Source organism: Asticcacaulis aquaticus (genome assembly GCF_028550415.1).
GTDB classification, from domain to species: Bacteria; Pseudomonadota; Alphaproteobacteria; order Caulobacterales; family Caulobacteraceae; genus Asticcacaulis; species Asticcacaulis aquaticus.
This window is the reverse complement of sequence record NZ_JAQQKX010000001.1, coordinates 114,335-341,820: the sequence shown is the minus strand read 5'-3', so window position 1 is coordinate 341,820 and position 227,486 is coordinate 114,335. Positions and strand designations below refer to the sequence as shown.

The following is a 227,486-nucleotide window of genomic DNA, read 5'->3' as shown; positions in this document are numbered from 1 at the left end:
TCGTGCCGCCAGTCATTGGCCTTGGACAGGATCAGGATAGCGGGACGTTTTACGGTTTTCGGTACGACCGGGCCGACCGTCTCGAAAACGGGAGTCGTCACCCGTTCGGCGGCAACCGGCAGGGCGGCGAGGGCCATAAAACCCGCCGCAAGCAGTGATTTACGCATGTCGTTTCCTCTTGTTTTTGTGAGGACTATGCGCAGGCTTTTACGTTACGGCAAGGGCGGGCGTGCCGCTGTGGAAGCGGAATTCCGGGTCGGGATCGCTAATCAGGGCCTGTTCGACCGGACGGATGGCCTCGATACGGCGGGCGATATCGTCAGCGTCGCCATACAGATGCGCCAACTTGAGATAGTTGGTAAAATGGCGGCCTTCGCTGTCGAGCAGACCCTTGTAGAACTTGCCCAATTCCGCGTCCAGGTGCGGCCATAGCGCTCCGAAGCGCTCGCATGAGCGCGCCTCGATAAAGGCCGAAACGATCAGAATATCGGTCATCATGCCGGGTTCACTTCGCCGCACCATCCGCCGAAGGCCCATGGCGTAGCGCGACGGCGTCAGAGGACGCAACTCAACGCCGCGCTTCTTCATCAGCTTCATCACCTGCTCATGATGAACCAGCTCTTCGCGGGCCAGCCGCGACATAGCGTTCATCAGGGCTTCGTGCGTATTGTACTTGGCCATCACATTGAGCGCGTTCGACGCGGCCTTGTACTCGCAGTTCTTGTGATCGAGCAGCAGGAGGTCCTGATGCGTCAGCGCCGCGTCGATCCACGCGCGCGGGGTCTCAGAGCCCAGAAAGTCGATGATGTCAGCCAGCATGGCCGGTGTTTGCCAAAGCCGCCCGCCGAAATCAAGTTATTCAGCGGGCTGGGCGATGACGGCGGGTTTGGTCCGCAGGGTCAGCAGCAGGATGGTCGCGATGATGCAGGCCGTGCCGATCACATCGAACACCCCGAACGGCACGCTGAGCCACAGGACCGCGATGACCGTCGCCGACAAGGGCTCGGCGCTGGCCATCAGGCTGGCCGTGCGCGCGCCGATCAGCTTGGTCGCCTGAATATAGGCGAGGAAAGCGATCAGAGTGCCGCCGATGATGGCAAACGACGCCGCGCCCAAAGTGCCTGCGTCCCATGTGCCGCGCACATCCCACGGCGCGTGGATGAAGCTGAACGCGACGCCGCCGATCAGCATGGCCCAGCCGAGCACCACGGGGGCCGGGTAATGGCGCATCAGGGTGATCGGCTGGATCGAATAGACGGCGAAGGCCACCGCCGAGGCCAGCCCCCAGAACAGGGCGGCAGGCGAGATCGAGAGCCCGCCCGGATTGCCATGGGTGACCAGCAGGAAGGTGCCGCCGACGGCGAGCGCAATCGACAAGGCCTCGAATGGGCCGGGCAGGCGCTTTTCGCGAAAGGCGTACCAGGCGGCGATCATCACCGGTCCAGTATATTGCAGCACGGTCGCCGTGGCGGCGTTCGATTCCCGGATGGCGGCGAAATAGGTATATTGCACCGAAATCATCCCCAGCATGGCGAAGGCGAACAGGCGCTTGAGGTTAGGCTCGTCGCGCCAGATGGTCCACACGGCGCGGGGATAGCGCACGGCGCAGATGACCAGCAGCGCCGCGCCGGATATCAGCATTCGCACCGTGACCATCCATTCGGCGCTGACACCCTTGGTCTCGAACAGGTATTGCATGGCCGTGCCGGACACGCCCCACATCAAGGCGCCGAGAAAGGCCAGCAAATACCCCTGAGACGCCGCGCTGCGCATAATCTGTTCCTTGTCGGATGAAGTTATGGGGAATATATTGCGCGTGTACCGATAAGTGCGCTCTGAAATGACGCCTTGTGCGGGAAAATATCTCATCAGGGCGCGCGATATGAAAAATTTTACCCCCGACGCCTTCGACTACGCCATTCTGGAGGCCGTGCAGATCGATAACCGCATTCCGCTGCGGGAACTGGCCGAACGCGTCAATCTGTCCACGGCGGCGGTGCAGCGGCGTATCCGGCGGCTGGAGGACGAAGGCGTTATCACGCGCAATATCGCGGTTATCGAGCCGCATCGCGTCGGCTTGCCCATCACCATCGCTGTCGAGGTGACGATGGAGCGCACCCATATCGACGAACTCGATGCCATGCGCGCCTTGCTGACCGCCGCGCCGGAGGTGCAGCAATGCTACTACGTGACGGGCGAGGCCGATTTTGTGCTGATCGTGCTGGTCGAGACGATGGAGCAGTACGAGGCGCTGGCGCGGCGGCTGTTCTACGACAACCGCAACGTCAAGACCTTCAAGTCGATGGTCACGCTCGACCGGGTCAAGGTGGGGTTGAGTGTCGATTTGTCAGGTCAGCGATAATCTTTGAAAGGTCTGGCGATAGGCCGTCGGCGTGGTCGACAGGTTTTCGCGGAAATGATGCCTGAAATTGGCGGCGCTGCCGAATCCGCAGGTCAGCGCGATGCTGTCGATCGGCTCCGGCGTCGCCTCCAGCATGTCACGTGCGATTTGCAAGCGAACCTGCATCAACCATTTGGCGGGCGTCGTTCCGGTCGCTTCCTCGAACCGGCGCAGGAAGGTGCGCTCGCTCATCCCGGCGCGGCGGGCCAGTTGGGCGACGGTGTGCGGGGCTTCGACGTTTTCGCGCAGGTAATCGAGCAGCGGCCCCAACCGGTTGCGCTCGTATTCGATGGGCACGGATTTCGGGATATATTGCGCCTGACCACCGTCGCGGTGCGGCGGCACGACCAGACGGCGGGCGACCTTGTTGGCGGCTTCCGGGCCGAAGTCGCGGCGGATCAGATGCAGGCACAGATCGATCCCCGCTGCGCTGCCCGCTGAGGTCAGGATCTGGCCTTCGTCGATATAGAGCACGTCCGGCACCAGCTCGATATCCGGATAGGTTTCAGTGACATAGTCGACATACTTCCAGTGCGTGGTGGCCTTGCGCCCTTTGAGCAAACCCGCCGCCGCCAGCACAAAGGCACCGGAGCAGATGGTGACGATGCGCGCCCCGCGATCGTGCGCGCGCTGCATTAAATCGATCAGGGTGTCGGGGATCGGCTTGTCCATCGGCCAGCCAGGGATGATGATCGTCCCGGCGGTCTCCAGCCACACGCGGGGCGCGTCCGCTGTGATGCTCAGGCCCGCCGTCGTCCGGCACGGGCCGTCATCGAGCGACACGACGCGAAAGCGATACCAGTCCGGACCCATCTCAGGCCGCTCAAGGCCGAACAGTTCCACAGCGATGGAAAATTCGAACAACGGCATCCCGTCGAAGGCAAGGGCGCAGACATCACGATTGAACGACAAATTTGGCATGATTGGCATTATGCGCTGAAATCCTGCCATTGGCAATGGATCAGCCCGCCGGGATATTGGCCACATTGCGGGCGCAGGTGCGCAAAGCCATCGCCGCAAAGCCTTTGTTTTTCATATCGAAGGTGCCCATCGGTTTGCCCTCGAAGGTCACGCTGACCACCTGTGCCTTTTCGAGCAGGCCCATCGCCTCACCGGTGCTGGCCGGACCCGACGGGTTCTTGTCCCACCCCGCCCACAGGCCCTGCACATAGCCATTACGGTAGCCGCCCCACTTGGCGGTTGTCTTGCCGACGCCCTTGAACTCCAGCGTCATCGGCTTCGACTGATCCTTGGTGTCCTTGTCGTCGACGATCTCCCAGCGGTTCTGGTGGATACTGGCGCTGAAGGTGCCGTCCACGTGCAGCAGGAAGGTGAGGGTGCGGCCATCGGTGCGCGGATAGTTAAGCGTGCAGCGGTCGCGACCGACCTCAAGCTGAAAGGCATGGGTTTCCGGCTCGGCGGCAAAAGCAGCCGGCGCGGCCAGCATAGTGGCCAAAGCAAACAGAGCGATGCGCATGGAAGTTCCTCTCTAGCGCATCCCGAAACGTGTGAAACGGTTTTCGGATAAGATGCGCGTTAAATATTAACGGCAATAGGGGTTGGATGACGGGCAGGCGGTCGTGGAACCGGACAGGTAGTTGTACATCTGGTTCCAGTTGGAATTGTCGATGATCGAGGACACGCTCTGGCCGGAATAGCTGCTCGACTTGTACGGCGTATAGGTCGAACCCGCCGAGACGTAGTTGGCGTACGCCGAGGCGTTCCACCGCGACCAGCGCTCATACTGCGCCTTCTGATAGGCGGCGAATTCCTCAGCGCGGCGCTTGCTTTCGACGCGGATCGGTTCGGCCAGCATCGAGCGGTAGATGCCTTCGGCCATTTCGCTGCCGCGGCTGGCGGCGATCAGCATGTAGTTTTCGCCCTTTTTGCGGTCTTCCTTGACGCCGTCGCCGTACCAGTAGGCCATGCCGATCCAGATGGCGGCTTCGACGTGGCCGACGCGCGCGGCGTTCTCGATCGCAATGATGCCCTCGGCCTTGCGCGAGGTGTCGAACACGCCGTCAAGGCCATAGACCAGCCAGCCGCCAATAACCCACGCTGCGTCTTCATTCCCTTCCTGCATCAGGCGCACGACGGCATTGACGCCTTCGTTGCGGTCGGCGGCACTGGCCGATTTGACGTATGTCTGCGCCTCGGCCAGTTGCTGGGTGACCGTCAGGCTGGGGTCGATCTTCGGGATCGTGCCGCGGATGCCGGGATTGCTGTCGGCGACCATCTTCGCGTATTTGCAGCCATTGGCCCAGCCCAGCCGGCACGACTTATCGAGGAGCGCGATGGTCACGCCGCCGTGGCCGGGAATGCCCAGCCCTTTCTGATAGGCGTAGGACAGCTCGTCGCAGGCCTGACCGTTATTGAGGTCGCAGCCCCGGCGCATGAAATAGAGCCCTTCCATCTGGTTCGTCGTGGCGCCGGGCCTCTTGCCGTACATACCGATCTGCCCGATGACGACGCAGGCGACGCCGTCGCCCGCCTGACACGAGGTATCGAGAAACTTCTCGCCCTTGTTCAGCGACGCCTTGTCGCCCTTGATCAGGAACATGCCGTAGAGGCGGCAGGCCCTGACCCGGTCGCCGGTCGAACTGACGCAGCCGGTCTCAGCCGCGGCGCGGGCCCTGGTGGCATCGAGCGGCACGCCTTTGCCCTGATTATAGGCCTCCGCCAGACCACTGCACCCCCAGGCCTGTTTCGCGGCGCAACCCTTTTCGAACAGCGGCACGGCCTTTTTGTTGAGCGCCACATCGGTCGTTTCGTCGAACCACTGGCGCGCCTGAATCCGGCAGCCGTCGTCGTCATTCGCCGCACAGGCCTGCGCGATCAGGGCGTCGGCCTGTGCCCGATTTTGCGCCGCATCAGGGCCGCGCATCAGGGCCTGAGCCAGAGCCGAACAGGCCTTGGGCGTCTTGTAGGTTTCACAGCCGGTTTTGGCGAATTGACGCGCCATGTCGACATTGACGAAATTGGCTTCGCCCGACAGGATGACCTCGGCAGTACGCGCACAGCCGTGGCCGCTGCCTGCTTTACAGGCCAGCCGCCAGTAGCCGAGCGCCACCCGCATGTCGGCCCGCAGTGGGCCCAGCCCGGTCTCGAATGCCTCGGCCAGCTTCACGCATTGCGCGACCTTGCCCGCCTGACACTCGCGGTGCCACGTCATCGACACGCCCCACAGCTTGAAGGGCATGTTCTGATGGCCGGTATCGAGATAAAATTCGCGCATCTCGTCATAGCGCGACGGCATCTTTTCCGCCGCCATGGCGGTGCCGGTCAGGACGAACAGCAGACAGACGAAACGCAGGATTTTCGCGAACATGGCCAGCCCCGGGGATAAACCGCCGAAGAGTCACAAAACGGCGTTTTCTCCACAACCCATATTCAGGGGGTATGGCGCGGCCTGACGGGATTTGTAATAAACGCTATAGAGGGCTTGATTTTAGCCGGACTTGCGGATAAAGAGCGCGCCTCGGCTAGAAAGAGCAATCTTTCCTGTCGTTCTGTCCGAGACCTTCGAGGGAGCAGGGGCCACCTGTTCCGTAATGCACCGGGAGCCCCCGGGCGTCGAAATTGAGACGGGACGCGAAACGCCTCAAGATATCACGCTATCCTTTAAAGGGTAACGCGATCCTTGTGATTTTTGCCTCTCATCATGGACAGTGACTTCATCGTTTCGGGCAACCGGAGCGCTTAAAGTCGTTAGCTTCGTGGGATCGTCCCACGGGGTAAATTCCATCAGAAGCAAGCTTCTGATTCCAAGTCACGCTACGGTTAATCCAAAAAGTGCATTCCACTTTTTGGTCGTAGCTTAACGGAGGCCACAATGGACCGCGCTAAAAAAGCCGAATCGATTGAAGAGCTCAAGAGCGTCTTCGCCGAATCCGGCTCCGTGGTTGTTGCCCAATATTCGGGCATGACCTTTGTGGAAATGGCTGATCTGCGCCTGCGTCTTCGTAAAGAAGGCGCCGTGCTCAGAGTGTTTAAGAACCGTCTGGCTCAAAAGGCTCTGGACGGCTCGGCCGGCGAAGCGGGCGACGCCCTCTTCAAATTCCCGACCGTGCTGGCCTATGCCAATGACCCGGTGACGGCCGCGAAAATCTCCGCCCAGTACGCCAAAGAGAACGACAAGTTCAAAATCGTTGGCGGCATCATGGACGGTAATGTTCTCAACGCCGACGGGGTCAAGGCGCTCGCCACCCTGCCGTCGCTCGACGAACTGCGCGGCAAGCTCATCGGTCTGCTTCAGGCCCCGGCGACCAAGGTTGCCGGCGTGCTTCAGGCGCCCGCGGCTCAACTGGCTCGCGTCTTCAACGCTTACGCGACCAAAGAAACCGCCTAACAGCTCATTCCCATCCCATCTTACCTTTAAGGAAATACAATGTCTAAACTGGAACAACTGGTCGCCGACCTGTCCGCCCTGACCGTTCTCGAAGCCGCTGAACTGTCGAAGCTGCTCGAAGACAAGTGGGGCGTCTCCGCCGCCGCTCCGGTCGCCGTCGCTGCCGTCGCCGGTGGCGCTGCTGCCGCTCCGGCCGAAGCTGCCGAAGAGCAAACCGAGTTCACCGTCGTCCTCGTGGACGGTGGCGACAAGAAGATCAACGTGATCAAGGAAATCCGTGGCATCCGCGCCGACCTCGGCCTGAAGGAAGCCAAGGACCTGGTCGAAGGCGCTCCGCAGAACGTCAAGGAAAACATCTCGAAGCAAGAAGCTGCCGACATCAAGTCGAAGCTGGAAGCTGCTGGTGCCAAGGTCGAAGTTAAGTAAGTCGGGTGCCCCCGACCGGGGGTACTTGGAGCGGTATCGCTCAACTTACTGAAAAATGCAGGCTCGGGAGTTCGCTCCCGGGCCTGTTTTTGTTATAAGGCAAGCCGGGGGACGCATGTCATACAAACACTTTCTTATCGTCAGCCTGATATTTTTCGCGGCCTTTTATGGCCTTGAGTCCTTGCCTGCGGGTGGGAATATCAATCTGTGGCGAAATGTGTGGCTCGCCAATCCGACGTTTTCCTTTCAGGCCGCGCTGCTTTTTACGGTGGCCTTTTTGAGTTTTCGGCCCACGGGGCGACATCGCGTCATAAGTGCAGCCTTATTTTGCGCGGTAAGCGCCATCCTTGTTCTGGTCGCCGTGGCTTTCCTTGATCCCGAACCCGTTCATCTCGTGAATACCGTCGCCTATACCGGCGCGGGCGCGTGGATCGCCTACTGCGTTTCGACATATGTCTTGCCGTTAGTCGCGAAAGATAATCGCAGCATTACAAGCCTCGGCCTGTTTGGATTGAATGCGGTCGGGTTTGTCGTTCTTATCGCTGTAATGGCTGGATATCTCATTGAGACGTCCGGATTGAAAGCAGGGGTTTTATACAGTCTGGGCGCACTGGCGGGAGGCGGGCTTCAGTATGTGCGTCGCAAGGCGACAAAGCGGGCGGAAATAGACTGAAGCGCGTTCACACTATCCCCGTGGCGGGAAAGGCGGACGGCTGCCGCCGAAACCACCGGGGGGCGGCCCCATCCGGCTGGCCTGACGCGGGCCATCCCCCAAGGCCAGGGTGACGGTCCCGACAAAGCCCTCACGCACATTACCGGTAAGTTTTACCGTCTGGGCCTCGCGTTCGGCGGCGGTATTGTCGCCGAAGACCATATCCGTGTCGAAACTGACCCGCGCCAGATTATCGGTGCTGGCCTCATAGCCCTCCACCTCACGGTAGATCTGCTCGCAAAGCGCTCGGTCGAAGGCGAATTGCGTCGTGGCGATCTTGTCGTCGGCGCTGCGGGCTTTATCGGGTGACGGATAGACCTCGACATGGATATGTGGCATCCGCCCGTCGTAGCAACCTGGAATGATGGTCAGGAATTCGGCCACGCCGTCCTTATCCGTCGGCTGGATGCCGCGCAGGAAATCCTCTTTCGGCAGGGCATAGAGCGAATACTGTCCGTCGCGGGTGCAGTTCCAGATATAGACCGCGTGATCGGCCAGCGGACGGCATCCGGCACCGGTCAACCGGATGCGCAGGGTCAGCGGCACGCCCGCCGCCATAGCCCCCGTATTGCCGCTGGTGCGGATGTCGCGGCGCTCGATAAACGGTAATTTCAGCGCATTGGGGCTTTCGGCATTTGACGCTTGCATGCCTGGATTTGGGCCCGGCGGCCCCCGGCGCGAGCCGTCGGCGGGGAAGGGGCCTTCGGTCTCTTCGGGCAGGGCGACGCAGGTCTCGGCCAGAGCCGGTGTGCGGCTGGCAAGGGCGACGCCTCCGATCAGGGACATGACGTGGCGGCGGGACGGGAACGGTTTACGCATGAGACCTCACTTGAACGGAGCATAGTCTAAACGGCTCACGCGGCGGTATGATGTCGCCGCCGCAAGACTGACGGTTTTGTCGTAACAAACCCTGTGGTAGATTGCCGCATGACGCCCGAACTCAGACTGTCGCTCGACCTGATCCGCTCGATTATGCCGCAGGACGAACCGTGGTGGATTATCGGCTCGACCGCGCTCTGTCTCAGCGGTGTCGATATCGTCCCAAAGGACGTCGATGTCTTCGCCTCGTCTGCGGTGATCGAGGCGGCGCGGGTGAAGCTAAACGCTACGCCCATGCCGCCGCGCCCGGACGGCAAATTCCGCTCAAACCCCTATTTCCAGCATACACCCGACGGCGGCGTCGAGATCGACTTCATGGGTGATCTGGAGGTGTTTTCAGAGGACGAGTGGAGCAAATTGCAAATTGAAAGCAAAGTGTGGATTGAGGGTTTGCCGTTGCCTTCGCTTGAAGATCAGGCAAAGATTCTGTATCTTTTTGGGAGGGATAAGGATTTGAAGCGTATAGCTTTAATCGGGGGAGCCTATTGAAAAATCTGGTATCAAGAATTGTCTATTGGCTTTGCGCGGCCATGTTTCTTCCGCTTTTCGTTGCTGTTCATATGTCCACCCACGCTAACGAGACCTTGAGGGCTGGTAATCTTTACCTCTGGGGTGATGCCAAAGGGTTGGTTCTGGCTTTGAGCGCCTTGCCGTTTTACAGTCTTGTTCCCATCATAGATGGTGTCACGAATTCTCAACAGCAATCCAAGCCTCGCATTGCCAAGGTTTTATTGGCGAATTTGGCACTGTCCGCTGTGACGGTCGTACTGGCGATAGCTTTATCCGGGATTGTCTCGGCACTTTATATTCTTCCCCTTTTGGTGTCTCAGGCTTTCGGTTCGCTGGTCGCGTTGCCTCTGATTAAACGGTCAAAGCCAGTGTTGGATTTTGGTGTGCCCGTATTCCGGAAGACCGCGCTGACTGACTGGCAGGACCACGGAAGGCGAGCGGTCGCGCTGGTGTTTACCGGGTTATGGCTGTTTCTGGTTTATGAGGACGTCTCCGAAAATGGTTTTGGCATACTGGTCTATTGCCTCGCCGCCTTAGGTGGATGGGGGATCGGAAAGGTCTTTTGGGATACCGGTAATCGGATCGTAAAATAATCATCTATCCCCTCGACTGCCAGAAAAACAGATGGTTCAGGCCTGCAACCATCTGTGGTATGTTGGGCCAGGGGAGGGCGGCATGGATACACCGTCACAGTTTCAGGCCATCATGAACAAGCGCGATCGCGATGTCGGAATCCGGGATATTTCGGAACCGAAAACGATCGGCGTCTACAATACGATGAGCATCGTCGCGGCACTGCTGATTACCAGCCAGTGGCTTGTGTTCATTGCGGTTCACGATGAGGGCGCAAGTCCATGGCGGTATTGGATAGAGCCGCTGACGGTGCCTCTGTTGGCCAATATAGCGGCGTTTGCCAAGGGGAACGACTTCCCCAGCGGCTTATGGATGGCTATCTACCTCCTGAACCCGCTCTTGATTTTAGCGCAGGACAAGCGATTTCCAATGAAGATGTGGGCGGTGGCCGGCGCGCTTAGCATTGGCGCAGGCGCTATATTCGCACCCGCCATGGCCACGCCCTATGCCGTGGTTCAGGCCTTCATCGTCTGGTTTCTCGCGCAGGTGATGGCGACGCAGTTCATTCGTTTGTCGAAAACGTTCAAAATCGTCGCCCATGACAGAGTTGCCGCCGGGTGCTGTTTGTTTGGCAGTCTGATCCTTATGGTTGTCGGCGTGACCGATATTGCGAACTACGTCCTGCCGTTGGTCGCAGGCATTTGTCTCGGTATCTGGATGTGGTTTTACAGGCCCGCTGAGAAAGTTTAAATCTCCTCTCGACAGACGGGGATAAGTAGGCTATGGCACACTCCCTTTTGAGGCGTACTGCGTCTCGATTCAGGCCCGAATGCCGGTTTTATGCTCTTTCCACCGGCGAGGGGTCTCAAGCTTTCTAAAGCGAAAGCCTTTGAAAAACAGCGTCTTTGGCGAGTAATCGCCATAAAAGAGCAGGCGCATGAACGTTTCTCAAAACGCCCCGCGTGCGGGGCAATTTCTAAAATCAAAGCGCGTTTCAACGCCTTCCCAACGCCTTCAAGGAATAACGATGGCCCTGTCGTTCACCGAAAAGAAGCGGATTCGTAAGTCTTTTGGCCGAATCCCCGAAGCGATCCGTATGCCGAACCTGATCGAGGTTCAGCGCTCCTCCTACGAACAGTTCCTGCAACGCTTCGTCCGCGCCGTTGAGCGCGTTGACGACGGTCTGGAAGCCGTGTTCAAGAGCGTCTTCCCGGTCAAGGATTTCAACGAGCGCGCCACGCTCGAATACGTCTCGTACGAATTCGAAGAGCCGAAGTACGACGTCGAAGAGTGCATCCAGCGCGACATCACCTATGCCGCGCCGCTGAAGGTCAAGCTGCGTCTCATCGTGTTCGAAACCGATGAAGACACCGGCGCGCGTTCGGTCAAGGACATCAAGGAGCAGGACGTCTATATGGGCGATATTCCGCTCATGACGGACAAGGGCACCTTCATCGTCAACGGCACCGAGCGCGTCATCGTCTCGCAGATGCACCGTTCGCCGGGCGTCTTCTTCGACCACGACAAGGGCAAGACCCACTCGTCGGGCAAGCTCCTGTTCGGCGCGCGCATCATCCCGTACCGCGGTTCGTGGCTCGACTTCGAATTCGACGCCAAGGACATCCTCTATGTCCGTATCGACCGTCGCCGCAAGCTGCCCGCCACGACCTTCCTGGCCGCGCTGGGCATGGATGGCGAAGAAATCCTGACGACCTTCTACGACGTCGTGCCGTACGAAAAGCGCGAGACCGGCTGGGTCACGCCGTACAAGTTCGAGCGCTGGCGCGGTGTGAAGCCGGACTTCGACCTCATCGACGCCGACAGCGGTGAAGTGGTCGCGCAGGCCGGCACCAAGATCTCGGCCCGTTCGGCCAAGAAGCTGGGCGACACCGTGAAGTCGCTCCTGCTGTCGCCGGACGCGCTCAACGGCAAGTATCTGGCGCGCGACTCGGTCAATTTCGAGACCGGTGAAATCTACGCCGAAGCTGGTGACGAACTGGACGCTGCCGCTATCGGCGTGCTGGAAGCCCAGGGCTTCACCACCATCGACGTGCTCGACATCGACCACGTGACGGTCGGCGCCTATATGCGCAACACCCTGCGCGTGGACAAGAACACGTCGCGTGAAGACGCCTTGTTCGACATCTATCGCGTCATGCGTCCGGGCGAGCCGCCCACGATCGAAGCCGCCGAAGCCATGTTCCAGAGCCTGTTCTTCGAAATTGAGCGCTACGACCTGTCCAGCGTCGGTCGCGTCAAGATGAACATGCGCCTTGAGCAGGACGTGTCGGACGCCGAGCGCGTGCTGCGCAAGGACGACATCCTGAAGATCCTCAAAATCCTCGTCGGTCTGCGCGACGGTCGTGGTGAAATCGACGACATCGACAACCTCGGCAACCGCCGCGTCCGTTCGGTCGGCGAACTGCTGGAAAACCAGTACCGCGTCGGCCTGCTGCGCATGGAACGCGCCATCAAGGAGCGCATGTCCTCGGTCGATATCGACACGGTCATGCCGCACGACCTGATCAACGCCAAGCCGGCCGCCGCCTCGGTGCGCGAATTCTTCGGCTCGTCGCAGCTGTCGCAGTTCATGGACCAGACGAACCCGCTGTCGGAAATCACGCACAAGCGTCGTCTGTCGGCCTTGGGCCCAGGCGGTCTGACGCGTGAGCGCGCGGGCTTCGAAGTCCGCGACGTGCACCCGACGCACTATGGTCGGATCTGCCCGATTGAAACGCCGGAAGGCCCGAACATTGGTCTGATCAACTCGCTGGCCACCCACGCCCGCGTCAACAAGTATGGCTTCATTGAATCGCCCTACCGCCGCGTCATCGACGGGGCCGTGCAGGAAGACGTGACCTACATGTCGGCGATGGAAGAGTCCAAGCACACCATCGCTCAGGCCAATGTTACGATCCAGAACGGCAAGTTCGTCGACGACCTGACGACGGTCCGCATCAACGGCGAAGTGACGCTGGCCGGTGTGGAGCAGGTCGACTATATGGACGTGTCGCCGAAGCAGGTCGTTTCGGTCGCCGCCGCCCTGATCCCGTTCCTTGAAAACGACGACGCCAACCGCGCCCTCATGGGCTCGAACATGCAACGTCAGGCCGTGCCGCTGGTGAAGGCCGACGCGCCGTTCATCGGCACCGGCATGGAATCGGTCGTCGCCCGCGACTCTGGTGCCACCATCGCGGCCCGCCGCACAGGTGTCATCGAACAGGTCGACGCGACGCGTATCGTTGTCCGCGCCACGGAAGAAACCGATCCGGCCAAGCCCGGCGTCGACATCTACCGTCTGTCGAAGTTCCAGCGTTCGAACCAGAACACCTGCATCAACCAGCGCCCGATCGTCAACGTCGGCGACAAGGTTGCTGCCGGTGACATCATCGCCGACGGTCCCTCGACCGATCTGGGCGACCTGGCGCTGGGCCGTAACGTCCTCGTGGCCTTCATGCCGTGGAACGGCTACAACTTCGAAGACTCGATCCTGATTTCGGAACGCATCGTCCGCGACGACATCTTCACCTCTATCCACCTGGAAGAGTTCGAAGTCATGGCCCGCGACACGAAGCTTGGGCCGGAAGAAATCACCCGCGACATCCCGAACGTCGGCGAAGAAGCCCTGCGCAACCTCGACGAAGCCGGTATCGTGGCCATCGGTGCCGAAGTCCAGCCGGGCGATATCCTGGTCGGCAAGGTGACCCCGAAGGGCGAAAGCCCGATGACGCCGGAAGAAAAGCTCCTGCGCGCCATCTTCGGTGAAAAGGCCTCCGACGTCCGCGATACCTCGCTCCGCCTGCCGCCGGGCGTGGCCGGTACGATCGTCGAAGTTCGTGTCTTCAACCGTCACGGCGTCGAAAAAGACGAACGCGCCATGGCGATCGAGCGTCACGAAATCGAACGCCTCGGCAAGGACCGCGACGACGAACTGACCATCCTTGAGCGCAACATCTATGGCCGCCTCAAGGAAGTCATCCTCGGTCAGACCGCTGTCTCCGGCCCGAAGGGTATGGGCCGCGGCGAAGTCACCGAAGAGAAGCTGGGCGAAGTGTCTAAGGGGCTCTGGTGGCAGATCGCGCTCGAAGACGAGAAGCTGATGGGCGAAATCGAAGCCATGAAGCGCCAGTTCGAAGACGCCCGCAAGCGTCTGGACCGTCGCTTCGAGGACAAGGTCGAGAAGCTGCAGCGCGGTGACGAACTGCCGCCGGGCGTCATGAAGATGGTCAAGGTCTTCGTGGCCGTGAAGCGCAAGCTTCAGCCGGGCGACAAGATGGCCGGCCGTCACGGCAACAAGGGGGTTATCTCCAAGATCCTCCCGGTCGAAGACATGCCGTTCCTTGCCGACGGTGAGCACGTCGATATCGTTCTGAACCCGCTGGGCGTGCCTTCGCGCATGAACGTCGGTCAGATCTTCGAAACCCACCTGGGCTGGGCCTGCGCCAATATCGGCAAGCAGATTTCCAACCTGCTCGAAGAGTGGCAGAACGGCGGCCAGAAGCAGGCCCTTATCGATCACCTGAAGGGCGCTTACGGTGCCGATCAGGAGCTTCCGGAAACGGAAGAAGAGCTGATCGAGCTGGCCAAGAACCTCGCGCGCGGCGTGCCGATCGCGACCCCGGTCTTCGACGGTGCACACATCAACGATATCGAGAACATGCTCGAATTCGCCGGTCTCAACCGTTCGGGTCAGTCGATCCTGTTCGACGGTCTGACGGGTGAGCAGTTCAAGCGTCCGGTCACCGTGGGCATCATCTACATGCTCAAGCTGCACCACCTGGTCGACGACAAGATCCACGCCCGCTCCATCGGGCCGTACTCGCTCGTCACCCAGCAGCCGCTGGGCGGTAAGGCGCAGTTCGGCGGTCAGCGCTTCGGGGAAATGGAGGTCTGGGCTCTGGAAGCCTATGGTGCCGCCTACACCCTGCAGGAAATGCTGACCGTGAAGTCGGACGACGTGGCCGGCCGGACCAAGGTGTACGAAGCGATCGTCCGTGGCGACGACAGCTTCGAAGCCGGTATCCCGGAATCGTTCAACGTCCTGATCAAGGAAATGCGTTCGCTGGGTCTCAATGTCGAACTGGAAAATGGTCAAGGGTAAAGGCTGAGGGGCCGCAGGCCCCTCAGACACCCCGTAACCCGTCCAAATCGTTTTACGTGCCACAGGCACAGTTGGAGTACTGGAATGAACCAGGAAGTCCTCAATATTTTCAATCCGGTCCAGGTCGCCCCGACCTTCGACCAGATCCGCATCACCCTGGCGTCGCCTGAAAAGATCCTCTCGTGGTCGTTCGGCGAAATCAAGAAGCCGGAAACCATCAACTACCGTACGTTCAAGCCGGAACGCGACGGCCTGTTCTGCGCCCGTATCTTTGGCCCGACCAAGGACTACGAATGCCTGTGCGGCAAGTACAAGCGCATGAAGTACAAGGGCATCATCTGCGAAAAGTGCGGCGTCGAAGTCACCCTGAGCCGCGTTCGTCGTGAGCGGATGGGCCACATCGAGCTGGCCTCGCCGGTCGCTCACATCTGGTTCCTGAAGTCGCTGCCGTCGCGTATCTCCATGTTCCTCGACATGGCGCTGAAAGACGTCGAGCGCGTCCTGTACTTCGAAAACTACATCGTCACCGAGCCCGGCCTGACGCCGCTGAAGCTGAACACGCTTCTGTCGGAAGACGAGTACTACCGTTATCAGGAAGAATTCGGCGACGACTCGTTCACCGCTGAAATCGGCGCCGAAGCCATCCGCAACATGCTGATGTCGATGAACCTCAACGAGGTCGCCGACAAGCTGCGCGCCGAGCTGGCCGACAATCCCTCGGAAATGAAGGCCAAGAAGGCGTCCAAGCGCCTGAAGCTGATCGAGGCCTTCCTCGAATCCGGCAACAAGCCCGAATGGATGGTCCTGACCGTTGTGCCGGTCATCCCGCCGGAACTGCGTCCGCTGGTGCCGCTGGACGGTGGCCGCTTCGCCACCTCCGACCTGAACGACCTCTATCGCCGCGTCATCAACCGGAACAACCGTTTGAAGCGCCTGATGGAACTGCGCGCGCCGGACATCATCATCCGCAACGAAAAGCGCATGCTTCAGGAGTCGGTCGACGCCCTGTTCGACAACGGCCGTCGTGGCCGCGTCATCACCGGCGCCAACAAGCGTCCGCTGAAGTCGCTCGCCGACATGCTGAAGGGTAAGCAAGGTCGCTTCCGTCAGAACCTGCTCGGCAAGCGCGTCGACTATTCGGGTCGTTCGGTTATCACCGTCGGTCCGGAACTCAAGCTGCACGAGTGCGGCATCCCGAAGAAGATGGCGCTGGAACTGTTCAAGCCGTTCATCTATGCGCGCCTCGACGCCAAGGGCCTGTCGGGCACCGTCAAGCAATCGAAGCGCATGGTCGAGCGCGAGCAGCCGCAGGTGTGGGATATCCTCGAAGAGGTCATCCGTGAGCACCCGGTCCTGCTCAACCGCGCGCCCACGCTCCACCGCCTCGGCATCCAGGCCTTCGAGCCCAAGCTGATCGAAGGCAAGGCGATCCAGCTGCACCCGCTCGTCTGCTCGGCCTTCAACGCCGACTTCGACGGTGACCAGATGGCCGTTCACGTACCGCTGTCGCTCGAAGCCCAGCTCGAAGCGCGCGTCCTGATGATGTCGACCAACAACATCCTGTCGCCCGCCAACGGCAAGCCGATCATCGTCCCGTCGCAGGACATCGTGCTTGGCCTCTACTACCTGTCCCTCGTCAAGGACAAGGAAGCGGGCGAAGGCATGATCTTCGGCGACCTCAACGAAATCCAGCAGGCGCTCGACGCCGGCGTGGTTTCGATGCACGCCAAGATCAAGTGCCGCTTCACCCAGAAGGACGAAGACGGCGTCGTGCGCACCAAGGTCGTTGACACGACCCCGGGCCGCATGAAGATCGGTGCGCTGCTGCCGTACAACGAGAACATCGGCCTCAAGGTTCTGGACAAGACCTTGACCAAGAAGGAAATAGGGAACCTCATCGACATCGTCTACCGCCACTGCGGTCAGAAGGCGACGGTGATCTTCGCCGACCAGATGATGGCGCTGGGCTTCAAAGAAGCGGCTAAGGCCGGTATCTCCTTCGGCAAGGACGACATCGTTATTCCGGAAACCAAGAAGGGTATCGTCGAAGAAACCCGCAAGCTGGTCGAGGAATACGAGCAGCAATACGCCGATGGTCTGATCACCAAGGGTGAGAAGTACAACAAGGTCGTCGACGCCTGGTCGAAGGCGACTGACCGCGTGTCGGACGAAATGATGAAGGAAATCAGCCGCAAGCTGATGACCAAGGATGGCCGTGAAGCCGAGATCAACTCGATCTACATGATGGCCAACTCCGGTGCCCGCGGTTCGCAGGCCCAGATGAAGCAGCTCGGCGGTATGCGCGGCCTGATGGCCAAGCCGTCGGGTGAGATCATCGAAACGCCGATCATCTCGAACTTCAAGGAAGGCCTGTCGGTTCTGGAATACTTCAACTCGACCCACGGCGCCCGTAAGGGCCTCGCGGATACCGCGCTGAAGACCGCCAACTCCGGTTACCTGACCCGTCGTCTCGTTGACGTCGCTCAGGACTGCATCATCATGGAAGAAGACTGCGGCACGACCCGTGGCATCACCATGCGCGCCGTCGTCGAAGGCGGTGACGTGCTGGTGTCGCTCGGCGCGCGCGTCCTCGGCCGCACCACGGCCGAAGACATCCGTGATGTCGCTTCCGGCGAAGTCGTTGTCGCCGCCGACACCTATATCGACGAAAACGTCGTCGAGGAAATCGAAGCCTCGGGCGTTCAGTCGGTGAAGGTCCGCTCGGTCCTGACCTGTGAAGCCGAACTCGGCACCTGCGCGGCCTGCTACGGTCGCGATCTGGCCCGCGGCACGCGCGTCAATATGGGCGAAGCGGTCGGCGTCATCGCGGCGCAGTCGATCGGTGAACCCGGCACGCAGCTGACCATGCGTACCTTCCACATCGGCGGTACCGCATCGGTCGCCGAGCAGTCGTTCTACGAGACGACCTCGGACGGCGTGATCAAGCTGTCGGCGGCCCCCACGGTTCAGGGCGCGCACGGCGATCTGATCTCCATGTCGCGTAACCTGGTCATCACCATCTTCCACGATGGCAAGGATCGCGAAACCTACAAGGTGCCCTACGGCTCGCGTCTGCGCGTCAAGGAAGGCACCGAGGTCAAGAAGGGCCAGCGTCTGGCGGAGTGGGACCCCTATACCACCCCGATCATCACCGAAGTGGGCGGCAAGATCCGTTTCGAAGACCTCACCGACGGTCAGTCCGTCCGCGAGGAAACCGACGAAGCCACGGGTATCACCAACCGCGTCGTCACCGACTTCCGCGCCTCGTCGCGCGCCGCCGATCTGCGTCCGACCATGGGCGTGATCGACGATGCCGGCACCTACAAGCGTCTGGCCAGCGGGGCGGAAGCCCGTTACCTGCTGCCGGTCGGGGCCATTCTCTCCGTCGGCAACGGCGACGAGGTCCGTCCGGGTGAAATCATCGCCCGTATCCCGACCGAAGGCGCCAAGACCCGCGACATCACCGGCGGTCTGCCGCGCGTCGCCGAACTGTTCGAAGCCCGCCGTCCGAAGGACTGCGCCGTCATCGCCGAAATGGATGGCCGCGTCGAATTCGGCCGCGACTACAAGAACAAGCGTCGCATCAAGATCACCCCGGAAGATGGTTCCGAAGCGGTCGAATTCCTGATCCCGAAGGGCAAGCATATCTCCGTCCACGACGGCGATATCATCCAGAAGGGCGACTACATCATCGACGGCAACCCCGATCCGCACGATCTGCTGCGTATTCAGGGCGTCGAGGCTCTGGCCGAATACCTCGTCAACGAGGTGCAGGAAGTCTACCGTCTGCAAGGCGTGCCGATCAACGACAAGCACATCGAAGTCATCGTGCGTCAGATGCTGCAAAAGGTCGAAATCCTCGAACCGGGCGACACGGGCCTCATCCGTGGCGACCACCTGGACAAGGCCGAAGTGGACCTGGAAAACCTCAAGGCGGAACGTCGTGGTGGCCGCGCCGCCCTGACGCAGCCAATCCTGCTGGGGATCACCAAGGCGTCGCTGCAAACCAAGTCGTTCATCTCGGCGGCATCGTTCCAGGAGACCACCCGCGTCCTTACCGACGCCTCGGTCAACGGCAAGATCGATACCCTCGATGGCCTCAAGGAAAACGTCATCGTCGGTCGTCTGATCCCGGCCGGTACGGGCGCCTATCTCCGCTCGCTCCAGCGCGTGGCGATGAAGCGCGACGAAGCTCTGGCGCATCAGCGCGAAGAGACGATGGAGCCGCTGCCGGCGGAAGTCCTGCTCGAAGGGCCCGTGGCCGGAGAGTAAAACTAAGAAAAGGCAAGGGGGCTCGCCCCCTTGACCCCGATACAATCCCTCATACTCCCCCACGTGTGGGGGAGGTGGCAGCCCGAAGGGCTGACGGTGGGGGGCCTTTTTGAAAACCCCTGAGCTTTCGCTCAGGGGTTTTTCTTTGTGCCAAGTAAAGCGTTTGACGGGGGTGGACAGGTCGTATTATGAATTTCAAAGACCTCGCAACATAAGCGACGGCAAGGGAGAAACACATGGATCGACGGACCTTTTGCGCGGCGGCGGCGGCCCTGACCCTGCCGGCCACAACCCACGCCGCCACGCCAGCACCACGTCCGGCATTCCGCCCTCAGGCCAGGACGCTGGAAAGGTTGGCCCGGCTGGGTCGCGACGTTCCGGCGTTCGTAAAATTCTACCTTCCGCATTTTCAGCCCCACACCTCGGTCTGGGGCTATGAAGACGGGGTGGTGTGGACGGGCATTTTACAGCTCTATGACGCCACCGGGGATAAGGCGTTCCTCACCTACGTTTACGACGACATGCACACCCGCGTCGCTGCTGATGGTGCGTTGCCGCTGTTCAAGCCGATGCCGTACAATATCGACATGATCAATGCGGGCCGGGTGCTGCTGCCCTTGCACAAGGCGACCGGCGAGGCGCGCTTTCGCAAGGCGATGGACGTGCAGTTCGAGTCGCTGAAAACTTTCCCACGTACCAAGACCGGCAACTACTGGCACAAGGCGCGCTATCCGTGGCAGGTCTGGCTCGACGGCCTCTATATGGGCCAGCCGTTCCAGACCCAGTATGCCCGCGTGACGAAAAATCCGGCCCTGTTCACCGATACGGTGAACCAGATTAGGACGGTAGAGAAAATCCTGCGTCACCCCGGTAACGGCCTCTACTACCACGGCTGGGACGAAAGCCGCGCGCAGCGCTGGGCCGATCCGAAGACCGGCCTGTCGCCGAATGTCTGGGGCCGCGCCATGGGCTGGTGGGTCTGCGCCCTGATCGACACCTACGACCTGTCGGACGGTTTCGATGCGCAGGGCCGGGCGGATATAGCGCGCATCCTGCGCCAGACGATCGAGGCGCTGCTGGCGGTCCGCAGCCGCGACGGCCTGTGGTATCAGGTCCTCGATCAGGGGACGCGCGCCGGTAATTACGAAGAAGCCTCGGCGTCCGCCATGATCACCTATGCCATCCTGAAAGCCGCGCGTCTTAGCATTGTCGATGCACCGACACGTGCGGCGGGAATGAAAAGCCTTTCGGCATTGATCAACCGCTTCGTCACGCCTACGGCGCTGAACGGTATCTGTCAGGTCGCGGGTCTTGGCGGGACGCCGTACCGCGACGGCAGTTACGACTACTACCTGTCGGAAAAGATCGTCGCCAACGACCCCAAGGGCGTCGGCGCCCTGTTCATGGCCTTGGCCGAGGCGCTGCGGGTGTGATCAGGCTTTTGCGCTCAGGCGGCGATAGAGCCACGGCTCGACCAGCGACACGACCACCAGTACCGCCGCGCTGACAAAGGCCAGACCCAGCGCATTGAGCGGTAAGGCGCAGTAAAATGCGCCTGCCCCCACGCCCGCCAGTGCGACGATACCCAGCAGATGCAAGGGCGCCCATTTCGACGCCGTCACGCGGATAAACAGCAGATTACCGAGCAGGTACAGCGCCGGACCGCCGAGGATCGACGCGATATTGACGATCCCGGCCTCCTCATGCGGGTGCATCAGCACATGCTCGTCACCGACCGCCGTCAGGATGATCCCGGCCACCAGCAACAGATGGATATAGGTATAGGCGACCTGCGCCAGTTCCCCGGGCAATTCGGCGTGGGCGATCTTATGGCTGGCCTTGCTGGCCGTGAGACCGAAATAGAGCCACCACATGGCGATGCAGGTCACGAAGGACTGCAAAAAGGCCAGAGTCGTATCGAGCGACAGGGCTTCGTGCGCGAAGCTGGCCCCCATGACGAGGATCGATTCGCCCAGAGCGATGATCACGAACAACCCGCAGCGTTCGGCCAGATGCTCGCCGTCCACATCCCAGCTGGCGAAGGACGACTTGCCGATCACCGGTATCCAGTAAAAGGCGCGTGGCCCGATATATTCGATGAGTAGCGCCACGGCCCACAGGCCCAGCCGCAGGTCGCCGCTGCTGAACGCGCCCCAGATCCAGAAGATGCCCGAGGTCGCGAACCACACGCTGATGCGGATGAAATTCAGATGGTTCTCATAGCTATGGCCGCGCACGCTGATGGCCATGAACAGCGACCGTCCGACCTGCATGGCCACGTAGCAGCCCGCGAAGATCAGGCCGTGGACGGGGCTCGAAAAGGCCTGCGGCAGGGAGGTGGTCAAACCCAACCCCACCAGCATCAGCACGAACAGCATGACGCGCACCGGGCCGCTTTCGGGGTTCATCCAGTTGGTGACCCACGAGGTATAGATCCACACCCACCACACGGCGAGCAGCAGCAGCACCGTTTCCAGCGCACCGCGCGGCGTGAAATGCGCCAGAAGCGAATGCGACAACTGCGTGATCGCAAATACAAAAACGAGGTCGAAGAACAGTTCGATAAAGCTGACGCGGCCGGAATGGGCGGCGCTACGATCGCGAAACAGAAGAGACGTCATATGGCTTGCCCCGCCGCCCAGCCCGAAGACCAGGCCCACTGAAAATTGTAACCGCCCAGCCAGCCTGTGACATCGAGCGCTTCGCCGACGACGTACAGGCCCGGACACAGGGCGCTTTCAAAGGTTTGCGAAGAGATGTGCTGTGTGTCAATACCGCCGACCGTGACTTCGGCGGTGCGATAGCCTTCGCTGCCGTCGGGGATCAGGCTCCACGGTTGCAGCCACGTATTGATCGCCATCAGTTTCTTGTCCGACAGGTCGGCGATGCGCGTCTCGCCGTCGAGGATCGCGGCTTCGAGAATACGGTCGGAGAGGCGTTTCGGCACGATCTCCGACAGGACATTGGCGATATGCTGACGCGGGGTCGAGCGACGGCGCTCTTTCAGCGTCTCCATCACATTGATATCGGGGCGCAGGTCGATCTCGACGGCCTGACCCGGTGTCCAGTAGGAGGAAATTTGCAGGATCGACGGCCCGGACAAACCGCGATGGGTGAACAGGAATCCGTCATTGAATGATTTCTTGCCGATCCTGACGCGCGCATTCAAAGACACACCGGAAAGCCCTTCTATATATTGCAGTTTTTCACCGCCCAGCGTGAAGGGAACCAGACCGGCGCGGGTAGGGACGATGTCGTGCCCGAACCGGCGTGCCACGTCATAGGCAAAGCCCGTCGCCCCCATCTTGGGGATCGACAGCCCGCCGGTCGCCAGCACCAGATTTTGGCATTCGATAACTGCGCCGGGAACGCTCAGGCGAAAACCCTCCGGTGTCTTTTCCAGATCGCTGACCGGGCTTTGCAGCCACAGTTCGCCGCCGTGGCTTTTGAGATCATCGAGCAGCATATCGATGATATCCATCGCCGAATTATCGCAAAAGAGCTGGTTTTCGGCCTTATGGTGATAGGGAATGCCGCGCGCAATGACACGATCAAGAAAATCCCACGGCGTAAAACGCTTGAGCGCTGATTTGCAAAAGTTCGGATTGGCCGAAATGTAATTCTTCTGAGCCGCGTCCAGATGCGTGAAGTTGCAGCGTCCGCCGCCGGAAATACGGATTTTCTCGGCGGGTGCTTTGGCGTGATCGATGACGACGACGGTGCGCCCGCGTTTGGCGGCCTCGATGGCGGTCATCAGGCCCGCGGCCCCGGCGCCTATGATTACGGCGTCGAATTTACGCGGTGCAGCCATGACTTATCCCAAAAATTTTACCGAGACCTGACCTTAAGTCACACTTGTTGAAACGGAAATTGCCGTTAAGGTCAATTTGAACGGCGCGACTCGCGTCTCATACAAACATCCGGAGGAATGTACCATGACCGATCTGGCCGCCATCACACAAAAAATCGCTTCCGCCGTGGGTGAAAACTCGGGCCTCGGCAAGCGTATCAAGCTTGATTTCGGCGACGATGGCAAGATTCTGATCGATGCCGCCAATGTGCCGAACGTCGTCAGCAACGATGATGGTCCGGCGGATACGACAGTCGTGGTTTCGCTCGACAATCTGATCGCGCTGAAACAGGGGCAACTCGACCCGATGATGGCCTTCATGTCGGGTAAGTTGAAGGTGCTCGGCGACATGGGGATCGCTCAGAAACTGATCCCGCTGCTTAAGGGGTAATCTAATTCAAAAACAAAGGCCTGAGGATAAATCCTCAGGCCTTTTTGTATGTGATTTAACCCGGTCCCGACCGGTTGGGCATCGACGCGGCGATTACGCGATCGCCGACATAGGGATTGCTCTGCCGCTCCTGGGCAAAGCTCGACATCGGTCCGTGGCCGCAGACGAAGCGCACATCGCCCAGAGGCCACAGACGCGTCGTGATGGCCTCGATCAGGTCGGCGTGGTTGCCGCGTGGAAAATCCGTCCGCCCGATAGACCCCTTGAACAGGATATCGCCGACCTGCGCGAACTGCGACGGTGCGTGGTAGAAGATCACGTGACCCGGCGTATGGCCGGGACAATGGATGACCTCCCACGTCGTTTCGCCCAGGGTCACCGTATCGCCGTGGTTCAGCCAGCGATCGGGCTCGAAGCTTTGCGCGTCGTAGATGCCCCAGCGCTGGGCGTCCTCCGGGATGCGCTCGATCCAGAAGCGGTCGTCCTCGTGCGGGCCTTCGACCGGTGCGCCGGTGGCCTCGCGCAGGGCCTGCGTCCCGCCCGCGTGGTCGGCATGACCGTGCGTGACCCAGATTTTCTCCAGCGTCAGGCCGCGCCGCTTGATCTCGTGCAGCACCGGCTCGATATCGCCGCCGGGATCGATGACCGCCGCCTTGTTGGTTTTCGTACACCAGACGACGGTACAGTTCTGTTGTAGCGGCGTGACCGGGGCGACGAACAAGCGGATCGGGGATTCAGCAGTCATAACGATTCCAGTGAGGTTTTGTTCTGCATACACCGCTACGCCTTATCGTAACAGGCTTTATGACGCATTTGCGAAGATGGTTGCAGATTGAACCTTTGCATTATAGTCTCGATTAAATCGACGTATCACACCGAAATGTCGGCAAAATTTTTGGGGGCTTGGCGGATTCCTAAAGGGGGGACTGCCTGAGCTTAAATCAAAGTTCATAAAGGGTGACAAATGAACACTTGGCGCATCAAGCCACTCGATGCGATTCTGGCGACGGCGGAGAAAAAATCGCTCCACCGTTCGCTCGGCGCATTTCAACTGACCATGCTGGGGATCGGCGCCATTATCGGCACCGGTATCTTCGTTCTGACCGCTGCCGCTGCTCAGAAGGCCGGGCCGGGGATGCTGTTTTCCTTTGTCGTCGCGGGCTTCGTCTGTGCCGTGGCGGCGCTGTGTTACTCGGAACTGGCCTCGATGGTGCCGGTGTCGGGTTCGGCCTATACCTACACCTACGCCGTTATGGGTGAACTTCTGGCCTGGACGGTTGGCTGGGCGCTGATTCTGGAATATGCGGTTGCCGCTTCGGCCGTGTGCGTCGGCTGGTCCGGCTACGTCATGGGGCTGCTGAAAAGTTATACCGGGTTTGAGTTACCCTATTTCCTTGCCGCGGGGCCGATCTGGGGCTGGTCGGGCACCTTGCCGACGGTTGATTTCACCCATGGTGTCGTCAACCTGCCGGCCATCATCGTGGCGTTGCTGGTGACGGGTCTTCTGGTCATCGGCACCAGCGAAAGCGCCAAGGTCAATGCGCTTCTGGTCGTCGTCAAGGTTACGGCGCTCACCGCCTTCATCGCGCTGAGCCTGCCGATCATCAAGGGCGAGAACTTCACCCCGCTGATGCCGACGGGTCTGATCGGTCCGGAAGGCCTCGGCGTCATCGGTGCCGCCGCGTCGATCTTCTTCGCCTATGTCGGGTTCGATGCCGTGTCGACCGCCGCCGAAGAAACCAAGAACCCGCAAAAGAACGTACCGATCGGCCTGATTGCCTCGCTCGGCATCTGTACGGTCTTCTATCTGCTGGTCGCGGCCGGCGTCATCGGTACGGTCGGCGCTCAGCCCCTGACCGTCAATGGCGTCGTCCTGTCGCCGGACTCCGCGGCCTTTTCGGAGGCCTGCCGTGCTGCCACCGAAGCCGGTAACGCCCCGATCGTCTGTTCGCGCGAAGCGCTGGCCGAGGTCCTGCGCATGAGCGGCTTTGAACAGGTCGGCAACCTGATCGGCGTCGCCGCCATGATCGCTCTGCCGTCGGTCATCCTGATGATGATCTATGGTCAGACGCGTATCTTCTTCGTCATGGCCCGCGACGGCCTGCTGCCGGAAAAGCTGGCTGACGTACACCCGAAGTTCAAGACGCCGTGGAAAATGACGATCTTTACCGGCCTCTGCGTCGCCATCGCCGGTGCTTTCTTCCCGGTCGGGCAACTGGCTGATATTTCGAACTCCGGTACGCTGTTCGCCTTCTTCATGGTGGCGATCGCCATCATGGTTCTGCGTATCAAGGAACCGAACCGTCATCGTCCGTTCAAGACGCCTCTGGTGTGGATCATCGCGCCTCTGGCCGCCCTCGGCTGCCTCGGCCTGTATCTGAACCTCCCGACAGTTGCCAAGATGGTGCTGCCGGTGTGGGGCGCCATCGGTCTGGTGATCTACTTCGCTTATAGCCGCCGTCATTCGCACGTCGGCAAGGGTCTGATCGAGGTCCACGAGGACGATGCCGATCTGCCGCCGCCACCGGCGACGACCTGATCCTGGATTCTTTACTGGTCGCATGCTTGACGCGAAAAACCGGTTTCCACTTTTTCGCAGCATGCTCTGATGAAAGCGCCCGGTTCCGCCGGGCGCTTTTTTCTTGCCGCGTGAAGGGACGCGGATTAGGCAGGGACATGCTGCCTATCGAAGAGATATTTCCTGCGCTCACGGCGTACCTTAGAGACCGGACGACGGCGATCATCATCGCGCCGCCGGGGGCGGGTAAAACGACAGGTGTGCCCCTGGCCCTGCTTGATGCCCCGTGGCTGGGCGGGCAGAAGATCGTCATGCTGGAGCCCCGCAGGCTGGCGGCGCGAGCGGCGGCCATGCGTATGGCTGAGACCCTGGGCGAGCCGGTCGGGCAAACCGTCGGGTTCCGGGTGCGCGGCGAAAGCAAAATATCCAAACAGACGCGTATCGAGGTCGTCACCGAAGGCGTCTTTTCGCGCATGATTGTAGACGACCCGGCGCTGGAGGGGATTGGCTGCGTCATTTTTGACGAATTCCACGAACGCAGCCTCGATGCCGATCTGGGTCTGGCCTTTGCCCGCGACAGTCAGGGCGTGCTTCGCGACGATCTGAGGCTGCTGGTCATGTCGGCGACTCTGGACGGTGAACGCGTGAAGGGCGTGCTGGATGACGCCGAGGTGTTCCACAGTCTGGGGCGCGCCTTCCCGGTGACGACGCACTATGTCGGTCGCGATCAGGCGGTGCGGCTTGAGGATGACGTCGCGAAGACCGTGCGCCGCGTGGCGCAAAAACTGACGCCGGAGCGCGCCGAGACCCTGCTGGTCTTCCTGCCGGGGCAGGGCGAAATCCACCGCGTGGCCTCAATCCTGTCCGAGAAAGGATTGCCGGACCATATTGATCTGCATAAACTTTACGGCGCGATGGACCCGCGCGATCAGTCGGCGGTTTTAAGCAAAAACAAACCCGGACGTCCACGCATCGTACTGGCCACCGCCATTGCCGAAACCTCGCTGACGCTCGACAAGGTGTCGATGGTCGTCGACAGCGGCTTAGCGCGATTGGGGCGGTTCGATCCGGCGCGTGGCGTGGTGCGGATGGTCACCGAGCGCGTCTCGAAGGCGTCGGCCGATCAGCGTCGGGGCCGCGCCGGGCGGACGCAAGCCGGGGACGCCTACCGCCTATGGGACGAGGAAAACGATCGGTCGCTGATCCCGTTTGCACGGCCGGAAATCCTTGAGACCGATCTGTCGCGGCTCGTGCTTGACCTGCGCCTGTGGGGCGCGAAATCGACCGAGGGTCTGGCCTTGCTCGACCACCCACCGAAGGCCGCATTTCAGGAAGCCGAATACCTGCTCAGAGGCCTTGGCGTGCTGGATGCCAAAGGCGATCTGACCGAGCATGGTCGGATGGTCGGACGGCTGCCGCTGTCGCCGCGACTGGCGCACATGCTGCTGCTGGCGGCGCGCGATGGCGTGGCCGAAACCGGGGCGGCGCTGGCGGCATTGTTGTCGGAAAACGGACTGGGTGGCAAGGCGGCGGACCTTGATCTGCGGCTGGAAGGCCTGAGCCGCGATCGCTCGCCCAAGGCATCGCAGGCGCGGCAACTGGCGCAAAACTGGGCACGACAGGCGCAGGCCCTGATCGGGGCCGCGAAAGGCAAAGCGAGTGCCAAACCGGCCCATGCTCTGCTGGCCGAATGTTTCCCCGAACGCGTGGCCAAGGCGCGCGGCAAGCCGGGAGAGTTTGTCATGGCCAATGGGCGGGGTGTCTATGTCGATGAGCACGATGGGCTGGCGAAGGCCGCCTATATTGCAGTCGGCGATCTTGGGGGCGGGGCGGGGCGTGACCGGGTTCTGCTGGCCGCGTCGTTGGCCGAAACCGAGATACTGGCTCTGTTTGCCGATCGGCTGGAGACGCGTGTCGTGCTGGAACGCAGCAGTGGAAAATTCAAGGCCGTCGAACAAAAGCGCCTTGGCGAACTGATCCTGTCGGCGCGGCCTCTGGCGCAGGTACCCACAGAATTGCTGATTGAAGCGGAAGTTGAGGAAATCCGTCAAAAAGGATTGAAAGCGCTTAAATTTTCGGAAAATGCCGAAAGCCTGCGTGAGCGCGTCAATTTCCTCCATACGCAGGACAACACGTGGCCGGATATGTCGGATGCCGCGCTCTTGGCGGGCCTGAGCGACTGGCTCGGCCCCTATGCGGCGGGCAAACCCTTGCTGTCGCTGTCGGCCAGCGACGTGTCGCAGGGGCTGCTGGGGCTGCTTGATTACGACCAGCAACGACACCTCGACCAGCTCGCGCCCGAAAGCCTGCGGTTGCCGACCGGTTCGGGTGCGCGAATTGATTACGCTGCCGAGGGCGGACCGCAGGTCTCGGTGCGGGTGCAGGAACTTTACGGCGTCACCCAGCATCCGACGGTTGGGCCGCATAAAACGCCCCTGACGCTGGCGCTTTTGTCGCCGGCGCATCGCCCCATTCAGATCACCCGCGATCTTCCCGCGTTCTGGAAAGGTACTTGGGCGGAGGTGCGGACCGATATGAAGGGCCGATATCCGCGCCACGTCTGGCCCGAAGACCCGGCCCATGCCGCGCCGACCACGCGGGCCAAACCCAGAGGAACCTAATCCCGCATTTAATCCATATGCCGGACATGGGCGTATTGTACGGGTTATCGGAGACACGCCATGATCACGGTCCATCATCTCAATAACTCCCGATCTCAACGCGTTCTGTGGCTGCTGGAAGAACTGGGGCTTGAGTACGAGGTCGTTCATTACGAGCGCGACGCCCGGATGTTCGCACCGCCGGAACTGAAGGACATCCATCCACTCGGCAAATCGCCGATCGTCGTCGATGGCGAGGTGGTGGTCGCCGAGACCGGCAATATCGTCGATTATATTCTGGAAACCTATGGGCGGGGACAATCCGAGCGCATTCCGAAAAGTGTGCAACGGTTTTCGGAATCAAATGCGCGATCAAATAAAAATTCAGAGCACGATTCCGATCCAAACGGAGCGGGATGTGCTCTGGTGCCAAGCGACCCGGCAGTGCGGCGGCAGATGACCTACTGGATGCACTATGCCGAAGGCTCGGCCATGCCCTTATTGCTGCTCAAGCTGGTAGCGTCGCAGATTCCCAAGCGTGTACCGTTCTTGATCAGGCCTATCGCGAAGCTTATTTCCGGCGGTCTGGAAAGATCCATGGTCGCGCCGGGTCTGACGGCGCATTTTGCCTTTTGGGAATCGTCGCTGGAGGCCACGGGCTGGTTTGCGGGCGACGCCCTGACCGCCGCCGATATCATGATGAGTTTTCCGCTGGAGGCGGCGGTTAGCCGTGCCGGAGCCGACAGCCTGCCGAACGTCACCGCGTTCCTCGCGCGCATTCATGGCTGGGACGCCTATAAACGCGCGCTGGAACGCGGCGGTGATTACGCTTACGCGTGATCCTGATGCGCCGGTGGGCGCGGCTTTTGCGGGTGGCCATCCTTGACGATGATGATGCAGGCCGACAGCGAAGCGGCGAGGGCACCGAGCAGGGCGAATTTCAAAACCGTTTTCATATCAGCGACCCCTACTTAGTGGTTTTATTGGTTTCGTGCTTTTCGGTGTGCGTCACGCTTGAGCCGCTGTCGGCATAGATGATGCAGCCGGACAGGGTAGCAGCCAGCGTGGCGGCGGCGATAAGTTTCAGCGCGAGTTTCATGAGATGGCTCCTTTTTCTTAAAGCGCATTGGCTACGCCGAACTCCGTTTCCGAAAAGTGTGTAGCGGTTTTCGGATATAAATGCGCGACAAACAAACAATTTGAACAAAGGGCCAAGTTCCCAACCCATGCCCCGTAACCAAGGCATAGGCGACCTTACCTGAACGCAGGCTGAATGACATTTTTGTAATGAAAATAGCCGGTTAAAGCTGACGGTTGAACCAATTAATATGACGCTGTTTTTTTAGTCCTGCGTTCGTAATATTGCTCGCAACGGCGATCGTCATAGACGCGGTCGCACCGCGGCTCCTCGTAGTTGGGTGGGGAGTCCTGATAATAGGCGTCATAGGCCGCTGGGGCGTCATAATGCGCGCAGGCCCCCAGCGCTATGACGGCCAGCCCTCCGATAACCCTTTTGATAATCGCTTTGGCCATGTTCGAAGCCTCTCTTTCGAGGCTTCAGGTTGCGCCATGCCCCGGAAAAGGCGAAATGGGAAAGCTTAACCGTGTTGTAAAACGTTTATAAGCCGCTGGCCGCATAGATCATGATGCCCGTGGCGACCGACAGGTTGAGGCTGTCGGCGCGGCCGCGCATGGGAATCTTGACGTGGGTGTCGCAGGTCGCGGCGATATCGGGTGTCAGGCCCGACTGCTCGGTCCCCATGAGGATCAGGGTCGGGCGACGATACGGCGCGCTGCGGTGATCGTGCTGGGCCGTCAGCAATGTGCCGACGACCGAACCGGTCCAGCGGGCGCGGTCCGCAATGAATTCTTCACGCGTGCATTTGACGATCGGCAGGGCGAAGATCGAACCCATGGTGGCGCGCACCGTTTCGACACTGAACGGATCGACGCAATCGCCGATCAGGATGACGCCGCCGATGGCTGCCGCGTCGGCGGTGCGGATGATCGTCCCCAGATTGCCGGGGTCGCGCACCTGCTCCAGCGCCACCCAAACGTCATTGGTCTTCGGATCGATATCGCTCAGGCGTTTGGTCAGTTGCGGAAACACCGCCAGCACCATCTGCGGGTTTTCCTTGCGCGCGACCTTTTCGAGAATTTCGCGTGTGACCTCCAGCACCTGACCGTTCGCTTTCAGCGTCGCATCGATGGCGCGCTCCAACAGGGGATGGTGGTCGGCGTCCTTACCATAGACCAGAATCTGCGGCGCGAAGCCCTGATCCAGCGCATCGATGATGATCTTGAGCCCTTCGGCCAGGAACTGCTGCGTCGCTTCGCGTTCCTTGCGCATGTGTAGCGCACGCAGATCCTTGATCGTCTGGTTGGTGAGTGAGGTTATTTGCTTAATCATAAACTTAGACCGGGTCTTTCATCCAGCGCGCGAAGAAGGACAGGCCGATTTCGCGCGGGGCGACCTCGCTGGCTTTCGCGCCTTTGGGCGTCTTGCCGTCTTCGATCAGGGTCAGTTCGCCATAGTCGATACGCCCCGGACGCTGGCCGATCGACTCGGCCATAAGGTGCGCCAGGGCTGGACCCGAGACGCGGGCGGCATAGGCGTTGAGCAGGAAGAAGGCGGCATCGTCCGACAGAAGTTGTGCGCACAGGCCGAGCATTTCGGGCAAGTCTTCGAACAGACGCCACACTTCACCGGTCGGGCCGCGGCCATATTTCGGGGGATCGAGAATAATGCCTTCGTATTTCGAGCCGCGCTTGACCTCGCGCTGCACATATTTGCGGGCGTCCTCGACGATCCAGCGGATGGGCGCATCTTCCATGCCCGACAGTGTCGCATTCTCGCGCGCATAGGTGACAGATTTTTTCGAAGCGTCGACGTGGGTCACCCGCGCCCCGGCCGCCGCGCAGACCAGGCTGGCGACGCCGGTGTAGCCGAACAGGTTCAGCACACGCGGCTGATCGTCACGCTTTTCGATGGCGGCCTTTTGCCAGGCCCAGTTGGCGGCCTGTTCCGGGAAGAAGGCGAGGTGACGGAACGAGGTGAAGCGCCCATAAAACTTCACCCGGTCATAGCCCAGCGCCCATTGATCGTCCGGGCGGCGGCGGAAGGCCCAGCGGCCGCCGTCCTCGTCTTCGTTTTCAGCGTCGAAGATGGCGTCGGCGGTATCCCACAGGGCCGGATATTTCGGCGACCACCAGCATTGCGGCTCGGGCCGGATGACCAGATAGTCGCCGTAGCGCTCAAGCTTTCGCCCGCCGCCGGAATCGACAAGGGCGTAGTCGCGCCACGGCGTCGTGCGCAGGGTCAGGGGATGGTCGCTGATCAGGGTCATGTTCCGGCACATAACCGCCTCAGCGGTTTCCGTCAAAGTTTATTCGGCATGGGCGTCTTCGGCGGGGCCGACCGGTTCGTGGTCGGTCTTGTCCCAGTGAAAGGGCCGGGTGACGAGCTGATAAAGGGCGAAGGCGGCGCTGATCGATTGCAGGGCCCAATAGACGGGCGCGTGCAGCAGATCGCCGGTCGTGAATACGACGCCGGCGCGCCGGGTGCCGGTTTTCAGGGCCCACAGGGCGCTGCCCGTGCCGATGATCAGCAGGGCCCAGTCCTGGAGCGGCAGGATAAACGGCCCGAACTCCAGCACCTGCAACAGGGCGTTGGCCAGCAAAAGCGCGGTGAACGGTGCATAGCACAGGGCCGAGAGGGCGCTGAGGCCGATCCCCACGCTCAGGGCGGCGGCGACGTCGGGGCGAAGATCCCTGAGGCGGCGGGTATGGACGATGATCGTCTGGATATAGCCCTTGATCCAGCGCGTCCGCTGCGGAATCCATGCCGTTAAGGTGGTTGGGGGGCTTTCCAGTGTCGGTGTGGCGATCAGGGCGCTGCGGTGGCCGTACTGCGCCAGACGCAGCCCCAGATCGGCGTCTTCGGTGACATTGTAGGCGTCCCAGGCACCTATGGCTTTCAGGACCGGGGCCTTGAAATGGTTGCTGGTGCCGCCGAGTGCGAACGGCAGCCCCCAGGCCTGAAACGCGGGCAGCAGGACGTCGAACTGCACGGCGTATTCGGCGGTGAACTGTTTCGAGATAAAGGTGTTGCCGCGCAGGGGCCGCAGCGGTGCCTGCAGGCAGGCGAGGTCCGCGGGGCCGGTCGCAAAGCGATGGGCGGCTTCGAGAAGCTGAGGCGGGCCGGGCTGATCCTCGGCATCGTAAATGACGATCAGGTCGCCCTGGGCCTGCGCCAGCGCGTGGTTCAGGGCGCGGGGCTTGGTACGCGGAAAACCGTGCGGCACCCGGACGACGCGCATATGGCTCAGGTCGGCCCTGGTGCTCAGCCGGTCCTCGAACGCGATTAGCGTCTCGTGATCGTCGTCCTCAAGCGCAAACAGGACCTCCAATCGGTCGCGCGGATAGACGAGGGCGTCGAGCGCCGCGGTCAGTTGCGGCACGATTTTCGCCTCCTTGTACAGGGCGACGATGACGCTATAGGTCGGCAGGTTTTCATTCGAGGCATCGAGAAAGGCATCGAAATCGCGCGCGCGCGGCGGTACGGTCGTGGCTAGGGCGCGCATGAGGGCGTTGACCATGAACAGGCCCCAGCACGTCCAGTACAGGACGCCGATCAGGCGGTCCGGGGTCCATAGGCTGGCGGCGGCCACCGCAACCGTCACCCCCGCGAAAAGAGCGAACTGCCAGACCGCCGGGCGCGACCGCGCTGAAAAACGGTCTTCCAGCGGGATGATCGTCACCTGCGGCTTTGCGGAATCGCGACGCGGCGCATATGATGGCCTTCGGCGGGCCGCGGCTTGGGTTTTGGGGCGTGCAGAGGTCTGTAGCGGCGGTACGATGGCAGTTTCCCCCTTGTCGCCGTCGCCGCAACTGCCGGACGATCTTTAGCCATATAAGACTGAAAACGAGGCTGTGGATAACCAATTTAGGGTAGTATTGGGCTTGAAAATTATCGCCTTTTGGTTGTGTCTTGCTGTGCCGGTCAGTGCGGCGCCCCTGCGCGTCGTGTCGCTGGACATGTGCGCCGATCAGTATGTGCTGGCCCTGTTGCCGAAGGACAGGATCGCGGGACTGTCTTTGCGCGCCCGTCATCAGGACGCTTATTTCAGGGATCGCGTCGGGGATTTGCCCCTGCGGCGGGCGACACTTGAAACCTTGCTGGCCGTGAAGCCCGATGCCGTGGTGCGGACCTGGGGTGGCGATGCTAAGCTTCTCAAAGGACTGGAAGCGCGGGGGATTAAAATAATTCAGATCAACGATGTGAATAATTTTTCTCAGGCCGCAGACGAAGTGAAATCGGTGGCGCAAAGTCTGGGTGTGCCGCAGGTGGGGCTTCGGGAAACTGCCCGGATGTCCGCCGCCCTGACCGCGATCGGCACGCCGGCAAAACCGCGTCGGGTCCTCTATTATACACCGTCCGGGTTTTCGGCGGGTAGGTCGACCTGGGTGGGGCAATTGATCGCGGCGACCGGCAACGAACTGGTCGCCGGTCAGGATTTTTTCTATTATCTGTCGCCGGAAACTTTTTTGAGCGCCCGTGCCGATGTTTACGCGCTGGGCTTTTACGCCGACGCCTACGCCATGCGCCGCGCCCCGGGACGACATCCGCTGGTACGTGAACGCATCAACAAAGCACCGCACGTGACGATCCCCAGCCCTATGCTGGCGTGCAGCGCGTGGTACGCCGCCTTTGACCTGCCGAAACTGGCCGAAAGACTGAGATGAGACGAAACGGGTTTTTGATAGCGGGATTGATCCTTGTCGGACTTGGGGCGGTTGCGGGGCTGATGGCTTTGGGTGACGTGCCCTTGTCGGCGGCGGATTATGCCGAGGCGTTCCGCGCACCGGACAGCATTCCGGCGCAGATCCTGTGGCAGATACGCCTGCCGCGAAATCTGTGCGGCTTTCTGGTGGGGGCGATGCTGGGTGTGGCAGGGGCGATCTCACAGGGCTATTTCCGCAATCCTCTGGCTGAGCCCGGTATCATGGGCGTCTCGGCAGGGGCAGGTCTTGGGGCGGCGGTGGCCATCGTTCTGGGGCTAGGCCTGACATCATGGGGCGTCGAAGGGTTCGCGCTTTTGTTTTCGGGACTGATTTCGCTGATCATTCTGGCGTTTGTAGCGAAGTTTCCCGATCGGCAGGCGTTGATTCTGCTCGGCGTCGGGCTGTCCAGCCTGTGCGGGGCACTGATGGCGCTGGTGTTCAACCTGTCGCCATCACCGGTGACGACCGCCGAAATCCTCGGCTGGATGATGGGCTCGGTCGAAAACCGCAGTTGGGAAGATGCGGGTCTGGCCTTGATCGGGTTGGTCGTGGCCGGATGTCTGGTGGTGCGACTGGGGCGCGGCTTGCGGTTGCTCAGCCTCGGCGAAGACACGGCGCGTTCGCAGGGCGTCAATGTCCGGATGGTAGCGGCATTGTCGGTGCTGGCCATCAGCGTTCTGGCCGGGTTGTCGGTGGCGGTGGCTGGGGTGATCGGCTTTGTCGGTCTGGCGGCACCGCATTTTGTGCGCACCTTCGGCATCCGCGATCCATATAGCCTGATCGGGCCGTCGGGGCTGGCGGGTGGGGTGATGGTCCTGCTGGCCGACGCCCTGATCCGGCTTTTGCCGTCGAGCACGGATATACGTCTGGGAGTCCTGACCTCGCTGATCGGGGCGCCGCTGTTTGCGCTGCTGGCATGGAAAAGCGCGAACCAATGGGTGAGCCAATGATCGAGGTTTCCGCGCTTGAAGTTCGCATTGGCGCTACCGTGGCCGTGGCCTCGGTCGAGGCCCGGTTCGACGCAGGCCGCCTTTACGGCGTGGTCGGGCCGAACGGGTCCGGCAAGACGACGCTGATCCGCGCCCTGACCGGCTTGCTGACGCCCGAGGCGGGTGAGGTGCGGGTCGAGGGTCATGATGTGGCGTCACTTTCGTTGGCACAGCGGGCGGCGCGGATCGGCTATCTGCCGCAGGAACGCACCATCGCCTGGGATCTGAGTGTAGCCGAGATCGTGCGGCTGGGGACAAAGGACGGGAATGAGGCGGTGGTGGGCGAGGTTCTGACGCAGGTCGGGCTTGAGACGCTGGCAAATCGCGGCGTGTTTTCGCTGTCGGGCGGGCAGCGGGCGCGGGCGCTGCTGGGGCGGCTTCTGGCGACGAGGTGTCCGGTTCTGTTGCTCGATGAACCCCTGATGGCGCTCGACCCGGCGTGGCAGCGGCAGGTGCTGCTGATCCTGAAAGACATGGCGGCGCGGGGCCACACGGTGATCGCCAGCCTGCATGACCTCGGTCTGGCGGCGCAGTTTTGCGACGCGGTTTGTGTGATGCGAGACGGACGTGTGGCGGCGTTCGGTGCGCCGGAACAGGCCTTTACGCCGGAGGTTCTGGCGGAAGTGTTTGGCCTTTCGGGTGAGTTGCGCACTGAAGCCGAAGGTCTGGCCCTGCATCTGGCGGCGCGGCCACTTTAGGTTCCCATCTCTCGCGCCAACGCTGCCATAAGCTCGGCGGTGGATAGGGACCGCGCCAGCGGTGCGCCCTGACCAGCCCATTGCGCGCCGAACCCGCCTTCGCCCTTGGCTTTGGCGGCGGCGTTGAGCGCCTTGCCCGCGTCGTAGGCGATGGGATAGTCCGGCGGCGTGCCCGTGGTTGCCTGTCCGAACGCGGTGAACCGGTTGGCGAGGCACCGCGCCGGACGACCTGAGATGGCGCGGGTCATTAGAGTGTGGGCGTCGGGGTTCATAAGGGCCGCGCGATAGGCGGCATCGGCGCTGCTTTCCGGGCAGGCGATGAAGGCGGTGCCCAGTTGCGCGGCGACGGCCCCAAGGTCCAGCGCGGCCCGGATGCCGTACCCGTTCATAATCCCCCCGGCGGCGATAATCGGGAGCTTGCACCGACTGACCAGCAACCGGGTGAGGACCAACGACGTCAGTTCGTCGTCGCGCGCGTCGGGATCGAACATGCCGCGATGACCGCCCGCTTCGAAGCCCTGCGCCACAATGCCGTCGAGCCCGGCGGTTTCGATGGCCTGCGCCTCCGTCAGATTGGTCGCCGTGGCCAGCAGGACGCACCCGGCGGCTTTCAGGGCGGCGATGCGGCGGGCGTCGGGCAGGCCGAAATGGAAGCTGACGACTGGCGGTGCGGCCTCGACCAGAACCGCCAGCAGGTCGTCGTCTTCGGCGAAGCTTTTGTAGATCGGACGAATGCTGTTCGGCGGCACGGCGTCATAGTCGGCAAACAGCGGCGACAAGGCCCCAAGCCACATGGCTTCGCGGATGGGATCGGGCTGCGGCGACGCGTGGACGAAGACATTGACGTTGAAGGCGCGGTCGGTTTGCCTGCGGACCGCTTCGATCATGACGCGGGCTGTGGCGGGATCGCTGGCCCCGATGGCGATGGAGCCCAATCCGCCTGCGTTCGATACCGCCGCGGCCATCTCCGGCGTCGATACCCCGGCCATCGGAGCCTGAATGATCGGCAGGTTGAGGTTCAGACGGTGCAGGAGCGTCATGGTTGGCGGGCTTTGCGGCGAATTGAAAGACGTCACAGATTAAGTTTGCACCGATGAGCGAGGATTGATAACGGGCAAAATGCCTGTATCCGTTCGGTCAGTGGGCTTATCCGAAATCGCATTTCCGATTATCAGAAAGATATCTCCCGCCAGCGTCCAGACAACTATCTTTTTCCCAAAAGCGGGTCAGGGACGGGGCCAGCCAGACGCTGGCGACGATCAACGAAGCGGCGAGGCTGCCGACGGCAAAGGCAATCATTTTGAGGCGTGAAATCCTACTCACCCGCCTTGGCCTTGAGGTCGTTGTAATTGACAGGCCCGGTCGGCAGCGACCCCGTGTCCGACGCATCGTCGGCGTCGGGTGTATAGAGGATGATCATGCCGCGTTTGAGGTCCGCCATCGGCGTCAGCGGCGCGGTGCCCCCGTTCAGGCGCGCCCGATAGACCACCGTGTTTTCCATTACCCGCATCATATAGTTGCGCGTTTCGGTAAACGGCGTGCATTCGATGAAGCTCAGCGGATCGGCGGTTTCGCCGCGCGGGTCGCCGCAATCGACGATCCACTGCGGTGGACGGCCCGGCCCGGCATTGTAACCGGCAGCGGCCATGACATACGACCCGCCGAAGCGATCGACCAGTTCACCGAGGTGATAGGCTCCCAACTGCATATTGTAGTCGGGCTGGTACAGCATCGAATCTGAGTAGGTCAGCGACATGCGGCGGGCGACGGCCTTCGCGGTCGGCGGGATGAGCTGCATCATGCCGCGGGCATTGGCGCCCGACCGCACCATCGGGTCGAAGCCCGATTCCTGACGCGTGATGGCCAGCACGAACGCCCCTTCGGGGGATTTGACGGCGGGCAGGGCGCGCAACGGATAGGCGCGCTCGGGCAAATAGAAGCCGCGCTGCTGCGCCACACGGGCGACGCGCATGGCCAGATCCTGCGTGCCGTAGGTGCCGGCCAGATCGACCAGCAGCGCCTGTTCCTCGGCATTGGGCAGGACGTCGTCCAAGGCCAGAACCAACGCGTTGAACAGGTCGCGTTCGCCCGCCTGACCGAGGATTTTGGCGGCCTTGACCATGTCGCGATTATTGAAGCGTGCGCGGTCTTCGGGCGTCGGCACCGGCTCCTTACCGAGCGTGATCGAGGTCTTGCCCGCCTTTTCGGCAGCCAGTTGCCCGTAGAAGGCGTAGATGAACTGCCCGCCTTCGACGTAGTTGGCGTGGGCCTTTTCAGCGTCGCCCGCCTGACCGCGCGCCTCGTAGGCGCGGCCCAGCCAGTAGTGGGCGCGGCCGCGCGTGATCGGCGAGGTTCCAGCCTCCTTCACCTTTTCGAAGTGCGACACGGCCAGATCGGGGCGGTTGAGCTTGATCAGCGCCGTCCACCCGGCGAAGAACTCGCCCTCGGCCTTCTTTTCGCCGTTGGGGAAGCCACCACCCTTCATGGCGTCGTAGGCGGCCTGATAGTTGCGGGCCTTGAGCGCCACGCGGAAGTAGCTGAGGCGCTCGGTCCACAGATTGGTGATCGCGGCTTCGGACGCCGGGGCGGGCGGCAGGTCGGCCAGCAGACCGAAGCCCAGCGCCTCAAGCTTCTGACGGCGCAGGAAACGCAGGCGCTCATAGGCCAGCACCGGATTGCGCGGGCTGACGGTGAGGGCGGCTTCATACAGCGTCGTCGCCGAGGCCGAACCCGACCGTAAAGCCATGACGGCGGTGGCAACCTGACGGCTGGTTTCGTCGACCAGCGGCAGCATGGCATTGGTGGCCGGGCCCTGCGTACCCAGCAGCAGCGTGTTCAGACGCGCCTTGTGGTCGTCAGGCGTAAGGTAGCGCACGAAACTGGCCTGAAAGCGTGACTGATCGGTCAGGTCGAAGGCCTGATCGCGCCACCATGATTTGGCCAGGGTCGCGGCTTCGGTCGTCTGCCCCTGACGTTCATAGGCCGAAATCAACGCCATCGCCCCATCGACGGTCAGGGGCGGTGCCCCCTTGAACCAGTCGATCGTCTGTTGCGGCGTCATCCCGGAATTGAGTATCTGTTTTTCGGCGGCGATCTGGCGCTTCTGCTCGCGCGGCCAGCCCCATAGATCGCGGCGCGCGCCGTCCAGAGCGGCAAAGCCGTAGATGTCACCGTCATTGGTGATGATCGACCACAGGACGATCTTTTTGGCGACGGGGTCGCTGATCGAGGTGCGAAGCGAATCCGCCAGAGCAAAATTCTTCGACCGCGCGGCGGCCAGGGCCTGCTTCATCGCGGCGGAATCGGCTTCGGAAATCAGGCCCGCGACATAGGGCTGCGGCGCGGACGGGGTCGAGCCGTCTTGCGCCATCACCGGCGAGAGGGCCGCGCACGACAAGGCAATCAGGCTGACCCCCAGGGCGGCGCGAAAGGCGATATGGCGCGTCACCGCTTTGAAAGGGCCTGAGTTTTGCGTCATGCGGGAACCTCTGTCAGTTTTGAAATATATGGCCGCCGTTTCCGGCGTAAATATGAACCTTCTCGTCTCTTAGCCCGATTTTCGGGCCGCACGCATCACAGATCGATCACAAAAACTGTTTGTAGATAAAGGTGGCGAATAACATGCCGCAGCGCAACCGAAACCGTGGCGGCTGTTTTTCTTTTTATAAAGTCGTTGCAGCAAATCCATTGTGGTTTTAAGGCTCTTTTCCGCAGCACGTCCCGATCCAAGCGGATCGGAAACGCGCTTTATATTTTTTATCTCAACGCGCATTTGAGTCCGAAAACCGTTACACACTTTTCGGAATGCGCTCTAATTGACGCCTGCATCAGGACACGACTCTCATGACCACCGCCGACCGAATTCCCCTGTTTTCCGGAGTGATTACCGCTCTGGTGACGCCGTTCAAAGACGGTCAGGTGGATTATGTCGCGTTCAAACAACTGGTCGAGACGCAGATAAACGCGGGCGTTCACGGCGTGGTGCCGGTCGGTACGACGGGCGAAACCTCGACGCTCTCGATGGAAGAGCACAAGGAAATCGTGCGCCTCTGCGTCGAAACCGCTGCCGGGCGCATCAAGGTCATCGCCGGGGCCGGGTCGAACAATACGCTTGAGACGCTCGAACTGGCACAACACGCCAAGGCCGTCGGCGCCGATGCCGTGCTGGTCGTCGTGCCCTATTACAACAAGCCGTCGCAGGAGGGTTTGTATCAGCATTTCAAGGCCTTGAACGATTCGGTGCAGATCCCGGTCATGCTGTACAACGTCCCCGGCCGCACCGTGATCGACATGTCGAACGAGACCATCGTGCGCCTGTCGAAGCTGCCCAATATCGTCGGCATCAAGGACGCTACGGGCGATCTGGTCCGTATGAGCCAGCTTCGTATTGAGATCGAGCCGGGCTTTGCCTTCATCTCCGGCGACGATCCGACCCTGCTGGGCTATATCGCCCACGGCGGTCACGGGGTGATTTCCGTCACCTCGAACGTCGCACCCGCCGAAATGGTCGCGCTCTACAATGCCGCTGCGGCGGGCGATTTCGCCACGGCGCGCGACTGGCAGGACAAGCTGATCACCCTGCACAAGGTGCTGTTCGCCGACGCCTCGCCGTCGCCGACCAAGTACGCGCTCAGCCAGTTGGGCCAAACGACCGACGAGGTGCGCTTGCCGATCGTGGCCTGCTCCGACGCCGTGCGGCCTCTGGTCGATGCGGCCATGAAACAGGCAGGGCTGTAAGTGGCCGAACCTCAGTCCAACTACAAGCAGATCGCCGACAACCGTCGGGCGCGGTTCGACTACTTCCTCGAAAACAATACCGAGGCGGGGATCATGCTGACCGGGACCGAGGTCAAGTCGCTGCGTCAGGGGCGCGCCAATATCGCCGAGTCCTACGTCTCGATCGAAAACGGCGACGAACTGGTGCTGATCAATGCCGACATCCCGCACTACGGCTTCGCCAACCGCTTCAACCACGATCCGCGCCGGCATCGCAAACTGCTGATGCACCGGCGCGAGATCGCGCGCTTCATGATCGCCGTGCAGCGTGAAGGCATGACCATCATCCCGACGAAGCTCTACTTCAACGACAAGGGCATGGTGAAGGTCGAGATCGCGCTCGCCAAGGGCAAGAAGCTGCACGATAAGCGCGAAACCGAGGCCAAACGCGACTGGGGTCGCGAAAAGGCGCGCCTGATGAAGGATCACGGTTAGAGTTCACCGGGGTGTCTCAAGGTCCGGCCCCGAGGGTGAACGGTATTCTGGGCGGGCGTTTGGCAGCGGGATTATCGTAAGGCCTGTCCGGATCGTAGGGCGCGCCGTCGGGCCAGAACCCCGTCACCTCGGCCTTGTCCATGGCATCGCCATCTTCGACGATCTGAGGCCGGTTGGGATCGAAGGGCGTACCATCGTCGAAATAGCCCTTGAAGGCGTCGCGCTTGTATTTCATGGCCAGCAGCTTCTCGTAAAGCTGCTGTCCGTAGCTGTCCTGCGGTTTGTCGGCCTCGATTTCGCGTTCAAGCTCGTCGAACTGGGCCGCCGTGAGCGGTTTGGGCGGCGCGTAAAGCTGCGTCCACAGGCGCTCGGTGGCCAGAATGAACCGCCCGGCGCGCTCGCCTTCGAGAAAATCGGTCGGTTTGGGCAGGGCGCGAACGGCCTGAACGATCAGGTCCGCCTGATCGCGCAGCCTTTGACGTGCCGGACGGATGGTCTCGCGCTGATCGGGTCGAGTGACGCGCATCAGCACCACATCGGCAACGCGGATCATGCGGACGGCGCGCTCGCCGTCGAGATAGGTTTCCGGCAGGTCTATGCCCTCGATGGCTTCGGCGATTTCGGACGCGAAGGCGCGCAATTCCGCGCGGCGCTGTCTCAGCGCGCGGGCGTCGTCGTCCGGGTCAAAGCCATGATCGTCCATCGTGCCATGGTACGCTTAGGCGTCCGGACGGGTATAAGGTAAGCGTCTCCACGGATGGTCTTAAATCCTTCCCCGTTTACGGGGAAGGTGCCGAGCCTGCGAGGCGGAAGGGGGAAACTGTAGAGCATTCCAAACGTCTGCCGTGTCTGTTGAGCCTCCGCTGCCCCTTCCGACGCCCGATCGCAAGTGCGATCGTTCGCCACCTTCCCCGTAAACGGGGAAGGATGTAAAATTCTGTGTGGGGAAGGTTTCGGACCCTAGTCCTCGAAATCTTCGGCGAACTTGGGCCCGGTGTTCTGCTGCTGGCGCGGGCGGCCGACGACGCTGGCCAGATCGGCCAGATCGACGAAGGTGTCGGCCTGACGGCGCAGTTCGTCCGACGTCATCGGCGGTTGCGACTTGACGGTCGAGACGACCGTGACGCGGCAGCCCTTGCGCTGAACGGCTTCGATCAGGCGGCGGAAGTCGCCGTCGCCGGAAAACAGGACCAGATGATCGGCGTGATCGGCGATTTCCATCATGTCGCAGGCGATTTCGATGTCCATGTCGCCGCGCCAGCGCTTGCGGCCCTGCGCGTCCGTATATTCCTTGGCGGTCTTGGTCACCAGCGAGAAGCCGTTATAGTCGAGCCAGTCGACCAGCGGGCGGATCGGCGAATAATCGTCGCCTTCGACCAGGGCGGTGTAGTAATAGGCGCGCACAAGGATGCCGCGCTTGCGAAATTCGTCGAGGAGTTTACGATAATCGATGTCGAAATTGAGCGCCTTGGCGGCTGAATAAAGATTGGCGCCGTCGATGAAAAGCGCAATTTTATCGGTGGGATAAAAGCTCATGGAAATATCTTTCGTTTAAAAATGCCGGATAAAATACATAAATCACATACTGAGACATCCCGGCGGGGTCAGGGTGTCTTTGTCGCTTTCGGCTCGAATATATCCTTCGGCGACTATACTGCATTGCAGCTATTGGACCATGTTGTCAAGCGACTGAATAGGGCTCACGTAACTGTTGAACAGGTCTCGCGGTTGTGGCGGTCGCAAGCCTGGCCCAACCCGGAAGATCCTGAGTTTCATAATGCGGTTATGCGTGTAACGACGGACTGTGATCCCATTGCATTGCTTGGGGTATTACACGCGGTGGAGAGCGAAACCGGTCGTGTCCGGTCGAATGATTACGCAAATGTCATAAATGTACCGGCAAACGCGCCGCGTGTACTTGATCTGGACCTGATTGCTTTTGACGACCATCGGTCGGAAGACGGTCTTATATTGCCGCATCCGCGGGCGCATGAGCGTGGTTTCGTCATGGGGCCGCTGAGCGAAATCGCGCCGGACTGGGTGCATCCGGTGCTGAAGCGGACGGCGCGGGAGCTGTTCGCACAGGTGACGGTGGCGACCGACGCCTATCCGGCGGAAGAGACCGCAGGCTTGCTGGGCCGCTGATCTAGCCACATGTACAGGCCGACGCCGCCTAAGACCAGCGCGGTGCCGATGACGTCCGACGCGCTGATCGTCTCGTGCAGGATGAAGGCGCTCATCATCAGGGTGAAGACCGGATTGACGAAGCCGATCACCGCATTGGCCTGAGACGAGATGCGCGCCAGGGCGAAGTTGATCAGATAGCCGGGCAGGACCGTCGCCCCGATGGCCAGCCCCAGACACAGCCACAATAGGCCGGGGGACAGCGGCACGGCACTGAGGGGGTGCGTCGTGCCGAAATGGACGAAGGTGGCCAGTGCCGCGCCGACCATGGCGACCGAGGTGAACAAAGACGGCCCCATGCGCGCGATGACGGGCTTGGCCAGCAGCAGGTAAAGCGCAAAGGCGACGGACGAGGTCATGACCCATGCCGTGCCGATGGCGATGTCGTGGCCGTGCTCACCCATATCGCTTACGAAGACGAAGGCCAGACCGGCATAGGCGATGCCGAACGCCGGCAGGGCGAGGGGTTTCAGTTTCTGACCGAAAAAAGCGGCCCCGAACAGGATGACGAACAGGGGATAGGTGAACAGGATCAGGCGCTCGAACTGCGGCGTCAGATGCACCAGCCCTTCGAAGTCGGTATAGCTGGCGAACCAGTAGCCCAGCACGCCGACACCAAGCGCTTTCATGTAGATCATCAGCGGCAGGGGCTCGCGTCCGCGCTGGCGGTAGTGGGTGATCAGGCCAATGACCACGAAGAACGGCGTGGCGATCAACAGGCGCAGCATCAGGAGTGTCGTGGCGTCGACGTGGTATTCGTAAGCCAGCTTGATGAAGATGCCCTTGGTCGCGAACAGAAACGACCCGGCAAAGGCGAGGGCGTAGCCGCCCCATTTGAGGATCGCGGTTTGAAGCGTACGGGTCATGCGGGCGGCTTAATACGCGGTGGGGGCGATTGCAACCGCGGGCAGGGTCGCGACCGTAAGGAATTTCTTGTTTTTTGATGCAACTCTGTTTAAGAGGATGCCCAACGAGTTTAACAAGCGCGGTCAGCCTCAGGGGTTTCCTGTTTGGCGACGGCGCTTTTGTCACTATTTACAAAGGGTTCTCAATGGCTCGCGTTACCGTCGAAGACTGCGTCCTGAAGGTCGATAACCGCTTCAATCTGGTGCTTTTGGCCGCGCACCGCGCCCGCGCCATCTCCAGCGGCTCGGCCATCCTGCTCGACCGCGACAACGACAAGAACCCGGTCGTCGCCCTGCGCGAAATCGCCGACGACGTTCTGGCGCCGGAAACCCTGACCGAAAGCCTGATCGCGTCGCTGCAACGCGTCGACGAGCGCACCGAGGCCGAGGAAGAAGCCGAAACCCTGGCCCTGCTGGCCGATCCGGCCCACATGCAGATGTCGGAAAGCGAACTGATCCGCGCCCTGCAATCGGACCGCGACGGCGGTCAGGAAGAGCGCTACTAAGCTTTTTCCGGAAATTCCGCTCAAACGCCGCCCTTCACCGGGCGGCGTTTTTGTTTGTGAAACACAGTACCTTTTTACTGGCGAGAGTGGCGAAGCGGCGTTAAGCTTCCCATGTGTGGCGGGGTCCTTTAAACCAAGGAGCCTGCATGTATCAAAAGAGTCTGATATCTATGACGGCAGAAGGACAATCGGCACTCATACCCAAGGCGTCCGAACAGGACCCGCCTGCGGTGCCTGCCGGTTTCCCGGAGGAAAAACCTACCGAACTGCCGCCCGGCGAGCCGAAGGAGGGCGATGTCCACCCGCCGCCGGAAACACCGCCCATCGATCCGCCCGCCGAAACGCCGCCTATCGACGTGCCCACCGAAATGCCACCGCCATCCATGACATCAGAGGAGGTGCAGGCCGCAAAGCCTGCACCCAAACGGCGTTTCCTGCGTCAGATGGAGCTGATCGACCGGGTCGCGGCCTACGACCCGACCGTTGACGAGGCCATGCTCAACCGCGCCTATGTCTATGCGATGCGGATGCACGGGGCGCAGCTTCGGGCCTCGGGCGATCCCTATTTCGCCCACCCCATCGAGGTCGCGGGCATCCTGACCGACTATCGGCTCGATGCGGCGGCGATTGCGACCGCGCTATTGCACGACACCATTGAGGATACGCCGGCGACGCGTGAGGAAATCGCTTCGATGTTCGGCGAGGAGATCGCGCAACTGGTCGAAGGCGTGACCAAGCTCACCCGGCTTGAGCTGCAATCTGAATATACCAAGCAGTCGGAAAACCTCAGAAAATTCATCCTCGCCATCTCAAAGGATGTGCGGGTGCTGCTCGTGAAGCTGGCGGATCGCCTCCACAATATGCGCACCCTGCAATACGTCCCGGAGCATAAGCGCGAACGGATCTCGCGGGAAACGCTTGAGGTCTATGCGCCGCTGGCCCGTCAGATCGGCTGTAACCGTTTCGCCACCGAACTCGAAGAACTGGCCTTCACCTTCATCAATCCCGATGGGCGCGACGCGATCCTTCAGCGTCTGGCCGACCTGCGCGAAGAAAAGGGCACGGCGGTCGCCGATATCGCCGAGGACATCCGCGAGACCCTGCACGCCGCTGGGATAGAGGCCCGCGTTACCGGCCGCGAAAAATCGCCCTATTCGATCTGGCGCAAGCTGCAACGCAAGTCGATCGGCTTTTCGCAGCTATCCGACATCATCGCTTTCCGTGTCATCGTCACGACCGAAGACGAGTGCTACCGCGCGCTCGGTGTCCTGCACCGCGAATGGCCGTGCGTGCAGGAGCGCTTCAAGGACTTTATCTCGACGCCGAAGTCGAACAACTATCAGTCGCTGCACACCACCGTCGTCGGCCACAAGGGCTCGCGCATCGAGATGCAGATTCGCACCGACGTGATGGACCGCGTGGCCGAAGAGGGACTGGCGGCGCACTGGGGCTACAAGAACTCGTCCTACGGCTTCGACGAAGAAGCCGCGACGATCATGGCCGGGCGCAACCCCATCGCCAATCTGCGCGCCATCGTGCAGATCGCCGAGAACGGCGGCGATTCCGAAGAATGGGTCGAACACGCCAAGCTGGAAATGTTCCTCGATCAGGTCTTCTGCTTCTCGCCGAAGGGCCGCCTGATCTCGCTGCCGCGCGGGGCCATGCCGCTCGATTTCGCCTATGCCGTCCATACCGAGGTCGGCGATACGGCTATCGGCGCCATCATCAATGGCGAGCACAAGCCGCTCAGGACCGAGCTGCAAAACGGCGATCAGGTCGAAATCATCACCGGCGTCGAAGCACGCGTCAATCCGGACTGGCAGTCCCTGACCTTTACGGGCAAGGCGCGCGCCGCCATCCGCCGTCATATCCGCCAGACGCAAAAGGACGATTTCATCAAGCTGGGGCGCTCGGCCATCGAACGCGCCGCCGCTCAGGTCGACAAAACCCTTGTCGACATAAGCTGGCGCGCGGCCTTCGAGAAGTTTCAGGTCCAAAGCGAAGACGAGATTTTCGAGCTGTGCGGGCGCGGCAAGATCACGCCGCTCAAGGTGCTGGAGGCCCTTTATCCCGGTCTGAAACTGCCCGCGACGCTGACGACCGACTCGTTCAGCCGCATCAGGGATGGCGACGACGCCGCGGCCTATGTGCGCGGTCAGGCGCTCAAACCCAATCAGAAGATCTGGTTCTCGCGCTGCTGCTCGCCGGTGCCGGGCGACCGCATCATTGGCATCGTCAGCGAAAATCAGGTCCACGTCCATTCGATCGAATGCGAACGGCTTGAGGCTTGGGAAGGCGAAAAAGAAGCGTGGATCGACCTGCAATGGACGCTCAACGCCGAGAAGAACACCGTCTCGGCCGCCCGCATCCGCGCCAATATGCGCAACAAGCCTGGGGTTCTGGGGCAGGTCTGCACCCTGATCGGCGAGGCGCGCGGCAATATCGTCAATATCAACCTGACCAATCAGCAGGTCGATTTCCTCGATGCGGAGTTCGAGGTCGAGGTGATGGACGCGCGCCACCTGACCAATATCAATGCGGCCATCCGCACCAATCCCTCGGTCGAAGGGGTCGAACGGATCAGGGGGTAGGTCTCATGGCCTGTCGGACCGAAGGGTTGGTGTAGGTGGAGTGGTCGTATTGTTTGCATTTAGCGGCCCCCAGACCGACCTCGAGTATCAGGCTGTCGATTGAGGCACGCAAGGCAAACAGGGTGCGATGTCCCCGGTTTATATCGCCTCTGGCCGCATCGAGGCTATCTATGGCGAGCCTGTCGCATCCCTGAACAGAGCGTTGTTCTACATGAGGATTTGGAAGCATACCTCCGGTGCGTTCAATAGCCGAAAGATGAGTTTGGGCGGTTCTAAGAGTCGATAGGGTATAAGGCGTAACACCCACCAGGATCAGAATAAGCGCCAGTCCTGCCCATTTTAGCATTCTCATAAATATTCCCCCACGCCTTGAACACTTTCAGACTTTAGCTTGCGACGGCTCTGCGTTAAAGGGGACCATCCTTTTCTGAATCGCTTTTACGCCCGGCGTAGAACGACCTTTCACAAGCGACCGAGCCTCATGACCTCTGAAGACGTAATCAACGAATTTCGCGCCGCCAATGCCCTGCGCGAGGGGCATTTCGTGCTGTCGAGCGGCCTGCACAGCCCGCTGTTCCTGCAAAAGAACCTCGTCTTCATGAACGCGGATCGCTGCGAGCGCCTGTGCAAGGCCTTGGCTGAGAAGATTGTGGCGCAAGTAGGGGCGGTCGATGTCGCCATTTCGCCCGCCGTCGGCGGTATCATCCCCGGTTACGAGACCGCGCGTCACCTCAAAGTGCCGTCGCTTTATGTCGAGCGCGAGGGCGGGGTGTTCAAGCTGCGCCGCGGCTTCCATATCGAACCGGGCGCGAAGGTCGTCATGGTCGAGGACATCGTCACCACCGGCCTGTCGTCGCGCGAATGTATCGCCGCGATCAAGGAGCTGGGCGGTGAGGTCGTCGCGGCGGCGTGCATCGTCGACCGTTCGGGCGGCAAGGCGGATGTCGGCGTGCCGCTGATCTCGCTGGCCAGCCTCGAAGTCCCGGCCTATCCGGCGGACGCCCTGCCGCCCGAACTGGCCGCCATCCCCGTGCAGGACCCCGGTTCGCGCCGGATCGCGAAAGCCTAACGACATGAGCCGCATACGCCTCGGTCTGAATATCGATCATATCGCCACCGTGCGTAATGCGCGCGGCGGCGACGCGCCCGATCCGGTGCGCGGCGCGCGTCAGGCCCTGATGGCGGGCGTCGACGGCATTACCGCGCACCTGCGCGAAGACCGCCGCCACGTGCTCGATAAGGACATCTGGGCGCTGAAAAACGTCTGCGACGAATTCCATAAGCCGCTCAATTTCGAGATGGCCGTGACCGATGAGATGATCGGTATTGCGCTCGACCTCAAGCCGCACGCCGCCTGTCTGGTGCCGGAACGCCGTCAGGAGCGCACGACCGAAGGCGGGCTCGATGTCGCGGGTAATATCGACCTCGTCGGGGCGGCGGTTGCGAAGTTCAACGCCGCCGGTATCCGTTCGTCGCTGTTCATCGCGGCGGACGCCTTACAGGTCACGGCGGCGTCGAACATCGGCGCGCCGGTGGTCGAGTTCCACACCGGGGCCCTGTGCGACGCGTGGCGCAACGGCGAGACCTCGATCGTTGAGGATGAGATGAAGAAGCTCGAATGGGCGGCGCATATGGCGGCCTCGGTCGGGATCGAGGTCCATGCGGGCCACGGCATCGACTACGACACGGTGACCTTCATTTCGCGCATCCCGCAGATCAAAGAACTGAATATCGGCCACTTTTTGATCGGTGAGGCGATCTTTGTCGGGCTGGATGCCTCGATTGCAAAGATGCGCACCCTGATGGACGCGGCGCGCGGATGATCCTCGGCATCGGCACGGACCTGACCGACGCGGAACGCATCAAACAGTCCGGCGATAAGTTCGGGCAGAAGTTCCTCGATCGCGTCTTCACGCTCGCCGAACAGGCCTATGCGGCCAAAAACGCCACGCCTTACCAGACCTATGCCAAGCGCTATGCGGCCAAGGAAGCCGTGATGAAGGCGCTGGGGACCGGGCTGCGCGGGTTTCATTTTACCGATATCGAGGTCATCAACGATGCGCTGGGCAAGCCCGAAGTGACGCTGACGGGCGGCGCATTGGCGCGGCTTGAGATGATCACGCCAACGGGACACGCCGCGCGAATCCACCTCAGCCTGACGGACGAGGGACCTCTGGCGGGGGCCTATGTGATCATCGAAGCCGTGCCGCGGATCGCCTAACAAATCGGTAAGCCTATATTTAGACCCAATCTATAAATAGACAGGTCCGCTGAATATGCCTAAAGCTATGGGCAAGAATATGATGGGGCGAATTTATGAGCGCTGAAGACAAGGTCATCGAAGACGGTATAGTCGAGGGCGAAAAGCCTGCGGCGACCCTCAAAGACGAGACGATGGATATCATCAAGACGGTGGCCATTGCGCTGCTGATCACGCTGGTGTTCCGTACCTTCCTGTTCCAGCCCTTCACCATCCCGTCGGCCTCGATGGAGCCGAACCTGTATGAGGGCGACTATATCGTCGTGCGCAAGTGGGATTACGGCTATTCCAAGCACTCGATCCAGTTTTCGCCGCCGGTGATTTCGGGCCGCATCTTCGAGAAGCAGGCCAAGCGCGGCGACATCGTCGTGTTCAAGCTGCCGCGCGACAACAAGACCGACTATATCAAGCGCGTGGTCGGCCTGCCCGGCGATCGCGTTCAGGTCCGCGACGGCAAGGTCTATATCAACGAGGCCATCGTGCCCGTGGTCGACAAGGGGCCGATTTCGACCGGCATTTCCTACGCCACGCCGGGCGTCGAGGTCATCGAGGAATCGCTGCCCAACGGTGCGACGCACCTGACGCAGGACATGGGCTATAGCCCCAAGGCCGACGATACCGAGGTCTTCACCGTGCCCGAAGGCCAGTACTTCGTCATGGGCGACAACCGCGACAACTCGCTCGACAGCCGCTTCTCGCCGTCGGACTATATGCAGCCGGGTGTCGGCTTCGTGCCGGCGGAAAACCTCGAAGGCAAGGCGACCATGGTCCTGATTTCGTGGAACAAGGGCGCATCGCTGTTCAAGCCGTGGACCTGGCTCGACCTGCGCTGGGACCGGTTCTTCAAGTCGCTGGATTAGAATGAGACTATACCTCCCTGCACTTTAGTGCGGGGAGGGGGACCGTTTGCGGAGCAAATGGTGGTGGGGTGTCTTACTTTTCTTAAGATGCGACCCACTGTAAGTAAGCAAGAACCCCCACCACCACGCCCTTCGGGCGCGGTCCCCCTCCCCAGTGAACTGGGGAGGTATAAGAGTTTGAGATGACCCGTATCCAACGAGACGCCTCCGCCCATCGCCAGAAGCTCCTGAACGGGCTTGAGGCCAAACTCGGCTATACCTTCACCCACCGCGACCTGCTGGAAAGCGCCCTGACGCACGCCAGTGTCGGTGACGGCGCCAAACGCAAGGCCGGGGCCAGCGATAACGAGCGGTTGGAGTTTCTGGGTGACCGCGTGCTGGGCCTGATGGTGGCCGAAGCCCTGATGGAGGCTTTTCCGGACGCCGCCGAAGGCGAGATGTCGCAGCGCCTGCACGGCCTCGTCAGCCGCGAAACCTGTGCCGCGATCGCGCAACAACTGGGCGTCGGCCCGGCGCTCAGGCTGGCGGTCGGTGAAACACGCTCCGGTGGCCGCAGCAACCTGACCATCCTCGGCGATGCCTGCGAAGCCCTGATCGCGGCGGTCTATGTCGACGGCGGCTTTGACGCCGCGCGCAAGGCGTTCCTGCCGCTGTGGCAGCCGCATATCCGCTCCGGCCACGATCGCTCGCACCTCAATCCGAAGTCGCACCTTCAGGAATGGGCCGCGCAACAGAAGCTGCCCGCGCCGAAATACGAGGTCGTAAAGCGCGAAGGGCCGGATCATGCCCCTATCTTTACGGTCGCCGTCGGGTTAGAAGGATACGATCCCGTCTCCGCCACCGGCAAGTCCCGTCAGGACGCCGAAAAGGCGGCGGCATTGCGCTTTATCGAAAACGAAGGTCTTAATTGACAAATACCTCCCAAACCCGCGCCGGTTTTGCCGCCATTATCGGTGCGCCCAACGCCGGTAAATCGACCCTTGTCAACGCGCTGGTCGGCTCCAAGGTCTCCATCGTCACGCAGAAGGTCCAGACGACGCGCTTCCCGGTGCGCGGCATCGCCCTTTATGGCGACGCCCAGATCGTGCTGGTCGACACGCCGGGCATCTTCAAGCCGCGCCGCCGCCTCGATCGCGCCATGGTCAAATCGGCCTGGGGCGGGGCGCAGGACGCCGACGTCGTGGTGCTGCTGGTCGACGCAGCCGCCCATATCGCCGTCCATTTTGCGCCCGAAGGCACCAAGGCCGATGCCGCGGACAAGCGCTGCGTCGAGGACGCGGAAGCGATCATCGAAGGCCTCAAGGCCAACAATACGCGCGCTATTTTGGTGCTGAACAAGATCGACCTGCTGAAACGCGACAACCTGCTGGCCGTGGCCGACAGCCTGTTCAAGGCGGGCGTCTTCGATCAGGTCTTCATGATCTCGGCCGAAAAGGGCAATGGCGTGAAGGATCTCGCCGAGGCGCTCTCGGAGAAGATGCCGACGGGGCCGTGGCTTTACCCTGAGGATCAGGCCGCCGACGCGCCGGTGCGTATTCTGGCGGCGGAAATCACCCGCGAAAAGCTGTTCCTGCGGGTGCATGAGGAATTGCCCTATGCCTGCGCGGTGGTCACCACCGACTTCAAAGACATGCCCGACGGCGCGGCGCGCATCGAGCAGACCATCTTCGTCGAACGTGACGGTCAGCGCGCCATCGTGTTGGGCAAGAACGGCCAGACCCTGAAATGGATCGGCCAGAAGGCCCGCGAGGAACTGATGGAGATTCTGGACCGCAAGGTACACCTGTTCCTGCACGTTCAGGTCAATGAGCGCTGGAGCGACGACCGGGCGCTGTATGCGCAGTTCGGGTTAGAGTTCGAGGCCTAATCCCTTCTCCCCGCGTGCGGGGAGAAGGTGGCGCTTTAGCGCCGGATGAGGGGCAACAGCCCTTCAGCACGCTGCGGCTCTGGTTTTGCCCCTCACCCCAACCCTCTCCCCGTAAACGGGGAGAGGGGGTTTAAAAACATGCAATTCGAAGACGATGCCTTTGTCCTGAGCGCGCGGTCCCACGGTGAAACCGGGGCCGTGATCAATGTCCTGACGCGCGAGCATGGCCATGTCGCCGCCTATGTCGCGGGCGGGGCGTCGCGGCGCATAAAGCCTTACTTGCAACCCGCAAGTCATGTGAGAATCGCTTATCGGACAAGGACATCCGAGCAACTGGGCTCGGCGACCATCGAACCGCTGGACGAGGGCGCGGCACAGGTCTTCGACGATCCCGTGGCGTTGCTCGGCGTGCAATGCGCCTGCGTCATGACCCGCGCGGTTCTGCCGGAGCGCGAGGCTTTTCCCGGTGCCTATCATGGCTTCGAAGCCCTGATGAATGCTTTTCAGGTGCCCGCGATCTGGCCCTATATCTATATCCGTTTTGAGGCCGGATTGCTCGAAGCCGTGGGCTATGGCCTGGACCTGTCGGCCTGCGCCGTGACGGGGGCGCGTGACGACCTGATCTATGTGTCGCCGAAATCGGCGCGCGCCGTCAGCCGCAAGGCCGGTCTTCCGTATGCGGATAAATTGCTCGCCCTGCCGATGTTTCTTCTATCCTCACAAGGCGGTCTGTCGGCGGACGATCTGAGAAAAGGCTTCGACCTGACGGGGTTCTTCCTTGAACGGCATATCTTCCATCCACTCGATCGTCCGTTGCCGGAAATCCGTACACGGCTTATGGATGCGGTACGCGAATCCTGACATCGTTCAGAAAAGAGACTTGAAAACAACGTTCTCCATGTTTTGGTAAGGTGTAAGGCGTAGACTGACCGAATCGGCGGGGATGCCGAACGGCTTTAACGGAACACGATGAGCTATAGCGACACAGAGTTGATGGCGGCCAATGTCAACCCGGCGACGGGTCTGGCGACCGACTATCTCAACCTGTTCAACGAAGCGATCATGCTGTTCGAAATGGGCCTCGACATGCCGGACATGGCCGAAGAACTGATGGACTGGCACCGTCGCGGCTATGTCGAGCACTTCGAGCAGTCGGGTTTCGAGCAGAAGGACGTCGTCATCGCGGCCTATGCGCAGGCGCCCGACGAGGTCCGTCAGGCTTTCGATACGGCCTGTACCGAGGCTCTGGACGTGTTCGAATCCGCCATCGCCATCCTGCTCAGTTCCAATGTCGAAGACCCGGCGGCGCGTCAGGACCTCGAAGGCCGCCTCAACGACATGAAGGCGCGCGTCGTCGAAATGGATTCGCATATCCACGGCAAGGCGGTGCGCATCGAAAACAGCCTGCAAAACGCTGTGGATGCCCTGTTCTGATCATCTTCCCTTAAACCTGTTGCCTTAGTATCCGCGTATGTCCACACCCTCGACCGATCCGTTCAATGCCCCCCTGCCGGAGGTGCTGCAAAAGCTTGCCGAAGGGCTGCTGGCCAGCGGCACGGCGCTGGCGATCTTCACGCCGGACGATGGGCTGCATTACGCCTCGGCGGATTTCCGCGACATCTATGCGGTGCAAGACGGCGCGCAGACCTTCTCATCCATCATGCGCTATTGCTTTGCGCATAAGGTTGGGCCGCTGATCGAGGCCGAAGACATCGAGCCGTGGCTGGCCATGGCTAATGCGAAACGCCGCAGCCAGGCGAACCGCAAGTTCGAGATCGATCTGCTGGACGGACGATGGATGTGGGCGTCGGAAACGACCTTCGCCGGCGGCTGGATATTGTTGATGATCGCCGACTGCACCTTCGTCAAGGCCAAGGAGTTCCACCTCAGAAGCGCGCGCGACGCCGCCATCGTGGCGTCGGAAACCGATTACCTGACGGGTTTGTTGAACCGGGGCGCCATGATGAAGCGCTTCGGCGATCTGATTGAATCCTGCGTCGTGTCGGGCGAGGTGTTCAGCGTCGTGCTCATCGACCTCGATCATTTCAAGGCGATCAACGACCGTTTCGGCCATCAGGCGGGCGATGAGGTGCTGCGCCATTTTGCCGACGCGGCGCGCGCTATCCTGCGTGGGGCCGACCTGTTCGGGCGCATCGGTGGCGAGGAGTTCCTGCTGATCATGCCGCGCGCCACCGAGGATCAGGCTCTTAAGGTGTTGAAACGCCTGCAAAACGAGCTTCGGGTCCAGACGTTACCCACGAATGACGTGATCCTGCGCTATACCTTTTCGGCGGGGGTGGCTCAGTGGCAAGCGACCAAGACGCTGGACGGCCTCTATCGCGAGGCCGATCAGGCGCTTTATGCGGCCAAACACGCCGGTCGCGATCAGGTGCGCGTCGCCTGAGGTTATGCTGACATAATTTGTCAGCATGTGCGGTACGCTCTCTGTATCCAAGGAGGACGCCATGACCTTAACCGCTACCTGCCATTGCGGCGCGACCCGCATCACCTTGCCGCGCACGCCCGACAGCGCGCACGAATGCAATTGCTCCTACTGCGGACGACTGGGCGCGGTCTGGGCCTATTTCGATCCGGCAGAGGCCGTGATCGAGTCCGCCACGCACGACCGCGTCTACTCGGCCAGCGAGGGCGTCAACCGCCACCATTTCTGCGCGCACTGCGGCAACCACACGCACGGCGACAGCCCCGACTGGTCGCAGGCCTATCATAACGACGGCACGCCCAAGGGGGAAGCGGGCGTGGTACCGGCGGCGCGGACCTTTATGGTCAATCTGCGCATGGTCGACGGGTTCGACTTCGACCGCCTGCATATAGAGAAGATGGACGGGAAGAATAACTGGTAAAAACGCTTTATACCTCCCCGACTTGTCGGGGTATAGCGCCAGCGAAAGTACAGCTTTCGCCAGCGATGGGACCGCCGCGATTTATCGCGGGGGTGGTGGGGGCCTGCGCTGTCGTTATAAAGCGCTGGTCGGGCTGCCGATTTATTCCCGTTTTCTACGCGAGCCCCCCTCCGTCTGCTCACTTCGTTCGCATCCACCTCCCCCGGCACGCCGGGGGAGTATGAAGAAGATAGGTCCGAACATTGTGTGAACAGCTTTGGCGGGGCAAGGCCTTGTCACGCCCCGCGCTGCGCCTTAAAACATAAGGATGACACCAGTGATTCCCGATGAAGGCGGCCATATCCTCTCCGAACCGATGGGCGAAGCCCTGTCGCGGCGGTATCTGGCCTATGCGCTGTCCACCATCATGCACCGGGCCCTGCCCGACGTGCGCGACGGGCTGAAGCCCGTTCATCGCCGTGTGCTCTATGCCATGCACAATATGCGCCTGAACCCGCAGGCAGCGGCGCGGAAGTCGGCCAAGGTGGTCGGCGAAGTCATGGGTAACTTCCACCCGCACGGCGATCAGTCGATCTACGACGCCCTGGTCCGCATGGCGCAGTGGTTCGCCCAGCGCTATCCGATGGTCGACGGGCAGGGGAACTTCGGCAATATCGACGGCGATTCCGCCGCCGCCATGCGCTACACCGAATGCAAGATGACGACGGCGGCCATGCTGCTGCTGGATGGCATCGACGAAAACGCCGTCGATTTTCGCCCGACCTACGACGGTCAGGACGAAGAACCGGTCGTCCTGCCGGGCGCCTTCCCAAACCTTTTGGCCAATGGCGCCACGGGTATCGCGGTCGGCATGGCGACCTCCATTCCGCCCCACAATGTCGCCGAGCTGATCGACGCCTGTAAGCTTTTGATCGCCGCGCCCGATACCGACACCGACGGCCTGATGGCGATCATCCCCGGCCCGGACTTCCCGACCGGCGGCATCTGCGTCGAGCGCCGCGAGGCGATCCGCGAAGCCTACGAGACCGGACGCGGCTCGGTCCGCGTACGGGCGCGTTACGAGGTCGAGGATCTGGGGCGCGGCAACTGGCGCATCCTGATTTCAGAAGTGCCGTATCAGGTGCAGAAATCGCGCCTGATCGAGCAACTGGCCGACCTGATCGAAGCGAAAAAGGCCCCGCTGCTGGGCGATGTGCGCGACGAATCCGACGAAGAGGTCCGCCTGATCCTTGAGCCGAAGTCGCGCAATATCGAACCCGAAGTGCTGATGGAAAGCCTGTTCCGGATCTCCGATCTGGAAACGCGCTTCGCCTTCAACATGAACGTTCTGGATAAGACCGGCACGCCGCGCGTCATGGGCCTCAAGCCGATCCTGACCGCCTTCCTCGACCACCGCCGCGAAGTGCTGATCCGTCAGTCGCAGTGGCGTCTGGACAAGATCGAACGCCGTCTGCATGTGTTGGACGGTTTGATGATCGCCTTCCTCAATCTCGACGAGGTGATCCGCATCATCCGCGAGGACGAGACGCCGAAACAGACCCTGATGGCGCGGTTCAGCCTGACGGAAATTCAGGTCGACTACATCCTCGATACCCGCCTGCGCCAACTGGCCCGGCTTGAGGAAATGGCGCTGAAGTCCGAACACGACAAGCTGGCCAAGGAGCGCGATGGTCTGCTGGCGCTGCTGGCGTCGGACAAGAAGCAGTGGAAGCGCATCGACGAGCAACTGAGCGAGGTGCGCAAGCAACTTCTGTCGGCGCGCCGCACGACCTTTGCCGAAGCGCCGCAGGGCGTCGAGGTGGCGGCCATCGAGTCCTATCTGCCGAAGGAACCGATCACCGTCATCCTGTCGGAGCGCGGCTGGATTCGCGCCACCAAGGGCCGCGTCGACGATCCGTCCGAGCTGAAGTTCAAGGAAGGCGATCAACTGGGGCATCTGGTGTCGGGGTTCAATACCGACAAGCTGCTGATCATGACGTCGGACGGGCGCTTCTTTACGCTCGGCTGCGACAAGCTGCCGTCGGGCCGCGGTCATGGCGAGCCGCTACAACTGATGCTGGAGATGGACGAGAAGGCGCGCATTCTGGCGGTCTTCATGTTCACGCCGGGCGCCAAGCGCCTGATGGTGTCGAAAAACGGCTACGGCTTCGTGATGAACGAGGAAGACGCCGTCGGCAACAAGAAGGCCGGCAAGTCGGTGTTGAACGCCGACGGAACCGAAGCGTTCGCCGCTCTGCCGGTCACGGGCGATAGCGTGATGATCCTCGGCGAAAACAACAAGCTGCTGATCTATCCGGTATCGGAACTGCCCGAAATGGCGCGCGGTAAGGGCGTCAAGCTGCAAGGTTACAAGGACGGCGGCGTCAAGGATATCGCGGTGTTCGACTCGAACGGACCGATCCAGTGGTACGACGGGGCGGGCAAGGCGCGCGACTTCAAGGACCACAAGGACTTTGTCGGCAAACGCGCCAGCGTCGGCAAGATGGCCCCGCGCGGCTTGCGGAAGTTGCGGCCGACCTGAGTAATTTCAGGGTGAAATAACCAGATTGGGTGGTTAATTTACGATGAAAACTTCCTCTCGTGTATAGGGTTCCAATTCGGGTGGGCCGGGAGGATAGAAATACACAAAGAGCTTTAAGGCAAGCTTGCCGTCGTGTCGGATGACCGTGACGGTACAGTAAGCGTGAGGCCTATCAGAACCGGTAATTTTGTCATTGACGCGCAATGTTATGGCACCGGGGGCCTTGATGCCATTCTCTTCCGAAGCGCTAAGAATCATTTCGGCTTTACCATTCGCGCGTTGGATTTGAAGCATTGGTGCGTCTGCGCTTAGTGCGATCTGAACCCCGCCGAAGGTCTTTTTTGCTGTTTCAATCCAGCATATCGGCTCGTTTGCCAATGCGGTCTGGGCACTTAAAAGCAAGCCAAGGAGTGCTAAAACGAGATACCTCATTATGGGGTTCCGATGACTGAATTCGTTGAGGTTGTAGCTAAACACGCAATACAAAGGCTCGCAATATAGGTGACGACACACCTGGCGTGACCTGGTGCTTTCATATTCAAATTGCTGTATTTATGAACAAGGCTTTCGGATAGTCATATAAGAGGACGCGCCATGCACAAGAACACGATCTGCCTGTGGTACGACAAGGACGCCGAAGCGGCGGCCAATTTCTACGCCAGCGTCTTCCCCGACAGCGCCGTGACCGGCGTGCACAAGGCCCCGACCGACTTTCCCGGCGGCAAGGCGGGGCAGGTCCTGACGGTCGAATTTACCGTCTGCGGTATTCCGTGTCTGGGGCTGAACGGCGGCGACGTATTCAAGCAGACCGAGGCCTTCTCGTTCCAGATCATGACCGAGGATCAGGCGGAAACCGATCGCTACTGGGACGCTATCGTCGGCAACGGCGGCAAGGAAAGCGAATGCGGCTGGTGCAAGGACAAATGGGGTCTTAGCTGGCAGATCACGCCGCGCGTCCTGACCGAAGCCATGGCGCAGGGCGGCGATGTTGCCAAACGCGCTTTTGCCGCCATGATGACCATGCAGAAGGTCGATGTCGCGAAAATCGAAGCGGCGGTGCGGGGCTAGATTTTAGGCTTGCGCCGGGCCTCCAGCCGGGCGTGCAGCGACGAGGTGTCCCAGCGCTGGCCGCCCATGGCCTGCACCTCGGAATAGAACTGATCGACCAGCGCCGCGACGCTTAAGTGCGCGCCGTTCGTCCGTGCTTCGTCAAGCGCGATGCCCAGATCCTTGCGCATCCAGTCGACGGCGAAACCGAAATCGTACTGGCCTTCGTTCATCGTCCCCCAGCGGTTGGACATCTGCCACGACCCCGCCGCGCCCTGGGAGATGGCCTGAAGCACCAGATCGGGATCGATCTCGGCGCACTTCGCGAAGTGGAGGGCCTCGGCAATGCCCTGAACGGCACCGGCAATAGCGATCTGATTGCACATCTTGGCGGTTTGTCCGGCACCCGCCTCGCCGATGCGAGTGATCGACTTGGTATAGGGCGCGGTCAGCGCCGTCACGCGGTCGAACACGGTGTCTTCACAGCCCGCCATGACCGACAGCGCGCCATTGACCGCGCCCGCCTGTCCGCCCGACACCGGCGCATCGCAAAAATGAATGTGTTTTGAAGCACATAGAGCGAACATCTCACGCGCCAGTCTGGCCGAGGTCGTGGTGTGATCGACGATGAGGCTGCTCGCCGCCATGCGGTCGGCCGCCCGCGTCACCAGATCGCGCACATCGTCGTCGCGCCCGACGCACAGGATCAGCGCCTCGGCACCGACCACGGCGTCTTCGAAATCGGCGGAAAAGGCCGCCTGATGCGCCGCGCCCCACGCCGCCGCCTTTTCGACCGAGCGGTTATAGCCGACGACCTCGAACCCGGCCCTGAGCAAATGCCCGGCCATCGGCGCGCCCATGACGCCCAGACCTGCGAAAACGATGCGCATGGTAACCTCGCGAAAGCGCATCCCCAAAAGTGTGCAGCGGTTTTGGGATCAAGATGCGCGTAAAAAACTAGATAGATTGCGTCCGGCCATAGCGGCCGCGGAAATAGGTGAGGCCGTGTTCGCCGAAGTGCGTATCCGACTGATCGAACTGTTCGACCTGACCCACGATGACCAGATGGTCGCCCAGCATCTGCGTCTGGTGCTGCGTGCATTTGAGCCACGCCATCGCACCCTTGAGGCGCAGCGGTTCATCCGCAAAGGCCAGATCGTCGCCGTCGCGGCAATAGGGATTTTCGCGGAAAAAGCGGTCGGCCAGAGGCTGTTGTTCGACCGGCAATATATTGATCGCGAAGGTCTTCGCGTCGGAAAACACATGATAGCGGTCCGAGCGCAGGTCGAGCGACCACAGGATCAGCTTCGGCTCCAGCGACACCGAGGCGAAGGAATTGATGGTCAGGCCCATCACGCAAGCTTTGCCGTCGCGATCCTGCGCCGGGGCGGTGACGATCGCCACGCCGGTCGCGAAGGTGCCGAGCACATGCCTGTAGGCCATACGATCCGGATCGCTCACATCTACCTCGCAACTAATATCCGGATCATTCTATGACCCGAAACGCCGCATGGGGTCAATCTGTGTCGCCGTTTCAACCCCCTGTTAAGATTAATCCCCGATAAACGAATCTGTATTGTTGCGCCGCCAAGGCGCTGACGGAGTCCTCATGGCCAGCCGCGACGCGCCGATCGTCATCAAGAAAGTCAAGAAGGTTGTCGGCGGCGGACACCACGGCGGCGCCTGGAAGGTCGCCTATGCCGACTTCGTGACGGCCATGATGGCCTTCTTCCTGCTGATGTGGCTGATCAACACGACCTCACCGGAACAGAAGCGCGGCGTCGCCGACTATTTCGCCCCGGCCTCCGTCTCGCAGACAACCTCGGGCTCCGGCGGCATCTTGCAGGGAACCGCTATCGGTAAGGACGGCGCCAAGCAAGAAGGTTCGATGGCCTTCATTGAGCAGATGGCCCCCGAATCGCCGGACATGCAGGACCGCGACGGTGTCGACAAACATACCGCCGACCTGTCCGAGACTCCCGAAGAGCAGCTGCGCGAGGAACTGCAAAAGCGCGAGGAGGCCTCGTTCCGGTCGGCGGCCGAATCCCTCCGTCAGGCCTTACAGGACATGCCCGAACTGGCGGAACTGTCGAAGAATATCCTGGTCGACCAGACGCCCGAAGGTCTGCGCATCCAGCTGATCGATCAGGAAGGCCGTTCGATGTTCAACGCGAACTCGGCCACGCCCAACGACCGCGCCAAGCTGCTGCTGCGCGCCGTGGCCAAGGTCGTCAATCAGCTCCCTAACCGCGTGACGATCACCGGCCATACCTCCGGCACCCCCGGCACGGGGCAATCCGACAAGGACTGGAAATTGTCCGCCGATCGCGCCGATGCCGCACGGCAGATTCTGCAAGGCGCCGGTGTCGATCAGGATCGCGTGGCGCAGGTCTCGGGCAAGGCGGCCAAGGAACCTCTGTATCCGGACGACCCGACCCTGGCCGGAAATCGCCGCATTGCGATAATTCTGCTGCGCGAAGCCCCGGTTTTGCCAGAAAACCCTTCTCTTTAAGCCCGATTTGAGGTCTAATCCTCTGGCAACCAGAGGCTCGACACACGGCGATGAGCGAACACTTTCCCGGACGCAAGCTCAGATACTATCTGACCATCCCCGGGCCGTGTCCGTATCTGGAGGGGCAGGAGGAGCGCAAGGTCTTCGTCCACCTGCCGCCGCTCGAAGCGATCAATGTCAACGATCAGCTGTCGTCCATCGGCTTTCGCCGCTCGCAGAATATCGCCTACCGTCCGGCCTGTCCGTCGTGCCGCGCCTGTCAATCGGTGCGCATCCCCGTGAAGGACTACGTCCACAGCCGCACCGACAAGCGCATTTTGCGCCGCAACGGTGACCTCACCCGGCACTTCGTCGAGGCCGAGGCGACGCGCGAGCAGTACGAACTGCTGCAGAAATACCTGAAAATCCGCCACCCCGACGGCGGTATGATGGACATGACCTGGCCCGATCTGGTGGCCATGGTCGAAGATACGCTGGTCCGCACCCATATCATCGAATACCGACTCGACGGGCAACTGATCGCCTGCGTGCTAGTCGATGCGCTAAACGACGGCCTGTCGCTGGTCTACAGCTTCTACGATCCGGACCTGATGAACCGCTCTCTAGGGCGCTTCGTCATCCTCGACCATATCGATCAGGCGACCCGGGCCGGCTATGGCTTCGTCTATCTCGGCTATTGGGTGAAGGGCTCGCCCAAGATGGATTACAAGGCCAATTACCGGCCGCTGGAGGCCCTGACCGACTTCGGCTGGACCCCGGTCGATCCGGAAGCAAGTTAGGACAATAACCCGCCGACGCCCTGTCCGGCGGCCACCGCGCCGTAAAGAATGACCCCCACATAGGCTGTACCGGCGATGGCAAAGGCCTGACCGGCCAGAATGAACAGGCCGTCGCGCTGGATCATGCCCGTCGCGGTCAGCAAAATGGCCAGCGCCGGCAGGGTGTTGGAAAAGGGAATGATCCCCAGCGGCAGCATCATCACGATCGCCGCCCACAGCAGCACCAGACCATTGACGCGGTTCGACAGGATGCCTGTGGTCAGGGCCGGAAGGCGCGGCTTCACGAAGCGGTCGATTTTCGCGACGATGCCGACGCCTTTTTTCAGGACAGGCACCAGCTTTTCGGTGTGGATTTCCCGGTCCAGGATTTTTTTCGGCAACCACGGCAGGCGGTTGAAGATGATGGCGACCGCGATCAGGGCAATCGCGCCGCCGAACGGGATCGAGATGCCAGGGATCGAGACCGGGATCATGAACGGCAGGCACAGCAGGACGCAGAGCAGCAGAAGCCCTTGTTCACCCATGATTTCGATGAGTTCGCGCAAGGTCGTGTGCTCGCCCTCGATCCGCCGCAGCGTGTGGGTGAGCATGTCGCTCAGGGTCTCGGTCGTGTCCGGAAAGCCGAATATCTTTTGCATAGGTCTATGCAGCAAGCGACGCGTCAGGATGCAAGCTGAAAATCGATTGCGTCCGGCCGGGTGTCCACAGACATCCAGATATACGACCCTCAGGCCTGCAATCGCTCGGCCACGTACTTGGCGAAATAGGTCAGGACGCCCGACGCCCCGGCGCGTTTGAAGGCCAGCAGGGTCTCGAACACGCCCTTGTCATGGTCCATGAAGCCCGCCGCGACCGCCGCCTTGATCATCGCGTATTCGCCCGACACCTGATAGACGAAGGTCGGCACCTTGAAAGTCTCCGACACGCGCTGGACGATGTCGAGATAGGGCAGGCCGGGCTTGACCATGACCATGTCGGCGCCTTCCTGAATATCCATCATGACCTCGCGCAGGGCTTCGTCAGAGTTCGCGGCATCCATCTGATAGGTCTTCTTGTCGCCTTTCAACGCCGAGGTGCCGACCGCGTCGCGGAACGGGCCGTAAAAGGCCGAGGCGTATTTGGCGGCGTAGGACATGATCAGCTTGTCATGCAGGCCGCGCGCTTCGAAGGCCTTGCGGATTTCGCCGATGCGGCCGTCCATCATGTCGGAAGGTGCGACGACATCGGCCCCGGCCTCGGCCTGAACGATGGCTTGCTGGATCAAAATCTCGATGGTCTTGTCGTTGTGGATCTGGCCGTCGATCAGCAGGCCGTCATGGCCGTGCGCGGTGAACGGATCGAGCGCCACATCGACGATCAGGCCAATCTCTGGCACGGCGGATTTGATGGCACGGCAGGTCTGCGCCACCAGACCGTTCGGATCGATGGCGGCGGTCGCCTCGTCATTGCGCAGCGACGGGTCGATATTGGGGAAGAGGGCCAAAGCCGGAATGCCCATGGCATGGGCCTCTTTGGCTTCCTTGACGGCCTCATTGATGCTCAGGCGATCGACGCCTTCCAGCGAGCGGATGGGGTCGCGCGCCATATCCTTGTCATGGACGAAGATCGGCCAGATCAGGTCGGACGCCGTGACGCGGTGTTCGGCCACCATATCGCGCACCCACGCGTTTTGGCGCAGACGGCGCGGACGCGACAGCGGATATGAACCGACGACAGGCTTGAATGACATGATGGTTTCCCGACAAATTCGGGGGAGGGCTTACGCGTTTTGGAAGCGTTTGCCAATCGGCTTGTGATGGTTGAGGCGAATGAGCCCCATCACCGAAGCAATCAGAATCCACACCGTCGCCATGACGGTGAGGATGGCGGAGACCACGTAACCCGAGGCGACGCCGAGCAGGGTGGAGACCGAAATCTGAGAGGTATCGAAGTCCGACAGGTCGATATCGAGTTGTCGCCAGTCGGTGATGTCGTACTGCGTCCAGATGAGGTTGACCAGCGTCCAGGTCAGGAAGACGGTGCAGATGACGGCGATGAAGGTGGCAATGGCCCAGAGTGCAAAAATGACCCAGAAGCTTTTGATCTGATATCGGAAATGGGTTTGGATATAGGAGGTGCAGTCGTGCTTTTTGATGTAGGCGAGCACCACGCCGATCAGGGCGGTCAGGCCCAGCGAGAACGGGCTGATGAACAAAAGGCCGTAGACGACATAGGCCAGATTTCGTTCATCCGACTCGCACGCATTCAGGCTGGTCAGGGGTTTTACGGCGAGGGGCGCATCGAGAGTCTTGGACGTCGAGCTGTTCATTCCGTAATCCTTTTCACCCTGTTGGCCCAAGGTATCTGAGGTCATGTGACACGCTATAAGTCGTACATAATTGCAAAAAATTCATCGCAATGCAAACAAACACGACGAAACCCTTACAAAAGGTGCGTCATTTTGCGCATCTCAGCCCCGCAAAACGCGCGTGATTTGGTTAGCAATATGGCGTATTACATCTGGTAAGGGGCGGCTATTCAGACTATATCCGCCTTAAAGGGAACCATCAGGGTTCTTCAAAAACAATACACCGAGGGCCCTGCGGCGCGGTAAACGCCACGGGTTGAGTACAGACATGGACTATACCGCCGCATTCGAGGCCGCCATCGACGCCGTCCGCAAGGAGGGCCGCTACCGCGTGTTCGCCAATATGAAGCGTCACCGCGGTGATTTCCCGCGCGCCACCTGGCTGCGCGAGGACGGCTCCGAACAGGAAGTCACTGTATGGTGCTCGAACGACTATCTCGGTCAGGGGCAAAATCCCGTCGTGCTCGACGCCATGCACACCGCCATCGACGAAGCCGGTTCGGGCTCGGGCGGCACGCGCAATATCTCCGGTACGACCTGGTATCATAACGAGCTTGAGGCCGAACTGGCTGACCTGCACGGCAAGGAAGCGGCGCTGGTCTTCTCGTCGGGTTATGTGGCCAACGAAGCGACCCTGACGACGCTGTACAAGGTCCTGCCGGGCCTGATCATCTTTTCGGACGCGCTGAACCACGCCTCGATGATCGCGGGCATCCGTAACGGCGGCGGCGAGCGTCATATCTTCCGTCACAACGATCTGGCGCATCTCGAAGAGCTGCTGGCCGCGGCCCCCGTCAATGCGCCGAAGCTGATCGCGTTCGAGTCGGTCTATTCGATGGACGGCGACATCGCCGATATCGCCGGGACGATCGCTCTGGCCAAGAAATACAACGCCCTGACCTATATCGACGAAGTCCACGCGGTCGGCCTTTACGGTCAGCGCGGTGCCGGTGTGGCCGAGCGCGACGGCGTCATGGATCAGATCGACATCATAGAGGGCACGCTGGGTAAGGCGTTCGGCATGATGGGCGGCTATATTGCGGGTAAGGCCGCCATGTGCGACGCCATCCGCCTGTGGGCTTCGGGCTTCATCTTCACGACGTCTCTGCCGCCCGCCGTCATGGCCGGGGCGACCGCCAGCGTCCGGTATCTCAAAGAACATAACGAGCGCCGTGTTGCCCATCAGGAGCGCGCCCAGACCCTGATGCGCCGCTTCCGCGAAGCCGGTATCCCGGTCTTCCCGTCGGAAAGCCACATCGTCCCGGTGCTGGTCGGCAATCCGGTTCATTGCAAGATGATCTCGGACATGCTGTTGAAGGATTTCAATATCTACGTCCAGCCGATCAACTACCCGACCGTGCCCAAGGGCACCGAACGTTTGCGCTTCACGCCGTCGCCGGACCACACGGACGAGATGATGGACGAGTTGGTGACGGCGATGGACAAGCTGTGGAGCCACTGCAACGTCGCGCGCATGCCGGCGGTGGCGTAAGCCTTGCCGGTAACGGCGTTTGGGAGTAATCTCCACTCATGAACGCCGTGTCCAAAATCTCGATCTCAGACCTCACCGTCGAAGAGCGCCTCGAACTGATCGAGGCGTTGTGGGACAGTCTTGAGGACAATGACCTGCCCGTTCCCGAGTGGCATCTCGCGGAAATCGACCGTCGGATGGAAACATTCGAACAGGACAAGGCTCAGTCGGTAAGTTGGGAGACTATCAAGGCCGAGCTTGAGCGCGACCTGTAGTGACGGCTGTATCTTTCGAATTTACGCCGGTCGCGCGTTTGGAAGTCATGGCGGCATCCCGGTGGTATGCCGCTAAAAACAGCGAATTAGCCCTTCGTTTCAATCGTCACGTCACCGAAGAACTGCAAAAAATTTGCCGAAATCCGCAACGATATGCAGAAGTTCGACCCGGTATCCGGCGTGCGCATCTGCCGGATTTCCCCTATAATCTCTATTATTGGTTAGATAGCGATATATTATTCGTCATTGCTATTCTCCATACGCGCCGTGATCCTTCGATCTGGCAAAATCGGAGTTAGATCATGTCCGAAGTCCTGCTCGAATATCACCGTCAAGGCGCGTATCTGAAGGTCATCGCCGTCGATCCTGACACCGGTGAGGAGGTCTCGACGCTGGGGCCCGCCAGTGATCCGGAGGCCGTCAAGCGGCTGGCCATCCTGAAACTGCGCAACAAGCTGGCAGCCCTCAAAGGCCCGCCGCCGGGCGGTGGCAAGGGGATCATCGTCTGATACTGTATTAGCGGCGCTCATCTATTGCCGCAGAGGTTTTCGCTTGGAATCGCGGGCGCAAAGGTTTAACAGACGCGCAATTTCCAGCGCACGTACTACATATGGTACAAGGCCCCTCAAATCTATCAACGCGCATTTGATTCCGAAAACCGCGACACACTTTTCGGAATGCGCTCTAACAGGATCATGCCCGTGAACGCACCCGCTTCCTTCATCCCGCAGAGCTATTTCAACAGTGATCTGGCCGCCGCCGATCCGGCCGTTCTGGCGGCGATCAAGGGTGAGCTGACTCGTCAGCAGGATCAGATCGAGCTGATCGCCTCGGAAAACATCGTCTCCAAAGCGGTGCTGGAAGCGCAGGGCTCGGTCCTGACCAACAAATACGCCGAGGGCTATCCGGGTCGTCGTTACTACGGCGGTTGCGAATATGTCGACGAGGTCGAAAAGCTGGCCATCGACCGCGCCAAGCAATTGTTCAACTGTAACTTCGCCAATGTGCAGCCGCATTCGGGGGCCAATGCCAATCAGGCCGTCTTCTTCACCCTGCTGCAACCCGGCGACACCTATATGGGCATGGACCTGGCCTGCGGTGGCCACCTGACCCACGGTTCGCCCGCCAACCAGTCGGGCAAGTGGTTCAAGGTCGTCCCTTACGGCGTACGCGAAGACGATCACCTGATTGATTACGATCAGGTCGAAAAGCTGGCCAAGGAACACAAGCCGAAGCTGATCGTGGCGGGTGCCTCGAACTACAGCCGTCACATCGATTTCGCGCGTTTCCGCGCCATTGCCGACAGCGTCGGGGCCTATCTGTTCGTTGACATGGCGCACTATGCCGGTCTGGTTGCCGGTGGCGTCTATCCCGATCCGCTGCCGCATGCCCACGTCGTCACCACCACCACGCACAAGACCCTGCGTGGCCCGCGCGGCGGCCTGATCCTGTCGAACGACGAAGCGCTGGGCAAGAAGATCAATTCGGCCGTCTTCCCCGGTCTTCAGGGCGGCCCGCTGATGCACGTCATCGCCGGTAAGGCGGTCGCCTTCGGTGAAGCCCTGCAACCCGAGTTCAAGGCCTATGCCGCTCAGGTCGTGGCCAATGCCCGCGTGCTGGCCGCTGTGCTGGTCGAGCGTGGCCTTGGCGTCGTCTCCGGCGGCACCGACAGCCACGTCATGTCGGTCGATCTGCGCCCCAAGGGCCAGACCGGCAAGGCGACCGAACACGCCCTCGAAGAAGCCTTCATCACCTGCAACAAGAACGGCATCCCGTTCGACCCGCAGCCCTTCACCATCACCTCGGGCGTCCGTCTCGGCACCCCGGCGGGCACGACGCGCGGCTTCCGCGAGGACGAGTTCCGTCAGATCGGTCACCTGATCGCCGATGTCGTCGATGGCATGGCGTCGAACTCCGGCGCGCCGGACGAAGCCGTCACGGCCAAGGTGCGCGAGCAGGTTCTGGCGCTGACCAAGCGCTTTCCGATTTACGCATAGTTGAAAGAGATTGAATGCGCTGCCCTTTCTGCGGAAATCCTGAAACCCAGGTCAAGGACTCCCGTCCCTCCGAGGACGGGGCAGCCATTCGCCGTCGCCGCTCGTGCTCTGAATGCGGCGGACGTTTCACGACGTTCGAGCGCGTGCAGTTGCGCGAACTGATCATCGTCAAGCGCTCCGGTCGTCGCACGCCGTTCGACCGCGAAAAGCTGGAGCGTTCCATCTCGATTGCGCTTCGCAAGCGAGACGTCGAGCCGGATCGCGTAGATCGCATGGTCTCGGCTATTGTGCGTCAATTGGAAAGCCTAGGCGAGAGCGATATTCCCTCCGAAGTCGTCGGTGAAATGATCATGAAGGCGCTCCGGGCCGTCGATGAAGTGGCTTATGTGCGCTACGCCTCGGTCTATCGCGACTTCCGTGAAACAGCGGACTTCGCGCGTCTGCTGATCGACGAATTCGACGGGGATGGCGATGTTCCCCCCGCACGAACCGCGGCACCGCACGGCAATCCCGATCCCGAAGACCCGCGCGACATCAAACGCGGTCTGGGCGAACAAGACCTGTCGTCCACGGACGATGCATGATTAGACCCTTCGTCACCCTGAAACTGGCCACGACTCTGGATGGGCGCATCGCCACCCATACGGGCGAAAGCCGCTGGATTACGGGGGAGGAGGCGCGCCGCGCGGTGCATGAACTGCGCGCCAGCCACGACGCGGTGCTGGTCGGCATCGAGACCGTGCTGAAAGACGATCCCGAACTGACCGTGCGCTTGCAGGGTTACGAAGGCTATCAACCCGCCCGCATCGTGCTGGACTCGCGCGGCCGTATCCCGCTGCATTCCAAGCTGGTTCAGACGGCGCGGGTCATCCCGACCTTCGTCGTCACCACGCATGATCTCAATCCGGAACTGGTGTCGTTAGGGGTCCGCCCGCTGAAAGTCGCTTCGAAGCATCAGCGTGTGGACCTCACCGCGGCGCTCGAAGCGCTCAACGACGCCGGGATCGATCGCCTGTTCGTCGAAGGCGGCGGCCAGATCGCCACCGCTTTTATCAAGGCCGGGGCCGTGGACCGTCTGGAATGGTTCCGTGCACCGACTATATTGGGGGGCGACGGGCGTTCGGTCGTCGGTTTCCTCGATATCGCGGAAATCAATAAGGTTATCCGCTTTTCCCGCGTCGGGGTGCAAGCTGTCGGCGAAGATCTGTGGGAAAGTTACGAGTTGGAGTAGGGCGTAGCCCAATAGTTAACCCCCTCTCCCTTGAGGGAGAGGGTTGGGGTGAGGGGGATCTGTCCATCATGGATTCGGTTGAACCCTTTCCCCCTCACCCCGCGCTACGCGCTTCCCATCGCTTGCGAAAGCTATACTTTCGCTGGCGCTATACCCTCAGGGAGAGGGGGAGGATAGAATGTTTACCGGCATCATTACCGATCTTGGCACCGTCATTTCCATCGACCGTCACGAAGGCGGGGCGCGGTTCGAGGTGCAAACGACCTACGACCTTTCAACCGTCGATATCGGGGCGTCTATCGCCCATTCGGGCTGCTGCCTGACCGTCGTCGAAAAGCGCGGTGACCGGTTTTTCGTCGATCTGTCGCCGGAGACACTGTCCCTGACAACGCTCGACACCTGGCAGGTCGGCGACCGCATCAACCTAGAGCGCGCGTTGAAGGTCGGCGACGAACTGGGCGGGCATATTGTCGCCGGTCACGTCGATGGCGTCGGCGAGCTGATCAGCCTGATCGAGGACGGTGATGCCTACCGGTTGAAAATCCGCGTGCCGCGTCCGCTGCATCGCTATATCGCGCCCAAGGGGTCTATTGCGCTCGACGGCATTTCCCTGACGGTCAACGAGGTCGAGGACGACGTCTTCGGCGTGGCGATCATCCCGCACACCTGGACGCACACGACCCTGTCGCAAAAGTCGGTAGGCGACAAACTAAACCTTGAGATCGACCTTATGGCGCGCTATGCCGCCCGTTGGCGCGAAACGGTTTAGATCGCGCCCCCAAATTCATACGCCCCATGCGTGCGGGCGTATCTGAGGTAAGACAGTTCATGACCTTTAATCGCATCGCCACCGACCTCAATCCGGTCAGTCCCGACAGCCCGATCTCGACCATCGAGGATATCCTCGAAGACGCGCGCAATGGCCGGCCCTATATTCTGGTGGATGCCGAAGACCGCGAGAACGAAGGCGATATCTGTATCCCGGCCCAGATGGCGACCCCCGATGTGGTCAACTTCATGGCGCGCTTCGGGCGCGGCCTGATCTGTCTGGCCCTGACGCCGGAACGCGCGCGGCAACTGCGCCTGCCGCCGATGGCCGCCGAAAACGGCGCCCGCAACGGCACGGCCTTTACGGTCGCTATCGAAGCCAAGGAAGGCATTACTACCGGCATTTCGGCGCACGACCGCGCCCGCACCATCGCGGTGGCCATCGACCAGACCAAGGGCTTCGACGATATCGTCAGCCCCGGTCACGTCTTTCCGCTGGTCGCCCGCGAGGGCGGCGTTTTGGTCCGTACCGGCCACACCGAGGCCGTAGTCGATATTTCGCGCATGGCCGGGCTCTATCCTGCCGGGGTCATCTGCGAGGTGATGAACGACGACGGGACCATGGCGCGTCTGCCGGACCTGATCGTCTTTGCTCAGACCCACGGCATCAAGATCGGCACCATCGCCGACCTGATCGCCTATCGCCGCCGCACGGAACGCTTCGTCGATCGCGTGCTGGAAAAGCCGTTCGAAAGCCAGTGGGGCGGGCAGTTCCGCCTGTTCGTCTATCGCAACCGCCTCGATCAGGGCGAACATATCGCGCTGGTCAAGCAGCAGCCATCGCCGAACAAGCCGACTCTGGTCCGTATGCATCAGCTTGATGTCGCCGCCGATGTGCTGGGGGCGGCGGACGGTCGCGCGGGGCTGGTCGAACGCGCGATGCAACAGATGGCGGATTATGATGGTCCGGCGGTGATGGTCATGCTGCGCGACCTCGATCCGAAGGTCCTGTCGAACCGTTTTGCGCTGGATGACGAAGATCAGCCCGCACCGCGCGGCCTGCGCGACTATGGTGTCGGCGCACAGATCCTCCTCGATCTGGGGGTGCGCGACATGATCGCCCTATCGGACTCCAAGCCGAAACCGGCGGCGCTCGAAGGCTACGGTCTCCAGATCATCGACTGGAAACCTTTAAGCTAAGAGCAAGCTAAAGCAGATTTGACTTTTGTACTTCCTCAGAAGCCGCTATTGACGGCTTCTTGTTATCTTTAAGGACGTTCGTCTTGACCCTCGAAACCCCTCTGCGCCTCCTCATCGTCGAAAGCCGTTTTTACGAGGATATTTCCGATGAGCTTCTGAGCGGTGCCAAGGCTGCCCTCGAAGCCTATGGCGCGGACTACGACGTCGTCACCGTGCCGGGCGCGTTCGAAGTGCCTGCCGCCATCGCCATGGCCGAAGACGCCTCCAAAGGCCCGGCCGGCCGCAAGTACGACGGCTACGTGGCGCTGGGCTGCGTCATCCGCGGCGAGACGACCCACTACGACTATGTGTGCGAAGAATCGGCGCGCGGCCTGATGGACCTGACGCTGAAGCAACTGCTGTGCATCGGTTACGGCATCCTGACGGTCGAGGACGAGGATCAGGCCTGGGCGCGCGCGCGTCGCTCGGAAGGCGATAAGGGCGGCACCGTCGCCAAGGTGGCGCTCGACATGATCGCCCTGCGCAAGTCGTTCCGTGGTGGCAACCATGGTTGATCCGCAAAGCCTCAAGTCGGTCATCGAGCAACTGAACGCCGCCGAGCCCACTGAGGGCAAGCTGTCGGTCAAGAACAAGCGCGCCCGCACCGTGGCGCGTCTGGTGCTGGTGCAGGCGCTGTATCAGATGGAAATTGCCGGGACTGGGGTCGAGTCCGTTATCCGTGAATTTGCCGATTTCCGTTTCGACGGCGATATCGAAGGTGAGACCTTGGGCGCCGCCGACGAAGACTTCTTCGCCGAAGGCCTGCGCACCATCGTTCAGGAGCAGGACAATATCGATGCGCTGGTGTCCGAGCGTCTGGCGGCCAACTGGCGCATCGACCGCATCGACACGACGCTGCGCGCCATTCTACGCGCCGGGGCGTGGGAGCTTAAGTTCCGCAAGGACATCGGCCTTGAGGTCGTGATCAACGAATATGTCGAAATCGCCAAGGCCTTCTTCGGCGGCGAAGAGGCGCGCTTCGTCAACGGCGCGCTGGACGGCATCGCCAAAGACACGCGATAAAGTTTGGTCGCGATATTGTAGCCGAAAACCGCTTCACACTTTTCGGCATATCGCTCTAAAAGGATCAGATATGACCGGCGACAACAGCGAATTTTCCGTCATTGATCGCCTGTTCAAGCCCTTGGCGGGGCTGACAGCGGAGGCGCGCGGCCTGATCGACGACGTGGCCGTGCTGGGCGCGCGCGATGGCTATGATCTGGTCGTGACGACCGATGCCATGGTCGAGGGCGTGCATTTCCTGTCGACCGATCCGCTCGATCTGGTGGCGCGCAAGCTGTTGCGCGTCAATATCTCCGACCTCGTCGCCAAGGGGGCCGATCCCTACGGCTATCAGCTCCTGACGGCGTGGCCCAAGGGCATGGCCTATGAGGGCAAGGAAATCTTTGCCGCCGGTCTGCGCGTCGATCAGGACGAGTTCGACTTCGACCTGTTCGGCGGAGATACGGTCTCGACCGACGGGCCGCTGCTGCTGGCCATCACGGCGTTCGGTCACGCGCCGACGGGGCGGACCCTGTCGCGGGCCGGAGCACGGGTCGGGGACCGCGTGCTGGTCGGCGGGTATATCGGTGATGCGCACTTGGGGCTTCGGGTGCTGCGCGGCGAATTTGATGACCTGTCTGACGCGCACAAGGCGCATCTGATACGCGCCTATCGTTTGCCGCAGCCGCGCGACGACATGGCCGATACGGTGCTGGAAAACGCCCACGCCTCGATGGATATTTCCGACGGCCTGATCGCTGACGCGACGCATCTGGCCAAGGCGTCGGCGGTGCGTATCGTCATCGATCTCGACCGCGTGCCGACGTCCGATGCGGCACGCGCGGCAATGGTTCTGGGGGCCGATGCGGTCGATCTGGTCACCGGCGGCGACGACTATCAGATGCTGTGCACGGCCAGTGCGGCGGGCGCGAAAGTCCTGATCGCCGCGGGCTTTGTCGAGGTCGGTCGGTGTGAGGCGGGCGAGGGCGTCGATCTGATCAGTAACGGTCAGGTGCTCGAACTCGAAGACCGGGGCTGGGTGCACGGATAAACGGCTTCTCAACCGTTTCCGGTTAGGCTCTGATCTATGACCCTGACCCGACGCATCCTTATTGCCGCCGCCGGCATTCTCACCGCAGCGCCTGCACTGGCCTCCGCCCCCGCCAAGGAGGCAGGCGCGCCGTATATCAAGCTGGCGCCCGTCGCCCTGCCGGTTATCGACAAGGGCCGCATCGTCAACTACCTATTCGTCACGCTCAAGGTCAATCTGACGGCCAAGGCCGACGTCAATACCCTGCGACTCAAGGAACCCTATTTCCGCGATATCCTGATCCGCACGGCGCACAAGCAGTCGTTTGCACTGCCGAACAAACGCGACACGCTAGACGAGGCGCGCCTCAAGGCCGTCATGATCCCGGAATTCGCGAAGATCACCGGGCCGAACGCCATAGAATCCCTCGAAGTTCTGGCGCAAAATCCCAAGAAGTCGATGAACTGATCCGGTGCGTCTGCACCGCTTTTCACAGTTTGCATTGCAATAAACACCCGAGCCTTTCTGTGTGCGGTGCGGCTATTTACTCATTAAACACTTACCCTTGCGCAGTTATCGAACTTGCGGCACTCTCCCGGTCTTGCCTGAGGGGACCGGGGCAACCGTATTGCCATCCCCAACGGTCAGTAAATAGCGGTCATCCACAGGATGAAAACGCATCAACGACTACAGGGGTTAAATATGACATCTTTAGTTTGGCTGGTCCTCGGGGCCGGTGTGTTGGGATTGCTTTACGGGGTCGTGCAGACCCTCAGCCTGCTTAAAAAGCCTCAGGGCAATGCGCGGATGATGGAAATTGCCGCCGCCATTCAGGAAGGGGCCAGCGCCTATCTCAAACGTCAATATACGACCATAGCCATCGTCGGTGTGGTCATTTTTTTTGCCGCCATCTACTTCTTAGGTATCTATGCGGCGATCGGGTTTCTGGTCGGGGCGGTCCTATCCGGCGCGGCGGGGTTCGCCGGGATGCTGATTTCCGTTCGGGCCAATGTGCGCACCGCCGAGGCCGCGTCGAAAAGCCTGCAGGCCGGGCTTAGCCTGGCGTTCGGGGCCGGAGCGGTGACCGGTCTGTTCGTGGCGTCGGGCGCGTTGCTGGGTGTGGCGGGTTATTATGTGGTGCTGACGCAGGTGCTCGATCTTGAACCGACCAGCCGCACCGTCGTGGATGCGCTGGTGGCGCTCGGATTCGGGGCGTCGCTGATTTCGATCTTCGCGCGTCTGGGCGGCGGTATCTTCACCAAGGGCGCCGATGTCGGCGGCGATATGGTGGGTAAAGTCGAGGCCGGCATCCCCGAAGACGACCCGCGCAACCCGGCGACCATCGCGGACAATGTCGGCGACAATGTCGGCGACTGCGCGGGCATGGCGGCCGATCTGTTCGAAACCTATGCGGTGACGACCGTGGCGACCATGGTGCTGGCGGCGATCTTCTTTGCCGGGACCGAGCTAGTCGGCACCATGATGATGCTGCCGCTGGTCATCTGCGCGGCCTGTATCCTGACCTCGATCGCCGGGACGTTCTTCGTGCGGCTGGGCAAGGACAACCACATCATGAACGCCCTCTATAAGGGCCTGATCGTGACGGGTATCCTGTCGGTCGGGGCGCTGGCGGCGGTCATCGAGACCGTGGTCGGCTTCGATACGCAACTGACCTATGCGGGCATGACGACGGGCTTTACCGGCCTGACCCTGTTCTGGTGCGGCCTGATCGGGCTGGGCGTGACGGCGGGCTTTATCGTGGTGACCGAATACTATACCGGTACGGGCAAGCGTCCGGTGGTTTCCATCGCGCAGGCCTCGGTCACCGGCCACGGCACCAATGTCATTCAGGGCCTGGCCGTATCGATGGAATCGACGGCGATTCCGGCCCTGATCATCGTTGCCGGGATCATCGGCTGCTACCTGCTGGCCGGGCTGTTCGGGATTGCGATTGCCACCACGACCATGCTGGCCCTGGCCGGGATGATCGTGGCACTCGATGCGTTTGGACCCGTGACGGACAATGCGGGCGGCATCGCCGAAATGGCGGGTCTCGACAAGGAGGTCCGCCACACGACGGACGCGCTTGACGCGGTCGGCAACACCACCAAGGCCGTCACCAAGGGCTATGCCATCGGTTCCGCGGGCCTCGGCGCGCTGGTCCTGTTTGCCGCCTATACCTCGGATCTCAAATATTTCGCTGCTACGGCCGCGTCGGGCTCGTTCTTCGATGGGCTAGGTGACCTGACCTTCTCGCTGTCGTCGCCATGGGTGGTGGTAGGCCTCCTGATCGGCGGCTTACTGCCCTACCTGTTCGGCGGCATGGGCATGACGGCGGTCGGCAAGGCGGCTCAGGCGGTCGTCGAAGAGGTGCGGCGTCAGTTCCGCGAAAACCCCGGCATCATGGCGGGCACGTCGAAGCCCGACTATGGCCGCGCGGTCGATATGCTGACCAAGGCGGCGATCCGCGAAATGATCGTGCCGTCGTTGCTGCCGGTCCTGTCACCCATCGTGCTGTTCGCCGTCGTCTATGCGATCGCCGGCGCGGTCCCGGCGTTCGAGGCGCTGGGCGCCATGCTGCTGGGGGTGATTGTCACGGGCATCTTCGTGGCCATTTCGATGACCTCGGGCGGCGGTGCGTGGGACAATGCCAAGAAGTCGTTCGAGGACGGTTTTGTGGATAAGGACGGCGTGCGGCACCTGAAAGGGTCAGATGCGCACAAGGCCTCGGTGACGGGTGACACGGTGGGCGATCCGTACAAGGATACGTCGGGTCCGGCGGTCAATCCGATGATCAAGATCACCAATATCGTGGCGCTCTTGATGCTGGCAGTCTTGGCGCACGCGGGTTGAGTCAAATAAATATTACAAAATTTATTAGAGCGGCATCTTTTAGGTGTCGCTCTTTCTATATCTATTTTTGCGAGTAATGCTTAAATAAGCCAATGCTTTTAAGAGAGCTCTGCAATGCCACTAGTTTTTGATGATATAATTCGAGACCGTAATGGTAGCCGAAGATATGGAGAATCGCAGTTTGGATATCTAAATCTTTCTAATAGGATCGAGGCGGAACGTGTTCGTAATTTAATTGAAAGTTGGGTTGTCAATTATCCCGAGATGCATCGCAGGGGATTGATAAGCCGTCTAAAATCAAAGATAGACCAAGTATTTTTTAGTGCTTTTTTTGAACTAACATTACATGAGTTATTATTGAATAATGGTAATGAAATTATAGAAATTGAGCCCACAGTTGCATCTTCAAGGCATCAACCAGATTTTTTAGTTCGTGCGCAAGACGGAACATGTTTCTATCTAGAGGCCGTAATTTCAATGAATGAAACGCCTCAAGATGCAGCGGCTGAAAGCCGACTAAATGATGCAATACGAGCTATTGATGACGTGGATTCGCGATTTCATTTTCTTGATCTCGAAATTGAAGGTCGCCCATCTAGTCCCGTTACACTGCGTAAATTGAGAAATCTGTTAACCAGTTGGGTAGCGGCAATCCCTCGAAATAACGAGGCACGTAATGTTCCAGCTTTTGTGTATGAAGAACATGGAGTGAAGTTCACTATAGTTGCGATTTTGCGTAATACGCCACTTAATGAAGTTGGTCGCGCTATTGGGATACAGAGTATGGAACCATATTGGGGGACTCCTGGAGATGGTATTCGAGAATCTGTAGCGAAAAAAGCATCCAGATATGGTGTGCTTAATGCGCCATATATCGTAGCCGTTAACGCTATGGGGGAATATCAAAGAGAGGAGGATGCTATTGATGCTATGTTCGGCTCTCCCAACGTTGTAATTAAAACATTTAAGGACGGACGTGTTGAGGCTAAGGACAGTAGAAACGGCGACGGTGTATGGTTTGGTCCTCGTGGCGTACGTAGAAGGCAGTTAAGTGCTATTCTTTCAACAGAAAGGTTACATCCTTGGAGTGTTGGTCAACGGCGCGCACGTCTAATCCGCAACCCATGGGCAAGTTTTCCATTTAATTCTGGTTCATTTGGAATCGATCAGCGAAACCCTGCGAATGGCAGGCTGGTCGAATTAGAGGGACAGTCGTTTGCTGAGATTTTTGGATTACCTGCCAGTTGGCCTGAAGATTGAAAAACCCCTCCGGAGCGCTCCGGAGGGGTTTTGAATGTTATAAATCGCGTAACGACTACTCGCGGCGGCGCTGACCGCCGGGGTTGGTGTCTTCCTCGTTGGTGATCGTCTGGCGACCGACGTTGCCAAGGATCTGCTCCAGCGCCGTCAGTTCGCGGCCGCGGGTCGGGGTCTTGTTCGGGTTCAGCGCGATCTCGCGGCTGTCGGCCAGCGACAGGTTCTTCACGGCGGCGACCTTCTGAGACTCCTTGTCGAATTCGACGATGGTGACGACGCGCGAGGTGATCGTCGCGGGCTTATAGGTCATCTTCTGGGTCGTTTGCGTGATATAGTACCAGATGTTCGGATCGTAGGTCGCCACCTGCGACGGCGAGCCGAACTTGGTCTTGACGCTGGTCTGGGTGTCTTCGCCGACCTTGATCTCGGTGGCCGGATTGGCTTCGATGGCCAGATACCCCTGACGCGACAGGCTGGGCGCGCAGGCGCTCATGGACACGGCCAGAGCGGACACGGCGGCAATTGCGAGGAGGGTAGCAGGCTTTTTCATCGGGATTCCATGTTTGACCTCGGGGGCCAGACTGTTTAGTGCAATCTTGAGGCCGAATGAAGGCCATAAATATTCCGACTTGGCAAGAAGAGCGTCCCGATGCTGGAGAAAATCCTCAAATCGCTTGGCCTGCAAAAGGCACGCCCGACCGAAAAGGCCGGTGAAGCGCTCTATGCCGCCGCCGTCGCGCAATCGCGTCAGGTCGTCTTCTATACCGACTATGGCGTCAAGGACGAGATCGGGGCGCGATTCGAACTGCTGGTTCTGCACGTGGTCATGCTGGTCGATGCGCTGAAATCGGACGAGCCCCAGCGCAAGGAAACCTCGCAGGCCCTGTTCGACGCCCTGCTGCTGGCGCTTGACGACACCCTGCGCGAACAGGGGATCGGCGATTTGACCGTGCCGAAGAAAATGAAAAAGCTGGCGCAGCAGGTCTATACGCGACTGGTGCGCTGGGACGAAATCTGGTCGGAGGGCGGCGATGACGCCACCCAGACCGACTATATTCTTAAAACCGTCTATGCGCAGGACGAGAGTGAGGCGGTCGAAGCCAACGCGCCGCTTTGGGCGGCGGGCTTAAGCGCCTATATTACAGAGGTCCGCCAGGGCGTGGACGTCAACGAACTGCTGGCCGGACGCGTAAACTGGCCGCACATTACCGAGATCAAGGTAGAAGGGTAAGATCATGACCGAGATGGATGCACCGCTGTGGACGCACACCGTGCGCTTTGACGACGCGTTTCGCGGGCTGGATCTGACCCTGACGGCGGACGAGGCACAGCGCGCGAAGCTGAAAGACAATTTCGGTATGACGGACCTGCATGCCCTGACTGCGCGCGTCAGGACGACCGGCAAGCCGTCGCCCGCCGGGGATCGCGTGATCGTCGATGTCGCCCTGACCGCCGATGTGACCCAGCAATGCGGCGTGTCGCTGGAGGACTTTCGCCATGAAATTTCGGCAGAAATCGATGTCGCTTGCGTTTTGAAAGATAAGTCGCGTGACGGAGCCGAGGCTGAGCAGGAACTGAGCCTCGACGATCTCGACGTGCCGGATATCGCCGAAAACGGCCAGATCGACCTCGGGCAATACGTCATCGAGGCTCTGGGCGAGGCCTATGATCCGTTCGCGCGCAAGCCGGGTGTGGTCTATGAAGAGCCCGACCTGCCGAAAGAGCCGTCGCCTTTCGCGGCTCTGGCCAAGCTGAAACGCGACGAATAGAATTTAACCACTTGAATAGTTGCGCGGGAAGACTATCGTCCGCGGCTCTGGAATCCTGTATATCGGGGTTTCCTGTAATGAGGTTTTAAGCGTCCCTTGTCGCACTCCGAAGACACACATCCGCAATCGATATCCCAGCCGCAGACCGTCGTCATCGCGATCGACGCCATGGGGGGCGACCATGGCCCGCGCGTCACGGTGGCCGGCGCCGCCGAAGCCCTGAGCCGCGACACCAGCGGGCGGCTGCGATTCGTGCTGCACGGCGACGAGGCACTGATTGGGCCGGAACTGGCGAAACTGCCCGCATTGAAGGCCGTGGCCACCATCGCCCACACCGATCAGTTCATCGCCATGGATGAAAAACCGGCTCAGGCTCTGCGCCGCAAGGGCACCAGCCTGTTTGCGGCTATCACCTCGGTCAAGACGCGCGAAGCCCACGCGGTGGTTTCGGCAGGCAATACCGGTGCGCTGATGGCGCTGTCCAAGATGCTGCTCAAGATGATGACCGACGATCTTGAGCGTCCGGCCATCGCCTGCGGCTGGCCTAACGAAAAAGGCGGCATGGGCACCGTGCTCGATGTCGGGGCCAATGTGACCTCCGACGCCAATCAACTGATCGAATTCGCCGTCATGGGCACGGCCTTTCACCGCGCCGTGCGCGGCAAGGACCGCCCGACGGTCGGCCTGCTCAATGTCGGCTCCGAAGACGTCAAGGGCCACGAAGAGGTCCGCGAAGCCCACCGCATCCTGCGCGAAGGCGTCGACGGCATCAATTATCACGGCTTCGTCGAAGGCGACGATATCGGCAAGGGCACGGTCGACGTGATCGTCACCGACGGCTTTACCGGCAATATCGCGCTGAAAACCGCCGAAGGCACCGCCAAGTTCGTCAAGAACCTGTTCAAGGGGGCGCTGAAATCGACGCCTCTGGCCATGGCCGGGGCGTTACTGGCGTCTTCGGCGCTGAAGAAGATGGCGCGCAGCGTCGATCCGGGCGCGGCCAATGGCGGGCCTTTGCTGGGCCTCAACGGCATCGTCGTCAAAAGCCACGGCGGGGCCGAGGCCTGGGCCTTTTCGAACGCGGTGTCGGTCGCGATTTCGCTGGCGGCCAGCACCTATGAACACGATATCCGTCAGGCCCTGGCGCAGGTCAATTCCGCGCACGGCCTGAAATCCGACACGGTTCCCGCTGATAGTGTGGCGGACGAAAAGGTTTCCTGAGAATGAGCGTAACACGTACCGCGGTCACCGGCGTCGGCGGCTATCTGCCCGAGACGATCCTGACCAACGAAGACTTCAGCCGGATGGTGGATACGACCGATGAGTGGATCGTCGCCCGCACCGGCATCCGCAAGCGTCACAAGGCCGCCGACGGTCAGGTGACCAGCGATCTGGCCGTCGAAGCGGCGAAGGTGGCTCTGGCCGCCGCCGGACGTGATATTTCCGAGATCGACCTGATCATCGTGGCCACCACCACGCCGGACATGACCTTTCCGTCTACCGCCTCGATCGTTCAGCACAAGCTGGGGGCCAAAGGGGCCGCCTTCGACGTGCAGGCGGTCTGTTCGGGCTTCGTCTATGCCCTGAGCGTCGCCGACGGCTTCGTGGCGCGCGGCCTGTCGAAAGCCGCTCTGGTCATCGGCGCCGAGGTGATGAGCCGCATTCTCGACTATACCGACCGCTCGACCTGCATCCTGTTCGGGGACGGGGCAGGGGCCGTGGTGCTGGAGCCCGTTGCGGGGCAGGGGACGCCCGACGATCGCGGCATCCTCAGCTTCGATCTGCAATGCGACGGCTCGAAAACCGACCTGCTCTATGTCGACGGCGGGGTGTTCGAGGACGGCCACCGCGTCGGCAAGATCCGCATGCAGGGCAATCAGGTCTTCAAGCACGCCGTGCAGAAGATTTCCGAAGCCGCCGAAGCGGCCATCGAAAAGGCTGGTGTGCACCACGACAGCGTCGACTGGTTCATCCCGCATCAGGCCAATCAGCGCATCCTCGATGGCGTGGCCGACCGGCTGGGCCTCGACCGCGCCAAGGTGATCTCGACGGTCGCCGACCATGCCAATACCTCGGCGGCCTCTATCCCGCTGGCCTGGTTTGAGGGCGTCAAGGACGGTCGCGTCAAGGCGGGCGATCTGGTGCTGATCGAGGCGCTGGGCGGCGGTCTGACCTGGGCCGCAGCGGCGATTCGGCTGTAAGGCGACAAAAATTTCATTTATTTGATGCAATGGCGCGCATAAGCCTTTGACGCGTACGGGAAATTGCGTATCCTTGATAAGCAATTCCGTATTTTGACCTAACCGGGGACTTTAGGATGAAAGCGACGACCTTGACGCGTGCCGAACTTTTCGAAAGCGTCCACAACGAACTGGGCCTGCCGCGTCAGGAATGTTCGGCGCTGGTGGAGCGCACGCTCGATCTGGTCATCGATGCGCTGGAAAAAGGCGAGACGGTCAAGCTGTCGGGTTTCGGCGTGTTTCAGGTCCGCGACAAGAACGCCCGCGTCGGCCGCAACCCCAAGACGGGCAAGCCCGCCGCCATCGACCCGCGTAAGGTCATCTCGTTCCGCGCCTCGCAGATCATGAAGGCGCGCGTGGACGCCGGCGCAGGCGAATAAGACGTGTCCAAAGGGCCTTTAGCCTTCCGCAGTATCTCCGAGACCGCTGACGCTCTGGGCGTACAGCAGCACGTCCTGCGTTTCTGGGAAACCAAGTTCACCTTCATTCGCCCAACCAAGCGCGCGGGCGGACGCCGGTTTTATCGGCCGCAGGATATCGAGCTGCTGGCCGGGGTGAAGGTGCTGCTGCACGACCGCGGCTATACGATTCGCGGTGTGCAGAAACTGTTCAAGGACGAAGGCCAAAAGGCGCTGATCGCCGCCGCGCGCGGTCAGGCCGTGCCGATGGCTTTACCCGATGACGAACCGGAGGCGGTGATCGAATCGCCGGTAACGCCGCCTTTGCCGCAAACGGCGGCTCCGACGCCCGAACAGGCCCCGCAATTCGATTTCAGCGAACTGAAAGATCTGCCGGTGGCGCATGGCGTCGCCGAAGAGGTGCGGGCGCGTCTGCTGATCGTGGCGCAGAACCTCGAAGCCGCGCAAAAGGCGATGGTCCGCACCCTCAACGGTGTTAATTAACGCGCATCTAAGTGCATATTTGCGTGGAAAAACGCTTTCGCACCTATTGCCGGGTCTGATTTTCCTCTCTATAAGCCGCGTCTCTCCCTGCCAGAGGAGACCTCTGTTTCAGAGGCGTCGGAGCGTGGCGCAGCCTGGTAGCGCACTTGACTGGGGGTCAAGGGGTCGCAGGTTCGAATCCTGTCGCTCCGACCATTTAAACTAAAAAAGGGTGATCCTTTAGGGATCACCCTTTTTTAGTTTATTGTCGAGGATATGAATTCGAACCGTAAAAGGTTCGACGGCCAGTGATGATCATCGTGCGAAGCCCGATGATCACACACAGACGCGGCGGAGCGTTAGCGGAGCCAATCCTGTCGCGGTCAACCAACTCGATACTCTTAATCATACAGGCTGATGCACTATTGCTGAGTTCGGTGGCGCTTTCCATCCTCCCTTGTGAGCGAAGCGAAACGGGGGAGGTGGCTCTGAGCAACGCGAAGAGACGGAGGGGGCAATCTGACGGTTTTGCCCCCTCCGTCTGCTCATTCCATTCGCAGCCACCTCCCCCGCTTTGCAGGGGAGGATGACTTGCGGCAACCCTCAATTTCCAAAAGTTTTTCACAGTTTGCCTCACAAGCCCACTTGCATCCCCCGAACGCTTTCCGTATAGACGCGCTTCTCGGAAGTTCGCTTCCGGTTTCTGTGACGGAGAGTGGCGCAGCCTGGTAGCGCACCTGCTTCGGGAGCAGGGGGTCGCAGGTTCGAATCCTGTTTCTCCGACCAATCAAAAACCCGCTTCCTGACGGAGGCGGGTTTTTTCGTTTCATACCGCTCCAAATCTCACCGTTTTGTAAGGTGCGCGACCAGACACCTGCGGTTATGCTCCTCGAATACCGGGGAGGTTCTCATGAAACTTATCGCTCTTATTGTCGCGCTGGGGCTGGTGTCCACCGCCGCCCATGCCGAGATCGTCGAGTCCACGCCGAACGGCTTCGGCGTCCGTCACCAACTGGTCATCGATGGCCCGGCGCAAACCGTCTATGACGCCCTGATCAAGCCGGGCACGTGGTGGAATGCGCAGCACACCTGGTCGGGCGACGCCAAAAACATGACGATCGATGCCCATCCCGGCGGTTGTTTCTGCGAGGCCTTACCCAACAACGGCGGCATCGAGCATCTGCGCGTGGTGTCCGTGCAGCCGGGCAAGGGGTTGCGGATGTTCGGCGGTCTGGGGCCCTTGCAATTCACCGGCGCGTCGGGATTTCTGAACGTCAGCCTGACCGAAAAGGACGGCAAGACCACGTTCACAGCGACCTATGACGTCGGCGGTTATGCCAAGGGTGGCCTCGATAAATGGAGTCAGCCCGTCGATGGCGTGCTGGCCGAACAGTACGGGCGTCTCAAGGCCGCGGTCGAAGGCCGGAAATGAAGCGTTTAGGGGTATGGCTCGCGCTCGTTCTGGTGCTGGCCGGAGGTTTGTGGCTGGTCAGGCCGTGGCAAACCGGTGCCGCCGACCTGACCAGGGTCCGGGCGGCGCGGATGGAGTCGATTCGCGCTGACATGACGCGGGCGGGTCTCACCGTCGGCAGCCCGATCCTGATCCGGATCTTCAAGGAAAGCGACGAACTGGAGCTGTGGGTCAAATCCGGTGCGACCTATAAACTCTACAAGACGTTCAAAATTTGCGCGTGGTCCGGTAAATTAGGCCCCAAGCAGAAGGAGGGCGACGGGCAAGCGCCCGAAGGCTTCTATACGGTCGCACGCCCTCAGATGAAGCCCGACAGCCAGTATCATCTGGCCTTCAATCTCGGCTTCCCCAACGCCTATGACCGCGCCAACGGCTATACCGGCAGTTTCCTGATGGTGCACGGCAATTGCGCGTCGATCGGCTGCTATGCCATGACCGACCGGGGTATCGAGGAAATCTGGCTGCTGGCCGACGAATCGCTGAAAGGCGGGCAGGCCGCGTTTCAGGTCCACAGCTTCCCGTTCCGCATGACCGATGCCAATATGCAGCGCCACGCCCGGTCGGAATGGATCGATTTCTGGCGCACGCTCAAGGTGGGGTACGATGTTTTCGAAGACCGTCCCGACGATCTGCGCGTCAGGGTCGACAAGGGCGCTTACGAGGTCCGTCCGGCGGCGGTCAAGGTTTGCGGCGGCTGTAGTTCTCCGACCAGCTGATGATCGGCAGAACCGGAATGCCCCACAATATGCCCGCCAGACCGTAGAACAGCAGGCGCACGATCTGGTTGTCGGGCAGGCGCTGACCAATGCCGGAAATCAGCATCACATAGAATACCAGAAACACCACGATCCCGACGCAGGCGACGACGCGGCGCACGGGTAAGCTCAGGCCCTTGACCTCAGGTGCAGGCGTCTCGCTCACTTCTTGACCTTTTCCATGGCGCGCGTCAGGTGGAACAGACCCAGAAGTACCACGCTACCGGCCACCGCCGCCCGGAGCGTCGTGAAGAAGCGGTCCGGATAGATGTCGAGAATGTGAATGAAAAAGGTCATCAGGATGGCCCCGAAAATGCCCACAAACATGTTAATGATCGCGCTGTAACGGCTTTTGGTCAGGTTGTTGGCGATCCAGCCAACGATGAACCCCGCCATGCCGGCCAGAATCCAGTCCTGAACATTCATTTTGTGGAACCTTTCGTTTTTGGGTCGCGCATCGCTTGAAATTAACCTGCCCCTGTGGGCAAATCAGACCGCGTGACGCATGACTTATAAAGGCAAAGTTCAACAAATTGAACTGCTCCCGCTCAGGGATGCCAACAATTATTTTCGGTGAGGCGTATCGGTGCGACTTCCTCTCAAATCGCCCACGGTGGCACTTTGGCTCTATCTGATCGCGGCGCTGGTCGTGGCGATCGTGCTGGTCGGCGGGGCGACGCGCCTGACCAATTCCGGGTTGTCGATTACCGAATGGAAGCCGATCCACGGCGTCATTCCGCCGCTCGATGACGCGCAATGGTCGGAAGAATTCGCCAAATATCAGCAAATTCCCCAGTATAAACAGGTCAATGCCCACATGACGGTGGACCAATTCAAGGGCATTTTCTGGTGGGAATGGGCGCATCGGATGCTGGCGCGGCTGGTCGGCGTCGCGGTGCTGATCCCGTTTGCGGTCTTCCTGTTCCTGCAGGCCATTCCCGCGCGTCTGATCTGGCGCTGTGCGGCCATACTGGGGCTCATCGCGCTACAGGCTGCGGTTGGCTGGTGGATGGTCTATTCCGGTCTGTCGGCACGCGTCGATGTGGCACCTGAGCGCCTGATGACGCATCTGAGTATGGCGCTGCTGGTGCTGATTGCCTGTATCTGGACGGGGAACGAGGCGCTGGAAGGGCAGTCGCGCGGTTATGGCGCGCCGGGGGCGTGGCGGGCCGGCGCCCTGGCCCTGATCGTCGTGACCTTCGTTCAGGCCATGCTGGGGGCGCTGGTCGCCGGGAACGACGCCGGGCTGGTCTATGGCGACTGGCCGCTGATGGGGGGGCGGATTTTCCCCTATGTCGACTATTCGAAGGGTATCCTGCACGCCCTGCTGCACGATCAGGGCATGGTGCAGGTCCTGCATCGCCTCAATGCCTATTGGCTTCTGATCGGCGCGACGGCCTATGTGCTGTGGCTGTGGCGACGCTGCCTCGATGACGGGCTGCGGCTGATCGCCGGCGCGTTCGGCGTCCTGATCTGGGTGCAGGCGGCGCTGGGCGTGGCGACGCTGTGGACCAATGTGAATATGGTCTTCGGTCTGCTGCATCAGCTGGGTGCGGTGCTGCTGCTGATTCTGGCGACGCTGATGAACTGGAAGATCGCCCGCGCCGACCGCGACTTCCGGCGGCGGAATTTTTAGGCCGGAGCCTTCTGCCACGAGGCCACGACGCGCTTGCGCACCTGAGTAAGATACGCCCTGACCGGTTCATCGAAAAGGCGCAGCGCCAGATCGGCCCCTATCCACGATAGGACCAGCCCCGTCGCAAAGGCCACAGGCATTGGCGGGGCCTCGCCCAGCCCGATGCTCCACACGTGCTGGACGCCCTTGATGACCGGCATGTGCAGGACATAGAGCGGGTAGGAGAGGCGGCCCAGATAGCCCCAGACCCGGTGGCCCAACTGCCCGACCCTGGCGCGGGTGCCCAGCATGACCAGCGCCGGAATGATCAGGGCGACACTCAGCATGTCGTACACCCAGTTACGCTGGAACAGGGGCATGAGCAGCATCGCAACCAACGCCAGCCCGATGGTCGTATCGGACAGGGCGGGGGCCCGGCGATACAGGGCGAACTGGCAGATCAGTACGCCGACAAGAAAGGAAAACGCGACCCGGACGAAGGCCGAGAGAAAGAAGGTTGGGGTGGTGAGGCCGAACTGGGTGATCCCGCCCAGAGCCGCGGCGAGACCGGCCAATCCGCCAAATAGGAGGACGATCGCGCTGATCGCAGTCACGGGCGGCAGTTTGCGGCCCTTGGTCAGGGCATAGACGGCATTGGCGGCGCCTTCGAAAAACAGCGACCACAGAGGGCTGTTGATGAAGTAGAACATCTTGCCCATGAACAGCCCGGCCGGGAGGAGGCACAGACACAGCAGCGCACCGATGGAAATATCGGTTGTGGAATAGTGTTGCTGCAGGAACCAGCCGTCATTGGTGGCACTGCCCAGCCACGTCACCACCGCACCCAGCGCCACCCCGACAAGGATAAGCGGATAAAGGCGGATGACCCGCTTCAGGCCAAAGCGCAGCGGCGTCAGGCCGTCGCGGAAGCGCTCGCCATACGCATGGGCGATGACGAAACCGCTGAGGCAAAAGAAAAAATCGACCGCCAGCATGATGTGCTCGGAGGCGAACAGTCCATATATGGCGGCGTTATGATACCACATGACGGCTATGGCCGCGACTCCGCGCATCCCATCGAGGAAGGCGAAGCGTTGAAATTGCTTCATTGCACACACTGAATTTGCGGGGATGTCTCAAGGACGCGACAGGCGGTACTGCGGGGGTGCCTGTCCAATGAGCAATGAGGTCGTCAGAATAGATCGCGGACGGTGAATCCGGGGTAAATACAACCGTAAAATGCTGTGGAAAAGGGGTGAAATATTACTCGGGCAATATGAAAAGGCCCCGGGCTTCCGAGGCCTTTGGCGTCTTACGCCTTGAACTTATCCCACGGTCCGGTGATCACCACGGTCCAGCCATTGGCCTGCAGATTGACGAACATGGTCGAGCCGTCCGGCGAGAAGCACACGCCCGCCCATTCGGAGTTTTTCGCATCGACGTTACGGGCGAAGGTCGCGACCTTGCCTTCGCGCGTCAGGATGCGGATGTGGTTTTTCAGCGTGTCGGAATAGCGGTCTTCGCAGGCGAAGATCTGACCGCGCGGCGAAACGACGATATTGTCGACATAGTCGAAGACGAGGTCGTTGTTCGGCTCGGCAAACAACTGGATACGACCGCGCGCCTGCGCCTCTTTCTCAGTGCCTTCATAGAGGCTCGGCACATAGCGCATGATCTGGCCGTTCAGGCCCGGCCCGCCGGAGGTGCAGGTGAAATAAAGCTCGCCTTCGCCGAAGAAGATGCCTTCCTCGCGCGAAAACTGCGCCGCACCCTTGGCGTGGGCGCGATTGCGCAGGTCGTTGTTCGGGCTTTCGACGTCCTCCAGATCGACCCATTCGGTCTCGAACCAGTCGCCCTGTTTCCAGAACAGGCTGTCCTTGTTGGCGGTGAGGGCGTGCGGGTGATCCCTGATGACAAGGGCTTGCAACTTTCCGCCTTCGAGCATCTTGCCCGGCACCTTCGGAATGAAGCGGTAGAAGGCCGAATCGACCTTGTCCTCGGTCAGATAGACGATGCCGGTCTTCGGATCGATGGCGACGGCTTCGTGGTCGAAGCGCCCCATGGCGCGGATCGGCTCGGCCTTGACGAGGCCGGTGGCCGACGACGGCACCTCAAAAACGTAGCCGTGGTCCTTTTTGACGCCGTTGGGGGCCTGCTGCTCGGTCTCCTCGCAGGTCAGCCAGGAACCCCAGGGCGTCGGCCCACCGGCGCAGTTAGTCGAGGTGCCGACCAGCGACAGGTGGTGGCTGACCAGCTTCTGCTCTTTGACATTATAGATGAGCGTCGTCGTGCCGCCGTGCAGCGGGCGACCGTCGGGCGCGAAATCATAGACCTTGTCGGCGTCGATCCTGGAAAACAGCTCATTCGTATCACCGAACGGCCCGACCTTGGCCACCGAGTACTTGACCTCGTGGTTGCGGACGAGGGCGACGGTGTCCTTGCCGTGCGGGAAACAGGCCATGCCGTCGTGCTTGCCCGGCACTTTCAGGCCGTCGCTCATGGTCTCGCCCTGAACGGAGATGACTTTATAGGAGAAGCCTTCCGGCAGATCGATCAGACCCTTGGGGTCCTTGACCAGCGGGCCGTAGCCTTCGATCTGGTTGATATAGGTGTCCGGTGCGCCCTCGGTAATATGGTGCACGTTCGCCGGAACGGTCTGGGCCTCGGCCTTGTTGAGCCACAGGGCCATCCCGGTAAAGGCGGTCGAGGTGGCCAGCGAGGACGAAAGGACGGAGCGGCGGGAGAGGGACATCGGGGGACCTTACACAAGTGACTGAGCCTGATTTCAGGGCTGCGGCGCGGCTTGTAAAGTCAAAACAGGTACGTTTTTGTGACAGATAAATGCGGTAATTTAATACCTAGTTCATTTTTCTTAGCAAAATCAATGTGCTGCACGTATTTTTATCAAAAATAAAAGTTGACGCGGCCATATGCCTCGTCTATACGCGCTCAACCTTTTCCGGCGGTGGCTTTGTCTGCGGCGGGAAACGCCTTTTCAAATCCCGGATTCACCAAAGGAATCTCCCATGCTTACCTCCACAACCGCGGCGCTGAAGCCCGCCAATGTCGAGAAGAAGTGGATCGTGATCGACGCTCAGGACGCCGTTGTCGGCCGTCTGGCATCTTTCATCGCCATGCGTCTTCGCGGCAAGCACCTGCCGACCTACACCCCGCACGTCGATTCGGGCGACTATGTCATCGTTATCAACGCTGACAAGGTCCACTACACCGGCAACAAGCTGGCCGACAAGATCTTCTACTGGCACACCGGTCACCCGGGCGGCGTCAAGCAACGCACCATGGGTCAGATCCTCGGCGGCAAGTACCCCGAGCGCGTCCTGACCAAGGCCGTCGAGCGCATGCTGCCGAAGGAATCGCCTTTGGCTCGCGCCCAAATGACCCACCTGCGTATCTACGCCGGCAGCGAACATCCCCATGAAGCTCAGCAGCCGGAAGTCGTCGACTTCAAGGCCCTGAACCGCAAGAACGTCCGGAGCGTCTAAGAATGTCTGAAGTTCAAGCTCAAGGCCTGGAAGCCCTCGCTTCCCTGTCGTCGAACCCCGAAGCCGCCCCGGTCGAGCGCGTTCAGCAACTCGACAAGTACGGTCGCGCCTATGCCACCGGCAAGCGCAAGAACGCCATCGCCCGCGTCTGGATCAAGCCGGGTTCGGGCAAGTGGATCATCAACGACCGCGAACAGGAAGTGTATTTCGCACGTCCGGTTCTGCGCATGATGATCGCTCAGCCGCTCAACCTGACCGACCGCGCGACGCAGTTCGACGTGATCGTCTCGGTTCAGGGTTCGGGTCTTTCGGGTCAGGCCGGCGCCATCCGCCACGGCCTGTCGAAGGCGCTGACCTATTATGAGCCCGCCCTGCGTCCGGCCCTTAAGGCCGCTGGCTTCCTGACGCGCGACTCGCGCGTCGTCGAGCGCAAGAAGTACGGCCGCGCCAAGGCTCGCCGTTCGTTCCAGTTCTCGAAGCGTTAATCGCACGAGCCAAAAACTCATGCGGAAAAGCGCTTCGGGCAACCGAAGCGCTTTTTCTTTGTCTGGAGAGGCCTGTTAGTGTTGAATCACGTCTGCCAACTGCTCGCAGGTGTCGCAATTGCCAGTTACTGCATTTATGTAGTGGGCGTATCACTGACAACCGGCAGGTGGCCCGACAGCGTCCTCAGAAGCGGCAAGCCACTGACCCGGGCAGAAATGCCAATTCGGTTTTGGTTGTCTCTGTTCATCGTCACATTGATGCTCGTATTGGTCGGTTATTCCGTGATCCAGAACGCTGCCGAACTATTCTACAGAAAGGCCTAGAATGTCACACAAGGTTTTCATCGACGGCGAAGTCGGCACGACCGGCCTGCAAATCCGCGAGCGGCTGGAAACGCGCCCGGAAATCGAACTGATCCGCTTATCCGACGACAAGCGCAAGGACCTCGACGCCCGCCGTGCCGCGCTGAACGCCGCCGATGTGGTCATCCTGTGCCTGCCGGACGAGGCCGCTATCGAAGCCGTCAGCCTGATCGACAACCCCGACACGGTCGTCATCGACGCCTCTACCGCGCACCGCGTCGCCGAGGGCTGGACCTACGGTTTCCCCGAAATGACCGAGGACCAGCGCGACCTGATCCGCGCCTCGAAGCGCATCAGTAATCCCGGCTGCCACGCCACCGGCTTCATCGCCCTGACGCGGCCCCTGACGGAAATGGGCGTCCTGCCGCCGTTTTTCCCGGTCACCTCGACCTCGCTGTCGGGCTATACCGGCGGCGGCAAGGCGATGATCGCCGAGTTCGAAGGCGGTCAGGGACACGAGCGCATCTACGCCACGGCCCTGAAACACAAGCATCTGCCGGAAATGCAGCTCTATTCGGGACTGGAAAGCGCGCCGATCTTCTCGCCAACCGTCGCCAATTTCGCGCAGGGCCTGATCGTCGAAGTGCCGCTGCACCTGTGGGCCCTGCCGGACGCGCCGGATCTGGCCACCATCTATAATATCCTCAGCGCCCACTATGCGGATGAGCCGTTCGTGCGCGTCGCTTCGCCGGAAGAAACCGAAGCCGCCAAATCGCTGAATGGCGATGCGCTGCGTGACACCAACCAACTGGTCATCTACGTCTTCGGCGACGAGGACAGCGACACGGTCAATCTGGTGGCGGTATTTGACAATCTCGGCAAAGGGGCGTCAGGTGCAGCGGTGCAGAACCTCAACATCGTGCTGGGGCTGGACGAGACCACGGGCCTGATCTGAGGAGCCAGATCTGAAAGGGCCAGATATAAAAGGGGAAGCCTATGAAGCCTTATCTTTTCGCTCTGTCGATCGTGGCGATGTCGGCGGTGGCGCCCTTGACGGTCCACGCCACGCCGCAGGTGTCGGCTCAGGCGTCACAAACGGCGCCCGCCGAGGAAAAGAAAAAGCGCAGCAGCTTCCCATGGATCGTCTTCCTGCCGATCTTCATTGCCATCGCGGTCGCTGCGCACAAGAAAAAAGAGGCGGCTGCTGAGACGCCGTCTGCCGACAAGGAGATCTGATGGGCCCGCTGACAAGTATCGCCATTCTCCTGATGATCTGGTGGGTCACGCTGTTCGCGGTCTTGCCGTTCGGCAATGTCAGCCACCACGAGGCGGGGGTGGAAACGCGCGACGGCGGCGATCCCGGCGCGCCGGTCTTCCATAATCTCAAGAAGAAACTGCTGATCAATACGGTGATTGCCGTCGTGGTGTGGGCCATCGCCCTGATCGTTATCCATTTCGGCCTGATTCCCATGCCGGAAATTCCCGCCTACCGGCCTTAAACCGGCCTTTTTATCATTGATTATAAGGCCCGAACCTGAATAGGTTGCGGGCCAATTCTGTCACCTGAACTATTGGATATTCCCATGCGCCTGTCGCGCTACCTGCTGCCGCTGCTTAAAGAAAACCCCTCCGAAGCCCAGATTGTGTCGCACCGCCTGATGCTGCGCACCGGCATGATCCGTCAGGAAGCCGCCGGCATCTATGCCTGGCTGCCGCTGGGTCTGCGCGTCCTGCGCAAGATCGAAAAGATCGTCCACGAGGAAATGCAGCGCGCCGGTGCGGTCGAGCTTCTGATGCCGACCCTGCAACTGGCCGATCTGTGGCGCGAGTCGGGCCGCTACGACGACTACGGTCAGGAAATGCTGCGTATCAAGGACCGTCATGAGCGTGAACTGCTCTACGGGCCGACCAACGAGGAAATGATCACGGAAATCTTCCGCGGCACGGTCAAGTCCTACAAGGATCTGCCGATGAACCTCTACCACATCCAGTGGAAGTTCCGTGACGAGCAGCGCCCGCGCTTCGGCGTCATGCGCGGTCGCGAATTCCTGATGAAGGACGCCTATTCGTTCGACATCGACGAAGCTTCGGCGCGTCAGGCCTATAACCGGATGTTCATCGCCTATCTGAACACCTTCTCGCGTCTGGGCCTTAAAGCCGTACCGATGCGCGCCGATACCGGCCCGATCGGCGGCGACCTCAGCCACGAATTCATTATCCTGGCCGACACCGGCGAAAGCGCCGTCTTTTGCCATAAGGATCTGGTCGACATGCCCGCGCCCGGCGCCGATGTCGACTGGGACGACCTGCAAGGCCTCGTCGATGAGCGCACGGCGCTCTACGCCGCGACCGAAGAAATGCACGACGAAGCGGCGTTTGCCGCCGTGCCCGCCGACAAGCAACTGTCGGCGCGCGGCATCGAGGTCGGTCATATCTTCTATTTCGGCGAGAAGTACTCCGCCCCGATGGGCGCCAAGGTCTCCGGCCCCGACGGCGCGCAGGTCAATGTGCACATGGGCTCCTACGGCGTCGGCGTGTCGCGCCTGATTGGCGGCATCATCGAGGCCAGCCACGACGAGGCCGGTATCATCTGGCCGGAAAGCGTCGCGCCGTTCGACGTCGCCGTCATCAATCTGCGCGTCGGCGACGCCGCCTGCGATGCGGCGTGTGAAAAGGCCTACAAAGCCCTGAAAGTCGCCGGTCGCGACGTGCTTTACCACGACACCGACGATCGTCCGGGCGCGAAATTCGCCTCGATGGACCTCATCGGTATCCCGTGGCAGCTCATCATCGGCCCCAAGGGCATCGCCGAAGGTCAGGTCGAAATCAAAAACCGCGCCACGGGTGAGCGCCACACCGCGCCGTTCGACTCTGTCCTCGATCAACTGACGAAAGCGAACTGATGCAAGGGCTTTTGTCGCTGTTCTCATTCTCCGCTTGGGAAACCGATCTCGCCCTGCGGTATCTTCGCACCAAGCGCAAGGACGGCGGCATCGCCCTGATCGCCATCATCAGCTTCATCGGCATCACGCTGGCGGTCGCCGTGCTGATCATCGTCATGTCGGTGATGAATGGCTTCCGCGACGAACTGATGTCGCGCGTTCTGGCCTTCAACGGTCATCAATATATCTACGGCGCGCCTTTGACCGACTGGGATAACCGCGACGCCATGCTGAAGCGCGTGCGCGATATCCCCGGCGTCATCGAGGCCTCGCCCTATATCGAGAGCCCGGGCCTGGCGCAGGGACCGTTCTCGCAGGCGGGCCTCGCCTATATGCGCGGCGTCGAAGTCGATATGCTGAAAAACACGCCGATCATCCGCGACAATATCAAGGAAGGGTCGCTGAAAGGCTTCGGCGAAGGCGAATATGGCGGAGATACGATCCTTGTCGGCGAAGGCCTCGCGCGGCAAATGAACGTGGCGGTCGGCGACGAGATGACGCTTCTGTCGCCCAATGGCTCGACCGCGTTCGGGGCCGTGCCGCGGCGTAAACCCTATATCATCGGCGGCATCTTCAAGAGCGGCGTGTCGGAACTCGATGCCGCCTTCGTCTTCATGCCGCTGGAGCAGGCGCAACTGTTCTTCGACCGGGAAGGCGAATGGGACGTCGTCGAAATCAAGGTCAAGGACCCGTACGACATCGCCAAATACCGCGCCCCGACCATGGCCGCGGCGGGCGAGGGGGCTCTGGTTCAGGACTGGACGCAGCGCAACGCGCCCTTGTGGAACGCGCTTCAGGTCGAACGCAACGTCATGCGCCTGATCCTGATGCTGATCGTGCTGATCGCGGCGATGAACATCATTTCCGGTATCGTCATGCTGGTGAAAAACAAGACGCGCGACATCGCCATCCTGCGCACCTTAGGGGCGGACCGCGCCTCGGTGACCAAGATATTCTTCCTGTCGGGCTCGATCATCGGCGCCACCGGCACGATCCTTGGCGTCACGGTCGGCACGCTGTTCTGCGTCTTCATCCGCCCGATCCAGCAGGTCGTCGAGGCCATCTTCAAGGTCAAGGTGTTTAACGAAGAGGTCTATTATCTGGCCTATATCCCGGCCAAGGTCGAACCCACCGAAGTCCTGATCATCGTCGGCTTTGCCATGCTGGCCACCTGCGTCGCCACCCTGTTTCCGGCGCTCTGGGCATCCAAGCTCGAACCCGTGGAGGCCTTACGCTATGAGTGAGATCGTCTTATCGCTCAAGGGTTTGACGCGGTCCTACGCCGTCGGCGGCGGCAAGTCGCTTGAGGTGCTCAAGGGCGTCGATCTCGACCTGCGCGCGGGCGAAGTGGTCGGCCTGATCGGCCCGTCGGGTTCGGGTAAGTCGTCGTTGTTACATTGTGTAGGGTTGTTGGAGGCCTCCGAAGAGGCCGCCCTGACCATCGATGGCGAAGACTTCAAGAACGCGTCGGAGGCTGCCCGCACCCGCGCCCGCCTGCACAAGATCGGCTTCGTCTATCAGTTTCATCACCTGCTGCCGGAATTTACGGCGCTCGGCAATGTTGCCCTGCCGCAGCGGGTGTTGAAGCGTCCGTTGAAAGAAGCCGAAGCGAAAGCGAAGGCGCTTCTGGAACAACTGGGGCTCGGCGAACGTTTGGATCACCAACCGGCGCAACTGTCCGGCGGTGAGCAGCAACGCGTCGCCATCGCCCGTGCTTTGGTCAATGCGCCACGTCTGCTGCTGGCCGACGAGCCCACGGGCAATCTCGATCCCCAGACCTCTCAACAGGTGTTCGAAGCTCTGCGGGATATCGTCAAGAGTCAGGGGGTCGCGGCGCTGATCGCCACGCACAATCTGGAACTGGCCAGTCATATGGACCGGGTGGTCAGCCTCAAGGACGGCAAACTTGTCGAATTATCCAAGGCCGACGCGTAAAAATATATCCATATAAATCAATTGAATACATGATTTGTTCACGGTGTGCATAAATGATGCTTGCGCGCAGAACAAATCAGGAATATAGAACAAAGCATGAATTAACATCTTGTCTATTCAGGGGATGAAACCATGCTGGCCGTTCATAACATCTTGTCTTTCGCCGCTGTTGCCGCTTTTGTCGTCGTGGTCTGTCAGGCGGCTATGCTGATCGGGTGAATCGCCTGAGACTGCCCGCCGTATAGGTATGAGGGTTGCGACGATGAGCGAAAACGGGTTTGTCCATCTGCGTGTGCGCTCGGCCTATTCGCTGCTCGAAGGCGCGATCAAGGCCTACGACATGGGCAAACTGGCCGCCAAGGCCAATATGCCGGCTATCGCCATCTGCGACCGCGGTAATCTGTTCGGCGCGCTCGAATTCTCTCAGGTTTGCAAGGACACCGGTGTTCAGCCGATCGTCGCTGCTGCCATCCCGGTCAAGGGCATCGGCGGGATGCTTTCCGACAAATGGGCCAAGATCCCGACCGTGGTGCTGATCGTCCAGAACGAGCAGGGCTATCTCAACCTCACCAGATTATCGTCGAAGGCCTATGTCGATATCGACGCGACGGATGAACCCCACGTCCTGTGGCAGGATGTGGTCGAATGCGCCGAAGGCCTGATCCTGCTGTCGGGCGGTCCCGACGGTCCCGTCGACCCTCTGTTCAGACAAAATCGCGCCGACGAAGCGGTGGCGGCCCTGACGGATATGAAGGCGGCGTTCGGGGATCGTTTTTATGTCGAATTGCAGCGCCACGACGGCAGCCCGAACGGCGGGGTGCGCGGTGGTGCCGCCGAAGCGGGTCTGGTCAGGTTCGCCTATGACAACGACGTACCGCTGGTCGCGACCAACAACGTCTATTTCGCCGACCGCGACATGTTCAAGGCCCACGAGGCTCTGCTGTGCATTTCCGACAGTACCTTCATGGGGGTTGCCGATCGTCGCCGGGTGACCAAGGATCACTGGCTGAAACCGGCGCTTATGATGCGCGACCTGTTCGCCGACCTGCCCGAAGCCTGCGACAATACCATCGAGATCGCCAAGCGCTGCGCCTTTCTGGTCGGTAAGCGCGATCCGATCCTGCCGCGCTTCGACACCGGTGCGGGGCGGAACGAAAACGAAGAACTGGCGTTTCAGGCGCGTGAGGGTCTCAAGGAACGTCTGCGTCAGGTCGAGCCGGCGTTTCCGGAACAGGACTACTGGGATCGGCTGGAACGTGAAATCGGCGTCATCCAGCGCATGGGCTTCCCTGGCTACTTCCTGATCGTTTCGGACTTCATCAAATGGGCCAAGCTGCACGACATTCCCGTCGGGCCGGGCCGGGGGTCCGGTGCGGGCTCGCTGGTGGCGTGGTCGCTGCTGATCACCGATCTCGATCCGCTGCGGTTCGGCTTGCTGTTCGAGCGCTTCCTCAATCCGGAACGGGTATCCATGCCCGACTTCGATATCGACTTTTGTCAGGAACGTCGCGAAGAGGTCATTACCTACGTTCAGGACAAGTATGGCCGCGATCGCGTGGCGCAGATCATTACCTTCGGTACGCTTCAGGCCCGCGCCGTGCTGCGCGATACTGGTCGGGTGATGCAGTTGCCGCTGGGGCAGGTGGACCGTCTGTGCAAGATGGTGCCGAACAACCCGGCCAATCCGACGACTCTGGCGCAGGCTGTCGAGATCGAGCCGCGTCTCAAGGAAGCGCGCGACGAGGAAGAAACCGTCGCCAAGCTGCTCGATACGGCGCTTAAACTGGAAGGTCTGTACCGCAACGCCTCGACCCACGCTGCCGGGATCGTGATCGGCGACCGCAAGCTGACCGAACTGGTGCCGCTCTATCGCGATCCGCGCTCGGACATCCCGGCGACGCAGTTCAACATGAAATGGGTCGAAAGCGCAGGACTGGTCAAGTTCGACTTTCTCGGCCTCAAGACCCTGACGACCCTGAACCGTGCCTGGCACTATCTGAAAAAACGCGATATCGACGTCAACTATTCGACCCTGCCGCTGGACGATAAGACGACCTACGAATTGCTGGCCTCGGGCCAGTCGATCGGCGTGTTCCAGCTTGAAAGTCAGGGTATGCGCGATACCCTGCGCAAGATGCGCTGCGGCTCGATCGAGGAAATTACCGCTCTGATTTCGCTCTATCGTCCGGGGCCGATGGACAATATCGACACCTATGTCGATCGTAAATTCGGTCGCGCCGATATCGATATGCTGCACCCCAGCTTAGAGCCGGTGCTCAAGGAAACCTACGGCGTCATCATCTATCAGGAACAGGTGATGCAGATCGCCCAGATCCTGTCGGGCTACAGCCTCGGCGAAGCCGACCTTCTGCGCCGCGCCATGGGCAAGAAGAAGAAAGAGGAAATGGACTTGCAAAAAGCAAGGTTTATTTCCGGCGCCAAGGAGAAGGGCGTCCCCGAAAAACAGTCGGACTCGATCTTCGAACTGGTCAACAAGTTCGCCGGCTACGGTTTCAACAAATCGCACGCCGCCGCCTACGCCTTCATTTCCTATCAGACCGGCTGGCTGAAGGCCAATCACCCGGTCGAATTCTTCGCGGCCAACATGAGCCTCGATATCGCCAATACCGATAAGCTGGCGGTCTTCTATCAGGACGCCCGGCAATTCGGCGTGACTATTCGCCCGCCCGACATAAACCGCTCCATGGCCGATTTCGACGTGGAAAACGGCGAGGTTCTGTATGCCCTGGGCGCGGTGCGCAATGTCGGCTTCGAAGCCATGCAGTCCGTCGTTGCCATTCGTAACGAAGGCGGGCCGTTCAAGGACCTGTTCGACTTCCTCGAACGCATCGACCCTAAGGCGGTCAACAAGCGCGCCATCGAAAATCTGGCGCGGGCCGGGGCGTTTGACTCGATCCACCCCAACCGGGCGCAGATAGTTCAATGCGCCGATCTGCTGATCGCGCACGCGCAAAGCATGGCCGCGGAGCGCGCTTCGGCGCAGGTCAGCCTGTTCGGATCGAACGATTCATCCCGTCCGCGCCTGCCCAATGTCCCCAGAGCGTCCGGTCCCGATGCGCTGGATGAAGAACTGTCGGCGGTCGGGTTCTACCTGTCCGGGCATCCGTTGCAGGACATGGTCGACGTCTTCAAGCGCCGTAAGGTGACCCTCTATGCCGAGGCTGTCGCGCTGGCTCAGGAAGGGCGTGAAGCGTTCCGTATGGCGGGCGTCGTCCGCCGCCGTCAGGAGCGGGCTTCGGCGCGGACCGGCGAAAAGTTTGCCTTCGTCACCATGTCCGACCCCAGCGGGGAGTACGAAGTGCTGTTCCAGCCCGAAGCTCTGCGCAAATGCCGTGAAAACCTCGAACCGGGGCAATCCATCCTGCTCAAGGTGCGCTGCAAGGGCGCGGATGGGGAGGTGCGTTTCTTTGGCGAATCCGCGGATCCGCTGGCGGGCAGTCTGAAAACCGACGATATGGGCCTGCGTCTGACGGTGACCCCGCGCGGGTTCGATCTGGAGGCCTTCAAAGTGCAATTGGATAACGCACGGGGGCAGGGCGGGGAAATCACGCTGCTCAGCGAGATCGACGGACACGAGGTCGAACTCAAGATGCCGAATCGTTACCGTCTCGACGCCAGCCTGCGCGGTGCCTTGAAATCGATGAACGGCGTCCTATATTGCGAGGATGTATAGACAACGGCCTCAAAGCCGTTTCATCTGTATCGGGTTGATTTCAACTACCCCGCCACTCAAGGTGCCGTACTTTTTAGCAGATCGGCCTAAAATCGCTTGATTTTATCGTCGATTGTGCCTAGTTGCGCACCATCTCACACGCGGATACGCGGGTGGGCGGCTGAATTGTCTTTGTTTCAAAGGCAATTTCGACGTTCAACCGTTCCGAGGCTCCGGCTTGCCAGAGCTTTCAATCCGCGGAGGTCTATCGGAATTAAAAAGGAAGATTCACATGGCTATGCCTGAACTGTCTATGCGCGCCCTGCTCGAAGCCGGCACGCACTTCGGTCACCAGACCCACCGCTGGAACCCGAAGATGGAACGTTACCTCTTCGGTTCGCGTTCTAACATCCACATCATCGACCTGTCGCAAACCCTGCCGCTGTTCCATCAGGCCCTGCTGAAGGTGCGTGAAGTCGCCGCCAACGGTGGCCGCGTCTTGTTCGTCGGCACCAAGCGTCAGGCCGCCGGTCCGGTCGCCGTCGCCGCCAAGCGTTCGGCTCAGTACTATGTCAACCACCGCTGGCTGGGCGGCACGCTGACCAACTGGCGCACCATTTCCGGTTCGATCGCCCGTCTGCGCGAGCTGGAGCAGGTTCTCGACAATCCGTCGGGCCGCGCCAAGAAGGAACTGCTGACCCTGACGCGCGAGCGTGAGAAGCTGGAACTGTCGCTCGGCGGCATCAAGGACATGGGCGGTATCCCCGACCTGATGTTCGTGATCGACACCAACAAGGAATCGATCGCCATCCAGGAAGCCCGCAAGCTGAACATCCCGGTGATCGGTATCCTCGACTCGAACTCCGATCCGGACGGCATCACCTATCCGGTTCCGGGCAACGACGACGCTGCCCGCGCCCTGCAACTGTATTGCGACCTGATCGCCGACGCCGTCCTCGACGGTCTGGCCGCCGGTCAGTCGGCTTCGGGTATCGATCTGGGTGCCTCGGAAGCGCCGGTCGAGCCGGCCCTGCTCGCCGAAGAAGCCAGCGAAGCCTAATTTACTCAGGAACAAGACGGAGCCTGATTAGATTAGGCTCCGTCTTTTACATACCTGTCACACCCTCGGGCTATGGAGCCACCGAGGGTTTAGCTTTTTGAGATTTATGGAGGATTCCATGGCGGAAATTACTGCTGCACTCGTTAAGGAACTGCGCGAAAAGTCCGGCGCCGGCATGATGGATTGCAAGAAGGCCCTGTCCGAGAACGAGGGCAATGTCGAAGCGTCCATGGACTGGCTGCGTACCAAGGGCCTGTCCAAGGCCGCCAAGAAGGCCGACCGCGTCGCCGCTGAAGGCCTCGTGGCCGTCGCCTCGAACGGTACGACCTCGGTCGCCGTCGAAGTCAACGCCGAAACCGACTTCGTGTCGCGTAACGAGCTGTTCCAGAACCTGGCGCGCAATGCCGCTCAGGCCGGTCTGGCCGCTGCCGACGCCGAAGGCGTTCAGGCCGCCGTCAACGACGAAATCACCAACCTCATCGCCAATATCGGTGAGAACATGGTCGTTCGCCGCATGGCCAAGCACACGGTGTCGCAAGGCGTCGTCGCGTCGTACATTCACAACGCGATCGCGCCGAACCTTGGCCGCATCGCCGTTCTGGTGGCTGTTGAGTCCGCCGGTGACGTTGACGCCCTGAACGACATGGGCCGCAAGATCGCCATGCACATCGCCGCCACCCAGCCGCTGTCGCTGTCGTCCGACGACCTCGACCCGGCGGCGGTCGAGCGTGAGCGCACCGTTCTGACGGAAAAGGCGCGCGAAGAAGGCAAGCCGGAAGCGATGATCGCCAAGATCGTCGACGGTCAGATTTCGAAGTTCCAGCGCGAAGTCGTGCTCCTTGAGCAACCCTTCGTCATGAACCCGGATCAGACCGTGAAGCAACTGATTGCCGACACGGCCAAGACGCTCGGCGCCGACGTGAAGGTGACCGGCTTCACCCGTCTCGCCCTGGGCGAAGGCGTGGAAAAGAAGGTCGACGATTTCGCTGCCGAAGTCGCCTCGATGATGAGCGGTAACGCTTGATCTTTTGATCTATGCACGGTTTAAGGGCGCAGCACCGCAGGGTGTCTGCGCCCTTTCTCTGTTCAAAGGGATGAAACTGCGTTAGACCATCCGCGACTATATCCGATTCATCGCCCGTCTGATTTTTTGAGAGTACCCATGACCGACGCCAGCCCGACCTATAAACGCATCCTCCTGAAGATTTCGGGCGAAGTGCTGATGGGCGAGCAGGGCTTCGGCATCGACATGAACACGGTCAAGGCCGTGGCCGAGGAAGTCGCCGAGGTCGCGCGGATGGGCGTCGAGCTGTGCCTCGTCATCGGTGGCGGTAATATTTTCCGGGGCCTGTCGAAGGCCGCGGTGGGGATGGAGCGTTCCAGCGCCGACTATATGGGCATGCTGGCGACCGTTATGAACGCGCTGGCCATGCAGAACGCGCTCGAAAAGCTCGATGTCGACACGCGCGTGCAGTCGGCGATCCAGATGAATTCGGTGTGCGAACCCTTCGTGCGTCGCCGGGCCATGCGCCACCTCGAAAAAGGCCGCGTGGTGATTTTTGCCGCCGGGACGGGCGCACCCTATTTCACGACCGACACGGCGGCGGCCTTGCGCGCGGCGGAGATGAACTGCGACGCCTTGTTCAAGGGCACGTCGGTTGACGGCGTCTATACCGCCGACCCGAAGAAGGACCCGTCGGCGGAACGTTACGAACGCCTGAGCTATATGGACGTCCTGTCGAAGGACCTGCGCGTCATGGATGCGTCCGCCGTGTCGCTGATGCGCGAGAACGATATCCCCATCGTCGTATTTTCGATCCGCGAACCGGGGGCCCTGAAGAAGGTCATCACCGGCCAGGGCGTCCACACCGTTATTTCCGAGCAGGCTTAAGGCCGCTCCAACTGCCAGAGATAAAAAGCCATGAGCAAACCCGAACTCAATAAATTCAAGGATCGCATGGACAAGGCGGTCGTGGCGCTGAAGGACGATTTCGGCGGCCTGCGCACCGGTCGTGCCTCGTCGGGTCTTCTGGAAGGCATCACGGTCGACGCCTACGGGTCGTCGATGTCGATCCTGTCCTGCGCCGCGATCTCGGTGCCGGAACCGCGTATGATCAGCGTCAATGTCTGGGACAAGGGCCTGGTGGTGTCGGTGGAAAAAGCCATCCGCAATGCGGGTCTGGGCCTCAATCCGATCACCGACGGTCAGACCCTGCGCGTGCCGATCCCGCCGCTGACCGAAGAGCGCCGCAAGGAACTGGCCAAGATCGCCGGCAAATATGCCGAAGAAAAGCGCGTCGCCGTGCGCAATGTTCGCCGCGACGCCAATGACGACCTCAAAAAGGCCGAAAAGGACTCGGTTATTTCCGAGGACGAACAAAAGAAGATGACGACCGAAGTGCAGAAGTTCACCGATGAGGCCATCAAGCGCATCGACGAACTGCTCAAGGTCAAGGAAGCGGAAATCATGCAGGTTTAGGGTTTTCCCGCACCTGCCTGTCATTGCATTATAAGGGAATCCGCGTTCATGCCCTCAGGGCCGGACCATATCGCCGAAGGCAAGGCCGCGCTGGACGGGTCTAAGGCACTGCACGTCGCGATCATCATGGACGGCAATGGCCGCTGGGCCAAGGCGCGTCATCAGATACGCACCTTCGGTCACAAGGCCGGGGTCGACGCCCTGAAAAAGACGATCACGGCAGCGGGCGATCTGGGCGTGACGCATATGACGGTGTTTGCCTTTTCGACCGAGAACTGGCGGCGTCCGGCGGCGGAGGTGTCCGACCTGATGGGCCTGCTCAAGGCCTTCATCCGGTCCGATCTCGACCGTCTGGCGCGCGAAGGCGTCTGCGTCCGCATTATAGGTCAGCGCGACGGGCTTCCCGCTGATATCCTGTCCTGCATTCACGACGCGCACGAACGCACCAGGCACAATTCGCGCTTTTTCCTTCAGGTGGCGCTGAACTACGGGGCGCAGGCCGATATCGTCGAAGGTGCCAAGGCCTTCGCCCGTCGGGTGCAGTCGGGTGAGGCGCGGATTGACGACCTGACGCCGGACGCCTTCGGCGGCTTCCTGTCTACGCATGGCTTGCCGACGCTCGATCTGGTGATCCGCACCTCGGGCGAACATCGTCTGTCGAACTTTCTGCTGTGGGAAGCGGCCTATGCCGAGTTCGTGTTTCAGGACATCCTGTGGCCCGACTATGACGGCGCGGCGCTGAAGGCGGCGCTGGACGAATTCTACCGGCGCGAACGGCGGTTCGGCGCGGTCGAGGCGGGCCATGTCCCAGCCTGATGGCGTGAAGACGCCGCCCAAACCCGCAAAGAAATCGCGCGAGCTGCTGTTCCGCGTCGCCTCGGCGGCGGTGCTGATCCCGGTCGTGCTGGGGATCATCTGGTTCGGTTCGTGGCCGTTCCTGCTGCTGCTCAGCGTCGGTGTCGCCTTCCTCAGCATCGAATGGGGCAGCATGGCCGCGCCGCACATGCCCAGCCGCATGGCCGTTGCTATCACCATGGCCGTGCTGTCGGCGGTATTTACGGTATATCTGTCCAATATTCTGGCCGGGATCGCGGTTCTGAGTTTCGGCACGGTCTGTGCGGGGCTCTATTTCCGTCGTCTCAAAGGGCCCTATCTCGATGCGGCCTATGGCGCCTTCTATATCGGCTGGCCGGCGCTGGTGCTTATCTGGCTGCGTGAAACCCACAACGGCACCTACTGGGTGTTTTTCGCCTTCCTCATCGCCTGGGCGGCCGACAGCGCGGCCTATATGTTCGGCAAGCTGATCGGCGGGCCGAAGCTGTGGGCCAAATATTCGCCGAACAAGACCTGGGCAGGCTTCGCCGGGGGCATGATCGCCGGGATGCTGACGTCGGGGGCGCTGGCCGATCTGACCGATCTGTTTCAGTCCAATACGGCGGCCCTGATCGTCGGGCTTCTGGTGGCGTTTGCGACCATGGGCGGCGACCTGTGGGAATCGATGCTGAAACGCCGGTATGGTGTCAAGGACTCCGGCGCCCTGATCCCTGGGCACGGCGGTCTGCTCGATCGCGTCGACGGCCTGATGTTCGCCATCGTCGCCATCGGCGGCATCCGCTGGCTGGTCATGCTCGGGACGAAACTATGAGGCGGATTTCCATTCTCGGTTCCACGGGATCGGTCGGCGTCTCGACGCTGAACCTGATCGAGGAAACCCTGACGCCCGGCGTGGACTATGTCCTTGAGGCCCTGTGCGCCGGGCGCAACGCCGAATTGCTGGCCGAACAGGCGCTTAAATTCCGCCCGGCCATCGCCGTCATCGCTGACGAGTCGCAGTGGCCCCTGTTTCAGGACCTGATGCGCCATTCCGGCATAGAGATCGCCTGCGGTATCGACGCCGTCGAAGCCGCCGCCGGACGAAGTGCTGACTGGGTCATGGCGGCCATCGTCGGCATTGCCGGTCTTAAGCCCGTCTGGGCGGCGGCGGGGACGGGGGCGACCATCGCCCTGGCCAACAAGGAAAGCCTCGTCTGCTGCGGGCGGGCGCTAATCGAGCGCGCCGAGGCGGCGGGCGGGCGCATCCTGCCGGTCGATTCCGAGCACAACGCCATTTTTCAGGTTTTTGAAACCACGCAGCGCGACCGCATCCGCCGCCTGATCCTCACGGCGTCGGGCGGGCCGTTCCGGGGCAAGACGCGTGAGCAGCTTAAATCGGTCACCCGCGAACAGGCGCTCAAACACCCCAACTGGTCGATGGGGGCCAAGATCACCATCGACAGCGCGACGCTGGCCAACAAGGGGCTGGAACTGATCGAGGCGGCCTATCTGTTCGACATGCCTGCCGAGCAGATCGACGTGCTGGTCCATCCGCAGTCGGTCGTGCACAGCCTTGTCGAATATGCCGATGGCTCGACCCTTGCCCAGATGGGCCCCGCCGACATGCGCGTGCCGATATCCTATTGCCTCGGCTGGCCCGACCGCCATGCGTGGAAAGCCCCGGCGTTCGATCTGCGTGCCATCGGCACCCTGACCTTCGAAGCGCCGGACGAGGACGCCTTCCCGATGCTGCGGCTGGCGCGCGAAGCCCTGACGGTCGGTGGCCTGATGCCGGTCGTATTCAATGCGGCCAACGAAGCGATGGTTCAGGCCTTCCTCGCCGGGCGCATCGGATTCCTCGATATTCCCGACGCCGTAGCCCATGCCATGAAGAAGGCGGAATCACCCTCTATGGCCTTAACGGGAAATTTAGGCCATGATATCGATCGGATATTGCTCACGGACGCGGACACACGCGCCGAACTGGCGGGACGCTGCGGGGCCTCTGAGGCTGTGTCGGCGGCTACGGCGTGAGTGCGGGGTGAAAACGTGGCGACAAGGTACGGAAACTAAATGACATTACTTCTGGGGGCACCGACATTCTTGCTGATGATCTCGCTGATCGTGACGATTCACGAGCTGGGACATTTCAGCGTGGCGCGCCTGTTTAAAACGAAGATCGAACGGTTTTCCGTCGGATTCGGCCCGATCCTGTGGTCGCGCCGCGATAAAAACGGCGTGCTGTGGTGCCTGAGCGCCCTGCCTCTGGGGGGCTATGTCAAGTTCGCCGGCGACGAACATGTGTCTTCCATGTCACCGGATGAGAAAGAATTGCAGGAAGCCCGCCTCGCCATCACCCAGCGCGAAGGGGCAGGGGCCGAACAGGCCTATTTCCATTTCAAGCCGGTGTGGCAGCGTTTTCTGATCGTTCTGGCCGGGCCGATGGCCAATTTCGTGCTGGCGATTGCCATCTTCGCGTTTCTGCTGAGTGTGTTCGGCGAGGTCATTCGCCCGCCGCTGGTCGACCGAACCGAGCCGGGCAGCGTCGCCGAGGCCGCAGGGTTCCGCACCGGCGATGTGCTGGTGTCCATCGACGGACGCAAGGTCGATCAGTTTCAGGACGCGGCGCGCCTGATCAATACGCGTGCCGATCAGGCGACGCGGTTCGAGGTCCGTCGCGGTGCTCAGATCGTGACGATCGACGCCACCCCCAAACGCGACGTCATCACCCAACCGGGGCAGCCGGTCGTCTATGGCGGGCGCATCGGTCTGCACTTCGCCGATCAGCCGTACCGCAAGCGCTACTGGCCGCACGACGCCGTGGCCGAGGGCTTTAAAACGACGGTGGACGTGCTTGACACGACCCTGACCTATATTGGCCGTATTTTCACTGGAAAAGAAAACGGCGATCAGCTGTCCGGCATTCTGGGTATGACCAAGACGACCGGCGATCTGACCGCCGAAGTCGCCAAGGCGAAGACCTCGCCCGGCATTACGGCGCTGAACTGGGCCCTGACCATGCTGCAGTTGGCGGCAGTCGTGTCGATTGGCATCGGCTTCGTCAACCTGCTGCCGGTGCCCGTACTCGACGGGGGGCATCTGGTGTTCTACACCTACGAGGCCGTCGCGCGTAAACCGCTCAATGCCACCATTCAGGGGCTGGGCTACAGATTCGGCCTTGTGGCCTTGTTAGGATTGATGTTGTTCGCTACATGGAATGACCTTAACCGTATGGGCGTCAGCAAATTTTTCGGGGGACTGTTTTCATGACCGTCATAAAACATCTCCATACTCACAGGGGTTAGCGGTCGTGCCGCGCGTGTTCCCTACTGCCCATCAGACGACTGCCAACATATAAAGCGGATCCAGAACTTTATGCTCAGCCATAACCTCCTTACGCCGAAGACCTTCCGTCCGCTGGCGGCCTCGGTCAGCCTGTTCGCCCTTCTGGCCGCCGCCGCGCCGACCCTCGCGCAGGAAGCGCCGCCGGCCCCGCCCGCCGAGCAGCAGCAACAGGCGCCTCAGGAAGCCCCGGCCCCTCAGGTGGCCACCATCGGCCGCATCAAGGTCGAGGGCAATGAGCGGATCGATTCGGCGACCGTGATTTCCTATTTGCCGATTCAGGTGGGCCAGACGGTCAACGACGCCCTGATCGATCAGTCGGTGAAGACCCTCTTCCGCACCGAACTGTTCTCGGACGTGCAGATCGTGATGAACGGTCAGGAAATGGTCATCAGCGTCGTTGAAGCGCCGATCATCAATCAGGTGGTCTTCGAAGGCAATTCGGCCCTGTCGAAGGACAAGCTGCGTGACGAAGTCACCATCCGCCCGCGCGGCGTCTTCACCAAGGCCAAGGTACAGGCCGACGTCCAGCGCATCATCGAGCTTTATCGCCGTTCGGGCCGCATTTCGGCGACCGTCACGCCCAAGATCGTCGAGCTGCCGCAAAAGCGCGTCGACCTGATCTTCGAAATCAATGAAGGCGTCAAGACCGGCGTCGAGAACGTCAACTTCGTCGGCAACAAGGCCTATTCGGACAGCGAACTGGCCGGCGTCGTCGTCACGCGCAAGTCGCTGTGGTGGAAGTTCTTCTCCTCGAACGACAACTACGATCCGGACCGTATGGATTACGACCGCGAGCAGTTGAAGAAGCACTATACCAACCGCGGTTACTACGACTTCCGCGTCGTTTCGGCGGTCGCTGAACTGACGCCGGACCGCAAGGACTTCGTCATCACCTACACGCTGGACGAAGGCGAGAAGTACAATTTCGGCCGCGTCACGGTGAAGACCGAAAACGACAAGCTCAGCGGTGAAAACCTGGCGCGCATCCTGCCGATCCAGCCGGGCCAGCTCTACGAGAGCGACCTGATCGAAAAGTCGGTCGACGCCCTGACCTATGCGGCGGGGCAGGCGGGCTTCGCCTTCGTGGACGTGCGCCCGCGCGACGAAGGCAACCCGGAGAGCAAGACCGTCGACATGACCTTCAACGTCCGCGAAGGCGCGCGCGTCTATATCGACAAGATCGATGTCGTCGGCAATGCCCGCACGCTGGACCGCGTCGTGCGCCGCGAAATGCTGGTTTCCGAAGGCGATGCCTATAACAAGGCCCTGATCGAGCGTTCGAAGATGTTCGTCAACGCGCTCGGCTTCTTCAAAGAAGCCGACATCAAGGAAACGCCGGGTTCGGCACCCGACCGCACCAATATCCGCGTCGAGGTCACCGAGCAGCCGACGGGCGAACTCAGCTTTGGCGCCGGGTTCTCGTCCTACGAAAAGTTCATTCTCGACGTCGGCATCACCGAGCGCAACTTCCGCGGCCGCGGTCAGAACGTTCGGGCGCGTGTCTCGCTGGGTTCGATCCAGAAAAACGTCGACCTGTCGTTCACCGAACCGCACTTCATGGGCCGCGATATCTCCGCCGGTGTCGATATCTTCTCCAGCTCCTACGAATATTCGGGCGTGAGCTATTCGACCAAGACCAACGGTGCGGGCCTGCGTCTGGGCTACAGCCTGAACGGCTATTCGATCCTGCGCCTGCGCTACAACCTGCGCAACGACGAACTGTCGACCACGTCCTCGACCAGCTGCGACGATCTGCTCTATTCGTGCGGCAACGGCGTGACGTCGAGCGTCGGCTATACCCTGTCGTTCGACCGCCGCAACGACTATGTGATGGCGACGCGCGGCTGGCAGGCGATCCTGCGTCAGGATTTCGCCGGTCTGGGTGGCGACGCGAAATATATTCGCTCGGAACTTGAAGGCCATTGGTATCACGGCTTCCGCAAGGATATGATCCTGCACGTTCAGGGGCTGGCGGGGAACATCACGCCGACCAACGGCGATTCGATCCGCATCAACGACCGTTTCTTCAAGGGGGGCACCACGTTCCGCGGCTTTGAAAACGCCGGTATCGGCCCGCGCGACACCTCTTCGACCTATGCGCTGGGTGGGGAAACCTACGCCATCGGTACGGTCGAGCTGGGTATCCCGAACGGCCTGCCCGAGCAATACGGCCTTAAAACCGCTTTGTTTGTGGACTTTGGTACGATGGGCGGTGTCGATGACCGCCTGAAATACTGCAGCGCTACCCAGGCGGCGGCCGGAACCTGTGTTGCCGGTTCGCGTCTGGACTATATCAAGGATGATTTCTCGTTGCGGGCCGCCGCTGGTATCACCATCCGCTGGAAGTCGCCGATGGGGCCGATCCAGTTCGATATCAGCCAGCTGCTCAAGCGGGAAGAGTATGACAAGACCGAAACCTTCCGTTTCTCGCAATCCACCCAGTTCTAAATCTACTCTCGGATGAAAAGTTCCCACACCATGAAAAAGCAACTTCTGATCACTGTTTGCGGCCTGTCGGCGCTTATGCTCGCCCCGGTCGCTTCGGCTCAGGCCCCCAAGCCGGCTGCGGCCCCGACGCCGGCCGCCCAGCCCCAGACCAAGCCGGGTCCGGTGATCGCCGGCGTCTGCGTCTATTCGAACGAAGCCGTCATGGCCAATGCCGCCATCGCCAAGGCCGCCGCTACGCGTCTGGAGCAGATCAACCAGCAGGCCGAAGCCGATCTGGGCCCTGACGTCACGGCGCTGGAAAAAGAGCGCACGGGTCTGGCGGCCCAGCAAAAGACCCTGACCAAGGAAAAGTTCGAGCCGCTGGCCCAGGCCTTCTACGTCAAGGCCAAGGCCTTCCAGGACAAGGCGTTCATCGTCAATCAGGAACTGGGCCGCACCGAGCAGCAGGCCAATGTCCTGGTCGCTCAGCAGGTTGGTCCGGTCCTGTCGGCCGTCTATGAAGCCAAGAACTGCGGCATGCTGGTCGATCGCAAGGCCGTTCTGTTCGCCAACCCGGCGATGGACATCACCGGCGACGTCATCAAGAAGCTGGACGATTCCAAGGCCACCGTCGATATCAAGCGCGTCGTCCTGCCCGAGGCCGACCGTCAGAAGCTCCTGAAGGCCAAGGCCGAGCAGGAAGCCCAGCAACAGGGCGGCTAATAGGCTGCGCTAAAAACACGTGCTAAAACTTGAGCCTTGTCCAAAAATGTGCGAAGCCATTTTACTGGACAAGGCTCAACCGTTTTTTGCTCCGCGCAAACGCGGGCATACAAACGATATCAGGATATAGAGGGGCATGCCCGATCTGAGGTTTTTCGATGTAGGATCGCGGATCGGTCTCGATCAGGTCGCGGCCCTGACCTTTGCGTCGATAGGTAAATCCGCCGGATCTGACGGCTTTGTATCCGGCTGTGCGCCCCTATCGTCGGCGGGTGCGGGCAAGGCGTCCTATTTCAGCGACCGCCGCTATCTTCTCAATTTGCAGAAAACGCAGGCCGAATATGTTTTCGTCAGCGCCTCCGACGTCGAAAACGTGCCCGCCCATTCCATACCGCTGGTGACGGCTTCGCCGCAGGCGTCGTGGTCGCGGCTGGCGGCGAAGCTCTATACGCCCAAGATTCACGATGGCGGGCAGGCGATTCACCCCACAGCCCGGATCGAGCCGGGTGCCAGCCTCGGTGTGGGCGTCGTGGTGGGGCAAAACGTCGAAATCGGCCGCGGGTCGCGCATCGAGGCCTATACGGTCATCGGGCCGGGCTGTACTATCGGGCGTGATTGTCATATCGGGGCGCATTCGACCATCTACTGCACACTGATGGGGGACCGGGTGCACCTGTCGTCGGGCGTCCGCATCGGCGAGGCCGGATTCGGCGTGTCGGGTGACAAGATGGGGCTGATCGACGTGCCGCAACTGGGTCGCGTCATCCTTCAGGACGACGTGTCGATCGGCGCGGGTACCTGCGTCGATCGCGGCGCCTTCGACGATACCGTTATCGGTGAGGCGACCAAGATCGACAACATGGTGCAAATCGCTCATAACGTTAAGATTGGACGTAACGTCATCGTGGCGGCCCATTCCGGCCTGTCCGGTTCGGTCCATGTCGGCGACGGCGCCATGTTCGGAGGCCGGGCCGGGGTGATCGATCATATCGAAATCGGCGAGGGGGCCAAGGTCGCCGCCGGTGCTATTGTGTTCAAAAATGTCCCTGCGGGGCAGATGTGGTCGGGCTTTCCCGCCAAGCCATCGCGGCAGTTCCTGCGCGAATCGGCCTGGCTGGCCAAGGCGGCGGCCTCCAAAGACAAGGGTTAAAAACAGACCATGACGACCGAAACTGCGCCTGAAGCCGAAACCGGCATAGCCATCAGCTATGCCGAGATTTTGAAGCGGATTCCGCATCGCTATCCCTTTTTGCTCATTGATCGCGGCGAAGACTGGATCAAGAACAAGAGCATGGTCGGTATCAAGAACGTGACGTTCAACGAACCGTTCTTTCAGGGACACTTTCCTGAAAACCCGGTCATGCCGGGGGTTCTCATCATCGAAGCCTTGGGTCAGACCGGCGCCGTCCTGATGTCGAAATCGCTTGAGGTGTCGGTCGAAGGCAAGACCATCTTCTTCATGGGCGTGGACGGGGTAAAGTTCCGCAGCCCCGTGCGCCCCGGCGATCAGTTGCGCATGCACGTCGAAGTCACGCGCCACCGCGGTGACGTGTTCAAATTCAGCGGCAAGGCCTATGTCAACGGCAAGCTGTGCTGTGAATGCGAATTCGCCGCCATGGTCGTCGAGAACCCGCAATGAGCATTCATCCCTCCGCCATCATCCACGAGGGCGCGAGTCTTGGCGAAGGCGTCACGGTCGGGCCGTGGTGCATCGTCGGGCCTCAGGTGGTTCTCAAGGACCGCGTGACGCTGCAATCGAGCGTCGTCATCGAAGGCCATACCGAAATCGGTGAGGACACGGTCGTCCATCCCTTTGCCGTCCTGGGCGGTACGCCGCAGCATTTGGCGCACAAGGGTGAAGATACCCGCCTGATCATCGGCGCGCGCAACCATATCCGCGAACACGTCACCATGCACACCGGCACGGTCAAGGGCGGCGGCGTGACGACGGTCGGCAACGACTGCCTGCTGATGGTCGGCAGCCATGTCGCGCACGACTGCGTCGTCGGCAACAATGTCGTCCTCGCCAACAATGCCTCTCTGGGCGGTCACGTTCAGGTCGGCGATTTCGTCTTTCTGGGTGGCCTGTGCGGCATCCATCAGTTCGCCCGCATCGGCCGCTACAGCTTCGTCGGCGGCGCGGCCATGGTGACCAAGGACGTCATTCCCTACGGCTCAGTATGGGGCAACCACGCCCGCCTCGAAGGCCTGAATCTGGTCGGTCTCAAGCGTCGCGGTTTTTCGCGCGACCTCATTCTGGCGCTGCGCACGGCCTACCGCATGATGTTCGCCCCCGAAGGCACGTTCCAGGAGCGCCTCGACGACGTGCTGGAAAATTTCAGTGATATCCCGCAGGTGGTTGAAATCGTTCAGTTCATTCGCGAAGACTCCAACCGCCCCATCTGTCTGCCGGCGGAAGGATGAGCAAGCTTGCGCTTATCGCCGGTGGCGGGTGGGTGCCGGTGGAAATCGCCCGCTATCTGAAGGCGTCGGGTCGCGACTATTGCGTCATTCGTCTGGCGGGTCTGGTCGATGAAGAACTGAACGGGCATCCCGGGCATGACATCGATATCGGCCATTTTCAGCAGATCTTCGTCGCTCTGGCGCAGGAAGGCTGTAAGGCCGTCTGTATGGTCGGCTACGTCAAACGCCCCGATTTCGACACCCTGAAACGCGACGAAGGCGGCGCAGCGCACCTGCCGTCGATCCAGCAGGCCGGACGCGGCGGTGACGATTCGCTCCTGCGGCAAGTTGCCAAGGTGTTTGAATCGCAGGGCTATGTCATAGAGGGCGCGCACGAAGCCAATCCGCAATTGCTGCTCGACGAGGGGCTTCAGGCGGGGGCGGCCCCATCGGCGGAGGCGCTGGCCGACGTCCACGAGGCCTTTCGCATTGCCCACGCCATCGGCGCGCTCGATATCGGTCAGGCGGTCGTCGTGGCGGATCGGATTACGCTCGCCGTTGAGGCTCAGGAAGGCACGGATGCCCTGCTGAAACGCATTCCGACGCTGTCGCCGGTCCTGATCGGTCGCGAGGGGGCGCGCAAGGGCGTGCTGGCCAAGGTCGCCAAGCCGATTCAGGACCTGCGTCTGGACATGCCAACCATCGGCGTCCAGACGGTCGAGGCGGCGGCGGCGGCGGGATTGGCGGGTATAGTCGGTCAGGCGGGGGCGCTGCTGGTCGTCGACAAGGCGCGGACCTATGCGCGCGCTGCAGAGTTGGGATTGTTTATCTATGGTCACGCCCCTTAAACTTATGGTGGTTGCCGCCGAAGCGTCCGGCGACACGCTGGGGGCCGGTCTGATCCGCGAATTGCAGGCGCAATCCGCCGTGCCCCTGACGTTTTTCGGCGTCGGCGGCAAGCAGATGGCGGAACTGGGCATAGAGAGCCCGTTCGATATCGCGCAGTTGTCGATCCTCGGTATGGTCGAAGGCCTCAAGGCCTATAAGCGCGTCAAGGCGCGCGTCGCCGACACGGTGGCGCTCGCCCAGCGCGAAACACCCGATGCCGTGATCCTTATCGATTCGTGGGGCTTCACCTTGCGCGTGGCGCACGGCATTCGCGCGGTCATGCCCGACGTCGCCCTGATCAAATATGTCGGACCGCAGGTGTGGGCGACGCGTCCCGGGCGGGCGAAGACTCTGGCGCAAAGCGTTGATCTGCTTCTGGCTTTGCATCCGATGGATGCGCCCTATTTCGAAAAAGAAGGGCTGGAAACCGTCGTCGTCGGCAATCCGGCGCTGAACGTCGATTTCACTCAGGCCGATCCGGACGGGTTTCGGGCGCGTCACGATCTGGGCGACCGTCCGTTCGTTCTGGTTCTGCCGGGCAGCCGTCCGTCGGAGATCCGCCGCCTGATGCCGACCTTCCGGGGGACGCTGGAACGGCTCGCGGCCGAGCAGCCGGACCTGAAATTCGTCATGCCGGTCGCCGACACCGTCCGCGGGCTGGTACATGAGGGGCTGGACGGCCTGACCGTGCCGCTGATTCTGATCGAGGCCGAGGCAGACAAGCTGTCGGCTATGAAGGCGGCGACGGTGGCGCTGGCCTGTTCCGGTACGGTCTCGACCGAGCTGGCGCTGGCGGGGTGCCCGATGGTCATCGCCTATAAGGTCGAGCCGCTGACCTTCTTCATTTTCAAGCATATTTCACCACTCGACCACGTCACCCTGTTCAACATCATGGCGGGTAAAACGGTCGCGCCGGAGTTCATTCAGAACGACTGCACGGTCGATGCCCTGACGGCCGCCGTGGCGGCGCGCCTCGACGATCCGGCTTTGCGCGATCGTCAGCGCGAGGAACAGTTCGCGGCGCTCGACCTGATGGGCCGTGGGCAACCCGCCCCGGCGAAACTGGCGGCCGCCGCCGTGCTCGATCACCTGAATGTTAACCCTAAGATAACCATATAGGTTGAAACTTCTCGGTAGCTTATTAATTTAAGCTCTTGTTCTAATAGGATTCTGATGGTGCGCGCGATGTGATCCGCCGCCATTGGTCCCGATGTCACGCCAGAGCGGAATGACTTTAGATGGAATCGTCATTCCGCTCTAAATTTTTGTTTTATCGCGATATTATTATCGAAAACCGCCCACACTTTTCGACATATCGCTCTAACCAACCTAGTACCTATGTTTGATCCCAGACAAAAACGGGGGGGATTGACACGCCGCGCGGCTCTGGTCGCGGGATTGGCCTCGCTCGGCAGCAGCGCCTTGCTCAAGGTCGTGCCGATTGAAGTACCGAATCTGCTGGCCGGGCCGAAGGCGCCGCCGCTCAAGGACTGGCCGACGCTCGACGCCCTGGCGCAAACCTTTATCGATACCCGCCTGACGCCGGGCCTCAGCCTCAGCGTCATGCGCAAGGGCGTGATGCTCTATTCCAAAGGCTTCGGTGTCGCCACGATCGATACGGACGAGGCGATCACGCCGCAGACGACCCTGCGCATCGCCTCGATCACCAAGCAGTTCACCGCCGCCGCCATTTTGCTGCTGCAGGAGCAGCGGCTGCTCAGTGTCAATGATCCCCTGTCGCGCTTCCTGCCGGATTTTCCGCGCGCCGGTGAGGTCACGCTCAGCCAACTGATGAGCCACACCTCAGGCATGGGCGACTACGTCAACCGTCAGGACATGGCTATCCTGACCGAGGCGCAGAACCGCGACTATACGGCGGACGACGTGCTGAAGCTCATCCGTGCCGGTAAGCCGTTGTATCGCTTCGGTCCGGGACTCGGCTGGGCCTATTCCAATTCCGGCTTCACGCTGCTGTCGATCGTGGTCGAGCACCTGTCGGGCCTGAGCTTCGCGGATTTCTGCGAGCAGCACCTGTTCAAACCGGCGGGGCTCAATCATACGGTTATCGATCGCGATTGCGCCACGGCCAATACGGCGGCGCGCGGCTATACGCCGTCCGGTCGGGGCTTCGATCCGCATGTACCAGCCTCGCCCAGTTTCCTGAGCGGGGCGGGCGCCATGCGGTCGACCAGCGAAGACCTGTGCCAGTGGCACGCCGCTCTTCTGGGGGGCAAGGTGCTCAAGGCCGACAGCCTCACGGCCATGCTCACGCCCGCCCTCCTGCGTAACGGGCAACCGGCCTGGGAGCGCGAGGGCGGCACCGAGCCGCTGAATTACGGGTTCGGGCTGGGGGTCGGTACGGTCGATAACCATCGTTACTGTACGCATGGCGGTCGCATCAACGGTTTCACCGGACACCTGCGCAGCTTCATTGACGAGCAGGTGACCGTCTCGATCCTCTATAATTGCGACGGCGGCGGGGCAGCGCGCTTCGGCGCGGCCCAGAAGGCGCTCCGCGTCGAGGCTTCGCGACTGGGGCTGGAAGACGCCGTAAAGGTTTGAGAGAAAACAAAAAACCCGCCGGATCGCTCCGGCGGGTTTTTCTTTAGCCAATATTGCGATTAACCGCGTTGCGACACCGGAACGAAGTCGCGGGCGGCGGAGCCGGTATAGAGCTGACGCGGACGGCCGATCTTCTGACCCGGATCCTCGATCATTTCCTTCCACTGGGCGATCCAGCCCACGGTGCGCGCCAGGGCGAACAGCACGGTGAACATGGTCGTGGGGAAGCCCATGGCCGACAGGGTGATGCCCGAATAGAAATCGACGTTCGGGAACAGCTTGCGCTCCATGAAGAACTCGTCCTTCAGGGCGACGGCTTCCAGTTCCTTGGCGACGAGGAACAGCGGGTCGTTCTCGCGGCCCGTGGCAGCCAGCACTTCGTAGGCCGAGGTCTGCATGACCTTGGCGCGCGGGTCGTAGTTCTTGTAGACGCGGTGACCGAAGCCCATCAGCTTGTACTTGCGGTCCTTGACGCCGGCGATGAACTCGGGGATGCGCTCGGGCGTGCCGATTTCCTTCAGCATGTTCAGCGCTTCTTCGTTGGCGCCGCCGTGCGACGGACCCCACAGGCAGGCGATGCCGGCGGCGATACAGGCGAACGGGTTGGCGCCCGAAGACCCGGCCAGACGCACCGTCGAGGTCGAGGCGTTCTGTTCGTGGTCGGCGTGCAGGATAAAGATGCGGTCCATGGCGCGAACCAGCGCCGGATCGACGACATAGTCCTCGGCCGGGACGGCGAAGCACATGCGCAGGAAGTTTTCGGCGTAGGACAGGTTGTTCTTCGGGTGAACGAAGGGCTGGCCGACGCTGTACTTGAAGGCGCGGGCGGCGATCGTCGGCATCTTCGCGATCAGGCGATGCGCCGAGATTTCACGCTGAGTGGCGTCCTGAATGTCGAGGCTGTCGTGGTAGAAGGCCGACAGAGCGCCGACGGCACCGGTCATGATCGCCATCGGGTGGGCGTCGCGGCGGAAACCTTCGAAGAAGCGGTCGAACTGCGCGTGCAGCATGGTGTGACGGGTAATCGTCGTCTCGAACGTTTCGTATTCCGAGGCGGTCGGCAGTTCGCCGTGCAGCAGGAGGTAGCAGGTTTCAAGGAAGCTCGACTGCGACGCCAGTTGATCGATCGGGTAACCCCGGTGCAGAAGCACGCCCTGATCGCCGTCGATGAAGGTGATCTTGGACTCGCACGACGCGGTCGAGGTGAAACCGGGGTCGTAGGTGAAAGCGTCGGATTGGGCGTAAAGCTTACGGATGTCGATCACGTCCGGGCCAAGCGTCCCCTTCATGATCGGCAGATCGATGACCTGTTCGCCGACGGTAATCTTCGCGGGAGTGTTCTGGGTCATGAAGTGCGTACCTCTTGATCTTTTGTGTGCAATGCAAACGGCATTTTCGTTGCACCTGCTATATAAAGTGCCAAACTAAATGAAAAGAGCCTGCTTGAGGCGCGCGAGAGACTCGTCGCGCCCAAGGGCGGCCAAAGTGCGGGAAATGTCAGGTGCAGGTTGTCCCGCCGACAGAATTCCCCTTAGAACCGGGCCGACCTTTCCAAAGCCAACCTGTTCATTTTCAACGAAATTTTTTAACAATTGGTCCAGAGAGTCGTTGTCCCAATTTGTCTGACTTAACAACTTTTCGTGAAGTCTCGTCAATCGTTGTAAAGTTTCCTCAGTCAGAAGATTTTTCGTCTTCTCATCAAGGGTAAAATCGCTTTTTGCCAGTGCAAAAGTGCATAAATCGGCCAGTTCCGGAATCGTCTTGGCCCGCTCGACCACCAGCGGCACGGTACGCGTCAGGATATCCGCCGCGTTTTCAGCGACATCGCCCCTGGCTTTCAGCGCATCCAGCACCAGCCCGACAAGCCGTTCGGGGGCGCATTCGCGCAGCCAGTGAGCATTGACGTGCCCCAGTTTGGCAAAGTCGAGGCGGGCGGGGGCCTTGTTAATGCCGGTGACGTCGAACCATTCGATCATCTGGGCGTCGGTGAAGATTTCGTCGTCGCCGTGCGACCAGCCGAGCCGCGCCAGATAGTTGCGCATGGCTTCGGGCAGGTAACCGAGGTCTTCGTAATCGCCAACGGCCTGAGCGCCATGGCGTTTGCTCAGTTTCGCGCCGTCGGGACCGTGGATCAGCGGGATATGGGCGAAGGTCGGCACGTCCCATCCGGCGGCCTGATAGATCAGACTCTGGCGGGCGGCGTTGTTCAGGTGGTCGTCGCCGCGAATGATGTGGGTGACGCCCATGTCGTGATCGTCGACCACGACCGCCAGATTATAGGTCGGCGTTCCGTCGGTGCGCAGCAGGATCAGGTCGTCCATGTCCTTGGTGTTGAAGCGCACCGTCCCCTGAACGGCATCCTCGATGATCAGCGGCGCGTCCAGCGGCCCCTTGAAGCGTATGACGTGAGGTTGGGCGAGTTGCGCGGCATCCGGCGTGCGGTCACGCCAGGTCGAACGCAGGGCGCGGCCCTCGGCCTTGGCCAGTTCGCGCGCGGCTTCGGTTTCTTCCGGCGTCATGAAACAGGCATAGGCGTGGCCAGACGCGTAAAGCTGCTGCACAACCTCTTTGTGGCGCGCTTCACGAGTCGACTGAAAAACGATCGGCTCGTCCGTATTCAGCCCCAGCCAGTCCAGCCCCTTGAAGATGGCGTCCACGGCGGCCTGCGTCGAACGCTCGCGGTCGGTGTCCTCGATGCGGATCAGGAAGCGACCGCCGGTGTGCTTGGCATAGAGCCAGTTGAACAGGGCGGTGCGGGCCCCGCCGATGTGGAGGTAACCGGTGGGCGAGGGGGCGAAGCGGGTAACTACGGGTTGCGTCACGTAAAAAGCCATATGATAGTAAAGACGCGCCCTTATACGCCTGTTGCGCGGTGAGAACAGGGGGCGTAGCGGGGGATCGGTGAATTTTTCTGTAGCGTCAGGGCGGGAGTGGCTTCGCGAGACCGGGCGTGACGCCCTGTCGGCGCAAGCGGGCCGCCTGATCCTGTGGATACCGGTGGCACTGGGCGGCGGCTGCGCCGTTTATCTGAGCCTCAAGGTCGAACCGGCCCTGTGGATGGCGTTGGGTCTTGTGGCGGTGTGCGGGGCGCTGGTGTGGGGCCTTCGGCGCTTCAGCTCATGGCCCTATGTGGCGAATATTGCGTGGCTTTTTCTGGCTTTCTCAGTGGGGTTTACGGTATGTAAAGCGCGCACGGAGCGGGTGGCCGCCCCCGTTCTGTCAAGCGTGGAAACCCAGTTTCGCATCGAGGCCGTTGTCATCGATATCATCGGCAGCGATACGGATAAGCCGCGGCTGCTCGTCGCGCCTCTGCGCATGTCCGGTCTGTCACCGGAAGGGACGCCGATACGTTTGCGACTGAGTCTGCGTCAGATGCCGGAGGGCCTTGCGCCGGGGCAGGCGATCCGTACCTTTGCCATCGTCAATCCGCCCGCCGCGCCGAATATTCCCGGCGGATTCGACTATGCCCGGACGGCGTGGTTCGACGCCATCGGCGGCGTGGGCTTCGTGCCGGGCAAGGTCGTGCAGATCGCGACACCGCCGATGCCGGGCCGTTTGAAGCGCATGGTGACGCTGAATGCATGGCGCTGGCAGATCACGCGCCATATCGTTGGTGTGCTGGATGGTCAGGCGGGGCAGGGTACGCGACTCGGTGGATTTGCGGCGGCGCTGGTAACCGGGCATCAGGCTTATCTTGCACCGCAACTGGTCGAGGATATGCGCGACAGCGGACTTGCCCATATCCTGTCGATCTCTGGTCTGCACATGGCCATTGTCGGCGGGTTCGCGTTCTTCGCCAGCCGGGCCGGGTTGGCCCTGATACCGGCAGTGGCTCTGCGCTATCCGATCAAAAAATGGGCGGCAGGGTTCGGCATCTTTGCGGTGATAGTCTATCTGGCGATATCTGGCGCGCCCGCCCCGGCCATCCGCGCCGCCGTGGTGGCTATCGTGGCCTTCGGGGCGATCCTGCTCGACCGTCGCGCGTTGAGTTTAAGGGCGCTGGCGCTGGCGGCCATCGTGGTCCTGTGTCTGATGCCCGAAGCGGTGTTCGAGCCGGGATTTCAGATGTCGTTCTGCGCCACGGCGGCCCTGCTGGCGCTTTCGGAAAGCCTGCCGTCCGTGCCGAAGGAGCTCAGCGTGCCGTGGTGGGTGCGGGCGTGGCAGGGATTCTGGCGCGGTATATGGGTATCGATCGTCGCTTCGACGGTGGCCGGACTGGCGACGACGCCGTTCGGTATCTTCTATTTCAATCGCGCCCAGATGTACGGCCTGATCGCCAATCTGCTCGAAGCGCCGATCACCGGCTTTGTCATCATGCCGGCGCTGGCGGTTGGGACCGCACTCAGTGCCACGCCGTTGGGGACGCCGTTTTTGTGGCTGGCCGGGTGGGGTCTGTCGCTGATCGACCGTATCGCCGGGTTCGTCGCGCATCTGCCCGGCGCGGTGGCCGCCGTGTCGAGCCCGCCGGATATCGCGCTGTTGCTGTCGTTTGGCGGTGTCCTGTGGCTGTGCCTGATCCGTGGCAAGGCGCGGTGGTTCGGTATGATCGCGGCTCTGGCTATTCTGTACTGGCCACGCGAGAAAGCCCCCGATCTGTGGCTGCACGCCGAAGGGGCCAATGCCGCGTTTCAGATCGACGGCAAGGCCTATGCGCTGCGGCCGAAGGTGCAGCAATATGGCTACGAGCAGTGGGTGAAGCGCTATTCGCTCACCCCGGACGAGGCGCGGCTGGCGCAGGATTATCAGTGTAAAAGCTATGTCTGTGTGCCGACGGGAACCGCGCCCTACAGTGTCGGTTTCGCCTTTGGCAAGAAGCCGCCCAAGGTGGAAAATCTGGAAGCCTTATGCCGGTCAGCAAAACTGGTCGTCCTCCGCAGCGAGATCGATACCTGGCCGGACGCCTGTATAGGCGTCAACCGTATCACGGCGGCAGACTTCAAACGGTTGAGGGCGATGGAACTGAACCGCAATCCCAACGGGACCTGGAGCATCAAGGCCGCACAACCGCTACGCGGCCATCGCCCGTGGAGCCGATAAGGGTCGGTCTTCGCTATCGTCGCGCGTGACCTGTATTTTCCGAATGTGCAGTCGCACGGCACGCGTCGCCCGACGGGTGTTAAAGCGAGCAATGCCTGCGACAGCGGTTAAAGCGCGCATCGCAAACGCTTTCAGATGCGTGAAGGTCGCTTTCAGACGTGTGCCCGCATTCATGAGCATGACCGCCGCCATGATTTCGGCATAGGCCGCCATATCGCCTGCGGCTAGAAGCGCAATTTCCATAGGGAAGGCATAAGCGAAGACGAAAGAACCCGCGACTAGCGCCACAAGGAATATCAGTTTCGGCAAGGTCATCCGATCCAGAAACTGTGCTACAGGTTCAAACAGATACCGTTGAAGACTCTGCGCAACCTGCGTTTCCGGAAAACACAGAACGACCACCGTCATCAGCGCCAATGCGCCCAAAAGAAAGAGCCCCATACCACCCTCGTTAAAAGGCAGATATGGGGCTCAATTCGTAAGCCGCAAGACGGGTTTAGTGATACCGCCGCATCAGACCGACCAGCTTGCCCTGCACGGCGACCTCGTCGTTGTTGTAGATGCGCGTCTTGTAGGCCGGATTGGCGGCTTCGAGTGCGATCGACGCGCCCTTTTTGCGCAGGCGTTTCAGGGTGGCGGTATCGCCATCGACCAGCGCCACAACGATTTCGCCGGATTGCGCCGTATCGGATTTCTTGATGATGACGTAATCGCCGTCGAGAATACCGGCATTGATCATCGAGTCGCCCTCGACTTCGAGCAGGTAGTGTTCGCCAGAGCCGACGAAGACGTCCGGCACACGGATACGATCGCGTTCCTGACCCATGGCCTCGATGGGGACACCGGCGGCGATCTTGCCCAGCAGCGGCAATTCGCGCCCGTCTTCCTGAACCACCTTGGCGGCGGGCGCGGGTTTGGTGCCTTCGACGACCTGCGGCACGAAGGCCTGCCGGCCCTTGGGCGGGGCGGCGGTCGTCGCCTGATCCGGCAGCTTGATCACCTCAAGGGCGCGGGCGCGGTGCGCCAGACGGCGGATGAAACCGCGTTCCTCCAGCGCCGTGATAAGGCGGTGAATACCCGATTTGGAGGCCAGATCAAGGGCCTCCTTCATCTCATCGAAGGAGGGCGACACGCCGCTTTCCTTGATGCGTTCGTGTATGAACATCAGAAGTTCGCGTTGCTTGGTCGTCAGCATAGGTCCACCCGCTGCAATGGATTCATCCCCAGATACCGCTCAGCTTAGCGGCGAAATGGTGAACAAGTCATGAACTTGCAGTTGATGTTCTGTATGCGTTCTTGGGCCTTGTCAAGCGACAGCGAGCAAATTTTTCGCGGCAACCGTCACATCGCCTTGCCGCATCAGGCTTTCGCCGACCAGCATGGCGGTGGCGCCGGTTTTTTCCAGCCGCGCCACGTCGTCCACGGTGAAAATACCGCTTTCGGCCACCAGAACATGGTCTGCGCCGACCATCTGCGACAGGTCTTCGGTTGTCTTCAGATCGACATCGAAAGTTCTTAGATTCCGGTTGTTTATGCCGATCAGCGGCGACGCCAGTTTAAGCGCGCGCTCCATCTCGGGCGCATCGTGCACCTCGACCAACGCGTCCATACCGTAATAGTGCGCCGAGGCGATCAGATCGGCGGCCAGCGCATCGTCGATCATGGCCATGATGACCAGAATCGCATCGGCCCCAAGGCTGCGCGATTCGGCGACCTGCCACGGATCGACGAGGAATTCCTTGCGGATGCAGGGCAGGGAAACCGCGGCACGCGCCGCCTTGAAGTGCGATTCGTGACCCATGAAGCTGGGGGCATCGGTCAGAATCGACAGGCACGAGGCACCACCGGCTTCGTAGGCGGCGGCGAGAAACGCTGGATCAAAGTCTTCGCGAATCAAACCTTTGGACGGGCTGGCCTTCTTGACCTCGGCAATCAGCGACAGGCCGCCGGGCTTTTTGTTGGCGACCAGCGCCTTTTGAAAGCCGCGCGGCGCTCCGGCCTTGGCAATCAGGGCTTCGAGGTCGGCCAGAGTCGTCTGCGGGCGGCGGGCGGCCACTTCTTCGCGCTTATAGGCGGCGATGGTTTCGAGAATATCGGTCATGGCGTCAGCTATTCGTAATCGTACAGAGGTGGTCGAGCGCGGCGAGGGCCTTGCCCGAATCGAGGCTTCGGGCAGCCAGATCGATGCCGTCGCGCAGGGTTTCAACCGCATCGCCGACGAGGAAGGCCGCAGCGGCATTGAGCAGGACGATATCGCGATAGGGGCCTGTTTCGCCCTCCAGCAGACGACGCAGCGACGCCGCATTATGTTCGGGCGCTCCGCCGGTGATGTCGGCCAGCGCCGCGCGTGGCAGGCCCACGGCTTCGGGTGTTATGGTGAACAGGCGCAGCGTGCCGTCCTTCCATTCCGCGACCTCGGTTTCCCCGGTCGTGGTCAGTTCATCAAGGCCCGAACCGTGCACGACCCAGGCGCGTTTGGCATCAAGCTGCCCCAGGGCCTTGGCGATCGGCTCGATAAAGCGCGGTGAGGGGACGCCGACGACCTGACGCCGCGCCCCTGCGGGATTGGTCAGGGGGCCTAATAGATTGAAAATCGTGCGGAAACCGAGTTGTTGCCGGATCGGCGAGACGTGCTTCATTGCCCCGTGGTGCGACACGGCAAACAGGAAGCAGATACCGGCCTCATCCAACGCCTTGCGTTGTTGTTCCGGCGTGGCGTCGATATTCACGCCCAACGCCGCCAGCACGTCGGCGGTGCCGGATTTCGAGGTTATGGCGCGGTTGCCGTGCTTGGCGACCTTGAGCCCGCCGCCGGCGGCGACAAAGCCCACGGCGGTCGAGATATTCAGCGTGTGCAGGCCGTCGCCGCCGGTACCGCAGACATCGACCGTGTCATAGGGGTGGTCGAGTTTCTTGGCGGCGGCACGCATGGCGCGGGCGCAGGCCGCGATTTCGCCCACAGTTTCCCCGCGTAGACGGATGGCGGTGACGGCGGCGGCCACCTGAGCCGGGGTCGGTTCGCCGCGCAGGCAGGCAGAGAAGAAGATTTCGGCGTCTTCGTCGGACAGGGTCTGACCGTCCGCCAGCTTCGACAGCAAGGGTTTGAAGGCGTCAGACATAGACGTGATGGCTCTCAATGCCGGCCAGTTCGAGGAAATTGGCGAGGATCTGGTGACCGCCTTCGGTGGCGATCGATTCGGGGTGGAACTGCACGCCGTGGATCGGACGCGTCTTGTGCTGAACGCCCATGATTTCGCCGTCTTCGGTCCACGCCGTGACGATCAGGTCGTCAGGCAGGGTTTCGCCTTTGATAGCCAGCGAGTGATAACGCGTGGCGGTGAACGGGTTTGGCAGGTCCTTGAACAGACCGATATCGGCGTGATGGATCTGGCTGGTCTTGCCGTGCATCAGGGTCTTGGCGCGGATCACGTCGCCGCCATAGGCCTGACCGATGGCCTGATGGCCGAGGCAGACGCCGAAAATGGGCAGATCGTCCGGCGCGGCGCGCAGCAGCGGCAGACAGATGCCAGCCTGATCGGGGGCGCACGGACCGGGCGACAGCAATACCGCCTTAGGCTTCAGCGCCAGGGCATCCTGCACGCTCAGGGCGTCGTTGCGATAAACCTTCGTTTCCGCACCCAGTTCGGCGAGGTAGTGAACGAGGTTATAGGTAAAGCTGTCGTAGTTATCGATGACGAGGATCATGGCCCGCTCCCGGCTTGTGCCTTGGATATAGGGCTAAGGCGCGCAAAAACCAACCGAAAATCCTCCAGAGCGATATGCCAAAAAGTGTGAGCGGTTTTTGGCTACAATATCGCGACCAGAATAATAACATAAAGCGTTAACCATATTTGCGGCATGGTTTGCCGATTATATCGCCGCATCGCCCTCGGGCGGTGCGATTCGTCCGCTTCCGGAAATTCGACCATGACCGCAGACACTCAGAACCCGCTCGATCAGGCGCTCTTGTTGCTGGAAAAACCGGCCAGACCGGCGCCTTCGGTACGCAAGGCCTTCTGGGCCTCGGTCGCGCTCGCAGCGGCCAGCCTGTGGCTGGCGGCGGCCATGGTCGTCGGGCCGGTGTTTGATACGGATACCACACTGGAAGCGCAGCCCGTTGTGACTCAAACGGTGAAATCCGGGACCGAGGGTGGTTTCGAACTTTCGGCCGCGCCGCTTCCGGCCAAGGCTGGGAAAACGGCCATCGCCGAGGCCGTGCCGCTGACCGACGAACAGATCGCCGCTCATTAAAGCGGGCCATTAAAAAAGAGCGCCATTGGCGCTCTTTTTGTTAGTTGCCTTGTTTGTAACGCCAGGCTTCGGAGGCCGCCTTGATCAGGGCCGAGGCCTTGTGGACGGTTTCGTTATATTCGCTGATCGGTACGCTGTCGGCGACGACGCCGGCACCGGCCTGCACATAAATCGTCTCGTCCTTGAACAGGGCCGTGCGCAGAACGATACAGATATCGACCGCACCCGATCCCGAAATATAGCCGACGCCCCCCGCATAACCGAGGCCGCGTTTCACCGATTCGAGTTCGTCGATGATCTCCATCGCCCGCACCTTGGGCGCGCCCGACAATGTCCCGGCGGGCAGGGCCGCCAGCAGGGCATCGACCGGATCGAGGTCGTCCGGGGCATCGCCTTCGACGTTCGAGACGATATGCATGACGTGGCTGTAGCGCTCGATATAGAACTTCTCGGTGACGCGGACGCTGGCCGGTTTGGCGACACGGCCGACGTCGTTACGGCCCAGATCGAGCAGCATCAAATGTTCCGAAAGCTCCTTCGGATCGGCCAGCAGTTCGTCTTCGAGCGCCTTGTCTTCCGCCGGGGTCGCGCCGCGCGGACGGGTGCCGGCAATCGGACGGATGGTCAGCTTGCCGTCGCGGACGCGGACCAGAATCTCGGGCGATGATCCGGCCAGCTGGAAATTGCCGAAATCGAGATAAAAGAGGTACGGCGACGGGTTCTGACGGCGCAGCGAGCGGTAGAAGGCGAACGGGTCGAGATCGAACGGCGCTTCGAAACGGTGTGACGGCACGACCTGAAAGATGTCGCCCGCGGCAATATATTCCTTGGCCTTTTCCACCATCGCGCCGTAATGCTCGGCCGAGGTCGGCGAGACCAGCGCGGGTTGATGGCGCTCGACCGCGATAGGCTTGGGCGGCAGGGGCAGGCGCAGGTCTTCCTCGACCTTGTCGAGGCGCGACAGGGCGGCGGTATAGGCGGTTTGCGCGTTAAGACCCGCCTCTGGCCACACCGTCGTGGTCAGCAGAATCTCGTGCTTCACATTGTCGAAGACGCAGATGACCGACGGGCGGACAACGACGGCGTCGGGCAGGTTCAGCGGGTCGGGATTGGCTTCGCCCAGAGGCTCCGACAGACGGATCAGGTCATAGCCGAACACCCCGAACAGGCCCGACGCCATGGGCGGCAGATCGGCGGGGATATCGAGGCGGTTGGCGTTCGACAGGGCGCGCAGCGAATCGAGGCTGGCCGCGTCTTCGGTGACATAGAGCCCCTTGGCGATGGCGGCTTCCCCACGGGCGATTTCGGCGCGGTCGCCGAAGCAGCGCCATACGACGTCGGGCCGCAGGGTCAGGATCGAATAGCGCCCGGCCAGTGCCCCGCCTTCGACCGATTCGAACAGAAACGCATAGGGCCGCTGACGCGCCAGTTTCAGATAGGCCGAAACCGGCGTTTCCAGATCGTCGGTCAGGCGGCGCGAAATGATGGTCGGCTGACCGGCATCGTAGCGGGCGGCGAACCCGCTTTCGCTGTTATAACCGCTGGCGGCGACGTCGGGCAGGCTCATCATTGGGCCGCCTTGCCGGCATTGGCCTGATCCGCCTCGGCGGCCTTGGCCACTTCCTTCGGATCGAGGCCCAGCGCCTTAACGGCGGTCTGCGGATAGGTCTTGGTCTTGAGCGTGGCGCGGGCGCCCTTGCGGGTGCCGGTGCTGATGTCCTCGAACAGGCCGTAGGTCAGGCCCTGAGCGGTCATGACCGCGGCCTGATTGACGATCGCGGCGTCGCCATTATGGATGGCGGTAACCTTGCCGACCACGACCACGGCCTCGGCGGGGCGCGACTGGAACACTTCACCGGCCTTCGCCGAGAAGACGCGACCGGCGATTTCCGGCCCGACGGCCTGCTGGGCCGACTGACGCTGCAGGCCCGGCTTGGCCTCGACCTTGGCCTTCATCGCGGCGGCGACGGCCTCAAGGCTTTCGCCCTTGCGCAGACGGGCCACGGCCTCGTCACCCTTGGCGACGACGCGGTCCATGACGGTCTTGGCCTTCCAGGCCTGAATCAGTTGCGGCTTGACCTTGTCCAGCGTCGGGACTTCCGACGGGATGATGTCGTTGACGCGGATGGCGTAATATTCGCCGTTGCCCAGTTCGGTAACCTCGGTCTCGCCGCCCTTGGGCTGCTCGAACGCGGTCTTGAGGATCTGCGGGAATTGCGCGAAGGACTGACCGTTGATCATCTGGCCCTGCGCGGTCATCGGCGGCAGCTCGATCACCTTGACGCCCAGCTTCTGGGCGGTAGCGACGAAGTCGGCCCCGGCGGCGCGTTCCTTTTCGAACGCTTCGGACGCCTTGTAGGCCAGATCCTTGGCCTTGTCGGTCTTGTAGTCGACCTCAAGGGTCGGGCGCACAGCCTCGTAACCCGGCACCGAACCGGCAGTGATGCGCGAGACCCTGACGACGGCCAGACCGAGATCGCCCTGAATGACGCCCGAGGTTTCGCCTTCCTTGAGGGCGAAGGCGGCGTCGGCGACCTTGCGGTCCGGCACGGCGGTCTTCGGCTTGTTCTCGAAGGTCAGCAGCGTCCCCTTGTGGGCCTTGGCCAGAAGCGCCGGGTCGGCGCCGCTGTTGAGGCCGGTAATGACGTTCTGCGCTTCCTTCTGGTCCGGGACGGTGATCTGGACGAAGGCGCGGGTTTCCGGCGTCGACAGGGTGTCGCGGCGGAATTCGTAGAGCTTCTTCAGTTCGGCCTCGTCGACCACGACCTTGGCGGCGAAATCGCCCGGCGCGAAGGAAGCCAGGACGAACTGACGCAGCTCCGGACGGCGCAGCTTTTCCTTGTTGTCGTTATAGAACTTGGTCAGGTCGGCATCCGACGGATCGCCCGGCTGCTCGACGCCGTCCGGCGTCAGAACCAGGAAGCTGGCGTCGCGGCTTTCCACGCGGAAAGCGCTTTGCATGGCGGCGTAGATGCGCGGCGGCTTGAGACCGGCCACGGCGGATTCGACGAACTGGCGGTTGGCGATGTCGTCGGCGATGATCTGCTCGAACTTGGTTTCGGTCAGGTTCTGCTGGGCCAGGGTCTGCTGATACTTGGTCTTGTCGAACTTGCCGGTCACCGAATCGAAGAAAGCGGAATATTTGCCGATCTGGTCGCTCACCACCTTGGCCGAGGGGCGCACGCCGATCTTGTACAGCCACGCCGAAACCGAATCGAGGTCGGCCAGCTCTTCGAGGATGCGGACGTGCAGGCCTTCCTTGACGGCAAGCTCATAGGTGATCGGCTGACCGCCGCGTTGTTCCATGTCGGCCTTGTAATTGTCGAAGGAGCGCTTGTAATCCGCCGCTGCCGTCTTGCGCGACCCGGCCACGATCACGTCGTTGGAGGTGGCCGCGGTGAAGACGTCCTTCATGCCGAAGACGGCAAAACTCAGGATCAGCGCCACCATCAGGATTTTGAAGACGATGGACTTGGTGAAGTCGCGGAAGCTGCTGATCATAAAAAATCGACCCTGGAAACGGAAAGGAGGCTCTGCCGCCGTCCCCGTTCGTAGCGGGGCAGGGCGCGGCCACATATAATTTAGCAACTAGGGCCGGATCAAGGCTGTTACAATAGGAATCTATTTGTTTACGGGTTTTTTCTTGGCGGGCGGCGGCGCGTTGGTTACAGATAAAATCATCATTCGTAAAAAATAAGACATAAGAATTTATAATGCCTCATATACCGCTTATTGCCGGCAACTGGAAAATGCACGGCCTGTCACAGGCCGTGTCCGAAGCTCTGGCTATCGATGCCGCTGCCCGTCAGTCTTCCGCCCGTATCGCGCTTTTTCCACCCGCCACCCTGCTGCACCGTCTGTCGCAGGCCCTCGCCGAGGCGGGCAGTTCCATAATTACCGGCGGACAGGACTGCCATTGCGAAGCCGACGGGGCCTTTACGGGTGACGTTTCGGCCGAGATGCTGAAAGATGCGGGCGCCGGTATGGTCATACTGGGCCATTCCGAGCGCCGTCACGGCCACGGCGAACCCTGTGCGCTGGTCGCCAAAAAGGTGCTCGGCGCATTGCGCGTCGGGCTCGAACCGGTCATCTGCATCGGCGAAACCCTCGAAGAACGTCTGGCGGGCGAGACCCACGCCGTCCTGAACCGGCAATTGCGCGCCAGCCTGCCGGAGGAACTGACCGGGCAGGTGTTCCATGTGGCCTACGAACCGGTCTGGGCCATCGGCACCGGCCACATCCCGACCGACGAACAGGTCGTCGACGCCATGGTGCTGGTCAAGTCCTATCTCGAAGAGCGGTTCCACGGTCAGGTGACGCCGCACGTCCTGTACGGCGGGTCGGTCAAGCCGGACAATGCCGCGCATCTTCTGACGCTCGATGGCGTCGGCGGGCTTCTGGTTGGTGGTGCCTCGCTCAAGGCCGCGGATTTCAACCGGATCATTGCGGCGGCCGGGTAATCGGGCCATACAATCGGGAGAGCGAATCCCGGAATTGACCGTCAAACCTTGAATTGACTATGGCAAAAGCCCATTCTTGATGCTAAGGGCGTCCGCTTACGCCATTCCTGCGCGTTTCCGATCCGTCGGAAACGGCGCGCGACACCTATAAAGTCCGGAACTTATGCTGTTTATCATCCTGCTGACCGTCCAAATCATCATCGGCATCGTCCTTGTCGGCCTGATCCTGGTTCAGCGCTCCGAAGGCGGCGCGCTGGGCATGGGCGGCGGCCCGTCGGGTTTCATGTCGGCGCGCGGCGCGGGTAACTTCCTGACCAAGGCCACCTCGATTCTGGCCGTCCTGTTCTTCGCCAACTGCATCGGCCTGACCATCGTCAGCAATTTCGACCGCGCGGGCACTTCGGTCGTCGACAAGGTTGGCGCCGATAACCTCAAGCTGGACGAATCGCAGGCGTCCGCCGCCGCCAACGCCCAGCCGGAAGCCAGCCAGTCGAGCAGCGCCTCGGTGGCCCCGTCGCTGACGGATCTCCCGGCGCCGACCAATGCCGCGCCGTCCCTGGGCAACCTGGGCAGCAATCCGGGCGCGTCGTCGGCTGCGGCCTCTTCGTCCTCGTCTTCGGTGGCGAAACCCGCCACCAAGCCCGCGCCGAAGCCGGTGGCCAAGGCCCCGGCCAGCGCCTCGGCCTCTTCCTCGGAAGCGGCGTCGCAATAAGCGGTCGCGACTTTAAAACTTAAAAACGAAAGAACGGCTCACAGACTCATTTGTGAGCCGCTCTTTTTGAATGTATAGGCTAAGGGCTCGCCGGTGCGATGCCCGAAACTAAAGGCTTTTTCGACATGCCCACGGTAAACAAGGATATGGCGCGCTTTGTATTTATTACGGGGGGCGTGGTGTCCTCGCTGGGCAAGGGGCTTGCCTCGGCCGCGCTGGGTGCGCTGCTTCAGGCGCGCGGCTACAAGGTCCGCCTGCGCAAGCTCGATCCCTATCTGAACGTCGATCCGGGTACGATGAGCCCCTATCAGCACGGCGAAGTCTTCGTCACCGACGACGGCGCCGAAACCGACCTCGACCTCGGCCACTATGAGCGCTTCACGGCGGTCAATGCGCGCAAGTCGGACAACATCACCACCGGGCGCATCTATTCCAATATCATCGAAAAAGAACGTCGCGGCGACTATCTGGGCGCTACCGTTCAAGTCATTCCGCACGTCACCGACCAGATCAAGAGCTTCGTCCTTTCGGATCAGGGCGACGCCGACTTCATCCTGGTCGAAATCGGCGGCACGGTCGGCGATATCGAAGGCCTGCCGTTCTTCGAGGCGATTCGCCAGCTGGGGCAGGAACTGCCGCGCCGTCAGGTCTGCTTCATCCACCTGACGCTTCTGCCGTTCGTCAAGACGGCGGGCGAGATGAAGACCAAGCCGACCCAGCACTCGGTCAAGGAGCTGCGCTCGATCGGCATTCAGCCCGATATCCTGCTGTGCCGCTCCGAATACGAAATCCCGCGTGAGGAACGCCGCAAAATCGGCCTGTTCTGTAATGTGCGCGAATCGGCGGTCATTCAGGCGCTCGATTCGGAAAACATCTACGCCGTGCCGATCGACTACCACAAGGAAGGCCTCGATACCGAGGTGCTGAATGTCTTCGGCATCGAGGACGCGCCGGAACCGGAGCTGGCCCTGTGGGAAGACATTACGGGCCGCTATTCGCGCCCGGACGGCGAGGTCTCGATCGCCGTCGTCGGCAAATATACCGTGTTGAAAGACGCCTATAAGTCGTTGATCGAAGCCATTTATCACGGTGGCATGGCCAATCGCGTCAAGGTCAATATCGACTGGGTCGAGGCCGAAACCTTCGAGGACGAGCCGGACATGGTCCGTCAACGCCTTGAAAACGTCCATGCGATTCTCGTCCCCGGTGGCTTCGGCGAACGCGGCGCAGAAGGCAAGATCGCCGCGGCCAAATTCGCCCGCGAAAACGCCATTCCCTATTTCGGCATCTGTTTCGGGATGCAGATGGCCGTCGTCGAGGCCGCGCGCCATCAGGCGGGCATCGCCAAGGCGACGTCGTCGGAATTCGGGGAGGGCGGTGAGCACATCGTCGGCCTGATGACCGAATGGCTGAACGGCAATGAGCTGAATCAGCGCGCGGCGGGCGGAAACCTGGGCGGCACCATGCGTCTGGGGGCTTTCAACGCCGCGCTGACGCCGGGGTCGAAAGTGGCGGGAATCTATGGCGAAACGGCCATTTCCGAGCGCCACCGCCATCGCTACGAAGTCAACCGCGACTATATTCCACAACTGGAAGCTTGTGGCCTGAAATTCTCGGGCATGTCGCCGGACGGTCTGCTGCCGGAAATCGTCGAGCGCGACGACCATCCGTGGTTCGTCGGTGTGCAGTATCACCCGGAATACAAGTCCCGTCCGATGCAGCCGCACCCGCTGTTCAAGAGCTTTATCGCCGCCGCTCTGGAGCGCAGCCGTCTGGTGTAACCAAGCTCAGGGGGGGGGGAGAGGAAGTATGTCGACGCTAAAACAGTTACTTCCCCCGGAACTTGTGCTGTGTCTTAATCGGATCGCCGATCAGTTGGATGATGGGCGAGTCGATCGGTATGATCTCGCCACGGCGTTGACACTTATGGATGTCTTGCCGATCAAGAATTTTGAACGTCTTCGTCGTGACATAAATTCGGAGGCGCGCCTTTGGTCATGGCGGCAAAGGCCTCGACAGAAACCGTGGTATCGGTTTTGGGGTGTGCCCTCAGAGTTTAGTTTGCTGAGTAAGTATCCTGATCTGGCGTGGTTGTTTTTGTTTCATAGCGATGGCTTCCTGCGAGAGGCAGCGTTGAAGAGGATTGCCCAGCCTCGCCACAGCGCGTTTTTTATTGCTATTCTTGCCCGCCGACTCAACGACTGGGTTGGGCCGGTCAGATTGACCGCACGGTTTTGCGCAGGTCGCATTTTCCCTTTGCTCAAAGCGGAGGATATTGCCGAGGCCGCAACGGGCTTTGCTGAGGAAATGCTGACCTGGGGTCGGCAGGCCGATTTAAGCGATCTCGAAAATTTGCTCAACCGAAGCGACGTAGTTGCGGCTTTGGCCGCCAGAATCAAATCTGCCGGTGACGGCCGCGCCGCGCGATTGCTCAGAGCGATTGTCCGCCGGTCCGGTTTTGATTCTCAATTACCGGATATTGCTCTAAAGGCCGCTCAACCCAGTGTACGGGCTATGGCTTTGGGCTGGCTTATTGACCGGCGGATATTCTGGCCCGATTGGTCGGCCCCTATGCAAAAGCGATGGATCGACAAGTCGTCAGGTTTGTATCGTCTGATTCACCTACGCTGTGAGCGCGTGATCGACACAGATATGTCTGCTGAAAGCCTTATCGCGTCCGGACTTTCGGATCGTTCCGTAATGGTTAGAAAAACCGCAATGTGGTCGTTTCTCGATCGCAAAGAGGTGTGGGCGACGCATCCTGAAATCCTCAACTTGATGGAAAAAGACTCACATTCTTCATTGCGCGAAGCCGCTGCGTACATTCGGAATAATGCCTTTACGTAAAAATGCTGCGTCGCAGCGCAATTCTCACATATTGTTGCAGTGCAACCTTTTTGATTGCCGCGCATCGCGTCATTGGTTAAATTGATAGCGCTGTCATAACGAGGGCAGCGCTTCTTAAACCAACTATGTGAGTGTGTGATATGACCAAGATGAAACTGATCAGCGCCGTGGCCGTTATCGCCGGCGCCCTGACCGCCGGGTCGGCCCTGGCGGAGTGTACCGATGCGCAGACCGTCGCGCTCGGCAAGGCCGCGGCCAAGCTGGCCGCCGCCGAAGCGTCCAAGGACGCCAGCATCCAGAAGGATCGTCTGGTGAAGGTCTATGATTGTGAAGTCGAAGCGGGCGCCACCAGCGCCGAGTTCGCCTATGCCTACGTCAGCAACAACACCCTCAAGACGGTCTATGGCCGTATCGAGACGACGGACGGCAAGGTCACGGACTTCGCCATGGAGAAGTTCTCCACCGTGGCGACGCGTGAAGATACCTACGAAGAGACCAAGTACGGTTCGTTCCCCCTCAACTAATCTGTTCTCCGGTATCCGGAAAAGGGTTTCGGCCTTTTTCCGGATATTGGTTTATTCCCGTTGATTTTAAGGGGCAGCGGAGGCATAGGCAGCGCATTCTTTTTGACTTTCAAAGGTATGCCGCCATGCGTCAGCTCATTTCTTCCGGGTCCCCCTTCGAGCCCGAAATCGGTTTTTCGCGCGCCGTGCGCGTAGGTAATCGCATCGAAGTGTCGGGCACGGCCCCGATTCGCGACGGCAAGGTCGCTGGCACAGATGCCTATACCCAGACCCGCGCCGCGCTGGAAATCATCATCGCTGCGGTCGAGCAGGCAGGTGGCAAGGCGTCCGACATCATTCGCACCCGCATTTTCCTGACCGACATGTCGCTGTGGAAGGACGCCGCGCGCGCCCATGGCGAACTGTTCGGCGAGATTCGCCCGGCGTCGAGTTTCTTAGGCACCTCGGCCCTGATCAATCCGGAATGGCTGGTCGAAATCGAAGCTTCGGCCCAGATTGAGGCATAAGAAAAAAGCCCCGGAGTTTCCTCCGGGGCTTTGCTCTATCAAGCGCATCCCAAAAAGTGTGCCGCGGTTTTTGGCTAAGATGCGCGCCCTTAGTCAGTGGCGGTCGCGATAGTCGCGGCGATCATCCCGACGATCCCTGCGGTCGTCATAGCGGTCGCGCCGGTCGTCGCGGCGGTCATAACGATAATCCCGGCGGTCATCGCGCGAATCATACCGCTCATAACGGACATTGCCGCGATAATAATAGGAGGGCGGGGCCGGGTAGTAACGCGGGCCGTAATAGCGGTCACGATAGACGCTGTAGCTGCCGTAGCTGGGGCGGCTGGAATAATAGACGACCGAATAGCCGCTCGGCGGGGGCGGGGGATCGTAATAGCCGCTTCGTTCATAGGAATAGTAGCGGTCTTCGTAGCAACTGACGCTCGAATTGCCGACTGCGCTGCCCAGGACTGCGCCCAGCGCCGCACCGGCGATGGTGTTGCCGCCTCGATCATAACGATGCGAACTGGAATTGCCGATGGCCGCCCCGGCGATGGCGCCGACCACCATGCCGGTCGTCGTGGCGTTCGATTTGCGCTGATAGCAATAGCCGTCATAGCCTTGTGCCGACGCCAGGGACGGCACGGCCAGCGCGACGGCAAACCCCGCGCCTATCAAAACTTTGGGCATGAACTTAGTAAAAGACAACGTTTTCATGGAAATACCCTGTAGGCCCATCACGGGATAATCCCGCAAAAGAAAGTCCTTAGCGTCCATTAAGGCTTTTCAACCTGAACAGTGTCTGAATGGATTGGGGCTGAATTGCGTCGTGAAAATAAGCGGTATATAAAGTGTAGTAACTTTATTGGCGAAAAGCCTGTGAAAGCCCTTGATCCGTACGCGGTCTTGAGGCATAAGGCGCGCCTTCTGATCGGGTTCTGCCCGCTCATCCCCTGTTATACGCTTGAAGGCTTGGGTTAAAGCTTATCGAGCCTCACTTGTAAAAGAGAGACGGAAATGGCCGTACCTAAGCGGAAAGTATCCCCCTCGCGTCGCAACATGCGTCGCTCGCACCACGCGCTCGGCGCGAACTCCTACGTGGAAGACAAGGACACTGGCGAGCTGCGCCGTCCGCACCACGTCGACCTGAAGACCGGCATCTATAAGGGCCGTCAGGTTTTGACGCCGAAAAAGGACTAATAAGCGATATGTCGAAAAGTGGGAACCGGTTTTCGACGACAATATCGCGGTACTAAAAGGTTTCCTTAGAACCGAACACATGAAAACGCGGCTTCTGCAAAGAGGCCGCGTTTTTGTTTGGGCATTCAGGTGATTCGTTTCCCGGTAACGTGCTTGCGTGAGGAAGTGCGGCTTGCTAAGGCAAACCTGCCTTTTTCCCAAGCTAAGCAGGAAGCGCCCTATGTCCGAAATTATCGATATCGTCGCCCGTGAAATCCTCGATTCGCGCGGTAACCCGACCGTCGAGGTCGATGTGACCCTCGAAGACGGTGCGTTCGGTCGCGCCGCCGTGCCGTCGGGCGCGTCCACCGGGGCTCACGAAGCCGTCGAAAAGCGCGATGGCGACAAGTCGCGCTATCTGGGCAAGGGCGTCCGTCAGGCCGTCGACGCCGTCAACGGCGAAATCTTCGAAGCGCTTAACGGTTTCGACGCCCGCGACCAGCGCCGCATCGACCAGACTCTGATCAATCTCGACGGCACCGAAAACAAGGGCCGCCTCGGCGCCAACGCCATCCTCGGCGTGTCGCTGGCCGTGGCCAAGGCCGCAGCCGCCTCGGTCGGCCTGCCGCTTTATAAGTATGTCGGCGGCCTGTCGTCGCGCGTCCTGCCCGTGCCGCTGATGAACATCATCAATGGCGGTGCCCACGCCGACAACCCCATCGACATTCAGGAATTCATGATCGTCCCGGCGGGTGCCGAGTCCTTCTCCGAAGCCCTGCGCATGGGCGCTGAAATCTTCCATTCGCTCAAGGCCGCGCTTAAGGCCGCCGGGCACAACACCAATGTCGGCGACGAGGGCGGCTTCGCCCCGAACCTGTCGTCTGCCGAAGTGGCCCTGCAATTCATCGTCGATGCCGGTGCCGCCGCGGGCTACAAGGCCGGTGAGGACTTCTGGCTGGCGCTCGACGTCGCCTCGACCGAGTTCTTCAAGGACGACAAGTACCATCTGGAAGGCGAGGGCAAGACCCTGACGCCGGCCGAGATGGTGGATTACCTCGCTGACCTCGCCGACAAGTTCCCGATCTGCTCGATCGAAGACGGCATGTCGGAAGACGATTTCGAAGGCTGGGCGCTGCTCACCGAGCGTCTGGGCGACCGTCTGCAGCTGGTCGGCGACGACCTGTTCGTGACCAACCCGGATCGTCTGGAAACCGGCATCGTCGAAGGTCTGGCCAACTCGATCCTCGTCAAGGTCAACCAGATCGGCACGCTGTCCGAGACCATGGACGCCGTCGATATGGCCCACCGCGCGGGCTATACCTCGGTCATGTCACACCGTTCGGGTGAAACCGAAGACTCGATCATCGCCGACCTGTCGGTGGCGCTCAACTGCGGCCAGATCAAAACCGGCTCGCTGGCCCGCTCGGACCGGCTGGCCAAGTACAACCAGCTCCTGCGCATCGAATCGCAACTGGACGACGAAGCGGTCTATGCCGGCCTGTCGGTGATCCGCAGCTAATAACGTCCGTAACTACCGTTCCCACATGGTGGAACAGTTTTTACACAAACGCCAAAAAGAGCGGCACAGGCTTCCTGTGCCGCTCTCGTTTTATGATAAATTCTTTCTGTACAAGTGACATATCCGGTAACAGTTTGTTAAACCCAAACGGGCAAAACTGAGGCTGAAAAGTGTTTCCCGTCCAGAAAGGGCGCAAGACGTGATACAGAAATTGAGGCCGTATTTGCCTACCGCGATCATCGCTATATTTCTCACCTATTGCAGCGTTCAGTATCTGACGGGCGACAAAGGTTTCTTTTCGCAGGAAACGCGTCAGGTCGAGCTGGCGGAAAAGCAGGCGCAGCTGCAAAAGCTGTCGGCCGAGCGCAAAGATCTTGAAGCACGCGCCCGTTATTTGCGCACAGACAACCTATCCAAGGAATTACTTGAAGAGCGTGCCCGTGTACTGCTGGGCCTCAACGCGCCCAACGAATACGTCATCCGCGATCAAAATCCCTCATCACATAATTCGTGAGCCCCAAAGGGGACTTTACGTAAGCACGCGCTTCTCCTAAGAGGGATGCCGACACGCGCGTGTCGTTGTGCTTAAACCGTTGCATTTTCCCGTCTTTGACGTAAGCGGCAATTATGCGGTCGGGTCAAAAACACAGTTTTCAAGCGCGTATTTAAGGCGAGCGGTCTCTTATTCGGACCGGACTTTTTGATTTGCCGTCTTTGGACCTGCGCACCGCCGGTCTTAAAGACGTGAATATTTAGCCTAGGGAGGTTTTTATGGCGCGTGCCGCCAAGACCAACGACTCCGGAGCCAAGGGTTCCGCACTCCGCAACGTCTCCAAAGACGAACTCCTCAAATATTACCGTGAAATGGTTCTGATCCGCCGCTTCGAAGAGCGCGCCGGTCAGCTGTACGGCATGGGTCTGATCGGGGGCTTCTGCCACCTGTATATCGGTCAGGAAGCCGTCGCCGTCGGCATGGAAGCCGCGTCTATCGATGGCGATCAGGTCATCACCGGTTACCGCGACCACGGCCATATGCTGGCCGCGGGCATGGACCCCAAGGCCGTTATGGCCGAGCTGACCGGCCGCGCCGGCGGTTCGTCCAAGGGCAAGGGCGGCTCGATGCACATGTTCGACATCGAAACCGGTTTCTTCGGCGGTCACGGCATCGTCGGCGCGCAGGTGTCGCTGGGTACGGGTCTGGCCTTCGCCGACTTCTACAAGGGCAATGGCAATGTCTCCTTCACCTATTTCGGTGACGGTGCCGCCAACCAGGGTCAGGTTTACGAAAGCTTCAACATGGCGCAGCTGTGGAAGCTGCCGGTCGTGTACGTGATCGAAAACAACGAATACGCCATGGGCACGTCGCTGGCGCGCGCCTCGGCCACGACCAACCTGTCGCAGCGTGGTGCCTCGTTCGGCATCCCCGGCGAAACCGTCGACGGCATGGACGTGTTCGCTGTCAAGGAAGCCGCCGAACGCGCCGCCGAATACGCCCGTTCGGGCAAGGGCCCCTACATCCTTGAAATGAAGACCTATCGCTATCGCGGCCACTCGATGTCCGACCCGGCGAAGTACCGTTCCAAGGAAGAGGTCGACGAGGTCAAGACGACCCGCGATCCGATCGACCACATCAAGACGATGCTGGAGCAGGCGGGCGTCGAAGAGGCCGAAATCAAGGCCATCGACAATGAGATCAAGGCGATCGTTCTGGAGGCCGTCGAGTTCGCTCAGACCAGCCCCGAACCCGATCCGTCCGAACTGTACACCGACGTTTATCTCGAGGCATAATCTCCATGACCGACATTCTTATGCCCGCGCTTTCTCCGACGATGGAGGAAGGCACCCTTTCCAAATGGCTGGTGAAAGCCGGTGACACCGTTTCGGCGGGCGACGTGATCGCCGAAATCGAAACCGACAAGGCGACGATGGAAGTCGAAGCCGTCGATGAAGGCGTCATCGAAGCCATTCTCGTCGAAGCCGGCACCGAAGGCGTCAAGGTCAATACGCCGATCGCCCGTCTCGAAGGCGGCGAGAGCGCGCCTGCGCCGAAAGTTGACGCGGCTCCTGCTGCCGAAGCTCCGGCCCCCGTGGCGGCTGCCGCCCCGAAGCCCGTAGCCGCCCCGGTCGAAAGCCAGCCCGACTGGCCCGAAGGCACGCCGACCGTCAAGATCACCGTCCGTGACGCGCTGCGCGACGCCATGGCCGAAGAAATGCGCCGCGACGACCGCGTCTTCCTGATGGGTGAAGAAGTGGCCCAGTATCAGGGTGCCTATAAGGTCTCGCGCGGTCTGCTCGAAGAGTTCGGCGATCGTCGCGTCATCGACACCCCGATCACCGAAATGGGCTTTGCCGGTATCGGTTCGGGTGCGGCCATGGCCGGTCTGAAACCGATCATCGAGTTCATGACCTTCAACTTCGCCATGCAGGCCATCGACCACATCCTGAACTCGTCGGCCAAGACGCTCTACATGTCCGGCGGTCAGATCAAGTCGTCGATCGTCTTCCGCGGTCCGAACGGCGCCGCCGCCCGCGTGGGCGCGCAGCACTCTCAGGACTATTCGGCATGGTACGCCAACGTCCCGGGTCTCAAGGTCATCGCGCCTTACGACGCCGCCGACGCCAAGGGCCTGATGAAGGCCGCGATCCGCGACCCGAACCCCATCGTGTTCCTTGAGCACGAAATGATGTACGGTCTGGAATTCGACATCCCGGCGGAAGGCGAAGATTTCGTTCTGCCGATCGGCAAGGCGAAGATCCAGAAAGAGGGCAAGGACGTCACCATCGTTGCGCACTCGCGCATGGTCGGTTTCGCGCTCAAGGCGGCTGAAAAGCTGGCCGAAGAGGGCATCGACGCCGAAGTCGTCAACCTGCGGACCCTGCGTCCGCTGGATACCGACACGGTCATCGCCTCGGTGAAGAAGACCAACCGTCTGGTCACCGTCGAAGAAGGCTGGGGCCCGTGCGGTGTCGGCGCCGAAGTCGCCGCCCGCGTGACCGCCGAAGCCTTCGACGATCTGGATGCGCCGCCCGCCCGCGTGCACCAGGAAGACGTGCCGATGCCTTACGCCGCCAACCTCGAAGCCATGACGGTCCCCAGCGTTGAGAAGATCATCGCCGCCGTCAAGCAAGTCTCGTACAAGTAAGGGAAGCGCCATGACCGATATTCTGATGCCGGCGCTCTCGCCTACGATGGAAGAGGGCATTCTGGCCAAGTGGCACGTCAAGGTAGGCGACACCGTCGCCGCCGGTGACGTGATCGCGGAAATCGAAACCGACAAGGCGACGATGGAAGTCGAAGCCGTCGACGAAGGCACGATCGAGGCCATCCTGATCGAAGCCGGAACCGAAGGCGTGAAGGTCAACACCCCGATCGCCAAACTGTCGGGTGGCGATGCCGCCCCGGCCCCGAAGGCCGCTCCGGCTGCCGAAGCGCCTAAAGCTGCTGAGGCTCCCAAGGCAGAGGCCCCCAAAGCTGCCGCTGCCCCGGCTCCGGTTGCGGCCCCCGCCGCATCGGGTTCGCGCGTCGCCGCGTCGCCGCTCGCCCGCCGTCTGGCCGAGATCAACAAGCTCGACCTGAAACTGCTCAAGGGCACCGGCCCGCACGGCCGTATCATCAAGCGCGACATCGAAGCCGCTCTGGCGTCGGGTACGGGTAAGGCTGGTTCGGCACCTGCCGCTGCGTCCACGGCTGCTGCGGAGCCGCGCAAGGTCCAAAGCCTTGAGCAACTGGGCATCGCGCCGGGTTCCTACGACCTCGTGCCGCTCAACAATATGCGCAAGGTCATCGCCCGCCGCCTGACCGAGTCGTTCCGCGATATCCCGCACTTCCCGCTGACCGTCGACATCGAACTCGACAATCTGCTGGCGGCGCGGACCAAGATCAATACGGCTCTGGAAGCTCAGGGCATCAAGGTCTCGGTCAACGATATCGTCATCAAGGCGGTCGCTCTGGCCCTCAAGCAGGTGCCGGAAGCCAATGCCTCCTTCACCCCGGAAGGCATCGCGCTGCACCACAATGCCGACATCGCCATGGCGGTCGCCATCGACGGCGGCCTGATCACCCCGATCGTTCGCAAGGCCGAAACCAAGTCTCTGGCGCAAATCGCCAAAGAGACCAAGGATCTGGCGGCACGCGCCCGCGACATGAAGCTGAAACCCGAAGAATTCCAGGGCGGTACGTTCTCCGTGTCCAACCTCGGCATGTTCGGCATCAAGCAGTTCGCGTCGATCATCAACGAGCCGCAGGGCTGCATCCTGTCGGTCGGCGCCGGTGAACAGCGTCCGGTCGTCAAGAACGGCGCTCTGGCCGTCGCCACGGTCATGACCGTGACGCTCACCTGCGATCACCGCGTGGTCGACGGTTCGGTCGGTGCGAAATACATCACCGTGCTGAAGGGGCTTCTCGAAGACCCCATCAAGATGCTGGCTTAAGGAGCTGAAATCACATGGCTTATGATCTCGTTGTGATCGGCTCCGGCCCCGGCGGTTACGAGGGTGCGATCCGCGCCTCTCAGAACGGCCTCAAGGTCGCCATCGTCGAGCGCGAACTGCTGGGCGGCATCTGTCTGAACTGGGGTTGTATCCCCACCAAGGCTTTGCTGAAGTCGGCCGAAGTGTTCGATAAGATCAACCATTTGGGCGACTACGGCCTGACCGGTGAAAAGCCCGGCTTCGACTTCGAGAAGGTCGTCTCGCGGTCTCGCGCGGTGGCCAAACAACTCAATGGCGGCGTCGGCTACCTGATGAAGAAGAACAAGATCGACGTGATCGAGGGCTTCGCCACGCTGGAACCCGGCAAGGACGCTCCGAAAGTCGTCGTCAAGCTCAACAAGGGCGGCGAACAGATCGTCGAGGCCAAGAACGTCATGCTGGCCGTCGGGGCCCGCGCCCGTGAGATCCCCGCCATCGGCGCGGTGTCTGACGGCGACCGTATCTGGACCTACCGCAACGCCCTGACGCCGAAGTCGATGCCGAAATCGCTGGTCGTCATCGGTTCGGGTGCCATCGGGATCGAGTTCGCCTCGTTCTACCGCTCGCTCGGTGCCGAAGTGACCGTCGTCGAAGCGCTGGACCGCATCCTGCCGGTCGAGGACAAGGAAGTCTCCGCCGAGGCCCAGAAGGCCTTTGAAAAGCGCGGCTTCAAGTTCCGCATCGGCGCGAAGGTGACCAAGGTCGAGAAGTCGGGTTCTGGCGTGAAGGTCTCGGTCGAGGTCGGCGGCAAGTCCGAAGTCCTCGAAGCCGAAGGCTGCATCGTCGCCGTCGGCATCGTGGCCAACACCGAAAACCTCGGTCTGGAAAAACTGGGCGTCGAGATGGACCGCGGTCACATCAAGAACGACAGCCACGGTAAGACCAACGTCAAGGGGCTTTACGCCATCGGCGACTGCGCCGGGCCGCCCTGGCTGGCGCACAAGGCTTCGCACGAAGCCGTCCACGCCGCCGACTACATGGCCGGCAAGAAGCTGTCGAACCTCAATCCGCCGATTCCGGGCTGCACCTATGCCACTCCGGAAGTCGCTTCGGTAGGCATCACCGAGCAGGGTGCCAAGGAAAAGGGTCTCGACGTCAAGATCGGCCGTTTCCCGTTCAAGGCCAACGGCAAGGCGATTGCCGCCGGTGAGCCCGGTGGTTTCGTCAAGGTGATCTTCGACAAGAAGACCGGCGCGCTTCTGGGCGCACACCTGATCGGGGCCAACGTGACCGAAATGGTGCAAGGCTTCTGCCTGGCGATCACCATGGAAGCGACGGAAGAAGACCTGCAGGGGACGGTCTTCCCGCATCCGACCATGTCGGAAGCGATTTTGGAGGCCTCTCTGGATGCCGACGGTCGTATGATCAACCTGTAAGGATCGACCACGGATAAGGCGCGGATGCCGCCTTTGGCGGCGACACGGATATCCGTGTTCATGGACGCGAAGCGACCATGTCCGTGACCATCCGTGGTTAAATCTTCAAATAAAAAGCCGTTGCGGAAACGCAGCGGCTTTTTATTTGGCTTGAGTTAGAGTGAGGGCATGAAACGCTTGCTCTTCACAATTATAATTTTACTTGCGGCATGCAAGCCTGTCGATCCGCCACGGTCGCCGGGCGACAGCTTGGATTATGTCGTTGAAAGTTCTGACTCTTCGGCGACATCTGCCTCAGAAAATTAAGGCCGCCAGATCGCATCGATATATACCGGAGACTCAACGTCATAACGAATATCCGTAGCCTTGAGCGTCCCATCCGTTTGAATATCGAACACGGTAAGGCTGTGGCTACGCTGATTGGCGGCGATCAAACGCGTTTCCGGTTCGAGCAGTGTAAAGAATCGCGGCCATTTGCCGCCCGAGGCGATGGTTTGCAGATGGGTCAGGTGGCCGTCCTTCGCCACGGCGTAGACGCGGATCGTGTCGGGACCGCGCTCGCTGATGTAGACGCGATCACCTTTGGCATTGATCGCGATATGGGCGGCGGCGTACTCGCCGGTAAAGGACTCCGATTTGGCCTTAACGCGCATAATTTCGCTCAGCGAACCATCTTTTTCCCGACGCAGCGCAATCAGTTCACCCGACTTTTCGGTCAGCAGAAAGGCGAATGCTCCCTCCGGCGATAAAGCCATATGGCGCGGCCCTGAGCCTGTAGCGACTCCAAAGGCGGTTTGCGGCGGCCCGGCCTTACCCGTGGTGTGATCCCACGCATAGGACCGTACTTCCTCGTGGCCAAGATCGACGACATAGATGAACTTACCGTCCAGAGACCATTGCACCCAGTGCGCATGGCCGTTGTCGCGGTTCCCTTCGGATCGCAGGACTTGCGGTTCGCCCTTTATCTCGCCTGTGGTCGAATCGAGCGTATAGATCGCGACAACATCGCTGGCGAAATTGGCGACGGCCAGATGAGTCCGGTTCGGTGACAACGATACATAACAGGGATTGGTCGCCATCGATGGCACCGGCGCACCGTTAGGCGACAGCTTGTAGCCGTCAGTCACAGTGTAAGCCGCCACACGCCCGGCATTGCGTTCAGTGACATAGACGCGTCCCCTGGCCTGATTTACGACACCATAAGACGCCGTGTCGATTTCAGAATAAGCGGCCAGCAATCTGAGGGGACTGTCATCGGCAGTTTCTACAACTTGCGTGCCCTTGCCGCCTTCATGGCCGAACGTGCCGACGATCAGGCGAACAAGGCCGGGCAGGTTGGACGTTATGGCGATGGCCGGGGTAGCGCTAAATGTGGTAGCGGTTAGCCCGGCGAGCATCTGACGACGATCCATGGAAATCTCCTCTGCTTATGTTTGCGCTACCTTACCCGAAAAACCACGTCTGGGTGGTTTTTCGGGAGGTAAGCGGCAAAAACAGAAGTTTATTTCCCTGTCAGCTTAAGACCGACAAAGACCGCACGGCCTTCGCCGGGGGTGAAGACGCTCTGGGCACTGGCGGCGACCCTAGTGAAATCGGTCACGGCATTGACGTTTGACACATAGCGCGTGTCGCTTAAGTTTCGGGCCTCGGCGAAGACTTCGAGGCCTTGATTGACCTTTTTCGATGCGGAGAGGTTCCAGACGGTGAAACCCGGAGCGCGTTGCGTATTAGCGTAATCGACCCAGACGTCCTTCGGGGCCCATTCGACCGACGGCGCGATCCGCCAGCCGGTTTTTGTCGAGAGGCTCAGTTCGCCGCGATAATAGTGCTCCGGCACGACCGGCAGACGGGCATTGCCGTAGGTCTTGTCGTGGTCGAATTTGAAATCCGACCAGGTATAGGTCTGACGCAAGGCAACGCTCCAGTCGCCCACCGTACCGACTTTCCAGTCGAGCGCGGCTTCGAGCCCCTGATGGATGGTCGAATCGGCGTTGAAGGTCGCCGCCGGGATGTCCGCTGTGACGATGAAGTTGAGCATTTCGCCGTCGATTTCGGCGCGATAAAGCGCCAGATCCCACGTCAGCGCGCCGGACCGGCCGCGCGTGCCGATCTCGGCGGTGATGGCTTCCTGCGGATTAACGGGGGTGAACTGCTGGAACTGGGCCTGAACCAAAGCGCCGTAGGTCGGGGCCTCGACGGACTTGGTCAGGTTGGCGAAGACCTGCTGACCGCTGGCGTTTTGCCAGAGGATGCCGATGCGTGGGGCCCACCAGTCCATCTCGGTTTTGGCCGACCGCGTCAGGGCCAGCCGGTTGACATAATCACGGTCGGTCCAGCCGTAGCTGGCCCCGGCGACCAGCGCCAGTTCATCGGTGACGAACATGCGGCCTTCGCCGAACACGTCCCAGGCCGCGGCGTTCTGCTGCGAATTGCCGGACATGGCACCAGGGATGCCGTTGGCATTGGCGAAGGTCAGGGCTTCGGCATTGCCGGAGAGGTAATTGGCCCCGAAAAAAGCGTCGTATGTCAGGCCGCCGATGGTGCCCTTGCCGTCGAAACGCCCGAACGCGCCGTAGTTTTGGTACTCGTAGTCGAGATAGATCGAGATCGGGTGAATCAGCTCTTTCCACGCGGCATAGACACCGCCTTCGAATGCCCAGTCGTCGTTCAGACGCCAGTCGGTCTGCACTGTGGCGCGGGCCGACTTCATGTTGCGCCCGTATTTCAGCGTCGGATAGTTGGCCGCCGTCGTTGCTTTGGGCGTGGTGAGCGCTTGAGCGAGCGTCAAACCGCCGGCAATGCGCTGATCTATATCGTTGGCCTGAAAAATCAGCCGTACCGAGCGACCTTCGGCAAAGGTACGGCCGACATTGAGCGTCACGCGTTTGGCGTCCTGTTCGGAATTGGCGCGCCAGCCGTCGGCGTGGGTTACCGTCGTCGACAGATAGAGGTCGTAATCGCCAATCACATCGGCATAGGCCAGTTGCGCGCGGCGGGTGCCGAAACTGCCGCCTTCGACGCGCAGAAGGGTGCGGTAACCCGCATTCTGGCCGGATGCGGTAACATAATTGATCGCGCCGCCCAGTTGCGACCCGCCGAAACGCAGGGCGTTGCCGCCCTTATAGATCTCGATATAGCGAGCGGAGAGGGGATCGATCTCCTGAAAATCGCCCGAGCCGTCGGCCTGATTGACCGGCACGCCATCGACGCTGAGCCAGGTGCCGCGATTGTGCGAGGCGTTACCAATGCCGGAACCTCGGATCGACAAACGCGTGTCTTCACCAAATTTCTTCTGAGCGAACACGCCAGAGACGTTTTTCAGCGTGTCGTAAAGGCCTAAAGCGTATGAGTTTGAATAGGTCTCGCTCGCCACGACCGACACCGCACCGGGCGTGCGCGACAGTTTGGTGCGGGTGGATTTGACGACGTTCGGGTCTTCGGGGTTGGCTTGCCCGGTGACGATGACGGTGGGGATGTTGTCGGTTTCGGCGGCGAATGCGGGTGCGAAGGCCGCCAGCGAGACGCCGCACAGCAGCGCCATTATACGGAGTTTCATGAAATGTAACCTGTCTGGAATCGATATTCAGGCAGGCGGATGCGATCCGGTCCTGCCGATGACGAATTTCAGACGCGGTGAGGGGGGCCGCAGGAATGGGGACGCGGCGGGGCGCGGGCTTTCGGGCGCTCACTGTCGGCGGGCACCACTGCCGACACGGCAACGATCGTATAGACGACCGGTGTGACGGTAAATTCAGGCTCGGTCAGGCCGGTCAGCGACGCCAGAACGCAGTCGGCGCATTTCAGGCCCTGAACGGATTTATCCTTGAAAGCCTTACTGGCGGTATCTGTCGCCACAGCCTGACTGAGTTGCGTATCGACGACCGGCGCTTGCGTATTACAGAGGACAAAACCGCCGCCATCAGGGGCAGCCGCCATCAGATGCGGCGGAAACAGGACCTGCGCGCACAGGGCCACGACCACGGCCAGCATCGTCCAGAAGCGGCACTCGCTTCGGAGAACTGATGATCGGGGAAGGCAAAAGGCACGGGCCATAATCCGCCTTAGACGTGTCGGCTGTGAAAAGTCAAGCGGCGTTGGCCACCACTTCGGCCAGTTTTTGCAGGGTGACATAGTCGGTCTTGCCCGACCCCAGCACCGGAACGGTCTCGACCTTTACCAGCTTTTTGGGGATCGCAAGCGCGGGTGTGCCGTTTTCCCTGGCCCAATCCGACAATTGCGACAGATCGGCGGTGTCGTGATCGGTGATCAGCACCAGCCGCTCGCCCTTTTTGTCGTCGGCAACGGCGACCACAGCGTGACGGTTGTCGGGCCATACCTCTTCGGCGATGCGCTCGACAGCGGTTAGCGAGACCATTTCACCCGCGATCTTGGCGAAGCGCTTGGCGCGGCCGAGAATCTTGATGAAGCCGTCCTTGTCGAGACTGACGATATCGCCCGTGTCGTGCCAGCCATCCTTGGGCGCCTCGATGATGTCGGGCGTCTCAAGGTTGATGTAACCGCCCATGATGTTCGGGCCCTTGACGTGCAAACGCCCGCCTTCGTTGATGCCCTCGACCATCTCAAGGCGCAACTGCATCCCCGGAAGGGCATGGCCGACCGTGCCGTGGCGGTTATCGTGCGGATAGTTGACCGCCAGCACGGGCGAGGTTTCGGTGACGCCGTAACCTTCGAGCACGGTCAGGCCGTTGAACTGCTCCCTGAACAGCTTGTGTGTTTCTTCGCGGACCTTTTCGGCGCCGCAAACGACGAATTCCAAGGTCGCGAAATCGTCAGGCTGAGACGCACGGGCATACTGATTGAGGAAGGTGTCGGTTGAAAACAGCAGCGACGCCTTGGTTTCCTTCAGCAAACCCGGAATCTGCTTCACATGCAGCGGCGAGGGGTACTGGAAGCTTTTTAGCCCCTGCAACAGCGGCAGGATCACGCCGCCGGTGAGCCCCAGCGAGTGGAAGATCGGCATCGGATTGAAGGCGACCCATTCCGGTTTCAGCTCGATATGGGCGGCGATCTGGGCGCAGTTCAGCACCAGATTGGCCTGGGTCAGGACCACGCCGCGCGGCGTGCCGAAGCTTCCCGACGTGAACAGGATGACGCCGATGTCCGAAGGTTTCGCCTTATGGGCAAAGACGCGCGGCAGTTTCGACGCCGCCAGCCCATAGAGCTTATCCGCTAACGACAGGGTCTTGCGCAGGTCTTCGAGATACAGCACCCGCACATAGGCGGTCATCGAGGCGACGAGGTCTTCCAGCTTGGCCTGATCGACGAAGCGGCGCGACGTGATCACCGTCTTGACCTTGCCGGTCAGGCAGGCGGTCTTGATATTGGCGGGGCCGGCGGTGAAATTGATCATGACCGGCGTGCGGCCGCGCGCGTGCAGCCCGAAGAACGACAGGGCCCCGCCCATGGAGGTCGGCAGCATCAGGCCGATGCGCGTCTCCTTATGCAGCACCTTGTCGAACAGACGCGCAATGATGAAGGTACGCAGAATGAAGTCGTCATAGCTGACCGGCTGACGTTCCTGATCCTCGATGATGATCTTGTCCTTGCCGTATTTATCGGCGGCATCGAGAAGCGCGTCGAACAGGGACTTGGTCTCGGTCTCTACGTCAAAAGGGCGCACCATGCGCGAAAACTCCCGTTTGGACTCGCTGGTTCATCCGCGCGTCACATAGTGTTTCACATTATGTAGGGATGACGCACAAGTCAAATGAACAATGTTCAAATTTTTGAGAGCCTGTGCATAACTTCGTCATGTCAACTCAGAAAGGCCTTGAAGACGGGCGTCAAGGCGGCTTCATCGGCGACCATTTCGCTCTTGCAGGGGCCGCGACCGCTGCACAGGGCCGGATCACCGGACAGGCTGCTGATCAGCAAAGGCGGACGCTTAAGTGTGGGATTGAGTTTATCGAGGCTGACCGAGGTCAGGGCCTTGCGCTGTTTACCCATCTGCTCGACCCAGGCCGAGCTTTTTTGCGTCAGGCGCAGGTCAGGATTGGCGATGCGCCAGCGGTGGGCGACCTTGCCCCACAGGTCGGCGGGCGTGTCTTCGCGATGCCATTCACCGGCAGTGTCATCGCCACTCCATGGTGCATAGAGCATCACGCTGGTGATGGGCCATTTCTGTGCCTGCAGTTCCAGCGCCGTCAAGGCCCCGGACCCGTGCCCGAAAATATACAGCGGCTTGGCGGCGGACGGCTTGATGACCGTTTCGACAAAGGCCCTGGCGACCTTGATCGCATGGGTGAAGTCTGGTGTATGAACCTTTTGATCCTGCAACACATAATGCCCGGAGCCGCCCTGACCGGGGGCCTCCAGAATCCACACGCTGACGCCCGATTTGAGGGCCGTCTGGGCCAGATCGAAATAGACCTCGCCCGGATAGCCGGCGTCGGCCAGAATCAGCAAATGGGCGCGCGGATTGACCGGCGGCGCGGCCACACCATAGCGGGCTTGCGGGAAATTACCGAGTTTGAAGCTGCTCCACACGAATCCGGCGGGCGGATAATATTCGGGGGACAGGCCGGGCGGTATCTGGCTGTCGAGGAACGCTGCCCCGGCCTGATCCGGCCCGTCGCCGCTAAAACGCGAGCAGCCGCTGACCAGAAGCGCCAGACCGAATGTCAGCACACGGCGCGAAAGCAGGACAGAGGCTGAGGTGGGGGCGGTCATGAACGAACCATAGGCCGGATTCCGCGTCCCTGTCATCGTCGTTCCGCATCCCTGTTACGCTAAGTGAGGAGGTAGCGGGTGTTTTGGCTTGATATTGCACGTCAAAACGCCCAATTAGGGCTTCCATACTTGTATTTTGTGATTGGTTTCGATGGTCACCCTGATTAACCGCGTCGATGCGACAGCTCGCGAGTTACGCCACCCCGAAAAGCAAAACCGTCCTGAAACGCCGGTGCTGAAAAAGCCCGACTGGCTGCGGGTCAAGGCGCCGGGCTCGGGTGGCTATAACGAAACGAAAAAGATCGTGCACGACGCCAAGCTGGTGACCGTGTGCGAAGAGGCGGCCTGCCCCAATATCGGCGAATGCTGGACCAAGAACCACGCCACCCTGATGATCATGGGCGACACCTGCACGCGGGCCTGCGCCTTCTGCAACGTCAAGACCGGCATGCCGCAGCCGCTCGATACGGATGAGCCGAACCGCGTCGGCATGACGGTGGCCAAGATGGGCCTGTCGCACGTCGTCATCACCTCGGTCGATCGCGACGATCTGGCCGACGGCGGTGCCGAACACTTTGCCGAGGTCATCCGTCAGATTCGCGCCCAGTCGCCGAAAACGACGATCGAGATCCTGACGCCGGACTTCCTGCGCAAGGACGGCGCAGCGGAAATCGTCATCGACGCGAAACCCGATGTGTTCAACCACAATCTGGAAACCGTGCCGCGCAACTACCTGAAAATCCGCCCGGGCGCGCGCTATTACCACTCTCTCCGCCTGCTGGAGCGTGTCAAGGAACGCGATCCGTCGCAGTTCACCAAGTCCGGCATCATGGTCGGCCTCGGCGAAGCCAAGGAAGAGGTCATGCAGGTCATGGACGACATGCGCTCGGCCGGCGTCGACTTCATCACCATCGGTCAGTATCTGCAACCGACGCGCAAACACGCCGCCATCGACCGCTTCGTGACTCCGGACGAGTTCAAGGCCTACGAGTCCATCGCCCGCGCCAAGGGCTTCCTGATGGTGTCGTCGTCGCCGCTGACGAGGTCGTCGCACCACGCCGGTGAGGATTTCGAGCGCCTGCGTAACGCTCGTGAAGCTCTGATCGCCGGTAAGCGGTAAGGCTTAGATGGCGCAGTTCCATCTCGAACGCGTCCTGCCCTATGCGGCTGAGGACCTGTGGGCCATGGTCAGCGACGTTCAGGCCTATCCGTCGTTCATTCCGTGGATCACGGCGCTGCGGGCCTATAACCGCACGACACCGGCAACGGGTGTTGAGGTGTTCGATGCCGACGTGTCGGTGGGTTTCAAGATGCTGTCAGAGCGGTTTTCGACGCGGGTGACGCGCAAGGCCGACGATCTGAGCCTGCATATGGGCCTGTTGCGCGGGCCGTTGAAACGCCTGAACGGCGAGTGGAAATTCACCGAAGTCGCGGGCGGCACGCGAGTCGACTTCAATATGGATATGGATTTCAAAAATCCGCTGCTAAATGCGGTGCTGAAGGCCAATCTGAACATCGCCATCTCGAAACTGATGAGCGTGTTCGAGGCCCGGGCAAAGCAATTGTACGGGAAAGCTTAGGCTTCCTCGGCCCGCAAGTGCTCCAATACCCAGTGCAGGGCATACATCACCGACTGTTCGCGGATGAAGTCGCGGCCCATATCCTCGAAATGGTGCAGGTTGGCGAGCGACTTGACCTCGCCGTCGGGGCTGCGGAAGGCCAGACCGAAACAGACCGTGCCGACCGGTTTTTCCTCGGAGCCGCCCGTAGGGCCTGCAATGCCGGTGACACTCAGGGCCAGATCGGCACCCGCCGATTTCAGAGCGCCTTCGGCCATACAATGCGCGGTTTTCAGGCTGACCGCGCCGTGTTCGGCCAGAACGCTTTCCGGCACGCCCAGAAGCCGCGACTTGGCTTCGTTGGAATAGGTGACATAGCCTTCGTGGAAGACGTCCGACGCCCCGGACACCCGTGTCATCGCACCCGCGATCAGTCCGCCGGTGCAGCTTTCCGCCGTCGTCAGGGTCCGGCCCTGCGACCGCGCCAAAGCGATGATATCGGTGACGAGGTCGTGAGCGTCCATGACGGTTCCTTCATGCGTGACCGTATTTAAACTCACGCGTGTATCAATAATCAATAGGCCCGACGTGGTTAACGCGCACAAAAAAAGCGGCCCACGAAGGCCGCCCTTTCCGTAATGTTATGACGCTTACACGCCCGGATGCAGCGGGGCTTCCAGATTGGTGTTGGCGAAGTCCCAGTTCACCAGCGAGGTGAGGTAGGTTTCGATGAACTTCGGACGCAGGTTCTGGTAGTCGAGATAGTAGGCGTGCTCCCACACGTCGATGGTCAGCAGCGGCTTGTCACCCTTGGTGAACGGAGTTTCGGCGTTGCCGGTCTTGACGACCTTCAGCTTGCCGTCCTGACCCAGCACCAGCCAGGCCCAGCCCGAGCCGAACTGCGTCGCGCCGGCGGTCTTGAAGGCTTCGGCAAAGGCATCGAACGAACCGAAATCGGCGTTGATCTTGTCGGCGATGGCACCCGTCGGGGCCCCGCCGCCGTTCGGCGTCATCGAGTGCCAGAAGAAGGTGTGGTTCCACACCTGAGCCGAGTTGTTGAACACGCCCGGATTGGTGCCTTCCGACGCCTTGACGATCTCGACGAGCGTCTTGCCTTCGAATTCGGTCCCGGCGATCAGCTTGTTCAGGTTGTCCACATAGGCCTTGTGGTGCTTGGCGTGGTGGTAGCTGAAGGTGTTGGCCGACATGTGCGGCTCAAGCGCGTCGGTGGCGTAGGGCAGGGCGGGGAGTTCGAACGTCATGGCGGCCTCGGGGCTGTATGAAAACGGTTTAAATAAAAGAACTGACGACTGATATATGGGGGCTAAAATTGCTTTTCAAGATTAAAACTTGTGAGAATAATTCGCAAAATTAGCCTTATAAATTCGATGGTTATGCGGGGTTAAAAGCCATCGAACAGGCTCAATGTCTCGTCCTTCGGCTCGATCTTCACCGGCACGACCGGGGTCTTGGGCGCGACGGCGCTGTTGATGTCCTTGACGACACGGGTCGCGAAGGCGGTCTTGTTCTTTTGCAACGAGGCGAGGAAGTCCTTCGGCGTGTCGGTGATGTGGTATTTGTTCGACCACAGCATCATCTCGACCAGCAGCGGTGCGAGGTCGGCGCCTTTTTCGGTCAGCTTGTAGATGAACTTGCGCGCGTCTTCCGGATCGGTGGATTTCGAAATCAGGCCTGCGGCTTCGAGCTTCACCAGACGGTCGGCAAGGATATTGGTGGCGATCTTTTCTTCGGCCCCCAGGAACGCCTTATAGGTCGAGCGCCCTTTGAACATCAGGTCGCGAATGATCAGCAGCGACCACGAGTCGCCGACGGCCTCCAGCATCAGGTTGATCGGACATTTCGAGCGTGGGCCACGGGTGATGGCCTCCTTGATCGCGGCCGGTTTCGCCGTGGCCTTGGCCACCGGTTTGCGCGCCGTCTTAGGAGCGACTTTGGGCGCGGATTTGCCCGCGGGGGAGGTCTTCGCCATATCAGATCAGCCTTTTGCTTTCGATACACAACTCATGGCGAATTCGATAGCATATCACAAGTAAATTATACGTTCATTGCGTTTTGAAATCGAAATTCACTCAAATTGCAATGGACAAGCAATCATTCAGTTGGCTTGAAATATCTCACAAAAGCAAAGCGTTTTCCGTCGGGAGTCCAGTTCGGCACGTTCATGGTGCCCTGCCCGCCGAATAGTTCAAATAAGGTTTCAGGCGTCCCACCGTCTGATGACATAAGCCTCAGCCACACGGTTTTGTCGCGCGGATGGTCGCGACCGACCGATGCATCATAAGACAGAAACAACACATGTTGGCCGTCCGGCGATGGATGCGGAAACCAGTCGCAGTGGTCACTATGGCTCATGCGTTGCAGGTCGCTGCCGTCTGATCGGGCGCGCCACAATTGCATATGGCCGGAACGGTCGGAATTGAACCATATCCACTGCCCATCCGCCGAATAATCCGGCCCGTCGTTCAGTCCGCCGCCTTCGATCACCACCTGTTCGTCGCGACCGTGTGGCCTATTGGTCAGGATGGCAAACACATCGCGCTGCCGAAACGCCGTATAGGTGATGCGCGCTCCGTCGGGTGACCAGCCGTGGTAGTAAGCACCAAAATTGTCGGTGATGCGAACCGGCACCCCACCTTCGAAGGGCAGGGTATAGAGGGCGGCGCGTCCTTCACTCTTGTCGGTAATAATCAGAGTCCGCCCGTCCGGCGACAGACCGTGGTCGTTATTGCAGCGTGTGGCGAACCCCGTATCTATGCGCTCAGGTTCTCCGCCGATAGGCAATCGATAGATCAGGCCGTCCGAATTGAAGATCAGAATCTGACCATCCGGCGTGAAATGCGGCGATTCCACGAGAGCTTCGGTCTGCCAGATCACACGCGACGACCGCATCTCAAGATCGTAGATTTCAATCGAACTGCGTAAGGTCATAGTGCCGAGGCCTCGGTAGGTTTGATGCCCGACTCAAACGCACCGCGCCCGTGACTTCGATGTGCCGTTTTCAATAGGGAGGCGGTTTGGATGTCGGCGCTAATTAAACTTTGCGCACCCGTCGTGACGAGTATCTGTTTTTTCAGTGCCCATATAGTGTCAGGCGTTTCATATACGACTTTTCCCGATGCATTATAAAAAGGCTCTTTGGTAAAGTTCACAAAGCTTTCTACGCCTTTGTCTCTCAATCCGACAAACTGAAGATCCCAGACGCCAAGAACGGGGCCGTAACTGACCTCCTTATTCGGCTTGACGTTCAACCGTGCGGCCCGGATCAGTTTTACGGCCTGTTCTGTGGGTATCCTGTACTCGTGACAGCCTAAGACTGAGACGTCGCGATAGCCCTGATAGATGACGCGACCATCGCCGAACACGTCTACCTGCCATTCCTTACAATCGTTACACTCCAGGCCATCGAGTGGAAACATAAGCGTGGCGACCGTAAGCCGTGTGTCGGGCGACGGCCAGTTATGTATATGTCGCTCATGCGCGACAAAGACGCACACGACAACAACCCAAAGCGCAGCGGCAATCCACCTCATCACGTTATGATGCGCCGCGTTCGGTCGCCTTGGCCTTGTTCCAGAGCGCGTCCATTTCCGCGAGGTCGGACTGCTCCGGCGTCTTGCCGATCTTCGCCAGTTCCGCCTCGATGGTCTCGAACCGGCGCACGAACTTGGCATTGGTGCCGCGCAGGGCGTCTTCGGGTTCAGCGTCGATCTTGCGCGCCAGATTGGCAACGACGAACAGGATATCGCCCAGTTCGGCGCGCGCCTTGTCCTTGTCACCGGTGGCCAACTCGACCTTGAGCTCCGCGACCTCTTCTTCCAGCTTGGCGAAGACCTCGTCGGTCGAGGGCCAGTCGAAGCCGACCCGCGCAGCGCGCTTGGTCAGCTTGGCGGCGCGGGTGAGGGCGGGCAGGCCCACCGGCACGTCGTCGAGGATGCCGTGCTTGGCCTTGGCCTTGCGCTCCGCGGCCTTGACGACTTCCCAGGCGGCGTTCTGTTCGTCGGCCGTGCGGTCGCCGACATCGCCGAAGACGTGCGGATGACGGCGGATCAGCTTGTCCGTCATGGCCTGCGCCACATCGTGAAAATCGAACAGACCTTGTTCTTTCGCAAGGTGGCTGTGGAACACCACCTGGAACAGCAGGTCGCCCAGTTCCTCTTTCAGGTCACGCATATCCTGGCGCGCAATGGCGTCGGCGACTTCGTAGGATTCCTCGATCGTATAGGGCGCGATCGTCTCGAAGGTCTGCTCAAGGTCCCACGGGCAGCCGCCATCCTTCGCCCGCAGGCGGTTCATGACCTCGATCAGGCCGTCAATGGCCGAGACTTGCACCTGTGTCACGCGATAAACCCTTTGCTTTCAACGCCGCCTGAATCTGCGCATAGCGATCCGGCGTCAGGTCATAGGACTTCATCGCCCACGCCCCAAGCAAGAGGAAAACGACCGGGAGACCGACAAAAAAGATTTCGACCCACATAAGCGCCTGATCTGAATTGTGCGCGGCCTTGTTATCGAACCCAAGCGCCGCCAGCGCCGACAGGGTCAGGACCGAGAAAGCGTAACCGAGCTTCGTCGTCGCCGACAGGATCGACATCAGTGTGCCCTTCTGATCGTGACCGGTTTCCAGCAGGACTTCGTCGCCGATATCGGCCATCAGCGAGCGCGTCAGCAGCAGATAGGCGGCGTAGGGAATGCCGGCGAGGAAGACCGCCATGGCCATGACCGGGAAATTGCCCGCCGGCACGAAGGCCAGTAGGCCGTACAAGGCGGCGAAGATCACGCTCGAAACGACCAGTGTCTTGTGCTTGGAGTAACGCTTCGACGCCCAGTTCCACAGCGGCGCGCCGACCAGACCGGCGACGAAATAGAGCGCCATGGCGATGGTGCATTCGAACCGCGTCAGGCCCTTGGTCTGCATGAAGTAAAAGAAAAACAGAACCCCCATGATCCCGGGCGCCAGCCCCATCAGCAGGTCGGCCAGCAACACCCGGATGACGTTCGGGCGGCGGATCATGTCGAAATAAGCCCCCAGCCGGACGTCGTGCGTCGGCGCATCGGACGTCTTTTCCGGCACGACCCACAGGGCGATGCCGATCATGACGGGCAGGGTGACCATGATAAACAGGCCCATCCATTGCACGCCGGTCTGATAGGACTGACCGATCGCCTGAGCGATGACCGGAATACTGACGACACACAAAAGTCCGATGATATTGCCGATCTGCCAGAAGGCGAAGACCTTGGTGCGTTCGTCATAATCGGTCGTCAGAACGCTGCCCCAGCTCGACTGGCTGAGGGCCGCCATCGAAAAACCGATATAGACGACCAGCAGCCAGACGCCCATATAGAGCGCCGACGCGCCCGGCGGGACGAGGAACATGAAGCCGGTAGAGATGAACAGTACCGGCAGGCACAGGGCGATCCACAGCTTGAAACGACCGAACCGCGTTCGTGTGCGGTCCATCGCCCAGCCGATCAGCGGATCGACGGCGATATCGATCAGCTTGACCGCCATGAACACGTAACCGACTACCGCGATGCTGATGCCGATATAGGTAATGTAATATTCCGACAGGGTCACGGCCAGCGGCAAACCCAGCGCCGCAAAGGGCAGGCAGGGCCCGCAGAAGGCCAGCAGTTGCGGCCAGGTGACCTGTTTGGCGGATGACATCCTGTAGCCCCGTGGTTGTGGCCCTTCACTAAGGCCTGATTTGCCCGTTATACCAAATGATTTGGAATTGAACAATGTTCAAATTCAGTTAACGGCACAACCTGTATGCAGGGGAAGGGCTTCGCAAAGGTTTGCATGGCGTTTGTCGTTGCTTTTTCTCATTAATTTCCCTCGCAAGGGTTGACGTAACGTCCTTCAGCCCCGACATTAAAATCAATCCGCAATTCTGTCATTCACTCGGCGACGGTGCTTACGTACCGCCGGATTGCGGGCCTTTTCTGTTCCTCAAACTCTAAAGGCGTCCGATGGATCACCATAATATATCCCTCATTACGACTCTCGCCACCGGTTTCGGTCTGGCGCTCATTTTTGGCTTTGCCGCTGAAAAAATTAAACTTCCGGCACTGGTCGGCTATCTGTTCGCGGGCATTCTGATCGGTCCGGCGACGCCGGGCTTCGTCGCCGATACCCATATCGCCTCTCAGTTGTCCGAAATCGGCGTCATGCTGCTGATGTTCGGCGTCGGCCTGCATTTTTCGATTGCCGATTTGATGTCGGTGCGCCGTATCGCCTTGCCGGGCGCCGTGGTGCAGATGTCGCTGGCGACTCTGCTCGGTATGGCACTGGCTCATTGGGGTTGGGGCTGGGGGATCGGCGCGGCGCTGGTCTTCGGCCTGTGCCTGTCGTGCGCCTCCACCGTCGTGCTGCTTAAGGCGCTCGAAGCGCGCAACGCCGTCGACAGCATGAACGGTCGCATCGCCATCGGCTGGCTGGTCGTCGAAGACCTTGTCACCGTTTTGGTGCTGGTCCTGCTGCCGCCCATGGCGCATCTGCTCGAAGGCGGCACGAACGGCGCCGCCCCGGCGGGTAATATCTGGATCACGATCGGCCAAACCCTGCTGAGCGTCGGCGCGTTTATCGCCCTGATGCTGCTGGCGGGCAAACGCGTCCTGCCGTGGATACTGCTTCAGGTGGCGCGCACCGGGTCGCGCGAACTGTTCACCCTGTCGGTTATTGCAGCGGCCATTTCCATCGCCTGGGGCGCATCGGAACTGTTCAGCGTCTCGTTTGCCCTGGGGGCCTTCTTCGCTGGCATGGTCATGCGCGAGTCGAAGTTCAGCCACCGCGCCGCCGAAGAATCCCTGCCGTTGCGCGATGCCTTCTCAGTCCTGTTCTTCGTCTCGGTCGGCATGTTGTTCGATCCGATGGTGATGGTGCAAAAGCCGCTCGAAGTGCTGGCCGTGGTCGGTATTATCGTAGCCGGGAAGGGGATCGCCGCCGCAGCGCTGGTGCTGATCTTCCGCTATCCCATGAACACCGCCCTGACGGTCGCCGCCAGTCTGGCGCAGATCGGCGAATTTTCGTTTATTCTCGGTGGCCTGGGCGTCTCGCTTGGCATCCTGCCTCAGGAGGGCATGAGCCTGATTCTGGCCGGAGCACTGGTATCGATCGCGCTTAATCCGTTCATTTTCACGGCAATCAGGCCCGTGACGGCCTGGGTGCTGAAAAACTCCGAAATCGCCCGTCGCCACGAATGCCGCGACGACGTGCTGGCCGAGCTGCCGCAAACGACGGAAGAGCGTTATCTGAGCGGTCAGGTGGTTTTGGTCGGTTTCGGTCGCGTCGGCAAACGCATCGCGTCGGCGCTCGATGAGCGTGGCTTGCCCTATGTCGTCGTCGAGCAGAACCGCGAACGCGTCGAGGATCTGCGTCAGTCCGGCAAGGCGGCGGTCTATGGCAATGCCGTGGAACCCGACGTTCTCGCTCAGGCGCATATCCAGCACGCGGCCATGCTGCTGGTGGCGACACCCGATCTGATCGGTATCAGCCAAATGGTCGATGTCGCCAAACGACTTAATCCATTGATTGAAGTCGTGCTGCGAACCCACAGTGAAGACGAGATGAATTTCCTGCGTCAGGAGAAGATGGGCACGGTCTTTTTCGGTGAAGAAGAACTGGCCCGCAGCATCATGGACCATGTACTGAAACGCTTCGAGCCTCAGGCGGCTTAGCACAGACGGGGCTGGAGATTAATCCAGCCCCGTTGCCGCATGCATAATTTCCCATAAGATATATTATGCGATATTTCCTTGTGGCCGCCACGAGGGCGCGTCGTGGCGGCAATCCGCTCTACCCCAAAGGCTGATATAGTTCCACCTTGATGCCCGCCGGGTCCATGATCCATGCAAACCGGCCATAGGACTCGTCCATTCGCCCGGTCGGTTCGACGCCTTCGTCTCTGGCGTGCGCCAGTACGCCGTCGATATCATCGACGATCAGGTTGATCATGAAACTGGCGGTCGAAGGCTCGAAATACGTGGTGTCGGCGCTGAATGGCGCCCAGGTCGTATGGCCTGTGGCCGGATGCGCGAACATGGCACCGCCCCAGTCCGTGATATCGAAGCCCAGAACCCGGGCATACCACGCCTTCACGCCTTCGGGGTCTGCGGCCTTGAAAAATATGCCGCCCAGTCCCAATATTTTCGCCATGCCGCCCTCTTTTCGATATCCGGGTTATGCCGGTGTCAGGCTACGCTCAAAGATCGGCGGCGGCAATCTTAATCCAGAGGTGCCGACACGCGGTAACCTTTGGCGCGAAGGCGCTCCAGAACGCCGCCCTTGCGCAGCAGCAGGGCCAGCGGCAGCACGGCTACGGATTTACCAGGTCGGGTCAGCGCGTCGCTGACGGCATTGACCGAGTCCGCAACGCCGCGGTTCAGCGCCGCCGTCGCGACCGACGACCCTGACAGGCATTTCATCAGCGCCGAGCCCTGATAATGGGCGCGCACGGTGGCGATATCGCCGATCGACCAGGCTTTTGCCGCCACAGGCGCCCGGTCGATGTCAAAATCGATATCGTCCAGCGTATGGCTCAGACAGGCTTCGCCGCCCTCTTCGCTCATCGCATTGACGGCCTTGAACAGTGGACCGGCGTCGTAGCGGCCGGCGGCCTTGACCGGCACCCCGGCGGTGCGCGCCAACCCCTTGATCGTCGCCAGAGGCTCGCTCTCGCTCAACCCGTATTTTTGCAGCACCTCGCGCCGCAGACGGGCCCCGGCCCAGACCGGCTTGTCGCGGGCAAAATCCCGGATCGGAATGCCCGCCCGTCTGGCGGTGCTTTCATAGCGGGCATAAAGACCCGCCGGCAGGCTGTCTTTCAGGGTGCCGCGGTCGGGCAGTCCCTTCTTAGACATCAGACTCCACAGATCGCCCGGCCCGGTGGTGGTATCGGCGGGGGTAATCAGGCGGTTGGCGCCGCGCAAGGCGTTCTCGACGCGCTTCGTCGTCCATTTCTGCTTTTTTGGAAAGACCGGCAGGACGCCGATGATGATGACCTGACTGTCGCCATCGGTGACGCGCCACAAGGCCGGGCCCACCCCGGCCTTGCCGCGCACCACGACTTCGGTTTCGCTTTGCGACCAGTCTTCCTGCGCGCGCCCAACGCTTGGCACCAACAGGCTGATCAGCAGGATAATACGCCAGAGAATCATAGCGATCATCTTGCCGCAGTTTCACGACGGTTTAATGATCGGCCGCCATGGTTGGAGCTTCCGCCGCCCCGCCCCGGTTGATGCGGATCAGCAGCAACAGCGGAATGGCGGCCAGAGTCAGGAGGAACATCAGCCAGAAACCGTCGACATAGGCGATCATCCCGGCCTGACGCGTCACCTCGGCATTGAGCGAGGTCAGGCCGCCGCCTCCCCCGCCGCTGTTCAGGTAGGCGGTCAGGGCCGGATTGTCCTGCGTCAGGCGTTCGGCGATATTGGCGTGGGCTTCCTGACTGTTGCGCGCCCACAGGGCCTGAATGACGGCGATCCCGATGGACGAGCCGATATTGCGGACAAGGCTGTAGATCGCTGTGCCGTCAGCGCGCAGGTGCGGGGCCAGGGTCTGAAACGTCGCCGCCGACAGGGGCACGAAGACCAGCCCAAGGCCGATGCCCTGAATGACGCCCGGCCAGACAATGTCCTTTTCCGACAGGACCAGCGTATAGGAACACATCAGCCACAGCGAGAACGCGGTCAAACCGAAACCGACGGCCAGAATGAGCCGAAGATCGACCTTGCCGACCAGCCTTCCGACGATGAACATGGCCAGCATGGTCCCCAGCCCTGACGGTGCCGTGACCATCCCGGCCAGCTCCGCCGGATAGTGCAGAAGCCCTTGCAGGAGTTGCGGTACCTGCGCCCGCGTCGCGAACAGGATCATGCCGACAAGGAAGATGAACAGCAGTCCGGTCAGGAAATTGCGGTTTATCAGCAGGCGGTAATCGAGGAAGGTCTCCCCCGCCGGACAGGTCGCCGTATGGATGACGAAATAGGCGACGGCAATGGCGGCGATGATCGCCTCCAGCCAGATTTCGGCTGAGGAAAACCATTCAAGCTGTTCGCCGCGGTCGAGCATCATCTGCAAGGCGCCAATGGCGATGCTGAGCGCGGCGAATCCGTACATGTCGAACTTCACGCGTCGGGCACCGGGCTTCGACGGAATGAAGCGCCAGATGCCCCATAGGGCCAGCGCGCCGACCGGCAGATTGATGAAGAAGACCCAGCGCCAGTCGTAATTATCGGTCAGCCAGCCGCCGACCGTCGGGCCCAGAATCGGCCCGATCATCACGCCCATACCCCACACGGCCATGGCCGAGCCGTGCTTTTCGCGCGGATTGATATCGAGCAGGGTCGCCTGAGACAAGGGCACCAAAGCCGCGCCGAACGCGCCCTGAAGGACGCGCGCCAGCACGATTTCCAGCAAATTACCGGAGATACCGCACAGCATCGACGCAACCGTAAAGCCGCCGATCGACCACAGGAATACCGTCTTGGTGCCGAAACGATCGGACAGCCAGCCGGTCAAAGGCGTCGCGATGGCGGTGGCCACGATGAACGAGGTCAGCACCCAGGTGATCTGATCAATCGAGGCGTTCAGGCTGCCCTGCATGTGCGGCAAGGCGACATTGGCAATAGTGCCGTCCAGCGCCACGATGATGGTGGCCAGCATGATCGAGAAGGTGATCATCGTCCGTTCGCGCGGGGTGATGGTCCCCTCGCCTGTTTCCGCCGACACACTCATCGTCAGGACTCGTTTATAAGATTTTGTAATTGTTCCATTATGTCCGCTGCGATGGCCAGTTTTACCGGATCGAGGCGCGAGACGGTTTCGGCGCGGAAGGCGTCAGCCTCCTGCTTGACGCGGGCAAACACCTTGTGGCCGTCGTCGGTCAGGACGATATGCTTGACGCGGCGGTCGGCCTCGGAGCCTATGCGCTCGACAAGGCCCAGTTTCACCAGACGGTCGATCATCGAGACCATACTCGCCCCTTCGACGGACAGGGCCTGCGCCAGATCGCTTTGCGACGGCGGCGTTTCGGACTTGGCAATCAGGGCGATGGTCATCCAGCCGGATTCGGACACGCCCAGATCGCGCAGGCGTTTATCGAGCGCGCCGCGCCACAGGCGGGCGGTCGAATGCAGGGCTTTGGAAAAGCGTTCTTCAGGCGATATGGGCGAGGACATAGAAAGACACCTAATAGTTAGGCATCTAACTATTAGGTGTGCAATCGTTTTACAAGGGGGCGATCAGTTTATTTTTTACCACTGGTCCTGCGGCTTGATCGAACCCGTCATCTGTTCGTAACGGCCCAGCGCCTGATCGGACAGCTTGACCTTAAGATGGATATAGCCTTCTTCGTCATCGAAGCGACCCAGTACGCGCCCCTGATTATACAGGAAGGCCAGCAATTGCCCATCCTGCGGCGCCAGTTCGACGTCGATTTCGGTCCCGGCTTCGTCAACCTTCCGGGCGATGTCGGTCAGAAGCTTTTCGATCCCCTCGCCCGTGATTGCCGAAACCATGTGCGGCTTGTTCACCGCCCGGTCGGTCAGGGCGCGGGCATAGAGGATGTCCTTGGCCTCCTCGTCGAGCAGATCGACCTTGTTCCACACCTCCAGCATCCGCGACGTATCGAGTTCCGGATGGATGTGGTTGAGCACCTGCATGACGTCGTGCCCCTGCGCTTCGGCTTCGGGGTTCGACATATCGCGCACGTGCAGGATCAGGTCGGCCTCCAGCACCTCTTCGAGTGTGGCGCGGAAGGCTGCCACCAGTTCGTGCGGCAGGTCCGAGATGAAGCCCACCGTGTCCGAAATGATCGCCGCCCGCCCGTTCGGCAGTTTCAGTGTCCGCAGCGTCGTATCGAGCGTCGCGAACAGCATATCCTTGGCCAGCACTTCGGCGCGGGTCAGGTGGTTGAACAGGGTCGACTTCCCGGCATTGGTATAGCCGACCAGCGCCACGATCGGATACGGCACCTTCTTGCGCGCGCTGCGGTGCAGGTTGCGCGTGCGGCGCACCTCTTCGAGGTCGCCTTTCAGCACCTTGATCTTGTCGGCGATCATCCGGCGGTCGAGTTCGATCTGGGTTTCACCCGGACCACCAGTCGTGCCGGTGGCGCGCTGACGCTCAAGGTGGGTCCAGGTGCGTACCAGACGCGAGCGTTCGTATTCCAGCCGCGCCAGTTCGACCTGAAGCTTGCCTTCCTTGGTCCGCGCGCGGCGGCCGAAGATTTCAAGGATCAGGCCGGTACGGTCGACGACCTTCTTTTCCCAGGCTTTTTCGAGGTTGCGTTGCTGGATCGGGGTCAGGGTGGTGTTGATGATCACCACATCGGCCTCGACCTCGTCGCACAGGTCGGCGATTTCCTCGACCTTGCCGGAGCCGAACAGGGTGGCGGGGTTGGGTTTGCGCACACGGGCCGTGTGGGTCGCGGCGATTTCAAGGTCGAGCGCTATGGCCAGACCCGCCGCTTCATCGATGCGTGACTCTTCGTAACGACGCGCGACCGGAACGCCCTGCGGTTGTTTCACCGAAGGCTGCGCTCCCCCATGCGTGTTCATGTCAGGATCGATAATGACCGCACGCTGGATGCCCGGTGTGCGGTCGATAAATTTCGTGGTCAATCTTAAGCCTTAAAAGCTGAACCGACGATATCAGTCGTCGGAATCTTCTTCCTGCTCGTACAACTGAACGGGCGCGGCCGGCATGATGGTCGAAATTGCATGCTTGTAAACCAGTTGCGACTGACCGTCGCGACGCAGAAGCACGCAGAAATTATCGAACCAGCTAACGATGCCCTGCAGCTTGACGCCGTTGATCAGGAAGATGGTGAGAGGGGTTTTGGTTTTGCGGACGCTGTTAAGGAACGTGTCCTGCAGGTTTTGTTTCTTTTCGTGGGACATTAGTCAGCCCTCTTGTTTGGATTTTCCGGAGGCAAAAGCACCTCCACACAGAAAAAGGTAAAAGCCGGAAATTTACAATACCGCATGAGTACATAAATCCGTGAAGTATCATAGGCGACAAACGTCTTGCGATACAACTGTCCCAGCGTAAAATATTATTACGTTCAGACACCTGCCGTGCGACGCGCCCGCTCTATATAGGTCTGCCGGAGCGTCAGTGCCACCTCGCCCGGTTTTCCGTCGCCGATAATATCGGTGTCGATCATGATCACCGGCATGACGAAGGTCGAGGCCGCCGACAGGAAAACCTCTTTTGCCGCCTTGGCCTCAGTGAGCGTGAACGCGCCTTCGGAGACGTCGAAGCCCGTCTCGCGCAGGATCTCTAGCAGGCCGATCCGCGTCACGCCGGGCAGGATATTGGCCTTGAGACTACGGGTACGAACTTCGTTTTCGTGCGTCACTATATAGACATTGGCCGAACCGCCTTCGGTCACCAACCCCTCCGCATCGACAAAGATCACGTCCGACGCCCCCGAATCGCGCGCCGCCTGCTTGGCCAGCACGTTGGGCAGCAGGCCGACGGTCTTGATATCGCAGCGGCCCCAGCGGTTATCGGGCGCGGAGATGACCTTGATGCCCTTTTCGGCCTTGGCCAGAGCCGCCTGACGGTCGACGGATTTGGCGGTAATGACCAGAGCGGGCTTTACCGGCGTTGCCGGAAAGAAGTGATCGCGTGGCGCGACGCCGCGGCTGACCTGAAGATAGACCATGCCCTCGGTGATGTGGTTGCGGCGGATGACCTCGTTCAGCACCACGACCAGCGACGCCCGCGACATCGGCATGTCGATGCGCAGTTCGCGCAAGGACCGCTCCAGCCGGTTCAGATGGCCACCCAGATCGGCCAGTTGCCCGCCGAAGACCGACCAGACTTCGTAAACCGCATCGGCGAATTGATAGCCGCGGTCTTCGATATGGACGGTGGCGTCGGTGTGGCGCGTATAGGCGCCGTTGACATAGGCAATTCGGGACATGGCGGGATCTCTAAAGCGATATGTCGAAAAGTGTGAGCGGTTTTCGACGACAATATCGCGACAAAACAAAACCTAAAAGACTCAAGGGGCCTGAGGCCCCTTGAACCCCATAACCTATCCCAGCCGAAGTCTCTACAGGTCTTCGTCTTCCGGGCTGCGGATATGGGCCAGGCCGAGGCTTTTCAGCTTGCGATGCAAGGCCGAGCGTTCCATGCCGATGAAATTGGCCGTGCGCGAAATATTGCCGCCGAACCGCACGATCTGCGACGACAGATATTCGCGTTCGAACACTTCACGGGCATCGCGCAGCGGCAAGGCAATGATGCGTTCCGGACGGATGGCCCCGGCCACCGCCGATTCCACCACCTCCGCCGGCAGCATCTGCGCCGTGATCGGCTCGGACGGGTCGCCCGAGGCCAGGATCAGCAAACGCTCCATATTGTTGCGCAACTGCCGGACATTGCCCGGCCATTCGTGCACCTGAAGCGTCGCCATCGCGTCTTCGGACAGCTTGCGCTTGGGCAAGCCCTGAGCGCTGGAAATGCGGTCGATGAAGTAGGTAACCAGTTCGGCGATATCGCTGCGGCGCTCACTCAGGCCCGGCACGCGCACCGGCACCACGTTCAGACGGTGGAACAGGTCTTCGCGGAACCGCCCGGCGGCGATTTCCTGCGCCAGATCCTTCGAGGTCGAGGAAATGACCCGTACATCGACCTGAACGTCATTGACGCCGCCGACACGCACGAAGCGCTGCTCGACCAGCACCCGCAGGATGCGGCCCTGCGACTCCATCGGCATGTCGGCCACTTCATCGAGGAACAGGGTGCCGCCATGCGCGCGTTCGAACACGCCGATCTTGCGCGGACGACCGCCCTCGCCCTCTTCGCCGAACAGTTCGATATCGAGCCGTTCCGGCGTCACCCCGGCTGACGAAATCGGCACGAATTCGCACTTGGCGCGCGGGCTGGCGTCGTGGATCATCCGCGCCACCAGTTCCTTACCCGATCCGGCCGGGCCGGAAATCATGATGCGCGAATTGGCCCCGGCGACCTTGGAAATCGTTGTACGCAGCAGTTGCGCCGCTGCCGAATTGCCGACCAGCCCGTCCGGCACAACCGCCTGATTGCGCAGGCGCTTGTTTTCGCGGCGCAAGGCGGCCACTTCAAGCGCTCTCTGAACAACCATGATCAGGCGCTCGGTTTTAAACGGTTTTTCGATAAAATCGTAAGCGCCGCGCCGGATGGCGGATACGGCGGTTTCGATCGTGCCATGGCCCGAAATCATCACCGCCGGAATATCCGGGTCCAGTTCACGGATGACGTCAAGCAGTTCGAGGCCGTCGAGCCCGCCGCCCTGCATCCAGATATCGAGCACGACCAGCGACGGCTTACGCGCCTTGACCGCCCTGAGCGCCGCATTGGAATCGGCGGCGGTGCGCACGGCATAGCCTTCGTCTTCGAGGATACCCGCGATCAGTTCGCGGATATCGGCCTCGTCATCGACCACCAGAATATCAACGCCCGAAGCTACTTTCATCACACCCTCATCATTCTGGTCCCGTTATCCGGGGCCTCACTCGTTACAGGCTGGGTCTGGGTCTTGGGTAACCGCAAGATGGCCCTCGCCCCGCTCAAATGGACGGCGTCCGCCAGATAGAATTCGCCGCCATGGTCTTCCAGAATACGCTTTACGATCGCCAGCCCGAGACCTGTGCCTTTTTCGCGCGTGGTCACATAGGGCTCGGTCAGGCGATCGCGATCCTTATCCGGCAAACCAATGCCGTCGTCCTCGATCTCTATGGTCAGGAAGCCTTCCTCCTGACGCATCTCGACGCGCATTTGGCCACCTTCGCCGCCTTCGCCCGCCGCCATGTGGCGCGAAACGATGGCCTCGCCGCCGTTTTTCAGCACATTGCCCAAGGCCTGAGCCAGCATGCGCCCGTCGCAGACGACGCTGACCTCCGGCAAGGGCTCGGCGATGTCGATCTGCACGTCGGGTTTGGCGACGCGCTGGGCGAAGACCGCATGACGCACCAACTCGGCGGCGTCTTCTTCGGCAAAATTCGGCACCGGCATCCGGGCAAAGGCTGAAAATTCGTCGACCATGCGCCCGATATCGCCGACCTGGCGCACGATGGTGTCGGTCAAGCGATCGAAAGTCTCGCCGTCGGTCTCGATCTGCACCCGGTATTTGCGCTTGAGACGCTCCGCCGACAACTGAATGGGTGTCAGCGGGTTCTTGATTTCGTGCGCGATGCGCCGCGCCACGTCTTTCCACGCTGCGTTGCGCTGGGCGGCGACCAGACGCGTGATGTCGTCGAAGGTGAGAACGGCGCCGCCGGTGTCCAGCGACGAGGCCCGGACGCGGACGCGGCGCGTTTCGCCCTTGCGCACGAGATCGACCTCGGCCTCCTCGACCTTGTACGGCGTCACCTTGTCGAGCAGTTCGGAAATTTCCGGCGCCAGATCGCGAATGTGCCGGCCCAACGCCGCGTCGACGGCTTCGGACAGGAAATTGGCGGCGTGACGGTTAATCGCCGAAATGTTCTCGAATTCGTCAAGACCGACAATACCTGCTGAAATTTCCGACAGCACGGTCTCGATAAAACGCCGACGTTCCTCGGCCTCCTGATTGGCAGATTTCAGCGCCGCCTGCTGGGTTTGCAGGTCGCTGGTCATGCGGTTGAAGGCGCGCGACAGGACGGCGATGTCTTGCGATTGCTTGTCGGTCATCACGCGCGCGTTGAGATCCCCTGAGGCCACCTTGTCCGCTGCCTGCACAAGTCGGGCCACGGGCACGGCGATCGAGTCCGCCGCCGATGTGCCGACCCAGATCGCGCCGATCAGCACAAGAAGTACGGTCTCCATATAGGCCAGCGCAAACACGCCCTGAACGCGAGCCGAGTTTTCCGAGGTTTCGCGCAAATCGACGATGGCGCTCTGGGCGCTGGAGACCTTGTCCATGATGCCGTCGGGCAGAACCTTTACGCCGTAAAGCTTTGCGCCCCCGTAGCCCTGCAACGGATAGATAAGCCGCACCGCGTCCGGCGTCGAAAACACGCCGCCGCCGATATCGCCTTCGGCGGCCGTGTCGATGGCGTTCTGCGACGGCGTCAGATAGGGTGGTGCACCGGGATTTTCCGCCCGCGCCAGCACCTGACCGCTATCGTCGATCAGATAGACCGCCGTCAGTTCCCCGCGTATCGAAATGAGATCGCGCATGGCGACGCCGAAGCTGAGGCGGTTGGCAAAGAGTTGCACCATATAGGGACGTTGCAGGTCGCGCGCGACGTCGGTCAGGGTGTCGCTGGCCGTATTGACCTGGGAATCGAGAAAGGTCTTGGCGATAAAGGCGCCGTTTTCGACCGAGGACTGCACCCGGTCGGAAAACCAGGTCTCGACCCCGCGATTGACCAGCACCCCGAAAAACAGGGCCACGACGAAAGCCGGGGTCACCGCGGCCAGAGCGAACATGGTCACGAAACGCACATGCAGCCGCGCCCCGGCGTCCGCCCCCCGGGTCCGCGCCAGATGAAACACGCGCCGCAGGACGAAGAAGCTGAGGGTCAGCAACAGCGCCAGATTGGCGCACACCAGACCGAACAGCACCGGGCTGGAGGGCCCCAGCGGTCCGGACCCTGGGGCGGCGATAATCATCCAGATGATGAAAGCCGTGATCAGCGCCGACAGCGCATAACCGCCCGCCAGCCCCATGCGACCGCGCTCGGTGCTTTTCAGCCCCCGGGAAAATCGCATGCGCCAGAACTCAAGGCGACGTTTTACGCTTGTGCCCTTCAAGACCCACTTCCTTCAACGGCCCGAAGCCGCGTGACATTTGCGCACTACTGTGTCCAAATATCAACGCCAACGTTGCATGAAAGCGGCAAATTTTAGCAATTTTAGCCAAATATTCAGATTTCAGGCCATCAGGCCGCGCAGTTCACGCTCAATGATATCTACCTGCTCCAGCCGGCACAACCGGGCCTTGTCCTGACGACGGACAGCCGGATCGGGATGGTAGTCTGCGGCTTCGATATACCAGCCCAGATGCTTCTTGAACATCTTGAGCCCCAGCACCGGACCGTAAAAACTCAGACTGTCGTACATCTGCTCAAGGACGATATCCAGGCGCTCGGCATGGGTCGGCGACGCGATCTCGACTCCGTTGAGCGCCGCCTCCAGCTGCGCCGCCAGCCATGGACGGCCGTAGACGCCGCGCCCGATCATCAGGCCGTCGGCGCCCGATTGCGCCAGCGCGTCACGTGCGCGGACCCCATCGGTGATATCGCCATTGACGATCACCGGGATCGATACCGCCGCCTTGACCGTCTTCACGAACGCCCAGTCGGCGTCGCCCTTGTAAAACTGCTGACGCGTGCGGCCATGCACCGTCACGGCCTGAATGCCCGTATCCTCGGCACGGCGGGCCAGTTCGGCGGCATTGCGGCAGGTGTCGTCCCATCCCATCCGCATCTTGACCGTGACCGGGCGCTTCGTGGCCTTGACCGCTGCTTCCATCAGACGCACCGCCTTGTCGGGTTCACGCATGAGGGCCGACCCGCACAGGCCCCCGGTGACCTCCTTGGCCGGGCAGCCGAAGTTCAGGTCGACAATATCGGCACCCGCCGCTTCGGCTAAAGCCGCGCCCCGGGCGATGAAATCTTCGTCACGCCCAATCAGTTGCACGATCTTGAGACCGGCATGATCGCCCAGCTGCGCCTTGCGCACCACGTCGGGCCGTCCGCGTTCAAGCTCAGCGCAGGCCACCATTTCCGTCGCGGCATAGACCGCGCCCAGTTTCGAGGCCATCTTGCGGAACGGCAAGTCGGACACACCGGTCATCGGGGCGATGAGCGCCCGCCCGCCGATATCTGTATCCCCGATTTTCAAGCCTTTACGAACCATGCGGGCGAAATACCCCTGAAAAGGCCTTTGCGCAATGGTCACGACCCGGCTATGGGTGCCAATATGACATTCAGGGCGATCATCGTCGCCGGCGGCTCAGGCCAGAGATCCGGCGGCAAGAAACAGTGGATGCCGCTGGGCGGCAAGCCGGTCCTGCGCTGGTCCGCCGAGGCCTTTGCCGCGGCCGGGGCAGAAGACATCGTCATCGTCGTCCCGCCGGAGGACCACGCGCAGGCCCTGCGGATGGTGGAAGGCCTGAGCGGTGTCCACGTGACCTTCGGCGGCGGAACGCGGGCGCACTCCGTGCAGAACGGTCTGGCGGCGGTGCAGGCCACCGCCGACGCACAGGACATCGTGATGATCCACGATGCGGCGCGCCCCCTCCTGACCCCGGCGCTTATCGCGGCCCTGCTCGACCGCTTGCGGACCGCCCCGGCGGCCATTCTGGCCCTGCCGGTGACGGATTCGCTTAAAAAGGCCGATGGCGCGCTTATCACGGCGGCCCCGCCGCGCCAGAATCTGTGGCGCGCCCAGACCCCTCAGGCGTTTCGATTTGGCGATATTACCGCCGCCTATGCCGTCTGGCCGTCGGATGAGGAAGCCACCGACGATGCCATGGTCGCCGGACGGGCCGGAATCGCGGTCGAGATCGTCGAAGGTGCTGCGCAACTTCAGAAACTGACCTATCCCGAAGATTTCAAAGTGCTGGAGGCTTTTATGACGTCGTCCCCCGCCCCGACTCAGATGCGCATCGGTCAGGGCTTCGACGCTCACCGGTGGGGGCCCGGCGAAAGCGTCTGGCTGTGCGGGGTCGAAATCGTCCACGACCAGACGCTTATCGGTCATTCGGACGCCGATGCGGGGCTGCACGCCCTGACCGATGCCCTGCTGGGAGCCGCAGGGCTCGGCGATATCGGGGATCATTTCCCGCCGACCGATCCGCAATGGAAAGGCGCACCATCGGACATGTTCCTGAAACATGCCTGCGACCTGATCCGCGCCAAAGGTGGCGACATCGTCAATCTCGACGTCACGCTGATCTGCGAGCGGCCGAAGATCAAGCCCCATCGCGAGGCCATGCGGGTGCGGCTGGCCGAGATCACCGGCACGCGACTCGATCAGGTCAGCGTCAAGGCGACCACGACGGAAAAGATGGGCTTTACGGGCCGGGAAGAAGGTCTGGCCGCTCAGGCCGTGTGTCTTATTACCTTGCCGCTATAGATCACGCCGCGTTGCAACATTTTTCAAAATGTCAAAAAAAAAACGTTATTTTACAGCATAAATTAACTTTATACCGGCGTTACATGTGTCTTTTTTATCAAGATTCTCACTTTTGCACCGCGTAGCAGCAAATTGTCACGTGACAGATGGTTTCGGTTGTGATTTTGTGAACGGGTTCGGGGTGGCCTGTTCATTAAAGTGTATTTTAAGACTACTTTAAAAATTTTATTTAAGCCTTGCTTCGCGTAACCACCCCGAACAGGCTACCTCACAGGACTACACCCTACAGGGCGATTTCAATCGACATCTGGTCGTAGGCCGCCTCAACGCCTTCGGGCAGTTGCGCCGTCAGTTCCTCAAAATCCATATCCTGATGCAGATTGGTCAGGATGGTGCGTTCCGGACGTACCCGCGCCGCCCATTCCAGCGCCAGCGCGAGATGCGCATGGGTCGGGTGCGGCTGATACCTCAGGGCATCGACAATCCATACCTTGACGCCTTCGAGGCGGGCAAAGCTATCCTCGGGCATGCCGCTGATATCACTCGAATAGGCGATATCCCCCAGCCGGTACCCTACCGAACGGATCGGCCCGTGTTCCTGATCGAAGGCCAGGACCTCGACCGCGCCTCCGGCGCCCGAAAGCCGCCACACCTCGCCGAAATCGGGCACGTGACGGGGCTCACAGATCGGCGGATACCCCATCTTGCCCGTAAAGACATAACCGAACCGCGATGTCAGACTGTCGTAGGTCGCCGCGTCCATATAGCCGGGTACCTGCATCCTGTTTAACAGAGCGAAGGCGCGCATGTCGTCGATCCCGTGGGTCTGATCGGCATGATCATGCGTCCACAGGACGGCATCGAGGTGCTGGATGCCCGTCTGCATGATCTGGGTGCGGAAATCGGGCGAGGTGTCGATGACGATATTGGTCGTTTGCGCTGGATCGCGCGAATCGAAAGCCTGAAACAGGGCCGAACAGCGGCTGCGCCGGTTTTTCGGGTTGGCCGGGTCGCACCGGCCCCAGTAGCCGTCAGCGCGGGGCACCCCCGTCGAACAGCCCGAGCCCAGAATCGTCGCCTTGAGGACCTTGGTCATGCGCGGGGCACCCCCGTCGAACAGCCCGAGCCTAGAATCGTCGCCTTGAGGACCTTGGTCATGCGCGGGGTATCCTGTCGAACAGGGCGTAGAAAGCGTCGGTCGTGCGGGCGATCGTATCGTCGCGCGTCCAGCCGCGAATCTCCGCCAGCTTGTCATAGACATGGGTCACATAAGCGGGCTCGTTGCGCCGTCCGCGCATGGGGATAGGCGCCAGATAGGGGCAGTCCGTTTCGACGATGATGCGGTCGGCAGGCATGTCCCGGATGATATCGCGAACGTCCTGCGCCGCCTTGAAGGTAGCTATGCCGGACACAGAAAAATAGGCCCCGATACCGGCGGCCCGGCGCGCCAGTTCCGCGCCCGAGGTGTAGCAATGCAACAGGAAGACGAAGGGCCCCTTGGTGTGCTCGTCCTGCAGGATATCCCACATTACCTCGTCGGCTTCCCGCGTATGAACGACCAGAGGCAGGCCGCTGTCGCGCGCCGCGTGGATATGGGTGCGGAAGACCGAGGCCTGAACATCGCGCGGGCTGAAATCGTAGTGGAAATCCAGACCGCATTCGCCGATCCCCACGACCCGCGGCCGTTCGGCAAGGGTGAGCAGATCCGCCACGCTCAGGTCCGGGTTTTCACGCGCTTCATGCGGATGCGTGCCGACGGTCGCCCAGATATCGGCATGGTCCGCCGCCAGCGCATAGACGGCCTCGAAATTCGATACGCGGTCGCAAATATTGACCATCAGCCCCACCCCGGCTTCGCGGGCACGCGTGATCACCGCCTGACGGTCGTCGTCATATTGCGGCGCATGGAGGTTGACATGGCTGTCGATAAGCAAAACGGAAACCTCAGAAAATGGTTTAATAAATAGACTTTATATCTTTGACTATAGACCAGAAATACTCACCCCTATCGAGGTTTATGCCTTCCGTTTCCGGCAGAACGGCATTCAGGCGCGTCCACAGCTCCGACCACATCCGGCCGCGCGCCGGAACGTCGGCACTGAGCGCCTGTTCGCGCACGCGCTCGCTCAGAGCGGTGATGAACTGAGTGAATTTTTTCGGCCCGTCGACCTTGCTGTTATTGGTCTTGAACAGGGTCATCAGCGGCAGAAGCTCAAAGCGCGAAGGCGGCGCCTTTGAGAGCAGTTTTGCCGCCAGCTCATCCATTTCAAGCGCGCCGTCTTCCCACAGACGCAGCGCCCGACCGGGCGAGCCCTTGGCCATGACGACCAGACGTTCCAGCGTTTCTTCGGGCAGTTCCGTCCGGCTTTCGACGAAGCGATGCACCATGGCGTCGTCCCACGGCGAGAAACCCAGACGACGGCAACGCGAGCGGATCGTGGCCAGAAGCTTGCCCGGCGAATGCGAAATCAGGAAGAGGATTCCCCGCTCAGGCGGTTCTTCAAGAATTTTCAATAAGGCATTGGCCGAGTTGATATTCAGGTCATCGACGGCATCGACGATACAGACGCGGTAAGCCGAACGCGAAGGCGCTTTCGAGAAGAACTCACCGACCTCGCGTACGGCGTCGACCGTAATGTTCTTGCGCGTCTTGCCGTCCTTTTCCTCGCGTTCCAGCACAAGCAGATCGGGATGCGACTGCGCGACGATCAGGCGGGCGTCGGCATCGTCCGGCGACATGCCCAGAAGACCGAAGCCGCGATCCCTGTCGCGTCCCATCAGATAGCGCGCGGCCCGATAGGCGAAGGTCGCCTTGCCCACGCCTTCCGGGCCGCACAGCAGCCACGCGTGATGCAACCGCCCGCGCGACAGGGCGTCGATCAAGGCGTGCTCTTGCGGTTCGCCATTGATCAGGTCGAACACGGCGCGGGGATGCGATACGCGATGGTCTTCGTCCTCCGCCATGCTCAGGCCCCCTTCAGGGCGGGAAATGCCGCCGATACGGTGGCCCAGATGTCCTGCGTCAGGACCTCGATCGGCCGATCGGCGTCTATAACTCTGTAACGTCGCGGATCGGTGGCCGCGCGGTTGAGGAAGCCCTGTCTCAGGCGTTCATGAAAGGCCAGCCCCTTCGATTCGAAGCGGTTTTCATCGCCGCCGCGCGCCACGGTGCGGGCCAGTCCGGCTTCGACCGGCATGTCCATGACGAGGGTCAGATCGGGTTGCGTCCCGCCGACGACCGCCTGATCGAGCTGTTCGATGAAATCGCCTGTGACGCCGCCGCCCGCCCCCTGATAGGCGCGCGTCGAATCGGCAAAACGGTCGCAAATGACCCAGGCACCACGGGCCAGAGCCGGGCGAATGACCTGCTCCAGATGGTTGGCCCGCGCCGCATACATCATCAGGGTTTCGGACATCGGCGACCAGCGTCCGGCATCGCCGTTGACCAGAAGGTCGCGCAGGGCCTCGGCGCCGCCGGAGCCCCCCGGTTCGCGTGTCTGCACGACCTCCAGCCCCTGTTCGCGCAAACGGGCGACCAGAGCCTTGACCTGAGTCGACTTACCCGCCCCCTCGCCGCCTTCGAATGTGATGAATCGACCGCTCATGACTGGGATAGATCGGCAATTCCCGGCCGCAACACAAGCGCAATCTAATCGACCCGCGTCAAAATCGCGTCAAAATATCCCGCCGCCAGCACTTCCTGCCGGCGCAGTTCCGCCCGTTGCGCGCCCTTGAACGGCCCCAGATAGACGACGTAGAGCCCGCGCGAGCGGTCCATGCGGGCGCTCAAAGCCTCCTTTACGCGCTCGGCATTGTCTTTTTCGGAAAACGCGCCGACCTGAACGCGGTACTGACGATCTTCGTCATCGGATCTGGTGGGCGCTTCGGCATAGATGGTCTTGGCGGCGGTCTCTGCCGGGCCGATGAATTTCAGCTTCACCCGCGCGGTCCCCGTCTCATAGACGCCCAGCGCCTTGGCCGCGCCCTTGGACAGGTCGATGAGCCGGTTATCGACGAACGGCCCGCGATCGTTGAGGCGCAAGCGGATCGTCCGCCCGTTGTCGAGATTGGTCACCTCGACGACGGATGGCAAAGGCCATGTCTTGTGAGCGGCGGAAATGGCATTGGGGTCGAAGCGCTCACCATTGGCGGTCATGTTGCCCGATTCCGCGCCGTACCAGCTGGCCACCCCGGTCAGGCTGTCGCCCTTGTCGGGAATATAGGGCTTATAGGTCTCACCGCGCACCTTGTAAGGCCGCAGGTTCGCGCTCTTGTACTGGGCGTCTGCGGCAACCTTAGGGTCGGCAACACCGCTGTTGAATTTGGGACGCGGCCCGGCGCACGCCGCCAGCAAGGCAAAGCCGGAAATCATAACCAGCATGGTGGCCCGTTGTAAAATCCGGTTTCTGTTTACGGCGGTATATCTGACGGCGGCGGACATGAATGCGTCCCTGAATGACGGCCTTAACAAGGTCTTTGACCAACAGCCTAAACGGAATTTGAAAATTCCTGGTTAAGGCCCCATCTTTTAAAACCCTGTCGTTCCAGCCCGCTTTTGCAGTCACTTATCCACCATGCCTCTTGGCAAAGATATCAGCACAAGTTAAGAACGCCCTCCACTCAGACGGACAGATGGCCGAGTGGTTTAAGGCAGCGGTCTTGAAAACCGCCGTAGGTGGAAGCCTACCGTGAGTTCGAATCTCACTCTGTCCGCCATTTCCTTATATATTTAATTATTTATAAGCGTTCCGCCCGAAAGGGCGTGATGCAAATTTTGCCATATCGTTTTGACAAGTCTAACAAATAGGTAGCAATGGCCGTCGGCGTGAATCTGGCAAGGCTTGTGTTTATTTCTGCACACGTTAAAAATGAACATTGCTAAGTAATAAGGTGCCTTTATGGAAGACTCTGCGAATAAATCAAAATTCAGCGCCGGCTTCCACAAGTACGTCACAAGCGGAAAGATTTTACGAGATCAGCCAAAAATCGATATGACTACGCTGGCATCAGTCTCGCTAGAAATGATGTTCAACAGCACCGTTTTGGCAGTTGGAACTGGGTTCTTCTGGCGGGTAGCTGGTGGCATCTCCCTCGTTACTGCATGGCATAACCTGTCTGGAATGCACCATACAAAGCGAGTTTATATGCGTAGAGATGGTGGTTTCCCTAATTTCATCAAGATAAAATACACTTCAAAAGTACCACAAATATTCCAAGAGCAGACTATTCCTCTTTATTTTGATGACGAAATGTCTCAACCGAGATGGTTCGTTCACCCAACTTGCGGTAATTTTTTTGACGTTGCTGCATTACTGTTGATCTTTAATGACCACGACGTAGTATGCGTGAATGACTTATGTGAAAACACTACAGAACACATATTGCCAGGTTCAGATGTGTTTGCGATTGGATTTCCACAAGGCATTAGCAGTTTGGGCGTTATTCCAGTCTGGAAGCGAGGGTCGCTTGCGACCGAGATTGACTTGCCAACTGACGCGCACCCAAAGTTCCTTATAGATTTGGCAGGTCGAGGCGGGCTATCTGGAGCACCCGTCTATCGAATACAGCGGGGCGTGGTCATCGATCAAATTAATGGGAACAGGCAATTTGGCTTAGGAAATAAAACTGAGTTTCTCGGATTATACTCTGGTCGTGCAGCGGACCAATTGCCACCGGAAACGCGGACAGGTGAAAGCTCTGATTTGGGCTTTGTATGGAGGTCTGAAATTATTGCCGAGGTAGTGGCCAGCACTGAGATCGATGAAAAACCGGAGATAGGGAAAGGTGAGCTTACCGTTACACCTATTTGGGAAAATATGAGTGCTGATGCGATGAAAGCAGTCAAGCAGAATGCCACTTATAGCTTTGGCAGAGAAGTGGCTGGTCATGTTGCCGCTGGCATATATGGACAAGGCGAGTTAGCGACTATGAATTTTTCGGACATTAAGGACCGCCTTGAAAAGGATAAAATGTAACGGCCCCGTCACTATGCAACACCGGCGCCAACTTCACGACTGCTGCCGCCCCGTGGCGCTTACAGCAAACTGACGTAAAGCAGCTCCTGTTAGTAAGGCACAGCCTTGGGCAGAGAGGAGAGTGTCCCTTACCCTCTTTTTACCGTCCGCCCCAAAGCGTGAGCCCCTTTTTAATGGGCGACCTGATATCGTGGGCGCAGCTTGAAAGAGAGGTCGCTGTCATGGTCGATGCGCAAAGCACTCTGTCTGACCGAATGCACGAAGCCGAACGGTTGAGCCACAAATATGTCGCGTCCGGACTGACGCCTGCCGGTTGGGCGGTAACCGCTCTGGCCTGTGCCGCGACGACGGTGGCTATAACCGCGCTGTACCGGCGCGTTGCCGCATCTTGATTGTGATCAACGCCAAAGACAATTCAGGTTTTTTGGAATTTATACGCAACGAAGACAGACTTACTTCGTTCGGAACGGCGATTTGACCGGCGCTTTATCGGACGGTGCGCCGGGCTTTCCGGCGGCATCCTCGCTCCCATAACGCTCCGCCGCCCCTCCCACCCCCGGCAGGGCCACGGTTTGATAGTCGGGTGGGATGCTGAACCATTTGGCGTCCTGCGCACCGGTCGTCAGGCTGCTGACCTGAAACAGCGCTGCGTTGCGCCCTTTTTGCGTCATTTGCAGGATAAGCCCGGCCGCATTGACGCAGATGACGCCCGATTGGTTCAGATATCCGCTGAATTCGATAAGTCGGCACGGCTGTCCCGCCAGAAGCGACGCGCCCATCGGTTTCAACACGGCGCCCCGCGCTTCCATACTGGCCATATCAATGGGCAGGGGCAGCAGGGCCGCTCCCCGGTCCGCGGGAAACACCAGCGCCAGGCGCCGCCCGTTGGTGACGATGAGATTGACCAGAATGCCGCGCTCCTGATCGACGATATAGGTCTGCTGCACCCCGGCGGCATTGAGATCGATACGCGTCTTGTCGCCTGACCGGCGCAGCTCGATCGGCGCCTCAAATCCGGCCAGTCGAATCTTGGCATAAAGGTCCGGTACGGTTTGAGCCTTTGCCGCACAGGCCGCCCCTATCAACAGGCATCCGAATATCAGCGCGCGCATATAAAATCCTTGCATGGCTTGAAATTGCCGGGATTCGACGGCAGGAACCAAGGCGTAAAACGCAATCAAAGCCTTTTCGAGACCGCACGTGACCGTAGATCCCCGCCTTTTTACCATCGATGCGCGTGGCCACAAATGCCCTGTGCCGACATTGCGCTTGAAAAAAGCTCTCAGCGAGCGCGGGGAAGAAGGTTTTATTCTGCTGGCTGACGACCCTATGGCGCAGATCGATGTTCCGCATTTTTGCAATCAAAACAATTATATTCTTAGATCATCTGAATCTATAGATGAATACAAGCGGTTCGAGATATGGCGACCTCACGCCGACGCTGCCAAACCTTAGCGGCGCGTTTACCAATCAAAAACGAGAATCATCTATAGGTCTTTTCCACCATCGGTCTTAAGATCACTGCCGACTAAATTGCCGATCCCAACAGTATCCTGCATCCCGAGGAGCGTAAAATTTGACGATTCAGGCGCGTCTGCTTCTGCTGGCCAAGGATCAGCAATGGCCTGAACGCCTGGGTGCGGAATTGGATCGTCTGGGCTGGCGCACGATTACGGCCTATCGTGACGATGCCGCCCTGGCCTGTATCGGCGACCTTCAGATCGAAGCCGTTCTGGTCGACAGCGCCCATCCCGCCTGCTCGCCGGTTCTGGTCGACAAGCTGCGCGCCGCCTGCGCCCCCCGCCGTCTCCCCATCATTCAGGTGACCGATAATACGACCTATGCCGTGCCCGAAGGCTGGGACATGGTTTATAGCCGCGACGCCCATGCCCAGCAGGTCGTGCTGGGGCTGGAACATATGGTTCGCGCCAATGTTGCCGAAGAAGAATACGAGTTGCGACGGGAAACCCTGAGCGCGCTCAATATCCCGGTGCCGGCGATCGACAATACGGCACCTTTGGCCATACTTTCGGTAGGACAGGCCGACCCGGACTTTCTCGGCCTTAGCCATACCCTGCGTACCGAAGGCGCCGACGTCTATGCGGCCTTCACCAGCTATTCCGCGTTCGACTACCTCCACGACAAGACCTTCGACGCCGTCGTGCTTTGGGGACGGGAATCGATTTCCGAGCCTCTGTCGATTGCGTCCGGCATGCGGCGCAATACCCGCCTCTATCATACGCCGGTCTTCCTGCGTCTGCAAAAGCCGATCGAGCTTGATCTGGGTGACGCCTATCTGCGCGGCGTGAACGACGTGTCCGCCGTGGGCGCGTCGGAGCATGAGATTGCCGACCGGGTGCTGCGTCTGGCGCGGGCGCATCGGCGTCAAACCAATATCCGCAAGGCTCTGGAGGCCCTGAACCATAGTCCGCACATGGACAAGGGGACGGGCCTTTTTACCCGGGATCTGTTCGCGGCGCATCTGGCGCGCCTGTCGAAAGCCGCCTCCGAGCGTAACCGCCCCCTGAGCGTCTGCTTGTTAAAAATTTCCGAAAGTCCGGAAATTACTCAGGCCCGGGCGCGCAAGGCTCTGGATCGCGCCATGCCGCAGATCGGATCGATGATTTCCCGCCTTGTGCGCGCCGAAGATACCGCCGGCCGCCTGTCGACCGAAGTCTTCGCTCTGGCCCTGCCCGCCACACCCGAAGGTGCCGCGCGCATCGTCGGTGAGCGGATCAGCGCCGTGATCGGGTGTACCGCTTTCGAAGCCGGTACCGGCAAGTCGCCATTCGTCGTCGAATTCGACATCGGCGTGGCGGAAATGCTGGAAAACGAACCGGTCTCGGCGGCCCTGACACGCGCCGCCGGCCAGATTCGCCCCAGCTATGGCCAGGCGGTCTAAAAGGGCGGTTTAACCCGCCGCAATTCCCGCCAGCTGCGCCATGATCTTTTCCGCCGCCGCCAGACGACCCGCCGCTTCCGGCCACTCGCCCCGCACCAGCAATTTTTGATCCGGACGCAGTTTCCAGTCATTCGGACGCGCCTGAATGAGCCCGATCAGGCCCATAGGATTGCTGAAGCTATCATTGCGGAAGGTAATGACCGCCCCCTTCGGCCCGACATCGATCTTGGCCACATTGGCTTCGCGGCACAGTCCCTTGATACCGACGACTTTCAAAAGCTGCTCGGCCTCTTCGGGGATAGGTCCGAACCGGTCGATCAGTTCGGCCGCCAGCGCTTCGCGGTCTTCGCGCTTTTCAGCTTCCGAGACCCGGCGATACAACGACAGACGCGTGTTCAGGTCCGGAATATAGTCCTCCGGAATCATGATCGCCGCACCGGCATTGATCTGCGGCGACCAGCTACGATCGTCGACGACCTGATCGGTGCGGCTGCGCAATTCCGCCACGGCGTCTTCCAGCATCTGCTGATACAGTTCGACACCGATCTCGCGGATATGGCCCGATTGCTCGTTGCCGAGCAGATTGCCGCCGCCACGTATATCGAGGTCGTGGCTGGCCAGTTGAAAGCCTGCGCCGAGATTATCCAGTGATTGCAATACCTTCAGGCGTTTTTCTGAGGCTTCGCTTAAGATGTGGTGCGGCTGCGTCGTCAGATAGGCGAAGGCCCGCGTCTTGGAGCGACCCACGCGCCCTCGGATCTGATACAACTGTGACAGACCGAACATGTCGGCGCGATGCACGATAAGCGTATTGGCGGTCGGCACGTCCAGGCCCGACTCGACGATGGTCGTCGCCAGCAGGACATCGTACTGACCGTCATAGAAGGCCGTCATGACCTCTTCAAGCTGGGTGGGCGTCATCTGGCCGTGGCCGACGATGAACCTGATCTCCGGCACCTGCTCGCGCAGAAAACGCTCCAGATCGGGCAAGTCTTTCAGGCGCGGCACGACGTAATAGGCCTGGCCGCCGCGGTATTTTTCCCGCAGGAGCGCCTCGCGGATGCTGACGCCGTCGAACGGCAGGACATAGGTTCGCACCGCCAGACGATCGACCGGCGGCGTCGCGATGATCGACATTTCACGGATGCCCGACAGGGCCATTTGCAGAGTGCGCGGGATGGGCGTTGCCGACAGGGTCAGCATATGGACATCAGCACGGAAGCTTTTCAGCTTTTCCTTGTGCTTGACGCCAAAATGCTGCTCTTCATCAACGATTACAAGACCTAAATCCTTAAAGCTAATCTGATCTGAGAGAAGTGCGTGGGTGCCGATCACCACCTCGACCTCGCCGTTTTTCAGGCCCTCACGCGTTTCATCCGCGTCCTTTTTTGTCACCATGCGTGACAGGTGGCGCACCCGGATCGGCCAGCCCTGAAAGCGCTGGGACACGGTCTTGAAGTGCTGCCGCGCCAGCAGCGTGGTGGGACAGATGATAGCGACCTGCTGCCCCGACATGGCCACGACAAAGGCGGCCCTCAGCGCGACCTCGGTCTTGCCGAAACCAACATCGCCACAGATCAACCGGTCCATGGGCTGCCCTTTGGCGAGGTCTTCGAGGACGTCATGGATAGCATTGAGCTGGTCCTCGGTCTCCTCGTATGGAAACTGGGCGCAGAATTCGTCGTACAGGCCCGAGGGTGGATCGATCTGTTGTCCGACCTTGAGCGCCCGCGCTGCCGCCAGCTGGATCAGGCCGTCGGCCATTTCCCGCAGCTTTTCCTTGGCCTTGGATTTGCGCGCCTGCCAGCTTGCCGAGCCGAGCTTGTCCAGTTGCGCGCTCTCGCTGTCGGCGCCATAGCGCGTGAGGAGGTCGATATTCTCGACCGGCAGATACAGCTTGGCCTCGGCGGCGTATTGCAGCTCCAGACAGTCGTGCGGCGCGTCGTTGACGCTGAGAGTTTTTAATCCGTCATACCGACCGATTCCGTGTTCGATATGGACGACCAGATCGCCCACGGACAGAGACGAAGCTTCGGCCAGAAAATTGTTGGCTCTCCGACGCTTGCGCGGACGTGCTAATCTGTCGCCTAAGATGTCGGTTTCAGAGATGACGACCAGACTTTCGGTCTCGAACCCCTGATCGAGCGGCAATACGGCGCGCTGGATCGGCTTCGCTTTCGTGCCGGCCACGCCGAAGCCTATGGCGTCGGCATAGTCCTTCGCCAGCCGCGTCTTGTCGAGCCCGTGGTCGGAAAGCATGGCCCCCAGACGGTCGGAGGAGCCTTCGGTCCACGACGCGAACAGGACGCGCTTGCCGGCTTTCGACTTCGCGCGGGCATGGTCGGCCACAGCGGTAAACAGATTGACGCTGTCCTGAAGACGCTCGGCCGCGAAGCTGCGTCCCGGATGCGCGCCGAGATCGATATGACCGGCATCGTCGCGCTGAAACGGCTCGAACTGACGGACGCGTCCCCGCGCCAGTCCCTCGCGCCACTGATCGTCCTTAAGGTACAGCCGTTCCGGCGGCAGCGCGCGGTAACCGCTGTCCAGCTTGACCGCCCCCTTGGCCATGACCCGGGCGTCGTTAGAGCCTTTGCGCGACTCGTAGGCGTCGGCGATGGTCGCCTGACGCTCTTCGAACGCCGCCTGCGACAGGGCATCGAGGAGGATCAGTGTCCCTTCGGGCAGATAGTCGAAGACGCTGTCCAGATGTTCATAAAACAGTGGCAACAGGGTTTCCACGCCCTGACGGCGGATACCCGCGGACACGGCGGCATAGAGGGGATCGTCGCCGGGCGCGCCGAAATTTTCCAGATAACCCTGACGGAACCGGCTGATGCTTGTCTCGTCCAGCAGGATTTCGCTGACGGCCATGAAATCGATCCGGGGTACCTGCCTGAGCGACCGCTGGGTCTCCGGATCGAAACTGCGGATCGATTCCAGCGTATCGCCGAAGAAATCGAGGCGTACCGGTTCGGTCTGACTGGGCGAAAATACGTCGATGATACCGCCCCGCACGGCAAATTCACCCCGTTCCGACACCGTCGACACGCGGTTATAGCCATTGCGGGTGAAATAGGCTTCCAGATCGGGCGTATCGATGCTCTGCCCCGGTCGCAGCGATAACCAGCTATCCTTCATCGCCGCGCGTGGCGGGACCTTCTGACTGAGCGCCGAAGCCGTGGTCAGGATCAATACGGGGGCGTCAGGCTTTGTCCCCGACAGAGCCTGCAGGCGCGTGAGACCGTGCATGCGCTGGGCGATCAGCCCTGCGGTCGGGCTGACGCGGTCGTAGGGCAGGCAATCCCAGGCGGGAAAGCGGATGAGGTCGAGCGTCGGCGCGTAAAAGGCCAGCTCCTCCGCGATCGCGTTCATCCGGGCATAGTCGCGCGCCACGAACATCGCCAGGCCTTGCGACCGCGTGAGATCCGCCGCGATCAGGCTATCGTATCCCGGCGGGCACCCCGTCAGAGACACCTGCCGAGCGGCGGCCGTTATGTGAGCTAGATCGACCATCTAATCCTAAATTTTAGTATAAGCTTTTTTGTAATAGACATTGAGCATATTCATAATTTCAGATTTATGCTCTTCCGGGGTGGGGTCGCGCTCAATGATCCAGCCGTACAGATCGTGGTCGGGCACTTCCAGCAGAACCTCGAAAATATCGAGTTGTGCGGGCGTCAGGGTCGGCAAATAATCGTCCGCGAAATTCCCCAGAATGATGTCCGCCTCTTTGAAGCCCCGACGCCAGGCACGGAAACTCAGCTTTCGCAGACGGGCCAGACGGTCGGCTTCGGTCTGTTGTGCAATCTCGTCCATATTTTCCCGTCCTTAGGTGACGCTGCGGACGCAATCGCACTTCTCATTCAGGTTTTTTAATGCTTGAAAGAGCGCCATGCGTCCGGAAATTTTGTTCCCCTATTACACGTCTTTGACCAGCCTGAAAGGGGTGGGTCCCAAAATTGCGCCACATCTTATCAAACATGTGGGGCCTTATGTGCGGGACCTTATATTTACCCTGCCCTCACAACTGATATTCCGCCCCGTCACCTGCATCAAGGATGCCCGGCCCGGTCAGGTTCAGACGATTCTGGTGACAATCGGCAGCTATCAGAGGGCGGTCGGCAAGGGGCCTCAGCGCATTGTCGTTTATGATGATACCGGGCAGATGCAACTGACCTACTTCCACGCCATACGCGGGTTCGAGCTTCAACACCCCGTCGGCGAACAGCGCTGGATCAGCGGGCGGCTGGAAAGCTTCGGCGCCAATCTGCAGATGAATCATCCGGACTATGTGGTGCCCCTCGACAAACAGGACACCATCCCGTTGTTCGAAACGGTCTATCCGGCAACCGCCGCCGTATCCCCGCGCCTGATGCGGCGTTTCGTCGAAGCCGGTCTGGCCCTGACGCCTGGCCTGCCCGAATGGCTGGACCCGGCGACCTTGCAGCAGCTTAACGTTTCCGGATTTAGTGAATCTTTGCGCGCGGCCCATCATCCGACCGCCGAAGCCGATCTTTCGCCTCAGTCGCCCGCGCGACGACGGCTGGCCTATGACGAGGCCCTGGCTCATCAACTGGCGATGAAGGCCCGAAAGCAGCATCGTCAGGCATCACCGGCCATGGTGATCCATAAGCGCGGCTGGGCGCAACGCGCCATGGACGGCCTGCCCTTCGCCCTGACCGGCGCGCAGGTGCGGGCGCTGGCGGATATTCGCCGCGATCTGGACTCGGGCCTGCGCATGAATCGGCTGATTCAGGGCGATGTGGGTTCGGGCAAGACGCTGATCGCGCTGATGGCCATGATCGATGTCGCCGAAGCCGGGCACCAGAGCGTCATGATGGCCCCGACGGAAATCCTGGCGCGTCAGCATTATGAAAAAGCCCTGCCCGTTCTGGAGCCTTTGGGTCTGTCGACGGTCCTGATGACCGGCCGCGACAAGGGGGCGGCGCGCGAAGCCAAACGCCGGGCGGTCGCTACGGGGGAAGCGGCGCTCATATTCGGGACCCACGCCGTCTTTCAGGAAGGCGTCGATTTCAGCAGCCTGCACTTCTGCGTCATCGACGAACAGCACCGCTTTGGCGTGGGCCAAAGGCAGAGACTGTTCCAGAAAGGCGAGAGCGTCCACTATCTGTCGATGTCCGCGACCCCTATTCCGCGTACCCTTGCCCTCACCCAGTATGGCGAAGCCGACCTCAGCATCCTCGACGAAAAGCCCGCCGGGCGGCAGCCGATCCATACCGCCGTCATCCCCCGGGCGCGCTTGTCCGATGTGTTTCAGCGGCTTAAAACCGCCATCGCCGGAGGTTCGCAGGCCTATTGGATATGCCCGCTGGTCGAAGAAAACGAAGAATCCGACCTGATCGCCGTCGAAGCCCGCCACGCGTCGCTTCAGGAAGCCCTGGGACGCGAAGTCGGGCTGGTGCACGGCCGTATGCCGTCGCTTGAAAAGGAAGATGTGGTGGCGCGCTTCGCCTCCGGCGCCTTGCCCCTGCTCTGCGCCACCACGGTGGTTGAGGTCGGCATCGACGTTCCCAACGCCTCGATCATCATCATCGAACAGGCCGAACGCTTCGGTCTGGCGCAGCTCCATCAGTTGCGCGGACGCGTCGGTCGCGGTGCCGCCCAAAGCGCGTGCATTCTTCTGTATGATCTGCCGCTTGGTAATACCGCCAAGGCCCGTCTGGAACTACTGCGCACTACCGAGGATGGCTTTGCCATCGCCGAGATGGACTGGAAACTGAGGGGCGAAGGCGATGTGCTGGGGGCGCGTCAATCCGGCTTTCCCGCCTATCGCTTTGTCGATCCCGACGCCCATGGCGACCTAATCGTCATGGCGGCCCGAGAGGCCCAGTACATCCTTCAGCACGAAGGTCAGTTTTCCGTGGAACGTCGCAAAGCCCTGGACGTCCTGCGCCAGCTCTTCGACTGGCGACCGGATGCCTCAGATAAGACCGATTAGGTTAATAAAAACTTAACGTGATTTCTGGAATTGATAGCTGAACCAGCGCTCCGCCGCGTCTGCCTGAAGATCGCCATAGAACAGATTGTAAGCGCGTACCTTTCGCCGTTCCGCCCATGATCCGGAATAGGCGAAGGAATCGCCGGAAGGTTTTGAAACATATAGGATTTCACCTCGGCACCTTGCGCTGGTGCGACGTGAAATCAGTCCCGGAATGGCGCCCCATTCTAGACCGGTGGCGTTGGCAGCACCCAGACTGTGGCGAGCGTCCACCAGCTTATCCGTCACCCCGCCCGTCAGCGGATTGACGCACAGGGCTTTCACGTCGCCCATGGGCTCAAGAATATCGCCCGCCCCCCATATCATGGCCCGGCGCTGTGCCTGTAGCGCCCGGTCCGGCCGGCCGGAATCGATACTCAGATAGGCGACGACACAACCGGCCTGCGCCCGCACCGTACAGGCGGGGAAGGTCTTGCCCGGCGCATAGTCGGTCATCGGCACCAGGGTTTCTATGAAATAGGCCGCCACTAGACGCGACGCCAGAGCCTCGTCGCCGGCGATACGCTCCTGCACCAGACGTTGAGCCAGAAAGCCGCCCTGCTCGATCCCGACAATAATAAAGCCGCCCTCGTTGCGGCGCTGTTTCAAAAACGCGTCAAAGGCCTGTAGCACGTCTTCATAGGCGAACTGACGCGCTTCGCGGGCGTCCTCGCGCTGGGTCAGCTGGCTGTACAGACTGGCCTGACGGTATTTCGGCGCATAGACATATCCGATCGTGCCGAACGGCGCGGCATAGTTCGGCAACTGGTTACGGACAACCTCAGCCGACGCCGCGGCGTCATCTATGGGCCCCAGCCAGTGCTTGCCGCCGTTGAAACTGGTCGCGTGGACAAAAAAGACATCCAGCTTTTGATGATTGCGGTTGCGCCGGACCTCGTAACCTTCCAGCGCCGGGTTGAGAAACCAGCTGGTTTTGGTGCGGTAATCCGGCGCGGGCGGACGCTGATAGATCTGGAAAGGCACTTTCGGGTCGAGATTGTGCCGCAGAATATCGTCGCCCCACAACCAGACGCCGACGCTGCCCAGTATCAGCAGGCAGGCACCGGCCCCGATCGCGACCAGCCGGTTTTTTTTCAGCCACTTGCGTTTGAATTCAGGAAGAAGCGAAGAAAACATAGAAGGGCCGCATCACCTTTCTGTTTCGCTATGCGCGAATATTCTGTGATCGCGATCATGCCGCTTTGATGGGGTCACTGCAACCTTTGACACCTTCACATATTGTGAGCTCGCATTAGGGCGCTTTGGGCGTTCCGGGCTTGTAGGCGGCGTTTGGCCAGCGTTTGTGGACCCAGAACCATTCTTCCGGTCGTTCCCGCACCACCTGCTCGATAAAGGCCGACACCTTGGCGACGGTTGTTTCGATGTCCTGCGCCTTATGGCCGGTATTATCGACCTCGATCGGATCGTGGACGATCACGCGGAATCTGGCCTTTTCCAGACGTTCGACGGTCATGGGCTGCAAAACCGTACCGAAGCGCATGGCCAGCCGCGTCGGTCCGGGTGCCGTATCGACATTGCGCCCGAAAAACGGCGTCTCCACACCCCGGTTGAATTTCTGGTCGTTCATCAGCGCCACGGAGTCGCCCTTGCCCATGGCGATCAGCAATTCCTTGGCACCGTCGCCGCCCTTGGGGGCGAACAATCGCACGCCGTACCGCATACGGCCCGCCTTGATACGTTCATCCACATAGGGATTGTTGGCGGCGCGATAGGTCATCTGACACTGGACGCCGCTATCGACGATGGTCGAAGGCATGATCTCCCAGTTGGCGAAGTGACCTGAGATAAAGACGACCGGCGTATCGCTGGCCGCAATCGCCTTCAGCCGCTCCATGTTTTCGACAACCACCCGGCCATTGCCGATACGAATACGGTCCATGATCGCAAATTCGGCGAAGGTACGCCCCAGATTATCCCACTGCGCCCGGATGACGCGCGCCTTCCAGGCCTCATCCTTGTCGGGAAACGCCAGGTCGATGTTCTGGCGAACCAGTTTCTGGGTCGGCGAAACCGGGCCGATCACCCGCAAAAGCCAGCCGCCCACGTCCGACGCTGTATCGACCGGCAAGGCCCGGACAAGGCCGACAAATGCGTCATAGACCAGCGCTTCGAAACGCCAGGCCAGGTCTTGCCAAAAGGAGGTTTTTGCCACGGTCATCTTAAACTAATTTCTCAGGCTTTATTCTTAAGCTCTTTTTGAGCCTTGAGAATTTTTAACAAACGCTTCACGCGCGCCTCGGCCGCCAGATGGCTGGAGATCACGCCGTCCCAACCACCCGTAAAGTGACAGCGGAACACGAAATAGCGCACGAAAACGAACGGATATTCGAACGGCAATCGCAGGAGGATCGCCCAGGCCGGCTTTTTAAGCGCCTTGGCCTGCAGATTGGTATAGGAATCGAGTTTCTGCCGGATATGGGCATATGACCGCGCGGAAAAATGCGTCGCCGATCCCTTCAACTGTCCTACCGGTTCGTCACGGGTGTCCACGGTATCGTGGACCAGAGAGTCGCGAAACCGCACCCGACGACGGTCGTACAGACGGACATAGTTGTGGAAATCGGCCCAAAGGCGCGGCTTCGATTTGCCCGGATAGACGTTGCGCAGTTTAAAACGATAGGCCGGCAGTTCCGGTCCCGCCGCCATCAGGGCCTTGATTTCCGCAAAAAGCGCCGACGTCACCACTTCGTCGGCATCGAGATTCAGTATCCAGTCATGCCTGGCGCAGTCTTCGGAGAAGCGCTTTTGCGGTCCGTAACCGACCCAGTCGTTATGGAATATTCTGGCGCCCATATCGCGGGCTATCTCGGTCGTGCCGTCGGTCGATCCCGAATCGACCACCACGACTTCGTCCACCAGCCCCTCGATCGCCCGCAGGCAGGCCGCGATACGATCCGCCTCGTTCTTGGTGATAATGCAGGCGCTGAGCTTAACGGGCGGCGACATAAGACTACTCGAATGATAGAGGCCTCAGGCTTAGTCTCGCCGCTTGGCCGCCGTCAATAGCTGAATTGGATGATCCGCAGGGCGTCCGGTAAGCGTATGAACGGTAAACTCTATACGATAAGGCTACACCATGACCGACGCTGTCCTATTATGGTTTCGCTCCGACCTGCGCCTCGACGATCACGCCGCCGTAGCCGAGGCCGTGAAAAGCGGGTTGCCGGTCATTCCGCTCTATATTTTCGACGACTCCTTTCCTGCCCGGCCGCTGGGTGCCGCGTCGAAATGGTGGCTGAACCGGTCATTGGCGGCGCTCGATACGGCCCTGCAGAGGCACGGCTCGCGGTTGATTTTGAAAGCGGGCGATACCGAGAAAATTCTTAAAGAAATAATTAAAGAAAATAATATTAAAACAATATTTTGCTCGCATACTTTTGAACCAAAAGGTGAGGCATTCGATGCCCGGTTCGCGGCCGATTCCGGCATTGATGTCCGCCGCTTCAACACGCATCTTCTGGCCGATCCGTCCGCAGTCCGTACTGGTGCCGATGGCCCCTACAAGGTTTTCACGCCCTTCTATCGCGCCCTCCTTAGCAAGGGTTACGCCGACGGCCACACCCGACGTCTGTCGAAAAGCCCGTGGGTTGCCCCTGAAACCTGGTCGGAATCGCTGCCCCTCGATGCATTGGACCTTCACCCCAAACTCACGCCTTCGGGACAAGACTGGAGCCGGGGGTTCGATATCTGGACACCGGGGGAAGCCGGGGCGCACAGCCGTTTGCAGCACTTCATCGCACATGGACTCAAAAATTACGCCGACGGGCGCGACCGTCCCGACCTCGACCTGACGTCGCATCTGTCGCCACATCTGAGGTTTGGCGAAATCAGCCCGCATCGTCTTCTGCACGATGTGGAACGTGCCGTAGAGCACGACGCGTCCCTGCGTGACGGTTATGAGAAGTTCCGGTCCGAACTGGCCTGGCGCGATTTCTGTTTCGGCATATTATGCCAACAGCCCGATCTCCATCATCGCAATTTCAAGCCTCAGTTCGACGACATGCCGTGGGAAGACGATACGCGTGCCTTTCGCGCCTGGTGCCGGGGTGAAACGGGTTACAGTCTGGTCGATGCAGGTATGCGCGAACTGTGGCAGACGGGCATTATGCACAACCGCGTGCGCATGGTTTGCGCTTCGTTTCTGGTCAAGCACCTGATGATCGACTGGCGCAAAGGCGAGCAATGGTTCTGGGACACCCTGCTCGACGCCGATCCGGCCAACAATCCTGCCAACTGGCAGTGGGTAGCCGGCTCCGGTGCCGATGCCGCGCCCTATTTTCGCATCTTCAATCCCCTTACGCAGGCGGAGAAATTCGACCCGAAAGGTCACTACCGGCATAGATACATTACCGGTTTTCCAGAAATGAAAACCTCCCGCAGCCGCAGCGCTCACCAAAAATTTGAACAGGATCTGTTTGATTTTCTGGGTCATAAGCCGGATGCTGAGGCAGGTACGGGTATGATTGTCGATCACGGCAAGGCCCGGCAGCGGGCTTTGGACGCCTATGCCCGACTTAAAAACGAGGACTGATATTATGAGTGCCCAGATCGATGTCGCCACTTTGAAGGCCTTGCTTGACGACCATACGGTCAAAATCATCGATGGCAGCTGGGCGCTTGACGGTACAGATATGCAGGCGCTGTACATTCAGGATCACATCCCGACGGCACAATTTTTCGATATCGACGCCATCAGCGATACGTCCAGCGACCTGCCGCACATGGCGCCGACGGCCGACGTGTTTGCCCGTGCGGTGGGCAGCATGGGCATATCCGAGCGCGACCACGTGGTCATCTACGATCGTCAGGGCCTGTTTTCCGCCGCACGCGTGTGGTGGACCTTCCGACTGATGGGGCATGAAAAGGTTCAGATATTGCGCGGCGGCCTCCCGGCCTGGATAGCCGCTAGCTACCCGGTTCAGTCCGGCACCGAGTGGGTGAAAAGCATCGGATATACGCCACACAAGAATGAAAAACTTTCTATAGATATCAATGAACTTAAATCATATTCTGACATGACACATAAGCTTGTGCTCGATGCCCGACCTGCCGCCCGGTTTGACGGAACTATGGCCGAACCCAGGGCAGGACTGCGTTCCGGCTACATGCCGGGCAGTCGCAACCTGCCTGCCGCAGACTTGATCGAGGGCGGTGCCCTGAAGCCCGTACCGGTGTTGAAAAATGTCTTCTCCGCCCTGCACGTCACGCCGGACACCGAGGTCGTGACCACCTGCGGATCGGGGGTCACCGCAGCCATCATCGCTTTGGCCCTGTTCGAGGCGGGACACGAATCGACCCGGCTGTTCGATGGGTCCTGGGCACAATGGGGCCGCGAAGACCAGGATACGGTCGTCGTTAAAATCTAACGCACGGGCGGGGCATAGATCAGGCCGCGTTCCGGCGCATTCCACTGGGCATTCAGACCGCGCGACAAGCGCAGAGGCGAGCCCTCACCGATATTGCGCTCGAAGATTTCGCCGTAATTGCCCACCTGACGGAGAATATTGTATCCCCATTCCGGCCCAAGTCCCAAACCGCCGCCCAGATTGCCCTCGGCACCCAGCAGCCGCCGGATTTCGGGATGGGTGGATTCGGCATGAATATCTTCGACCTTCTGGCTGGTAATCCCCAGTTCCTCCCCCATGATGGTGGCATAAAGCGTCCAGCGTACGATATCCGCCCAGGCATCGTCACCCTGCCGCACGACCGGCCCCAGGGGTTCCTTGGAAATGATTTCCGGCAGAATCATATGGCCTTGCGGATCATCCAGGGTCGACCGTGCCGCCGCGAGGGCCGAAACATCCGCCGTCAGGGCATCGCACGCTCCCTTGGCATAGTTGTCGCGCCCCTCGTCTTCGCTGCGCACCACAACCGGCACGAATTTCAGGCCCTTGGTGCGAAAATAGTCCGTCAGATTCAGTTCGCTGGTCGAGCCGGTCTGGACGCAGATGCGGGCGCCCTGAAGTTCCGTGGCACTGTTGAGACGCAGGGATTTGCGCACCAGAAAGCCCTGCCCGTCATAATAGTTGACGCCAGCGAAATCGACACCGTCACCGGCGTCACGCGACAGGGTCCAGGAGGTCGAACGCCAAAGGACATCGACCTTACCGGTTTGCAGCGCCTTAAACCGTTCCGACGTCGATAAGGGGATGAAATTCACCCGGTCGGCGTCCGAGAATATGGCCGCCGCCATGGCGCGGCAAAAATCGACGTCGAAGCCACGCCAGCGACCGCTATTGTCCTGAAAGGAAAAGCCGACCAGTCCCGGATGCACCCCGCAATTGAGGCGACCGCGTGTCAATACGGCTTTCAGGGTGGCACTGCTGGTCGAGGGCGCCGTGAGTTCCGGTGCCGCGCTGACGACTGCCGGCGCATCCCGGGCGGTTTCGCGCGGCCCGCACCCCATCAGCGACAGCGCAAGGCCCAGGCACGCTGCACCACGTAAGGATTGGAAGGCGGACGCCACCGACATGACCGGTCCTTGTACGGTTTAGGTCTTCGCCCCATTCAATACCAAAGCCCGGACGCGGTCAAAGCCTAAGCCGGATCATTATGAAAGATTTGGGAAGTGGCGACCCCGGCAGGATTCGAACCTGCGACCGTCCGCTTAGAAGGCGGATGCTCTATCCAACTGAGCTACGGAGTCGTGCTTGAACTAGTGCGTCCAGCTCTGGCGGCGGTTGGTCGCAAAATTGTCGGCATAGGCCTTGATGATCTTGGGCGGGACTTCCGGCTCGATCAGGCGGAACGGAATGCCGTGGGTCTCGGCATAGGCCATGGCCTGTTCCTTCGAATCGAAGGTCAGGCGGACCTGCGCATTGGTGTCGGCAGACGAGGTCCACCCCATTAGTGGATCGGGCTTGCGCGCCGACGCCGTTTCAAACTCCAGTACCCAGTCCTGGGTCTTGGCCTTGCCCGATTGCATGGCGGTTTTGGCAGGTTTGAAAATGCGCGCGAACATATCGATCTCCGGACTCACGGCCCTCAGGCTGTCGGAGTCTGTTACTACAAAGATGACGTTTGGCAAAGGAAAATGGCCGAATTTAACCCACGAAAGCCTGCGCAGGCGCGACGAAGCAAAGCGAAACCATTCAATAAAAAAGACCATCCTTTTGGGATGGTCTTTTTTATTGAATGGTCGGGGCGAGAGGATTCGAACCTCCGACCTGCTGCACCCAAAACAGCTGCGCTACCAGGCTGCGCTACACCCCGAACATGTCATGTCTCGCCGAAGCGAGGCGCGCTTCATGCCACTTCGGGGCGGCTTCCGCAAGCCGTTTATCCATCGAACCACAGTTATTGCGTGGTTTCAAAGACCGGGTGCTCGATGCGGTCACCGGGCTTGATGCCCAGCTTGTCGCTCAGGCCGCCCTGTATTTCCAGTACGACGTTGGCCGCACCATAGGACGGCAGCGGCGTGTCATTCATCCGCACGGCGTTTTTCTGGATCGAAAGCACCTCACCCTGCGGCGTAATATAGATAATGTCCAAAGGAATAAGCGTATTGTGCATCCAGAAGGTGCGCTCCGCCGCCGACGGGAAGAGGAACAACATGCCGTGGTCGGCCTTTAGTTCCGCCCGGTTCATCAGGCCTTTTTCGCGTTCCACGTCATCGTCGGCTATCTCGACCCGGAACCGGTGGGTCGCACCGGCGCTGATGACCGATACCTCTTCCAGCTTGCCGCTGGCGGGCGCGGGCGCGCAGGCCGATATCAGCAGACCCACAGCCAGAACACCCGCCCTCAGGACATGGCGCATTCATCGCTCCTAATTTGCAGGTTTCTCAACCAGTTCTATCTCGAACAAGGCCGGCCAGTATTTACCGGTGACGAACAACCGCCGCGTCTGCGCATCATAGGCGATCCCGTTCAGGACGTCGACATTTCCCGCCTTACCCGGTGCGTGATCCAGCAACCCCGAAAGATCGACCACCCCGGTCACGGTACCGGTGCGCGGATCGATCCTGACGATATAGTCCGTTTGCCAGATATTGGCGTAAACCGCACCGTCGATCCATTCCAATTCGTTAAGGTAGTCGAGCGGCTTGCCCCGGATGGTAACGGGCACGTCGCGAACCGGCCTGAAGCTTTCCGGATCGAGGAAACGCAGACGATCGGTGCCGTCGCTCATGATCAGGTTCTGTCCGTCGTGGGTCAGGCCCCAGCCCTCACCGCTATAGGTCAGATGGCCTTCGAGGGCGAAACTCGCCTTGCCAATGACGAAGGCCTTCCCGTGTTTCCAGGTCAGGCCGATGATACGGTCCTTCCACGGCGCAATGCCTTCCCCGAAATATTCCGGTGCCAGATCGAACTGACGCTGCACCTTGCCGGTGTCCAGATCGACCCGTCGGATCACGGACGCCCCTTCCATGCCCGTGCTCTCATAGAGGTGACCGTCGAGAAAAAACAGCCCTTCGGTGAAGGCCTTCGGATCGTGCGGATAGGCTTTCACCACCCGGTAGCCAAAGCGCGTGACATTGGCGGCCTCGACCGGGGCGGCCACCACCTGGGCATGGGCCACAGGCGATGCCATCGGCGCCACGCCAAGGGCAAATAGCAAAAAGAGCGTTTTAAAATCAGGCACGCTGTATTCACCCTCGGACGGTCAAAGCAAAACGGAGACGCCAGCGCATCTCCGTTTAAAGGTTTTGCCGATATCGATGGCCGTTTCAAGGCCTGACCGTTCAGAATGTCAAACCAGCGCCTTCGGCTGGACTTCGGTGACCACCAGCCCCTTGGGCCCTTCGCCGAAACGCACCATCAGGGTGTCGCCCTGCTGTACGTCCTCAAGGCCAAAACGACGCAGGGTTTCGATGTGGATAAAGATATCCGTAGGGTCATTGCCGCGCACCACGAAGCCATAGCCCTTGGTGCGGTTGAACCACTTGATCGTTGCCGCTTCCAGATCGCCGATCTGGGTGCTGACCTGATGGCTGGACCGTACGGTGGACGGATCGCGCGCTTCGCGCACCGGCGCCGCGCCCGTAGCCTCCAGCGAGGTGATCTCGATGACCTGCCATCCCTTGGCGCGCTTGGCGATTTTGCATTCGATAGCCGCACCTTCGTGTGCCACGTCGCGACCGAGGTCGCGGAGCGCCGAAACGTGCAGGAGAACATCACGCATATTCGTCTGATCCGAATCCTGCGGGACGATGAAACCGTAGCCCTTACCGGCGTCGAACCACTTTACGCGACCCGAAATGGTCTTAAGTTCTTCGGCTTCGCTGCTCTTATTGTAATCGTACACACTCATATTCCTCACCAAGCCCACAAATATACATCTGTGATGCGCGAACTATAACATGGATATATCAAATGGGCAGGTAATTTTGAGGCCCATTTCGCATTTTTTGCGAAATTACGCCGAAAAATCGCTCATAGCGAGTGAAAAATAGCATTTTACCCCCAAAATGCACAACCATGCTGACGCCTATGGCATCAAAAGCACAGTTTATCCTATTGCGGACAGATGAACCACCCTTTTCAATTGTCCGGAGAATTCGCCATGGCAGTCCCTAGGGGAGTCGAACCCCTCTTTTCAGGTTGAAAACCTGACGTCCTAACCGATAGACGAAGGGACCGCATCTTTGGCGATATGTTCTTGATGGCAGTCCCTAGGGGAGTCGAACCCCTCTTTTCAGGTTGAAAACCTGACGTCCTAACCGATAGACGAAGGGACCGCGTCAAGAGGTGCGCTTGATAGCGTCACGGATTGTCCGTTGCAAGCGCTATTTTGCGTTTTTTCAACGCGCTTGTGAATATGTTCCGGTATGGGTCGAAAGTCGGTCAGCGGCGCTCAACCAAAGATATGCGCGATATCCTCGATCTCGAACTGGACGCCGTTGCGGCCCATATAGTCGTCGGGCTTGAGCCGTCCAGCGACGTGAATGGCGCCCGCCGGATTGAGCAGCGCCGCGCCGATCGCCGTATCCTGCGCGCGCCAGGCGATGGCTTTCAGCCGCTTGCCGCTTTCATCGATCAGATCGCAGCGGACATGCCCCCCTTTTAGCGCGCTGGCGTAACCGACGCGCATGTGCGGCAGGGCGAACAGCGGCTCCGGATTGCCCTGACCGAAGGGGGCCATGATTTCGAAGCGATCAAGCAGGGCACGGGTGGCACTGGCGGCGCTCAGGGTCGCGTCGATTTCCAGCCGATCCTTGCGATCGGCTTCGGCGGTGGCCTTGCCGATAAAGTCGTTCAGAAAGGCCTGTAGTTCCGCGACGCGTCCAGCCTCGATGCTCAGCCCCGCCGCCATGGCGTGACCGCCGCCAGACATGAGCAGGCCCGCCTCATAGGCCGCCGATATGGCCTGCCCCAGATTGATTCCGGCCTGAGAACGCCCCGAACCCTTGCCAATACCGCTGACCGGATCGATACCGATGACGATGACCGGCTTGTGCCAGCGTTCGCGCAAGCGGCCCGCCACGATGCCGATGACGCCGGGGTGCCAGTCTTCGCGTGCCACTATGACGACATGATCGTTTTCCGACGGCAATCCTCGTGCAGCCGCCATCGCCAGCGCCTCCTCCTGGACGGCGGCTTCGACGTCGCGACGGGTCTTGTTGAGGTCGTCCAGTTCCTGCGCCAGAGACAGGGCTTCGTCGTCCGACTCGGTCGACAGCAAGCGCACCCCCAGATCGGCGCGGCCGATCCGCCCGCCCGCATTGATCCGCGGCCCCAGCACGAAGCCGGAATGAAAGACGCTCATCAGGGCCGGGGCCTTGCCGACGTCGGTGACCTCAAGTCCGGCGACCTTCATCAGAGCCCGGATGCCTTTATTTTCCAGACGCGACATGACCTTGAGCCCCTGCGTCGCCAGCGCCCGGTTAAACCCGGTCAGGGCCGTCACGTCGCAGATCGCCCCCAGGGCGCTCAGATCGAGCCATTGCGTCAGGTCGGGCTTATGCCGGTCGGCAAACAGGCCGCGCTTTTCGGCCTCACGATTAAGCGCCGCCAGAACGACGAACACGACGCCCGCCGCCGCCAGATTACCTTGCTCCGAGGTACAACCGGGACGATTCGGATTGACCACGGCACGGCATTTCGGCGGATCTTCGCGCATCAGGTGGTGATCGATGACCACCACGTCCAGTCCGATGGCGGCAGCGTAGTCCAGCGCATGGTGCGACGAAGCGCCGCAATCCACCGTGATGACAAGGTCCGCGCCTTCGGCTTTCAGGCGATCAAAAGCCTTTTCCGATGGGCCATAGCCTTCGAGGATACGATCAGGCACATAGACGCTGAGGTCGTGGCCCATATGGCGAAACCAGCGAACCAGTTGCGCGGCGCTGGTGGCGCCATCCACATCGTAATCGGCAAAAACATAGACCTTTTGCCGGGCCTGCAAGGCATCAAGGATCGCAGCCACCGCCAGTCCCATATCCATGAAGGTCTCGGGTTCGGGGAACAGCGCTTTAAGGGTCGGCTTCAGGTAATGATCAAGCGCCTCGGCGGCGATCCCGCGTCCGGCAATCGATCGCGCAATGGGCTCGATAAAAGCGTCTTCGATCAGGCCTTTCAGCGCCAACTGGTCGGAAATCCGGCGCAGCTCCGGCTCACCGACGGCCCGGGCCTGACGGCGATCGACCCACAGCCGTCCCGTCACCGAGGTTTCAACGCCTAAAAACGGGTCGAGGGTATCGGCGAATCGGGTCTGGGCAATGTCATCGGGCATGATCTATCAAAGCGCATTCCGAAAAGTGTGCAACGGTTTTGACTGCGTCGAACTTCGTTTCGGAAACAAATGCGCGACTACAAAGTGAGGGGGCGGCGCATGTAAAGCTTGCGGATCGTCCGGGTTTTGGAAATGATCACCAGACTTTCGGTGGTGACAAAGGTTTCCCCCCGCGCGGTCACTTCCTTTTGCACACCGCGCAGAAGCGCGCCGGACGTTACCCCCGTGGCGATGAAGACGGCGTCGGAACTGACCAAATCGTTCAGCGAATATTTTTTATCGAAGTCCGTGATCCCCAGTCGCACAGCCCGCGTCCGCTCATCTTCATTACGGAAGATGAGGCGGCCCTGAAACTGACCGCCGACGCATTTGAGCGCGGCGCAGGCCAGAACGCCCTCGGGCGCGCCGCCCAGCCCCAGATAGATGTCGATACCGGTTTCGGGCTGCGCCGTATGGATGACGCCGGCTACGTCGCCGTCGGTGATCAGATGCACCCGGCACCCGGCCTTGCGCAGAGACGAGATGATGTTTTCGTGGCGAGGACGGTCCAGAACGCAGGCGACGATTTCGGAGACATCGACGCCCTTGGCCTGAGCCAGCGCCTTGACGTTTTCTTCCGGCGAAGCATCCAGATCGATAACGCCTTCCGGATATCCGGGGCCGATGGCGATCTTGTCCATATAAGTATCCGGCGCATGCAGCATGCCGCCGCGCGGCGCAAAGGCGATCACCGCCAGCGCATTCGCCATCGCCTTGGCCGCCAGGGTGGTACCTTCCAGCGGGTCGAGCGCGATATCGAGCTGCGGCCCCTTCCCTGTCCCGACGGACTCGCCGATATACAGCATAGGGGCCTCGTCGCGTTCGCCTTCGCCGATGACGATGCGTCCGTCAATATCCAGAGCATTGAGGGCGGCGCGCATGGCATCGACCGCGGCCTTGTCGGCGGCCTTTTCGTCACCGGCTCCTACCTCGGCATAGGCGCCAATCGCTGCCTCTTCGGCAACGCGAACGATATCGAGGCTCAGAGCGAAATCCGGACCGGGCATTTGGGCATATTCCTGTTTTTTAGTTATTCTTATTATCGGCGCGTCGCCGTTACTTTTCAACCGGCGGCGGCGTGGCCCGAGCGCGCAGCTTGCTGGCAAAGGCTTCAAGCTCGACAGGATCGACCGGCTTGGCCGGTGCGCCCAGCAACGGATCGATCCTTGCATTGGCGGCCGTGGTTATGCGCGCCGCCGGGTCCAGATCCCAGACGATGGCGTCGACCGTTCTTTGCAGCGCGCCGCCTATGCCCTGAATATCGAGCACCCGCCCCTTGATCTCGGCCGCCGTCGGCACATTCTCAGGTGGCGGCGGGAATTCCGACCAGGTAGGAAAGCCATTCGTAACGGGCGCCGGTGCCGGGGCCGACTGGGCATGGGCCACGACCGGCATTGATCCCAGCAGCACAACCGCCATCAGGCGCCGGAGGTTTAATGCAAAGTGGTTGATCATGACGTGCGCCCTTTTGATCCAGAACCGATCAAAAGCAAAATTTCGCCCGCCTGAACAGCCATAAAGTGCCTCACGTCACAAATATTCGCGGCACCAATAACGCCAGATTGCGGATCATATTGCCAGATTTGATCCCCACAGACGGGAAAAGCGGTTTAGAACAGGTCGTAAGAATCGAAAAACCGGAGGGTGACATGGCCGAAGAGATCAAGCCGAAACGTAAAAAAGCCGCGTCGGACAGCACAGCCCGAACGCGCAAGGCTACCCCTTCGACCCTCAAATCGCCCACGGTGAAAGCCGCCCCGAAAGCCCAAAAGCCGTCCAAGCCCGAGCCGCAACCGGAGCCTAAGGCGGAACAGGCCTCCGAATCGCGACGTGAAACCCCTTTCGATGCCGAGCAGTTCAAGGCGATGGAGGACCTGTCGGTCAATCTGGCCAAGGCGGCGATTACCGCGCAGACGGCCCTGGCCAGCGCGGTCTTCAAACAGCCCGAATTCAACGGCTCCGCCCCCTCCGATCCCTTTCAGGTCGGTCCGGCCATGACCAATGTCATGAATTCGCTGGCGAAAAGCCCGGAAAAGATGGTCGAGGCCCAGACGGACCTCCTGACCGGCTATATGTCGCTGTGGGCCGATATGACTCGCCGCTCGCTGGGCGGCGAAGCGGGTCCGGACACCAGCCCCAAAGACAAGCGATTCGCCGATCCGCGCTGGCAGGAAAACCTCGTCTTCGACATGATGCGCCGGTCGTACCTGCTGTCGTCCAACTGGCTCAATAATCTGGTCTCGTCGGTCGATGGCGTCGATCCGCTCGACAAGCGTCGCGCCGAGTTTTTCACCAAGCTGATCACCGACGCCTTTTCACCGTCCAACTTCCTGATGTCGAACCCCGCCGCGCTCGACACCCTGATCTCGACCAAGGGTGAAAGCCTCGTCAAGGGGATGCAGAAATTCGCCGACGATCTGGCGCGCGGCGACGGCAAGCTGAAGATTTCTCAGGCCGATTACGATCATTTCAAGGTCGGCGAAAACGTCGCCACCACGCCGGGCAAGGTCGTCTGGCGCGGGCCGTTGTTCGAGCTTCTGCAATATAGTCCGACGACCGAGCAGGTGCGCGAAATCCCGCTTCTGATCTTCCCGCCGTGGATCAACAAGTTCTATATCCTCGACCTTCAGGCCAAGAATTCGCTGATCAAGTGGCTGACCGATCAGGGCTTTACCGTCTTCGTTACCTCGTGGGTCAACCCCGATCAGTCGATGGCCAGCCTGACCTTCGAGGACTATATGTTCGGCGGAATCTATCAGGCCGTCGCCAAGGTCCGCGAACAGACAGGCGCCGAGACCGTCAACACGGTCGGCTACTGCATCGGCGGCACACTTCTGGGCGTGACCCTCGCCCACATGGCCGCCAAAGGCGACACCAGCATCGGCTCGGCGACGTTCTTCACCGCTCAGCATGATTTTTCCGAGGCTGGCGATCTGCTGCTGTTCACCAACGAAGCGTGGCTGACCGAGCTTGAGCGGCAGATGGATGCGGCGGGCGGCGTCCTGCCCGGCACGGCGATGGCCGACACCTTCAACTCCTTGCGCGCCAACGATCTGGTGTGGTCGTTCTTCGTCAACAACTACCTGATGGGCAAGGAACTGACGGCCTTCGACCTTCTGTGCTGGAACGCGGACCAAACGCGGATGCCCAAGACCCTGCACATGTATTATTTGCGCAAATTCTATAACGAGAACGCGCTGTCGAAGGGCGAACTGAACGTTGGCGGCGTCGATATCGACCTCAAGAACGTGAAGATCCCGATCTACGAGCAGGCCGGTCGCGAGGACCACATCGCTCCGCCGGGCTCGGTTTTCAAGGGTGCGAAATTGTTCGGCGGGCCGGTGACCTATGTCATGGCGGGTTCCGGTCACATCGCGGGCGTCGTCAACGCTCCCGCCGCGCAGAAATACATGCACTGGATCAATGAATCCAGTAATACCAAGGGCTTACCCAAGACTCTTGAGGCGTGGCAGCAGGATGCGGTCGAGTATAAAGGCTCGTGGTGGCCGCACTGGGCCGAATGGCTGCACGCAAAATCGGGTGATCTCATCCCTGCCCGCGATCCGGCCAAGGGCAAGTTCAAACCGCTGATGGACGCGCCGGGGTCTTACGTTCTGGTGAAGAGTTAAGCTTAAAAGACGCAGGGGCCACCGGCCCCTGCACCCCCTATATATTCGCGCATGAACGGTAATCTTTGCGCGCGACGTCAGTATTTTTATTGGGGGCGAAGCCCCCTTTTTTCATGCCAAACTACGGGGACGATTCCATGTGAAACGCCCGGTTATGGGGTGCAGGGGCCTGCGGCCCCTGCGTCTTTTCCCACTTACAACCGCAGGATAATCGTCTCGACGATCGGACGACGGCCCCAGACATTCTGCGCCGCCTTCTTGAGCACCCGCGCCACGGTCGTTTCCACCGTCAGGTCGTCGTCGCGTTCTTCGCGCGACAGCTTCTGCACGGCCTTCTCGACAATATCGCACAGCTTTTCGAGTTGGTCGGAGATGCTGTCTTCGTCCTCGAAGGCCAGCCCCAAACCGCGGACATCGACATAGGACGCTAACTGGTTCTTGGGGTTCAGAGCAAACGAGACGAACAACATGCCGTTATGGGCGGCGTGACGACGTTCGCGCAAAGCATCCGAGGCCTCCGGAACGATGACACCGCCGTCGACATAGAGACGGCCGGCGGGCACTTCGTCGATGATTTCCGGCTTACCGGGCGCCAGACGCACCATGTCGCCATTGCGCGGGGTCACCTGTTCCGGCACGCCGATTTCAGCGGCCAGAGCGGCATGCTTTTGCAGGTGGCGGCGCTCGCCGTGGGTCGGCACAGCGATCTTCGGCCGCGCCCAGGCGTACATTTCCTTCAGTTCGTCGCGGCACGGGTGGCCGGAAACGTGGATACCGGGATGGTCCTTTTCGGTGTGGATTTCAACACCAAGGTCTGAAAGGCGGTTTTGCAGAGAGCGAATGCCGATCTCGTTGCCAGGAATGACGCGCGAGGAGAAAACGCAACTGTCCCCTGCCCCCAGCTTGACCAGCGGATGGTTGCCGTCGGCGATGCGTGACAACGCCGCGCGCGGTTCGCCCTGCGAGCCAGTGCACAGATAGAGGACGTCCTTGTCCTTCATCTTGGCGGCTTCGCCTTCGCTGACGAACTCCTGAATGCCCGCCATCAGGCCGACGGACTTCGCCGCCGCCGACATGCGGTGCATCGAGCGCCCGACAAGGCAGACCGAGCGGCCATTGGCTTCGGCGGCGCGGATCACGCTGTCCATACGGGCAACGTTCGAGGCGAAACAGGCGACGGCGACGCGGCCTTTCAGACCGGCGATGACCTGAGTCAGGGCGACCTTCACATCGGCCTCTGAACCGGCATGGCCGTCGACGAAGACATTCGTCGAGTCGCAAACCATGGCCAGAACGCCTTCGTCACCCAGTGCCGTGATGGCGCTGATGTCGGTGGCCGCACCCGTGATCGGATCGGGATCGATCTTCCAGTCGCCGGTGTGCAGGACGGTGCCCAGCGGCGTCTTGATCGCCAGACCGTTTGGTTCCGGGATCGAGTGGGTGATGGTGATATAGTCGACCTCGAACGGCCCCAGATTGACCTTGCCGCCCAGCGGCACTTCGGTCAGATGGAAGTCTTCGATGCCCTTTTCGCGCAGCTTTTCACGGATCAGGAAAGCGGTAAACGGTGTCGCATAGAGCGGCGCCTTGATCTTGTCCCACAACCAACCGAGCGCCCCGATATGGTCTTCATGCGCGTGGGTCAGGATGATGCCGAGGATATTTTCACCTTCGAGGAACTTCGGATCGGGCACGATGACCTCGATCCCCGGCGTCGTCAGGTCGCCGAAGGTCACGCCGACATCCACGAGAATCCACTGGCGGTCGTGCTCCGGCCCGAAGCCGTAGCAGTTGAGGTTCATGCCGATTTCGTTAGAGCCGCCCAGCGGCAAAAACACCAGTTCGTTGTTATTCTTAGTCATTCTCTCTTTTTCTTACGGTGCGCTGATATATTTCGAGCAACCCCCTCAGCGTCAGATCGGGGTCGAAAGCATGGATCTTGGTGGTCGCCCCTTCGAACAGCGACGCAACGCCGCCGGTCGCCACGACCGTCATGGGCTGGCCGTATTCGGCCTGAATCTTGTCGATCAGATACTCGATGAGGCCCACATAGCCCCAGAATATCCCGGACTGCATCGCAGACACGGTGTCCTTGCCGATATAGTGCGCCGGCTTCTCGATCGCAATGCGCGGCAGCTTGGCGGCGGCTTGGTGCAGCGCCTGAACCGACAGGTTGATGCCCGGCGCGATGGCCGTCCCTTCCAACGCGCCGTCCGCGCAGACCACATCGAAGGTCGTCGCCGTGCCGGAATCGATAACGATCAGCGGCCCGCCATAGCGAATCCACGCGCCGATCGTGTTGACCAGACGATCGGCTCCGGCTTCGGACGGCTTGTCGATGCGAACCTCGATGCCGAGGTGCGTGTTGTCACCGATGACATAAGGTGTCTTGTGGAAATAGCGCTGGGCCAGCTTGCGCAGATTGAACAGCGACTGCGGCACGACCGACGAAATGATGCAGTCGTCGATCATGCGGAAATCGAGGCCGTTCATCTGCAGCAACTGGTACAGATAGACCGCATATTCGTCCGCCGTACGCGTCGATTCCGTCGCCGTCCGCCACTGCGCCAGCCATTTCTCGCCGTCGTGCACGGCAAACAGCGTATTGGTATTGCCCTGTTCGATGGCTAGGAGCATGGGGTGTCCGTATAGGTGACCGAACCGCTGGAGACGGTATGGATATGGCCGTGGTGGTCTTCGATGCGCAACGCGCCGAAGCCGTCGAGGCCGAGAATCGTGCCTTCAACAGGCGTGTTTTCGTGGTTTATCAGACAGATACGATCACGGCCATAGGCCCGAGCCAACCATTCCTGTGCTGTGGCTTCAAAGCCATCCTTCTGCCAGTTACTGAGACGGGCAGTGAAGATTGGATCGAGGCGTTGCAGAAGGCCGATCGCGTCATGCGGTTCACGAGAAATCGCGTTTAGTGCTGTCGTATTATAAGCCTCAAGGTCGGGCGCATCGGTAACATTGATGCCTATGCCGATCACAATGCCAAGTCCGTCATCGAGCGCTTCGGTCTGCACCAGTATGCCGCACAGCTTGCGGCCGTCGTACAGCACATCGTTCGGCCATTTGATTTTCAGGCTGTTCGGCGAGGCAACCAAGGGCCTCAGCAGATCAGTTACCGCCAGTGCCGTCACGAACGACAGCTGCGTCACATGGCGTAATTCGACGGGCAACACGCCGTACCATGATGCCATGAGGTTACCGGATATACCCGCCCACGACCGGCCCATCCGCCCAACACCGGCGGTTTGCTGACGCGCCTGAATCCAGCCGGGGCCGAAAAGCATTGAGCCAAGACGCGATAACGCCTCAAGCTGGGTCGAGGGCAAGGAGTCGTAAATGTCTATGGTCATAAAAGAAATGCAGGGGCCTCAAGGCCCCTGCACCCCAAAACGCAGGTTAATCAACAGGCTCAGTTCAGGCCGAAGCTTTTGACGGCATTGGCCGCCAGCGGATAAAGCCAGGCCAGAGCCACCATCGCCACCGGGAACGAAAAGGCCGCGGCCGCATAGGCGATCCACTTGGCTTCGAACGGCGATTTGTCGATCTCGCCCTTGTCGCCATCGAACCACATCAGCTTGATGATGCGCAGATAGTAGAAGGCACCGATGACCGACGCCACCAGACCGGCGACCGCAAAGCCCCAGTATCCGGCGTCCAGAGCCGCACCGAAGACGAAGAACTTGCCCCAGAAGCCCGAGAACGGCGGCATACCCAGCACCGACAGACACAGAACGGTAATAACGATGGTCAGTTTCACATTGACCTTCGACAGCCCGGCCAGCTCTTCGATCTTGGTGACGGCGACACCCTTGCGGCTCAAGGCCATCTGGACCGAGAAGAAGCCCAGCGTATCGACCGTGTACAGCACCATGAACAGCAGCAGCGCCTGAACGCCCTGCGCCGTACCCGTCGCCATGGCCAATAGAGCGTAGCCCATATTGGCGATCGACGAATAGGCCAGCAGGCGCTTGATATCTTTCTGCATCAGGCCGCCGAGGCCGCCGACGATGAACGAGAGCGTCGCCAGAGCCAGCATGACCTGTGACCACTGCTCATGCAGACCGGCAAATCCATCATTCAGCGTGCGTGCCAGCAGGACCAGTGCCGCAAACTTGGGCGCACCGGCGAAGAAGGCCACGACCGGGGTCGGCGCGCCTTCGTAGACGTCCGGCGTCCACATGTGGAACGGCGCGGCCGAGACCTTAAAGGCCAGACCGGAGATCAGGAACACCAGACCGAAGATCAGGCCGACCTGAGGATTGGCTTGCGCCGCCGCGGCAATGGCGTCGAAATTCATCGAACCCGTGAAGCCGTAGACCAGCGACGCACCGTAAAGCAGCAGACCCGACGACAGCGCGCCCAGAACGAAGTATTTCAGACCGGCTTCCGAACCCTTGGCGTCGTCGCGGCGGAAAGCTGCGAGGATGTACAGCGACAGGGATTGCAGTTCCAGACCGACATAGAGCGCGATCAGGTCGCCCGCCGACACCATCATGCTCATGCCGAGCGTGGCCAGCACGACGAGGATCGGGAATTCGAAACGGTTATTGTTGAGCCGCTCGAAATAGCCGCGCCCCAGAACGATGATCAGGGCCGAAGCGATATAGATGAACACCTTGGCGTAGAGCGCCACGCCGTCGGCGATGAAGGAGCCGTTGAACACCTTGCCGTGGCCGCCGAAGGCCGCCGCGAAGGCCGCCGCGATCAGGGCCACGCCGCAAAGCGCCGCCACCGTGCCGGCCGACTTATCGCCGCGCAGCGCCCCGTAGACCAGAATGCCGAGCGTCGACACGGCAAGGATCAGTTCGGGAATGGCCAGATGAAGAGCCGATGACAAATCCATAGCGAGGGCGCTCCTATCCGCCGATTACAGCACGGTACGTCGCGACAACGGCGTCCACGCTGGCGGTGGTAAAGTCGAAAACAAAAGCCGGATAGATACCCAGCAGCAGCGTCCCCGCGATCAGGGGCGCGAAGATGATCTTCTCGCGAAGCGTCAGGTCCGGATGGCCTTTCAGGGCCTCGTTGGTCACTTCGCCGTACATGACCTTCTTGAACAGGGTCAGAGCATACATGGCCGAGAGGATGACACCCAGAGCCGCCACCAGAGCCGCCCACGTCGAAGCCTGATACAGACCTGTCATTGTCAGGATTTCCCCGACAAAGCCCGACGTCCCCGGCAGGCCGACATTGGCCATGGTGAACAGCAGGAAGACGAAGGCGAAATGCGGCATCAGCTTGGTCAGACCGCCGTAGAAGGCGATTTCACGCGTATGCCATCGGTCATAGACCACACCGACGCAGAGGAAGAGCGCGCCGGAAATAAAGCCGTGCGAGATCATCTGATAGACTGCGCCCTGCACACCCGCCTGATTGCCGGCGAAGATGCCCATGGTCACGAAGCCCATGTGAGCGACCGACGAATAGGCGATCAGCTTCTTGATGTCGGTCTGGCGGAAGGCGATCAGCGAGGTCACGACGATGGCGATGACCGACAGGGTCAGGACGAACGGCGTGAACATTTCCGACGCCAGCGGGAACATCGGCAGGTTGAAGCGGATGAAACCGTAGCCACCGAGCTTCAGGAGGATACCGGCCAGCATGACCGAACCCGCCGTCGGGGCCTGAACGTGGGCGTCCGGCAGCCAGGTGTGGACCGGCCACATCGGCATCTTCACCGCGAACGAGGCAAAGAAGGCAAACCACAGCCACGACTGGGCCGCTTCGGCAAACTTGAAGGTCGACAGAGTCGGGATGTCAGACGTGCCCGCTACGCCGACCATGTACAGCATGGCCGCCAGCATCAGGACGGACCCCAACAGGGTATAGAGGAAGAACTTGTAGGCCGCGTAGATACGGTCCTTGCCGCCCCAGATACCGATGATGAGGAACATCGGGACCAGACCGCCTTCGAAGAAGACGTAGAACAGGAACAGGTCGAGCGAGGTGAATACGCCGATGACCAGCGTTTCCAACACGAGGAAGGCGATCATATATTCGACAACGCGCGTCTTGACCGACTCCCACGACGCCAGAATACACAAAGGCATTAAAAGCGCCGTCAGGGCGACGAACAGGACCGAAATGCCGTCAACGCCCATATGGTAGCTGAGGAAGCTGAACCACTGGATCTTTTCGACGAACTGATAATCGGTCGAGGCACGGTCGAAGCCGGTCAGCAGCACGACATTAAGCGCCAGCGTGGCCAGAGTCGTCCACAGCGCGATCCACTTGGCGTTACGCTCGATGACCGTCGTGTCGTCCTTGCGGGACGCCCACTTGACGCCGAGGATCGCCAGCGCACCGACCAGAGGCAGGAAGGTGATGATACTCAGAAGATTGGGGATTACCGGTGACATTTAAACTTTCTCTCCCCTATTTCGCCATGAAGAAGACGACCCAGGTCAAAAGACCCGCGATGCCGAGGAACATGACGAAAGCGTAGTGATAGACGTAGCCCGTCTGGGTGCGGACCAGCTTTTGCGCCGACTTGAGCGCGGTCCAGGCCGCCCCGTTCGGGCCGAGGTTATCGATGATTTTCACATCGAGCACCTTCCAGAACAGGTCGCCCAGAGCCTTCGAACCCTTGACGAAGGTGGCCTGATAGATCTCGTCGAAGAACCACTTGTTATACAGGAAGGTATAGAGCGGGCCCTTTTGCGCCGCCATAGCCTTCGGCAGGGCTGGCTTGAGCAGGTAGAAATAGACCGCGCCGAGCGTGCCGAGCAGGGTGACAACCAGCGGTGCCCACTTGACCCATTCTTCCTTGATGTGGTGCGCCTCGTGCAGGACGTGGTTGTGCGGACCGTGCTGGATAGCGTGGCCCCAGAAGTCGTGGGCGTGATCGCCGACGAAATAAGGCGCGAAAACGAAACCAGCGGCGACCGCACCGACTGACAGGACGATCAGCGGCACCAGCATAACCCACGGGCTTTCGTGCGGCGTATGGGCATGGTGATGGTCGTCATGGCCCTCTTTGTCTTTGGGGCCATGATCATCGTGCGCGTGGTCGTCATGACCATGAGCGGCATGATCATCGTGACCGTGCGAGGCGTGGTGATCGTCGTGGGCGTGTTCCCAGATCTTCTTGCCATGGAAGGTCATGAAGGCCAGACGCCACGAATAGAAGGCAGTCAGCAGCGCGGCCAGAATACCGATGCAGAAGGCGAACATGCCTTGCGGCGTGTTGGACGCGGCCCATGCGGTTTCGATAATGGTGTCCTTCGAGAAGAACCCGGCGAAACCGATTTGCGTGTGCGGGATACCCAGGCCGGTGATGGCGATGGTGCCGATGGTCATACAGGCATAGGTGATCGGCAGATACTTGGCCAGACCGCCCATCTTACGCATGTCCTGTTCGTGGTGCATGCCGTGGATGACCGAACCGGCCCCCAGGAACAGCAGCGCCTTGAAGAAGGCGTGCGTGAACAGGTGGAACATGGCGGCTTCGTAAGCACCGACACCGGCGGCGAAGAACATGTAACCGAGCTGGGAACAGGTCGAGAAGGCGATGACGCGCTTGATGTCGTTCTGCGTGAAGCCGATCGAGGCTGCGAAGATGGCGGTAATCGCACCGATATAGGTGACGATGGTCTTAGCGACCGGGGCATATTCGAACAGCGGCGACAGCAGACAGACCATATAGACGCCGGCGGTGACCATGGTCGCCGCGTGGATCAGGGCCGACACGGGCGTCGGGCCTTCCATGGCGTCCGGCAGCCAGGTGTGCAGGAAGAACTGCGCCGACTTACCCATCGCGCCGATGAACAGCAGGAAGGCGGCCAGATCGAGCGCCGACCATTCGTAACCAATGAAAGTCCACGTCGTCCCGGCCTTGGCGGCGATCAGCGGGAACAGTTCGTGGAAGTTGATCGTGCCGAACATCCAGTAGACCGTCATGATGCCCAGCGCGAAGCCGAAGTCACCGACGCGGTTGACAACGAAGGCCTTGATGGCAGCCGAGGACGCACTGTCCTTCTGGAACCAGAAACCGATCAGCAGGTAAGACGCAAGGCCCACCCCTTCCCAGCCGAAGAACAGCTGCATGAAGTCGGCAGCCGTCACCAGCATCAGCATGGCGAAGGTAAACAGCGACAGATAGGCGAAGAAGCGCGGACGCGACGGATCCTCGGCCATATAGCCCCAGCTATACAGGTGGACCAGCGACGACACGCTGGTCACCACGATCAGCATGGTCGCCGACAGGGCGTCGATGCGGATGGACCACGCCGAATGGAAGGTGCCAATATTGATGAAGTCGAGCAGCTTGACCGTAAAGGATTCAAGGCCGCCCCACGTGTGCTGAGAGAAGACGTACCACGACAGGGCGCAGGACAGGAACAGAAGGCCCGTCGTCACCGCCTGAGAGGCGATATTGCCGATCTTGCGACCGAACAGGCCCGCGATCAGCGCGCCGACGATGGGCGCAAGTACAAGGATCGTAACCAGAGTTTGCATGATTTCCTTAGCCCTTCATCATGCTCGCGTCATCGACTTCGATGTCGCCGCGGTTACGGAAGAAGGTAACGAGAATAGCCAGACCGACGGCGGCTTCGGCCGCGGCGACGGTGAGGACGAACATCGCCATGATCTGCCCCTGCACATTATGCAGGTGCGTCGAGAAGGCGACGAAGTTGATATTGACCGCCAGAAGGATCAGTTCGATCGACATCAGGATGATGATGATGTTGCGGCGGTTCACGAAGATGCCGAAGACGCCGATTGTGAAAAGAATGGCCGACACGACCAGATAGTGGGCAAGACCGATAGTCATTCCTTGATTCCTTCGCCGGTTTTGACCTGCACGATTTCGACCGCATTCTTACGACGACGCGTGACCTGCGTGTGAATGTCCTGACGCTTGACGTGGACGCGGTGCTGAAGCGTCAGCACGATGGCCCCGATCATGGCGACCAGAAGCACGAGGCCCGAGGCCTGGAAGAGATAGACGTAGTCCGTATAGAGGACGCGACCGATGGCTTCGATGTTCGACATTTCCGGGCCGTAGACCTGCGGCGATTGCCCGGCCGCCGCGCCGCGATCGGCAATGGCGATAGCGATCATGATCAGCTCGGTCAGAAGCAGCACACCGACGACCGCACCGATCGGCAGGTAGTTGGCGAAGCCCTGACGCAGCTTGACGAAGTCGACATCAAGCATCATCACCACGAAAAGGAACAGCACCGCGACGGCGCCGACATAGACGACGACCAGCAGCATGGCGAGGAACTCGGCCCCCATGAGGACGAACAGGCCCGCCGCCGAGAAAAAGGCGAGGATCAGGAACAGCACCGAGTGCACCGGGTTGCGCGCGGTGATCACCAGCGCTCCGGACAGAACGGTCACTGCCGCCATTATGTAAAAGGCAATTGCCAACATGATCGGGACCTCCGCCCCTTTAGTTACTCTGGGTTCGGGATCGCTCCCTACCCCTTCAAACCGTGATCCCGCAAGCTTTAACCTTACGGAATCGGTGGATATTAACGGTACGGTGCGTCCAGCTCCAGCGAACGGGCGATTTCGCGTTCCCAGCGGTCGCCGTTGGCCAGAAGCCGTTGCTTGTCGTAGTACAGTTCTTCGCGCGTATCGGTGGCGAATTCGAAATTCGGCCCTTCGACGATGGCGTCGACCGGGCAGGCTTCCTGACACAGACCGCAATAGATGCACTTCACCATGTCGATGTCGTAGCGCGTCGTACGGCGGCTGCCGTCGTCACGCGGTTCGGCTTCGATGGTGATAGCCTGAGCCGGGCAGATGGCTTCGCACAGCTTGCAGGCGATGCAGCGCTCTTCGCCGTTCGCATAGCGGCGCAGCGCGTGTTCACCGCGGAAACGCGGCGAGATTGGGCCTTTTTCGAACGGATAGTTGATGGTCGCCTTGGGCTTCATCATATATTTCAGCGCAAGGCCGGTGGCCCCGACGAAGTCGAGCAGCAATGCGCCCTTGGCGGCCTGAACGAGACGGGCGATCATACGAGGTTACCTCCGAAAACGCGGTAGGCCGCAATCAGGACCACAGCCACCAGCGACAGCGGCAGGAAGACTTTCCAGCCCAGACGCATCAACTGATCGTAGCGGTAGCGGGGGACGATGGCCTTGGCCAGCGCGAACATGATGAACCAGAACACCACCTTCAGGATGAACCAGCCCAGGCTGATCAGGATGTAGGCCAGCGAACCCTGCGGGACGATCGAGTCCATTGGGATCGGCGACTGCCAGCCACCGAAGAACAGGATGGTGATCATGGCGCACATCAGGACGATGTTGGCGTATTCACCGATCATGAACAGCAGGTACGGCGTCGAGGAATATTCGACCTGATAACCGGCAACCAGTTCCGATTCCGCTTCGGGCAGATCGAACGGCGGACGATTGGTTTCGGCTAGGGCCGAGATATAGAACATGACCATCATGCCGAGCATGATCGGCAGCTTGATGATACCAAGGCCGAGCAGCCCGCCGCCGCCGAGGAAGTTCCAGTTCCAGAAACCGCCCGCCTGCGCGTTGACGATGTCCGACAGGTTCATCGAACCGGTCAGCAGGACGACGGTGATGATGATGAAGCCGAGCGAGACTTCGTAGGACACCATCTGCGCCGCCGAGCGCAGCGCGCCGAGAAACGGATATTTCGAGTTGGACGCCCAGCCGCCCATGATGATGCCGTAGACACCGAGTGACGAGATGGCGAACAGGTAGAGGATGCCGACATTGATATCCGACACGACCCAGCCCGGCGCGAACGGGATGACCGCCCACGACATGAAGGCGAGGATAAAGGTCAGCAGCGGCGCGATCAGGAAGACGGTCTTGTCGGCACCGGCGGGAATGATGACTTCCTTCAGCACGAACTTCAGGAAGTCGGCGAAGGACTGCATCAGACCGAACGGACCGACGACGTTCGGGCCCTTGCGCATCTGCACGCCGGCCCACACCTTGCGGTCACCCCACAGGAGGAAGGCCAGCGAAATCATGACGCCCATGATGACGGCGGCGGATTGGCCGATGGTGATGATCGTCCAGCCCCACGGGCCAGCCCAGAAAGAAGGTTCAGTCATTCTCTTACTCCGCCGCCAGACTCAAAGGCGTCGACCGGACCGCCGAAATTTCCGCCATGGCCACCGAGGCCCGCGCAATCGGGTTGGTCAGATAGAAGTCCTTGATATTGGAGGCCAAAAGGCCGTCTTTAATCTCGCCCTTGACGCCAAGGGTGGTCACATCGAACGCTTTCGCTACCGGCTTGGCGTCGACGCGGCCGAAGGTCGGGTGATCGGTGATCAGGGCGCGACGCAGATCCGACAGGCTGTCGTACGGCAGGGTCTGGCCCAGCTTGGACGACAGGGCGCGGAAGATCGACCAGTCCTCCTTGGCCTCGCCCTTCGGGAAGACCGCGCGTTCAGCGATCTGGACCCGGCCTTCGAGGTTGACGTACATGCCCGACTTTTCGGTATAGGCAGCCCCCGGCAGGATGACATCGGCGACCGAAGCCCCGGCGTCACCGTGCGAGCCGACATAGACCACGAACGAGTCCTTGAGGCCGCTGGTGTCGATTTCGTCGGCCCCGATCAGGACCACAACATCGAGCTTGCCGTTCAGGATACCACGCGTATCGAGACCACCCTCGCCCGGCACGAAGCCCATGTCGAGACCGGCCACGCGGCCTGCGGCCTGATGGACGATGTTGAAGCCGTTCCAGTCTTCGCGCACCACGTTATAAGGTGCCAGAACTTCCGACGCGATCAGGCTGAGAACGGCGGCACCGTCTTCACCCGACAGCGGACCGGTGCCGACCAGAACGGCGGGCTTCTTGGCGTTCTTCAAGAGGTCGCGGAACGCGCCTTTCTTGATGTCTTTCAGCGCCTTGGCGTCGGAACCCAAGTGTTCGTAATCATAGGTCAGGTCGTAGGCTTCACCGATGACGCCGATCTGTACCTGCCCCTTGAGCCAGGCCTTACGGATGCGCGCATTGATCAGCGGCGCTTCCAGACGCAGATTGGTGCCGACCAACAGAATGACGTCGGCCTCTTCCAGCGCCGCAACGCCGGTATTGAACAGCCACGATTCGCGCGGCGTATTGGCCGAGACCGGGCCGAACTGCTCGCCATGCTGACGACAGTCGAGGTTCTTGACACCCAGAGACGTGAACAGATCCTTCGCGGCTTTGAGGCTTTCGGCGTCCTGAAGGTCACCGGCGATGACGCCGATCTTCTCGGCAGTTATCGCTTGCAATTTGCCAGCCACTGCATTCAGAGCCTCGTCCCACGAGGCCGGGGTCAGGCTGCCGCCTTTACGGACATAAGGTTTGTCGAGACGCTGACGGCCCAGACCGTCAACGGCGTAGCGCGACTTGTCCGACAGCCATTCTTCGTTGAGGTCTTCCTTGAGACGCGGCAGGGCGCGCAGCACGGCGGCGCCGCGATTGTCGATGCGGATATGCGCGCCCAGCGCGTCCATCACGTCGATGGTTTCGGTCTTGGTCAGTTCCCACGGGCGGTAGTTGAACGACCACGGCTTGTGCGTCAGGGCACCGACCGGGCACAGATCGTTCAGATTGCCCGACAGTTCCGACGACACGGCCTGTTCCAGATAGGAGGTGATCTCAGCGCCTTCACCGCGCGAAATCATGCCCATCTCGGTCACACCGGCGACTTCGGTCGAGAAGCGGACACAGCGCGTGCACTGGATACAGCGCGTCATATAGGTCTTGATCGTAGGCCCGAGGTGCTTTTCTTCGACCGCGCGCTTGTTCTCCTGATAGCGGGAACCGTCGCGGCCATAGCCCATGGCCTGATCCTGAAGGTCGCATTCACCGCCCTGATCGCAGATCGGGCAATCGAGCGGGTGGTTGATGAGCAGGAACTCCATCACGCCTTCGCGGGCCTTCTTGACCATTGGCGTGTTGGTGAAGATTTCCTGACCGTCGGCGGCGGGCAAGGCACACGAAGCTTGCGGCTTCGGCGGTCCCGGCTTCACCTCGACAAGGCACATGCGGCAGTTGCCCGCGATCGACAGGCGCTCATGGTAACAGAAACGGGGAATTTCTTCGCCCGCCAGTTCCGCCACCTGAAGCACGGTCATGCCGGGTTCAAACTCGACCTCGACCCCATTGACTTTAGCTATCGGCATGTGCCTCAAACCTCATACGTAAAAAAGTGTTCCGAAACAGCGGGCTATTAGAACCAGCTCTTATCCCCGGCGACGTAGTCGTCGTGGAATTGCTGTTCGGACTTGAACAGGTAGATAATCAGCTCGACGAACGAGATGAACGCGACCGCCAGACCCGGAATGACCAAGATCCAGCCGATCGTGCCGCAGATCAGCATGATGATGCCGGCATTGGTCTTGCCGAGGTAGAACTTGTGGATACCGAAGACCCCGAAGAAGAAGGTCAGCAGCGCGGCAATCCACTTGTTCTTGTCAGCCAGACCGGTGTGAAGCACGTAGACGCTGCGGGCAATGCCGTCGCTGCCTTCGAAATCGACCGTCGTTCCGGCCGCAACCGACCGCGCGCCGCCCATCAGATCGGCCTGAGAAAAGCTGTAACGCACGCTGTCATCACCGCTGATCAGACCCTGACCGGTATAGTTGTCGAAAGACAGAACCTTGCCCCGCATGTGTGTCCCCTACTCCGCCGCGATGGTGTGCCCGGCGAAGTTGGACTTCGACGAACGGTAAAGCGTGATGCGATCCTCGATCTCGTGACGGAAGTGACGGATCAGGCCCTGAATCGGCCAGGCCGCCGCGTCGCCGAGCGCGCAGATGGTGTGGCCTTCGACCTGCTTCGTGACTTCCAGCAGCGTGTCGATTTCCTTCGGATCGGCGTCGCCGGTGACCATGCGCTCCATGACGCGCCACATCCAGCCGGTGCCTTCGCGGCACGGCGTGCACTGGCCGCAGGACTCGTGCTTGTAGAAGTAGCTGAGGCGCGCGATGGCCTTGATAAGATCGGTCGACTTGTCCATGACGATGACCGCCGCTGTGCCCAGGCCGGACCCCAGACCGCGTAGGGTGTCAAAGTCCATGGCCAGGTTTTCGCACTGTTCCGCCGGGATCATCGGCACCGACGAGCCGCCGGGGATGATGGCCTTGAGATTACCCCAGCCACCGCGAATACCACCACAATGGTCTTCGACCAGCTGGCGGAACGGGATCGACATGGCTTCTTCGATATTGCACGGCTTTTCAACGTGGCCGGAAATGCAGAACAGCTTGGTCCCGGCATTGTTCGGCGCGCCGAAGCCCGCGAACCACTGCGCGCCGCGACGCAGGATCGTGCCGACGACAGCAATCGATTCCACGTTATTGACGGTCGTCGGGCAGCCATAAAGACCGGCCCCAGCCGGGAACGGCGGCTTCAAGCGCGGCTGGCCCTTCTTGCCCTCCAGCGATTCCAGCAGCGCGGTTTCTTCGCCGCAGATATAGGCCCCGCCACCGTGGTGAACGTAGATGTCGAAGTCCCAGCCGTGGATATTGTTTTTGCCGACCAGCTTGGCCTCATAGGCCTGCTTGATCGCGGCTTCCAGGCGCTCGCGCTCGAAAACGTATTCGCCGCGCAGATAGACGTAACAGGCATGGGCCTGCATAGCGAACGACGCGATCAGGCAGCCTTCGATCAGCAGATGCGGATCGTGGCGCATGATTTCGCGGTCTTTGCAGGTGCCGGGTTCGGATTCGTCGGCGTTCACAACCAGATAGTGTGGGCGATCCTTGACTTCCTTCGGCATGAAGGACCACTTCAGGCCGGTCGAGAAACCCGCACCACCGCGACCGCGCAGGCCGGAGTTCTTGACGTTGGTGATGATCCAGTCGCGCCCGTAGGACAGGATGTCCTTCGTCGCATTCCACGCGCCGCGTTGCTTCGCGCCTTCGAGGCCCCAGTCGTGGAAGCCGTAGAGGTTCGTGAAAATCCGGTCTTTGTCTTCGAGAATACCAACCATTACGCTTTCTCCGCTTCGGGAGCGTTCGGAATCTTAATCGGCTTGGCCAGCGAGCCGTCGAACAGCGACGGATCGGTCAGGCTGGTCGCGCCACCCAGAGGTTCGGACGTGAAACGGCCATTGTACGGCCCCGTCTTCGGTGTCTTGCCGGCGGCGAAATCGTCGATGATCTGGGCCAGATTATCCGGCGTCAGGTCTTCGTAGAAATAGTCGTTGATCTGCGCCATTGGGGCATTGGTGCAGGCACCAAGGCATTCGACTTCCTGCCAGTAGAACTTGCCGTCCGCCGAAAGCTTGTCCTTCGGGCCGATCTTGTCCTTGCACACCTTCATCAGGGCTTCGGAGCCACGCAATTGGCACGGGGTCGTGCCGCACACCTGAATCAGCGCCGCGGAGCCTACCGGCTCAAGCATGAACATGGTGTAGAAGGTCGCGACCTCATAGACGCGAATCTGCGGCATACCGAGCATCTTGGCGATGGCCGTGATGGCGGGCTCACTGACCCAGCCTTCCTGCTTCTGAACCAGCCACAGGATCGGAATGACCGCCGACTGACGGCGGGAGTCTGGGTATTTGGCAATCCACCAGTTAGCCTTTTCAAGCGTTTCAGGCTTGAAGGTAAAGCTTTCCGGCTGAACGGCGGCGAGACGGCGAACGGACATCTCAGGCCTCTCTCATCTGGGGTACGAAATAGTTTTTATTTAAGCGGCTCATTGTTTCAGAGCCTCCCAACGGTCGTGACGCGCCTTCATCATGCGCGTCGAGGCCGCCTTGACCAGCGGCAAGCGCTTGGCCAGCAGCATGGACACCACGGCAATGCCGATCGACGCAAAGACCAGCGGCGATTCCGCCTGCTGCGGGTTGGCATCGATATAGAGTTTCACGCCGAAAATGATCACCAGCAGCGGCACATAGGACACGGCGGTTTCCAGCAGAAGGTCCCTGAGGTACCCCGTGGCGCCGTCCGGATGGAAGGCAAATGCGGCGCGACCCAGCATGTAGCGCAGGCCGATGGCAACCGTCAGGAAGACGATGACGAGCAGAAAGGATTGCCAGGTTTGCATTATGCGGCCCTCCCCGCCTTACAGGCCGCACGAGCAGCGTCGATCCGGTTGCCCGCATCGCGCACGAACGGAATGTAGCGCGAAAAGCGGCGCATGATAAAGATCACCACCAGAGCGCCGATCAGGGCCGGCGAATGCGACAGCTCGGGGTGCATAACATAGATGTACCAGCGAAGGGCCACGCCGATCAGCATATAGGGGATGAAGATCGCCCCCAGACGCAGGAACTCATCGTACAGGAAGCCATTGGCCCCGCCCGGATGGAAATTCCAGGCCGACTTGCTCATCAGCCAGCGCACGAGAATGATGGCGGCGATAATCGTCGAACCGACGATCAGCGGCATCACCACCATCATATAGGGCGCCAGATGCGCCGCATCGTGCGGGAAGTCGGGGTTCATCGATCGACCTCGCCGAACACGATGTCGAGCGAGCCGAGGATCGCCGAGACATCAGCCAGCATGTGGCCGCGGTTCATCCAGTCCATCGCCTGCAGGTGGGCAAAGCCCGGCGCGCGGATCTTGCAGCGGTAGGGCTTGTTGGTGCCGTCCGAGACCAGATAGACGCCGAATTCGCCCTTCGGTGCTTCGACGGCGGCATAGACCTCGCCCGGCGGCGTCTTGAAGCCTTCGGTATAGAGCTTGAAGTGATGGATCAGCGCTTCCATCGAGTTCTTCATCTCGGCGCGGCGCGGCGGCGTGACCTTGTGGTCGGCGGCCAGCACTTCGCCCGGCGTGACTTTCAGCTTTTCAAGGCACTGCAGCATGAGGTCGGCGGCGATGCGCATTTCCTCGACGCGGCACAGGTAACGGTCCCAGCAGTCGCCGTTCTTGCCCAGAACGATCTCGAAATCGAGCTCGTCGTAGCACTCGTAAGGCTGCGACTTGCGCAGATCCCAAGGCACGCCCGACCCGCGAATCATGACGCCGGTGAAGCCCCAGTCATAGGCCTGCTGCTTGGTCACAAGGCCGATATCGACGTTGCGCTGCTTGAAGATGCGGTTTTCCGTAACGAGCGATTCGATGTCAGCCAGGGCGCGCGGGAATTCCTTGCACCAGGTGATCATGTCTTCGATCAGTTCCGGCGTCAGGTCCTGATGGACGCCGCCCGGACGGAAATAGTTGGCGTGCAGACGCGCCCCGCAGGCGCGTTCATAAAACACCATCAGTTTTTCGCGCTCTTCGAAGCCCCACAGCGGCGGCGTCAGCGCGCCGACGTCCATGGCCTGGGTCGTGATGTTGAGCAGGTGCGACAGGATGCGACCGACTTCCGAGAACAGGACGCGGATCAGCTGGGCGCGCTTGGGCACTTCGAGACCGAGCAGACGCTCGATCGCCAGACAGAAAGCGTGCTCCTGATTCATCGGCGCCACGTAGTCGAGGCGGTCGAAATAGGGCGTGTTCTGCAGATAGGTGCGGTATTCCATCAGCTTTTCGGTACCGCGATGCAGCAGGCCGATATGCGGATCAACGCGCTCGACGATTTCGCCGTCGAGGTCGAGCACCAGACGCAGAACGCCGTGCGCCGCCGGGTGCTGCGGGCCGAAATTGATGGTGAATTTGCGGTCATCGAAGCTGGAGCGCGCCTCGACATCGTCGAATACGGCACCGGTCTTCGCATCGACAAAGGAGGCCATCGGGTTTTTCAGTTCATCAGCCATGATACTATGCCTTCGCCTTTTCATCGCCCGGCAGCACGTATTGCGCGCCTTCCCACGGCGAGAGGAAATCGAAACGACGGTATTCCTGCGTCAGCTTCACCGGTTCATAAACGACGCGTTTTTGTTCTTCGTCATAACGGACCTCGACATGGCCGGTCATCGGGAAGTCCTTGCGCAGCGGATGGCCTTCGAAGCCATAGTCCGTCAGGATGCGGCGCAGATCGGGCTGGCCCGAAAACAGCATGCCGTACATGTCGAAGGCTTCGCGCTCGTACCAGTCAGCGTTCGGATAGACGTCGCGCACGGTGGGCACCGGCACCACTTCGTCGGTCATGACCTTGACGCGCAGGCGCACATTCTGGGTCAGCGACAGCAGGTGATAGACGACATCGAAGCGACGGGCCCGCTTGGGATAGTCGGCACCGCACAGGTCGATCAGCTGATGGAAGCGATAGGGCTCGGCGCGCAGCTTGGTCAGCACCTCGACAATGCGCTCACGCTCAACGACCAGCGTCAGTTCACCAAACGCAAAGATGGTCTCAATGAGGCCTTCCTTGAAATCGGACTTCGCCTGCTCGGCAATCTTGAGGAGTTTTTCTTCGGACATTCTGAAACTCCCTTAGCGACGGATCGTGCCGTTGCGGCGGATCTTCTTCTGAAGCTGAAGCAGACCGTACAACAGGGCCTCGGCCGACGGCGGGCAGCCCGGCACATAGACATCGACCGGCACGACGCGGTCGCAACCGCGCACGACGCTGTAGCTATAGTGATAATAGCCGCCGCCATTGGCGCACGACCCCATCGACAGGACGTAGCGCGGGTCCGGCATCTGGTCATAGACCTTGCGCAAAGCCGGCGCCATCTTGTTGGTCAGGGTGCCGGCGACGATCATCAGGTCCGACTGGCGCGGTGAGGCGCGCGGGGCCATGCCGAAGCGCTCCATATCGTAGCGCGGCATCGAGGCCTGCATCATTTCGACAGCGCAACAGGCCAGACCGAAGGTCATCCACATCAGCGAGCCGGTGCGCGCCCAAGTGATGACGTCATCAGCCGAAGCGACGAGAAAACCCTTGTCGTTCAGTTCGGTGGAGACGGCTTCGAAAAACTTGTCGTGGACTTTGGGGTCGTACCCTTCGACGGTGCTGCGGCCCGCTTGGCCGTAAGCCGTTACGTCCGTCTGGCCAGGAAGAATTATTCCCATTCCAGGGCTCCTTTGTTCCACTCATATATAAAGCCTACGGTCAGGACGCCGAGGAAGACCATCATCGACCAGAAGGCGAACTGCATCCCCGCCTGCGGCAGGTCGAACATCGACACCGCCCACGGGAAGAGGAACGCCACTTCGAGATCGAAGATGATGAACAGGATCGAGACGAGGTAGAATCGTACGTCGAATTTCTGACGGGCGCTGTCGAAGGCGTTGAAACCGCACTCATAGGCCGACAGCTTTTCGGTGTCAGGCGCCTTGGGGGCCAGAACCAGCGCGGCGACGATGAAGCCGAGGCCCAGAACGAGTGCGATGCCGAAGAATATGATGATCGGCAGATATTTTATAAGCAGGGCTTCCACGGGTGCGACCTCACTTTTAGTACGCGCCATACGCCATATTGCACCGCGAAGGGCAAAGCGGACGGCAGACTCAATGAGTGCCTATTAGACCACCTCGGGCCAAGCTTCAAACACTAGAAACAAAGAAAACGTGGGAAATGATAAAATTGTATCAGAAATTATAGCAATTGCGAAGCACTCGCAAATCATTCCCGCTCGTCCACAGGCAAATCGGTTTTTGACGTTTTTTAGAAACATCACGCTTGACACCCGCCCCTGCCCCGCACTATCAAGCCCACCTCTTCACGAAGCGCCTTAAACGCTTTGCTGCAGAGGAAAAATTCAAGTTTGCGGGTGTAGCTCAGTTGGTTAGAGTGTCGGCCTGTCACGCCGAAGGTCGCGGGTTCGAGCCCCGTCACTCGCGCCACTTGCAGAGACGTCCAGTCCTCAGGTGGCCTCGCAAAACTTGATAATCATTATGGAATGCGGGTGTAGCTCAGTTGGTTAGAGTGTCGGCCTGTCACGCCGAAGGTCGCGGGTTCGAGCCCCGTCACTCGCGCCACTTGAATGATACGCTCTTCAGGTGGCCTCGCATTTCCCTCTTTTCTCTCTGAATTTCGTCATCTGCGTTAACTTTGCCATAGGCAAGGTCGTGCGTTTGCGTGTAAGTCTGTCCTGAAATATTGGCAGGGTAAGGACGAGCGTTTTGGGCGGCCGCATGTCGGATGTGACATAGAATCGCCCATATTCATCCGGAAAAGTCGCCACGGACACGTGACGACCTTTGGGGCGAACCCCAGAGCTTTGCCGCGTTATTTATTATGGGGGCAGGTGCGGCGTCTGATTTTGGCGCCGGATGGTCTGTCTGAAAATTTCAAACGACGAGCGAAAGCGAACCTATGCGCAAATCTCATCTGTTTAACGCCACTGCCCTCGGCCTCGTCATGGCCGTCGCCCTCGGGGCGCAGGCTCAGGCCGAAACCAGCATCACGACCGCGACCACGACGCCGGTACGCACGGCCACCATCGGCACCGGCGGGACGGCCGACGATATCAATATTACCTCGGCCGGCACGATTACGCTCAAGGACGCCAACGCCCGTGCGGTGACGATCGATTCCAATAACAAGCTGACCATGGCCGGTGCCATCGACATGTCGGCGTCCGGCGATAATGCGACCGCCATCTATGTCGACGGCGGTCGCACCGGCAGCGTGTCGGTCTCCGGCAAGATTACCGTCACCGACGACTATACGCCCACCGATACCGACAGCCCAGTGGACGGAATCACCGACGGCGCTTTCGCCACCGGCACGGGCCGTTATGCCTTCCGTTCGGCCGGCACCACGCCCTATGTCGGTAATATCGACTTCCTGGCCGCCACCACGACGACGACCGGCAGTGTCATTCTGGTCGAGGGTAATAATTCTTATGGGGTCCGCTTTGAAAACGCCCTCACCGGTAACCTGACCCACAAGGGCAGTCTGACCGTCGTCGGCAACAATGCCCGCGGCTTCTCGTTCGAGAATGCGGTTACCGGTCGTCTGATCATCGGGGGTTCGGTCGGCGTGCTGGGCGAAGGCGCCACGGCCCTGAACCTCACCGGGGGCGTCAACGGCGCCGTGATCATCGACGGCACGATCGCCGGCAGCGGTTACCGTCTCACATCCATCCCGGATCAGGCGACGCTGGACAAGCTGCAAGCCGAAGACAAGCTTCAGGCCGGGCCTCTGATCAATATCGCCTCGAACATCACCCAGGGCCTTCTGATCCAGTCCGCCATCACCAATACGGATGCCGCGACCGTCACCACGCCGAACAATGACGAAGACGGCAACGGCATCGACGATACGCTCGACGGTGCGGCCTCCCTGAGCCAGTTCGGTGGTGCCGCCGCGCTCAGGATCGGGTCGGCGACGCAGGATATCACGCTTAACGCCATCAACATCGCCTCGACCGCGACGGATCTGTACAAGGATCAGAAGTTCGGCCTCGTCGTCCGGGGTTCGGTGACGTCGGCTGGCGTGCTGGACGGCATCGCCGCCAAGGCAATCGAAACCGGCGGCCTCGGTCGTACGGTCCTGTTCGAAAACGGCATTCTGATCGCAGGATCGGTCTCCTCGTCTTCTTATCTGGCAGAAAACCGCGCCGTCAGCCTGCTGTCGGGCACTCAGGCCGCGAAGTTCAACGTCTCAGGTCTCGTGAAGGGTACCGCGGCCTCCAAGACCAACCAGACGGCCTACGGCATCTATATCGGGACCGGAGCCAATGTGCCCGAACTCAATATCGCCGGTTCGGTTCAGGCCGCGGGCATAGGGTCCAAATCCAACGCCACGGCGATTTTCGACGCGTCGAACCTGCTGGCGCGGGTGACCAATACCGGGAACATCTCGGCCTCGCTCACCGCCACCGACGATGACGGAGACGGCGTGATCGATACCTCGACCAATCGCGCCGTGGCCATCGATACCCGCGGCAATACGCTGGGCCTGACCCTGACCCAGACCGACCTCAAGCCGGACGACGATACGGTCGCCGCGCCGTTCATTACGGGTGACATCCTGCTGGGCTCCGGCGCGGATGTCCTGAATATCAATGGCGGCTTTATCCTCGGCAATATCGATTTCGGGGGTGGTGCCAACAGCCTGACCATCAATACCAAGGCCATTGTCGCCGGTAAGATGACCGGCAGTGGCACGGTCAATCTCGATATCGTCAACGGCAGCCTTAATCTGGCGCTCGGTTCCCGACTGAACCTGAGCCAGTTGAACGTTCGCAAGGACGGTACGCTGCGCTTCATTCCGGATACGACCGCCCCGGGCACGGCACTGCTCGTCTCCGCCGGGCCCGCGGTCTTCGAAACCGGCGCCAAGGTGCAGATCGGTATGTCCAAGATCGTCAAGGCACCGACGCGCTACACCCTGCTGACCGCTTCCAGCATCACGCTGGGCACGCTCGACACGGCCAGCCTCGACGCCAATATCCCGTATCTGTACAAGGCGGCCTTGTCGACCGACACGGCCAAGACCAGCCTGTTCGCCGACGTCCGTCTGCGGACCCAGAGCGAAACCACCCTGACGGCGAACGAATTCGCCGCCTTCGATGCGATCATGACCGCCGCCCAGGGGTCCACGGGAGCCACCAACGCCCTGCTCGACCCGATCACGGCAACCGGATTCGAGAAGGCCTACCTCTCCTTCCTGCCCGACTATTCCGGTGAAACCCTCCTCAGCCTGGCCAAGGGCAATGACGCCCTGAGCCGCACCCTGGCCAGCCAGTCAGTCATCCCGCCGACCGGCGAAAACCAGTACTGGCTGCAGGAATATGGCTATCAGGTTACCCGCGACCGCGCCGAAGTCACCGGCTTCGACGCGCGCGGCTTTGCCTTTGCGGGCGGCGTCGAGCGCGGCCTGACCTCCACTCAGGCGGCGGGCCTCTATCTGGGCTATACCGCGGCCTCGCCTTCCGACACCTTTGCCTCGCCCGAAGAGGACATGACCGCCACCGACCTCAGCCTCGGCGTCTACTGGCGTCTGGATACGGGTTCGGGGCTGAAGAGCTGGGTCCGCGCCGGTGCCGGTTATACCAAGCTCGAATCGACCCGCCAGATTCTGGAAGGCACCTTCATTTCCCGTAACGAGGCGACCTGGAATGGCGTCAGCTATTCGGGCAGCGTCGGCGCCTCCTACGGGTTCGAAGCTGGCTGGCTGAGCCTCACGCCGCTCCTCAGCGCCGACTACTACGGCCTCAAGGAAGACGCCCACACCGAAACCGGCGGCGACGTCGCCTTTGACCTGTCTGTCGAGGAACGCACCAGCCACATCCTCAGCGGTTCGGCGATCCTGAATATCGGCCGCTCGGACAAGAACGCCCTCTTCCGCCCGGAACTGTGGGTCGGCTACCGCAACAACTTCTCGGTTGAAATCGGCGATACCGTCGCCCGTTACGGCACCCAGACGCCGTTCACCCTGCACGGTGGCACCGTCGAAGGCGGCGGCCCCGTGGCCGGTCTGCGCATCGCCGCCTCGAACGAATACAGCTATTTCGGCATCGAAGGCGAGTACGAGAAGCAGGACGCTTACGAGAACGTGTCGCTGTCGCTGCGCGCGCGCTTCCAGTTCTGATCCCGGTACCTCGGGTCAAAAACGCCGCCCCCTCCGGGCGGCGTTTTTTTTGCGCGGTTTATCTTACAGAGGCACATGACGACTGAGGCTTTGCAGCCCAGGGGCTAGGATCGTGTTTTTAACCACAAGGATTCCTACCATGGCCACAGCACAACAAAGTCAAGGCGGCTCCAACAATCTGGCGATCATCCTGGGCGTCGCGCTCATCGCCGTTCTGGCGGTCATAGCGGTCTATATGATGCAGGATAACCGTTCGGGATCCGAACGCGCCGCCGACGCCATTGAGGCCCTACCGCAGGGCGTCGACAAGGCAGCAGACAAGCTGGGCGACCAGCCGCCCGCCGAGAACGTCAAGCGCAACGCGGAAAAGGCAACGAATTAACCTACTCGGTTGCCGTTCGCATCGATCAGAAGCTCGCCGTCTTCTTTGTAGAACGGCCCCGCAGGAAAACGCTCGATCAGGTCGAGGACCGTCTCGCTTGGTCGGCAAAGCTTGGTTCCCTTGTCGGTTACGACAATGGGACGATTCACCAGCACAGGATATTCCAACATTGCCAACAATAGGCGTTCATCGCTGACGGCAAGATCGAGCAGGCCCATTTCCTTTGCGGGGGACTTGCTTTCCCGTAGGGCTGTGCGTGGTGTAAGTCCTGCCGCCACCAACAGACTGACAAGCTGCTCCCGCTGCCAGCCCGTCTGTAGATACTCGACGACCACAGGCGTAAAACCCGCCGCTTCGAGAAGGGCCAGCACATTGCGAGACGTCCCGCAGTCAGGGTTATGATAGATCGTTACAGACATTGTTCTTCTCTCGATTTCAGAAACCACGCACAGACGGCGTAAGCGACCAACGCGCCACCTATCTGCGCCGCCACGAACGCTGGCGCATCATGGGGGCGAATGCCCGCAAAGGTGTCGGATAGGCTTCGAGCAAGGGTAACAGCTGGGTTGGCAAACGAGGTCGACGCCGTGAACCAATAGGCGGCAACGATGTAGAGGCCGACCGCCACAGGAACGAAGCTGTCTCTGAATCTGACCGTGCCGAGGATGGTTATGACCAAGCCGAAGGTGGCGATACCTTCCGAGAGCCACTGTGGGGCACCCGTTCTCACCTTCTCCGATACCTGAACGATGTCCTCACCAAACATCATATGCGCCAGCCAGACGCCAAGCGCCGCTGCTAAGACCTGTGCGCCGATATACCCCAAAGACGCCTGCGCAGAGATTTCTCGCCGCAGGGCGAAGACGAGCGTTACAACAGGGTTGAAATGCGCGCCAGAAATCGGGCCAAGCAAGGTGATCAGAACGACAAGGATTGCCCCTGTAGCGATAGCATTACACAGCAGGGCGATGGCGACATTACCGCCTGATAGCGACTGGGCCATGATGCCCGACCCGACGACCGTGGCCAGCAGCAAGCTGGTGCCCAGCCCCTCCGCGAACAGTTTGCGACCAAAGCTATAGGTCTCAACAGCCACAGGCGATCTCATCCAATAGCGGCTGGCACAGGTCGGCCCTGCCGCCGCAGCAATCGCGGAGCAGGAAGGTAAGCAAGCCCTTGATGCCGTCGAAGTCCGCGAAGTAGCGGATGCTGCGCCCCTCTCGGACGAACTTGATCAGCCCAGCGTGCGCCAGCACCGACAGGTTGGCCGACATGGTGTTCTGCCTTACACCAAGGTGATCACCGATCTCGCCTGCGGCCATGCCCTCTGTGCCCGCCCGTATGAGCAGGCGTATGACATCCAGACGCGTTTCCTGACTGAGCGCCCCGAAGGCCGCGATTGATTGATTCTTATCCATACATCATGATTATTTGATATATGTGATCCTGACAAGCCCTGTCGCGTCTTATAGGTGAAGCACCTACCTAAAGGAACAAGCCAAAATCCACGGCCTCAGCATCGGCCCGCCGTCCTGTCTTCAACGATCTGACGAAGTGCGAATGCCCGACAATGGGTTGAAGGCGTGAGGGGATTTTCCATCGAACATAGAAGGATCGACCTCTGACGAACATCCCATGCTTTTGTCCTAATGATATGCGCCGGTCATTTCCGGGGCGATCTGTTTCGACCATCCCGGACGGGCTCGACGAACCGTAGATGGATGGTTTCCCCGTCGTTTTTGAAGATGCTGAGGGCCGACGATGGCCAAACAGTCTGGAAGCCCTTGTCTGCGCACTTTGGTGGCACAGTCCGGTGGCACAGGCTGTTGGGTGTTTAGTGTCTGATTCTACAGGGTAAAACGACTGTTGGGAGGCCGTTTGGTGGCACAATCCGGTGGCACAAGGCGGGCCATTCTGTCGATTTTCGGCAAATACTTGATTTAATTCAAGAATTTGGTGGGCGATGACGGGATCGAACCGCCGACCTACTCGGTGTAAACGAGCCGCTCTGCCAGCTGAGCTAATCGCCCTGATCCAAGGACCAAGTCCGGCAATAAAAATCCGGAGGCCGGTCAATGCCAACCTCCGGACTCTAAGTCAAGTCTCGCGGATCGTTTTCCGCAATAAACCTGTGCTGAATTAGCCGTTCAGGGCCGACTTCAGGCCTTCGCCGACGCGGAAGCGCGCGGTGACCGAAGCCGGACGGGCAACGGTTTCGCCGGTGCGCGGGTTGCGGGCGGTGCCAGCTTCGCGCTTGACGGCCAGGAAGGTGCCGAAGCCGACGAGGCGGACTTCTTCACCCTTTTTCAGGGCATCAACCACGCTGTCGGTGAAGGCGTCGACGGCCTTCTTGGCTTGTTCCTTGGTCAGACCCGCCTGCTCGGCGATGGCGGCCACGAGTTCAGCTTTCGTCGTCATAATCTCTCTCCCAGCC

At 60.6% G+C, this 227,486-nt stretch carries 222 protein-coding genes and 10 tRNA genes (1 of these 232 cut by a window edge); 119 read left to right on the top strand and 113 right to left on the bottom strand.

Annotated features, from left to right (window positions below; all coding sequences use genetic code 11):
• The 3 genes in view from PQU92_RS01660 to PQU92_RS01650 are tightly spaced (at most 40 nt apart) and all read right to left on the bottom strand, a layout consistent with a single transcriptional unit that may run on beyond the window.
• On the bottom strand, window positions 1-167 hold the 5' end (the start) of the coding sequence (locus PQU92_RS01660; protein WP_272746477.1) for a ThuA domain-containing protein. 640 nt of this gene lie to the left of the window's left edge; only the first 167 of its 807 coding nucleotides appear in the window; it begins with the start codon at window positions 165-167; the stop codon falls past the left edge of the window.
• Between the two features lie 40 nt (window positions 168-207).
• The gene (locus tag PQU92_RS01655) at window positions 208-819 is read right to left on the bottom strand and encodes a MiaE family protein (protein ID WP_272746476.1); all 612 of its coding nucleotides are present in this window, start codon (window positions 817-819) and stop codon (window positions 208-210) included.
• Window positions 820-855: 36 nt separating this feature from the next.
• Window positions 856-1,773, bottom strand: a complete 918-nt coding sequence (locus PQU92_RS01650; protein WP_272746475.1) for a DMT family transporter — start codon at window positions 1,771-1,773, stop codon at window positions 856-858.
• A 109-nt stretch (window positions 1,774-1,882) separates the two neighbouring features.
• Between PQU92_RS01650 and PQU92_RS01645 the strand changes: the two genes are divergently transcribed.
• On the top strand, window positions 1,883-2,362 hold the full coding sequence (locus PQU92_RS01645) for an Lrp/AsnC family transcriptional regulator (protein ID WP_272746474.1): 480 nt from the start codon (window positions 1,883-1,885) through the stop codon (window positions 2,360-2,362).
• On the opposite strand, the gene ftrA is transcribed toward PQU92_RS01645, so the two are convergent.
• The 3 genes from ftrA to PQU92_RS01630 form a co-directional block, all read right to left on the bottom strand.
• Window positions 2,348-3,322: a transcriptional regulator FtrA gene (gene ftrA / locus PQU92_RS01640; RefSeq protein WP_272746473.1), complete on the bottom strand. Its 975-nt coding sequence runs from the start codon at window positions 3,320-3,322 to the stop codon at window positions 2,348-2,350. The genes PQU92_RS01645 and ftrA overlap by 15 nt on opposite strands.
• 40 nt (window positions 3,323-3,362) lie before the next feature.
• On the bottom strand, window positions 3,363-3,878 hold the full coding sequence (locus PQU92_RS01635) for a hypothetical protein (RefSeq protein WP_272746472.1): 516 nt from the start codon (window positions 3,876-3,878) through the stop codon (window positions 3,363-3,365).
• Between the two features lie 66 nt (window positions 3,879-3,944).
• Window positions 3,945-5,729 (bottom strand): tetratricopeptide repeat protein, encoded by a 1,785-nt coding sequence (locus PQU92_RS01630; RefSeq protein WP_272746471.1) that lies wholly within the window; start codon window positions 5,727-5,729, stop codon window positions 3,945-3,947.
• 504 nt (window positions 5,730-6,233) lie between these two features.
• Between PQU92_RS01630 and rplJ the strand changes: the two genes are divergently transcribed.
• From rplJ to PQU92_RS01615, 3 genes are all read left to right on the top strand, one after another.
• A complete protein-coding gene (gene rplJ / locus PQU92_RS01625; protein WP_272746470.1) occupies window positions 6,234-6,749 on the top strand; it encodes a 50S ribosomal protein L10 in 516 nt (171 codons plus the stop codon).
• A 39-nt stretch (window positions 6,750-6,788) separates the two neighbouring features.
• Window positions 6,789-7,175 carry a 50S ribosomal protein L7/L12 gene (rplL, locus tag PQU92_RS01620; protein WP_272746469.1) on the top strand — a complete coding sequence of 129 codons (387 nt, stop codon included), beginning with the start codon at window positions 6,789-6,791 and terminating at the stop codon, window positions 7,173-7,175.
• A 115-nt stretch (window positions 7,176-7,290) separates the two neighbouring features.
• The gene (locus PQU92_RS01615; RefSeq protein ID WP_272746468.1) at window positions 7,291-7,848 is read left to right on the top strand and encodes a hypothetical protein; all 558 of its coding nucleotides are present in this window, start codon (window positions 7,291-7,293) and stop codon (window positions 7,846-7,848) included.
• A gap of 12 nt (window positions 7,849-7,860) precedes the next feature.
• On the opposite strand, the gene PQU92_RS01610 is transcribed toward PQU92_RS01615, so the two are convergent.
• Window positions 7,861-8,706, bottom strand: a complete 846-nt coding sequence (locus tag PQU92_RS01610) for a dioxygenase family protein (protein WP_272746467.1) — start codon at window positions 8,704-8,706, stop codon at window positions 7,861-7,863.
• Between the two features lie 108 nt (window positions 8,707-8,814).
• Between PQU92_RS01610 and PQU92_RS01605 the strand changes: the two genes are divergently transcribed.
• From PQU92_RS01605 to PQU92_RS01580, 6 genes are all read left to right on the top strand, one after another.
• A complete protein-coding gene (locus tag PQU92_RS01605; protein WP_272746466.1) occupies window positions 8,815-9,255 on the top strand; it encodes a hypothetical protein in 441 nt (146 codons plus the stop codon).
• Window positions 9,252-9,869, top strand: a complete 618-nt coding sequence (locus tag PQU92_RS01600; RefSeq protein ID WP_272746465.1) for a hypothetical protein — start codon at window positions 9,252-9,254, stop codon at window positions 9,867-9,869. The genes PQU92_RS01605 and PQU92_RS01600 overlap by 4 nt, the downstream gene beginning before the upstream one ends.
• An 82-nt stretch (window positions 9,870-9,951) precedes the next feature.
• A complete protein-coding gene (locus PQU92_RS01595; protein WP_272746464.1) occupies window positions 9,952-10,599 on the top strand; it encodes a hypothetical protein in 648 nt (215 codons plus the stop codon).
• Window positions 10,600-10,876: 277 nt separating this feature from the next.
• The gene (gene rpoB / locus PQU92_RS01590; RefSeq protein WP_272746463.1) at window positions 10,877-14,950 is read left to right on the top strand and encodes a DNA-directed RNA polymerase subunit beta; all 4,074 of its coding nucleotides are present in this window, start codon (window positions 10,877-10,879) and stop codon (window positions 14,948-14,950) included.
• An 84-nt stretch (window positions 14,951-15,034) separates the two neighbouring features.
• Window positions 15,035-19,222, top strand: coding sequence for a DNA-directed RNA polymerase subunit beta' (gene rpoC / locus PQU92_RS01585; RefSeq protein ID WP_272746462.1), 4,188 nt, complete (start codon window positions 15,035-15,037; stop codon window positions 19,220-19,222).
• 236 nt (window positions 19,223-19,458) lie between these two features.
• Window positions 19,459-20,655 (top strand): glycoside hydrolase family 88/105 protein, encoded by a 1,197-nt coding sequence (locus PQU92_RS01580; protein ID WP_272746461.1) that lies wholly within the window; start codon window positions 19,459-19,461, stop codon window positions 20,653-20,655.
• Here the strand turns inward: PQU92_RS01580 and PQU92_RS01575 are convergent, their stop codons facing one another.
• Window positions 20,656-21,843: a low temperature requirement protein A gene (locus PQU92_RS01575; RefSeq protein ID WP_272746460.1), complete on the bottom strand. Its 1,188-nt coding sequence runs from the start codon at window positions 21,841-21,843 to the stop codon at window positions 20,656-20,658.
• A complete protein-coding gene (locus tag PQU92_RS01570; protein ID WP_272746459.1) occupies window positions 21,840-23,033 on the bottom strand; it encodes a BaiN/RdsA family NAD(P)/FAD-dependent oxidoreductase in 1,194 nt (397 codons plus the stop codon). The genes PQU92_RS01575 and PQU92_RS01570 overlap by 4 nt, the downstream gene beginning before the upstream one ends.
• Window positions 23,034-23,157: 124 nt before the next feature.
• Between PQU92_RS01570 and PQU92_RS01565 the strand changes: the two genes are divergently transcribed.
• Window positions 23,158-23,463, top strand: coding sequence for an SCP2 sterol-binding domain-containing protein (locus PQU92_RS01565; RefSeq protein ID WP_272746458.1), 306 nt, complete (start codon window positions 23,158-23,160; stop codon window positions 23,461-23,463).
• Window positions 23,464-23,518: 55 nt separating this feature from the next.
• Here PQU92_RS01565 and PQU92_RS01560 read toward each other — a convergent pair whose 3' ends face one another.
• The gene (locus tag PQU92_RS01560) at window positions 23,519-24,208 is read right to left on the bottom strand and encodes an MBL fold metallo-hydrolase (protein WP_272746457.1); all 690 of its coding nucleotides are present in this window, start codon (window positions 24,206-24,208) and stop codon (window positions 23,519-23,521) included.
• A gap of 219 nt (window positions 24,209-24,427) precedes the next feature.
• On the opposite strand from PQU92_RS01560, the gene PQU92_RS01555 reads away from it, so the two are divergent.
• The 3 genes from PQU92_RS01555 to PQU92_RS01545 all read left to right on the top strand — a co-directional run bounded on the left by PQU92_RS01555 (window position 24,428) and on the right by PQU92_RS01545 (window position 29,421).
• On the top strand, window positions 24,428-26,002 hold the full coding sequence (locus PQU92_RS01555; protein WP_272746456.1) for an amino acid permease: 1,575 nt from the start codon (window positions 24,428-24,430) through the stop codon (window positions 26,000-26,002).
• A 137-nt stretch (window positions 26,003-26,139) separates the two neighbouring features.
• Complete coding sequence (gene hrpB / locus PQU92_RS01550; RefSeq protein WP_272746455.1) at window positions 26,140-28,602, top strand: ATP-dependent helicase HrpB; 2,463 nt, start codon at window positions 26,140-26,142, stop codon at window positions 28,600-28,602.
• 60 nt (window positions 28,603-28,662) lie between these two features.
• Window positions 28,663-29,421 (top strand): glutathione S-transferase, encoded by a 759-nt coding sequence (locus PQU92_RS01545; protein ID WP_272746454.1) that lies wholly within the window; start codon window positions 28,663-28,665, stop codon window positions 29,419-29,421.
• Here the strand turns inward: PQU92_RS01545 and PQU92_RS01540 are convergent.
• The 6 genes from PQU92_RS01540 to PQU92_RS01515 form a co-directional block, all read right to left on the bottom strand.
• Window positions 29,412-29,537 carry a hypothetical protein gene (locus tag PQU92_RS01540; protein WP_272746453.1) on the bottom strand — a complete coding sequence of 42 codons (126 nt, stop codon included), beginning with the start codon at window positions 29,535-29,537 and terminating at the stop codon, window positions 29,412-29,414. The two genes, PQU92_RS01545 and PQU92_RS01540, sit on opposite strands and share 10 nt — an antisense overlap.
• An 11-nt stretch (window positions 29,538-29,548) precedes the next feature.
• On the bottom strand, window positions 29,549-29,680 hold the full coding sequence (locus tag PQU92_RS01535; RefSeq protein ID WP_272746452.1) for a hypothetical protein: 132 nt from the start codon (window positions 29,678-29,680) through the stop codon (window positions 29,549-29,551).
• A gap of 224 nt (window positions 29,681-29,904) precedes the next feature.
• Window positions 29,905-30,114 (bottom strand): hypothetical protein, encoded by a 210-nt coding sequence (locus PQU92_RS01530; protein ID WP_272746451.1) that lies wholly within the window; start codon window positions 30,112-30,114, stop codon window positions 29,905-29,907.
• 85 nt (window positions 30,115-30,199) lie between these two features.
• Complete coding sequence (locus tag PQU92_RS01525; protein WP_272746450.1) at window positions 30,200-30,991, bottom strand: TrmH family RNA methyltransferase; 792 nt, start codon at window positions 30,989-30,991, stop codon at window positions 30,200-30,202.
• A 4-nt stretch (window positions 30,992-30,995) separates the two neighbouring features.
• Window positions 30,996-31,928 (bottom strand): class I SAM-dependent methyltransferase, encoded by a 933-nt coding sequence (locus tag PQU92_RS01520; protein WP_272746449.1) that lies wholly within the window; start codon window positions 31,926-31,928, stop codon window positions 30,996-30,998.
• Window positions 31,929-31,967: 39 nt separating this feature from the next.
• The gene (locus PQU92_RS01515; protein ID WP_272746448.1) at window positions 31,968-33,341 is read right to left on the bottom strand and encodes a glycosyltransferase; all 1,374 of its coding nucleotides are present in this window, start codon (window positions 33,339-33,341) and stop codon (window positions 31,968-31,970) included.
• A gap of 202 nt (window positions 33,342-33,543) precedes the next feature.
• Here PQU92_RS01515 and PQU92_RS01510 point away from each other — a divergent pair, with 202 nt between their 5' ends.
• The 3 genes from PQU92_RS01510 (at window position 33,544) to PQU92_RS01500 (ending at window position 36,052) form a co-directional block, all read left to right on the top strand.
• Entirely contained in the window at window positions 33,544-34,326 is a 783-nt protein-coding gene (locus tag PQU92_RS01510) for an ABC transporter substrate-binding protein (RefSeq protein WP_272746447.1), read from the top strand.
• A 62-nt stretch (window positions 34,327-34,388) separates the two neighbouring features.
• Complete coding sequence (locus PQU92_RS01505) at window positions 34,389-35,315, top strand: FecCD family ABC transporter permease (protein WP_272746446.1); 927 nt, start codon at window positions 34,389-34,391, stop codon at window positions 35,313-35,315.
• Entirely contained in the window at window positions 35,312-36,052 is a 741-nt protein-coding gene (locus PQU92_RS01500) for an ABC transporter ATP-binding protein (RefSeq protein WP_272746445.1), read from the top strand. Before PQU92_RS01505 ends, PQU92_RS01500 begins: the two co-directional genes overlap by 4 nt.
• Here PQU92_RS01500 and PQU92_RS01495 read toward each other — a convergent pair.
• The gene (locus PQU92_RS01495) at window positions 36,049-37,092 is read right to left on the bottom strand and encodes an NAD(P)H-dependent flavin oxidoreductase (RefSeq protein ID WP_272746444.1); all 1,044 of its coding nucleotides are present in this window, start codon (window positions 37,090-37,092) and stop codon (window positions 36,049-36,051) included. The two genes, PQU92_RS01500 and PQU92_RS01495, sit on opposite strands and share 4 nt — an antisense overlap.
• A gap of 275 nt (window positions 37,093-37,367) precedes the next feature.
• Complete coding sequence (locus tag PQU92_RS01490) at window positions 37,368-39,530, bottom strand: lytic transglycosylase domain-containing protein (protein WP_272746443.1); 2,163 nt, start codon at window positions 39,528-39,530, stop codon at window positions 37,368-37,370.
• A gap of 365 nt (window positions 39,531-39,895) precedes the next feature.
• Between PQU92_RS01490 and dapA the strand changes: the two genes are divergently transcribed.
• On the top strand, window positions 39,896-40,789 hold the full coding sequence (dapA, locus tag PQU92_RS01485; RefSeq protein WP_272746442.1) for a 4-hydroxy-tetrahydrodipicolinate synthase: 894 nt from the start codon (window positions 39,896-39,898) through the stop codon (window positions 40,787-40,789).
• Window positions 40,790-41,263, top strand: a complete 474-nt coding sequence (gene smpB, locus PQU92_RS01480) for an SsrA-binding protein SmpB (RefSeq protein ID WP_272746441.1) — start codon at window positions 40,790-40,792, stop codon at window positions 41,261-41,263. It abuts the gene before it with no gap.
• 16 nt (window positions 41,264-41,279) lie between these two features.
• On the opposite strand, the gene PQU92_RS01475 is transcribed toward smpB, so the two are convergent.
• Both PQU92_RS01475 and PQU92_RS01470 read right to left on the bottom strand, forming a co-directional pair.
• Window positions 41,280-41,966, bottom strand: coding sequence for a hypothetical protein (locus PQU92_RS01475; RefSeq protein ID WP_272746440.1), 687 nt, complete (start codon window positions 41,964-41,966; stop codon window positions 41,280-41,282).
• 257 nt (window positions 41,967-42,223) lie between these two features.
• Entirely contained in the window at window positions 42,224-42,799 is a 576-nt protein-coding gene (locus PQU92_RS01470) for a LabA-like NYN domain-containing protein (protein WP_272746439.1), read from the bottom strand.
• 21 nt (window positions 42,800-42,820) lie between these two features.
• On the opposite strand from PQU92_RS01470, the gene folK reads away from it, so the two are divergent.
• The gene (gene folK, locus PQU92_RS01465; protein ID WP_272746438.1) at window positions 42,821-43,408 is read left to right on the top strand and encodes a 2-amino-4-hydroxy-6-hydroxymethyldihydropteridine diphosphokinase; all 588 of its coding nucleotides are present in this window, start codon (window positions 42,821-42,823) and stop codon (window positions 43,406-43,408) included.
• Here folK and PQU92_RS01460 read toward each other — a convergent pair.
• Window positions 43,369-44,313, bottom strand: coding sequence for a DMT family transporter (locus tag PQU92_RS01460; protein WP_272746437.1), 945 nt, complete (start codon window positions 44,311-44,313; stop codon window positions 43,369-43,371). The genes folK and PQU92_RS01460 overlap by 40 nt on opposite strands.
• 185 nt (window positions 44,314-44,498) lie before the next feature.
• Between PQU92_RS01460 and rpoZ the strand changes: the two genes are divergently transcribed.
• The 13 genes from rpoZ to parC all read left to right on the top strand — a co-directional run bounded on the left by rpoZ (window position 44,499) and on the right by parC (window position 57,821).
• A complete protein-coding gene (gene rpoZ, locus PQU92_RS01455; protein WP_272746436.1) occupies window positions 44,499-44,858 on the top strand; it encodes a DNA-directed RNA polymerase subunit omega in 360 nt (119 codons plus the stop codon).
• A 368-nt stretch (window positions 44,859-45,226) separates the two neighbouring features.
• A complete protein-coding gene (locus tag PQU92_RS01450) occupies window positions 45,227-47,449 on the top strand; it encodes a RelA/SpoT family protein (RefSeq protein ID WP_438263800.1) in 2,223 nt (740 codons plus the stop codon).
• A 481-nt stretch (window positions 47,450-47,930) separates the two neighbouring features.
• Window positions 47,931-48,518: an orotate phosphoribosyltransferase gene (gene pyrE, locus PQU92_RS01445; protein WP_272746435.1), complete on the top strand. Its 588-nt coding sequence runs from the start codon at window positions 47,931-47,933 to the stop codon at window positions 48,516-48,518.
• Window positions 48,519-48,522: 4 nt separating this feature from the next.
• The gene (locus PQU92_RS01440; protein ID WP_272746434.1) at window positions 48,523-49,272 is read left to right on the top strand and encodes a pyridoxine 5'-phosphate synthase; all 750 of its coding nucleotides are present in this window, start codon (window positions 48,523-48,525) and stop codon (window positions 49,270-49,272) included.
• Entirely contained in the window at window positions 49,269-49,670 is a 402-nt protein-coding gene (acpS, locus tag PQU92_RS01435) for a holo-ACP synthase (protein WP_272746433.1), read from the top strand. The genes PQU92_RS01440 and acpS overlap by 4 nt, the downstream gene beginning before the upstream one ends.
• Window positions 49,671-49,765: 95 nt before the next feature.
• Window positions 49,766-50,569, top strand: a complete 804-nt coding sequence (lepB, locus tag PQU92_RS01430) for a signal peptidase I (RefSeq protein WP_272746432.1) — start codon at window positions 49,766-49,768, stop codon at window positions 50,567-50,569.
• Window positions 50,570-50,751: 182 nt separating this feature from the next.
• On the top strand, window positions 50,752-51,480 hold the full coding sequence (gene rnc, locus PQU92_RS01425) for a ribonuclease III (protein ID WP_272746431.1): 729 nt from the start codon (window positions 50,752-50,754) through the stop codon (window positions 51,478-51,480).
• The gene (era, locus tag PQU92_RS01420) at window positions 51,477-52,436 is read left to right on the top strand and encodes a GTPase Era (RefSeq protein WP_272746430.1); all 960 of its coding nucleotides are present in this window, start codon (window positions 51,477-51,479) and stop codon (window positions 52,434-52,436) included. The genes rnc and era overlap by 4 nt, the downstream gene beginning before the upstream one ends.
• Before the next feature lie 138 nt (window positions 52,437-52,574).
• A complete protein-coding gene (gene recO / locus PQU92_RS01415) occupies window positions 52,575-53,297 on the top strand; it encodes a DNA repair protein RecO (RefSeq protein ID WP_272746429.1) in 723 nt (240 codons plus the stop codon).
• 108 nt (window positions 53,298-53,405) lie between these two features.
• Window positions 53,406-53,870 carry a hypothetical protein gene (locus tag PQU92_RS01410; RefSeq protein ID WP_272746428.1) on the top strand — a complete coding sequence of 155 codons (465 nt, stop codon included), beginning with the start codon at window positions 53,406-53,408 and terminating at the stop codon, window positions 53,868-53,870.
• A gap of 37 nt (window positions 53,871-53,907) precedes the next feature.
• Window positions 53,908-54,840 carry a GGDEF domain-containing protein gene (locus PQU92_RS01405; protein WP_272746427.1) on the top strand — a complete coding sequence of 311 codons (933 nt, stop codon included), beginning with the start codon at window positions 53,908-53,910 and terminating at the stop codon, window positions 54,838-54,840.
• A gap of 61 nt (window positions 54,841-54,901) precedes the next feature.
• Window positions 54,902-55,300, top strand: a complete 399-nt coding sequence (locus PQU92_RS01400; RefSeq protein WP_272746426.1) for a GFA family protein — start codon at window positions 54,902-54,904, stop codon at window positions 55,298-55,300.
• Between the two features lie 307 nt (window positions 55,301-55,607).
• Window positions 55,608-57,821 (top strand): DNA topoisomerase IV subunit A, encoded by a 2,214-nt coding sequence (parC, locus tag PQU92_RS01395; protein ID WP_438263798.1) that lies wholly within the window; start codon window positions 55,608-55,610, stop codon window positions 57,819-57,821.
• 33 nt (window positions 57,822-57,854) lie between these two features.
• Here parC and PQU92_RS01390 read toward each other — a convergent pair whose 3' ends face one another.
• The gene (locus tag PQU92_RS01390) at window positions 57,855-58,253 is read right to left on the bottom strand and encodes a hypothetical protein (protein WP_272746425.1); all 399 of its coding nucleotides are present in this window, start codon (window positions 58,251-58,253) and stop codon (window positions 57,855-57,857) included.
• A gap of 162 nt (window positions 58,254-58,415) precedes the next feature.
• On the opposite strand from PQU92_RS01390, the gene PQU92_RS01385 reads away from it, so the two are divergent.
• Entirely contained in the window at window positions 58,416-58,889 is a 474-nt protein-coding gene (locus PQU92_RS01385; RefSeq protein ID WP_272746424.1) for a VOC family protein, read from the top strand.
• On the opposite strand, the gene PQU92_RS01380 is transcribed toward PQU92_RS01385, so the two are convergent.
• A complete protein-coding gene (locus PQU92_RS01380) occupies window positions 58,886-59,758 on the bottom strand; it encodes an NAD(P)-dependent oxidoreductase (protein WP_272746423.1) in 873 nt (290 codons plus the stop codon). The genes PQU92_RS01385 and PQU92_RS01380 overlap by 4 nt on opposite strands.
• Window positions 59,759-59,825: 67 nt before the next feature.
• Window positions 59,826-60,329 carry a flavin reductase family protein gene (locus PQU92_RS01375; RefSeq protein ID WP_272746422.1) on the bottom strand — a complete coding sequence of 168 codons (504 nt, stop codon included), beginning with the start codon at window positions 60,327-60,329 and terminating at the stop codon, window positions 59,826-59,828.
• 148 nt (window positions 60,330-60,477) lie between these two features.
• On the opposite strand from PQU92_RS01375, the gene PQU92_RS01370 reads away from it, so the two are divergent.
• Both PQU92_RS01370 and PQU92_RS01365 read left to right on the top strand, forming a co-directional pair.
• Window positions 60,478-61,380, top strand: coding sequence for a flagellar motor protein MotB (locus PQU92_RS01370; RefSeq protein WP_272746421.1), 903 nt, complete (start codon window positions 60,478-60,480; stop codon window positions 61,378-61,380).
• Window positions 61,381-61,430: 50 nt separating this feature from the next.
• Window positions 61,431-62,159 carry an arginyltransferase gene (locus tag PQU92_RS01365; RefSeq protein WP_272746420.1) on the top strand — a complete coding sequence of 243 codons (729 nt, stop codon included), beginning with the start codon at window positions 61,431-61,433 and terminating at the stop codon, window positions 62,157-62,159.
• On the opposite strand, the gene PQU92_RS01360 is transcribed toward PQU92_RS01365, so the two are convergent.
• The 3 genes from PQU92_RS01360 to PQU92_RS01350 form a co-directional block, all read right to left on the bottom strand.
• Window positions 62,156-62,797, bottom strand: a complete 642-nt coding sequence (locus PQU92_RS01360; RefSeq protein WP_272746419.1) for an exopolysaccharide biosynthesis protein — start codon at window positions 62,795-62,797, stop codon at window positions 62,156-62,158. The genes PQU92_RS01365 and PQU92_RS01360 overlap by 4 nt on opposite strands.
• An 89-nt stretch (window positions 62,798-62,886) precedes the next feature.
• Entirely contained in the window at window positions 62,887-63,888 is a 1,002-nt protein-coding gene (gene hemB / locus PQU92_RS01355; protein ID WP_272746418.1) for a porphobilinogen synthase, read from the bottom strand.
• Between the two features lie 30 nt (window positions 63,889-63,918).
• Window positions 63,919-64,467: a hypothetical protein gene (locus tag PQU92_RS01350; RefSeq protein WP_272746417.1), complete on the bottom strand. Its 549-nt coding sequence runs from the start codon at window positions 64,465-64,467 to the stop codon at window positions 63,919-63,921.
• Between the two features lie 307 nt (window positions 64,468-64,774).
• Between PQU92_RS01350 and hemA the strand changes: the two genes are divergently transcribed.
• The 15 genes from hemA to PQU92_RS01275 all read left to right on the top strand — a co-directional run bounded on the left by hemA (window position 64,775) and on the right by PQU92_RS01275 (window position 77,632).
• A complete protein-coding gene (hemA, locus tag PQU92_RS01345; RefSeq protein ID WP_272746416.1) occupies window positions 64,775-65,998 on the top strand; it encodes a 5-aminolevulinate synthase in 1,224 nt (407 codons plus the stop codon).
• 38 nt (window positions 65,999-66,036) lie between these two features.
• Window positions 66,037-66,252, top strand: a complete 216-nt coding sequence (locus tag PQU92_RS01340) for an addiction module protein (RefSeq protein WP_272746415.1) — start codon at window positions 66,037-66,039, stop codon at window positions 66,250-66,252.
• The gene (locus PQU92_RS01335; RefSeq protein ID WP_272746414.1) at window positions 66,252-66,551 is read left to right on the top strand and encodes a type II toxin-antitoxin system RelE/ParE family toxin; all 300 of its coding nucleotides are present in this window, start codon (window positions 66,252-66,254) and stop codon (window positions 66,549-66,551) included. The genes PQU92_RS01340 and PQU92_RS01335 overlap by 1 nt, the downstream gene beginning before the upstream one ends.
• Window positions 66,552-66,554: 3 nt before the next feature.
• Window positions 66,555-66,761: a DUF6898 family protein gene (locus tag PQU92_RS01330; RefSeq protein WP_272746413.1), complete on the top strand. Its 207-nt coding sequence runs from the start codon at window positions 66,555-66,557 to the stop codon at window positions 66,759-66,761.
• A gap of 192 nt (window positions 66,762-66,953) precedes the next feature.
• On the top strand, window positions 66,954-68,249 hold the full coding sequence (glyA, locus tag PQU92_RS01325) for a serine hydroxymethyltransferase (protein ID WP_272746412.1): 1,296 nt from the start codon (window positions 66,954-66,956) through the stop codon (window positions 68,247-68,249).
• Window positions 68,250-68,263: 14 nt separating this feature from the next.
• Window positions 68,264-68,833, top strand: a complete 570-nt coding sequence (nrdR, locus tag PQU92_RS01320) for a transcriptional regulator NrdR (protein WP_438263797.1) — start codon at window positions 68,264-68,266, stop codon at window positions 68,831-68,833.
• Window positions 68,830-69,480: a bifunctional diaminohydroxyphosphoribosylaminopyrimidine deaminase/5-amino-6-(5-phosphoribosylamino)uracil reductase RibD gene (gene ribD, locus PQU92_RS01315; protein ID WP_272746411.1), complete on the top strand. Its 651-nt coding sequence runs from the start codon at window positions 68,830-68,832 to the stop codon at window positions 69,478-69,480. The genes nrdR and ribD overlap by 4 nt, the downstream gene beginning before the upstream one ends.
• A gap of 178 nt (window positions 69,481-69,658) precedes the next feature.
• Window positions 69,659-70,249, top strand: coding sequence for a riboflavin synthase (locus tag PQU92_RS01310; protein WP_272746410.1), 591 nt, complete (start codon window positions 69,659-69,661; stop codon window positions 70,247-70,249).
• A 59-nt stretch (window positions 70,250-70,308) separates the two neighbouring features.
• On the top strand, window positions 70,309-71,448 hold the full coding sequence (ribB, locus tag PQU92_RS01305) for a 3,4-dihydroxy-2-butanone-4-phosphate synthase (RefSeq protein WP_272746409.1): 1,140 nt from the start codon (window positions 70,309-70,311) through the stop codon (window positions 71,446-71,448).
• A gap of 83 nt (window positions 71,449-71,531) precedes the next feature.
• Window positions 71,532-72,002: a 6,7-dimethyl-8-ribityllumazine synthase gene (locus PQU92_RS01300; protein WP_272746408.1), complete on the top strand. Its 471-nt coding sequence runs from the start codon at window positions 71,532-71,534 to the stop codon at window positions 72,000-72,002.
• A complete protein-coding gene (nusB, locus tag PQU92_RS01295) occupies window positions 71,995-72,510 on the top strand; it encodes a transcription antitermination factor NusB (protein WP_272746407.1) in 516 nt (171 codons plus the stop codon). Before PQU92_RS01300 ends, nusB begins: the two co-directional genes overlap by 8 nt.
• A gap of 70 nt (window positions 72,511-72,580) precedes the next feature.
• Window positions 72,581-73,540, top strand: coding sequence for a thiamine-phosphate kinase (gene thiL, locus PQU92_RS01290; protein WP_272746406.1), 960 nt, complete (start codon window positions 72,581-72,583; stop codon window positions 73,538-73,540).
• 36 nt (window positions 73,541-73,576) lie between these two features.
• Entirely contained in the window at window positions 73,577-73,987 is a 411-nt protein-coding gene (locus tag PQU92_RS01285) for a hypothetical protein (RefSeq protein WP_272746405.1), read from the top strand.
• 234 nt (window positions 73,988-74,221) lie between these two features.
• Complete coding sequence (locus PQU92_RS01280) at window positions 74,222-76,372, top strand: sodium-translocating pyrophosphatase (protein ID WP_272746404.1); 2,151 nt, start codon at window positions 74,222-74,224, stop codon at window positions 76,370-76,372.
• Between the two features lie 114 nt (window positions 76,373-76,486).
• Window positions 76,487-77,632 (top strand): hypothetical protein, encoded by a 1,146-nt coding sequence (locus PQU92_RS01275; protein WP_272746403.1) that lies wholly within the window; start codon window positions 76,487-76,489, stop codon window positions 77,630-77,632.
• Between the two features lie 55 nt (window positions 77,633-77,687).
• Here PQU92_RS01275 and PQU92_RS01270 read toward each other — a convergent pair whose 3' ends face one another.
• Window positions 77,688-78,179 (bottom strand): outer membrane protein assembly factor BamE, encoded by a 492-nt coding sequence (locus PQU92_RS01270; RefSeq protein ID WP_272746402.1) that lies wholly within the window; start codon window positions 78,177-78,179, stop codon window positions 77,688-77,690.
• 99 nt (window positions 78,180-78,278) lie between these two features.
• Here PQU92_RS01270 and PQU92_RS01265 point away from each other — a divergent pair, with 99 nt between their 5' ends.
• The 10 genes from PQU92_RS01265 (at window position 78,279) to PQU92_RS01220 (ending at window position 84,706) form a co-directional block, all read left to right on the top strand.
• Complete coding sequence (locus PQU92_RS01265; RefSeq protein ID WP_272746401.1) at window positions 78,279-78,860, top strand: ubiquinol-cytochrome C chaperone family protein; 582 nt, start codon at window positions 78,279-78,281, stop codon at window positions 78,858-78,860.
• 4 nt (window positions 78,861-78,864) lie between these two features.
• Window positions 78,865-79,398 (top strand): YceD family protein, encoded by a 534-nt coding sequence (locus tag PQU92_RS01260; RefSeq protein ID WP_272746400.1) that lies wholly within the window; start codon window positions 78,865-78,867, stop codon window positions 79,396-79,398.
• Window positions 79,399-79,494: 96 nt separating this feature from the next.
• Window positions 79,495-80,619 (top strand): phosphate acyltransferase PlsX, encoded by a 1,125-nt coding sequence (gene plsX / locus PQU92_RS01255; protein ID WP_272746399.1) that lies wholly within the window; start codon window positions 79,495-79,497, stop codon window positions 80,617-80,619.
• Between the two features lie 2 nt (window positions 80,620-80,621).
• Window positions 80,622-81,599: a beta-ketoacyl-ACP synthase III gene (locus tag PQU92_RS01250; RefSeq protein WP_272746398.1), complete on the top strand. Its 978-nt coding sequence runs from the start codon at window positions 80,622-80,624 to the stop codon at window positions 81,597-81,599.
• 116 nt (window positions 81,600-81,715) lie between these two features.
• Window positions 81,716-82,018 (top strand): integration host factor subunit alpha, encoded by a 303-nt coding sequence (locus PQU92_RS01245; protein ID WP_023463303.1) that lies wholly within the window; start codon window positions 81,716-81,718, stop codon window positions 82,016-82,018.
• Window positions 82,019-82,021: 3 nt separating this feature from the next.
• A complete protein-coding gene (locus PQU92_RS01240; RefSeq protein WP_272746397.1) occupies window positions 82,022-82,540 on the top strand; it encodes a MerR family transcriptional regulator in 519 nt (172 codons plus the stop codon).
• Window positions 82,541-82,658: 118 nt separating this feature from the next.
• Window positions 82,659-82,735 (top strand) — tRNA-Pro (locus tag PQU92_RS01235).
• Between the two features lie 493 nt (window positions 82,736-83,228).
• Window positions 83,229-83,305, top strand: a tRNA-Pro gene (locus PQU92_RS01230).
• A gap of 124 nt (window positions 83,306-83,429) precedes the next feature.
• Entirely contained in the window at window positions 83,430-83,951 is a 522-nt protein-coding gene (locus tag PQU92_RS01225; RefSeq protein ID WP_272746396.1) for an SRPBCC family protein, read from the top strand.
• The gene (locus tag PQU92_RS01220) at window positions 83,948-84,706 is read left to right on the top strand and encodes a L,D-transpeptidase family protein (RefSeq protein ID WP_272746395.1); all 759 of its coding nucleotides are present in this window, start codon (window positions 83,948-83,950) and stop codon (window positions 84,704-84,706) included. Before PQU92_RS01225 ends, PQU92_RS01220 begins: the two co-directional genes overlap by 4 nt.
• Here PQU92_RS01220 and PQU92_RS01215 read toward each other — a convergent pair.
• Both PQU92_RS01215 and PQU92_RS01210 read right to left on the bottom strand, forming a co-directional pair.
• Window positions 84,669-84,911 carry a DUF2842 domain-containing protein gene (locus PQU92_RS01215; RefSeq protein WP_272746394.1) on the bottom strand — a complete coding sequence of 81 codons (243 nt, stop codon included), beginning with the start codon at window positions 84,909-84,911 and terminating at the stop codon, window positions 84,669-84,671. The two genes, PQU92_RS01220 and PQU92_RS01215, sit on opposite strands and share 38 nt — an antisense overlap.
• Complete coding sequence (locus tag PQU92_RS01210) at window positions 84,908-85,171, bottom strand: GlsB/YeaQ/YmgE family stress response membrane protein (protein WP_272746393.1); 264 nt, start codon at window positions 85,169-85,171, stop codon at window positions 84,908-84,910. Before PQU92_RS01210 ends, PQU92_RS01215 begins: the two co-directional genes overlap by 4 nt.
• A 160-nt stretch (window positions 85,172-85,331) precedes the next feature.
• Between PQU92_RS01210 and PQU92_RS01205 the strand changes: the two genes are divergently transcribed.
• On the top strand, window positions 85,332-86,381 hold the full coding sequence (locus tag PQU92_RS01205) for a COX15/CtaA family protein (protein WP_272746392.1): 1,050 nt from the start codon (window positions 85,332-85,334) through the stop codon (window positions 86,379-86,381).
• Here PQU92_RS01205 and PQU92_RS01200 read toward each other — a convergent pair.
• Window positions 86,378-87,469, bottom strand: a complete 1,092-nt coding sequence (locus PQU92_RS01200; RefSeq protein WP_272746391.1) for an acyltransferase family protein — start codon at window positions 87,467-87,469, stop codon at window positions 86,378-86,380. The two genes, PQU92_RS01205 and PQU92_RS01200, sit on opposite strands and share 4 nt — an antisense overlap.
• Window positions 87,470-87,672: 203 nt before the next feature.
• Entirely contained in the window at window positions 87,673-89,112 is a 1,440-nt protein-coding gene (locus PQU92_RS01195; protein WP_272746390.1) for an alkaline phosphatase PhoX, read from the bottom strand.
• A gap of 274 nt (window positions 89,113-89,386) precedes the next feature.
• Between PQU92_RS01195 and rplM the strand changes: the two genes are divergently transcribed.
• From rplM to PQU92_RS01070, 25 genes are all read left to right on the top strand, one after another.
• Window positions 89,387-89,863 (top strand): 50S ribosomal protein L13, encoded by a 477-nt coding sequence (rplM, locus tag PQU92_RS01190; RefSeq protein ID WP_272746389.1) that lies wholly within the window; start codon window positions 89,387-89,389, stop codon window positions 89,861-89,863.
• A gap of 2 nt (window positions 89,864-89,865) precedes the next feature.
• Complete coding sequence (gene rpsI, locus PQU92_RS01185) at window positions 89,866-90,348, top strand: 30S ribosomal protein S9 (protein WP_272746388.1); 483 nt, start codon at window positions 89,866-89,868, stop codon at window positions 90,346-90,348.
• A gap of 325 nt (window positions 90,349-90,673) precedes the next feature.
• Window positions 90,674-91,606 carry an N-acetyl-gamma-glutamyl-phosphate reductase gene (argC, locus tag PQU92_RS01180; RefSeq protein ID WP_272746387.1) on the top strand — a complete coding sequence of 311 codons (933 nt, stop codon included), beginning with the start codon at window positions 90,674-90,676 and terminating at the stop codon, window positions 91,604-91,606.
• A 41-nt stretch (window positions 91,607-91,647) separates the two neighbouring features.
• Window positions 91,648-91,887 (top strand): hypothetical protein, encoded by a 240-nt coding sequence (locus PQU92_RS01175; RefSeq protein WP_272746386.1) that lies wholly within the window; start codon window positions 91,648-91,650, stop codon window positions 91,885-91,887.
• Window positions 91,887-92,150: a DUF1467 family protein gene (locus tag PQU92_RS01170; RefSeq protein WP_272746385.1), complete on the top strand. Its 264-nt coding sequence runs from the start codon at window positions 91,887-91,889 to the stop codon at window positions 92,148-92,150. The genes PQU92_RS01175 and PQU92_RS01170 overlap by 1 nt, the downstream gene beginning before the upstream one ends.
• An 84-nt stretch (window positions 92,151-92,234) precedes the next feature.
• Window positions 92,235-93,554, top strand: coding sequence for a proline--tRNA ligase (gene proS, locus PQU92_RS01165; protein WP_272746384.1), 1,320 nt, complete (start codon window positions 92,235-92,237; stop codon window positions 93,552-93,554).
• Window positions 93,554-94,837 (top strand): lipoprotein-releasing ABC transporter permease subunit, encoded by a 1,284-nt coding sequence (locus PQU92_RS01160; RefSeq protein WP_272746383.1) that lies wholly within the window; start codon window positions 93,554-93,556, stop codon window positions 94,835-94,837. The genes proS and PQU92_RS01160 overlap by 1 nt, the downstream gene beginning before the upstream one ends.
• A complete protein-coding gene (locus PQU92_RS01155) occupies window positions 94,830-95,528 on the top strand; it encodes an ABC transporter ATP-binding protein (RefSeq protein ID WP_272746382.1) in 699 nt (232 codons plus the stop codon). Before PQU92_RS01160 ends, PQU92_RS01155 begins: the two co-directional genes overlap by 8 nt.
• Before the next feature lie 262 nt (window positions 95,529-95,790).
• Window positions 95,791-99,222: a DNA polymerase III subunit alpha gene (dnaE, locus tag PQU92_RS01150; RefSeq protein WP_272746381.1), complete on the top strand. Its 3,432-nt coding sequence runs from the start codon at window positions 95,791-95,793 to the stop codon at window positions 99,220-99,222.
• Between the two features lie 271 nt (window positions 99,223-99,493).
• Window positions 99,494-100,261 carry a 30S ribosomal protein S2 gene (gene rpsB / locus PQU92_RS01145; RefSeq protein ID WP_272746380.1) on the top strand — a complete coding sequence of 256 codons (768 nt, stop codon included), beginning with the start codon at window positions 99,494-99,496 and terminating at the stop codon, window positions 100,259-100,261.
• A gap of 118 nt (window positions 100,262-100,379) precedes the next feature.
• The gene (gene tsf / locus PQU92_RS01140; RefSeq protein WP_272746379.1) at window positions 100,380-101,285 is read left to right on the top strand and encodes a translation elongation factor Ts; all 906 of its coding nucleotides are present in this window, start codon (window positions 100,380-100,382) and stop codon (window positions 101,283-101,285) included.
• A 138-nt stretch (window positions 101,286-101,423) separates the two neighbouring features.
• Window positions 101,424-102,152: a UMP kinase gene (pyrH, locus tag PQU92_RS01135; RefSeq protein WP_272746378.1), complete on the top strand. Its 729-nt coding sequence runs from the start codon at window positions 101,424-101,426 to the stop codon at window positions 102,150-102,152.
• 30 nt (window positions 102,153-102,182) lie between these two features.
• Window positions 102,183-102,740, top strand: a complete 558-nt coding sequence (frr, locus tag PQU92_RS01130; protein WP_272746377.1) for a ribosome recycling factor — start codon at window positions 102,183-102,185, stop codon at window positions 102,738-102,740.
• A gap of 48 nt (window positions 102,741-102,788) precedes the next feature.
• Window positions 102,789-103,556 carry a polyprenyl diphosphate synthase gene (gene uppS / locus PQU92_RS01125; protein WP_272746376.1) on the top strand — a complete coding sequence of 256 codons (768 nt, stop codon included), beginning with the start codon at window positions 102,789-102,791 and terminating at the stop codon, window positions 103,554-103,556.
• Window positions 103,543-104,385, top strand: a complete 843-nt coding sequence (locus PQU92_RS01120) for a phosphatidate cytidylyltransferase (RefSeq protein WP_272746375.1) — start codon at window positions 103,543-103,545, stop codon at window positions 104,383-104,385. The genes uppS and PQU92_RS01120 overlap by 14 nt, the downstream gene beginning before the upstream one ends.
• Window positions 104,382-105,587, top strand: coding sequence for a 1-deoxy-D-xylulose-5-phosphate reductoisomerase (dxr, locus tag PQU92_RS01115; protein WP_272746374.1), 1,206 nt, complete (start codon window positions 104,382-104,384; stop codon window positions 105,585-105,587). Before PQU92_RS01120 ends, dxr begins: the two co-directional genes overlap by 4 nt.
• Window positions 105,588-105,626: 39 nt before the next feature.
• Complete coding sequence (locus PQU92_RS01110; RefSeq protein WP_272746373.1) at window positions 105,627-106,823, top strand: M50 family metallopeptidase; 1,197 nt, start codon at window positions 105,627-105,629, stop codon at window positions 106,821-106,823.
• Between the two features lie 105 nt (window positions 106,824-106,928).
• Window positions 106,929-109,346 carry an outer membrane protein assembly factor BamA gene (bamA, locus tag PQU92_RS01105; protein WP_272746372.1) on the top strand — a complete coding sequence of 806 codons (2,418 nt, stop codon included), beginning with the start codon at window positions 106,929-106,931 and terminating at the stop codon, window positions 109,344-109,346.
• Window positions 109,347-109,376: 30 nt separating this feature from the next.
• Window positions 109,377-110,048 carry an OmpH family outer membrane protein gene (locus PQU92_RS01100; protein WP_272746371.1) on the top strand — a complete coding sequence of 224 codons (672 nt, stop codon included), beginning with the start codon at window positions 109,377-109,379 and terminating at the stop codon, window positions 110,046-110,048.
• A gap of 136 nt (window positions 110,049-110,184) precedes the next feature.
• Window positions 110,185-111,198, top strand: coding sequence for a UDP-3-O-(3-hydroxymyristoyl)glucosamine N-acyltransferase (gene lpxD / locus PQU92_RS01095; protein WP_272746370.1), 1,014 nt, complete (start codon window positions 110,185-110,187; stop codon window positions 111,196-111,198).
• A 9-nt stretch (window positions 111,199-111,207) separates the two neighbouring features.
• The gene (gene fabZ / locus PQU92_RS01090) at window positions 111,208-111,687 is read left to right on the top strand and encodes a 3-hydroxyacyl-ACP dehydratase FabZ (protein WP_272746369.1); all 480 of its coding nucleotides are present in this window, start codon (window positions 111,208-111,210) and stop codon (window positions 111,685-111,687) included.
• Window positions 111,684-112,472: an acyl-ACP--UDP-N-acetylglucosamine O-acyltransferase gene (gene lpxA, locus PQU92_RS01085; RefSeq protein ID WP_272746368.1), complete on the top strand. Its 789-nt coding sequence runs from the start codon at window positions 111,684-111,686 to the stop codon at window positions 112,470-112,472. Before fabZ ends, lpxA begins: the two co-directional genes overlap by 4 nt.
• Window positions 112,469-113,299, top strand: coding sequence for an LpxI family protein (locus tag PQU92_RS01080; protein WP_272746367.1), 831 nt, complete (start codon window positions 112,469-112,471; stop codon window positions 113,297-113,299). Before lpxA ends, PQU92_RS01080 begins: the two co-directional genes overlap by 4 nt.
• On the top strand, window positions 113,283-114,458 hold the full coding sequence (gene lpxB / locus PQU92_RS01075; RefSeq protein ID WP_272746366.1) for a lipid-A-disaccharide synthase: 1,176 nt from the start codon (window positions 113,283-113,285) through the stop codon (window positions 114,456-114,458). Before PQU92_RS01080 ends, lpxB begins: the two co-directional genes overlap by 17 nt.
• A 249-nt stretch (window positions 114,459-114,707) precedes the next feature.
• Window positions 114,708-115,901, top strand: coding sequence for a serine hydrolase domain-containing protein (locus tag PQU92_RS01070; RefSeq protein ID WP_272746365.1), 1,194 nt, complete (start codon window positions 114,708-114,710; stop codon window positions 115,899-115,901).
• 59 nt (window positions 115,902-115,960) lie between these two features.
• Here the strand turns inward: PQU92_RS01070 and gltA are convergent, their stop codons facing one another.
• Both gltA and gltX read right to left on the bottom strand, forming a co-directional pair.
• The gene (gene gltA, locus PQU92_RS01065) at window positions 115,961-117,250 is read right to left on the bottom strand and encodes a citrate synthase (protein WP_272746364.1); all 1,290 of its coding nucleotides are present in this window, start codon (window positions 117,248-117,250) and stop codon (window positions 115,961-115,963) included.
• Window positions 117,251-117,325: 75 nt separating this feature from the next.
• Window positions 117,326-118,723, bottom strand: a complete 1,398-nt coding sequence (gltX, locus tag PQU92_RS01060; protein ID WP_272746363.1) for a glutamate--tRNA ligase — start codon at window positions 118,721-118,723, stop codon at window positions 117,326-117,328.
• Between the two features lie 79 nt (window positions 118,724-118,802).
• Here gltX and PQU92_RS01055 point away from each other — a divergent pair, with 79 nt between their 5' ends.
• On the top strand, window positions 118,803-120,938 hold the full coding sequence (locus PQU92_RS01055; protein WP_272746362.1) for a ComEC/Rec2 family competence protein: 2,136 nt from the start codon (window positions 118,803-118,805) through the stop codon (window positions 120,936-120,938).
• On the opposite strand, the gene PQU92_RS01050 is transcribed toward PQU92_RS01055, so the two are convergent.
• From PQU92_RS01050 to PQU92_RS01030, 5 genes are all read right to left on the bottom strand, one after another.
• On the bottom strand, window positions 120,909-121,379 hold the full coding sequence (locus tag PQU92_RS01050) for a hypothetical protein (protein WP_272746361.1): 471 nt from the start codon (window positions 121,377-121,379) through the stop codon (window positions 120,909-120,911). The two genes, PQU92_RS01055 and PQU92_RS01050, sit on opposite strands and share 30 nt — an antisense overlap.
• Before the next feature lie 55 nt (window positions 121,380-121,434).
• Complete coding sequence (gene lexA / locus PQU92_RS01045; protein ID WP_272746360.1) at window positions 121,435-122,133, bottom strand: transcriptional repressor LexA; 699 nt, start codon at window positions 122,131-122,133, stop codon at window positions 121,435-121,437.
• Window positions 122,134-122,244: 111 nt separating this feature from the next.
• A complete protein-coding gene (gene trpC, locus PQU92_RS01040) occupies window positions 122,245-123,039 on the bottom strand; it encodes an indole-3-glycerol phosphate synthase TrpC (protein WP_272746359.1) in 795 nt (264 codons plus the stop codon).
• Between the two features lie 4 nt (window positions 123,040-123,043).
• Entirely contained in the window at window positions 123,044-124,057 is a 1,014-nt protein-coding gene (gene trpD, locus PQU92_RS01035) for an anthranilate phosphoribosyltransferase (protein ID WP_272746358.1), read from the bottom strand.
• Window positions 124,050-124,643, bottom strand: a complete 594-nt coding sequence (locus PQU92_RS01030) for an anthranilate synthase component II (RefSeq protein ID WP_272746357.1) — start codon at window positions 124,641-124,643, stop codon at window positions 124,050-124,052. The genes trpD and PQU92_RS01030 overlap by 8 nt, the downstream gene beginning before the upstream one ends.
• A gap of 222 nt (window positions 124,644-124,865) precedes the next feature.
• Between PQU92_RS01030 and PQU92_RS01025 the strand changes: the two genes are divergently transcribed.
• Complete coding sequence (locus tag PQU92_RS01025; protein ID WP_272746356.1) at window positions 124,866-125,189, top strand: hypothetical protein; 324 nt, start codon at window positions 124,866-124,868, stop codon at window positions 125,187-125,189.
• Between the two features lie 40 nt (window positions 125,190-125,229).
• Here PQU92_RS01025 and trpE read toward each other — a convergent pair whose 3' ends face one another.
• A complete protein-coding gene (trpE, locus tag PQU92_RS01020; RefSeq protein ID WP_272746355.1) occupies window positions 125,230-126,756 on the bottom strand; it encodes an anthranilate synthase component I in 1,527 nt (508 codons plus the stop codon).
• The gene (locus PQU92_RS01015; RefSeq protein ID WP_272746354.1) at window positions 126,756-128,690 is read right to left on the bottom strand and encodes a peptidylprolyl isomerase; all 1,935 of its coding nucleotides are present in this window, start codon (window positions 128,688-128,690) and stop codon (window positions 126,756-126,758) included. The genes trpE and PQU92_RS01015 overlap by 1 nt, the downstream gene beginning before the upstream one ends.
• A gap of 212 nt (window positions 128,691-128,902) precedes the next feature.
• Here PQU92_RS01015 and tpiA point away from each other — a divergent pair, with 212 nt between their 5' ends.
• From tpiA to PQU92_RS00985, 6 genes are all read left to right on the top strand, one after another.
• Window positions 128,903-129,649, top strand: coding sequence for a triose-phosphate isomerase (gene tpiA, locus PQU92_RS01010; RefSeq protein ID WP_272746353.1), 747 nt, complete (start codon window positions 128,903-128,905; stop codon window positions 129,647-129,649).
• A 163-nt stretch (window positions 129,650-129,812) separates the two neighbouring features.
• Entirely contained in the window at window positions 129,813-130,361 is a 549-nt protein-coding gene (secG, locus tag PQU92_RS01005; protein WP_272746352.1) for a preprotein translocase subunit SecG, read from the top strand.
• Window positions 130,362-130,507: 146 nt separating this feature from the next.
• Window positions 130,508-132,142 (top strand): CTP synthase, encoded by a 1,635-nt coding sequence (gene pyrG, locus PQU92_RS01000; protein ID WP_272746731.1) that lies wholly within the window; start codon window positions 130,508-130,510, stop codon window positions 132,140-132,142.
• Window positions 132,143-132,170: 28 nt separating this feature from the next.
• Window positions 132,171-133,208 carry a hypothetical protein gene (locus PQU92_RS00995; protein WP_272746351.1) on the top strand — a complete coding sequence of 346 codons (1,038 nt, stop codon included), beginning with the start codon at window positions 132,171-132,173 and terminating at the stop codon, window positions 133,206-133,208.
• Window positions 133,209-133,348: 140 nt separating this feature from the next.
• A complete protein-coding gene (locus PQU92_RS00990) occupies window positions 133,349-133,732 on the top strand; it encodes a hypothetical protein (protein WP_272746350.1) in 384 nt (127 codons plus the stop codon).
• 125 nt (window positions 133,733-133,857) lie between these two features.
• Window positions 133,858-134,238 (top strand): RidA family protein, encoded by a 381-nt coding sequence (locus PQU92_RS00985; protein ID WP_272746349.1) that lies wholly within the window; start codon window positions 133,858-133,860, stop codon window positions 134,236-134,238.
• Between the two features lie 93 nt (window positions 134,239-134,331).
• Here PQU92_RS00985 and PQU92_RS00980 read toward each other — a convergent pair whose 3' ends face one another.
• On the bottom strand, window positions 134,332-134,934 hold the full coding sequence (locus PQU92_RS00980; RefSeq protein ID WP_272746348.1) for a YMGG-like glycine zipper-containing protein: 603 nt from the start codon (window positions 134,932-134,934) through the stop codon (window positions 134,332-134,334).
• A gap of 300 nt (window positions 134,935-135,234) precedes the next feature.
• Here PQU92_RS00980 and rpmF point away from each other — a divergent pair, with 300 nt between their 5' ends.
• The 7 genes from rpmF to lpdA all read left to right on the top strand — a co-directional run bounded on the left by rpmF (window position 135,235) and on the right by lpdA (window position 142,761).
• On the top strand, window positions 135,235-135,417 hold the full coding sequence (gene rpmF, locus PQU92_RS00975) for a 50S ribosomal protein L32 (RefSeq protein ID WP_023463253.1): 183 nt from the start codon (window positions 135,235-135,237) through the stop codon (window positions 135,415-135,417).
• Window positions 135,418-135,637: 220 nt separating this feature from the next.
• On the top strand, window positions 135,638-136,915 hold the full coding sequence (gene eno, locus PQU92_RS00970) for a phosphopyruvate hydratase (RefSeq protein WP_272746347.1): 1,278 nt from the start codon (window positions 135,638-135,640) through the stop codon (window positions 136,913-136,915).
• A 199-nt stretch (window positions 136,916-137,114) separates the two neighbouring features.
• Window positions 137,115-137,429, top strand: coding sequence for an FtsB family cell division protein (locus PQU92_RS00965; RefSeq protein WP_031231177.1), 315 nt, complete (start codon window positions 137,115-137,117; stop codon window positions 137,427-137,429).
• Window positions 137,430-137,686: 257 nt separating this feature from the next.
• Window positions 137,687-138,703 (top strand): pyruvate dehydrogenase (acetyl-transferring) E1 component subunit alpha, encoded by a 1,017-nt coding sequence (pdhA, locus tag PQU92_RS00960; protein ID WP_272746346.1) that lies wholly within the window; start codon window positions 137,687-137,689, stop codon window positions 138,701-138,703.
• A 5-nt stretch (window positions 138,704-138,708) separates the two neighbouring features.
• Window positions 138,709-140,058: a pyruvate dehydrogenase complex E1 component subunit beta gene (locus PQU92_RS00955; protein ID WP_272746345.1), complete on the top strand. Its 1,350-nt coding sequence runs from the start codon at window positions 138,709-138,711 to the stop codon at window positions 140,056-140,058.
• 10 nt (window positions 140,059-140,068) lie between these two features.
• Window positions 140,069-141,346 carry a pyruvate dehydrogenase complex dihydrolipoamide acetyltransferase gene (locus PQU92_RS00950; protein ID WP_272746344.1) on the top strand — a complete coding sequence of 426 codons (1,278 nt, stop codon included), beginning with the start codon at window positions 140,069-140,071 and terminating at the stop codon, window positions 141,344-141,346.
• Window positions 141,347-141,360: 14 nt separating this feature from the next.
• Window positions 141,361-142,761 carry a dihydrolipoyl dehydrogenase gene (gene lpdA / locus PQU92_RS00945; protein ID WP_272746343.1) on the top strand — a complete coding sequence of 467 codons (1,401 nt, stop codon included), beginning with the start codon at window positions 141,361-141,363 and terminating at the stop codon, window positions 142,759-142,761.
• A gap of 302 nt (window positions 142,762-143,063) precedes the next feature.
• On the opposite strand, the gene PQU92_RS00940 is transcribed toward lpdA, so the two are convergent.
• The 5 genes from PQU92_RS00940 to PQU92_RS00920 form a co-directional block, all read right to left on the bottom strand.
• Window positions 143,064-144,173 carry a lactonase family protein gene (locus PQU92_RS00940; RefSeq protein ID WP_272746342.1) on the bottom strand — a complete coding sequence of 370 codons (1,110 nt, stop codon included), beginning with the start codon at window positions 144,171-144,173 and terminating at the stop codon, window positions 143,064-143,066.
• Window positions 144,174-144,262: 89 nt separating this feature from the next.
• On the bottom strand, window positions 144,263-146,317 hold the full coding sequence (locus PQU92_RS00935) for a TonB-dependent receptor family protein (RefSeq protein WP_272746341.1): 2,055 nt from the start codon (window positions 146,315-146,317) through the stop codon (window positions 144,263-144,265).
• Between the two features lie 68 nt (window positions 146,318-146,385).
• Complete coding sequence (locus PQU92_RS00930; protein WP_272746340.1) at window positions 146,386-146,751, bottom strand: hypothetical protein; 366 nt, start codon at window positions 146,749-146,751, stop codon at window positions 146,386-146,388.
• A 94-nt stretch (window positions 146,752-146,845) separates the two neighbouring features.
• Window positions 146,846-148,405 carry an AMP-binding protein gene (locus tag PQU92_RS00925; protein WP_272746339.1) on the bottom strand — a complete coding sequence of 520 codons (1,560 nt, stop codon included), beginning with the start codon at window positions 148,403-148,405 and terminating at the stop codon, window positions 146,846-146,848.
• Window positions 148,406-148,536: 131 nt separating this feature from the next.
• Complete coding sequence (locus tag PQU92_RS00920; RefSeq protein WP_272746338.1) at window positions 148,537-149,487, bottom strand: alpha/beta hydrolase; 951 nt, start codon at window positions 149,485-149,487, stop codon at window positions 148,537-148,539.
• Between the two features lie 115 nt (window positions 149,488-149,602).
• Here PQU92_RS00920 and lipA point away from each other — a divergent pair, with 115 nt between their 5' ends.
• Entirely contained in the window at window positions 149,603-150,571 is a 969-nt protein-coding gene (gene lipA / locus PQU92_RS00915; protein WP_272746337.1) for a lipoyl synthase, read from the top strand.
• Between the two features lie 7 nt (window positions 150,572-150,578).
• Window positions 150,579-151,031 (top strand): type II toxin-antitoxin system RatA family toxin, encoded by a 453-nt coding sequence (locus PQU92_RS00910; protein ID WP_272746336.1) that lies wholly within the window; start codon window positions 150,579-150,581, stop codon window positions 151,029-151,031.
• Here the strand turns inward: PQU92_RS00910 and PQU92_RS00905 are convergent.
• From PQU92_RS00905 to PQU92_RS00875, 7 genes are all read right to left on the bottom strand, one after another.
• A complete protein-coding gene (locus tag PQU92_RS00905; protein WP_272746335.1) occupies window positions 151,028-151,534 on the bottom strand; it encodes a CinA family protein in 507 nt (168 codons plus the stop codon). The two genes, PQU92_RS00910 and PQU92_RS00905, sit on opposite strands and share 4 nt — an antisense overlap.
• Window positions 151,535-151,660: 126 nt before the next feature.
• Window positions 151,661-152,272, bottom strand: coding sequence for a superoxide dismutase (locus tag PQU92_RS00900; protein ID WP_272746334.1), 612 nt, complete (start codon window positions 152,270-152,272; stop codon window positions 151,661-151,663).
• Between the two features lie 140 nt (window positions 152,273-152,412).
• Window positions 152,413-153,000: a winged helix-turn-helix transcriptional regulator gene (locus PQU92_RS00895; RefSeq protein WP_272746333.1), complete on the bottom strand. Its 588-nt coding sequence runs from the start codon at window positions 152,998-153,000 to the stop codon at window positions 152,413-152,415.
• A 122-nt stretch (window positions 153,001-153,122) separates the two neighbouring features.
• Window positions 153,123-153,959 carry a TolB family protein gene (locus PQU92_RS00890; protein ID WP_272746332.1) on the bottom strand — a complete coding sequence of 279 codons (837 nt, stop codon included), beginning with the start codon at window positions 153,957-153,959 and terminating at the stop codon, window positions 153,123-153,125.
• The gene (locus PQU92_RS00885) at window positions 153,956-154,447 is read right to left on the bottom strand and encodes a DUF6438 domain-containing protein (protein ID WP_272746331.1); all 492 of its coding nucleotides are present in this window, start codon (window positions 154,445-154,447) and stop codon (window positions 153,956-153,958) included. Before PQU92_RS00885 ends, PQU92_RS00890 begins: the two co-directional genes overlap by 4 nt.
• A gap of 118 nt (window positions 154,448-154,565) precedes the next feature.
• Complete coding sequence (gene mazG / locus PQU92_RS00880) at window positions 154,566-155,324, bottom strand: nucleoside triphosphate pyrophosphohydrolase (protein WP_272746730.1); 759 nt, start codon at window positions 155,322-155,324, stop codon at window positions 154,566-154,568.
• A 16-nt stretch (window positions 155,325-155,340) separates the two neighbouring features.
• Window positions 155,341-156,699, bottom strand: a complete 1,359-nt coding sequence (locus PQU92_RS00875) for an MFS transporter (protein ID WP_272746330.1) — start codon at window positions 156,697-156,699, stop codon at window positions 155,341-155,343.
• Between the two features lie 305 nt (window positions 156,700-157,004).
• Between PQU92_RS00875 and PQU92_RS00870 the strand changes: the two genes are divergently transcribed.
• Window positions 157,005-158,711, top strand: coding sequence for a cation:proton antiporter domain-containing protein (locus PQU92_RS00870; protein WP_272746329.1), 1,707 nt, complete (start codon window positions 157,005-157,007; stop codon window positions 158,709-158,711).
• A 118-nt stretch (window positions 158,712-158,829) separates the two neighbouring features.
• Here PQU92_RS00870 and PQU92_RS00865 read toward each other — a convergent pair whose 3' ends face one another.
• The 10 genes from PQU92_RS00865 to dusB all read right to left on the bottom strand — a co-directional run bounded on the left by PQU92_RS00865 (window position 158,830) and on the right by dusB (window position 169,869).
• Entirely contained in the window at window positions 158,830-159,189 is a 360-nt protein-coding gene (locus PQU92_RS00865) for a VOC family protein (RefSeq protein ID WP_272746328.1), read from the bottom strand.
• A 68-nt stretch (window positions 159,190-159,257) separates the two neighbouring features.
• Entirely contained in the window at window positions 159,258-160,190 is a 933-nt protein-coding gene (locus PQU92_RS00860) for a TraB/GumN family protein (RefSeq protein ID WP_272746327.1), read from the bottom strand.
• A 31-nt stretch (window positions 160,191-160,221) separates the two neighbouring features.
• Complete coding sequence (locus PQU92_RS00855) at window positions 160,222-161,769, bottom strand: MDR family MFS transporter (RefSeq protein ID WP_272746326.1); 1,548 nt, start codon at window positions 161,767-161,769, stop codon at window positions 160,222-160,224.
• 2 nt (window positions 161,770-161,771) lie between these two features.
• Complete coding sequence (locus PQU92_RS00850) at window positions 161,772-162,212, bottom strand: MarR family winged helix-turn-helix transcriptional regulator (RefSeq protein ID WP_272746325.1); 441 nt, start codon at window positions 162,210-162,212, stop codon at window positions 161,772-161,774.
• Between the two features lie 75 nt (window positions 162,213-162,287).
• Window positions 162,288-163,655 (bottom strand): GTPase HflX, encoded by a 1,368-nt coding sequence (hflX, locus tag PQU92_RS00845; RefSeq protein ID WP_272746324.1) that lies wholly within the window; start codon window positions 163,653-163,655, stop codon window positions 162,288-162,290.
• Between the two features lie 30 nt (window positions 163,656-163,685).
• Window positions 163,686-163,934 carry an RNA chaperone Hfq gene (gene hfq / locus PQU92_RS00840; RefSeq protein WP_023463956.1) on the bottom strand — a complete coding sequence of 83 codons (249 nt, stop codon included), beginning with the start codon at window positions 163,932-163,934 and terminating at the stop codon, window positions 163,686-163,688.
• A 164-nt stretch (window positions 163,935-164,098) separates the two neighbouring features.
• Window positions 164,099-164,965 (bottom strand): D-amino-acid transaminase, encoded by an 867-nt coding sequence (locus PQU92_RS00835; RefSeq protein ID WP_272746323.1) that lies wholly within the window; start codon window positions 164,963-164,965, stop codon window positions 164,099-164,101.
• A 132-nt stretch (window positions 164,966-165,097) separates the two neighbouring features.
• Complete coding sequence (gene ntrX / locus PQU92_RS00830; RefSeq protein WP_272746322.1) at window positions 165,098-166,501, bottom strand: nitrogen assimilation response regulator NtrX; 1,404 nt, start codon at window positions 166,499-166,501, stop codon at window positions 165,098-165,100.
• Window positions 166,501-168,720: a sensor histidine kinase NtrY-like gene (locus PQU92_RS00825; RefSeq protein WP_272746321.1), complete on the bottom strand. Its 2,220-nt coding sequence runs from the start codon at window positions 168,718-168,720 to the stop codon at window positions 166,501-166,503. Before PQU92_RS00825 ends, ntrX begins: the two co-directional genes overlap by 1 nt.
• A gap of 162 nt (window positions 168,721-168,882) precedes the next feature.
• On the bottom strand, window positions 168,883-169,869 hold the full coding sequence (gene dusB, locus PQU92_RS00820) for a tRNA dihydrouridine synthase DusB (protein WP_272746320.1): 987 nt from the start codon (window positions 169,867-169,869) through the stop codon (window positions 168,883-168,885).
• 63 nt (window positions 169,870-169,932) lie between these two features.
• Between dusB and PQU92_RS00815 the strand changes: the two genes are divergently transcribed.
• Window positions 169,933-171,090 (top strand): bifunctional 2-C-methyl-D-erythritol 4-phosphate cytidylyltransferase/2-C-methyl-D-erythritol 2,4-cyclodiphosphate synthase, encoded by a 1,158-nt coding sequence (locus PQU92_RS00815; RefSeq protein WP_272746319.1) that lies wholly within the window; start codon window positions 169,933-169,935, stop codon window positions 171,088-171,090.
• A gap of 283 nt (window positions 171,091-171,373) precedes the next feature.
• Here the strand turns inward: PQU92_RS00815 and PQU92_RS00810 are convergent, their stop codons facing one another.
• Genes PQU92_RS00810 through PQU92_RS00790 form a run of 5 tightly spaced genes read right to left on the bottom strand, consistent with a single transcriptional unit; the run spans window position 171,374 to window position 175,471 of the window.
• Window positions 171,374-172,186, bottom strand: a complete 813-nt coding sequence (locus PQU92_RS00810) for an MBL fold metallo-hydrolase (RefSeq protein WP_272746318.1) — start codon at window positions 172,184-172,186, stop codon at window positions 171,374-171,376.
• A 58-nt stretch (window positions 172,187-172,244) separates the two neighbouring features.
• Complete coding sequence (locus PQU92_RS00805; protein ID WP_272746317.1) at window positions 172,245-173,024, bottom strand: TatD family hydrolase; 780 nt, start codon at window positions 173,022-173,024, stop codon at window positions 172,245-172,247.
• Between the two features lie 22 nt (window positions 173,025-173,046).
• Window positions 173,047-174,054: a DNA polymerase III subunit delta' gene (locus PQU92_RS00800; protein ID WP_272746316.1), complete on the bottom strand. Its 1,008-nt coding sequence runs from the start codon at window positions 174,052-174,054 to the stop codon at window positions 173,047-173,049.
• Between the two features lie 2 nt (window positions 174,055-174,056).
• Window positions 174,057-174,695: a dTMP kinase gene (gene tmk / locus PQU92_RS00795; RefSeq protein ID WP_272746315.1), complete on the bottom strand. Its 639-nt coding sequence runs from the start codon at window positions 174,693-174,695 to the stop codon at window positions 174,057-174,059.
• A 44-nt stretch (window positions 174,696-174,739) separates the two neighbouring features.
• Window positions 174,740-175,471, bottom strand: a complete 732-nt coding sequence (locus tag PQU92_RS00790) for an SPOR domain-containing protein (RefSeq protein WP_272746314.1) — start codon at window positions 175,469-175,471, stop codon at window positions 174,740-174,742.
• A gap of 245 nt (window positions 175,472-175,716) precedes the next feature.
• Here PQU92_RS00790 and PQU92_RS00785 point away from each other — a divergent pair.
• The 3 genes from PQU92_RS00785 to PQU92_RS00775 all read left to right on the top strand — a co-directional run bounded on the left by PQU92_RS00785 (window position 175,717) and on the right by PQU92_RS00775 (window position 177,457).
• A tRNA-Ser gene (locus tag PQU92_RS00785) sits at window positions 175,717-175,806 on the top strand.
• A 182-nt stretch (window positions 175,807-175,988) separates the two neighbouring features.
• A complete protein-coding gene (locus PQU92_RS00780) occupies window positions 175,989-177,065 on the top strand; it encodes a hypothetical protein (RefSeq protein WP_272746313.1) in 1,077 nt (358 codons plus the stop codon).
• Window positions 177,066-177,238: 173 nt separating this feature from the next.
• Window positions 177,239-177,457 (top strand): hypothetical protein, encoded by a 219-nt coding sequence (locus PQU92_RS00775; protein ID WP_272746312.1) that lies wholly within the window; start codon window positions 177,239-177,241, stop codon window positions 177,455-177,457.
• A 60-nt stretch (window positions 177,458-177,517) separates the two neighbouring features.
• Here PQU92_RS00775 and PQU92_RS00770 read toward each other — a convergent pair whose 3' ends face one another.
• Window positions 177,518-178,177, bottom strand: a complete 660-nt coding sequence (locus PQU92_RS00770; protein ID WP_272746311.1) for a hypothetical protein — start codon at window positions 178,175-178,177, stop codon at window positions 177,518-177,520.
• 88 nt (window positions 178,178-178,265) lie between these two features.
• Here PQU92_RS00770 and PQU92_RS00765 point away from each other — a divergent pair, with 88 nt between their 5' ends.
• Window positions 178,266-178,520, top strand: coding sequence for a sulfurtransferase TusA family protein (locus PQU92_RS00765; RefSeq protein WP_272746310.1), 255 nt, complete (start codon window positions 178,266-178,268; stop codon window positions 178,518-178,520).
• A gap of 121 nt (window positions 178,521-178,641) precedes the next feature.
• Window positions 178,642-179,967: a diguanylate cyclase domain-containing protein gene (locus PQU92_RS00760; RefSeq protein ID WP_272746309.1), complete on the top strand. Its 1,326-nt coding sequence runs from the start codon at window positions 178,642-178,644 to the stop codon at window positions 179,965-179,967.
• A gap of 9 nt (window positions 179,968-179,976) precedes the next feature.
• On the opposite strand, the gene mfd is transcribed toward PQU92_RS00760, so the two are convergent.
• Together mfd and PQU92_RS00750 are read right to left on the bottom strand one after the other, a co-directional pair.
• On the bottom strand, window positions 179,977-183,483 hold the full coding sequence (mfd, locus tag PQU92_RS00755; RefSeq protein WP_272746308.1) for a transcription-repair coupling factor: 3,507 nt from the start codon (window positions 183,481-183,483) through the stop codon (window positions 179,977-179,979).
• A gap of 6 nt (window positions 183,484-183,489) precedes the next feature.
• The gene (locus PQU92_RS00750; protein ID WP_272746307.1) at window positions 183,490-183,786 is read right to left on the bottom strand and encodes an FAD assembly factor SdhE; all 297 of its coding nucleotides are present in this window, start codon (window positions 183,784-183,786) and stop codon (window positions 183,490-183,492) included.
• Between the two features lie 76 nt (window positions 183,787-183,862).
• Here PQU92_RS00750 and recG point away from each other — a divergent pair, with 76 nt between their 5' ends.
• The gene (recG, locus tag PQU92_RS00745) at window positions 183,863-185,929 is read left to right on the top strand and encodes an ATP-dependent DNA helicase RecG (protein WP_272746306.1); all 2,067 of its coding nucleotides are present in this window, start codon (window positions 183,863-183,865) and stop codon (window positions 185,927-185,929) included.
• 12 nt (window positions 185,930-185,941) lie between these two features.
• Here recG and PQU92_RS00740 read toward each other — a convergent pair whose 3' ends face one another.
• The 3 genes from PQU92_RS00740 to PQU92_RS00730 form a co-directional block, all read right to left on the bottom strand.
• The gene (locus PQU92_RS00740) at window positions 185,942-187,105 is read right to left on the bottom strand and encodes a DUF3089 domain-containing protein (protein WP_272746305.1); all 1,164 of its coding nucleotides are present in this window, start codon (window positions 187,103-187,105) and stop codon (window positions 185,942-185,944) included.
• Window positions 187,106-187,220: 115 nt separating this feature from the next.
• Complete coding sequence (locus PQU92_RS00735) at window positions 187,221-188,147, bottom strand: lysophospholipid acyltransferase family protein (RefSeq protein ID WP_272746304.1); 927 nt, start codon at window positions 188,145-188,147, stop codon at window positions 187,221-187,223.
• A gap of 14 nt (window positions 188,148-188,161) precedes the next feature.
• Window positions 188,162-188,935: a glycosyltransferase family 2 protein gene (locus PQU92_RS00730; protein ID WP_272746303.1), complete on the bottom strand. Its 774-nt coding sequence runs from the start codon at window positions 188,933-188,935 to the stop codon at window positions 188,162-188,164.
• A gap of 130 nt (window positions 188,936-189,065) precedes the next feature.
• Here PQU92_RS00730 and PQU92_RS00725 point away from each other — a divergent pair, with 130 nt between their 5' ends.
• Together PQU92_RS00725 and PQU92_RS00720 are read left to right on the top strand one after the other, a co-directional pair.
• On the top strand, window positions 189,066-190,520 hold the full coding sequence (locus PQU92_RS00725; RefSeq protein WP_272746302.1) for a cryptochrome/photolyase family protein: 1,455 nt from the start codon (window positions 189,066-189,068) through the stop codon (window positions 190,518-190,520).
• A 4-nt stretch (window positions 190,521-190,524) separates the two neighbouring features.
• Entirely contained in the window at window positions 190,525-191,355 is an 831-nt protein-coding gene (locus tag PQU92_RS00720) for a sulfurtransferase (RefSeq protein WP_272746301.1), read from the top strand.
• On the opposite strand, the gene PQU92_RS00715 is transcribed toward PQU92_RS00720, so the two are convergent.
• The 12 genes from PQU92_RS00715 to PQU92_RS00660 all read right to left on the bottom strand — a co-directional run bounded on the left by PQU92_RS00715 (window position 191,352) and on the right by PQU92_RS00660 (window position 199,156).
• On the bottom strand, window positions 191,352-192,461 hold the full coding sequence (locus PQU92_RS00715; protein WP_272746300.1) for an amino acid ABC transporter substrate-binding protein: 1,110 nt from the start codon (window positions 192,459-192,461) through the stop codon (window positions 191,352-191,354). The two genes, PQU92_RS00720 and PQU92_RS00715, sit on opposite strands and share 4 nt — an antisense overlap.
• Before the next feature lie 97 nt (window positions 192,462-192,558).
• Window positions 192,559-192,635, bottom strand: a tRNA-Arg gene (locus PQU92_RS00710).
• 9 nt (window positions 192,636-192,644) lie between these two features.
• Window positions 192,645-192,950, bottom strand: a complete 306-nt coding sequence (locus PQU92_RS00705; protein ID WP_272746299.1) for an ETC complex I subunit — start codon at window positions 192,948-192,950, stop codon at window positions 192,645-192,647.
• A 174-nt stretch (window positions 192,951-193,124) separates the two neighbouring features.
• Window positions 193,125-193,201, bottom strand: a tRNA-Pro gene (locus tag PQU92_RS00700).
• An 84-nt stretch (window positions 193,202-193,285) separates the two neighbouring features.
• Window positions 193,286-193,747 carry a DUF192 domain-containing protein gene (locus PQU92_RS00695; RefSeq protein WP_272746298.1) on the bottom strand — a complete coding sequence of 154 codons (462 nt, stop codon included), beginning with the start codon at window positions 193,745-193,747 and terminating at the stop codon, window positions 193,286-193,288.
• Between the two features lie 9 nt (window positions 193,748-193,756).
• A complete protein-coding gene (locus tag PQU92_RS00690) occupies window positions 193,757-194,521 on the bottom strand; it encodes a glutaminyl-peptide cyclotransferase (RefSeq protein ID WP_272746297.1) in 765 nt (254 codons plus the stop codon).
• A gap of 159 nt (window positions 194,522-194,680) precedes the next feature.
• Window positions 194,681-195,241, bottom strand: coding sequence for a cold-shock protein (locus tag PQU92_RS00685; RefSeq protein ID WP_272746296.1), 561 nt, complete (start codon window positions 195,239-195,241; stop codon window positions 194,681-194,683).
• A gap of 253 nt (window positions 195,242-195,494) precedes the next feature.
• Window positions 195,495-195,569 (bottom strand) — tRNA-Glu (locus PQU92_RS00680).
• A gap of 24 nt (window positions 195,570-195,593) precedes the next feature.
• Window positions 195,594-195,668: transfer RNA gene (locus PQU92_RS00675), tRNA-Glu, on the bottom strand.
• A gap of 116 nt (window positions 195,669-195,784) precedes the next feature.
• Complete coding sequence (recJ, locus tag PQU92_RS00670; RefSeq protein WP_272746295.1) at window positions 195,785-197,662, bottom strand: single-stranded-DNA-specific exonuclease RecJ; 1,878 nt, start codon at window positions 197,660-197,662, stop codon at window positions 195,785-195,787.
• Between the two features lie 77 nt (window positions 197,663-197,739).
• Window positions 197,740-198,708 carry a class II fructose-bisphosphatase gene (gene glpX, locus PQU92_RS00665; RefSeq protein ID WP_272746294.1) on the bottom strand — a complete coding sequence of 323 codons (969 nt, stop codon included), beginning with the start codon at window positions 198,706-198,708 and terminating at the stop codon, window positions 197,740-197,742.
• A gap of 49 nt (window positions 198,709-198,757) precedes the next feature.
• Window positions 198,758-199,156, bottom strand: a complete 399-nt coding sequence (locus tag PQU92_RS00660) for a hypothetical protein (RefSeq protein ID WP_272746293.1) — start codon at window positions 199,154-199,156, stop codon at window positions 198,758-198,760.
• A 194-nt stretch (window positions 199,157-199,350) separates the two neighbouring features.
• On the opposite strand from PQU92_RS00660, the gene phaC reads away from it, so the two are divergent.
• Entirely contained in the window at window positions 199,351-201,330 is a 1,980-nt protein-coding gene (gene phaC, locus PQU92_RS00655; protein WP_272746292.1) for a class I poly(R)-hydroxyalkanoic acid synthase, read from the top strand.
• 194 nt (window positions 201,331-201,524) lie between these two features.
• Here the strand turns inward: phaC and PQU92_RS00650 are convergent, their stop codons facing one another.
• The 20 genes from PQU92_RS00650 to PQU92_RS00555 form a co-directional block, all read right to left on the bottom strand.
• On the bottom strand, window positions 201,525-203,192 hold the full coding sequence (locus tag PQU92_RS00650) for a ribonuclease J (RefSeq protein ID WP_272746291.1): 1,668 nt from the start codon (window positions 203,190-203,192) through the stop codon (window positions 201,525-201,527).
• Window positions 203,185-203,967 carry a type III pantothenate kinase gene (locus tag PQU92_RS00645; RefSeq protein WP_272746290.1) on the bottom strand — a complete coding sequence of 261 codons (783 nt, stop codon included), beginning with the start codon at window positions 203,965-203,967 and terminating at the stop codon, window positions 203,185-203,187. The genes PQU92_RS00650 and PQU92_RS00645 overlap by 8 nt, the downstream gene beginning before the upstream one ends.
• Window positions 203,958-204,692 (bottom strand): biotin--[acetyl-CoA-carboxylase] ligase, encoded by a 735-nt coding sequence (locus PQU92_RS00640; RefSeq protein WP_272746289.1) that lies wholly within the window; start codon window positions 204,690-204,692, stop codon window positions 203,958-203,960. Before PQU92_RS00640 ends, PQU92_RS00645 begins: the two co-directional genes overlap by 10 nt.
• Before the next feature lie 59 nt (window positions 204,693-204,751).
• Entirely contained in the window at window positions 204,752-206,185 is a 1,434-nt protein-coding gene (gene nuoN, locus PQU92_RS00635; protein ID WP_272746288.1) for an NADH-quinone oxidoreductase subunit NuoN, read from the bottom strand.
• Between the two features lie 13 nt (window positions 206,186-206,198).
• The gene (locus tag PQU92_RS00630; RefSeq protein WP_272746287.1) at window positions 206,199-207,701 is read right to left on the bottom strand and encodes an NADH-quinone oxidoreductase subunit M; all 1,503 of its coding nucleotides are present in this window, start codon (window positions 207,699-207,701) and stop codon (window positions 206,199-206,201) included.
• Window positions 207,702-207,717: 16 nt separating this feature from the next.
• Window positions 207,718-209,799, bottom strand: a complete 2,082-nt coding sequence (gene nuoL / locus PQU92_RS00625; RefSeq protein WP_272746286.1) for an NADH-quinone oxidoreductase subunit L — start codon at window positions 209,797-209,799, stop codon at window positions 207,718-207,720.
• A gap of 7 nt (window positions 209,800-209,806) precedes the next feature.
• A complete protein-coding gene (gene nuoK / locus PQU92_RS00620) occupies window positions 209,807-210,115 on the bottom strand; it encodes an NADH-quinone oxidoreductase subunit NuoK (protein WP_023463917.1) in 309 nt (102 codons plus the stop codon).
• Complete coding sequence (locus PQU92_RS00615; protein ID WP_272746285.1) at window positions 210,112-210,720, bottom strand: NADH-quinone oxidoreductase subunit J; 609 nt, start codon at window positions 210,718-210,720, stop codon at window positions 210,112-210,114. Before PQU92_RS00615 ends, nuoK begins: the two co-directional genes overlap by 4 nt.
• Before the next feature lie 101 nt (window positions 210,721-210,821).
• Window positions 210,822-211,313, bottom strand: coding sequence for an NADH-quinone oxidoreductase subunit NuoI (gene nuoI, locus PQU92_RS00610; RefSeq protein ID WP_272746284.1), 492 nt, complete (start codon window positions 211,311-211,313; stop codon window positions 210,822-210,824).
• Window positions 211,310-212,395: an NADH-quinone oxidoreductase subunit NuoH gene (gene nuoH / locus PQU92_RS00605; protein WP_272746283.1), complete on the bottom strand. Its 1,086-nt coding sequence runs from the start codon at window positions 212,393-212,395 to the stop codon at window positions 211,310-211,312. Before nuoH ends, nuoI begins: the two co-directional genes overlap by 4 nt.
• A gap of 4 nt (window positions 212,396-212,399) precedes the next feature.
• Window positions 212,400-214,463: an NADH-quinone oxidoreductase subunit NuoG gene (gene nuoG, locus PQU92_RS00600; protein WP_272746282.1), complete on the bottom strand. Its 2,064-nt coding sequence runs from the start codon at window positions 214,461-214,463 to the stop codon at window positions 212,400-212,402.
• 47 nt (window positions 214,464-214,510) lie between these two features.
• A complete protein-coding gene (locus PQU92_RS00595) occupies window positions 214,511-214,951 on the bottom strand; it encodes a TM2 domain-containing protein (protein ID WP_272746281.1) in 441 nt (146 codons plus the stop codon).
• A 9-nt stretch (window positions 214,952-214,960) separates the two neighbouring features.
• On the bottom strand, window positions 214,961-216,274 hold the full coding sequence (gene nuoF, locus PQU92_RS00590; protein WP_272746280.1) for an NADH-quinone oxidoreductase subunit NuoF: 1,314 nt from the start codon (window positions 216,272-216,274) through the stop codon (window positions 214,961-214,963).
• A complete protein-coding gene (gene nuoE, locus PQU92_RS00585; RefSeq protein WP_272746279.1) occupies window positions 216,274-216,936 on the bottom strand; it encodes an NADH-quinone oxidoreductase subunit NuoE in 663 nt (220 codons plus the stop codon). The genes nuoF and nuoE overlap by 1 nt, the downstream gene beginning before the upstream one ends.
• 48 nt (window positions 216,937-216,984) lie before the next feature.
• Window positions 216,985-217,338, bottom strand: coding sequence for a hypothetical protein (locus PQU92_RS00580; protein WP_272746278.1), 354 nt, complete (start codon window positions 217,336-217,338; stop codon window positions 216,985-216,987).
• Window positions 217,338-217,739, bottom strand: coding sequence for a hypothetical protein (locus PQU92_RS00575; RefSeq protein WP_272746277.1), 402 nt, complete (start codon window positions 217,737-217,739; stop codon window positions 217,338-217,340). Before PQU92_RS00575 ends, PQU92_RS00580 begins: the two co-directional genes overlap by 1 nt.
• Entirely contained in the window at window positions 217,736-218,998 is a 1,263-nt protein-coding gene (locus PQU92_RS00570; RefSeq protein WP_272746276.1) for an NADH-quinone oxidoreductase subunit D, read from the bottom strand. The genes PQU92_RS00575 and PQU92_RS00570 overlap by 4 nt, the downstream gene beginning before the upstream one ends.
• Before the next feature lie 4 nt (window positions 218,999-219,002).
• The gene (locus PQU92_RS00565) at window positions 219,003-219,605 is read right to left on the bottom strand and encodes an NADH-quinone oxidoreductase subunit C (RefSeq protein ID WP_272746274.1); all 603 of its coding nucleotides are present in this window, start codon (window positions 219,603-219,605) and stop codon (window positions 219,003-219,005) included.
• 12 nt (window positions 219,606-219,617) lie between these two features.
• Entirely contained in the window at window positions 219,618-220,199 is a 582-nt protein-coding gene (locus PQU92_RS00560) for a NuoB/complex I 20 kDa subunit family protein (protein WP_023463905.1), read from the bottom strand.
• Window positions 220,190-220,597, bottom strand: a complete 408-nt coding sequence (locus tag PQU92_RS00555) for an NADH-quinone oxidoreductase subunit A (protein ID WP_303657250.1) — start codon at window positions 220,595-220,597, stop codon at window positions 220,190-220,192. The genes PQU92_RS00560 and PQU92_RS00555 overlap by 10 nt, the downstream gene beginning before the upstream one ends.
• A gap of 299 nt (window positions 220,598-220,896) precedes the next feature.
• On the opposite strand from PQU92_RS00555, the gene PQU92_RS00550 reads away from it, so the two are divergent.
• From PQU92_RS00550 to PQU92_RS00535, 4 genes are all read left to right on the top strand, one after another.
• Window positions 220,897-220,973 (top strand) — tRNA-Asp (locus tag PQU92_RS00550).
• A gap of 58 nt (window positions 220,974-221,031) precedes the next feature.
• Window positions 221,032-221,108: transfer RNA gene (locus PQU92_RS00545), tRNA-Asp, on the top strand.
• A 337-nt stretch (window positions 221,109-221,445) separates the two neighbouring features.
• Window positions 221,446-224,670 carry an autotransporter outer membrane beta-barrel domain-containing protein gene (locus PQU92_RS00540; RefSeq protein ID WP_272746272.1) on the top strand — a complete coding sequence of 1,075 codons (3,225 nt, stop codon included), beginning with the start codon at window positions 221,446-221,448 and terminating at the stop codon, window positions 224,668-224,670.
• 139 nt (window positions 224,671-224,809) lie between these two features.
• On the top strand, window positions 224,810-225,052 hold the full coding sequence (locus PQU92_RS00535) for a hypothetical protein (RefSeq protein ID WP_272746271.1): 243 nt from the start codon (window positions 224,810-224,812) through the stop codon (window positions 225,050-225,052).
• On the opposite strand, the gene arsC is transcribed toward PQU92_RS00535, so the two are convergent.
• From arsC to PQU92_RS00510, 6 genes are all read right to left on the bottom strand, one after another.
• Complete coding sequence (gene arsC, locus PQU92_RS00530; protein WP_272746269.1) at window positions 225,049-225,471, bottom strand: arsenate reductase (glutaredoxin); 423 nt, start codon at window positions 225,469-225,471, stop codon at window positions 225,049-225,051. The two genes, PQU92_RS00535 and arsC, sit on opposite strands and share 4 nt — an antisense overlap.
• Window positions 225,462-226,148 (bottom strand): aquaporin, encoded by a 687-nt coding sequence (locus PQU92_RS00525; RefSeq protein WP_272746268.1) that lies wholly within the window; start codon window positions 226,146-226,148, stop codon window positions 225,462-225,464. Before PQU92_RS00525 ends, arsC begins: the two co-directional genes overlap by 10 nt.
• Window positions 226,138-226,470 carry an ArsR/SmtB family transcription factor gene (locus PQU92_RS00520; protein ID WP_272746267.1) on the bottom strand — a complete coding sequence of 111 codons (333 nt, stop codon included), beginning with the start codon at window positions 226,468-226,470 and terminating at the stop codon, window positions 226,138-226,140. The genes PQU92_RS00525 and PQU92_RS00520 overlap by 11 nt, the downstream gene beginning before the upstream one ends.
• Before the next feature lie 67 nt (window positions 226,471-226,537).
• Complete coding sequence (locus PQU92_RS18815) at window positions 226,538-226,684, bottom strand: DUF6538 domain-containing protein (protein ID WP_368407091.1); 147 nt, start codon at window positions 226,682-226,684, stop codon at window positions 226,538-226,540.
• A 322-nt stretch (window positions 226,685-227,006) separates the two neighbouring features.
• A tRNA-Val gene (locus PQU92_RS00515) sits at window positions 227,007-227,082 on the bottom strand.
• Between the two features lie 109 nt (window positions 227,083-227,191).
• Window positions 227,192-227,470 (bottom strand): HU family DNA-binding protein, encoded by a 279-nt coding sequence (locus PQU92_RS00510; protein ID WP_023463901.1) that lies wholly within the window; start codon window positions 227,468-227,470, stop codon window positions 227,192-227,194.
• Window positions 227,471-227,486: the final 16 nt, after the last annotated feature.

Bases quoted from the DNA above. Each gene is read 5' to 3' on its own strand.
- PQU92_RS01655 (WP_272746476.1), bottom strand. From the start codon at position 819: ATGCTGGCTGACATCATCGACTTTCTGGGCTCTGAGACCCCGCGCGCG.
- PQU92_RS01650 (WP_272746475.1), bottom strand. From the start codon at position 1,773: ATGCGCAGCGCGGCGTCTCAGGGGTATTTGCTGGCCTTTCTCGGCGCC.
- PQU92_RS01645 (WP_272746474.1), top strand. From the start codon at position 1,883: ATGAAAAATTTTACCCCCGACGCCTTCGACTACGCCATTCTGGAGGCC.
- ftrA (WP_272746473.1), bottom strand. From the start codon at position 3,322: ATGCCAAATTTGTCGTTCAATCGTGATGTCTGCGCCCTTGCCTTCGAC.
- PQU92_RS01635 (WP_272746472.1), bottom strand. From the start codon at position 3,878: ATGCGCATCGCTCTGTTTGCTTTGGCCACTATGCTGGCCGCGCCGGCT.
- PQU92_RS01630 (WP_272746471.1), bottom strand. From the start codon at position 5,729: ATGTTCGCGAAAATCCTGCGTTTCGTCTGTCTGCTGTTCGTCCTGACC.
- rplJ (WP_272746470.1), top strand. From the start codon at position 6,234: ATGGACCGCGCTAAAAAAGCCGAATCGATTGAAGAGCTCAAGAGCGTC.
- rplL (WP_272746469.1), top strand. From the start codon at position 6,789: ATGTCTAAACTGGAACAACTGGTCGCCGACCTGTCCGCCCTGACCGTT.
- PQU92_RS01615 (WP_272746468.1), top strand. From the start codon at position 7,291: ATGTCATACAAACACTTTCTTATCGTCAGCCTGATATTTTTCGCGGCC.
- PQU92_RS01610 (WP_272746467.1), bottom strand. From the start codon at position 8,706: ATGCGTAAACCGTTCCCGTCCCGCCGCCACGTCATGTCCCTGATCGGA.
- PQU92_RS01605 (WP_272746466.1), top strand. From the start codon at position 8,815: ATGACGCCCGAACTCAGACTGTCGCTCGACCTGATCCGCTCGATTATG.
- PQU92_RS01595 (WP_272746464.1), top strand. From the start codon at position 9,952: ATGGATACACCGTCACAGTTTCAGGCCATCATGAACAAGCGCGATCGC.
- rpoB (WP_272746463.1), top strand. From the start codon at position 10,877: ATGGCCCTGTCGTTCACCGAAAAGAAGCGGATTCGTAAGTCTTTTGGC.
- rpoC (WP_272746462.1), top strand. From the start codon at position 15,035: ATGAACCAGGAAGTCCTCAATATTTTCAATCCGGTCCAGGTCGCCCCG.
- PQU92_RS01580 (WP_272746461.1), top strand. From the start codon at position 19,459: ATGGATCGACGGACCTTTTGCGCGGCGGCGGCGGCCCTGACCCTGCCG.
- PQU92_RS01575 (WP_272746460.1), bottom strand. From the start codon at position 21,843: ATGACGTCTCTTCTGTTTCGCGATCGTAGCGCCGCCCATTCCGGCCGC.
- PQU92_RS01570 (WP_272746459.1), bottom strand. From the start codon at position 23,033: ATGGCTGCACCGCGTAAATTCGACGCCGTAATCATAGGCGCCGGGGCC.
- PQU92_RS01565 (WP_272746458.1), top strand. From the start codon at position 23,158: ATGACCGATCTGGCCGCCATCACACAAAAAATCGCTTCCGCCGTGGGT.
- PQU92_RS01560 (WP_272746457.1), bottom strand. From the start codon at position 24,208: ATGACTGCTGAATCCCCGATCCGCTTGTTCGTCGCCCCGGTCACGCCG.
- PQU92_RS01555 (WP_272746456.1), top strand. From the start codon at position 24,428: ATGAACACTTGGCGCATCAAGCCACTCGATGCGATTCTGGCGACGGCG.
- hrpB (WP_272746455.1), top strand. From the start codon at position 26,140: ATGCTGCCTATCGAAGAGATATTTCCTGCGCTCACGGCGTACCTTAGA.
- PQU92_RS01545 (WP_272746454.1), top strand. From the start codon at position 28,663: ATGATCACGGTCCATCATCTCAATAACTCCCGATCTCAACGCGTTCTG.
- PQU92_RS01540 (WP_272746453.1), bottom strand. From the start codon at position 29,537: ATGAAAACGGTTTTGAAATTCGCCCTGCTCGGTGCCCTCGCCGCTTCG.
- PQU92_RS01535 (WP_272746452.1), bottom strand. From the start codon at position 29,680: ATGAAACTCGCGCTGAAACTTATCGCCGCCGCCACGCTGGCTGCTACC.
- PQU92_RS01530 (WP_272746451.1), bottom strand. From the start codon at position 30,114: ATGGCCAAAGCGATTATCAAAAGGGTTATCGGAGGGCTGGCCGTCATA.
- PQU92_RS01525 (WP_272746450.1), bottom strand. From the start codon at position 30,991: ATGATTAAGCAAATAACCTCACTCACCAACCAGACGATCAAGGATCTG.
- PQU92_RS01520 (WP_272746449.1), bottom strand. From the start codon at position 31,928: ATGACCCTGATCAGCGACCATCCCCTGACCCTGCGCACGACGCCGTGG.
- PQU92_RS01505 (WP_272746446.1), top strand. From the start codon at position 34,389: ATGGCTTTGGGTGACGTGCCCTTGTCGGCGGCGGATTATGCCGAGGCG.
- PQU92_RS01500 (WP_272746445.1), top strand. From the start codon at position 35,312: ATGATCGAGGTTTCCGCGCTTGAAGTTCGCATTGGCGCTACCGTGGCC.
- PQU92_RS01495 (WP_272746444.1), bottom strand. From the start codon at position 37,092: ATGACGCTCCTGCACCGTCTGAACCTCAACCTGCCGATCATTCAGGCT.
- PQU92_RS01490 (WP_272746443.1), bottom strand. From the start codon at position 39,530: ATGACGCAAAACTCAGGCCCTTTCAAAGCGGTGACGCGCCATATCGCC.
- dapA (WP_272746442.1), top strand. From the start codon at position 39,896: ATGACCACCGCCGACCGAATTCCCCTGTTTTCCGGAGTGATTACCGCT.
- PQU92_RS01475 (WP_272746440.1), bottom strand. From the start codon at position 41,966: ATGGACGATCATGGCTTTGACCCGGACGACGACGCCCGCGCGCTGAGA.
- PQU92_RS01470 (WP_272746439.1), bottom strand. From the start codon at position 42,799: ATGAGCTTTTATCCCACCGATAAAATTGCGCTTTTCATCGACGGCGCC.
- folK (WP_272746438.1), top strand. From the start codon at position 42,821: ATGCCGGATAAAATACATAAATCACATACTGAGACATCCCGGCGGGGT.
- PQU92_RS01460 (WP_272746437.1), bottom strand. From the start codon at position 44,313: ATGACCCGTACGCTTCAAACCGCGATCCTCAAATGGGGCGGCTACGCC.
- rpoZ (WP_272746436.1), top strand. From the start codon at position 44,499: ATGGCTCGCGTTACCGTCGAAGACTGCGTCCTGAAGGTCGATAACCGC.
- PQU92_RS01450 (WP_438263800.1), top strand. From the start codon at position 45,227: ATGCCACCGCCATCCATGACATCAGAGGAGGTGCAGGCCGCAAAGCCT.
- pyrE (WP_272746435.1), top strand. From the start codon at position 47,931: ATGACCTCTGAAGACGTAATCAACGAATTTCGCGCCGCCAATGCCCTG.
- PQU92_RS01440 (WP_272746434.1), top strand. From the start codon at position 48,523: ATGAGCCGCATACGCCTCGGTCTGAATATCGATCATATCGCCACCGTG.
- acpS (WP_272746433.1), top strand. From the start codon at position 49,269: ATGATCCTCGGCATCGGCACGGACCTGACCGACGCGGAACGCATCAAA.
- lepB (WP_272746432.1), top strand. From the start codon at position 49,766: ATGAGCGCTGAAGACAAGGTCATCGAAGACGGTATAGTCGAGGGCGAA.
- rnc (WP_272746431.1), top strand. From the start codon at position 50,752: ATGACCCGTATCCAACGAGACGCCTCCGCCCATCGCCAGAAGCTCCTG.
- recO (WP_272746429.1), top strand. From the start codon at position 52,575: ATGCAATTCGAAGACGATGCCTTTGTCCTGAGCGCGCGGTCCCACGGT.
- PQU92_RS01410 (WP_272746428.1), top strand. From the start codon at position 53,406: ATGAGCTATAGCGACACAGAGTTGATGGCGGCCAATGTCAACCCGGCG.
- PQU92_RS01405 (WP_272746427.1), top strand. From the start codon at position 53,908: ATGTCCACACCCTCGACCGATCCGTTCAATGCCCCCCTGCCGGAGGTG.
- PQU92_RS01400 (WP_272746426.1), top strand. From the start codon at position 54,902: ATGACCTTAACCGCTACCTGCCATTGCGGCGCGACCCGCATCACCTTG.
- parC (WP_438263798.1), top strand. From the start codon at position 55,608: ATGACACCAGTGATTCCCGATGAAGGCGGCCATATCCTCTCCGAACCG.
- PQU92_RS01390 (WP_272746425.1), bottom strand. From the start codon at position 58,253: ATGAGGTATCTCGTTTTAGCACTCCTTGGCTTGCTTTTAAGTGCCCAG.
- PQU92_RS01385 (WP_272746424.1), top strand. From the start codon at position 58,416: ATGCACAAGAACACGATCTGCCTGTGGTACGACAAGGACGCCGAAGCG.
- PQU92_RS01380 (WP_272746423.1), bottom strand. From the start codon at position 59,758: ATGCGCATCGTTTTCGCAGGTCTGGGCGTCATGGGCGCGCCGATGGCC.
- PQU92_RS01370 (WP_272746421.1), top strand. From the start codon at position 60,478: ATGGCCAGCCGCGACGCGCCGATCGTCATCAAGAAAGTCAAGAAGGTT.
- PQU92_RS01365 (WP_272746420.1), top strand. From the start codon at position 61,431: ATGAGCGAACACTTTCCCGGACGCAAGCTCAGATACTATCTGACCATC.
- PQU92_RS01360 (WP_272746419.1), bottom strand. From the start codon at position 62,797: ATGCAAAAGATATTCGGCTTTCCGGACACGACCGAGACCCTGAGCGAC.
- hemB (WP_272746418.1), bottom strand. From the start codon at position 63,888: ATGTCATTCAAGCCTGTCGTCGGTTCATATCCGCTGTCGCGTCCGCGC.
- PQU92_RS01350 (WP_272746417.1), bottom strand. From the start codon at position 64,467: ATGAACAGCTCGACGTCCAAGACTCTCGATGCGCCCCTCGCCGTAAAA.
- hemA (WP_272746416.1), top strand. From the start codon at position 64,775: ATGGACTATACCGCCGCATTCGAGGCCGCCATCGACGCCGTCCGCAAG.
- PQU92_RS01340 (WP_272746415.1), top strand. From the start codon at position 66,037: ATGAACGCCGTGTCCAAAATCTCGATCTCAGACCTCACCGTCGAAGAG.
- PQU92_RS01330 (WP_272746413.1), top strand. From the start codon at position 66,555: ATGTCCGAAGTCCTGCTCGAATATCACCGTCAAGGCGCGTATCTGAAG.
- nrdR (WP_438263797.1), top strand. From the start codon at position 68,264: ATGCGCTGCCCTTTCTGCGGAAATCCTGAAACCCAGGTCAAGGACTCC.
- ribD (WP_272746411.1), top strand. From the start codon at position 68,830: ATGATTAGACCCTTCGTCACCCTGAAACTGGCCACGACTCTGGATGGG.
- PQU92_RS01310 (WP_272746410.1), top strand. From the start codon at position 69,659: ATGTTTACCGGCATCATTACCGATCTTGGCACCGTCATTTCCATCGAC.
- ribB (WP_272746409.1), top strand. From the start codon at position 70,309: ATGACCTTTAATCGCATCGCCACCGACCTCAATCCGGTCAGTCCCGAC.
- nusB (WP_272746407.1), top strand. From the start codon at position 71,995: ATGGTTGATCCGCAAAGCCTCAAGTCGGTCATCGAGCAACTGAACGCC.
- thiL (WP_272746406.1), top strand. From the start codon at position 72,581: ATGACCGGCGACAACAGCGAATTTTCCGTCATTGATCGCCTGTTCAAG.
- PQU92_RS01285 (WP_272746405.1), top strand. From the start codon at position 73,577: ATGACCCTGACCCGACGCATCCTTATTGCCGCCGCCGGCATTCTCACC.
- PQU92_RS01280 (WP_272746404.1), top strand. From the start codon at position 74,222: ATGACATCTTTAGTTTGGCTGGTCCTCGGGGCCGGTGTGTTGGGATTG.
- PQU92_RS01275 (WP_272746403.1), top strand. From the start codon at position 76,487: ATGCCACTAGTTTTTGATGATATAATTCGAGACCGTAATGGTAGCCGA.
- PQU92_RS01270 (WP_272746402.1), bottom strand. From the start codon at position 78,179: ATGAAAAAGCCTGCTACCCTCCTCGCAATTGCCGCCGTGTCCGCTCTG.
- PQU92_RS01265 (WP_272746401.1), top strand. From the start codon at position 78,279: ATGCTGGAGAAAATCCTCAAATCGCTTGGCCTGCAAAAGGCACGCCCG.
- PQU92_RS01260 (WP_272746400.1), top strand. From the start codon at position 78,865: ATGACCGAGATGGATGCACCGCTGTGGACGCACACCGTGCGCTTTGAC.
- PQU92_RS01250 (WP_272746398.1), top strand. From the start codon at position 80,622: ATGAGCGTAACACGTACCGCGGTCACCGGCGTCGGCGGCTATCTGCCC.
- PQU92_RS01245 (WP_023463303.1), top strand. From the start codon at position 81,716: ATGAAAGCGACGACCTTGACGCGTGCCGAACTTTTCGAAAGCGTCCAC.
- PQU92_RS01225 (WP_272746396.1), top strand. From the start codon at position 83,430: ATGAAACTTATCGCTCTTATTGTCGCGCTGGGGCTGGTGTCCACCGCC.
- PQU92_RS01220 (WP_272746395.1), top strand. From the start codon at position 83,948: ATGAAGCGTTTAGGGGTATGGCTCGCGCTCGTTCTGGTGCTGGCCGGA.
- PQU92_RS01210 (WP_272746393.1), bottom strand. From the start codon at position 85,171: ATGAATGTTCAGGACTGGATTCTGGCCGGCATGGCGGGGTTCATCGTT.
- PQU92_RS01200 (WP_272746391.1), bottom strand. From the start codon at position 87,469: ATGAAGCAATTTCAACGCTTCGCCTTCCTCGATGGGATGCGCGGAGTC.
- PQU92_RS01195 (WP_272746390.1), bottom strand. From the start codon at position 89,112: ATGTCCCTCTCCCGCCGCTCCGTCCTTTCGTCCTCGCTGGCCACCTCG.
- rplM (WP_272746389.1), top strand. From the start codon at position 89,387: ATGCTTACCTCCACAACCGCGGCGCTGAAGCCCGCCAATGTCGAGAAG.
- rpsI (WP_272746388.1), top strand. From the start codon at position 89,866: ATGTCTGAAGTTCAAGCTCAAGGCCTGGAAGCCCTCGCTTCCCTGTCG.
- argC (WP_272746387.1), top strand. From the start codon at position 90,674: ATGTCACACAAGGTTTTCATCGACGGCGAAGTCGGCACGACCGGCCTG.
- PQU92_RS01175 (WP_272746386.1), top strand. From the start codon at position 91,648: ATGAAGCCTTATCTTTTCGCTCTGTCGATCGTGGCGATGTCGGCGGTG.
- PQU92_RS01170 (WP_272746385.1), top strand. From the start codon at position 91,887: ATGGGCCCGCTGACAAGTATCGCCATTCTCCTGATGATCTGGTGGGTC.
- proS (WP_272746384.1), top strand. From the start codon at position 92,235: ATGCGCCTGTCGCGCTACCTGCTGCCGCTGCTTAAAGAAAACCCCTCC.
- PQU92_RS01160 (WP_272746383.1), top strand. From the start codon at position 93,554: ATGCAAGGGCTTTTGTCGCTGTTCTCATTCTCCGCTTGGGAAACCGAT.
- PQU92_RS01155 (WP_272746382.1), top strand. From the start codon at position 94,830: ATGAGTGAGATCGTCTTATCGCTCAAGGGTTTGACGCGGTCCTACGCC.
- dnaE (WP_272746381.1), top strand. From the start codon at position 95,791: ATGAGCGAAAACGGGTTTGTCCATCTGCGTGTGCGCTCGGCCTATTCG.
- rpsB (WP_272746380.1), top strand. From the start codon at position 99,494: ATGGCTATGCCTGAACTGTCTATGCGCGCCCTGCTCGAAGCCGGCACG.
- tsf (WP_272746379.1), top strand. From the start codon at position 100,380: ATGGCGGAAATTACTGCTGCACTCGTTAAGGAACTGCGCGAAAAGTCC.
- pyrH (WP_272746378.1), top strand. From the start codon at position 101,424: ATGACCGACGCCAGCCCGACCTATAAACGCATCCTCCTGAAGATTTCG.
- frr (WP_272746377.1), top strand. From the start codon at position 102,183: ATGAGCAAACCCGAACTCAATAAATTCAAGGATCGCATGGACAAGGCG.
- uppS (WP_272746376.1), top strand. From the start codon at position 102,789: ATGCCCTCAGGGCCGGACCATATCGCCGAAGGCAAGGCCGCGCTGGAC.
- PQU92_RS01120 (WP_272746375.1), top strand. From the start codon at position 103,543: ATGTCCCAGCCTGATGGCGTGAAGACGCCGCCCAAACCCGCAAAGAAA.
- dxr (WP_272746374.1), top strand. From the start codon at position 104,382: ATGAGGCGGATTTCCATTCTCGGTTCCACGGGATCGGTCGGCGTCTCG.
- PQU92_RS01110 (WP_272746373.1), top strand. From the start codon at position 105,627: ATGACATTACTTCTGGGGGCACCGACATTCTTGCTGATGATCTCGCTG.
- bamA (WP_272746372.1), top strand. From the start codon at position 106,929: ATGCTCAGCCATAACCTCCTTACGCCGAAGACCTTCCGTCCGCTGGCG.
- PQU92_RS01100 (WP_272746371.1), top strand. From the start codon at position 109,377: ATGAAAAAGCAACTTCTGATCACTGTTTGCGGCCTGTCGGCGCTTATG.
- lpxD (WP_272746370.1), top strand. From the start codon at position 110,185: ATGCCCGATCTGAGGTTTTTCGATGTAGGATCGCGGATCGGTCTCGAT.
- fabZ (WP_272746369.1), top strand. From the start codon at position 111,208: ATGACGACCGAAACTGCGCCTGAAGCCGAAACCGGCATAGCCATCAGC.
- lpxA (WP_272746368.1), top strand. From the start codon at position 111,684: ATGAGCATTCATCCCTCCGCCATCATCCACGAGGGCGCGAGTCTTGGC.
- PQU92_RS01080 (WP_272746367.1), top strand. From the start codon at position 112,469: ATGAGCAAGCTTGCGCTTATCGCCGGTGGCGGGTGGGTGCCGGTGGAA.
- lpxB (WP_272746366.1), top strand. From the start codon at position 113,283: ATGGTCACGCCCCTTAAACTTATGGTGGTTGCCGCCGAAGCGTCCGGC.
- gltA (WP_272746364.1), bottom strand. From the start codon at position 117,250: ATGACCCAGAACACTCCCGCGAAGATTACCGTCGGCGAACAGGTCATC.
- PQU92_RS01050 (WP_272746361.1), bottom strand. From the start codon at position 121,379: ATGGGGCTCTTTCTTTTGGGCGCATTGGCGCTGATGACGGTGGTCGTT.
- lexA (WP_272746360.1), bottom strand. From the start codon at position 122,133: ATGCTGACGACCAAGCAACGCGAACTTCTGATGTTCATACACGAACGC.
- trpC (WP_272746359.1), bottom strand. From the start codon at position 123,039: ATGACCGATATTCTCGAAACCATCGCCGCCTATAAGCGCGAAGAAGTG.
- trpD (WP_272746358.1), bottom strand. From the start codon at position 124,057: ATGTCTGACGCCTTCAAACCCTTGCTGTCGAAGCTGGCGGACGGTCAG.
- PQU92_RS01030 (WP_272746357.1), bottom strand. From the start codon at position 124,643: ATGATCCTCGTCATCGATAACTACGACAGCTTTACCTATAACCTCGTT.
- PQU92_RS01025 (WP_272746356.1), top strand. From the start codon at position 124,866: ATGACCGCAGACACTCAGAACCCGCTCGATCAGGCGCTCTTGTTGCTG.
- trpE (WP_272746355.1), bottom strand. From the start codon at position 126,756: ATGAGCCTGCCCGACGTCGCCGCCAGCGGTTATAACAGCGAAAGCGGG.
- PQU92_RS01015 (WP_272746354.1), bottom strand. From the start codon at position 128,690: ATGATCAGCAGCTTCCGCGACTTCACCAAGTCCATCGTCTTCAAAATC.
- tpiA (WP_272746353.1), top strand. From the start codon at position 128,903: ATGCCTCATATACCGCTTATTGCCGGCAACTGGAAAATGCACGGCCTG.
- secG (WP_272746352.1), top strand. From the start codon at position 129,813: ATGCTGTTTATCATCCTGCTGACCGTCCAAATCATCATCGGCATCGTC.
- pyrG (WP_272746731.1), top strand. From the start codon at position 130,508: ATGGCGCGCTTTGTATTTATTACGGGGGGCGTGGTGTCCTCGCTGGGC.
- PQU92_RS00995 (WP_272746351.1), top strand. From the start codon at position 132,171: ATGTCGACGCTAAAACAGTTACTTCCCCCGGAACTTGTGCTGTGTCTT.
- PQU92_RS00990 (WP_272746350.1), top strand. From the start codon at position 133,349: ATGACCAAGATGAAACTGATCAGCGCCGTGGCCGTTATCGCCGGCGCC.
- PQU92_RS00985 (WP_272746349.1), top strand. From the start codon at position 133,858: ATGCGTCAGCTCATTTCTTCCGGGTCCCCCTTCGAGCCCGAAATCGGT.
- PQU92_RS00980 (WP_272746348.1), bottom strand. From the start codon at position 134,934: ATGAAAACGTTGTCTTTTACTAAGTTCATGCCCAAAGTTTTGATAGGC.
- rpmF (WP_023463253.1), top strand. From the start codon at position 135,235: ATGGCCGTACCTAAGCGGAAAGTATCCCCCTCGCGTCGCAACATGCGT.
- eno (WP_272746347.1), top strand. From the start codon at position 135,638: ATGTCCGAAATTATCGATATCGTCGCCCGTGAAATCCTCGATTCGCGC.
- pdhA (WP_272746346.1), top strand. From the start codon at position 137,687: ATGGCGCGTGCCGCCAAGACCAACGACTCCGGAGCCAAGGGTTCCGCA.
- PQU92_RS00955 (WP_272746345.1), top strand. From the start codon at position 138,709: ATGACCGACATTCTTATGCCCGCGCTTTCTCCGACGATGGAGGAAGGC.
- PQU92_RS00950 (WP_272746344.1), top strand. From the start codon at position 140,069: ATGACCGATATTCTGATGCCGGCGCTCTCGCCTACGATGGAAGAGGGC.
- lpdA (WP_272746343.1), top strand. From the start codon at position 141,361: ATGGCTTATGATCTCGTTGTGATCGGCTCCGGCCCCGGCGGTTACGAG.
- PQU92_RS00940 (WP_272746342.1), bottom strand. From the start codon at position 144,173: ATGGATCGTCGTCAGATGCTCGCCGGGCTAACCGCTACCACATTTAGC.
- PQU92_RS00935 (WP_272746341.1), bottom strand. From the start codon at position 146,317: ATGAAACTCCGTATAATGGCGCTGCTGTGCGGCGTCTCGCTGGCGGCC.
- PQU92_RS00930 (WP_272746340.1), bottom strand. From the start codon at position 146,751: ATGCTGGCCGTGGTCGTGGCCCTGTGCGCGCAGGTCCTGTTTCCGCCG.
- PQU92_RS00925 (WP_272746339.1), bottom strand. From the start codon at position 148,405: ATGGTGCGCCCTTTTGACGTAGAGACCGAGACCAAGTCCCTGTTCGAC.
- PQU92_RS00920 (WP_272746338.1), bottom strand. From the start codon at position 149,487: ATGACAGGGACGCGGAATCCGGCCTATGGTTCGTTCATGACCGCCCCC.
- lipA (WP_272746337.1), top strand. From the start codon at position 149,603: ATGGTCACCCTGATTAACCGCGTCGATGCGACAGCTCGCGAGTTACGC.
- PQU92_RS00910 (WP_272746336.1), top strand. From the start codon at position 150,579: ATGGCGCAGTTCCATCTCGAACGCGTCCTGCCCTATGCGGCTGAGGAC.
- PQU92_RS00905 (WP_272746335.1), bottom strand. From the start codon at position 151,534: ATGGACGCTCACGACCTCGTCACCGATATCATCGCTTTGGCGCGGTCG.
- PQU92_RS00900 (WP_272746334.1), bottom strand. From the start codon at position 152,272: ATGACGTTCGAACTCCCCGCCCTGCCCTACGCCACCGACGCGCTTGAG.
- PQU92_RS00895 (WP_272746333.1), bottom strand. From the start codon at position 153,000: ATGGCGAAGACCTCCCCCGCGGGCAAATCCGCGCCCAAAGTCGCTCCT.
- PQU92_RS00890 (WP_272746332.1), bottom strand. From the start codon at position 153,959: ATGACCTTACGCAGTTCGATTGAAATCTACGATCTTGAGATGCGGTCG.
- PQU92_RS00885 (WP_272746331.1), bottom strand. From the start codon at position 154,447: ATGTTTCCACTCGATGGCCTGGAGTGTAACGATTGTAAGGAATGGCAG.
- mazG (WP_272746730.1), bottom strand. From the start codon at position 155,324: ATGAACCGCCTGCGGGCGAAGGATGGCGGCTGCCCGTGGGACCTTGAG.
- PQU92_RS00875 (WP_272746330.1), bottom strand. From the start codon at position 156,699: ATGTCATCCGCCAAACAGGTCACCTGGCCGCAACTGCTGGCCTTCTGC.
- PQU92_RS00870 (WP_272746329.1), top strand. From the start codon at position 157,005: ATGGATCACCATAATATATCCCTCATTACGACTCTCGCCACCGGTTTC.
- PQU92_RS00865 (WP_272746328.1), bottom strand. From the start codon at position 159,189: ATGGCGAAAATATTGGGACTGGGCGGCATATTTTTCAAGGCCGCAGAC.
- PQU92_RS00860 (WP_272746327.1), bottom strand. From the start codon at position 160,190: ATGATTCTCTGGCGTATTATCCTGCTGATCAGCCTGTTGGTGCCAAGC.
- PQU92_RS00855 (WP_272746326.1), bottom strand. From the start codon at position 161,769: ATGAGTGTGTCGGCGGAAACAGGCGAGGGGACCATCACCCCGCGCGAA.
- PQU92_RS00850 (WP_272746325.1), bottom strand. From the start codon at position 162,212: ATGTCCTCGCCCATATCGCCTGAAGAACGCTTTTCCAAAGCCCTGCAT.
- hfq (WP_023463956.1), bottom strand. From the start codon at position 163,934: ATGTCCCACGAAAAGAAACAAAACCTGCAGGACACGTTCCTTAACAGC.
- PQU92_RS00835 (WP_272746323.1), bottom strand. From the start codon at position 164,965: ATGTCCCGAATTGCCTATGTCAACGGCGCCTATACGCGCCACACCGAC.
- ntrX (WP_272746322.1), bottom strand. From the start codon at position 166,501: ATGAAAGTAGCTTCGGGCGTTGATATTCTGGTGGTCGATGACGAGGCC.
- PQU92_RS00825 (WP_272746321.1), bottom strand. From the start codon at position 168,720: ATGCGATTTTCCCGGGGGCTGAAAAGCACCGAGCGCGGTCGCATGGGG.
- dusB (WP_272746320.1), bottom strand. From the start codon at position 169,869: ATGGTTCGTAAAGGCTTGAAAATCGGGGATACAGATATCGGCGGGCGG.
- PQU92_RS00815 (WP_272746319.1), top strand. From the start codon at position 169,933: ATGACATTCAGGGCGATCATCGTCGCCGGCGGCTCAGGCCAGAGATCC.
- PQU92_RS00810 (WP_272746318.1), bottom strand. From the start codon at position 172,186: ATGACCAAGGTCCTCAAGGCGACGATTCTGGGCTCGGGCTGTTCGACG.
- PQU92_RS00800 (WP_272746316.1), bottom strand. From the start codon at position 174,054: ATGGCGGAGGACGAAGACCATCGCGTATCGCATCCCCGCGCCGTGTTC.
- tmk (WP_272746315.1), bottom strand. From the start codon at position 174,695: ATGAGCGGTCGATTCATCACATTCGAAGGCGGCGAGGGGGCGGGTAAG.
- PQU92_RS00790 (WP_272746314.1), bottom strand. From the start codon at position 175,471: ATGCTGGTTATGATTTCCGGCTTTGCCTTGCTGGCGGCGTGCGCCGGG.
- PQU92_RS00780 (WP_272746313.1), top strand. From the start codon at position 175,989: ATGGAAGACTCTGCGAATAAATCAAAATTCAGCGCCGGCTTCCACAAG.
- PQU92_RS00775 (WP_272746312.1), top strand. From the start codon at position 177,239: ATGGGCGACCTGATATCGTGGGCGCAGCTTGAAAGAGAGGTCGCTGTC.
- PQU92_RS00770 (WP_272746311.1), bottom strand. From the start codon at position 178,177: ATGCGCGCGCTGATATTCGGATGCCTGTTGATAGGGGCGGCCTGTGCG.
- mfd (WP_272746308.1), bottom strand. From the start codon at position 183,483: ATGGTCGATCTAGCTCACATAACGGCCGCCGCTCGGCAGGTGTCTCTG.
- PQU92_RS00750 (WP_272746307.1), bottom strand. From the start codon at position 183,786: ATGGACGAGATTGCACAACAGACCGAAGCCGACCGTCTGGCCCGTCTG.
- recG (WP_272746306.1), top strand. From the start codon at position 183,863: ATGCGTCCGGAAATTTTGTTCCCCTATTACACGTCTTTGACCAGCCTG.
- PQU92_RS00740 (WP_272746305.1), bottom strand. From the start codon at position 187,105: ATGTTTTCTTCGCTTCTTCCTGAATTCAAACGCAAGTGGCTGAAAAAA.
- PQU92_RS00735 (WP_272746304.1), bottom strand. From the start codon at position 188,147: ATGACCGTGGCAAAAACCTCCTTTTGGCAAGACCTGGCCTGGCGTTTC.
- PQU92_RS00730 (WP_272746303.1), bottom strand. From the start codon at position 188,935: ATGTCGCCGCCCGTTAAGCTCAGCGCCTGCATTATCACCAAGAACGAG.
- PQU92_RS00725 (WP_272746302.1), top strand. From the start codon at position 189,066: ATGACCGACGCTGTCCTATTATGGTTTCGCTCCGACCTGCGCCTCGAC.
- PQU92_RS00720 (WP_272746301.1), top strand. From the start codon at position 190,525: ATGAGTGCCCAGATCGATGTCGCCACTTTGAAGGCCTTGCTTGACGAC.
- PQU92_RS00715 (WP_272746300.1), bottom strand. From the start codon at position 192,461: ATGTCGGTGGCGTCCGCCTTCCAATCCTTACGTGGTGCAGCGTGCCTG.
- PQU92_RS00705 (WP_272746299.1), bottom strand. From the start codon at position 192,950: ATGTTCGCGCGCATTTTCAAACCTGCCAAAACCGCCATGCAATCGGGC.
- PQU92_RS00695 (WP_272746298.1), bottom strand. From the start codon at position 193,747: ATGCGCCATGTCCTGAGGGCGGGTGTTCTGGCTGTGGGTCTGCTGATA.
- PQU92_RS00690 (WP_272746297.1), bottom strand. From the start codon at position 194,521: ATGGCATCGCCTGTGGCCCATGCCCAGGTGGTGGCCGCCCCGGTCGAG.
- PQU92_RS00685 (WP_272746296.1), bottom strand. From the start codon at position 195,241: ATGAGTGTGTACGATTACAATAAGAGCAGCGAAGCCGAAGAACTTAAG.
- recJ (WP_272746295.1), bottom strand. From the start codon at position 197,662: ATGCCCGATGACATTGCCCAGACCCGATTCGCCGATACCCTCGACCCG.
- glpX (WP_272746294.1), bottom strand. From the start codon at position 198,708: ATGCCCGGTCCGGATTTCGCTCTGAGCCTCGATATCGTTCGCGTTGCC.
- PQU92_RS00660 (WP_272746293.1), bottom strand. From the start codon at position 199,156: ATGATCAACCACTTTGCATTAAACCTCCGGCGCCTGATGGCGGTTGTG.
- phaC (WP_272746292.1), top strand. From the start codon at position 199,351: ATGGCCGAAGAGATCAAGCCGAAACGTAAAAAAGCCGCGTCGGACAGC.
- PQU92_RS00650 (WP_272746291.1), bottom strand. From the start codon at position 203,192: ATGACTAAGAATAACAACGAACTGGTGTTTTTGCCGCTGGGCGGCTCT.
- PQU92_RS00645 (WP_272746290.1), bottom strand. From the start codon at position 203,967: ATGCTCCTAGCCATCGAACAGGGCAATACCAATACGCTGTTTGCCGTG.
- PQU92_RS00640 (WP_272746289.1), bottom strand. From the start codon at position 204,692: ATGACCATAGACATTTACGACTCCTTGCCCTCGACCCAGCTTGAGGCG.
- nuoN (WP_272746288.1), bottom strand. From the start codon at position 206,185: ATGGATTTGTCATCGGCTCTTCATCTGGCCATTCCCGAACTGATCCTT.
- PQU92_RS00630 (WP_272746287.1), bottom strand. From the start codon at position 207,701: ATGTCACCGGTAATCCCCAATCTTCTGAGTATCATCACCTTCCTGCCT.
- nuoL (WP_272746286.1), bottom strand. From the start codon at position 209,799: ATGCAAACTCTGGTTACGATCCTTGTACTTGCGCCCATCGTCGGCGCG.
- nuoK (WP_023463917.1), bottom strand. From the start codon at position 210,115: ATGACTATCGGTCTTGCCCACTATCTGGTCGTGTCGGCCATTCTTTTC.
- PQU92_RS00615 (WP_272746285.1), bottom strand. From the start codon at position 210,720: ATGTTGGCAATTGCCTTTTACATAATGGCGGCAGTGACCGTTCTGTCC.
- nuoI (WP_272746284.1), bottom strand. From the start codon at position 211,313: ATGATCGCCCGTCTCGTTCAGGCCGCCAAGGGCGCATTGCTGCTCGAC.
- nuoH (WP_272746283.1), bottom strand. From the start codon at position 212,395: ATGACTGAACCTTCTTTCTGGGCTGGCCCGTGGGGCTGGACGATCATC.
- nuoG (WP_272746282.1), bottom strand. From the start codon at position 214,463: ATGCCGATAGCTAAAGTCAATGGGGTCGAGGTCGAGTTTGAACCCGGC.
- PQU92_RS00595 (WP_272746281.1), bottom strand. From the start codon at position 214,951: ATGCGGGGCAAGGTTCTGTCTTTCGACAACTATACCGGTCAGGGTCTG.
- nuoF (WP_272746280.1), bottom strand. From the start codon at position 216,274: ATGGTTGGTATTCTCGAAGACAAAGACCGGATTTTCACGAACCTCTAC.
- nuoE (WP_272746279.1), bottom strand. From the start codon at position 216,936: ATGTCCGTTCGCCGTCTCGCCGCCGTTCAGCCGGAAAGCTTTACCTTC.
- PQU92_RS00580 (WP_272746278.1), bottom strand. From the start codon at position 217,338: ATGCAAACCTGGCAATCCTTTCTGCTCGTCATCGTCTTCCTGACGGTT.
- PQU92_RS00575 (WP_272746277.1), bottom strand. From the start codon at position 217,739: ATGAACCCCGACTTCCCGCACGATGCGGCGCATCTGGCGCCCTATATG.
- PQU92_RS00570 (WP_272746276.1), bottom strand. From the start codon at position 218,998: ATGGCTGATGAACTGAAAAACCCGATGGCCTCCTTTGTCGATGCGAAG.
- PQU92_RS00565 (WP_272746274.1), bottom strand. From the start codon at position 219,605: ATGTCCGAAGAAAAACTCCTCAAGATTGCCGAGCAGGCGAAGTCCGAT.
- PQU92_RS00560 (WP_023463905.1), bottom strand. From the start codon at position 220,199: ATGGGAATAATTCTTCCTGGCCAGACGGACGTAACGGCTTACGGCCAA.
- PQU92_RS00555 (WP_303657250.1), bottom strand. From the start codon at position 220,597: ATGGCGCGTACTAAAAGTGAGGTCGCACCCGTGGAAGCCCTGCTTATA.
- PQU92_RS00540 (WP_272746272.1), top strand. From the start codon at position 221,446: ATGCGCAAATCTCATCTGTTTAACGCCACTGCCCTCGGCCTCGTCATG.
- PQU92_RS00535 (WP_272746271.1), top strand. From the start codon at position 224,810: ATGGCCACAGCACAACAAAGTCAAGGCGGCTCCAACAATCTGGCGATC.
- arsC (WP_272746269.1), bottom strand. From the start codon at position 225,471: ATGTCTGTAACGATCTATCATAACCCTGACTGCGGGACGTCTCGCAAT.
- PQU92_RS00520 (WP_272746267.1), bottom strand. From the start codon at position 226,470: ATGGATAAGAATCAATCAATCGCGGCCTTCGGGGCGCTCAGTCAGGAA.
- PQU92_RS18815 (WP_368407091.1), bottom strand. From the start codon at position 226,684: ATGTTCGTCAGAGGTCGATCCTTCTATGTTCGATGGAAAATCCCCTCA.
- PQU92_RS00510 (WP_023463901.1), bottom strand. From the start codon at position 227,470: ATGACGACGAAAGCTGAACTCGTGGCCGCCATCGCCGAGCAGGCGGGT.